This is a genomic window from Vallicoccus soli, assembly GCF_003594885.1.
GTDB classification, from domain to species: Bacteria; Actinomycetota; Actinomycetes; order Motilibacterales; family Motilibacteraceae; genus Vallicoccus; species Vallicoccus soli.
The window spans coordinates 1-228,526 of sequence record NZ_QZEZ01000003.1 but is presented as its reverse complement, the minus strand read 5'-3'; the positions used below and the strand labels follow the sequence as shown (position 1 = coordinate 228,526).

Sequence of the window (228,526 nt, the reverse complement as noted above, 5' to 3'; positions counted from 1 at the left end):
GACCACCTGCCGGAGCTCCTCGCAGACCGCGGGGTTGCGCCGCAGCCGGTCGAGGCCCTCCTCGTAGTGGGCGAACCCCCCGGTGTTCGGCCAGAGGGTGAAGAAGAGCATGCGCGCCAGGCGCTGCTCCCGCTCGGTGAGGTCGTGGTACGCCGGCCCGTCCGGCGCGGCGAGGCGGGCGTACGCCGCCGCCCGCTCCGGGTCGTCGACGTGCAGCAGCGACGACACGCGGCGCAGGAGGGAAGCCTCGTCGGGGCCGGGGTTGAGCGTCGGGAGCCCTGCCTCGCGCCGCAGCGAGGTCCACGACCCCTTGGCCTTGTAGACGTCGCTGAGGTCGCGCCCGGACTCGCGCAGGTACGCGGCGAGGTCGAGGTCGCCGTGCGTCCGCACGTCGGCGACGAGCTGCTTGCGGGTGAGGGCGATCTGCCGCTTGACGTTGTCGAGCACGATGCCCTGCGCGACCCGGTCGAGGACGATCTGGCTCCCCGCCGGCAGGAACGGGAAGCCGTGCTCGATCTGACGTACGAGGCCCGTGCGGCTCGCGCCGGTCAGCGCGCGGTAACGCACGTCGAAGCGGAACTCCCGCCGGTGCTGCCCGATGAAGTCGAGCACCGTGAGGACCGCTTTCCCGGGGGCCCGGCGCAGGCCGCGTCCCAGCTGCTGCAGGAAGGTCGTGGAGCTCTGGGTCGGACGCAGGAACAGGACCGTGTCCACCTGCGGCAGGTCGAGGCCCTCGTTGAAGAGGTCGGCGGCGAAGAGGCAGCCGACCTCCTGGCGCCGCAGCTGCTCCAGCGCCTGCGCGCGCTCCTCGGGACCCGTGCCACCGTGCACGGCGAGCGAGGGGATGCCGGCCTCGCTGAACACGCGGGCCATGTACTCCGCATGGGCGACGGAGACGCAGAACCCGAGCGCCCGCATCCGCCGGACGTCGGTCACCTTGTCGGTCAGCTCGCGCAGGACCTTGGCCGCGCGGGCGTCGTTGCCGGTGTAGAGCTTGTCGAGGCCCTCCACGTCGTACGCGCCGCGCTTCCACGCGACGCCGCTCAGGTCGACGTCGTCGGACACACCGAAGTAGTGGAAGGGGCAGAGCAGGTCGGCCGCGAGGGCGTCCCACAACCGCAGCTCGGCCGCCGTACGCCCGTCGAAGAAGCGGCGCACGTCGGTCCCGTCGCTGCGCTCGGGCGTGGCGGTGAGGCCGAGCAGCTCCCGCGGCTGGAGGTGGTCGAGCAGCCGGCGGTACGTCGCCGCCTCGGCGTGGTGGAACTCGTCGATGACGACGACGTCGAAGTGCTCGGCAGGTAGCCGATCGATGCCGTACGCCGACAGCGACTGCACGCTGGCGAACACGTGCCGCCACTTCTCCGGTCGCGCGCCGCCGACGTACAGCTCGCCGAACGCGCCGTCGGCGAGCACCTCGCGGTACGTCCGCAGCGACTGCTCGAGGATCTCCTTGCGGTGGGCGACGAAGAGCAGCGTCGGGTCGCCGCCGAGCTGATCGCGCAGGCGCCGGTAGTCCAGCGCCGCGACCACGGTCTTGCCGGTGCCCGTCGCCGCGACGACGAGGTTGCGGTGCCGGTCGTGGACCTGCCGCTCCGCGTCGAGAGCCTCGAGGATCTCCTCCTGGTGGGGGAGCGGGCGCACCTCGAGCCCCGCCAGGGTGCTCGTTGTCGCCGTGCCGCTGCGACCTCCGCCCCGTGCCAGCGCCTCGTCGAGGAGGTCGGCGTCCCGGTCCGGGTCGTACGCCGTGAACGCCGGGTCGGCCCAGTAGCTGTCGAAGGTCGCGGCGAACTTGCGCAGCAGCTGCGGGGTGGTGACGGCGGCGAGGCGCACGTTCCACTCGAGCCCGTCGACGAGGGCGGAGCGGGAGAGGTTGGAGCTGCCGACGTACGCGGTGTCGTAGCCCGTGCCGCGCCGGAACAGCCACGCCTTGGCGTGCAGCCGCGTCGACTGCGTCTCGTAGTTGATGCGCACCTCGGCGCCGAAGCGCCGTACGAGCTCGTCGACCGCCCGCCGCTCCGTGGCGCCGACGTACGTCGTGGTGATGACCCGCAGCGGCACGCCGCGCTCGCGCAGCTCGCTCAGCTGCTGCTCGAGCAGGCGCAGGCCGTGCCACTTGACGAACGCGCACAGCAGGTCCACCCGGTCGGCGCTGGCGAGCTCCGCGCGCAGCTCGGTCCCGAGCTGCGGCTCCCCCGTGGCGTTCGTCAGCAGCGCGGCGTCGGACAGCGGGGTCGTGGGACGGGGGAGGATCCGGTGGACGCCGGGGGCCTCCTCGTAGGTGAGCGCGATGAGCTGCTGCACGGGACCGTCGGGCAGGAGCGCGTCGGAGACCTGCAGGGCGCCGAGGACGTCGTTGACGAGCGCTCGGCGGCGGCCCTCGTCGCGCTCGTCCTCGAGCTTGCGCAGCACAGCGGCTGCGATGTGTCTACTTAATAGCGTTGGCAGATCCTCGCTGGAAGTGGCCGCGTAGCGGGCAGTCAACGAGGTTCCAGCGACAGCCGTATCGAGGTCGACCGTTCGCAGTGTCTCGTACAGTCCCCTCCTGAGTTCTCCATACACGTCTCCATCATGTCACTCGCAGCACTGGCCCCGCGGTGCGGGAAGCGACGGCACTCGACGTGCTGTACCTTGCTAGGCGTGACGGGGGACGAGCGGCCGAATAGCAGCAAGGAGGAACCCAAGCACGAGTTCGAGGGTCTCGGGCTCGCTTTCGGCTTAATCGCGGCTGGATCCATTCTCTGGGCGTTGCCAGGGCTGATGGATGCGCGTGGAGGGTGGTCGACAGCCGGTTCTGTCTCTGCTTGGCTGCTATTCACCTGCGGTGCGACGGCAGTCATGTTCGAGCTTGAGAGTACAAGTGGTCGAGCAGGTCTTTCAGACCTTGGTGTAGCAATCCTCTTGATTGGTGCTGCCGCAGGGCTGCTGGTGCTGGTACGTCAAGGGCTCGACGGCCCGCTGGCTGGCTTTGTTGCAGTGATTGCTGTATGCGTCCTAGTAGTAGGCCTCGTCGGGGGTGGCATGGGTTTGGGGAAGGTAGCTAGTCCGGCGCGCCCCCTGGCGGGTGAGACACGCTCGGTATTCAAGGGCGGGAGCACGGGTGCCAGTCGTAGTCGTACTGGGGAGCGCTTCACCCGGGCGGAGAGGTGGGCGCTGCTGCTGGCAGTAGCACAGGTACTCCTAGGTGCGTTGGCGCTCTTTGGCTGAGGCGCCGCGCGCCGGAACGTTGTCTGGCGACGAACTGCCTGTCTCCTGCGACGAGAAGTTTCAGCAGCAGAGAACTAGTTGCCGGATCGCTGGAGTACAAGATGGTGCCCATCATTCCCCGGGTTAGCAGCACCTTGTAGACGTTGCGAACCAGGCGGTCGAAGTCCTCGTCGCTCACCTTTGCGCGGTTGCGGAAGTCCGGGTCTTTGTTCGCCGCGCGGTCGCTCACGAAACGGCCGTCGCGCCAGATGAGGTCCGGACCGAGGGTGACGCCCGACCAGTCGTACTCGAAGCCCTGGGCCGTGTAGACGCACCCGACCTGGTCGAAGCCTGCGGGGTCGGTGGCCCACAGCGGTGCCGGCGGTGCCCCGCCCACGGAGCGGTCGCCCTTGAGGTTCCAGGGTCGTGCCCAACCGCCGAGCCGGACGTCCGGCACGAGGGACCCGTCGGGTCGCGGGTCACTCCAGGGCCAGCAGTAGCCGGCGGCCATGCGCGCGCCGTACCCCTTCTGCATGCGCTCCCTGAGGAACGCCTTCATCTCCTCGGGTGTCTCGGCGACCCGGACCTCGAACGACGCATCACCCTGCCACGGCACAGGGCCGCCGTCCGCGAGGCCGAGGAGCCGCAGCACCCACTGCACGTACTCCTCGCTCCCGCCGCAGCGGAACTGCGCATCCAGGTTCACGGGATGCACTGTCAGCCCGAGAGCAGCCGCGTAGCGCTCGATGTCCTCGGCCGTACCGAGCTCGCCAGGCCGTACCACCTGATGCTCGTCGAGGAGGAACACCGGGACGCGTGCCGCCGCCATCAGCTCGTCGACCTGCGGCCGGCCGGTCCTGAGCGCCGCGCGCGTGTAGCGGTCCACCGACGTCTCCCGGATGCGGTGGGCCTCGTCGAGGATGAGGACGTCGAGGCCGTTGCGCTCGGCCTCCATGAACGAGTTGAAGTACTTGAACATCCGCTGCACCCGCGGTGCACGCTGGCCCGCGACCTTGCGCAGGGTCTGGGTGAAGGACCGCGAGCCCGTGGCGTGCAGCACGGTGCGGCCGCGGCGCGCGAGCTCGCCGAGCAGCGAGAGGGCGATCACGCTCTTGCCGCTCCCTGGCCCGCCCGTCACGAGGACGACAGCCTTGCGGTCCCCGGAGCGGGCCCGCTCGACCTCGTGCAGGACCAGCGAGTACGCCAGCTTCTGCTCCGCGAGCAGGACGAACTGCTCACGGCGCTGCACCTCGTCCGCCGCGACCGCCAGGAGCTGGCGGCTGGGCGCCACGGCGCTCGAGAGCAGCAGGTCCGCGAACGGCGCCCCCGCGACGCCGGGTCCAGCCGCTCCAGCAGGAAGTCGACGAGTTCGCCCTGCCGTGCCGCGGTGAAGAGGCGCCCGTACCGGTCCTGCGGGTACGCCCACAGCCCGGAGACGGCCTGCTCGTCCGTGGCGTTGTGGAGGTACGCCAGACCTGCGACCGCGTCGGGGACGTCCTGCAGCGCGGACGTGAAGTCCACGAGGTAGTCGCAGTAGCCGCGCACCTGGGCGACGGGGTGCAGGTGCGGTCGCGCGGTCCCGGGCACGAGCACGAGCTCCGGGTCGTCCTCCCACGGCGTCGCGGCACTCCACTGCTTGAGCTCGACCACGACGTACGAAGGCTCTCCCGTCCGCGGATGCGCGCCCGCCAGCACGACGTCGGCCCGCTTCGACGTCAGGGGCAGGTGGTGCTCGACGAGCACCTCGACCCGGTCGAGGCCGGCGCGCAAGAGGTCCTGCGCCAGCACCGGCAGGCTGCGGTCCCACGAGGTGATCTCGGCGGGGGAGGGGCTGCGGCCGGTCCGGTGACGCATCTGCTCGGCGATGCGCAGTCCCAGGCTCCCCTCGAGCGCCAGGGCGGCAAGCCCCGCCGCGGAGTGACGGAGCAGCGTCACGGACAGTCCCCCAGGCAGCACGAGTCGTCTCGCGCGGGTGGGGGCGTGTCCGGAGCTGCGAGCAGCGTGTGGAAGCCCGTCGGGCCGCAGTGGGCAGCACCATAACCGCCGGTACGTCCGCTGGGGGCGTGACATCCTCGGCGGCGTGTCCGAGCCCGAGACCGACCTGATGGACCTCCGCGACCGCATGCGCAGGTTCACCGACGAGCGCGACTGGACGCGGTTCCACGACCCGAAGTCCCTCCTCCTCGCGCTCGTAGGGGAGGTGGGCGAGGTGGCAGAGCTGTTCCAGTGGCTCGACGCCGACGCAGCGGCCGAGGTGGCACGTCGGGACCCGCTGGCGACCCGCGTCGCCGAGGAGCTCGCCGACGTCCTGCTCTACCTCGTACGGCTCGCCGACGTCTGCGGGGTCGACCTCGCGGCTGCCGCCCGGAACAAGCTCACAGCGGCCGGAGACCGGTACGTCGCCGGTGACGTCCGGGGTGTGGCGCCCCGACGGGACCGCGCCTCGGCCACGACGAGCGAGCGGGGATCTGCGGCGGCCCTGGACGCTCACCGCCTGTCTGGGGACGTCAAGGACCGGCGCGAGGTCGACCAAGCACGGACCAACCTCCAGGAGTAGCCGTCCTCAGGAGCACCTCCTGCCGGTCGATGGGGAGCCGGCGGGAGGGGGACCCATGACGGCAGGGCAGGGGGCCGAGCAGCAGGCCCAGCGGGCAGCGGCACGGGCGGAGCGGCTGGAGCGCGAGCTCGAGCGCGCCCGCAGGAGCCAGGTGACCTGGGGGGCCGGCGCAGACGGGGAGCGCCTCGTCGGCGAGCGCCTCGACCGGCTCCGCGGGCACGGCTGGCTGGCGCTGCACGACGTCCGGTGGCCCGGCCGGCCGAAGGCCAACCTGGACCACGTCGTCGTGGGCCCGGGCGGGGTGGTCGTGGTGGACGCGAAGAACTGGACCGGCACGGCCGACGTGCGCGACGGCGTCCTGCGGCACAACGGCCGCAAGCGGCTGAAGCACACCGAGTCCGTGCTCACGCAGTCCGCCGCGGTCGCGGCTGTCCTGCCGCCCGGAGTCCGCCGGCACGTCAAGGGCTGCCTGTGCCTGGTCGGGCACGGCGACCTGCAGGAGCGGACCGCCGACGGGGCCGTCGTCCTCGGCCTCGAGCGGCTCGAGCGTGCCCTGCTGGCGCTCCCGCAGGTCCTGGCCCCCGACGCCGTCGAGCGGCTGGGCCGCGACCTGCCGGGCCTCCTCGAGCAGGGGGTACCCGCTGGCGCCCTGACCGAGCCGACGCCGCCGCCCGCGCTCGTCACCCCCGAGGCACCGGGGCGTCCGCGGCTCGGGCTGCGCCTGCTGGTCGCCTCGGGCCTCGGCTTCGGTGCGGTCCTGGCGCTGAACGAGGTGCTCCGGCTCGCGTGAGGCGTGGCGCGCCCCTGGACGCAGCTGCCGACGCCCGCCTCGCCATAGCGCCGGGCCTGCGCTACCGCGTCAAGGTGCTGGCGTGATCGCACCCCGACCCAGTTGACCCCGTGACGCGGCCCGCGACATCTGCTCCACTGGGCGGGTGCCGCCGCGCGAGGCCCACCTGGTGGGCAGCCTGCCCGGCCCGACGCCCGCCGCCGCGACGACGACGGCGCTGGACGTGCTCGGGCCGTACCTGCGCACGCTCCCCGACGGCGAGACGGGGGAGCGGCGCAACTGGATCATCTCGATCATCGAGGGCCTGCGCGAGCACCCCGACCTCGAGCTGGCGCAGCAGGGCGACTGGTCGGACTACGACCGCACGCCGCGGCTGCGGGTGCGCCGGGGCCGCCGGCTGTACGGCGCCGCCCTCGACCTCGGCCACGTCGCCGCGGTGCGCGAGAGCCACCCGCAGTTCCTCGAGGTCCGGGGGAGCAGGACGGACCTGCGGTTCCAGCAGGGCGTGCCGGGCGACCTCGACGTGGCGGCGTTCGCCCTGGGCCGCACGGGCGCGGTGAGGAGCCGGCGCGCCTTCACCGAGGCCACGCTCGCCGAGGTGCGCGACGTCGCCGCCCTCACCGGCCCGGGAACGCTCTTCCAGGTCGAGGTCCCCCTCGAGCTCGTCATGCTCGCGAAGGCGCCGCCCCCGGTGCGCCCGGCCCTCGCGCGGCTCCTGGCCCGCGGCGTCACGAGGCTCGCGGCCGCCACCGCAGAGGGGACGCGGTTCGCCGTCCACCTCTGCCTCGGCGACATGAACCACCGCGCCTACGCGACCATGACCGACGTCGGCCCGCTCGTCCTGCTCGCTGGCGCGATCATCGGCGGCTGGCCCGAGGGGCGCCCGCTCGAGCTCGTCCACGCGCCGTTCGCCGCGGCCGAGCGCCCGCCGACCACGGACCCCGCGTTCTACGCGCCGCTCGCCGGGTTGCGGCTCCCGCTGGACGTGCGCTTCGCGGCCGGCGTCGCGCACGAGGAGCAGGCGCCGGGCGACCAGCGCGCGGTGCGCGACCTCGTCGAGGAGCACCTGCAGCGCCGTGTCGTCGTCGCGTCGGCGTGCGGCCTCGGGCGGCGCACGCAGGACGCGGGCCGCGCCGTCCTCGAGCGCACCGCCGAGCTCTGCGAGGCCTGACGGCGACGGCCCCGCGCGGCGGCGGGGCGCGGCAGAGTGGGCCCATGGCGACCTCGTACTTCACCGCCTCCAGCGTCGACGGCTTCATCGCCGACCCCGAGGCGACCCTGTCCTGGCTGCTGTCCCGCGACATCGACCCGGACGGGCCGATGGCGTACCAGCGCTTCATGGACCGCGTCGGGGCGGTGGTCATGGGAGCGACGACGTACCGCTGGGTCCTGGACCACGAGCCGGGGGCGTGGCCGTACGGGGTCCCGACCTGGGTCTTCGCGCACGGCGACGTCCCGCGCGTCGACGGCGCCGACCTGCGCGTCGTGCAGGGCGACGTCTCCGCCCACCACGCCGCCATGGCCGAGGCGGCCGGCGACCGCGACGTGTGGGTCGTCGGCGGGGGCGACCTCGCCGGGCAGTTCGCTGACGCCGGCCTGCTCGACGAGCTGTGGGTCCAGTACGCCCCCGTCGCGCTCGGCGCGGGGGCCCCGCTCCTGCCGCGCCGCGTCGAGCTGCGCCTCGAGGAGGTCGCCCGCAACCGCGACTTCGCCTGCGCCCGCTACACCGTGGTCCGCCCGACCGGGGCCCCGGCGTGAGCCTCACCCTCGGCACCGGCCCGCTGGCCCCGACCCGCGCCGGCGTCTTCGACCGCGGCACCGTCCTGTCCGGCCACCCGCTCTACCTCGAGGACGTGCCGCAGCGCGTCCGCGGCTACCTCGACGGCGAGTGCGTCGTCGACAGCCGCCGGGTCCGCATGCTCCACGAGGTCGCTGCGCTGCCGGTCTGGTGGTTCCCCGCCGAGGACGTGCGCGCCGGCGTCCTCGCCCCCAGCGGCCGCACCCGCGACGACGACCCCAAGGGCGCGCTGCGCCTGCTCGACGCCCGGCGGGGCGGGCGCGTCGTCGAGGACGCGGCGTACGACGTCCCGGAGCCGGCCGCGCTGCCCGCGCTCGCCGGGCTGGTCCAGGTCCGCTTCGGCGCCCTCGACCGCTGGCTCGAGGAGGACGACGAGGTCGTCGGGCACCCGCGCGACCCGTACCACCGGGTGGACACCCGCCGCAGCGGCGAGCACGTCGTCGTGCGCGTCGGCGGCGAGGTCGTCGCGGACTCGACGCGGCCGGTGAAGCTGTTCGAGACCGGACTGCCGCCGCGGTGGTACCTGCCCCGCGAGGACGTGCGCGCCGAGCACCTGCGCCTGTCGCCGACCACGACGGTCTGCCCCTACAAGGGCGTCGCGACCTACGCGACGCTCACCGCCGGCGGCACGGTCGTCGAGGACGGCGCGTGGTCGTACGAGGAGCCGTTCGCCGAGTCCGAGCAGGTGCGGGGGCTGCTCTCGTTCCTCGGCGGGGGCGTCGAGGTGAGCGTCGACGGGGAGCCCGCGCCCGGCACGTCCTGATCCGCCGGGAGCGTCCTGGCAGAGCCCCACCAGCGCGGTGAGGATCTTCCGTGGCCAGCGCCGGAGACGGTGTATCAGTCACGGGCGCACGCTCTCAGGGTGAGCGTGACGACGACCCGCCGGACGATCCCGGCCCTGACGGCCAGCCTGCTGGCCCTCCTGCTGGCAGCGGTCCTGCTGCCCCTCTCGGCCGCCGCCCCCGCCGGCGCGGCCGCCTGCAACACCGCGACCGGGCCGTACCAGCGCCAGGTCGAGGCCCACCTCAAGCTCCCGGTGGACGGGCGCAGCAGCCTGTCCGACTGCCGCGCGATCCAGCGCTGGCAGGGGGTGTTCGGGATCAGCCCGACGGGCTACGCCGGCCCGCAGACCTACGCGGCGGTCAAGCGCCTGCAGCTCTGGGCCACCCGCACCGCGCAGTGCGGCGGGCACGCCGCGCAGGGCAGGGCCGTGTGCGTCGACCTCACCTCGCAGGCCATGTGGCTCGTCGAGGGCGGCAAGCGCACCTGGGGGCCCTACCTCATCCGCTCGGGCCGCGACGGCTACGAGACCCGTACGACCGCCGGGCGCGGCCCCGAGTGCCGTACCGCGTCGAGCCGTGGGCCGCGCAACTACTGCCGCGTCTACTGGAAGGACATCGACCACGTGTCCGGCCAGTACGGCTCGCCCATGCCGTACTCCATGTTCTGGGACCAGGGCCAGGCGTTCCACATCTCGGACCGCTACCTGTTCGAGGAGCCCGGCTCGCACGGCTGCGTCCACGTCCCGGCCCGGGCGATCAAGGTCCTGTGGGAGAAGGTGCCCGTGGGGACCATGGTGTTCGTGTACGGCCGCAAGCCGGGCACCTGACACCAGAAGGTTGCGAACTGGCCACGAGGCCCCGTGATCACGGGCTGTGCCCCTTCCCTCTCGGGGCGGAGTGGGGCAGGGTGCGCTCGACGCCGACCGCTCGGTCGGCGGAGTGCATCGAGGGGGCCCAGGAGTGCCAGGACAAGCAGGACGTGTGATCACCGCGGTGCTCGCGGTGGGAGCGACGGTGGTCGCGGGCGCGGCGGGGGCCGTGCCCGCGACCGCCGCCCCGGCCGCCGCGCCGGAGTCGCTGACCCGCGCGGTGGACCTCCCGCCGGCGGCGGGCAGCACCGCGGCCAAGGAGGGGGCTCAGGCCGAGGGCGCGCTCGGCGCGCAGGACCGCGAGCTCCTCGCGGCCGCGCAGCGCAAGGGCGACGCCACGGTCCGCGTGATGCTCGTGACCGACCCGGAGCGCACCGGCGAGGTCGTCGAGGGCCTCGAGGCCCTCGGCGCCACCGTCGGCTCGCGCTACGACGAGGTCGGGTACGTCCGCGCGACGGTCCCGACCGGCGCGGTGGAGCGCGCGGCGCAGCTGCGCGACGTCGTCGCCGTCGACCTCGACCAGCTGCTGCGCGTGCCGCAGCCGGCGGTCGAGCGCGCGGGCGCGGCGGCCGCGGCGGCGGTCGCGGGCCCCGGCCCGCAGACGCCGGACGCGAACCCGTACATGCCGACCCGCGAGACCAAGGCCGTCACGTTCAAGCAGCAGCACCCCGGGTGGGACGGCCGCGGCGTGACCATCGGCATCCTCGACTCCGGTGTCGACCTCGACCACCCGTCGCTGCAGACGACGTCGACCGGCGAGCGCAAGATCACCGACTGGGTCACCGCGACCGACCCGCTGGTCGAGGGCGACGCCTCCTGGCGCCCGATGCTCACGCAGGTCAGCGGCCCGACGTTCACCTACCAGAGCGCCACGTGGACCGCGCCCGCGGGCACGTACCTCGTCAACCGGTTCGCGGAGGGCGCGACCGCCGGCAGCGAGCTCGGCGGCGACGTCAACCGCGACGGCGACACGAACGACTTCTTCGGCGTCCTCTACCGCCCGAGCGACCACGCCATCTGGGTCGACGTGGACCAGGACAACGACTTCACCGACGAGACGCTCATGCGCCCGTACGGGGAGCAGTACCAGGTCGGGCACTTCGGCACGGACCAGCCGGAGACCGGCGTCCGCGAGCAGGTCCCCTTCGTCGTGGAGTACCGCGAGGACGTCGACCTGGGCCCGGCCGGCCTCACCGGGCAGAGCGCCGACTTCGTCAACATCGGCATCGTGTCGAGCAACCACGGCTCGCACGTCGCCGGCATCACCGCGGCCAACGCCATGTTCGGCGGCGCGATGGACGGCGCTGCCCCCGGCGCGAAGCTCGTCTCCTCGCGCGCCTGCCTCCTCAGCGGCGGCTGCACCGCGGTCGCGCTGACGGAGGGCATGCTCGACCTCGCGGCCAACCGCGGCGTCGACGTCATCAACATGTCGATCGGCGGCCTGCCGGCGCTCAACGACGGCGACAACGCCCGCGCCGAGCTCTACGACCGCATCATCGACCAGTACGGCGTGCAGATCGTCCTGTCCGGCGGCAACTCCGGCCCCGGCCTGAACACCGTCGGCGACCCGGCCGTCTCCTCCGACGCCCTCGCCGTGGCCGCGTCGATCTCCCGCCAGACGTGGAAGGCGAACTACGGCTCCGAGGTCCGCGCGGAGCAGGCGCTGTTCAACTTCTCCTCCCGCGGCCCGAGCGAGGCCGGCGACGTCAAGCCCGACGTCGCGGCGCCCGGCTCGGCCATCTCCACCGTCCCGCTGTGGCAGGCCGGCGGCCCGGTCGCCGAGGCCGGCTACCCGCTGCCGGCGGGCTACGCGATGCTCAACGGCACCTCGATGGCGGCCCCGCAGACCGCCGGCGCCGTCGCGCTGCTGCTCTCCGGGTCGTACGCCAAGGGCCTGCCCGTCACCCCCGCCCAGCTGCGCCAGGCGCTCACCAGCACCGCCCGGCTCATCCCCGGCGTCGGCGTGGACGCGCAGGGCAGCGGCCTCATCGACACGAACGCCGCCTGGCGGATGCTCACCCAGACCGTCGAGGTCCAGGGGTACGAGGTCTCGGCGCCGGTCTGCACCGCGCTGTCCGAGAACCTGCGCGAGCCCGGCGTCGGCGTGGGCGTCTACGACCGCTGCTCCTCCGGGGACGGTGGCGCCGCCCCCGGCGCGACGAAGACGTACACCGTCGAGGTCACCCGCACCTCCGGCCCCGCCGGCAAGCGCGTGCACGACGTCAGCCTCGTCGGGTCGAACGGCGACTTCTCCACCTCGGTGAAGAAGGTGCGCGTGGCCCGCGGCGAGACCGTCGCCGTCGACGTCACCGTACGGGCCCGTGAGGGCGCGCAGAGCGCCCTGCTCCAGCTCGACGACCCGGCCACCACGGGCGCCGACGCGCGGATCATGGTCAGCGTCATCGCGACGGCGCCGCTCACCGGCCCCGGCTACAGCGCCTCGGCGTCCGGCGCGGTCGACCGCAACGGCACCCGCAGCATCTTCGTCGACGTCCCCGAGGGCGCCGACGTGCTCCAGGTCGACCTCGGCGGGGTCGCGACCGGCAGCCAGACCCGCTTCATCGCCTTCAGCCCGTACGGCGTCCCGGTCGAGTCCACCTCGAGCCTGGCCTGCTACACGCGCTTCAGCGACCCGGCGGCCTGCAACCCGGTGACCCGCGCCTACCAGGACCCGATCCCCGGCATCTGGGAGATCGAGGTCGAGTCGCGGCGCACGAGCCCGTTCCTCGAGAACCCCTACCGGGTCACCGCGACGGTCGAGGCCGTCACGGTCGAGCCGGAGGAGCAGACCGTCGAGGCCGGAGCGGTCGGCACGCCCGTCCCGCTCGCGTGGACCGTGACGAACGACCTCGGCCCGGTCACGGTGACCGGCCAGGGCGGCCCGCTCGGCAGCACCCGCGAGGAGCGCCCGAGCATCGCCGACGGCGCCTCGCAGGCGTACGAGGTGGTGGTCCCCGCCGGTGCCACGCAGATGCGGGCGGTCATCGGCAACCCCTCGGACCTCGGCGCGGACCTGGACCTCACGGTCTTCCGCGACGGCGTGCAGGTCGCCCAGCAGGCCGACGGCGACTCCGAGGAGGCCGTGACGGTGAACAACCCGCCGGCCGGCACCTACCGGGTCGTCGTGGACGGCTACTCGGTCCCGGCGGGCACCACCGAGTACGACTACCTCGACGTCTTCACCTCGCCGGCCCTCGGCACCCTCGCGGTGTCCGGCGGCGCGGTCGAGCTGGCGTCGGGCGAGAGCGCCGAGTTCACCGGCACCCTCACCCCGCAGGCCGAGCCGACCGAGGGCCGCGTGCTCTCGGGCGAGGCCCGGTTCCGGAACGAGTCCGGCGCCGTCCTCGGCACCGGCCGCGTGGTGGTCGGCGGCTGAGCGAGCCACCGGGGCTGCACCCGCAGCACCAGCGAGGGCCCCGCGGCGCGCGCCGCGGGGCCCTCGTGCGTCCGCCGCCGGGGCGGGTGGTCAGGGGAGCAGCTCGAGCTCGGTGACCTGGAACGGCGTGCCCTGCTGGCAGGTCGAGAGCAGGTCGGTCTCGACGGTGCCGACGGCCCGGACCCGGGCGCCGGGGGAGACGTCGCGGGCGGGCCCGCCGAGCAGCAGGTACGCCTCGCCGCCGCCCTCCGGCGCCAGGAGCAGGCAGCCCGGCTCGACGCCGGCCTCGACGGTGCCGGTGACCGTCGTGCCCCTCCCCGCCGCCGGCGGGACCGTGAGGTCCTCCGTCTCCGACCCGCCGGGCGTGGCGGTCGGGCCGGGGGTGGCCGGCGGCGTGCCGGGGGCCGGGGTCGCGGCGGCCGTGCCCTCCGGGGCCGCCGGGGCCCCGGAGCCGCCCGACCCGCCGTCGTCGCCGCCGCAGGCGGTGAGGAGCAGCAGCAGCGCCGCTGCCGCGGCCAGGGTGCGTCCGTGGTGGCTCATGGGGAGTGGGACGCGCGCCCGGTGCGGGTGGTTCCGCCCGGCTCGTACGCACGAGGGGCGGCCCGGTCGTCGACCGGACCGCCCCCGGGGCGTGCTGCGCTGCTACTGCGCCTGGCGCGCCGCCTCCAGCGCGTCGAGGCGCAGGGTGCCGGCCGAGCGCTCCGCCGGGGCCCGGCGCGCCTCGGCGCGCCCGGTCGGCGGCAGCGGGGCGCGGCGGGTGTGCCAGTCGGTCACGGCCTGGTAGGCCGCCACGACCTCCAGCAGGCGGTCCTCGGCGTACGGCTGGCCGCCGAGGATCGTCCCGACCGGCAGCGCCGGCGTGCTGCCCGCCGCGGCGGTGAAGCCGATGGGGAAGGCGATCTCGGGCAGCCCGAGGATGTCGAAGGGCACGGGCCCGGTCTGCACGACCACGTCGCAGGCCTCGAAGACCTGGTCCATGGTGCGCTCGAAGAGCACCGTCTTCGCGCGCTGGCCCTTGAGGTACTCGTCGCCGGAGAGCACGAGCCCGCCGAGCCACGCCAGCACCGAGACGCCGAAGAGGCGCAGGTCCTCCTTGAGCCACGGCAGGAACGGCTCCGCGCGCTCCGGCAGGCGCACGTTGTTGAACGCCGAGCCGGTGAGCAGCTCCCACTCGTCCGGGAACGGCACCTCGACGACGGTCGCCCCGGGGATCGAGGCCAGCTGCGCGAGGTACGCCTGCCGGGCCGCGAGGACCTCGCCCTCGACGGCGAGGAAGTCCGGCTGGACGCCGATGCGGGTCCGCCGGCGCAGCGCCGTCGTCCCGCCGCGGCGCACGGGGGTCGCCGCGCGCACCAGGTCCGGCAGCGCGGGCAGTCCCAGCGTGCGGAAGTCCGACGGGTCGGGGCCGGCCATCGCCGTCAGCATGATCGCCGCGTCCATGGCGTCGCGGGCGATCGGGCCCGGGTGGTCGCGGGTGTAGGTGAGCGGGATGATCCCGTGCAGCGACACCCGGCCCATGGTCGGCTTGAGCCCGGTGAGGCCCTGCGCCTCGGCCGGGCCGGTGATCGACCCGCCCGTCTGGGTGCCGATGCTGGACAGCGCCATCCCGACCGCCGTCGCCGTGGCCGAGCCGCTCGACGAGCCCGCCGGGCTGATGTCCGGGTTCGCGGGGGCCCAGGCGTTGAGCGTGGTCACCACGCCGGCCGGGGTCGTCGCGCGCGAGGTGGCCAGCGGGCCCATCTGGGTCTTGCCGACCACGACGCCGCCGGCGCCCTCGAGCCGGGCGACGGCCGTGGCGTCGTACGGGGGCACGAAGTCGGCGAAGATGAACGAGTTCGCCGTGGTGAGGACGCCCTCGGTGAAGTAGTTGTCCTTGATCGCCAGCGGGATGCCGTGCAGCGGGCTCTTCGGCCGGCGGCGGTCGAGCTGCTTCGCCCGCGCCAGCGCCTCGTCGGCGAGCACCGTGTTGAAGGCGCGGTAGGTGCCGTCGTGGGCGGCGATGCGCTCGATGCACGCGCGCACCAGGGCCTGCGACGTCAGCCGTCCCCCGCGGATCGCCGTCGCGGCCTGGCCGACGGTGAGCGAGGCCGGGTCGGCGAGCTCCGCCGCGGACGCCGCCACGTCGGGGGCGCTGCTCGCCGGCGCGGGCGCCGCCTGCGCCACCCCCGGCAGGACGGTGGCTCCGGTGGCGCCGGCCGCGGACAGCGCCGCGAGGCGGGCGAGGAACAGGCGGCGGCTGCTGCCGGCGTCGAGCCCCTCGGGCGTGCGGTCGTCGGTCGCGGTCACGCGAGCCCACCCTTCGTCCAGGCCTGGTAGATCGACGGGTAGAGCGCCGGCGGCGCCACCTGCTGGTCGAGCGCGGGGCTCGCGGCCGGCAGGTCCCAGTCGCTGATCACGGTCGACGTGCCGCGGAGCACGGACCGGAGGTAGGCCAGCGCCGACTCGCGCGAGGGCGACCCGGTGACGGGGTCGCCCGCGCCCGCGGGCAGCTGGTCCAGGTCGACGCCGACGAGCGCCAGGCGCGCGCGGATGAGGGTGTCGAGCTCGGCGTCGGTGGGCGGGGTCGGGTCTGCCACGGCGTCCTCTCGCGGGGCGCGGCGCGGCGCACCCGGCGGGTGCTGTCGGGCCGGCGCGCGCCCCGGGGAGATGCTGGCCGAGGGGTGTGACAGTCCTGTTGCGCCCGGATGTCCGGACCGGCCCGGTTCAGCCCCCGACCGCGGCGCGCAGGGCCCGCCCGTACGCGCCCATCGCGGCGAGCACCGCGTCGCGCGCGGGGACGCCGGGCGACCACCGCGCCGCGACGGCGTACGCGAGCCCGCCGGCCGGCCCGGCGAGGTGACCCGCGTCGACCCGTACGCCCTCGTCGGTGCCGGTCTTGTGCCGCAGCAGCAGGCCGCGGTCCGCCCCCGCGTGCGCGAGCGGGTCGAGCCCCAGCGCCGACGCGACCATGGAGAGGTCGCTGCCGGTGCCCAGCCACCGCAGGACCGCCGCCGACGCGGCAGGGGACACCACCGTGCCGCGGGCGAGGCCGTGCAGCAGCAGGCAGAGCTCGCGCGCGGTGCCGAGCGCGAGCACGGGCGGGTCGCCGGGCCCGCGCGCGTCGCGGACCCGGTCGAGCAGCCGGGTGTCGCGCAGGCCCAGCCGCGCGGCCAGCGCGTCGAGGGCGGGCAGGCCCACGGCGCGCAGCAGCACGTTCGTCGCGAGGTTGTCGCTCACCGCCCCGACGAGGACCGCGAGGTCCTCGACCGGCAGCGCCGCGACGCGCAGGTGCTGCCAGAGCCCGGAGTCCGCCACCGCGTCCGCGGCGGACCGCTCGAGGAGCGCGGTGGGGGGGAGGTCCCCCGCGTCGAGGCGCCGCGCCACCTCGACGAGCAGGAGCAGCTTCGCCGCGCTGGCCACGGGCCCGACGGCGTCGGCCCCGCGGGTCGCGAGCACCGCACCGTCGTCGGCGAGCACGTGGACGGACCACGCGACGCCCGGCACCGGGGCGGGCTGCGGGGGCAGCGGGGGCGGCGGGGGCGGCGGGGGCGGCACGGCCGCACCCTAGGCCCGCCGGGACGCCGGCGGCCGCCGCGCCGGCCGTGCCGGGAGCGCCCCGCGGCGGCCCGACCCCCGTCCGGGCCGCCGCGGGCCGCCGTCAGCGGGACACGACCCGCAGGGTCTGCCCGGCGCGCAGGACCACCTCGTCGTCGAGCGTGACGAGCAGCCGCCGCCCGGTGAGGACCGCGCTGCGCGGGCGCAGCCGCCTCGCCCGGCCGTCCTGGTCGACGAGGTCGACGTCGACGACGAGCCTGCCGCGACCCGGCCGGTCCTCCAGCTCGGTCGCGAGGGTCCGCAGCCGCAGCCGGCCGTGGCGCAGCTCGACCTCGCTGACCTGCCGGGCGCCCGTGCGGCGCTGCGCGTAGCGGCCCCAGCCCTCCGCCGTCGTGAACGCCGCCGCGGCGTCGTGCGGGCGGAGCCGGGGCGCGAAGCCCAGGTGGCCGCGCGGCCCGTGGTGCTCGTAGCCCAGCGCCGACAGGTGCACGGCGTGGCTCATCATCGCCCGCGCGTAGTGGTCGGAGCACTCGACCTCGTTGTAGGGGTTGCGCTCCTGCGCCGAGTGCCGGTCGTGCACCGCCCGCTCCACCGCCAGCGCCTCGTCGACCATGCCCTCGGCCATGAGGTGCGCGGCGAACTGGTGCTCCAGCCCCGTCCACACCTCGTTGAAGTAGCCGACGGCGAAGGGCTCGCCACCGCCCGGGGCGAGCTCCGCGCCCCCGTACGGCCACGTGCACAGCAGCGTCCCCGCCTCGCCCTGCTCGCTGAAGACCCGCCCGCCGGGGATCCCCGACACCTCCGCGTAGCCCGAGGCGTCGGGGAGGAAGTTGTAGCGGTACAAGCTGGCAAGCGCTGTCCGCGTCTTGGCCGCGTCGAAGACCCGTGGCAGCCCGAGCTGCCAGGCGTAGCTCTGGCCGAAGAGCTGGTCCAGGTGGCAGCCGCGGTTCGCGTTGATCGCGTCGGCGTGCTCGGGGTCGAGGTGCTGCTCGTAGTAGCCGTAGCGCGCGTTCCACAGCGCCGCGTCGAGGTGGCGGGAGCCGCGGTCGGCGAGGTCGCGGCACCGGGTCGCGAAGGCCCGGTCCCCGACGTCGTCGGCCATCTCCGCCGCCGCCCGCAGCGCGGCGACGTAGAGGCCGCTGATCCAGGGGATCTCGCCGTACCAGGTGGCGTCGAGGGTGTTGTACTGCTCGCGCTCCAGGATCCCGTCCGGCTCGCCGTCGTGCGCGACGAGGTGCTCGGTGGCCTTGCGCACCCGGGGCCAGACCCGCCGCAGGAACGCGTCGTCGGGCGCCATCTGGTGCTCGCGGTAGGTCCTCAGCACGTTGCCGCACTGGCCGTCGTGGGCGACGTGCCGGGCGAACTCGCCGCGGTAGTCGATCGCGCCCGTGTCCTCGTGGAACGCGATGCCGAGGTCGACGCGCTCACGGGTGTCGCGCTCCAGCCCGGGGAAGAGCCGCGCCACGGACTGCGCGTAGTTCCACACGTGGGTGCACGTGCCCTCGCAGCAGTAGATGCCCTCCCAGGCGTAGAAGCGCCCGTCCTGGAACCGGTAGCAGGTACCCGTCGCGAGGGTGGAGGCGTTGATGAGCGTGCGCTCGAGGAACCAGTGCGGGAACGTGGAGTCGTCGTACCAGGTCCGCGAGAAGAGGTGCGTCGCGGCCGACAGCCGCCCGCCCTCGGTCGCGAGGTGCCGGGCCACCGCCGCCGCGTCCTCGTACGCCTCGCCGTAGTGCCTGCGCAGCCCTGCCGCACCCTCCAGCGCGGAGAACATCGAGCGGGCCACGACCGGGAAGTGCCACGCCAGCGCGAAGCGCACCGTCGCCGACGCGCCGGGTGCCAGGTCCAGCGGTACGACGACCGCCCCGGCCGGTCGCGCCCGCGCACCCCGCGCCTCGGTCGGTCCGGCCGCCCCGTCGAACCAGCCGGCGGGGTCGTCCCACTCGGCCAGCGAGGCGGTGCAGCGGGCGGCCGGGTGCAGCGCCGCGAGGGCGAACGACCCGACGTCCGGCAGCTCCTCCAACGGGCGCGGGTCGACCGGCTCGTCGGTGAACCAGATGCGGTCCACGTTGACGTGCCCCCAGCCCCCCGTCGCCTCGTCGACGACCTCGAGGCGGGCCGTCGCACCCTCGTGCGCACCGACGTCCAGCCCGGTGGCGAGCAGGGTCTCGGCGTCGCGGCCCCGAGCCGTCGCCACCACCGCGCCGTCGACCACGACGTCCACCCGGGTGCCCGCGCCGGCCCCGCCACCGATGCGCACGGCCACGTAGCGCCGCTCCACGACGAAGTCGGGGCTGGTGAGCCGGCCGGTCTCGGCGTCGGCGGCGGCCGCGTCACCGCCGGCCCGCCAGTGGTGCGAGGTCACGAACCGGCCGCTGACCCCGAGCGGGCCGCTGCGCCGGAAGTAGTCCGGGGTCTCCGCCTCGGTGACCGGCCCGGCGCCGAACGCGGTGCCGCTCACGGTCCAGGCGCCGAAGCCGGCGCCGTCCCACTCCTCGAAGACGACGTCCGGCCGGGCCGGCGGTCGGTCGGTCAGGACGATCCGGTCGACGTTGACGTGCGCCCAGTCGCCCTCGGCGTCGTCGACGACCCGGACGACGGCGGTGCGGCCCTCGTACGCCGACAGGTCGAGCCGCTGCAGGCGCATGACCTCGCTCGCCGCGCCGGTGGCGCTCGCGACGACCTCGCCGTCCACGAGCACCTCGACGCAGGTGCGCCCCGGGTGGGGGCCGCCGCCGACCCGGACGAGGAGCGCGCTGCGCTCGACGGCGAAGGGCGGGCTGGTGAGGCGCCCCCGGTGCGCGTCGGCCTCCGGGATGCCGCCTCCCGCGCGGAAGTGGTGCGAGGTGACGAAGCGGCTGCCGGTGACGCCCAGCGAGCCCTCGCGGGTCATGTAGCCCGGGACCTGGTCGAGGCGCACCGGCCCGTCCCCGAACGCGGTGCCCTCGACCGTCCAGCCGCCCCAGCCCTCGCGCTCCCAGTCCTCCACGACGATGTCCGGTCGACCCGACGGCGTGTCCTCGGCGGCCCGGTGGACGACGGCCCGGCCGACCGGCAGGTCCTGCGGCTCCGAGCGCAGCAGCAGGGGCTGGCGGGTCCTGCTCTGCAGCCCGACCGGGTTCTCGGCCAGGCCCGCCAGCTCCACCCGCAGGCGCCGGCCCGAGGTGTTGCGCACGGTGTACTCGAGGACGGTCGCCGGCAGCGACGAGTCCTCGACCTCGGTCGGGACGAACGGCGAGAACGCGTCGAGCCGCACCTCCAGCGGCGCGTCGGCGTCGCGGAAGGTCGTCGTGCCGACCGGGTAGCGGGCCCGGAAGCGGACGTCGCGGAAGCCCTCGTCGTCGAGCGTGCGGGTGGTGGTGCCCGCGCCGTGCCCCCACCGGACGGCGAACCCGGTGCGGAAGGGCGAGGACACGGTGAGCGGCTGCGCGTAGTGGACGCCCTGCCAGTCCGCGCCGCCGTACGGGGAGCCGGCGGGGTTGAAGACGTCCCACAGCCAGAGCCGCCCGTCGCCGGAGAGGTAGACCTGCCCCGCGCAGGCGCCGCCCACCGGCATCCCGATCCGGCGCAGCGCCGCGCCGGCGTACTCGGTGGGGCGCCCCCGCTCCGCGAGGCCGTCGAGCGCCGCGCGGTCGAGCCCCTTGTCCGGCGGCACCGCGACGGCCCCGTCGGGGGGGAGGCCGAGGGCGGCGACCGCCCCCGCGGCGACCCCGAGGAAGCCGCGCCGGCTGAGCCCGACGACCTCGGGCCCGGGCGCGCAGGCCCCGCCGCCGCAGCACCCCGTACCGGCGGGGCTCGTCGTCCCCGCCACGGTCCCGGTGTCCACCGTCAGCCCCGCGTGAACTCGTCGAGCTCCACGTCGAGCATGCGCGCGACGGCGCGCAGCTCGGCGGTGACGTCCCCGGGCACCGCGTGGATGTGGTTGGCGCCGAAGCGCGACAGGAAGTCACCGCCCTCGGCGTCGAGCCGGGCGAAGGCGTGCGGCCACTCGTAGGTGGACATCCGCATGAGGCGCTCGTTGGTCTCGTCGTCGTACGTCTCGAACGCGCCCTTCATGAGGTGCAGCCGGTAGCGCCCCTCCTTGCGCGTGAACCGGGCGAGGGTCATCTCGCCGGGGGCGGCGAGGTGGTGCACCGACGCGCCACCGGCCGGGAAGAAGAAGACCTCCGGGTAGAGGTGCACCTTCGACAGGTTCTCCGTCGGGTCGTCGCTGCGCGCCGCGTACCAGGTGGCGTGCTGGCCGGAGTTGCACAGGTCCCAGACGTCGAGGTCGGTGTGGTAGTGCCGCACGTCGGCGAACAGCACGGGCAGCCCGCCGGTCACGTGCTTCATCACCTGCATCGTCAGCGCGGCGTCCATGTCGGACTCGGTGGCGCAGACGTGGGTCTCCTTCGGCCCGTTCCAGTCGTACGGGTCGTTGAGCAGCGCCTCGGCGACGTCCATCGTCGCGAAGTGCCCGGTGAGCTCGGGCTGGCCCTTGATGCCGGAGAAGTCCAGGTTCCACTCGCGGACGAGGTCCTGCACCGCGAGGTACGACCGCAGCTGCCGCTCGAGGAGCTCGGGGGTGAGCCGGTCGCCGTCGTAGTGCACGCCGGCCGCGTTCTTCTCCAGCCACTCGCGCCCGGCCGCGGCCTCGGCCGCGTCGACGAGCTCGCTGCGGCGCACGACCTCCCACTGGTCGATCTCCTCGACGTCGATGCCGAAGAGCTTCTGCCACTGGTCCGTCGCGGACACCGCGGTGTTCATGCCCATGGGCCGCCCGCCGATCCGCCCGAAGGTGGAGCCGCGCAGGCGCGACACCGCGGACGCCGCCCGGGCGCGGCTCGCGATCTGCGCCACGAGGGCCTCGTCGGGCTCGCCCCAGAGCCGGTCGTGGACCCGCCCGACCTGGTCGAGCGCCCCGCCGCCGGCGAGCATGCCGACCATGCCCGGCTGCACGGGGTCGATGTTGGAGAGCAGGAGCAGGGGCGAGCGGGTCTCGCCGGCCGCCAGCATGGTGAAGTGGGGGAACGCCCAGACGCAGTAGTGGAAGACCGTGAGGTCCACGCCCTGGGCCGCCACCTCGCGGGCCATGCGGACCGCCCCGGTGTTCGAGTCGAGCGGCCCCTCGGCGCGCACGACGTCGTGACCGGCCGCCTGCAGCGCGGCGGCCAGGCGGTCCTCGTTGGTCCGGATGAAGTCCGCGATGTCCCGCTGAACGTAGTCCCGTCCGTCGGACATGCTGAGGATGCCGATGCGCGCCATCGCGCCTCCCGGTCTGTCGTGCCGCACTCGGTGGAGCGGCGCCAGAAATCGATTGCTGCAGGCTAGGATCACCCGCCAGGGGCGTCAAGGGTGCGCCCGTGCGGAGGTGCGGGGTGGCGACGATCCAGGACGTGGCCCGGCGGGCGGGCGTCAGTGCCGCCACGGTCTCGCGGGCGCTCAACAGCGTCGGCCGGGTGGACCCCGAGCTCGTGCGGCGCGCGCGGCAGGCGGCCGAGGAGCTCGGCTACCGCCCGAACGCCGTGGCGCGGAACCTCCGCCGGCAGCGGACGGCGATCTGGGTCCTCGTCATCAGCGACGTCGAGAACCCGTTCTTCACCCGGATGGCGCGCGGCGTCGAGGACGTCGCCGCCGCTGCGGGCTACTCGCTCGTGCTCTGCAACACCGACGAGGACCTGGTCAAGGAGCAGCGCTACATCGGCGTGGCGGACCAGGAGCAGGCCGCGGGCGTCATCATCTCGCCCACGAGCCACGCGACCGACGTGAGCCGGATCCGCGACCGGGGCATCCCCGTCGTGGCGGTCGACCGGACGATGGACGGCCAGCTGGACAGCGTGGTGGTCGACTCGCGCTCCTCCGCCCGCGAGGCCACCGAGCACCTGCTGGCGCAGGGCTGGCGCCGGGTCGCCTGCATCACCGGGCCCAAGGGCGCCGCGACGGCGGACGAGCGCCTGCGCGGCTACTGCGACGCGCTGCCCCCGACCCGCGGAGGGGGGAGGCCGCGCGGCGTCGTGCGCCACAGCACGTTCAAGGCCGAGGGCGGACGGGCCGCTGCGGCGTCGCTGCTCGACGCCGCAGCGCCGCCCGACGCGATCTTCGTCGCCAACAACCAGATGGCCGTGGGTGTCCTCGCCGAGCTGCGGGCGCGGGGGGTGCGGCCCGGGCGCGACCTGGGGGTCGTGGCCTTCGACGACCCGCCGTGGGCCGAGCTCGTCGACCCGCCGCTCACGGGCATCGCGCAGCCGTCGTACGAGATCGGCGCGGCGGCGGCGCGGGTCCTGCGCGACCGGCTCGCCGGCACGCTCGGCGGCCCCGCGCGCGAGGAGGTCCTGCCCGCCCGCCTGGTGGTGCGCGAGAGCAGCCTGCGCCGCCCTGCCTGAGGCCGGCCCGGACCGCTCGCCCGAACCCCTTGACGCCCGCGCGGCGCCGACCTAAGTTCCCGAGCAATCGATTTCTCAAGGACGAGGAGGCGGGTGTGAGCATCGACGCGGCGGCCGCCGGGGCCCGGCACGAGGAGTCCGCCGGCGACGTCGGCGCCCTGCTGCGGATGCACGGCGTCTCGAAGTCGTTCGGCGGGGTGCACGCGCTGCGCGACGCCCACCTGGAGGTCCGCCGCGGCGAGGTCCACGCCCTGCTCGGCCAGAACGGCGCCGGCAAGTCCACCCTGGTGAACATCCTGTCGGGGGTGTACGTCGACTACGGCGGCGAGGTGAGCATCGACGGGCGCCCGGTGTCCTTCCGCAGCCCCGCCGAGGCGCAGGCGGCGGGCGTGGCGACGATCCACCAGGAGCTCGACCTGGTGCCCGAGATGACCGTGGCCGAGAACCTCTTCCTGGGGCGCGAGCCGCGCACCCGGTGGGGCACCTGCGACCGGCGGCGCATGGCGCGGGACGCGCGGGGGCTCCTCGCGGCGGCGGGCGTGGACCTGCAGCCGGGCCGGCGCATCTCCTCGCTGCGGGTGGGGGAGCAGCAGCTCGTCGAGATCGCCAAGGCGCTCTCGCTCGACGCCCGCATCCTCATCATGGACGAGCCCACCTCGGCACTGGCCGACGCCGAGGTGCGTCGCCTCTTCGACGTGGTGCGCGACCTGAAGCGGCGCGGCGTCAGCGTCATCTACATCTCCCACCGGCTCGAGGAGCTCGCGGAGATCGCCGACCGCGCGACGGTCATGCGCGACGGCACCGTGGTCGGCACCGTCGACGTGCCGACGACGCCCGCCGGCACGCTGATCCAGCTCATGGTCGGGCAGCGGATGGAGCAGCTCTTCCCCTCGACCGGGACCGAGCCGGGGGAGCCGCTGCTCGTCGTGGACCGCCTGACGGTCACCCCTCGCCGCCCCGAGCAGGGCCGCCGCGAGCCGCAGGACGTCTCCCTCGTCGTGCGCGCCGGTGAGGTCGTCGGGCTGGCGGGGCTCATGGGGTCCGGGCGCACGGAGCTGCTCGAGACGCTCTTCGGCACGGGGCCCGCGGGCACCCGCACGGGCACCGTGACCCTCGACGGGCAGCCGCTCGAGCCGGCCGGGCCGCGCGACGCGATCGCCCGCGGCGTGGCCCTCGTGACCGAGGACCGCAAGGTCTCGGGCCTCGCGCTGGGGCAGTCGGTCCGCTCGAACATGACCATCGCCGCGCTCGGGCGGGTCAGCCGCGGCGGCGTCGTCCGGGCCGGCGAGGAGCGGCGCCGCGTCGCGCGCATGGCCGAGCACCTGCGGCTCAAGGCCGCCTCGCAGTCCGTCGCGGTCGGCACCCTGTCCGGGGGCAACCAGCAGAAGGTCATCTTCGGGCGCCAGCTCATGACGGAGCCGCGGCTCCTGCTGCTCGACGAGCCCACGCGCGGCGTCGACGTCGGGGCGAAGGCCGAGATCTACCGCCTCCTCGCCGAGCTCGCCGAGCGCGGCATCGGCGTCCTCATGGCCTCCTCGGAGCTGCCCGAGCTCCTCGGGACCTGCCACCGCATCGTCGTGCTGCACGAGGGCCGCGTCGTCGCGGACCTCGACAGCCGCACGACGACGCAGGAGGAGGTCCTCGCGGCGGCCACCACCTCGAACGACACGACCCGGGAGCAGGCATGAGCACGACGAGCGTCGAGCCCCAGCGGGACCTCGGACCCGACGACGAGCAGCCGCGCGGCAGCGCCCGCGCGGCACTGGCCGCCGGGGTGCCGCGGGACCGGCGCGGCTGGGTGGACCTGGTGTTCCGGCTGCAGAGCCTCTTCGGGCTGCTGCTGGTGTTCGCCGCGGCGGTGGTCTTCTCGCCGCGGCGCAACGGCGAGGTGCTCTTCCTCGACCCGACGAACATCGCCAACGTCGTCCGCGCCACCTCGGTGATCGGGATCATCGCGGTGGGCATGACCTTCGTGATCCTCGTCGGGGGGATCGACCTCTCGGTCGGCGCGGTCCTCGGCCTCGCGGCGACCGGCACCGCCGCACTGCTCGTGAACTCCGACCAGGGCGTGCTCGTCACGTGCCTCGTCGTGCTCGCGATCGGGCTCGTCGTCGGCGTCGCCCAGGGCCTCATCTCCACCAAGCTCGGCATCCAGTCGTTCATCGTCACGCTCGCCGGCCTGCAGATCGCCCGCGGCCTGGCCCGCATGTGGTCCGGCGGCCAGGGCATCCCGCTCGCGTACGGCGACGGACCGGACCTGGCGCCGGACTCCTTCTCGGTCCTCAACTCGCGCGTCCTCGGCGGCACGGTGCCCGTGCCCGCGCTGATCTTCGTCGTGGTGGCCGCCGTCGCCATCTGGGTGCTGCGCCGCACGACGTTCGCCCGCCACGTGTACGCCATCGGCGGCAACGAGCGCGCGGCCCGCCTGTCCGGCGTCCCGGTCGTCCGGGTCAAGGTGGCCGTCTTCGCCATCTCCGGCGTCCTGGCCGCCCTCGCCGGCATCGTCCACGCCGGGCAGCTCAACCAGGGGAGCCCCAACGCCGGGATCGGCTACGAGCTCAACGCCATCGCCGCCGTCGTCATCGGCGGCACCAGCCTCATGGGCGGCAGCGGCACCGTCGTCGGGACCGTCGCCGGCGCCCTCCTGCTCGGCATCCTCAACAACGTCCTGGCCCTCAACAACATCGACGCCAACATCCAGCTGCTGACGACCGGCGTCGTGATCATCATCGCCGTCGCCCTGCAGTCGGTCCGCCGCCGCGTCTGAGCCGCCGACGCAGCGGCCCGCGCCGCGGCCTCGTGCCGCAGCGCCGGCGCCGCACGCCCCCACCACCGCACCACCGCCCGTCCCGGGCACGACGAAGGAGTCGCACCATGCACCGACCGAACCGCATCGCCGCCGCTTGCGTCGGCAGCCTCGTGCTCCTGACCGCCTGCGGCGGCGGGGGTGGCAGCACCGACGCCTCCGGCGGGGGTGGCGGCGACTGCGCCGGCCCGGACGGCGAGTACCTCATCGGGATGTCGCAGGCGAACGTCGCCGAGCCGTACCGCGAGGTGATGGACCGGGACATCGAGACGGCCGCCGCGGAGGTGCCGCAGTTCGAGGTGGTCTTCGCCGACGCGGCGCAGGACAACGCCAAGCAGGTCTCCGACGTGGAGAACTTCATCACCCAGCAGGTCGACCTGCTCATCATCTCGCCGAACGAGGCCGCGCCCCTCACGGCCGTGGTGAGCCGCGCGTACCAGGAGGGCATCCCCGTGGTCGTCCTCGACCGCAAGGTCGAGGGCGAGGACTACACGACCTTCATCGGCGGCGACAACCTCGCCATCGGCAGGGCCGCGGGCGAGTACGTCGCCGAGACCCTGCTGCCCGACGGCGGCACGGTGGCCGAGCTCAAGGGCCTGCCGGGGTCGACGCCGGCGCAGGAGCGGGCCGACGGCTTCCGGGAGGGCATCGCGAGCAACCCGGGCGTCCAGATCGTCGCGGAGGGCGTGGGCAACTGGCTGCGCGACGAGGGCCTGTCCCAGGCGGAGGCCATCCTGCAGGCCAACGACGACGTCGACGTCGTCTACGCGCACAACGACCCGATGGCCGAGGGGGCGTACCTCGCGGCGGAGGCCGCCGGGCGCCAGGACCAGATCGACTTCATCGGCATCGACGCGCTGCCGATCCCGAGCGGCGGCATCAAGGCCGTGGAGCAGGGGCGCCTGTCCGCCACGTTCGTGTACCCGACCGGCGGCAAGGAGGCGGTCGAGGCGGCGACGTCGATCCTCCTCGACTGCGAGGAGGTGCCGCGCGAGCAGATCCTCGAGACCCAGCTCATCACCCAGGAGAACGCCCGCGAGGCGTACACCGCGGCGGGTGGGCAGTGAGCGCCCCCGCGGCCGGGCGCGCCTGGCGGCGCCTGGCGCTCGGCGTCCCGCTCGTCCTCGCCCTGGCGGCACCGGTCGCGCCCGTCGCGTCCGCCGCGCCCCCCGCGAGCGGCGGGGCCGCGACCTGGGCTGCCGGCAAGGGGCCGGTGGGCTGGGACACGTACCGCCAGCTCGACCGGCTGCCCCAGCTGACCCGCGGCGTGGAGACGCGCCAGTTCTCCGGCTTCGACCGCCGCGGCGGCAACGACGACGGGTTCGAGGGGACGTACTCCTGCCTGCGCCAGGACGCCGGGCGCTGCGTCATCGCCGAGGCCGAGGGGCCGGGCGAGGTGCAGTCCGTCTGGTTCACCCGCGACGGCGGGAACGTCACGGCGACCGGGACGATCCGCATCGAGCTGGACGGGCGCACGGTCCTCGACGCGCCGCTGCAGGACGTCGTCGACGGCGAGCTGGGTGCGCCCTTCGTCTTCCCGCTGGTGGCGAACGCGCTGGAGAGCTCGGGCGGCGTCTACCTCAAGGTGCCGATGCCGTACCGGGAGCGCATGAAGATCACGACGGAGCGGAACCCGCTCTTCCACCACGTGAGCTACCGGGCCTTCGCCGACGCGGAGGGCGTGCGCACCTTCGACCCCTCCGACGAGGCGCTGGACGTCGTCGAGCTGCTGCGCCGGCACGGCACGGCCGACCCCAAGCCGGCCCTGCCGGGGGCCCGCACGGACTCCCGGGCGCTGGACGTCGCGCCGGGGCAGCGGGCCGTGCTGGCCGACCTGCGCGGCCCGGGCACCGTCTCGGCCCTGCGGCTGCGGATGCCGCAGCTCGAGGGCCCGGAGGCCAGCGAGCCGATCACCGACGACGGGCGCGCCTTCGTCGGGTCGAGCGAGTTCACGGTGGCGGTCGACCCGGGCAACGAGGGGGTGCGGCTGACCCGCCGCCTCGACACCCTCATCGGCTACCAGCGGGCCCGGATCCTCGTCGACGGCGAGGAGGTCGGCGAGTGGTCGGGCCTGCCGGCCGCCGGGGGCCAGTGGGCGGACCAGGTGGTGACGCTGCCCGCGTCCGTGACCGCGGGCAAGTCCGAGATCAGGGTCCGGAACGAGTTCATCTCGTCGGACAACGACTTCAACGAGTTCTCGTACTTCGTCGACAGCATCGTCGACGGGGAGCCGGTGCGCACCGACACCCTGTCGGTCGGCCCGGACTCCCTCGAGGACGAGGCGGCGCACGGGTACGCGATCGAGGGTGCGCGCTGGGAGGGCGTGCGGACCTACCGGTACGGCACCCGGGTCGAGGACCCCGAGGCCGTCGCCCGCGCCGAGGAGGTGCTGGCCGACGCCCGCCTGCGCATGACCTTCGACGGCGAGCGCACCGTGGACGCGCCGCTCGGCGAGTTCTTCGGCACGGGCCTGGGCTACTACCCGGTGCGCGCGCTGTTCCTCGGCGTCGACACCGAGCAGGACACCCTCACGTCGTGGTGGCCGATGCCGTACCGCCAGCGGGCCGTCATCGAGCTGGTCAACGCCTCGGGCGAGCCGGTCGAGGGCGCCGGGGTGGACGTCACCTGGGCGCGCACCCCGGCGAGCGCCGCGGGCCTCGGCCCGAACGGCGCGACGGGCCACTTCCGGGCGGAGTCCCGCGCGGGCGAGACGGTCGACGGGCAGGACTGGACGTTCCTCGACGCCGACGGCTGGGGCAAGTTCGTGGGGGTCAGCCACACCCTGCGCGGCCTGCGCACCGAGCCGGGCGGCGGGCCCTTCAACGGCACCCGCGGCTACCTCGAGGGCGACGAGCGGGTGCACACCGACGGGTCGCGCTCGCCGGACATGCACGGCACGGGGAGCGAGGACTTCTACGAGGCCGGCTGGTACTTCAACAACGGGCCCTTCAGCAACCCCTTCAACGGCGCGACAGCGTTCGAGGCCGGCGAGCTCGGCTGCCAGAACCTCTGCGACAGCCTCTACCGGCTCATGGTCGGCGACCAGGTGCCGTTCGGGAACTCGCTGCGCTTCACCATCGAGCACGGGCCGGGCAACGACGAGCCGGGCCTCTACGGCTCGACCGCCTTCTGGTACGGCCGCGCGGAGAACGCCCTGCGCAGCACCGACGTCCTCGACGTCGGGTCCGCCGCGAGCGAGGCCGCGCACGGCTGGACGGCGCCGCAGGCCGGGCCCGTCGAGAGCCTCACGTCGGTGTTCGAGGGCGACCTCGACCAGGTGCGGGTGACGGACGAGGGCCGGTCCTCCACCGGGCCCGTCGCGTTCTCCCTGGCGCTGGACCGGCAGAACGCGGGCGCCGTGCTGCGCCGCACGTCCGACCAGCGGCAGGCGTACCAGGCCGCGGAGGTCCGGGTCGACGGGGTGCGGGTCGGCGTCTGGAGCCAGCCGCTGGGCAACGCCGTGCAGCGCTGGCTCGACGACGACTTCCTGCTGCCGGCGGGCGCGACGGCGGGCAAGCGGTCGGTGCGGGTGGAGCTGGTGCCGCTGGCGGGGGCCCCGGCCTGGCACGCGGCGCGCTACGAGCTCCTGGCGCACGTCCGGCCGTTCGACGACCGGGACGCGCCCGTGGTCACCGAGGTGACCGCGCAGGGCGGGCGCACGAACGAGGTGCTCCTCTCCTGGGACGCGCGGGACGACGTGGGCGTGGAGAGCTACCGGGTCTACGCGTCGCAGGACCCGCGGGTGCCCGTGGGCGACGCGACCCTCATCGGCACCACGGCCACCACCGGCCTGACGCACGGCGGCCTCGGGCTCGGCGAGACGTGGTGGTACCGGGTGGTCGCGGTCGACGCGGCCGGGAACGAGAGCGCCCCGTCGCGGCCGGTCCAGGGCGTGTCCGGACGCGTCCTCGCGCTCGAGGCCGAGGCCCTGCCGGTCGTGGGCAGCACCGCCCCGGTGGAGAGCCAGCCGAACTGCTGCGGCCTGTCCTGGTCGGGCGGGCGGCAGCTCTGGCTGCGGGCCGGCGAGCCCGGGCAGTCCGTGACCGTGCGCTTCTCGGTCCCGGTCGCCGGGACGTACGACCTCTCGGCCGTGCACACGGTGGCCGCGGACTACGGCACCGTCCAGGTCTCCGTCGACGGCGAGCCCGTCGGGGAGCCGTTCGACGGCTACCAGGCGGCCATCGGGGTCCGCGCGGTCGAGCACGGCGCGGTCGACCTCGCGGCGGGGGAGCACGAGCTCACGCTCACCGTGACGGGCAAGGCCGCGGCGTCCCTGGGGCACCTGGTCGGCGTCGACACCGTCGAGCTCGCGCTGCAGGAGGGGGCGACGCGGCGGTGAGCGACCTCGTCCTCGGCATCGACCTCGGCACCGGGAGCAGCAAGGCCGTCCTCGCCGAGCCCGACGGCACCGTGGTCGCGACGGCCACCCGGGCGCACGCGGTGTCGCTGCCGCGCCCGGGCCGGGCCGAGGTCGACGCCGAGGGCGTCTGGTGGGCCGAGGTGGCCGGCCTCGCCCGCGAGCTCGTCGGCCGCTCCGGCGGCCGGCGGGTCGCGGGGGTCTGCGTCAGCGGGGCCGGCCCCAGCCTCGTCCTGTGCGACGAGCGGGGGCGCGCCCTGCGACCGGCGATCCTCTACGGGATCGACACCCGCGCCACCGCCGAGATCGACGAGCTCACGCGGCGGCTCGGCGCCGGGCGGGTGCTCGAGCGGTGCGGCAAGGAGCTGTCCACGCAGGCGGTCGGGCCGAAGCTGCTGTGGGTCCGGCGGCACGAGCCGGAGGTCTGGGGGCGCACCGCGCGCTGGTACGGCAGCAGCTCGTACGCGGTCGCCCGCCTCACCGGCGAGCACGTGCTGGACCACCACACGGCGAGCCAGTGCGACCCGCTCTACGACCTCCGTGCGGGGGACTGGGCGCACGACTGGGTCGACGAGGTGGCGCCGGGCGTCCTGCTGCCCCGGCTGGCCTGGCCCGGCGAGGTCGTCGGCGCCGTGCACGCGGAGGCGTCGGCGGCCACCGGCCTGCCGGTCGGCACCCCGGTCCTCGCCGGGACCGTCGACGCCTGGGCGGAAGCGCACAGCGTCGGGGTGCGCCGCCCCGGCGACCTCATGCTCATGTACGGCTCGACGATGTTCCTCGTGCAGGTGCTCGCCGGGCTGCGGGTGCACCCCGGGCTCTGGACGACGGCCGGCGTGGAGCCGGGGTCGCGGACCCTGGCGGCCGGCATGGCGACGTCCGGCAGCCTCACCGGGTGGCTCCAGGAGGTCGGCGGGGGAGCGGACTTCGGCGTCCTCGTCGAGGAGGCCGGCCGCACCCCGCCGGGTGCGGACGGGCTGGTGCTGCTCCCGTACTTCGCGGGGGAGCGCACCCCGGTGTTCGACCCGCACGCGCGGGGCGTCGTCGCCGGGCTGACCCTCCGGCACACCCGCGGGCACCTGTTCCGCGCGGCGTACGAGGGGACGGCGTACGGGGTGCGGCAGATCCTCGCGCTGCTGGCCCGCTCCGGCGCACCGGTCGAGCGCGTCGTGGCGGTGGGCGGGGGGACGCAGGGCGGCCTGTGGACGCAGGTGGTCTCCGACGTGACCGGCGTCCCGCAGGTCCTCCCGGCGGTGACCATCGGCGCGAGCTACGGCGACGCGCTGCTCGCGGCGGTGGCCACGGGGCTGGTCCCGCCCGGCACGGACTGGACGCGGGAGGCGGGGGTCGTCGAGCCGGACCCGGGGACCAAGGACGTGTACGACGAGCTCTTCGCCGTCTACGAGGAGCTGTACCCGGCCACCCGGGGCCTGGTGCACCGGCTGGCGGCGGTGCAGGAGAGCGGCGCCTGACGCCGGTCCTCCCCTGCCGGCTCAGGCCGGCGCGAGCACCGCGTCGATGCGCGCCCAGGTGCGCGGGCCCACGACCCCGTCGGCCTCGAGGCCCCGGTCCCGCTGGTAGCGCAGCACCGCGGCCCGGGTCCGCTCGCCGAAGACCCCGTCGTCGCGGACGCCGAGGAAGCGCTGCACGAGGGCGACCTCGGCCCCGCGGCTGCCCAGCCGCAGCCGCGGGCGTTGCGTCCCGGAGCCGGTCCGGGGGGTCGGCACCAGCGGGGCCGCCGTGCCGGACAACGCTTGCCGCACCGTGCTCCTCGTGAGGTCGCGGCCGCCCGCGCGGGTGAGCTCCGCGTGGACGTGGTCGACGTGGGGGGAGACCCCGGTGTACGGCCGCCCGCCCGGGCTGCGGGCCGACCAGATGGTCCGGTCCCAGATGAGGGCCTGCAGCCCGAGCCGCCCGGCGAAGGGCAGCAGGGCGCGGACGAGGTCGTGCCCGGCGGGGTGGGCCCGCCCGCCCTCGACGGGGAAGCCCACGTCGCAGGCGCGACCCTCGCCGTGGCAGCTCGTCGTCGACGAGCCGGCGACCGAGCGGCAGTTGTAGATGCCGAGGTTCGTCGCGCCGCGCGGGCCGTACGCCTCGAGCACGCCCGCCATGAGCGCCTTCGCGCCGGGGGTCGGGCCCCCGGTGCACGTGGTCGCCTGCTCCCAGGCCGCGAACGTCATCGGGCCACCTCCTCCGGGTCGAGCTGCGCGTCGCCCTCCGGGTCGACCCAGGCCGGGTCGCCGTCGGGCACGTCGGACACGTCCTCCGGGCCGTCCGGGCCCAGGCCGTTCTCCAGGGGGTCGTCCACCTCGCGCCGCAGCTCCGGCGGCACGTGCGCGACGTCCCCGGTGTCGCGCAGCGCGTTCCCCGTCCTCGTCGTCATCGTCACCGCTCCTCCTGCTCGTCGGGCAGTCCCCGCCGGCGCCCCGGCGGCCCCGGTACCTCTCACAGGGAGAGGGACGGGCCCCGCGCGGGATACCGGCCGGGACAGCGCTCGCCCGTCACGCGGCGGCGGCCGCGGCGAGCGACGGGTCGAGCAGGAGCCGCAGCCGGCGCAGCGCGCGCTGGCGCGTCGGTCCCACGCTGCCCACGGGGACGCCCAGCAGCGCCGCGAGCTCCACGTACGACGCGTCGGGGTGGGCGAGCAGCGCGCGCACGACGCGGCGCTGGTGCGCCGGGAGCAGGCGGACGGCGGCGTGCAGGGCGCCGGCCCGACGCTCCCGCTCGAGGCGGTCGAGGGCGTCCTCGGCGTCGTCGCGGGCCGCGACCTCGGGCACGTCGGCGACCGGCTGCTGGCGCCACCGCTCGTGCCGCAGGGCCAGCCCCTCGCGGCGCGCGGTGGTGCTCACCCAGCCGGGCAGGCGCAGCGGGTCGCGGACCTCGGCGGCGTGCTCCAGCAGGCGCAGCCAGGTGCGCTGCGCCACCTCGTCGACGTCGCTCGGGCAGAGCCCCTGCCGGCGGGCGACGCCGCGCACGAGCCGGTCGTAGCGGCGGTGCAGCTCGGTCCAGGCCCCGGCGTCGCCGCGCGCGGCGCGCAGCAGCGGGTGCTCGGTGGTCGGCGGCGGGCAGGTGGTGGTGGTCACGGGTCCCCCTCGGGTCGTCGCTGGAGCCGGTCCCCGCGCCCCCCGCGGTCCCGGCGACCTCGAACGTAGGGACGGCGCCGGGGGCGGGCATCGGGGTCGCACCCTCGTCCTGCCGGCGCCGTCGGCCCTGCCGACGGGCCCGTACGGGGGTCGCCCCGGGTCGCCCGTACGGGTGCCGCACGCGGCCCGGGGCGTCTAGCCTCGGCGGTGTCCGGCGGACCTGGTCCTGCGCTGGGGGTGCGGTGGAGCTCCTCGACCGGGAGGGCGAGTGCGCGGCCGTCGACGCGCTCCTGACCCAGGCGCGCGCCGGCCGCTCGGGCGCGCTCGTGCTCCGGGGCGACCCGGGGATCGGCAAGAGCAGCCTGCTGCGCTGGGCGGTGGAGCGCGCCGGCGACGTGCTCGTGCTGCAGGCGCGGGGCTTCGAGTCGGAGTCCGAGATCGCCTTCGCCGGGCTGGCGGACCTGCTGCGCCCGGTGCTCGGGCACCTCGGCGCCCTCCCGGCGCCGCAGTCCGCGGCCCTGGCCGGCGCGCTCGCCGTGGGGCCGCCGGTCCGCGCGGACCGCTTCACGGTCTGCGCCGCCACGCTCAGCCTGCTCGCGGCCGCCGCGGAGGCGCAGCCGCTGCTGGTGCTCGTCGACGACGCGCACTGGCTGGACAGCTCCTCGCTGGAGGCCGTGCTGTTCGCCGCGCGGCGCCTGGGCGCGGAGGGGGTCGTCGTGCTGCTCGCCACCCGCGACCCCGCACCCCCCGGGCTCGCCGCGTCCGGCCTGCCGGAGGTCGTCCTGCGCGGGCTCGCGCGCGCCGCCGCGCGCGAGCTCGGCCGCCGCTCCGGGACGACGCTCGCCCCCGACGTGTTCGACCGGCTCTACGACGCCACCGCCGGCAACCCGCTCGGCCTGCTCGAGATCCCCGCGCTCCTGGGCGAGGAGCCGGACGCCGTCGTGCCGGCCGTGCCGCTGCCCCCGGGGGCCCACCTGGAGCGGGCGCTGCGCCGGCAGGTGGACCGGCTGCCCGGGGAGACCCGGGCGGCGCTGCTCGTGGCCGCCGCCGGGGACGACGCCGACCTCGGCCTCGTGGCGGCGGCGCTGGCGCGGCGGGGCCTCGACCTCGGCGCGCTGTCGCCGGCGGAGGAGCGCCGGGTGGTGCGGGTCCACGGCGACCGGGTGCTCTTCCGCCACCCGCTGCTGCGCGGGGTCGTCTACCACGACGCGCCGGTCGGCGAGCGGGCCGCGGCGCACCGCGCGCTCGCCGCGGCGCTCGCCGAGCGCGGCGACGGGGCGCAGGCCGCGGACCTGCGGGCCTGGCACCTGGCGACCGCGGCCGTCGGCTACGACGAGGAGGCCGCGGCGGCGCTCGAGCAGGCCGGCACCCGGGCCTACCGCCGCGGTGGGTACGCCACCGCGGCCCACGCCAGCGAGCGCGCCGCGGGCCTGTCCCCGCCGGGCCCGGACCGCGGCCGGCGCCTGCTCAAGGCCGCGAAGTGGTGGCAGCTCGCGGGGCGGGTCCGGCGCGCCGGGCGGCTGCTCGCGGCGGCGCTGCCGGACGTGGCGGACGACCCGGTGCGCCGGGCGGAGGTGCAGCACCTGCGGGGCTTCGTGCAGATGTGGCGCCAGGCCCCGCCGCCGGCGCAGGTGCTGCTGCAGGCCGAGGCCGAGCGCGTGGTGCACCTCGACCCGGGGCGGGCCGCGCTCATGCACGCCGACGCGGCCGTGCCCTGCTTCATGACCGGCGACGTCGTGCAGGCGACGGCCGCGGCCCGGCGCGCGCACGACCTCGCGGTCGGGGTGGGCGGGACGCCGCTGCTCGTCGCGACGGTCGTGCTGGCGGTGGCGGAGGCGACGAGCGGGCACCGGCACCGGGCGCGCGCGCTGCTGCTCGAGGCCGACGAGGCCCTGCGGGCCGCCCGCCCGCTCGTCCGGGCCCAGGAGGTCGTCCTGGCCGCGATGGCGTGGGGGTGGCTGGAGGAGCCCGAGCGGGCCCGCGCCCTCGTCGACCGCCTGCTGCGCGAGGCCCGGGCCGCGGGCGCGCTGGGCGTGCTGCCGTACGCGCTCGCCCTCGTCGGGGACCTCGACTTCCGGACCGGGCGGTGGGACAGCGCCTACGCCTGCGCCGAGGAGTCGGTGCGCCTGGCGGACGAGACCCGCCAGGCCAACAGCTACGGCCTGTTCTTCCTGGCCCGCATGGAGGCGGTGCTCGGCCTGGAGCGGGCCTGCACCGAGCACGTCGAGCGCGCGCTCGACGTCGCCGACCGCTACGGCATCGGCTGCATGCCGACCTACACCGGCAGCGCGCTCGGGCTGCTCCACCTCGGAGCGGGCCGGACGGCGCAGGCGGTCGAGGAGCTCCGCCGGGTGCGGGCGCTCGCCGACGCCCAGGGGCTCGCGGAGGCCGCCGTGGTCCCGTACGTCCCCGACCTCGTCGAGGCGCTCGCGCGGGCCGGCGACCGGGACGGCGCCCGTGCCGAGCTCGGGGCCGCGGAGCGGGTGGCAGGCGGCGACGGGGAGCGCGGCGCGTGGCTGGCCGGGGCGCTGGCGCGCTGCCGGGGGCTGCTCGACGCCGGTGCCGGAGCGGAGGCGCACTTCGCGGAGGCGCTGGCGCACCACGAGCGCGCGGGCTCGCCCTTCGACCGCGCGCGCAGCCTGCTGTGCCAGGGCGAGCGCCGGCGGCGCGCGCGCCAGCGCGCCGAGGCGCGGGCCGTGCTGGGCGAGGCCCTCGGCCTGTTCGAGGCGCTGGGCGCGCGGCCCTGGGCCGAGCGCGCCCGCACCGAACTGGCGGCCACCGGCCTCGTCCCGGCCGCGCCGGGCACCGGTGCCCTCGGGCTCCTCACGCCCCAGGAGCTGCAGATCGCCCTCGCGGTCTCCGCGGGCGCGTCGAACCAGGAGGCGGCCGCGGCGCTCTTCCTGAGCCGCAAGACCGTGGAGCACCACCTCAGCGCGGTCTACCGCAAGACGGGCGTCGCGTCGCGCCGGGGGCTCGGCGCCTGGCTCGCCCGCCAGCAGGGCTGAGCCCCCGCCCCGGGGCACCGGAGCGGGGGCCGGCCCCGGTGCTCAGCCGACCGGCTGGGCCGCGGCCCCGGTGCTCTGCCCGGGGAGCTGCACGGTGGCCGGCGACGGCGCGGGCAGCGCCGCGGACACCGGGGACTGCACGAGGCCGAGGCCGCGGTCGGCCGGGTCGGCGCCCGGCGCGAGTCCCTGCGTGGTCGCCAGGGCGAGCAGCTTCGCGGTCACGGCGGCGACCGTGGGGGGCACCGGCGAGGCCAGCACCTCCTCCCACCACAGGGCGGCCACCCCGGCGACGTGCGGCGTCGCCATGCTCGTGCCGCTGAGCGAGCGCAGCCCGCCGCCGGTGCGCGCGGACAGCACCCCGACCCCGGGGGCGCTGACGAGCGGGAACGTGTTGGAGAAGGGTGCGACGCCCAGCCCGTCGGCGCCCTGGCCCAGGGCGCCCACCGAGACGACGCCCTCCGCGGCCGCCGGCAGCGACGCGCCGACCTCGTGGTCGGGGTCCTCGTCGCGGCGGCTCTCGTTGCCCGCCGCGGCCACCACGAGCGTGCCGGTGCCGAAGGCCTCGCGCCGCGCCACGAGCTGCATGATCGCGTCGAACATCCGCAGGTTCGCCCGGTACGCCTCGAGCGCGGCCGACGTCGCGACGTCCAGCGGCCACCCGCGGTCGACGAGGAACTGGACCAGGCCCGGGAAGTCGAACCCCAGGGACATGGACACCACGTGCGCCCCGTTCTGCGAGGCCCACTGCATGCCCCGGAACAGCATGTCCGAGTCACCGCTGCCGTCGTCGCCGAGGACCTTGCCGATGAGCGCCTGGCCGACGCCGCGGGCGACCCCGATGCGGGTCCCGTCGACGTCGCGGCCGAAGACCGTGCCGGCGCAGTGCGTGCCGTGCCCCTGCCGGTCCCCGTCGCCGGAGCCGGTGAAGTCCTGCTGCACGAGCGTCACGCCGGAGAAGGCCGCGTGTCCCGCGTCGATGCCGGTGTCGAGGACGCAGGGGACGACCCCGGCGCCCGTGCGCGAGGACCGGTCCGCGCCCACCGCGGTGATCCCCCACGCGGTCTGCGCCTGCGCGCCGGCGGGCGCCTCGTCCTCGGCGGCGACGGGCTCGACGAGCCTGGTCGGCATGACACGCGCGATCGCGAGGACCCGCGGGTCGCGCGCCAGCAGGGCGACGTCGCGCGGCGCCAGGTCCTCGCGGTCGACCCGCGGCTCGGCGGGGACGTCGGCCGCGGCGGCCACCGCGGCGGCCAGGCCGGCGCGCAGGCCGCCGGCGCCGGTGGACTCGAAGGGCCCTGCGGTCGGCGCGTCGCTGAGGTCGCGCAGGACGGTGTACTCGGGCATGGTCGGACCTCCCGGAGTGGCGGGGGCACGGCCGCTCGTCGACCGTGCGTCGCTGAGAGCAACGTACTGCGGAGCGGTTCACCCGTCAGGGTGATGCATGCACCGATCGGAAACCGCTCTCTGTGCTCCGCCGGGACGACGGTCCACGCGTTCGGGGACGTGTCGGACCCGTCCGTTGACGGGCCCGCCGCGGAGGCGTACCACGGGGGCAGGGCCCGCGCGACGGGGCCTGCGGCGCGACCCGCCGCCAGGTGCCCGCCTCCACGCGCCGTGGCCGTCCCGCGCGCAGCGCGCGCGCCTCGGCACCGGCAGCCGACCACCCGCCCGCTCGGAGGGAGCGACACCATGCCGGACCCCGACGAAGCCGCCCGACCGCTCGACCTCGACGCGCTGCAGAGCGCGCTGCAGGACCAGGGCGCGCCCTGGTCCATGTCCTACACCTCGATGACGGCGCTGGCCGAGGCCGAGCGCAGGGTGCGCCTCGGCGTCCCGCCGCGCCCGGAGCTCGAGGCGACCGCCGAGGCCGACACCGCCGCGGCCCTGGCCGCGACCGCCGACAGCGTCGGTGCGCCCGCCGCCTTCGACGTGCGCTCGGTGGGCGGCACCAGCTACGACACCGCCGTCAAGGACCAGGGCGGCTGCGGCTCCTGCGTCGCCTTCGGCAGCGCGGCGGCGATGGAGGTGGTCTTCCGGTTCACCCGCCGCACGACGATGCCGCTCGACCTCAGCGAGGCCCACCTGTTCTACGTGCACGGGCGGGCGGAGGGGCGCACCTGCGCCAACGGGTGGTGGCCCGACCGCGCCCTGCTGGCGGCGCGGGACAAGGGCGTGACCTTCGAGGACTACTTCCCCTACACCGCGGGCGACCAGGACGGGTCGCGGCTCAACGCCGACTGGCCGAACCGCCTCGCACGGGCGACCCAGTACGAGGTCGTCAGCGGCGACGCGGCGAGGATGAAGGAGATGATCTCCACCCGCGGGGCCGTCACGGCCTGCTTCAACGTCTACCAGGACTTCTTCAGCTACCGCTCGGGGATCTACCGGCACGTCACGGGCAGCCTGGCCGGCGGGCACTGCGTCGTGCTCATCGGCTACGACGACGCGGCGGGCTGCTGGATCGCCCGGAACAGCTGGGGGACCGGGTGGGGCGACGGCGGCTACTTCCGCATCGCGTACGGCCAGTGCGGCATCGAGTCGTACCAGACGGTCGCCGTGCACGGGGTGGCTCTGCGGGCCTGGCTGCCGGACCAGCAGGTCATCGGGCTCTGGTCGAACGACGCCGACGCCAACACCTGGGCGTACGGGGGCCAGCGCGGCTGGCTGAAGCTCGACGGGGCCTCGCCGGTGACCTCGCACGCGATGCTCGGCGAGCTCGCCGCGGCCAAGGCGCTGGGCCGACCGGTGGGGATGTACGAGGTCGACGGCGCCGTCAAGCAGCTCTACGCCTGGTAGGAGGAGAGGACCGATGACCACGACGGACACGGTGGGCGTGCCGACCGGCATCCCGCCCCAGGCCTCCGGGCTGCTGCACGGCGCCGGGACCAGCGCGCCGACCGCGGTGCCGGACGAGGAGGTCGAGGCGCGCGTCGCGGCCGCGACCCCGCTCGCCGGCCCGACCGCGCTGCCGCCGCAGGTGGCGGCGGTCGAGGACCAGGCGGTGACCGCGACGTGGCGCAACGGCGTCACGATCGACGCGCTCTGGTCCATCGACGAGACGCGCAACGCCTGGGCGCGCATCCCGGGCGTCGGCTGGCGCAAGGTCTACAACGGGCGGGACGGCGCTTTCCTCGCGCTCTGCACCCTGGCCGCGCAGGCGCGCCAGACCGGGCGGACGGTCAACCTCCGGGAGGACGCCGACGGGATGATCCACGAGATCTACCTCTGGTAGGCCTCTCGCCGGGAGACGCGCCCGGAGACGCGCACGGTGAGGCCGCGCCGCTGCAGCGGCGCGGCCTCCCACGCGCGCTGCAGGCGCAGGCCCACCTCGTAGCTGCCGGGCCGGTCCGCCCGCAGGCGCAGGAGCCGCGCGCCGGCGGCCCCCGGCGCCGGCCCGCCCGGCACCGCCGCGTCGGTCACGAGCGCGAGCCCGTCCGGGACGTCGGCCTGCCAGGCGTAGCCCGTCGTCGCCTGCTCGGCGAGCCGCACCACCAGGACGTCGCCCACCGCGACGTCGACGGGTGCGTCGCCGTGGACCTCCGGCTCCACCTCGCGCTCCACGGGGGCCTCCACTCCTCGGGTCCTCCGACGCTCGCCCGGCCGGCGCAGGCCGTCAAGGCTCAGCCGAGGGCTCCCGCCTCGAGCACCAGGACCGGGTCCTGCCAGAAGTCGTGCTCGTGCGGCACGTCGCGGGTGCCCGCCGCGGTGCGGACCCGCAGGACCAGGTGGGCGCCGAGCCCCTGCACCACCGACCCGACCGGCACGAGCACCTGCACGCTGTCGGCGCGCCGGGCCGGCGTCAGGACGAGGGGCGGCACGGCCAGGCGGGGGTGGTCCGCGAGGGTGACCTCCACCCGGAGCTCCTCGACCCCCAGCGCGGCGAGGTCGAGCCCGGTGGCGTTGACGCCGAGGACGTACCGCACCTGCTGCACGGTCTCCACCTGGAAGGACACGTAGCGGCCGAGCTCGGTCTTGGGCACGACCGGGGGCAGCGCGAGCTCGCGGGAGACCAGCACCGGCGCGCCCGGTGGCGCCGCGAGCGCGAGGGACGCGCCGGGGGCCAGCCGCTGCCCGACGGGGGCGACGTCGAGGCCCGCGTCGGTGACGGCGGCGCTGCGGACGACGTCGAGGTCGTACGGGGTCCGGTTCACGAGCACCACCCCCGTGCCCGCCCCGTCGGCCGGCTGCACCGTGACGTCGTCGCTCCCGCTCGTCGCGTGCAGGTCGAGGGTCACCGCCGTGCGCACCGGGACCTCGAGGACGTCGTCGACCCGGACCGCGAGCTCGCCGGTGAGCGCGTTCCGCACGGACCCGGCGAGGGCGCCGAGCAGCAGGTTGACCTTGTTGACGGCGGGTGTCGCGTCGTCGCGGACGTCGAGGGTCAGGACCACGGTCCCGGGGTCCGCCCCCTCGGTGAACGTGGCACCGCTGGCGAACGGCGTGGCGAGCGTCGCCGGGTGCCGCGGGTCGAGCCCCCGGGGGAGCGTGAGGCGCGGGACCAGCCCGGCCAGCTCCGGTGCCGTGGCGACCTCCCGGGCCAGGCCGGCCAGGTCCACCGGGTCCACGCGCGGGGCCAGGCCCAGCACCAGGGCGAAGCGCGAGCCCTGCCCGCCGCCCGCCTGCGGGTCGACGAGCGCCTGGCACAGGGCCGCGCAGCCCGCGGCCGAGCGCACGAGGGCGTACTCCGCCGGGACGACCACGACGGTGCCGGTGACCCGACCCGCGTACACCCGCCGGACCGACGGGAAGCGGGCGCTGACGTCGCCCAGGGAGGCCAGCTCGACGTACTCCGAGCGCGCCGTGCGGAACTCCGCGAGGTCGGCCTCGTCGACGATGGTCCGCGTGGTGCCGCCGACCTGGAGCGTGTACCGCTGGGGGTGGTCACCGCGGGCGAGGGCGTCGGCGAGGCGGACGACCTGCTGCTCGTGCTCCTCGACGACCACGGCCCGCTCCACCGGCTCGGGCGGCTCGACGGGCTCGACGGGCTCGGGCGGCTCGAGGGGCTCGCGCCGCGGCCGCCGGTCGAGCACGTCCTCGAGGGGCCGCCGGAGGGCGCCGGCGACCAGCGGCTCGCGGACGGGTCGCCCCGGTGGCACCGCCCGTACCGGGCGCAGGGGACGTGGCGGGCGGAGCTCGTCGAGCACCGGCAGCCGCCGGGGCCACCACGGCCGGCGGCTGCGCGTGCGGACGGCCCGGTACCGCAGGGCCAGGTGGAGCTCGGCGGCGTGGAGCAGGCGCAGCTGGGTGTAGCAGAGGACGACGTCGGGACCGAGGAGGCCGTCGACGACGATGCGGTGCGTGCCGTCAGGGGCCGGGTCCACGGCGGCCGGGACCCGTACGGCCTGCGGCTGCCCGGCGGCGTCGGTCCAGGGCAGGTGCAGCTCGGCGTCGAGGTCCAGCAGGGGCACGGCCCGGTACGTCGTCCCCGGCCGCTCGGCCCGGGCCCGCGCCACCTCCGGGGGCTCGTCGAGCCGCACCCCCAGCTCCAGGCGGGCCGCGTGGAACGGGTCGCCGTCGCGGTCGGCGCCGACCCGGCGGGCGGCGAAGGAGAACGACGGGTCGGGCACCACGAGGGCGGCCGAGGGGACGTACCAGGTGAGGGTCGGGTCGGAGCGGTCCGGCAGCAGCGGGCCCTCGCGGCGGTCGGCCGCGGGCAGGTGCTCCTCCACGCCGCTCGCCCCCGGCGGGACGAGGGGGACGACCAGCTGGGCGAGCACGACGGGGCTCAGGCGCAGGACGGGCGCGACGGCGACCGCCGCGGGGGTGGCGGTCCGGTCGGGGGCGGGGGGCCGCAGCCCGCGGGCGAGGGCCCGCGAGGCTGCGGCCGCCGTGGTGGGGGCGGGCATCTCAGGTGGTGGGGTAGCCGGCGATGTAGGCGTTGATCCGCGCGACCTCCTCGGCCGGCGCCGGGGGCAGCGACAGCTTGAAGGGGTTGAGGTACTTCAGCCGGCCCACGGGCACCGGGAAGGTCTCCGGCTCGCCGGTCCACACGACGGGGTCGTCCGTGAAGCTCGGGCCGGCGACGGTGACCTCGACCGTGCAGGTCATCTCGTCGGCATCGAAGTACTTGTCGGAGAACAGCTCCCACACCACGTTCTTCTGCCGCGCCCGGTCGACCTCGATGACGTCCGTGCGGTCGCCGATGGACACCGTGAGCGTCACCGTCACGTTGTCCTTGGGCAGCTGCCGGTCGAGGACGAAGTGGACGAAGACGTAGCCCACCTCGGCGGGGTCGAGGATCGGCGCGTGGTCGGTGCCGGTCCGCTCCACGACGACCTGCGAGCGGCCCCCGTCGAGGTCGACGCGCGGGTCGGCGGCGTCGTACACGAGCGTCTTGCGGACCCGCACCTGGTCGGCCGGCCACTCCGGGACCTCGCGGTCGAGGCGCAGGAAGGCGACGTTGACGATGTCGTCCGGGTTGACCTCGGACCACAGCGCGAGCGCTGCCGGCGCGGCGCGGTCCTGCTGCCCCGCCGTGTAGTGGAAGCCCTCGGCGCGGGTGACGAGGTTGACCGAGCCGTCGGCGCGGACCGGGTCGCTGTAGTCGGGGTAGCTGACCTGCATCTGCACCGAGCGGATCGGGTCGCGCAGGTCGGTGCCGTCGGGCAGCTTCTCGCCGAAGTTCACCGCGCAGGTGCCGGCGACCTGGAGCTTGCTGAACCACTGGCCGATGTCGATGACGGACAGGTACTTGTCGAGGTCGGCGCGCACGGCGGGCTCGAGGTCGTTGAGCGTGCCGCTCACCCGGTGCGTCACGGTGATCGTCCGGTTGAGCTTGAGCTCCTGCGTGAGCTTCACCTCGCGCCGGGCCTGCTTCCCCTTGAGCGAGACCGCGCTGCCGCCGAAGAGGCTGCCGAACCAGCCGCGGTCCGCCGTCGCGGGCGCGTCCGGTGTCGGCTGCCAGTCGAAGATCTCCGTCTTGACCAGCTCCATGGCGGTCTTGCGCATCTCGTCGACGTTCTGGGTCACCCACGCCTCCAGCTCGGGAGTCAGCGCCGCGCTGTTCTGCGTGATCTCGGTCGTGATGCCCCCGGTGGTGCGGCACCGCTCGTACGCGTAGCTGGCCGCGAGGCTGCTGATGCCGAGGAAGCCGCCGGTGCTGAGGGCCGCCGAGAAGGAGTCGTACATCTTGGCCACGTCGACCGTGACCTTGATGGTCACCGCGTTGACGTAGAACGACTCCTTGAGCTCGTCGTAGACGGTGAAGGGGGACTTGCCCTCCTGCAACGCCCCGGCGATCGCGCCGGCGGCGAACTGGTTGCAGGTGACGAGGAAGCTGTTGTAGCCGTGCGCCTCGATGCTCCCCTTGCCGGTCCCGGCCGCGGTGATCATCATCGGGACCTTCTCGGTGCCGGCCTGCACGAGGTCGGGCACCGCGATGGACACATCGCTGTGGGTGATGGGCACGATGCCGAGCAGCGGCTCGGGCCCGCCGGCGCGCCGGCCGAACAGCTGCGCGAGGCGCCCGGGCGGCGGCGTGTGCTGCTGGTCGCGGATCTTGCGGCGGGCGTCCTCGATGACGCTGTCCGGGATCGCGAAGGTGGTGCTGAAGGCGCAGAAGCCGCCGCCGACCTCGGCCGACCCGCCGTCCGTCTGCCCGGGGTCGATGCCGAGCGTCGACTCGTCGGTCATGAGGCCCTTGAAGATCGTCATGCCGAAGTCGAAGTCGTCGGGGGAGGTCTCCTTGCGGGCGAGGTACACCCGCGACGGCTGGAAGTAGTAGTGCTGCGGGAGCCCCGCCTCCCGCAGCTCGTGGTTCATCGCGTCGGGGTAGACGTGCAGGCTGTACTCGCGCCCGGTCTCGTCGTTCGCGGTGACGACGACGAAGTCGGGGCCGAAGAGCGGCCCGACCGGGGTGATGATGCTGGTGGCCACGGTTCCTCCTGGTCCGGTGGTGGTGCTCGGGTCCCGGTCCTCAGCCGAGGGCCGAGGTGACCGAGTCGTGCAGGGTGGTGCCGGCCGGCGCCTCGGTGAGCGCGCCGCCGGCGACGCGCAGCCAGCCGCGTCGGCGCCCGACGCGCTGGGCGACGTCGGCGAGGACCCGGGCGGTGCCGGTGGGCTCGCCGGCGGTGCCGGTGAGGTCGACGACGAGGCGGTAAGCGCTTGCGGCGATGAGTCGCACGAGGTCGGTGTGCAGCGCCGCGAGGGAGGCCGGGTCGAGGTCACCGGTCACGGTGACGACGACGGCCGGCCCCCGCTGCGCGGCGGTCACCGTGGCCACGGCCCGTCCCGGCGGCGGCCGGGCGGCAGGACGGTCACGAGAACGTCGCCTGCCAGGTGAGCGGCCCCACGACCCCGTCGGCCCAGAGGCCGTGCTCCTCCTGCAGCAGCCGGCAGGCGTCGCGGGAGGCGGGGCCGTACTGGCCGTCGGCGTCGAGGTCGTGGCCCCGCTCGAGCATGCGCTCCTGCCACTGGCGCACGTCGTCGCCGACGGTCAGGGGCGGGTAGCGCAGGTAGCGCCCGGGCCACTCGGGCGGCTCGGTCGGCTCCGGCGCGGGTCCCGAGAGGACGACGTCGGTGACGGCGGCGGACTCGTACCCCTCGATGAGGCACTCGCCGTAGGCGATGCGGAAGTAGCCGCCCTCGCCCCAGCCGGTGCCCCAGGAGTTGCGGCCGAGCCAGCAGCCCTCGTCGTCGTCGTAGCCGACGAGCAGGACGCAGTGCCCGCCGGCGTGCTCGCCGGTGACGTGCGTGTAGACGCCGCCGCCGTAGCTGAAGAAGTCCTGGTAGACGTGCAGGCAGGCGACGACGGCGCCCCGCTCGACGATCGCGCGCTTCATCGCCAGCGGGTCGCCAGTGACCATCTCGAAGTCCGTGACGGTGGCGAGGCTGTCCTGCCAGTCCGGGGCGAGGCCCGACCCGTCCTGGTCGCCGGCGACGTAGGGGTACTTGTCCTCCGTCGTCACGCCCTTGGACCGGGCGGCGACGAGCGCCCGCTCCGGGTACCAGCCGGTGCCGCAGGTGCGGCCCTCGTCGCGGGCGTGGCAGTAGAACAGGTGCGCCTCGGACAGGTCGAGCGGCTCGGTGGTGAGGCCCGTCCTCCGGTACGTCACCTCCATCGCGGCCGCCGTGCCGAAGGCGACGCACGAGCCGCAGGCGCCCTGGTCCTTGACCGGGGTGTCGTAGTCGACGCCGTCGACGTCGCGGACGTCGAAGCGCGCGGGGAGCTCGTCGCTCGTGGCAGCGGCGACGCTCGCGGCGGGCAGCGGCCGCGCCGAGGCGGGGGGCGGCGGCACGCCCAGGCGCCACTCCCGCTCGTCCTCGACGAGCTCCGTCATGGGGGTGGACGCCATGCGCCAGGGCGCCCGGACCTCGTCCAGGGTGGCGCGCAGCAGGTCGAGGTCGAGCGAGGGGTTCCGGGCCACGGTGTCCTCCAGGTGCCGGAGCGGGACGGTCTCGCCCCTGACGACGGTCGGGGCCCTGGGCGAGATACCGCCGAGCAAGCGGTATCCAGCAGGGCGGTCCGTCCCTCGGAGGGCTGGACGTGCCGCGCCGCCGGGACGACCGTGGAGCCAGGAGCGACCAGGAGCGACCAGGGGAGGGGCTGTGCAGCGACTCGTGGTCCTCGCCGACGGGACGTGGAAGTCGGACGAGGACGCCTCGGACCGGACCAACGTGGAGAAGCTGCGCGACCTCGTCGTGCAGGACGACGGGGGCGTGCTGCAGGACTGCCGCTACCTCGAGGGCGTCGGCACCCGCGGCGGGCTCGACCGGTGGCTCGGCGGCGCGGTCGGGGCGGGCCTGTCGGGGAAGGTGCTCGAGGGGTACCGCTGGCTGGTCGAGCGGTACCGGCCGGACGACCAGGTCTTCCTCCTCGGGTTCAGCCGGGGGGCGTACACGGTGCGCAGCCTCGCCGGGCTCGTCCGGAACCTGGGGATCCTGCGCCCGGAGCACGCCGGGCGCGTCGACGAGGCGTACGCGCACTACCGGGACCGCGACGAGCGCTGGGCCCCCGAGGGCGACCTCGCCCGGCGGTTCCGGCAGGCGTACGCGCACCCGCTGCCGCGCATCGCCTTCCTCGGGGTCTGGGACACCGTGGGCGCCCTGGGCGTGCCCGGTGGCGGGCCGCTCGCGTGGTGGACCCGGCGCCGGTACGGCTTCCACGACGTGCAGCTCAGCGGCATCGTCGACCGGGCGTACCAGGCCCTGGCCATCGACGAGCGGCGCGGCACCTTCGCCCCGACGCTCTGGACGGTCGACCCGGCGCACGCGGGGCACCAGGTGGTGCGCCAGACCTGGTTCACCGGCTCGCACAGCGACGTCGGCGGCGGCTGCCCGGACAGCGGCCTCTCGGACATCACGCTGCGGTGGATGGCGCAGGGCGCGGCCGAGGCCGGGCTCGGGCTGGACACCGGGCGCCTGCCGCGCGACGACCGGTACGACGCCCCGCTGCACGACTCCGCCCGCGCCCTCTTCCGCGTCCTGTCCCTCCGTGACCGGGCCATCGGTCCCGCCGGCTCCGCGGACGTGCACCGGGCGGCCCGGGACCGGCACGAGCGGGGGGTGCGCCCGCCGTACGCCCCGCGCAACCTCCTCGCGTGGCTGCAGGCGCAGCGGGGCGCCGGGAGCAGGGTCCCCACGGCGTGACACCTCGGCGTGCAACGCGCCCCGGACCGGCGCACCATGGCGGCATGAGCACCACTGGCAGCAGCGAGGGACGCCGCCGCGGGCTGCGCGGACTCTTCGACCGGGTCGCGCTGGGGCTCTGGGGCCCGCCGGACCTCGACCCCGACAAGCCCCCGCCGCCCAACCCGTTCACGGGCACCAAGTACGACCCCGAGGTGAAGCGCGCGGCCAAGGAGGCGCGCAGGCGCGAGCGGGGCCGCTGACGGGCGTTGTGCCCGTTCGGTCACGGGTCGTACGGCTTCGTCCGCCCGGGTGGTTCCTGTGGAAGGCGCCCGACGGTGGTGCGCGCGCCGACCTAGCCTCGTCGTCGGTCGGGGGCCGGTGGGCCTGCCCGGCGTGACGGTGCTGGGCGGGTGAGCGGGGGCGGGGCGTGGGCGCGGTCGCGGTGGTCGAGGACGAGGTGCGCGAGCTGGTGCGCCGGCGCGGCCTGGACCCGGTGGCGGACCCGCAGGCGGTGCGCCGCCTGGTGGACGAGGTGGTGGCGGACTACGACGAGCGGTCGCTGTCCGGGAGCCTGCCGCCGCTGGCGGACCTGGCGGGCGCGGCGCGGCACGTGTACGACGCGGTGGCCGGGTTCGGGCCGCTGCAGAAGTTCCTCGACGACCCGACGGTCGAGGAGGTGTGGGTCAACGAGCCGACGCGGGTGTTCGTCGCGCGGCGCGGGGTGCCGGAGCTGACCACGACGATCCTCACCGCGGAGCAGGTGCGGGACCTGGTCGAGAAGATGCTCAAGTTCTCGGGGCGGCGGGTGGACCTGTCCACGCCGTTCGTGGACGCGATGCTGCCGGACGGCAGCCGGCTGCACGTGGCGATCCCGGACATCACCCGGGAGCACTGGTCGGTGAACATCCGCAAGTTCGTGGTGCGCGCGACGCACCTGGAGGACCTGGTGCAGCTCGGCACGCTGAGCGCGCAGGCCGCGGAGTTCCTCGACGCGGCGGTGGCCAGCGGGCTGAACGTCCTGGTCGCGGGCGGGACGCAGGCAGGCAAGACGACCCTCCTGAACTGCCTCTCCGCGGCGATCCCGAGCCGCGAGCGGGTCATCACCTGCGAGGAGGTCTTCGAGCTCAAGCCGCCGGTGCCCGACGTGGTGGCGATGCAGTGCCGCCAGCCGAACCTCGAGGGCGGCGGCGAGATCAAGCTGCGCCGCCTGGTCAAGGAGGCGCTGCGCATGCGGCCCTCGCGGATCATCGTCGGCGAGGTGCGCCAGGAGGAGAGCCTGGACCTGCTCATCGCGCTGAACTCCGGGCTGCCCGGCATGTGCACCATCCACGCGAACTCCGCCCGCGAGGCCGTCACGAAGATGTGCACCCTGCCGCTGCTCGCCGGCGAGAACGTCGGGCACGGCTTCGTGGTGCCCACGGTGGCCTCCTGCATCGACGTCGTGGTGCACGTGGCGACCGACCGGGAGGGCCGGCGGCGCGTGCGCGAGGTCGTCGCCGTCCCGGGGCGGGTCGAGGGCGACGTCGTCGAGGTGGCGGACCTGTTCGTCGAGCGCGGTGAGCGGCTGGTGCGCGCCGACGGCTGGCCGCCGCACACCGAGCGCTTCGAGCGCGCCGGGTACGACCTGCAGCGCATCCTCGGCGCGCGGGCGGCGGCCTGATGGGCGCCGCGCTGGGCCTGCTGCTGGGCATCGGGCTGCTCCTGGTCTGGCAGTCCACCGCGCCCCCGGCGCCGCCGCGGCCCCGCACGCGGCTGACGGTGCGGGAGCGGACGCGCGAGATGCTCGCCCAGGCCGGCATCGAGGCGGTGACGCCGGCAGCGCTGCTGCTCTCCTGCCTCGGTACGGCCCTCGTCGTCGGGCTGGCGCTGCTGGTCGTCTCGCGCTCGTTCCCCATCGCCGGCGCCTTCGCGCTCATCGCCGGCTGGGCGCCGGCGGCCCTGGTGCGCATGCGCCAGCGCAAGCGGCGCACGGAGTTGCGCGACCTGTGGCCCGAGGTCACGGACAACCTCGCCTCGGCCGTACGGGCGGGGCTGTCCCTGCCCGAGGCGCTGGCGCAGGTCGGGGTGCGGGGCCCGGAGCCGTTGCGCGCACCGTTCCGGCGCTTCGGCGAGGACTACCGCGCCACCGGGCGCTTCGCCGAGTGCCTCGACCGGCTCAAGGACGCGCTCGCGGACCCCGTGGCCGACCGGATCGTCGAGTCGCTGCGGATGGCGCGCGAGGTCGGCGGTTCCGACCTCGGCACGCTACTGCGCACGCTGTCCGGCTTCCTGCGCGAGGACGCCCGTACCCGCGCGGAGCTGGAGACCCGCCAGGGCTGGACGGTCAACGCGGCGCGCCTGGCGGTGGCGGCGCCGTGGCTCGTGCTGCTCATGCTCTCGACGAGCCCCGACGCGGTGGACGAGTACAACAGCGGCGCCGGTCTCGTCGTCCTCGCCGGCGGCGGCGCGGTGTGCGTCGTCGCGTACCGGCTCATGGTGCGCCTCGGGCGGCTGCCCGAGGAGGAGCGGGTGCTGCGGTGACCGCCCTGCCCCCGCACCTGTCCGGTGCGCTCGTCGGCCTGCTCGCCTCCGTCGGGCTCCTGCTCGCCGTGACCCGCGTGCCGGCCCTGCGCCGGCCGACGCTCGACGACCGGCTGGCGCCGTACCTGCGCGACCCCGGGCGGACCTCCCGCCTGCTGGCCTCCCAGCGGGCCCTCACCCCGTTCCCCACCCTCGAGCGGATCGTCGGGCCGCTGCTGCGCGACGCGACCCGCGGGCTGGAGCGGGTGCTCGGTGGCGGGCACGCCGTGCGGGTCCGGCTCGAGCAAGCCGGCCGGGGGACGACGCTGGAGGAGTTCCGCGTCGAGCAGGTGCTCTGGGGCGCGGGCGCGCTGCTGGCGGCCCTCGCCGCCAGCCTGCTGCTCATCGCCCGCGGCTCCGTGGACCAGCCCGTCGTGCTCCTCGTGGGCTGCCTGCTCGCCGGCGCCGGCGGTGTCGTCGCCCGCGACCGGGCGCTCGGCGCGCAGGTCGCCCGCCGCGAGCAGCGCATGCTCCAGGAGTTCCCCACCGTCGCCGAGCTGCTCGCCCTCGCCGTCGCGGCGGGGGAGGGGCCGATCGGCGCTCTCGAGCGCACCACCCGTACCAGCCGCGGCGAGCTGTCCGGCGAGCTCGCCCGCGCCCTGGCCGACGCCCGCGCGGGAGCCTCGCTCGTCCAGGCCCTGCAGGGCATCGCCTCGCGCACCAGCCTGCCCGCGCTCGCCCGCTTCGTCGACGGCATCTCCGTCGCGGTGGAGCGCGGCACCCCGCTCGCCGACGTCCTGCGCGCCCAGGCCGTCGACGTCCGCGAGGCGGGTAAGCGCCATCTGCTCGAGGCGGGCGGCCGCAAGGAGATCGCCATGATGGTGCCGGTCGTCTTCCTGGTCCTGCCCGTCACCGTCGTCTTCGCCCTGTTCCCGGGCATCGTCGGGCTCAGCTTCACCGCCTGACGGCCCCACCACCACCGTACGAGGAGCACACCCATGCCCGTCCGACCCCTGACCCTCGCGCTCGTCACGCTGGCGCTGGCCGTGCGCGACCGCCTGCACGAGGGCGGCCGCGACCGCGGCGACGTCCCCGGCTGGGTGCTCGTCACGCTCATGACCGCGGGGCTGGTCACCGTCCTGTGGGCGCTGGCCGGCGAGCAGCTGCAGACCCTCTTCACCGATGCGCTCAGCGGCGTCACCGGCCCCGGCGCCTGAGCGGCGCGGCGACGAGGGCTCGGCGGTCGTCGAGACCGCGCTCGTCACCGTCGTCCTGCTCGGGCTCTTCCTCGCGATCCTGCAGCTCGGGCTCGCCCTGCACGTGCGGAACACCCTCGTCGCGTCCGCGGCCGAGGGCGCGCGCCACGGGGCGAACGCCGACCGCACCCCCGCGGACGGCGCGGAGCGGGCGCGCGAGCTCATCACCGACGCGCTCGACCCGCGGTACGCCCGCGCGGTCAGCGCCGGCTACGAGACGGTCGACGGGGTCCCGACCGTCGTCGTGCGGGTCGAGGCCGTCCTGCCGGTCGTCGGGCTGCTCGGCCCGGACCGCGGGCTCGTCGTCACCGGCCACGCACTCCGGGAGGGCGCGTGAGGCGCGACGACACCGGCAGCGCGATCGTCGAGTTCTGCTTCCTCGGGGTGCTGCTCATGGTCCCCCTGGCGTACGTCGTCCTGGCCGTCTTCCACGTGCAGGCCGCGGCCTACGGCGCGGCGGCGGCGACCCGCGAGTCGGGGCGGGCGTACACGACCACGCCCGCCGGCGGCGACGCGGAGGGCCGCGCGTGGGCGGCGGCCGGCGTGGCCCTGGCCGACCACGGCGTCGACCTCGCCGACCAGGACTACGCGCTGACCTGCTCGGCCGACCCGTGCTCGAGCCCGGGCGGCACCGTCCGGACGACGATCGCGGTCGACGTCCCGCTGCCGCTGCTGCCCCGGTTCCTCGGGGACGCCGCGACGTTCCGGGTCGAGGCGACGCACGTGCAGCCCGTCGACCGGTTCCGGGGCGCACCGTGAGGCGGGACGAGGGCTCGGTGAGCGTGCTCGTGCTCGGACTGGTGCTCGTGCTCGTCGCCCTCGTGACCGTCGTCGTCGACGTGTCGGCGGTGTTCATCGCGCAGCGATCGCTGTCCGGCGCGGCCGACGCCGCGGCGGTGGCGGCCGCGGGGGCGGTCGACGAGGACGCCGTCTACCGCGGTACGGCCGGCGGCGCGACGCTGCCGCTCGGCGACGTGCGCTCGGCCGTCGTGGAGCAGGTCACCGCGGCAGGCGTCGGACAACGCTTCCCCGGTTTGGCGGTCGACGCCGCGTCGGACGGCACCACCGCGACGGTGGTGCTCGCCGCCGACGTGCCGCTGCCGTTCGTGGGCGTGGTGGCCCCCGACGCGTCGTGGCGGGTCGAGGTGACGGCGAGCGCGCGGAGCCCGTACGGGCCCTGAGGTATCCCTGCCGCCTCCGCCGCCCTCTCCCGGGCGGAGCCGCCGGGCCACGGCGGCGGAGCGGAGGTGCGGGCGATGGCGGTGCTGAGCGCGACGGACCCGGTGGTCGTGGACCGGGATGCCGGTGAGACCGACGCGACGACGGTGGTGACGTACCAGAAGCAGGAGCACGAGGTGCTGTGGCTGCGGCCCCCCGGCGGCGGCTGGGACCGCCCGAACCTCTTCCTCCTCGTCGGCGAGGCGGACGCGGAGGAGCGCGGCAGCTTCGCGTTCGTGCTGCGGCCGGGGGAGGTCCTGCAGGTCGTCGTCTACCGCGACGGGCTCATGCCGTCCGAGGAGGTCGAGGAGCAGCTCCGCGCGGAGGCGTACGTGCGGGTCCACTGCCTGCTGGGGCGGCGCGACCTGATCAGCGACCGGGGCCAGCAGACCGGTGGCACGTGGCACCGCCAGTCGGTGGCGACGCACGTGCCGACCCGGGTCGTGCTCGCCGCCGTGACGCCCGTACCGCCGGTCCTCGGGCCCGCCGGCTTCCCCGTGCTCACGGCCGTGGCGGAGGCCCGGGCGACCCGCGACGGCACGGGCACCCTGCACGAGCTCGTCCTGCTGCCGCTGCTGCCCGGGCAGCACCGCTTCTGCACCGTCGTCGTCGCCGACGACGCCGGTGACTGGGACGTCCTCGTCACCGAGCTGGACACCCTGCGACGGCAGCTGACGGTCGAGTTCCCCACGCTGCACGTGTACGACGACGGCGACCCGGGCGGCTACGGCGAGGCGTCGTTCACGTTCCAGGTGCTGCACCGGAGGGCGCCGGACCCGGTCCTCCTGCAGGAGTTCCACCGCCCCACGGCCGACATCGACGACTGGGGCGAGACCGCCCGCCCGTACGCCCTCGGGTTCGCCCACGTCGGTCAGCCCCAGCGGGTGCGGGACGGGGAGCAGCACGTGTGGGTCGCGTCGCGCGGCCTGGAGGAGGACGGCTTCCTCGAGCCGGACGAGGCAGCGGGCTCGTGGGGCGTGCGCCTGCCGCTGCCGTCCGGGCCGTGGGAGGAGGTCACGGGCGCCCAGATGCGCCTCGACTGCCCGCCCAGCAGCGACGGCTCCAGCTTCCACTACGGGGTCGACGTGCGGTGGAGCGTGGCGTACGTGCCCTGAGTCCCGGGGGGTCGCCCTCCGGTGCGCGGCGTGCTCAGCAGCGCCGGACCGCCGCCGGTCCCACGTCGGCGAGGGTCCGGCAGCCGGCCAGCCCGAGGGTGAGGTCGAGCTCGGCGACGAGGTGCTCGACCACCTGCACGACGCCCTCCTCGCCGGCGAGGGCGAGGCCGTAGACGTACGGGCGACCGAGCAGGACGGCCCGGGCGCCCAGGGCGAGCGCCTTGAAGGCGTCGGCGCCGCCGCGGATGCCGCTGTCGAAGAGGACCGGCACGTCGACCGAGCCCGCGACGTCCGCGAGGGCGTCGAGCGAGCCGAGCGCGCCGTCGACCTGCCGGCCGCCGTGGTTCGACACGACGACGCCGTCGGCGCCGTGCTCCTCGGCCAGCCGGGCGTCCTCGCGGGTCTGGACGCCCTTGACCAGCACCGGGAGGCTCGTGAGGCCGCGCAGCCGGCCGAGGTCGTCCCACGTGAGCGCGGGGTTGCTGAAGACGTCGAGGAACGTCTCGACGGCGGCGCGGGGCGCGGGGGAGCGCAGGTTCGCCCACGTGCCCCCCGGGTGGTGCCGGGCCATGGACAGCAGCGCGCCGACCGCCGCGGGGGTGGGCCGCGCGGACGTGCGGCTGCGCGGGCGCTCGGCGACGAGGCGGGCGAAGACGGGGTCGCTGGTGTACTGCGCGATGCCGAGGCCGCGGGCGAACGGCAGGTGGCCGAGGTCGAGGTCCTGCGGGCGCCAGCCGAGCAGGTGGGTGTCGACGGTGACGACGAGCGCGCGGCACCCGGAGGCCTCGGCACGGCGGACCATGCTCGCGACGAGGTCCGGCTCGCGGCTCCAGTAGAGCTGGAACCAGGGCGCGGTCGCGCCGGCCGCCGCTGCCGTCGCCTCCACCGGCGCCGACCCCTGCGTCGAGACGAGCATCGGCAGGCCCAGCCGCGCCGACGCGCGCGCGACGGCCAGGTCCGCCTCGGGGTGCGCCATCTCCAGGACCCCGATGGGCGCGAGCAGCACCGGTGCGGGGTAGCGCTGCCCGAACAGCTCGACCGACAGGTCGCGCTCCTCCACGGCGCGGAGCATCCGCGGCACGATGCGCCACGCGTCGAGCGCCGCCCGGTTCGCCCGCTCCGTCGCCTGCTGCCCCGCGGAGCCGGCGACGTACGCCCACGCGCGCCGCGGCATGCGGCGGCGGGCCGCGGCGGCGAGGCGTACGGGGTCGACGGGGACCGCCGGGCGCCGGCCGAGCACCCCCTCGCGGTAGATCCGCGACTGCACCCGACGCCCGTACGACTCCGCCACCCGCGCATGGTCGCGGCCGCAGGTGGCGCCGGACAAGGCGTACGGGTGCCTCACGAGGCCAGGACGCCTCGCGAGGCACCCGTACGGGTGCTCCGCGTGGTCAACGCGGGGAGGGCAGGTCGTCGACGGACGCGACCACCCGCCGCACCCCGCGGTGGGTCACGACGAGGCCGTCGGCGGCGGGGGTGACGGCGAGCTCGGCGTCGCCGTCGGGGACGACGCGCCAGCCGCGGCGGGCGAGGGCGCGGGCGGCGACGGGGTCGGCGCAGCGGGCGACGGGGGCGTCGGGGCCGGGGTCGAGGACGAAGGCGCCGCGCTGCGGGTCGAGGTGCAGGCCGTCGCGGTCGAAGGCGGCGCCGAGGGTGCCGTCGAGGGCGAGCGCCTCGGGGGACCCCTCACGCAGGGCGCCGTCCGCCCCCACCAGCCACACCCGGTCCGCGAGGCGCAGCGCGAGCTCCAGGTCGTGCGTCGACAGCACGACGACGAGGTCCCGCTCGGCGGCGAGGCGGCGCAGCAGGGCGAGCAGCGACACCCGCGCCGGCACGTCGAGGAACGCGGTCGGCTCGTCGAGCAGCAGCAGCCCCGGCTCCTGGGCGAGCGCCCGCGCGGTGAGCACCCGCTGGCGCTCGCCGTCGGACAGCTCGGCGAAGCGCCGGCCCGCCAGGCCCGCCGCGCCCACGGCGTCCAGCGCCCAGCCGACGGCCTCGTCGTCCTGCGGGCGCAGCCGCGCGCCCCAGGGCAGGTGCGGCGTGCGCCCCAGCGCCGCGACGTCCCGCGCCGTGAGCAGGCCGGGCTCGACGCGCTCGGTCAGCACCACGCCGACCCGCCGCGCGCGCTCCGGGCCGGGCAGCGCGAGCAGGTCCTCGCCGTCGAGCAGCGCCCGCCCGCCGAGCGCGGGCTGCAGGCCGGCGAGGGTGCGCAGCAGGGTCGACTTGCCGGAGCCGTTGGGCCCGAGCACCGCTGTGAGGGTGCCCCTCAGGGCCGCCGCGGACAGGGCGGTGGACACCGGGCGGCCGCGGCGGCCGCCGTACCCGGTGGTGAGCCCGTCGAGCACCAGCCCGCTCACAGCGCCACCCGGCTGCGCAGCAGGACGGCCACGACGACCGGCGCCCCGACGAACGACGTCACCGCGTTGAGCGGCAGCACCGTCCCGGACCCCGGGGCCTGCGACACGACGGCGCACACCAGCGCCAGCACCGCGCCGAGCACCGCGCACCCCGGCAGCAGCACCCGGTGCCCCGACGTCCCGAACGCCCGCCGGGCCAGGTGGGGCACCGCCAGCCCGAGGAACGCGACCGGCCCGCAGAACGCCGTCGTCGCGCCGGCCAGCAGGGACGCCGAGAGCAGCGTGAGGAGGCGGGTGCGGCGCACGTCGACGCCCATGGTCCGGGCGTACGCCTCGCCGAGCAGCAGCGCGTCGAGGGCGCGGGCGGACGCGGCGGCGGCCGCGAGCCCCGCGACGACGCACGGCGCGAGCACGCGCAGGTCCGACCAGGTCGTCGCGGAGAACGACCCGAGCCCCCACAGCAGGAACTGCTGCGCCCGCTCCGGCTCGGTCCACACCAGCAGCACCGACAGCGCCGCGGTGCTCGCCGAGCCCACCATGACCCCGACGAGCAGCAGCGTCACCGCCGAGCGGGCCCACCGGGCCAGCAGGAGCACCAGCGCGAGCACGAGCGCCGAGCCCAGCGCCGCAGCCACGACCACGCCGACGCGCCCCGCGCCCGCCAGCCCCGCCGCGAAGCCCGCCCCGGAGCCGCCCGCGCCCACGACGACGAGGCCCACGCCCAGGGAGGCGCCGGAGGAGACGCCCAGGACGTACGGCTCGGCGAGCGGGTTGCGGAACAGCGTCTGCAGCTGCAGGCCCGCCACCCCGAGCGCCGAGCCCGCGAGCACCGCCGTCAGAGCCCGCGGCACCCGCAGCGTGCCGACCACCGTCGACCACCGCGGGTCCTCGGGCGCGGCGCCCACCAGCACCCGCGCGGTCTCGCCGAGCGGCACCCGTACGGGCCCCAGCGCGACCGCCGCCACCAGGGCGGCGGCCAGCGCCACCAGCAGGCCCGCCCCGACCAGGACCGGGCGGCGGTTCACCCCTGCGGCACCGGGCGGTAGAACGTCGTCCCGTGCTCGGGCAGCAGCTCGGGGTGCAGCACGTGCACGAGGTCGGCGAGCACGAGGTCCGGCCGGGCCACGCCGCGCTCGTAGAAGTCGCTGCCGCCGCCGGGGCCCACGACCTTCGCCGACGTCCACAGCCCGCCGTCGCGCAGCGCGGCCAGCTCGGCGTAGCGCGGGTCGGCCGCCAGGGCGTCCGCCGTGGTCGCCCAGTCGTCGGTGACGAGCCACACGGGCGCGTCGCCCGCCTCGGCCACGACCTCCTCCAGGGGCACGGGCAGGCTGCCGGTGCTCGGGTCGTCCGCCCAGGCGGTCGTCCCGCCGGCGTCGGCGAGCAGCCGCGAGAGGTACGAGCCGCCTCCGGGGACGTACCAGGTGCCCTCGTAGGTGCTGCCCGGCAGCACCTCGACCGGCTCGGCGCCCTCGGCGAGCGCGCGGGTCCCCTCGTACGCGTCCTTGACCCGCTCGTACGCCTGGGCGGCCTCCTCCTGGCGGCCGGTCAGCGCGCCGAACACCTTGACCCACTCGGCGCGCCCCAGCGGCGTGGGCTCGAGCCACTCGCTGTCGGCGAGCACGGGGACGCCCGCCTCGCGAAGGACCGGGTACGCCGCGTCGTCGTAGCCGCCGGTGACGAGCACGTCCGGGTCGGCCGCGACGACGGACTCGGTGTCGACGGTGCCGCCCGCGGCGTACGCGGTGGTGGTGCCGGCCTCGAGGCGCTCGTTGACCGCGGGGCTCGTGACCAGCCCGCCGTCCGCGACGCCGGTGAGGACGCCGAGCGCTCCGACCTCCTCGAGCATCGGCAGGTGGGTCGTCGAGGCGGAGTAGAGGCTGCGCACCGGCACCTCGATGCGCGGGGCGTCGGCGAGGTCGCCCGTGAGCTCGGGGTCCGGGGCCCCGCAGCGCACGAGGACGTACGACTCGGGGGAGCCGCCCGGGTACGGCTGCTCCACGGTGAGGACCTGGTAGCTGCGCTCGTCCGAGAGCGTGAAGCCCTCGGCGTCCTGCACCCCGCCGGTGTCGGGGACGTAGTCCGCCGCGGGGTCGAAGTCGCCGATGCAGCGCTCGGCCGGCGGCGCGGCCGCGGTCGAGGGGGGCCCGTCCCCGCCGCAGCCGGCGAGGAGGAGGGCGCCCGCGGCGAGGGCCGCGGGCAGGGCACGACGGGTGGTGCGCACGGTGGCTCGGCCACCTCTCTGGGGGAGATCCGCCCCGCTGGGAGGTCGCGATGACGTGAGTCTCCTGGCTCCCGGATCGCCGCTCGCCCCGGCCTTCCCGCCCTGGTGGGCCGTGGCCGTCGCGGGGCTCGCTCCCCGGTCACAGTGGCGGGACCGCGCCGGGATCGCACCGGCTTCCTCTGTCCGCCATCGCCTGACGCACCAGTGCACCACGGACCGGTGGCCCGCCGCCGACCGGGGTCCCCGGCGGGGCGTGCGGCGCGGCGCCGCGGGGTAGCGCAGGACCCAGGACGGGGCCGGGAGAGGCCCCGCAGGAGCACCGGGAGACCGGGGACACGGAGGTCGGCATGGGACTGCTCGGCAAGCTGCTCACGGGTGCGGCCGTCGCGCGCGGCGCGCAGGGCGCGCGGAGGCGGTCGGCGGGCGGCCGCGCCGCGGGTCGCTCGGGCGGCGGGCTGCTCGGCAGCCTGCTGGGCGGCGCCGCCGCCCAGGGGCGCCGCCCGGCGCGCCGGCGCCGGCTGGGCTGAGCGCCGGGCCGCCCGGCGCCGAGCCGGAGCGGCCGGGCGCCCGACGGACGAGGCACGACGCACGACGCACGACGAGGCCCGGACCCCCGACGGGGTCCGGGCCTCGTGGCGCGCGGCCTACGGCCGGACGGCGCCCAGCTGCCGCAGCGCCGCGCCCGCCAGCGCCGCGCGGGCCTCGTCGCTCGCCAGCTGCTCCAGCCCGAAGCCGAGCAGGACCGTGTCCTCCGTGGCGATCGCCGCGGTGATGCCGCCGAGGCCGAGCGAGAGCTCGAAGTCGCGGGTGTTCGCCGGGCTGCCCTCGGGCTCCCCGGGGACGGTCCAGGGGGCGAGCCCGTCCTCGAAGCCCGCCTCCTGCTGCTCGCCGCCCGCCGTGACGAGCCGCGTGTCGTCGACGATCACCCCGGCGCCGCCGGTGAAGGGGTCGGTGACGTAGGAGACCGTCACCTCCACCGCGCCGCCCGCGTACGCCGACAGGTCGAACCGCAGGTCCTGCCAGCCGTCGGAGGACCCGGTGAGCGAGTTCCACGCACCGCTCGTCCCCGTGGCGGTGCAGGGGTCGCCCGGGGTGAGGTAGCGCAGCAGCGCCGGGTGCTCCTCGAGGAGGAAGCCGGCCTCGCACTCGGTCGGCACCGCGCTCGAGGTGGCCCCGCCCGCCTCGGGCAGGGTCGTCCAGTCCTCCCCGCCGGGCGTGCGCGCCTCGACGACCACGTGGTCGTAGCCCTCCTCGGTGTCCCACGACAGCTGCGCGGCGAAGGCCGGTGCGTCGGCCGCGGTGAGCCCGGTGAGGTCGTACGTGCGGGTCAGGCGCATCCAGCTGTCGTCCGCGTGCTCCGCCGCCGCGCCCTGGCGCCCCTCGACGGGCAGGAACGGGCCGGACGCGCCGACGTACTCCGCCGCCGGGGTGCTCGGGCCGAACCACGGGTGCGTCGCCGGGTCGAGGACCTCGCTGAGCGGGGTGAAGGCGCCGACCTCGTCGACCGGGTTGGCCACGGTCGCCGGGCCGCCGAAGTCCGCGGCCAGCCCGGCGAGCGCACCGGCGGTGCCGGCGACGCCGTCCGCCTCCGCGATCGCGGTCCTCGCGTACGCCCCGAGGTAGTACTGGGAGAAGTCGTCGGCGAGCAGCAGGCAGTCCGCGGTCGGGTCGACGGTCACGGCGCACGGCTCCTCGGGCCGCCCGTCGAGGCCGTAGTAGATGCCGCCGAGCGAGCTGCCGAGGATGCCGTAGTACGCCGCCGTCTCGCCGGCGTGCACGAGCTTGCCGCCCTCGTTGAGGAAGTCGCGGACGGCGATCGTGAGGTACTGCTGGCGCTCGGCGACGGACGCGTCGGGCAGCTGCGCCGAGCCGTACTCGGTGAGCTCGTCCTCCGGGTCCTGGGTCAGGCGGTTGTCGCCCAGGTACCAGAGCACCGTCCCGTAGTGGCCGAGCACGCCCAGGTGGTGCGGGACGCCCTGCGCGTCGACGTCCCACGTGTCGGCCCCGACCCCGTTGGCGGCCAGCGCGTCGAGGTGCGCCTGGAGGTGCTTGGGGGCGGTGACCTCGTCGGGGTACGTGGGGTTGACGCCGGTGTAGTCCTCGTTGGCCACGACGAGCACGTCGTTGCGGGAAGCGTTCTCCACGGTGTACGTGAACCGCTCGCTGCGGGACAGCCCGCGCTCGCGGCCCTCGAACCACACGGTCACCCGGTCGCCCTCGCGGGCGCCGCGCACCACCCCGCGCAGCTCCGCGTAGTAGTCGTCGTTCTCGTCGCCGTAGCGCTCGCCGCCGCGCCACTCGCGCACCGGCACCCGGTAGACGGGGCCGCGCCCGTTGACCCGGTAGCGCATCACGACGTCGCGCAGCGCGCGCTTCGCGGTCACCGCGACCGGCTGCCGCGTGCCGTACGAGACCTCGAAGGCGTCCACGACGAAGTCCGGCGTGTCGATCCCGGTCACCGACACCGGGTCGTCGGGGTCCGCGGCGCTGCGCGCCACGGCCAGCGCGAACGGGACGTTCTTCTCGTACTCGGCCTGGATCAGGGCCTCGTCGTCCGGGAAGTTGAACACGCTCTGGCAGTCGTCCGGGTCCCACGCGTCGTCCGGGTCCACCGCCGACGCGCTCTGGCAGGTGGCCATCTCCGGGGTGAAGCCGAGCGTGCCGTACGCCTCCTGCACGTGCGTGTCGGTGTCGCCGTTGGTCGTGTAGAGCTCGGCGGAGATGTCGGGGTCGTAGCCCGGCACGGCCGGGTCGTCGTCGTCGCCGACCATCGCCTGGTAGAGCACGTCGTCCGGGGTCGGCGTCGCGACCTGCCAGCCCACGCCGTGCAGGAGCAGCTCCGCCGCGGAGTGGTAGTTGACGAGGAACTCGGGGGTGATGCGGGCGAAGAGCCGGTTGAGCGACTGGGTCTCCGGCTCCGAGCCCGGGGACGGCCCCCGGTACGTGTCGCTGGCCGGGTTCGGCGACGAGCCCTCGTCGTCGTACCCCCACTTGGTCTCGAAGTTGCGGTTGAGGTCGACGCCGTCCCCGACGGTCGTCACGCCGTTCTCGTCGTTGTCGCGCAGGTTCTTGCGCCACAGGCGGTTGCCCTCGGTGAAGGTGAAGTCGTAGCCGTCGGGGTTGCCCACCGGGATGAACCAGAGCTCGTTGGTGTCGACGAGCCGGCGCAGCGAGCGGTCGGTGGCGTAGCCGTCGAGCACGTCGTCGAGCAGCCGGCGGACCATCTCCGGGGTGATCCACTCCCGGGCGTGCTGGGCCCCGAGGTAGACCGTCGCCGGCCGGGAGCCGTCGCGGACCGCGCGGGCCCCCTTGGTCACCTTGACCGCGAGGATCGGCTTGCCCTGCACCGTGCGCCCGATGGTCACGAGCTCCGCGATGCCGGGGTGCGCCCGGGCCTGCGCCCGCAGCTCCTCGGCGAGCCCGCCCGGCCCGGAGTAGGGCCGGAACACCCCGTCGCCCGCGGCGGCGAGGGTGCGCGCCGCCCCGCGGTCGGCCGCCGTCGCGTCGAGGTCCACGCCCGCGCGCTCGAGGCCGCGGGCCTGGGCGCCGGTGAGCACGACCTCGACCCGCGCGCGGCCGCCCTCCAGCGGCGCGACGGAGAGGTCGTGCGGGTCCACCCCCAGGGCGCGGATGCGCGCCAGGCCCGCGAGGTCGGTCTCGCCCCGGTAGGCCTGCAGGCGGTCGCCCGCGTCCGCCGCGCTGGCCGCGGCGGGGGAGCGGGTCGGCGGCGCGGCGCCGGCGGACGGGGCGACGCCGAGCAGGGCGGCGAGGACGGCGGCTGCGGTGGCGAGGGCTGGGACGCGCACGGGGTCTCCGGTTGCTGGTGCGGACCGAGAGCCGCAGCGTCCTCGCGCCCGCGGGGGCCGTCAAGGGACCGGTGAGCGTTTTCAGCGGGTTCGGCAGGGAAGGTCCGTGCGACGGGGTACGACGCAGCGTGATCGGCGGGAGGCGGCATGGCGGGCGGGGACGGCGGCGGGGACAGCGTCGACGCGCAGGAGCGGGACGAGGCCTGGGACGCTTTCCGCGAGGCCGTGACCATGACGCCGAAGCAGCTCGAGGACTGGCTCGCGACGGAGGAGTCGCAGTCGGTCGGCGTGACCTCCGGCGGCGACAAGAAGACCGGCAGCGGCGGGGGCGAGTCCAAGGGCCACGAGTCCGGCCGGCTCATCGTCGAGATCCTGCGCAAGGGCAAGGGGTCCCTGGACGGTGACGACGTGGCGCAGATGAAGCGCGTGACGGCGTACGTCCACCGGCACCTGGCGCAGGGCCCGCCCAAGGGCGACGTCGAGCACTCTCGGTGGCGCTACAGCCTCATGAACTGGGGCCACGACCCCCTGCGCGACTGACGCAGGGGGCCGCGGCCCCGGGGACGTGGCGGTGCGGCTAGTGGCGCTCGAACTCCGAGGCCATCCGCGCCTGCTCCTCCAGCACGTCGGAGATCCGGGCCTGCACCGCGTCGAGCTGGCCGATGATCTCGCTCGTGCGGCCGATGCCGGTCGACACCGAGCCGCTGCTCGACTGGATGCCGGCGATCTGGTCCGCCACGCGGCCGGTCGCCTCGGCCGTCTCGCGGGCGAGGTCCTTGACCTCGCCGGCGACGACCGCGAACCCGCGGCCCACCTCACCGGCCCGCGCGGCCTCGATGGTGGCGTTGAGGGCGAGCAGGTTCGTCTGGTCCGCGATGCCGGAGATGATCTTGATGACGTCGCCGATCGCCTCGGACGCCTGCACGAGCGCGTCGACCGCACCGGTCATCGTGCGCGCCTGGTCGACGGCCTCGTCGGCCACCCGGCCGGCGTCCGTCGTCGCGGCCCGCAGCCGGTCGACGGTGTCGAGCAGCGCGCGCGCCGTGCGGGTGTCCGCCTCGGACCGGCGCATGATGTCGAGCCGCTGCGACACCAGCTGCTGCACCATGCGCAGCGCGTTGGCCCGCGAGTCGGAGAGCTCGATGAACTCCGTGGTGAAGAAGTCCATCGTGCCGAGCACCCGGTCGCCGCTCATGATCGGCAGGCAGACGCCGGAGCGGACGCCCGCGCGGCGCGCCGCGGGGGCGCGCACGCAGTCGGTGACCTCGGCCAGGTCGCGGACGAACACCAGGTCGCGGCGCGCCCAGGCGCGCCCCGACAGGCCCACGCCCTCGGCGAAGCTGGCGGAGAGGGTGACCCGGCGGAACTCCTCGCCGGCCGAGCCCGACTCGACCTGGAACCGCAGGACGTCCTGCTCCTCGTCGTGCGCCCAGAAGGAGCCGTAGGCCCAGCCGAAGGCCGAGCGGACCGTGTCGAGCGCGACGCGCAGCGCGGCGTCGGGGTCGGCGGCCGCGCTGACGGCGGTGATGACCTTCGTCACGGCGAGCCGGTCCTCGGCGACCTGGCGCACCTCGGCGGCGTTGAGCGCGGACAGGCGCGCGTGCGCGGTGATGCGCCCGATGGCCTCCCACTTCTCCGCGCGCACGCCGAAGAACGGCAGGTCGCCCTTGGCGTAGAACTCCTGGACCGCGACGACCCGCCCGTCCTGCAGGACGGGGATGCAGCAGCCGCCGCTCATGCCCTCGGTCAGCGCGGCCTCCCAGCGCTGGCACGAGACGCCCGGGCCGCGCTCGCCGTCGACGACCACCACGGGGCGCCGGGCGCGGACCGCGGCGCCGAGCAGGCCGTCGCCCTCGCCGATGACGCGCGCGCCGCCGGCCGCCCGGCCCATGACGCCCACGAGGGGACCGGCCTCGCTGGCCAGCTCGAACTGCCCGCGCCCGGCCGGGAGCCAGACCGCGCCGTAGTCCACCGACAGCGAGGAGACGAGCGACTCGACGATGCGCCGGTGCGCGTCGCGCTCACCGGTGACGCCCTGGTCGAGCGCGACGAGGACGGCCTCGAGCGCCTCGACGTCCCGGGGCTGGGGCGCGCTGGGCTGCGGGGCGGTACGACGTCCGAACGGCATGGTCGGGCTCCTGGTGCGGCGGCGGCGGCCTGTCCTCCCTCCATCGGCGCCCGGCGCCACGGCTTGAGCGTCGTGCACGACCGGTTCGGCGGGACGGTCAGGGGCCGGGCCGTCAGGCCGTGCGCGCCTCGGTCTGCGTGACCTTGCGCAGCCCGCGGGGGGCGTCCGGGTCGAGGCCGAGCTCGGCGGCGAGCCGCTCCGCGACGAGCTGGCCGAGCACCGCGGTCGTCACCGCCGAGAGCGCCTCGCCGAGCACGGGGCCGCGCACCCAGGGGTCGCAGTGCGCCCCGAGGGCCTCGTCGCCCCCGAGGCCGACGACCGCGGCCCCCGTGGCCGGGAGCGAGGCCGTGAAGGCCGTGAGGTCGGGCAGCACCGGCCCCTCGGTCGGGGCCACGACGACGACCGCGGTCGTCCCGTCCAGCACCGCGCGCGGGCCGTGCTGCAGGTCCGCGTACGAGAGCCCGCGCACCGGTCGCAGGCACGTCTCCTCGAGCTTGAGGCCGGTCTCCAGCGCGACGGGGAAGGTGAGGCCCCGGCCGGTGACCACCGTCCCGCCGCGGCGGGCGGCGAGGACCGACGCGGCGCGCTCGGCGGCCCCGCCCCGGCCGACCGCCTCCGCGACGGCGTCGGGCAGCGCCCGCAGCCCCTCCGGCTCGCGGCCGGTGAGCGCGGGCAGCAGCAGGCCGACGGCGACGAGGGCGGTGGTGAACGTCTTCGTCGCCGGCACCGCGCGCTCCGGACCGGCCTCGGTGACGAAGGCCAGGTCGGCCTCCTCGGTGAGCGGGCTGCCGGCGGTGTTGGTGACCGCGAGCGTCGCGGCGCCGCAGTCGCGCGCCCACCGCTGCGTCTCGACGATCTCGCCGGTGCTGCCCGACTGCGAGAGCGACACGACGAGCGTGTCGGAGAGGTCGAGCCGCGCGCCGTAGTGCGTGGCGACGCTGGGGGCGGCGAGCGCCGCCGGGACGCCGGCCAGGGCCTCGCAGACGTAGCGGCCGTAGACCGCCGCGTTGTCCGAGGTGCCCCGGCCCGCGAGCAGGACGCGCCGGCGGGGCCGGGCGAGGGCCGCGAGCTCGGGCACGAGGGGCAGGAGGGCGTCGAGCGTACGGGCGACCGCCTCCGGCTGCTCGGCGATCTCGCGCGCCATCTGGGTCGTCGTCATCGGTCGTCGCTCCCGCTGGGGTCGGTGCCGGTCGGTCCGGTGGTCGTGGCGGCGAGGAGCCCGCCCGGGTCGTGCACGGGGTGCCCGCCGACGAGGGTGAGGCGCACCTCGAGGGCGTCGTCGAGGACGACGAGGTCCGCGGGCGCGCCCGGTGCGACGCGGCCCGCGTGCGGCAGGCCGAGCAGCCGGGCGGGCGTCGCCGACGCGGCCGCGAGCGCGTCGGCGACCGGGACCCCCGCCCCGACCGCGCAGGCGACCGCGTCGCGCATGGTGAGGACGCTGCCGGCGATGGCGCCCGGCGCGCCGTCCTCGCCGACGAGCACCACCCGCCGGCCCTCCCGGCGGACCCGGAGCCCGCCGAGCGCGTAGTCGCCGTCGGGCAGGCCCGCGGCCGCCATCGCGTCGGTGACGAGGGCGACCCGGCCCGGCGCCGCGGCGAAGGCCAGCCGCAGCACCGACGGGTGCACGTGCACCCCGTCGGCGACGAGCTCCACGGTGACGTCCGGGCGCTCCAGCGCCGCCGCGACGGGGCCGGGGCGGCGGTGGTGCAGCCCCGGCATGGCGTTGAAGAGGTGGGTGACCGAGGCCATGCCCCAGCCGAACGCCTCGCCCGCCGTCGCGTGGTCCGCGTCGGTGTGCCCGAGGCTGGCGACGACCCCGGCCTCGACGAGGCGGCGCACGGCCTTCTCGGCCCCCGGCAGCTCCGGCGCCAGCGTCACCAGCCGGACCGCGCCGGGCTCGAGGAGCTCCTCGAGCTCGGCGGGGTCGGCGGGGCGCAGCACGGCCGGGTCCTGGGCGCCGCACCGGGCGGGGGAGAGGTACGGCCCCTCCAGGTGCGCGCCCAGGACGCGGGCGCCCGAGGGGCGCCCGCCGTCCTCCCGGGCCGCCGAGATGCCGCGGACGAGCGCGGTGAGCCGCTCGTGGGTGTCGGACACGGTGGTCGCCAGCAGCCCGGTCGTCCCGTGCCGCGCGTGGAACGCGGTGATGCGCGCCAGGGCGGCGGGCAGGTCGGCCGGGTCGGCCACGTTCACCTCGGCGCCGTCGCCCCCGTGCACGTGCTGGTCGACGAAGCCCGGGGCCAGGCGGTGGCCGGCGAGCGGGACCCGCCGGGTCGACGGGTGCGGGTCCCGGCCGGTGCCGACCTCCTCGACGAGGCCGCCGCGCAGCCGTACCCACCCGGGGGACGTCCGCTCGCCGACCGCGTCGACGAGCGTGACGTCCTCCAGCGTGAGCGCGGGGCCCTCCGTCACGGGGCAGCAGCCCCGGCCGTCTCGGCCCGGGTGGCCTCCTCGTCCCGGCCCGGGGTGCGCAGGTTCCAGCGCCGGATGACGGCGCGGAAGAGCACGTAGTAGATCGCCGCGTAGGCCAGGCCGATCGGGATGATGAGCAGCGGCCGGGTGGCGATGCCGAAGTTCAGCGCGTAGTCGATGAAGCCCGCGGAGAACGTGAAGCCGTCGTGGATGCCCAGCGCGTTGGTCAGCGCCAGCGAGGTGCCGGTGAGGACCGCGTGGATGACGTAGAGCGGCCACGCCACGAACATGAACGAGAACTCGAGCGGCTCGGTGATGCCGGTGAGGAACGCCGTCAGGGCGGTCGAGAGCATGACGCCGCCGACGACCTTCTTCTGCTCCGGGCGGGCCTCGTGCCAGATCGCGATCGCGGCCGCGGGCAGGGCGAACATCATGATCGGGAAGAAGCCGGTCATGAAGATGCCCGCGTCGGGGTCACCGGCGAAGAAGCGGTTGAGGTCGCCGACGGCGCCGTCGTACTCGCCGAGGGTGAACCAGACGAAGGTGTTGACGATGTGGTGCAGGCCCAGCGGGATGAGCAGGCGGTTCACGGTGCCGTAGACGCCGCCGCCGACGACGCTGTTCTCGCTGACGGCCTCGCCGAGGTTGGTCAGCCCGCGGTCGAACAGCGGGTAGACGAACGCCATGACGACGCCGAGCGCGAGCGCGGCGAACGCGGTGAGGATGGGCACGAGGCGCCGGCCGCCGAAGAAGCCCAGGTAGTCCGGCAGCTTGGTCCGGTAGAACCGCTGCCAGAGCAGCGCGGCGATGATGCCGATGAGGATGCCGGCGAGGACGCCGAAGTTGATGAGCTCCTGCTCCTCGCCCTCCGCGGCGGCCCCGAGGACGATGGGGGACATGGCGTCGAGGACGCCGTCGAGGACGAGGTAGCCGACGACCGCGGCGAGCGCGGTCGAGCCGTCCGCCTTCTTGGCGAAGCCGATGGCGATGCCGACGGCGAAGATGAGCGGCAGGTTCGAGAACAGGGCGTTGCCCGCTGCGCCGATGACGGCGGCGACGTCGTCGAGGAACGCGTTCTCCGTACGGCCGAGCAGGTCGTCCTGCCCCAGCCGCAGCAGCAGGCCCGCGGCCGGCAGCGCGGCGATGGGCAGCATGAGGCTGCGGCCGATCTTCTGGAGCACGGCGAGGCTCGCGCCGCGCCGGCCCCCTGACGTGCCGGTGTCGGTGGTGGCGCTGGCTGAGCTCATGGCTGTCCTTCCGTGGGGCGTTCGGGGGACGTGCGGTCCAGGGACATGGAGACGGAGTAGCGGTCGGCGCGGTACCACGAGGAGGTCACCTCGACGGGCCGCCCGGCCGCGCAGGAGACGCGGTCGAAGAGCAGGAGGGGGGCGCCGAGCGGCACCCCGAGGAGCGGCGCGTCGTCGGGCCCGGCGGTGACGGCGGTGACCGTCTGCTCGGCGCTGTCGATGACGAGCCCGTACCGGTCGGCGAAGAGGGCGTAGAGCGAGCCCTCGGCGTCCTCGCGCGTGAGGCCGGGGACGAGCGCGGGGACGTACCAGCTGTCCTCGAGGGCCATCGGCTCGCCGTCGGCCGTGCGGAGCCGACGCACCCAGACAGCGCTGTCCTGGCGGCGCAGGCGCAGCGCCGCCCGGACGTGCCCGGGCGGTGCGACCTCGGAGAGGCCGAGGACGGCCGTGCGCGGCTCGTGCCCGCGCCGGCGCATGTCCTGGGTGAACGAGGCGAGGTGCAGGCGGCTCTGGACCCGGCGCTCGGCGACGAAGGTGCCCTTGCCGCGCACGCGGACGAGGACCCCCTCGGCGACGAGCTGGCCCACCGCCTCGCGCACGGTGATGCGGCTGACGCCGTGCTCCTCGCACAGCTGGCGCTCCGAGGGCAGGGCGTCGCCGGGGCGCAGCCGCTCGGTGCACTCGCGCAGCAGGAGGAGGCGCAGCTGCTCGTGCTTCGGGACCGGGCCCTGGCTGATCAACGGCGCACCTCCCTCGGTGCCTCGGGGGCGTCGGCGGGGTCTTGTCGGTGGTCCTGGCCGCCGGTACTGTCCGGTCATGACCAGCGGCGCCACTGTGGCGCCCGACACCCTGCGTGTCAACCACCCGGGCCGGCGCCGGTCGGCCCGAGCACCGAGGAGGACGTCGATGGGCAAGGCGGAGCAGATCGTCGCGGGGCTCGGCGGGGCCGACAACATCGCCGAGGTCGAGGGCTGCATCACCCGGCTGCGCACCGAGGTCAACGACCCGTCCAAGGTCGACCAGGCGGCCCTCAAGGCCGCCGGCGCCCACGGCGTCATGGCCCAGGGGACGATGGTGCAGGTCGTCGTCGGCCCCGAGGCCGACTCGCTCGCCGAGGACATCCAGGACCTCCTGTGAGCCTCGAGGTCCTCGCGCCCGTCGCCGGGAGGGTCCTCGCCCTCGCCGACGTCGCGGACCCCGTGTTCGCCGGCGAGATGGTCGGCGCCGGGCTCGCGGTCGAGCCCGCGCCGGTCGACGGCGTCGTGGAGGCGGTGGCCCCCGTGGCGGGCCGGGTCGTCAAGCTGCACCCGCACGCGTACGTCGTCATGGCCCCGTCGGGCACCGGCGTGCTCGTGCACCTCGGGCTGGACACCGTGCGGCTCAAGGGCGAGGGCTTCGACCTGCTCGTCGCCGAGGGCGACGACGTGGTGGCCGGGCAGCCGGTGGTGCGCCAGCGCGCCCAGGTGGCCCGGGAGGCCGGGTACGCCCTCACGTGCCCGGTCGTCGTCCTCGACACCCCGCCGGGCGCGGTGCCCGCGGACGGCGCGGGCCGCGAGGTCGCCGCGGGGGACGTGCTCTTCTCCTGGGGCGGCTGAGGGACGCGGGCGCGCCGCCGCCGGATGGCGGGGCGCGCGCGTGCCAGGATCGCGGCGTGCGCCCGCTGGCCGTCGACGACCCCGAGGACCTCGACCGCGAGGCGCTGCTCTCGGTCGCGCTGGACGGGCGGGTGCCGGTGCTCGGCGAGCGCTTGCTCGACGGGCTCGCGCAGCGGCGCGCCGAGGTCCTCGCGATCCTCGCGCGGGGGCGCCCCGTCTACGGGGTCAGCACGGGGATGGGCGCGCAGAGCGGCGTGCGGCTCAGCGCCGAGGAGGAGGCCGAGCACCAGGGCCGGCTGCTCGTGGGGCGCGCGGCCGGTGGGCCGCCGTGGCTCGACCGCGCCGAGGTGCGCGCGCTGGTCGCCGTGCGCCTGCGCACCTTCCTCTCCGGCGACGCCGCCGTGTCGCCCGGGCTCTGCGCGCGCCTCGCGGGGCTGCTCGAGCACGACGTCGCGCCCGCCGTGCCGCGCCACGGCTCCGGCTCCGCCGGCGAGATCGTCCCGCTGGCCCACGCCTTCCAGGTCCTCGTGGGGCTCGGCGCGGTCCTCGACCGCGGGACGGGGGACCGCACCGTGCGCCTCGCCGCGCCGGTGCTCGGCGCCCTCGGCCTCGGCCGCGCGGGAGTGGGGCCCAAGGAGGGCATCGCCCTGCTCGCCGGGGTGCCCGGCGCGACGGCGCTCGCGCTCCTGCGCGCCCACGAGGCGCGCACGCTCCTGCAGCACGCCCTCGCGGTCGCCGCCGCCGGTATCGCCGTCGTCCGGGCGCCGCGCGACCCGTACCACCCGCTCGCCGCGCGCGGCGACGACCTGCTGGCGGACGTGCTGGAGCACCTGCGGGACCTCGCCGGCCCCGAGCCCGCGCCCCGCTCGGTGCAGGCGCCGGTCTCCTTCCGCGTCGCCGGTGCGGTGGCGGCGCACGCCCTGCGCGCGGCCGGGGCGCTGGAGGGCGCCGTCGACCGGGCGCTCGACGGGGTCACGGACAGCCCCGCCCACCTCGACGGGGGCCTCGTCGGCACGGCCGGCTTCCACGGCGTCGACCTCGCCGGGCACCTCGACGCGCTCGTGGCGGCCCTCGTGCACGCCGCCGAGGTGTCGGTGGCGCGGCTGCACCGCCTGCTCGACGAGGAGGTGACCGGCCTGCCGCGCCAGCTCACCGAGCGCCCGGGCCCGGAGTGCGGCCTCGTCGCGGTGCACAAGCGGGCGGTCGCGGCCGCCCACGCCGCCCGGCGCCTCGCCCTGCCCGCGGCGCTCGGCCCCGTGGAGACCTCGGGCGGGCAGGAGGACGTCCAGTCGTTCGCCTGGGAGGCCGCCGAGCAGGCGCGGCTGGCGCTCGAGGCGCTGCGCGAGGTGCTGGCCTGCGAGCTGCTCGCCGTGCACCGGGCCTGGCTGCTCGCGCGCCGCCCGCCGCCGGCCGGGGTGGCGCCGCTGCTGCGGGCGGTGGACCTGCGGGTCCCCGCGGGCCTCGGCGACCGGCCCTTCGGCGCCGACGTCGAGGAGCTGCGCGCCGCCCTGCGGGAGGGGCTGCCGACGGGTCCCGCCGGCGCCGGGGCCGCCCGCCGCTGAGGCGCTCGTCACCGCGCGCCGCCGCGCACCCTGTCAGGACCGCTGCGTAGGGTTGCGCGACACGTCCCGGCTCCAGAAGGAGGGCCCGCCGATGAGGCTGCCCGCGTGCTTCCTGTCCTCGCCGCGCGGAGGGACGGGAGGGTGATCCGCTTCGAGTCCGCCACCAAGCGCTACCCCGACGGCACCACCGCCGTCGACGCGCTCGACCTCGAGGTCCCCGCCGGCCGCGTCACCGTCCTCGTCGGGCCGTCCGGCTGCGGCAAGACGACCTCGCTGCGCATGGTCAACCGCATGGTCGAGCCGACCGCCGGGCGCGTGCTCGTCGACGGGCGCGACGTCATGGCCCAGGACCCCGCGAGGCTGCGCCTCGGCATCGGCTACGTCATCCAGCAGGCCGGTCTCTTCCCGCACCGCACCGTCGTGGACAACGTCGCCACCGTGCCGCGCCTGCTCGGCCGCAGCCGCCGCGACGCGCGCCGGCGCGCCCTCGAGGTGCTCGAGCGGGTCGGGCTGCCGGGCGCCTACGCCGACCGCTACCCCGTGCAGCTCTCCGGGGGCCAGCAGCAGCGGGTGGGCGTGGCCCGCGCGCTGGCCGCCGACCCGCCGGTGCTGCTCATGGACGAGCCGTTCAGCGCCGTCGACCCCGTCGTGCGGGGCCAGCTGCAGCAGGAGCTGCTGCGGCTGCAGGGCGAGCTCGGCAAGACCATCGTCTTCGTCACCCACGACATCGACGAGGCCGTCGTGCTCGGCGACCTCGTCGCGGTGTTCCGCGAGGGCGGGCACCTGGCGCAGGTCGACACGCCGCAGCGGCTGCTGGAGAGCCCCGCCGACGCCTTCGTGGCCGACTTCGTCGGGCGCGACCGCGGGTTCCGCGGGCTGTCGTTCGTCGACGCCGGCGACCTGCCCGTGGAGCCGTACGACGGCCCGGTCCCGCCCGAGGGCGGCTTCCGCCGCGGCGACCCGCTGCGCCAGGTGCTCGACCTGGCGATCAGCGCGCGCGACGGCTGCGCCGTGCGGCTCGGCCCCGACGGGCGCCCGGACGGCTGCGTCAGCCACGAGGCCATCGCGCGGCACCTGCGCGAGCGGCACGCGGCGGCCCGCGCGTGAGCGGGCTCGCGGACTACCTCCGGCAGAACGAGGACGCCGTGCTCGCGGCGCTGCGCGAGCACCTCGAGCTCGCGCTGCTCCCGGTCGTCGTCGGGCTGCTGCTCGCCGTGCCCGTGGGGGCGCTGGCGCACCGCTACCGCCTGCTCCGCCCGCCGCTGCTCGGCGTGACGAGCGTGCTCTACGCCGTGCCCTCGCTGGCGCTCTTCGTCGTGCTGCCGGGCATCCTCGGCACCCGGATCCTCGACCCGGTCAACATCGTCGTCGCGCTCAGCGTCTACACGTTCGCGCTGCTCGTGCGCACCGTCGTGGACGGGCTGGGCAGCGTGCCCCCCGCGGTCACCGCCGCGGCCACCGCGGTCGGCTACCGGCGGGGCAGGCGGCTGCTGCAGGTGGAGCTGCCGGTCGCGCTGCCCGTCGTGCTGGCCGGGCTGCGCGTGGCGACGGTGTCCAACGTGTCGCTCGTCAGCGTCGGCGCGCTGCTCGGGGTCGGCGGCCTCGGCGAGCTCTTCACCTCGGGCTTCCAGCTCGACTACACCCCGCCGATCGTCGTGGGCATCGTGCTCTCGGTGGCGCTGGCCCTCCTGCTCGACACCGCGATCGTCCTCGCGCAGCGCGCGCTCACCCCGTGGGTGCGCGCGGGGGAGGCGCGGTGAGCCTCGCCGGCGACGTCGTCGCCTTCCTCGCCGACGGGGCCAACTGGAGCCTCGACGACCCGTACGACGTGCCGAACCGGCTGGTCGAGCACCTGCAGTACACCGGCATCGCGCTCGGGCTCGGCGCGCTCGTCGCCGTCCCGCTGGGCCTGTGGATCGGGCACACCGGCCGGTTCGCGTTCCTGGCGATCAACGCCGGCAACGCGGGCCGCTCGCTGCCGACGCTGGGCCTGCTGACGCTCGTCGTCACCCTCGTCGGGCTGGGGCTCACCCCGGTCGTCGTCGCGCTCGTCGTGCTGGCCGTGCCCCCGCTGCTCACCGGCACCTACGCCGGGGTGCGCGCCGTCGACCGCGCGGCGGTGGACGCCGCGCGCGGGCAGGGCATGACCGAGCGCCAGGTGCTGCTGGGCGTCGAGGTGCCCATGGCGCTGCCCCTCATCATGGGCGGTCTGCGCGCCGCCACCCTCCAGGTGGTGTCCACCGCCACCGTCGCGGCGTACGTCGCCCTCGGCGGCTTCGGCCGCTTCCTCGTCGACGGCCTCGCCGTGCAGGACTACCCGCAGATGGTCGCGGGCGCGGTCCTCGTCGCGGCCCTCGCGATCCTGCTCGACCTCCTCCTCGCCGGCGTCCAGCGCGCCGTCGTGTCCCCCGGCGTGAGCGGCCGAGCGGCCGCCGCGCGACCCCGTCCACGGAAGGCGACCGCATGAACCTCACCCGCCGGGGCGTCCTCGCCGCCCTCGCCGCCTCCGCCCTCGCGCTCAGCGCGTGCGGCGACTCCGACGACGCCCTGCAGGGCGGCAGCGGCACCACCGACGGCGGGACGTCCGCCGCCGGCACCATCACCGTCGGCTCGGCGAACTTCCCCGAGAACGTCCTCCTCGCCGAGATGTACGCCGGCGTGCTCGAGGCCGCCGGCGTCACCGTCGAGAAGGAGCTCAACATCGGCGCGCGGGAGGTCTACATCCCCGCGCTGCAGGACGGGTCCATCGACCTCATCCCCGAGTACAACGGCGCGCTGCTCACCTACTTCGCCGAGGGCGACGTCGAGGCGACGGACTCCGAGAGCGTCTACCGGGAGCTGCAGGAGGCGCTGCCGGAGGGGCTGACGCTCCTCGAGCAGTCCGAGGCCGAGGACAAGGACACCCTCTCGGTGACCGCGGAGACCGCGGAGCGGTACGGCCTGGAGACCATCGCCGACCTCGCGCCGGTCGCCGGGGACCTCGTCGTCGGCGCGGGGCCCGAGTTCCGCACCCGCCGCCAGGGCCTCGTCGGCCTGGAGGAGGTGTACGGCGTGACCTTCGGCCAGTTCCGCCCGCTCGACGTCGGCGGCCCGCTGACCGTCGGCGCGCTCAAGGACGGCGAGGTGGACGTGGCCAACATCTTCTCGACCGACTCGTCGATCGAGACCAACGGCTTCGTCACCCTCGAGGACCCGGAGAACCTGTTCCTCGCCGAGAACGTCGTCCCCGTCATCAGCTCGGACAAGGTGACCCCCGAGGTCGAGGAGGCGCTCAACGGGCTGTCCGCGGCGCTGACCACGGAGAAGCTCACCACCGAGCTGGCCAAGGTCCAGGTCGACAAGCAGCCGGCCGAGCAGGTGGCGCAGGAGTTCCTCGAGGCCGAGGGCCTGCTCTGAGCCCGGGGCCGCTGGTGCCCGGGGTGCCCCGGGTGTCCCCGCGGGGCGGCGCGGGAAGGCCAGCGGCATGAGCCTCGACCGTCCTCGTGCGGAGGACCCGTACGCCAAGCTGCCCGCGGTCCCGTCGTTCCAGGTCGTCAGCGACGACCTGGTCGACGGGGCCCCGATGCCCCTCGACCACGTCGACGACGCCGCCGGCGGCGGGGGCGTCTCTCCGCACCTGCGCTGGAGCGGGGCGCCCGAGGGCACGCGCAGCTACGCCGTCACGTGCTTCGACCCCGACGCGCCGACGCCGTCGGGCTACTGGCACTGGTGCGTCGTCGACCTGCCGGCCACCACGACCGAGCTGGCGCGCGGCGCCGACGCCGACCTGCCCGCGCCGGCGTACGGGGTCCGCAACGACGGCGGGGACGTGACCTACCAGGGCGCGGCCCCGCCGCCGGGGGACGTGCCGCACCGCTACTACTACGTCGTGCACGCCGTCGACGTCGCCGAGCTCGGCCCCGGCCGCGACCCGAGCCCGGCCGTCGTGTCGTTCAACCTGGCGTTCCACACGCTCGCCCGGGCCGTGCTCGTCGCGACGCACCAGCAGCCCGCGCAGGGCTGAGCGGGCGCAGGACCGGCGCGCGCGGGCCGCTGCGGGTCAGCCGACCCGCAGCAGCCCGCGCAGGCGCTGGAGCGTGACCTCGCCGAGCTCGCGGCGCACCACCTGCCGCTCGAAGGCCGGGGCGTTCGTCGTGCGCAGCTTCGCGACGCCGACCAGCTCGGCCGCCCCGCGCCCCGTGGCGTGCACGAGGAACCGGTGGCCGAAGCGCTGCTCGTAGCGCTCCACGGCCCGCGCCAGCAGCGCGCGCGCCTGCGGGTCGGACCCCGCCACGCCGGCCTGCTCGGCGCGGGCCAGCGCCCCGGCCGACCCGGGGGGCACCTCGCCGAGGCGCGGGTGCGCGGCGAGGGCACGGTCCACCTCGTCCTCGGGCAGGGCTTCCAGCTCCGCGCGCGCGGTGGAGAGCAGGTGCTCCGCGGAGGCGTACGGGCGCCGGTCCGCCACCGCCGCCGCCCAGGCCGGGGCGGCGCAGCAGGTGAGGAGCAGGTCCACCACCCGGGCGCGGTCCTCGGCGTTGAGCGCGCGGACCGCGGGCTCGGGCAGGGCGTCGACGTCCACGGGCGGCCTCTCCGTACGGGTGCGGGGCGGGGGTGCGGGGTCCAGGGGCGCGGGTCCGGGGTGCGGGGTGCGCGGCCGCCCATGGTGCCCCCCCGGGCGGGGCCCGGCCGGTACCGGGTGGTGCCCGGCCCGGGCGCGGTGCCAGGGTGGGTCACCGCCAGCGACAGGGAGCACCGCATGAGCACCGAGCCGACCGCCCCCGCCGAGCAGGTCCCCGACCCGGCGCCGGCCGCCCAGGGCGCGAGCGAGCCCGGCGGCGCCCCCACGCCGCCCGCGCAGGGCGCGTCGGGCGGGGACGACGTGCGCCGGCGCTTCGAGGAGGCCCTCGAGCGCAAGCGCCACCGCCACGGCGGGGGCGCCGGCGAGGAGGGTGCCCGCCGCGGCGGCGCGCCGCACGCCTCGACCGGCCCGGCGCGCCAGCAGCGCCAGTTCCGGCGCAAGAGCGGCTGAGGCCCGCGGCTCGCAGCCGCGACCCAGGCCGCTCACAGCCCCCTGACAGGCCGGCCGCCGAACCTCGTGCGCAGGGCCGGCGGGACCGCCGCCGGCCCCCGACGGAGGGGAGCGGACCGTGCGCAGGACGACGGGCAGGGTAGTGGCGGGGATGGGCTTGGTGGCGCTCGCGGCGGTGGGGCTGGGCGGCACGGCCGTGGCGGCGACGGACGGCGCGAGCGCGCTCGCGGACCGGGTGGGCGCGGTGCGCGAGGCCCTGCAGGGCCTCGTCGACGACGGCACGCTCAGCGACGCGCAGGCCGACGAGGTCGCCGACGCGCTCGCCGACGCGCCGCTCGGGCGCGGGCCGGGCGGGCACCGCGGCGGTCCGGGCGGGCTCGGCGGCCCGCCGGCGCTGGACGCGGCCGCCGAGGCGCTCGGGGTCACCGAGGACGAGCTGCTCACGGCCCTGCGCGAGGGCTCCAGCCTCGCGGACGTCGCGCAGGAGCGGGGCGTCGAGGTGTCGGCGGTCGTCGACGCCCTCGTCGCCGCGGCGCAGGAGCACCTCGCCGAGGAGGTGCAGGAGGGCGATCTCACCCAGGAGGAGGCGGACGAGCGCGCCGACGGCCTGCGCGAGCGGGTCGAGGCGCTGGTCGAGCGCTCCGGTCCCGTCGGCGGCCCGGGTCGCGGCCCGCACGGGCCGGGCGGCTGGGGCGGCGGCAGCGACGGCGGCAGCGACGACGGCAGCGACGGCGGCAGCGACGACGGCAGCGACGACGGCAGCGACGACGGCACCGGGGGGAGCAGCGTGGACGGCACCCGGCCGTCGGCGGCCCGGCCCGGGCAGTGGGGCGTCGCCTGAGCGCCGCGCCGGCGGGGGCCGCGGACCCGGGACCGGGTGCCCTCGGGAGGGTGTGACCCACCCGACGCCGAGCGGGGGCTCCAGCCCGGGGCGGGGCCGGACGAGGGACAGGGGACCGCGTCACCGGGCGAACCCGGGGACGGACCCCGTGCCCGGAAGGACCCCCCGTGCTGCCCCCGCTCGACCTGCCCGTCGCCCTGCCCGCCCTCCCGCCGCTCGTCCCGGTCCTGGGCACCCTCGCGTCGGCGCTGAGCATGACGTGCGGGCTGCCGCAGCTGTGGCGCACGTGCGGGCGCGGCGAGGTCGCGGGGCTGCCGCCGGCGCGGTTCTGGCTGGGCGTCGCGATGAGCGCGTGCTGGCTGGTCTACGGGGTGGTGACCCTCGACCCGGCGCAGCTCGTCACCAACGCCGTCGTCGGCGCGATGGGCGTCGCGCAGCTCGTCGCGCTGCTCCGGCTCTCGGCCGAGGCGCGCGAGACCGCGTCGTCGTACGCGTCCGGCCTGGCCGCCTGGCTGGGGCTCGTCGGCGCGGCCGCGGTGTCGGGCGGGGCGGGTGCCGTCGGCCTGCTCGGCGCCGTCGTCGGCGTGGGCAGCACCCTGCCGCAGCTGCTCCACCTGCTGCGCGAGCGCGGGGCGGACGTCAGCGGCATCTCCCTGCCGGGCCTCGTGGCCACGGTGGCGTGCGCGGCGACCTGGGCGGCGTACGGCGCCCTGCGCGGGGAGGCCGCGGTCTGCGTGCCGGCCGCGCTGCAGACGGGCGTGCACCTGTGGACGCTGTCGCTGGTGGCGGCCGCCCGCCGGGCGGCTCAGTGCCGCCCGGAGACGACGTCGGCGACCCTCGCCACGGTCGACGTGGAGCCGCCCCTGGCCTCCTCGAGCCGGTCGGCCGAGCGGTACGCCGCGTACAGCGCCTGAACCCCGAGCCACCGCAGCGGCTCCGGCTCCCAGCCGCGGACCCGCCGGCCCACCCAGGGCAGGCGGGTCAGCGCGGTGCCCGCCGGGCCGCCGCCGAGGTGCGCGAGCGCGAGGTCGCGCAGGGTGCGCCCGGCGAGGTTGGCGGTGGCGACGCCGTGCCCGACGTAGCCGCCGGCCCAGCCGAGGCCGGTGCGCGGGTCGAGGCCGGCCGTAGAGCACCAGTCGCGGGGCACGGCGAGCACCCCGGACCAGGCGTGCTCGAGCGGCACGTCCGCGGCGGCGGGGAACATCCGCGCGAGCACCCCCTGCAGCTGGCGCACGGTCGTGGCGGGCGTCGCCCCGTCGGCGTCCGTCCGGCTGGCGTACCGGTACGGCACCCCGCGCCCGCCGAGCGCGATCCGCCCGTCGGCCGTGCGCTGGGCGTAGACGTACGCGTGGGCGGCGTCGCCGAGGGTCTCGCAGCCGTCCCACCCGATCGCGGCCCACCGGGCGTCGCCCAGCGGCGCGGTGACCACCATCGAGGAGTTCATGGGCAGCCAGGTGCGGCGCAGCCCGGGCAGCCGCGCGGTGAAGCCCTCGGTGGCGCGCAGGACGACGGGGGCGACGACGTCGCCGTACGGGGTCACGGCCCGCCCCGGCTCGACCCGCGTCACGGGCGTCGACTCGTGCACCGCCGCGCCGAGGCCCTCGACGACCGCGGCGAGGCCGCGCACGAGCTTCGCCGGCTGCACCCGCGCGCAGTGCGGCGTCCACGAGCCGCCGAGCGCGCCCTCGACGCGCACGCGGCGGGCGGTCTCGTCGGCGTCGAGCAGGACGTGGTCGGTGGCGCCCCAGGCGTGGTCCTCGGCCACCGCCGCCCGCAGCCGCGCGAGCTGCGCGGGGGTCCGCGCCACCGTGAGCTCCCCGCCCTTGACCGCGTCGCAGTCGACGCCCTCCTCGCGCGCGACCCGCAGCACCTCGTCGACCGTGGCCTCCATGGCCCGCTGCAGGGCGACCACTCCCTCGCGCCCGTGCGTCGCCGCGAAGCGGGTGCGGGTGCCGGCCAGCGCCGCGGTGACCCAGCCGCCGTTGCGGCCCGAGGCGCCGTACCCGCAGAACTCGCGCTCGAGGACCACGACGCGCAGCGCAGGGTCCGCGCGCAGCAGGTAGTACGCCGTCCACAGCCCGGTGTAGCCCCCGCCGACGATGCACACGTCGGCCTCGCGCGGGCCCGGCAGCGGCGCCCGGCGTGGCGGGAGGCCGGTCGCGGCGTACCAGAAGGAGACGGCGCCGTTGCGCGGCGCGGCGCTCGGCGGCAGGGCGGTCGACGGCACGGGGGACACCCTGCCACCCGGGACGGCGCGGCGCCGGGGGACCGAGTCAGTCCGGGAGCTGGGTGCGCCGGCCCGGCAGGCGCCTCTCGGCACGTGGCCGCTCGCAGCGGCGAAGGTTGGGCCCGGGGCCATGACCGGACCGGCGCCCCACCACCATAACCACCCGCGGGCCGGCTACTCCTCGCCCGCGCGACGGCGGCGCAGGTCCTTCGTGCGCGAGCGCGCGCGCTTGTCCTGCAGGCGCCGCTCCACCGCGCCGCGGCCCGGCCGGGTGGGGCGCCGCGCCCGCGGCGGCGGCGCCAAGGCCTCGCGCAGCAGCGCCGCGAGCCGCTCGCGCGCGGCCTCGCGGTTGCGCAGCTGCGACCGGTGCTCGGAGGCGGCGACGGTGAGGACGCCGCCGGCCAGCCGGCCCGCGAGCGCCCGCAGGGCCCGCTCGCGCAGGACCGGCGGCAGCGCGGGGGAGCGGGCGAGGTCGTACGAGAGCTCGACCCGCGAGTCCGAGGTGTTGACCGACTGCCCGCCGGGGCCGGACGCGCGGGAGAACCGCCAGCGCAGCTCGCGGGCGGGCACGACGAGCCCGCCCCGCACGCGTACGTCGTCCTGGTCCACCGGGCCAGCATGCCCGCGCAGGCTTGTGGTGCGCGTCTCGGGGGGAGGGGTAGCGGGTTGCGGGGAGCGTGACCTACGGTTGCGTAACCTACGCGGACGTAAGAAGGAGGTCGACCGCATGGCCGGTTGGACGCAGACCCAGCTCCTGCACGAGCTCGAGCCCGTCGTGGAGGTCGAGCTCGAGCGCCACCTCAAGGTGGCCAAGGAGTGGATGCCCCACGAGTACATCCCGTGGACGGAGGGCCGGAACTTCGACGGGGTGCTCGACGGGATGCCGTGGGACGTCACGCAGTCGAAGCTGTCCGAGACCGCCCGCACGGCGCTCGTGGTCAACCTCCTCACCGAGGACAACCTCCCGAGCTACCACCGCGAGATCTACGAGTCCTTCGGCGCCGACGGCGCGTGGGGCACCTGGGTCGGCCGCTGGACGGCGGAGGAGGGCCGGCACGGCATGGCCATCCGCGACTACCTGCTCACCACGCGGGCCGTCGACCCGGTGGCGCTCGAGCGCGAGCGCATGGTGCACATGACGCAGGGCTTCGAGAGCTCCTTCGACGTCGACATGCTGCACACGGTCGCCTACGTCTCCTTCCAGGAGCTCGCGACCCGCATCTCGCACCGCAACACCGGCAAGTTCAGCGCCGACCCGTTCTGCGACCAGCTCCTCGCGCGCATCGCGGTCGACGAGAACCTGCACATGGTCTTCTACCGGAACCTCATGGAGAAGGCGCTCGAGCTGGCGCCCGACGAGACCATGAAGGCCATCTGGGACGTCGTCTCGGACTTCCAGATGCCCGGCAGCACGATCGAGGGCTTCACCCGCCGCTCGGTGCAGATCGCCATGGCGGGCATCTACGACCTGCGCATCCACCACGACGAGGTGCTGATGCCGGTCCTGCGCAAGTGGAAGGTCTTCGAGCGCGAGGGCCTGTCCGGCGAGGGCGAGAAGGCGCGCCAGCAGCTCGCCGAGTTCATGCAGGGCCTCGACCGCAACGCGCAGCGCTTCGAGGACAAGCGCGCGGCGTACCGCGCCCGGCAGGCGGCCCGCGGGCAGGGCTGAGCCGCGCCCGGCCGGGGTAGGACGGGGTGCAGCGGACACCCCGTCCCCCCCGAGCCGATGGAGGCCCAGCATGCGCAAGATGATCACCCGCGCCGTCGTCGCCTGGGCGGCCCCCCGCGTCTACCGCGCGGTGCGCCGCCAGATCGACAGCCGCCGCACCGCCCGCACGGGGGCGCGGCCCTCGGGCGGGCGCTACTGAGCCGCCCTCAGCCGACGGCCAGCGCGGCGGCGAGGAACCGCAGCGCGTCGGGCGTGACCCGGTCCCAGTAGCGGCGCCGGTGCGCGCCCGGCGCCCAGGCGGCGACGGCCGGTCCGCCCCCGCCGACGCGCTCCGCGAGCTCCTGCACCGCCGGCAGCAGCGGGTCGGCGGTGCCGCACCACAGCCCGACCCGCCGGCCGTCGAGCGTCGCGGCCTCCTCGAGCAGGGCGTCGTCCCGCGCGACGGCCGGGCTCAGGGCCGCGACGGCGCGCAGCCCGCCCGGGCGCAGGGCGAGGGCGCGCAGCGCGCCGTACCCGCCCATCGACCAGCCGTAGGCCGCGGCCCGCCCCGCGTCGAAGCCGCGCTCCGCGCACCACCCGGGGAGCTCCTCGGCGAGCATGCGCTGCGGGTCGTCCGCGGCGCCGTCGCCCTCCCACCGGGTGCGCCCGCCGTCGGCGCCGGCGAGGACGAACGGCGGCGCCCCGTCGCGGACGGCCGCGGTGAGGAACCGGGCGAAGCCGAAGCGCTCGAGGTCGGCGGTCGTGGCGCTCGCGCCGTGCAGCACGAGGACGACCGGCAGCCCCGCGCCGTCGCCGTGCCCGTGGGGCGCCGCGGTCCAGAGGCCGACCTCGCGCCCGCGGGCGCGCGAGCGCACCCGCTCGAGGCGCACCCGGCCCTGCGGCACGTCCGGCACGACGCCCGCCGGGCCCTCGTCGGCCAGCTCGCGGGCGACCCGCCCGCGCAGCCGCCCGCCCGTCGCGGCGTCCGCGCCCACCACCGCGGCGCCCCCGACGAGCAGCCCCGCGCCCCCGGTGAGCAGCGCGCGCCGCGTCACCCCCCTCGACCCCGCCACGGATCCTCCTCAGCCGGTGGCGGCCCGGCCCCCGTCGGGCCGGCGCGACCACTCCTCGTACGCGGCATCCTCCAGCTCCTCGCGCCGCGTGCGCAGGGCGCTGCGCACGAAGGCGAGCCAGAAGCCGACCGCCGCGAGCCCGAAGACCCACCACTGGCCGACGTACGACAGGTTCTGCCAGCGCCCGGCCCCGCCCGAGGCGAACTGCGGCTCGCTCGTCACCAGCGCGAGCCGCGGCGGCGGGTCCTGCGTCGTCAGCTCGAGGAAGCCGTCGTAGAGCTCGCGCGGCGCGTACGGCAGCGCGACGTGCAGCTCGGTCGTCGTGAGCACCGGCACCTCGCCCGGTCCCGGGCGCGCGCCGCGGGTGGCGTCGAGCGCGCGGTCCTCGCTGGGGTGCAGCACCCCGGTGAGGCGGACCTCGCCGCGCGGCACCGCGGCCGCGGGGTCCTGCGCCGACGGGGCCCAGCCGCGGCGGACCACGACGACGCCGTCCGCGGTCCGCAGGGGGGTCACGACGTGCACGCCGACGCGGCCGTCGAGCTCCCGGCCGGGGACCACCAGCTGCTCCGCGGGGTCGTACGTCCCCTCGACGGCGACCCGCTGCCCGGCCGTCGTGCCGTCGAGCGGCGTCGCCGGGCCGAGCACCTCGGCGATCGGTCGGGCCGCCGCGGGGGCCACCGGCTGCGCGACGGACTCGGCGCGGAACGCCCGCCACTGCCACCAGCCAAGGACCGCGCAGGTGGTGACCGCCACGACGAGCAGGGCGTGCAGCGCCAGCCACCGGGGGGCGAGCAGCACGCGGAGCACCCTCCGAACCTAACCCGTCGCCCCACCGGGGGCCGCCCGCGCAGCGGGTGAGCAGCCGCACACGCGCGCGCGGGGCGCACCCGGGCGCGGCGGGCTAGCCTCGGTGCCGTGACCCCCGGCGCTCCCACGACCCCGTCCCGCACGGACCGCGCCGACCGCGGCGCGGGCGTCACGCCCGGCGACCTGCTGCGCTACCGCGCCATGGCCTACGTCACCGGCGTCCTGCTCCTCGTGCTCGTCCTCGTCGCGATGCCGATGAAGTACCTCGGCGACGACGGCACCCTGGTGAGCGTCGTGGGCATCGCCCACGGCTGGATCTACATCCTCTACGTCCTCGCCGCCGGCGTGCTCTGCTACAAGGCGCGCTGGGGGCTCGGGCGCTCGCTGCTCGTCGTGCTCGCGGGCACCGTGCCCTTCGCCTCGTTCGTCGCCGAGCGCAAGGTCGTCCACGCGCTGACCCCCGCCGGGCCCGCCCGGACCGGGGCGCCCGCCGCCTGACGCCCCGGCCGCGGAGGCCGCTCAGCGGCGCACGACGCCGCAGGCGATGCGGTCGCCCGCGTTGCCGGTGCTGCGCGTGACGGCGAGCGCGTCCGGGCCCGGCCGGTACTCGTCCGCGCCGCTGCCCACCGGGACGTTGCCGAAGTTGTCCTCGTCGTCGTGCAGGATGACCGCCCGGCCCTCGAGCTGCTCGGGGGAGAAGCGCGCGGTCGTGAAGGTCATGCTCACGGTGCCGTCGCGGTTGACGAGCAGGCTGGGCATGTCGCCCGCGTGGTACGCGTGGGGCTGGCCGGGGCGCGCGTAGTGCCCGCCGACGGCGGTGAACCAGGTGCTGCTCGGCGCCGACGGGTCCGCGACGCAGCCCGCGCCGTCGCCGTTGGCGTGGACGTGGAAGCCGTGGAAGGCGTTGAGCGGCGTCACCCCGCGCGGCAGGTCCAGCGACACCCGGACCTGGGTGCGCTGCAGGCGCGGGTCGTCGTAGAAGGCGACCGTGCCGACGGCGCGCCCGTCGGCCAGGCGCAGGGTGGTCCGGGCGTCGGGCCGCTCCGCCTGCGCGGAGCCGCCCGTCACGACGGCGGTGGCCGTGGCGGCGGCCGCCGCCGCGAGCCCGACCGCCATCCAGCGCGTGGGCAGGCCCCGGCGGGGGGTGCCCTGCTCGTGCGGGCCGTGCCGCGTCCCGCGGTCCTCGTGCGCGTGCTCCATGCCGGTGCCTCCTGGCCGAGGTGGGACGAGGGCCCGGGCGCGCCCCCGCCGCGGGCCGGTCAGCCCCGGCCCGGGGCCCCAGCCTGCTCCGCAGCGTCCTCCTCCGCCACCCCTCCGTCACGCACGACGAGCCGGCGGGTGGTGCGGACGGCGCCGAGCATCCGCCGGTCGTGCGTGACCAGCAGGAGGGTGCCCTCGTACGAGCCCAGCGCCTGCTCGAGCTGCTCGATGGCCGGCAGGTCGAGGTGGTTGGTGGGCTCGTCGAGGACGAGGAGGTTCACCCCGCGCGCCTGCAGCAGCGCGAGCGCCGCGCGGGTGCGCTCGCCGGGGGACAGGGTGCCCGCGGGGCGCAGCACGTGGTCGGCGCCGAGCCCGAACTTCGCCAGCAGCGTGCGCACCTCGGCGGTCGGCCAGTCCGGGACCTGCGCGGCGAAGGCGTCGGCGAGCGGCGCCGCGCCGACGAACGCGCCGCGCGCCTGGTCGACCTCGCCCACGACGACGGCCGGTCCCAGCGCGGCCGAGCCCTCGTCCGGCGGGAGCCGGCCGAGCAGGGTCGCGAGCAGCGTGGACTTGCCCGCGCCGTTGGGGCCGGTGATCGCGATGCGGTCGGCCCAGTCCACCTGCAGGTCGACGGGTCCCAGCACGAAGCCGCCGCGGCGCACCACCGCCCCGCGCAGCGTGGCCACGACGGCCCCCGCGCGCGGCGCCGCGGCGATGCTCATCTGCAGCTGCCACTCCTTGCGCGGCTCCTCGACCTCGTCGAGCCGCTCGATCCGGCGCTCCGTCTGGCGCGCCTTCGCCGCCTGCTTCTCCGTCGCCTCGCTGCGGAACTTGCGACCGATCTTGTCGTTGTCGCTCGCCTTGCGGCGGGCGTTCTTCACGCCCTTCTCCATCCAGGACCGCTGCGTGCGGGCCCGCGCCTCGAGCCCGGCGCGCGTGCCGGCGTACTCCTCGTACGCCTCGCGCGCGTGCCGTCGGGCGACCTCGCGCTCCTCGAGGTACGCCTCGTACCCGCCGCCGTAGACGTTGACCTGCTGCTGGGCGAGGTCGAGCTCGACGACGTCGGTGACGGTGCGGGCGAGGAACTCGCGGTCGTGGCTCACGAGGACGACCGGCGAGCGCAGCCCCGCGACGAAGCGCTCGAGGAGCTCCAGCCCGTCGAGGTCGAGGTCGTTCGTGGGCTCGTCGAGCAGGAGGACGTCGTAGCGGCTGAGCAGCAGCGCCGCGAGCCCGGCGCGCGCCGCCTGCCCGCCGGACAGGCTCGTCATGGGCGCGTCGAGCCCGACGGCGAGGCCGAGGTCGGCGGCGACCTGCTCGGCGCGCTCCTCGAGGTCGGCCCCGCCGAGGGCCAGCCAGCGCTCCAGGGCCACGGCGTACGCGTCGTCGGCGCCCGCGTCGCCGCGGGCCAGCGCCTCCGTGGTCGCGTCGAGCTCCTGCTGGGCGGCGGTGACGCCGGTGCGGCGGGCGAGCAGGGCGGCGACCGTCTCGCCGGGGCGCCGCTCGGGCTCCTGGGGCAGGTGCCCGACGGTGGCCGTCGGCGGGTCGAGGCGCACCGCGCCGTGCTCCGGTCGCTCGAGCCCGGCGAGCAGGCGCAGCAGCGTGGACTTGCCGGCCCCGTTGGCCCCCACGAGGCCCACGACGTCGCCGGGGGCCACGACGAGGTCCAGCCCGCTGAAGAGGCTGCGGTCCCCGTGCCCGGCGGCGAGGTCCTTGGCGACGAGGGTGGCGCTCACGAGCAGGCGACCCTACCCGCGCGGGGGCGCCCCGCTCGACCGGTGCGCCGGCCGGCGCGGCGGCGACGGCGGCGACGGCGGCGCGGCGGCCGGCGGCGGGCAGGATGGCGCGGGTGCAGGTGCGCCCCGTGACCCCCGAGCGGCTCGTCGAGGAGCTCGCCGGGCGGGTGCTCGCGGCGGCCGCGGAGCTCGAGCGCGCGCACGGCCCGCGGGCCTGGCTGCGCGTCGCCGTCGACGGCGCGCCGGCGGCGCGCCCCGCGGACCTGGCCGACGCGCTCGTCGACCCGGTGCGCGTCGGCGGGCGGGCGGCGCTGCGGGTGTCGGCGGAGGACTTCCTGCGGCCCGCGTCGCTGCGGCTCGAGCGCGGGCGGGAGGACCCGGACGCGTACCTCGAGGACCGGCTCGACGACCGGGCGCTCGCCCGCGAGGTGCTGGACCCCCTGGACCCGGGTGGGACGGGGCGCTGGCTGCCCAGCCTCTGGGACGCGCAGCGGGACCGGGCGACGCGGGCGGCGTACGCGCAGGCGCCCCCCGGCGCCGTCCTGCTCCTCGACGGGACGGCGCTGCTCGGGCGCTGGCTCGCGCTCGACCTCGTCGTGCACCTCGCGCTCGGCCCCGGGGCCCTGGCCCGCCGCACGCCGCCGCAGCTGCGCTGGACGCTGCCGGCCCTCGAGCGGTACGGCGCCGAGGTGCTGCCCGAGGAGGTCGCGGACGTCGTCGTGCGGGTGGACGACCCGCGACGGCCTGCGCTGGTCGAGTGAATGCTGTGTGACGTTCTCGTTCCGGTCAGTCCTAGCGCACCTGTAGGGATAAGGTCCCCCGCATGGAACGGCTCCTCGTCTTCGTCCTCGTCGGCCTCGGCGCGCAGCTCGTCGACGGCGCCCTCGGGATGGCGTACGGGGTGACCTCGACGAGCCTGCTGCTCATCAGCGGGCTCAACCCGGCCGCGGCCTCGGCGTCCGTGCACCTGGCCGAGCTCGGCACCACGCTCGCCTCGGGCATCTCGCACTGGCGGTTCAAGAACGTCGACTGGCGGCTCGTGCTCAGCCTCGGCGTCCCCGGCGCGCTCGGCGCGTTCGCCGGCGCCACCCTGCTCTCGCGCATCAGCACCGAGCTCGCGGCGCCGTGGATGGCGCTCGTCCTCGCGGTGCTCGGCGGCTACGTGCTCGTGAAGTTCGCGCTGCGGAGCGTCCGCGCCGTCCACGAGCCCAAGCCGCCGCACTCGCGCCGCTTCCTCGCCCCGCTGGGGCTCACCGCCGGCTTCGTCGACGCCACCGGCGGCGGCGGGTGGGGCCCGGTCGCGACCTCGACCCTGCTCTCGGCGGGGCGGGTGCAGCCGCGCACCGTCATCGGCTCGGTCAGCACCAGCGAGTTCCTCGTGACGCTCGCCGCGAGCGTCGGCTTCCTCATCGGGCTCGGGGGCGAGGGCGTCAACCTCGTCAGCGTCGCCGGGCTGCTCATCGGCGGCGTCGTCGCCGCCCCCTTCGCGGCGTACCTCGTGCGCGCCCTGCCCGTGAACGTGCTCGGCGCCGGCGTCGGCGGCCTGCTCATGATCACGAACGCCCGCACGCTCATGGCGGCGCTCGAGGTCACCGGCGCCCTGCGGGTGCTCGTCTACCTCGCCGTCGTCGCGGTGTGGGCGCTGTTCCTGCAGCTCGCGGTGCGCAAGCACCTCGCGAGCCGCGAGGAGCGGGCGCAGGAGCTCGTCGCGGCCTGACCGGCGGGCCGGCGCCCCTCGGTCCCGCGGCACGGCAGGATCGGGGCGTGCGCGCACCCGTCGACCCCACCGAGCTCTCCGCCGCCGACCTGGCGCGGCGGACCAGCCTGCGCCGGCACAAGGCCTTCGCGACCGGGCTGCTGCTCGTGGCGGCGGTGCTCTGGCTGGTGCTGCGGGCGCAGGAGGAGGGCGGGCCCGCCTGGGTCGGCTACGCCCGGGCGGCCGCCGAGGCCGGGATGGTCGGCGGGCTCGCCGACTGGTTCGCGGTCACGGCGCTGTTCCGGCACCCGCTGGGGGTGCCCGTCCCGCACACCGCGATCATCCCGCGCCGCAAGGACGCGCTCGGCACGAGCCTCGGGGAGTTCGTCGGCGCCAACTTCCTCGCCGAGGACGTGGTCCGCGGCAAGCTGCGCCGGGCCGAGGTCACGCGCCGGCTCGGCCGCTGGCTGCGGCGCCCCGAGGGCGCGGCGCGCGTCACCGAGGAGCTGGCCCGGGTCGTGCGGGCCGGGGCCGGGCTGCTGCGCGACGAGCAGGTCGTCGGCGTGCTCGAGCGCGCCGCCCTGCGCCGGCTGGGCACCACGTCGGTCGCGCCGGCCCTCGGCCGGCTGCTCGACCGCGTCGTGGACGACGGCGCCCACCACGGGCTCGTCGACCTCGCCGCCGAGCGCACCCACGACTGGCTCGTCGCCAACCGGGAGAGCCTGCTCGACCTCATGACCGCCCAGGCGCCGGCGTGGTCGCCGCGCTGGCTCGACGAGCGCGTGTCCGAGCGGCTGTACGCCGAGCTGGTCCGCATCGCGGCGGGCGTCCGCGACGACCCCGCCCACGACGCGCGCGGCGCCATCGACCGCTTCCTCGCCCAGCTCGCCCGCGACCTGCAGCAGGACGCGGCCACCGTCGCCCGCGTGGACGGCCAGGTCCGCGCCCTCGCCGAGCACCCCGCCGTGCACCGCTCGTTCGCGCAGGTCGTCGAGTCCGGGCGCACCACCCTGCTCGAGCTCGTGGACGACCCGGACAGCGAGCTGCGCCGGCGCATCACCGACGAGCTCGCCGCGCTCGGCGCCCGGCTCGAGGACGACGCGCCGCTGCGCGCCAAGGTCGACGCCCGGGTGGAGGACCTCGTCGGGTACGTCGTCTCGACCTACCGCGACGAGATCCTCACGCTGATCACCGACACCGTCGCCGCCTGGGACGCGCGCAGCACCGCGCGCAAGGTGGAGCTGCAGGTCGGGCGGGACCTGCAGTACATCCGGGTCAACGGCACCGTCGTCGGCGCCCTCGCCGGGCTCGTGATCCACGGCGTCGCCGACCTGCTGGGGTAGCGCCCGCCCCGTCACCGGCGCACCCCGCCGTGATCGTGCGCGGATGGCGCAGCTGGTCCTCCGTACCCCCGTGATCTCGCGCGCTCGGCGTGGCAGGTCGCGGGGGCGTCGCCCACGCCCTCCGGGCCTGCCGGCCTCCGCCATCCGCGCATGATCGCGGCGGGTGGGGGTGGAGCGGCGACGTCCGCGCAGGGTCGCGGCCGGCGGGTGGCGGCCCTCCGTGCAGGGTCGCGGCCGACGGGTGGCGGTCCTGCGCGCATGACCGCGGCGGGAGGGGTGGCCGCCGTCCCCCTCGCGGGGAGGGTGGGCGCCGTCCGCGGAGGGGTCGCGGGGGTCAGGCGACGGGGGCGGGCGCGGGCAGGCGCCCGGTGACCTCGGCGACCGTGCGCAGGCTGCGCAGCCGGTCGGCGGGGCGCCCGGACAGGGTGGTCACCATGAGCTCGTCGGGCGCGGTGCGCTGCACCAGCTCGTCGAGCCCGGCGCGGACGGCGGCGGGGTCGCCGACGACGTGCCCGAGCGAGGCCTGCTCGGCGATCGCGAGGTCGAGCTCGGTCCAACCGTGCGCCGCGGCCTCCTCGGGCGTCGGCATGCGGCTCGGGCGACCGGTGCGCAGGCGCAGAATCGCGAGCTGCCCGGTGCGCGCCACGTGCCGCGCCTCCTCGTCGGTGGGCGCGGAGACGACCGTGGCGGTGACCATGGCGTACGGGGCGTCGAGGTGCCGCGACGGCCGGAACGTGCCGCGGTAGAGCGCGAGCGCCTCCTCCGTGCCCTGGCCGGCGAAGTGGTGCGCGAAGGCGAAGCGCAGCCCGAGCAGCCCGGCCACCTGGGCGCTGTAGCCGCTGGAGCCGAGGAGCCAGACCTGCGGGGCGTCCTCGACCGACGCGAGCTCGGGGACGAGGACGAGGCGGGCGTACGGGTGGTCCTCGGGGAACGTGCCGTGCAGGAACCCGAGCAGCTCGCCGAGCTGCTCGGGGAAGTCCTCGGCGCCCAGCGACGCGGTGCGCCGCAGGGCGCGGGCCGTCGCGCCGTCGGTGCCGGGAGCGCGGCCGATGCCGAGGTCGACCCGGCCGGGGTGCAGCGACGCGAGGGTCGCGAACTGCTCGGCGACGACGAGCGGCGCGTGGTTGGGCAGCATGACCCCGCCCGAGCCGACCCGCAGGGTCGACGTGCGCGCCGCGACGTGCGCGAGGAGCACGGCCGGGGACGAGCTGGCGATGCCCGGCATCCCGTGGTGCTCGGCGAGCCAGAACCGCGTGGCGCCCAGGTCCTCGGCGAGCCGGGCCACGTCGACGGTGGCCTCGAGGGCCTCGTGGGGCGTCTGATCCGACAGGACCGGGGACAGCTCGAGGACGGACAGCGGCACGGTGGCGAGGTCGGGCACGTCCCTGCCCAACCCGCCCGTCCTCGGGCGTGTTCCGTGACGGGCGCCTCAGGCCGGGTCGGCGGCCTGGGCGACCTCGAAGCCCCAGACGGTCGCGCCGCTCGCGGCCGGCCCGCCGCCTCCGCCGCCGCCGGCGCGGGCGTGCCCCTGGCCGAAGGCCTGCGAGGCCGTCCAGGCGCGGAAGTCCTCCTCGCTGCGCCAGCGGGTGTAGACGAGGTACTGGTCGGTGCCCTCCACCGGGCGCAGCAGCTCGAAGCGCTCGAAGCCGGGGGAGGCCTCGACGGCGCCGGCGCGGCCGGCGAAGCGCTGCTCGAGCACCTCCCCGCGGCCGCCGGGGACGGTCAGGACGTTGATGGCGACGTACGGCACGCTCCCCATCCTGCCCGTCCTGCCGTCCCGCCGCTCGGACCGCGCGGGCCGCCCGGTAGCGTCCCGTCACCGTGGAGGACCACCGGCAGGACCAGACGCCCCGGCCCGAGCGCGCCTCGCGGGTCCTCGACGACGGCACCCGGCTGCTCTTCGCCGACCTGCACAACCACACGATGCTCAGCGACGGCGCCGGCGACCCCGAGCGGGCCTTCGCCCTCATGCGCGGCGCGGGCCTCGACGTGGCGGCGCTCACCGACCACGCCTCGATCCCGCACCACCAGCTGGACTACCTCGACCCGGCGGACTACCCCGACGAGGAGGCGCTGGCGCTGGCGCGGATGGCGCCGCACAGCATCACCGACGAGGGCTGGGCGCGGGTCGAGGAGCTGGCCGAGGCGGCCGACGTCCCGGGGGAGTTCACGGCCGTCCGCGGGTTCGAGTGGACCGAGCCGTGGCTCGGGCACGCGAACGTCTGGTTCAGCAGCGGCTACCTGGGCGTGACGACGCCGGGGCGGGTCGGCGGGCTGCACGCCTTCCTCGAGGACGAGGAGCCGCAGGCGCTCTTCGGCTACAACCACCCCGGGCGCGAGCCCGGCCGCTTCGGCGACTTCCAGCTCGAGCCGTCGCTCGTGCGGCGGATGGTCACCCTCGAGATGTTCAACCGGTACGACGACTACCTCTTCGAGGGCGTCGACCGCGGCCGGCCGTCGCCGCTGGTCGCCTGCACGGCGGCCGGGTGGCGCCCGGGGCTCATCGGGGTCAGCGACGAGCACAGCCGCTCGTACGGCCTGCGGGGCAAGGGCCGCACCGGCGTCTGGGCGCGCGAGCACTCGCGCGCCGGGGTGCGCGAGGCGCTGCTCGCGCGGCGGACGTACGGCACCCGCGAGGTCGGCCTGCGCCTGGACGCGACCCTGGACGGGGAGCGCTTCGGCGCCACGCTCGCGCCCGGCGGCGGCGCGCGCGAGCTGCGGGTGGACGTCGGCGGGGGGGAGCACGACGGGCGGCCGGTGCAGCTGCAGGTGCTCGCGCCGGGCGACGACGGCCTGCCGCGGGTCGTGGCGCTGCACGACGCGGTGGGCGGGGAGACCGCGGCGCTGGACCTGCCCGCGCCCGCGGGGCGCGAGCCGTGGCTCGTGCTGCGGGTCGCCGACCCGTCGCGCCGCGGCGCGGGGCCGTCCGGGCACCCGGGCACCGCGTGGGGGCTGGCCTGCGCCAGCCCGTGGTACCAGGAGGACGCGCCCGCCTGAGCGGGCTCAGGCCCGGCGGGCCGGCCGGGTCAGCACGTGCAGCAGGGCCAGGCCGTACGCCTCCGCGGCGCCCTCGGCGTCGACGGCGGTCCCGTCCGCCAAGCGCACCCGGTGCCGCCCGCCCTCGCGCTCGAGCGCGGCGAACTCCGCGCCGAGCATCGAGCGGAGCTGGTCCTCGGCCGGCAGCCACAGCGCGCGCGAGGTGTCGACGGAGTCCAGCGCCCACTCGGTCGTGCCGTTGAAGCCGAGCACGGGCCCGGTGGGGAACTCGTGCACCTCGACGACCATGTCGCTGAGCACGAACACCTCCTCCTCGAGCTCGGGCGCGAGGACCACGAACCGGTCGCCGCGCGCCGGGAGCCACTGCAGGCCGGCGCCGCGCAGGCGCATCGCGAGCGTCACGGGCAGCACCGGGGCAGCATGCCCGCCACGGAACCCGGTGACTCCCCGCGCTGCCGCGCTCACCCGTCTAGGCTGGGCGGGTGGCAGCGCGCCCGGTGGACGTGTCCCCCTCCTGCGCGCCCGCCGCGCGGCGGACCCCCGAGGACCACCTGCGCACGCTCCAGGAGGTCACGGCCGCGCTGTCCGGGGCGGTCCGCGAGGCGGACGTGCTGCGGGTCATCCTCGAGCAGGGCCGGGCCGGCTCCGGCGCGAGCGGCAGCGGCGTGGCGGTGCGCGACGGCGAGCAGGTGCGCTACGCCCACCTCGACGGCTACAGCAGCGACGTCCGCGCCACCTGGAGCGCCTTCGGGATGGACAGCGGGTCGCCGGTCACGCACGTCCTGCGCACCGGCGAGGCGCTGTTCCTCGGCAGCCCGCAGGAGGTGCTCGCGCGCTTCGACGTGCCCGTCATCCGCGCGTTCCTCGAGGCCTCGGGGGAGCAGGCGATGGTGCGCCTGCCGCTCGTCGGCACCACGGGCGTGATGGGGGTGCTGAGCTTCGGCTTCACCGCGCCGCAGGCGTTCTCCGAGGACGAGCGCGCCTTCCTCCTCGCGCTGGCCGGGCAGTGCGCGCAGGCGCTGGAGCGGGCGCGGCTCTACGAGCGCGAGCTCGCGACCGCCCGCACCCTGCAGCGCAGCCTGCTCCCGGGGACGCTGCCGGAGGTCGGCGGCGCGCGGGTCGCGGCGCGCTGCATCCCCGCGACGGCCGGCACCGACGTCGGCGGGGACTGGTACGACGCCGTGCGCCTGCCCGACGGCCGGCTCGGGGTCGTCGTCGGCGACGTCATGGGCAAGGGCGTGCGCGCCGCCTCGGTCATGGGGCAGGTGCGCAACGCCCTGCGGGGGCTGCTGCACGCCGACCCGGCACCCGCGGTGGTGCTCGAGCGGCTGGACCGGCTCGTCGCGGCCATGGAGGACGACGAGGAGCTCGTGACGCTCGCGTACGGCGTCCTCGACGCGGGCACCGGCCGCTTCACCTGGTCCGGGGCCGGGCACCCGCCGCCGCTGCTGCTGGGGGCGGACGGCGAGGCCCTCTACCTCGAGCCGGGGGAGGGGCTCCCGCTCGGGCTCGGCGGGGCGCGGGAGGAGACCGTCGTGGCCCTGGGGCCCGGCGAGGTGGTCCTGCTCTACAGCGACGGGCTCGTGGAGACCCGCCGGCGGCCCCTGCTCGACGGGCTGCCGCTGCTGCAGGAGCACGCGGCCTTCCTCGTCGCCGAGGGCGGGCAGGCCGACGGGTCCGGGCCGTGGACGGTCGGGCCCTGGCAGGGCCGCTCCTCCCTCGACGCCCTCGCGGACGCCCTCGTCGAGCGGATGGGCGGGGGCGGGGCGGCCGACGACGACGTCACCCTCCTGGCGCTCGGGCGCGAGCCGGCCACCGAGCTCACCGCCGAGCTGCTGCTGCCCGCGCGGGCGTCGAGCGCCTCGGCGGCGCGGGCCTGCGTGCGCGAGCGGCTCGCGGCCTGGTCCGGCGCCGCGGCGCCGGGCGCCCCGGGCGGCGGGGCGGGGGACCTCGCGGAGGTGGCGCAGCTGTGCGTCAGCGAGGTGGTCACCAACGCCGTCCTGCACGCCGCGTCCCCGGCCCGCCTGCGCCTCGCCTGGGACGGCGCCGTGCTGCGGGTCGAGGTCCGCGACGAGGGGGCGCCCTTCCGCACCGCGCTGCGCGTGCCCGGCGAGGAGGACACCCACGGGCGCGGCCTCGTGCTCCTCGACGCCCTGAGCCGGCGCTGGGGCCTGCACGAGGTCGAGGGCGGCAAGGCGGTCTGGTTCGAGCTCGCGGCGGGCCCGGCCGGCTGAGCCCGGGCAGCGCCGGGTCGTCGGCGCGCAGGGGTGGCGACCGGCGGCTGCGGGGCCGGTCGACGGGGCATGATCACGGGGTGACGAGCAGGTGAGCAGCGGCCGGCGGCCGCGTCCCGGGCGGTGCTCGGGATGCGCGCGGGCGCAGGGTGCGATTGCCTGAGCACACGGGGCGCAGGTGCCCCGGACGGAGCCCCGACACGGAGGTAGCACGTGACCGCCAGCACGACCCCTGGAACAGCACCCGGCCGCACCGTGGGCGTGGCCGTCGTCGGCCTGGGCGGGGCGGTCGCCTCGACCGCCGTCGCGGGCGTGGAGCTGCTCCGGCTGGGCTCCGGCACGACCGACGGGCTGCCCTTCGCCGGGCTCGAGGGCGTGGCCGGGCTGGCCCGCTACGAGGACCTCGTCTTCGGCGGCTGGGACCTCTGCGGCGACAACCTCGCCAAGGCGGCCGAGGTGCACGGCGTCCTGGACTACCGGCAGATGCAGGCCGTCTCCTCGGCCCTCGAGGGCGTGGTCCCGTGGCCGGCCGCCGGTGACGAGGAGTTCTGCCGCCGGGTCGGCGGCGACAACGTCGTGGCCGTGGCGCCCTCGGGGGGCAGCACGGGCCTGCGCCCGGTCGTGGACCACCTCGTGGCCGACCTCGAGCGCTTCCGGTCCTCCGGCGGGCGCGACGGCGGCCCGCTCGACGCCGTGGTCGTGGTGAACCTGGCCAGCACCGAGCGCTACCCCGACCTCGCCGACCCGGCCTTCGCGACCGCCGCGGCGTTCGAGGCCGCGGTCGACGCCGGGCACGACGGGATCCCGCCGGCCATGGTCTACGCGTACGCGGCGGTCCTCACCGGCTGCCCCTTCGTCAACTTCACCCCGAGCGTCGGCGCCGACGTGCCCGCCCTCGAGGAGCTCGCCCGGCGGCACGGCGTTCCCGTGGCCGGCAAGGACGGCAAGACCGGCCAGACGATGATGAAGACGGTGCTCGCCCCGGCCTTCCGCTCCCGGGCCCTGCGCGTGGAGGGCTGGTACTCCACGAACATCCTCGGCAACCGCGACGGGCAGGCGCTCGACGACCCGGCCAGCCTGGCCAGCAAGCTCGGCACCAAGGGCGGCGTGCTCGACGGCATCCTCGGCTACCCGGTCGAGGACCACGTGGTGCGCATCGACTACTACCGGCCCCGCGGCGACGCCAAGGAGGCCTGGGACAACATCGACCTCGTCGGCTTCCTCGGCCAGCGCATGCAGGTCAAGGTCGACTTCCTCTGCCGCGACAGCGTGCTGGCCGCGCCCCTCGTGCTGGAGCTCGCCCGCTTCGCGGACCTGGCGCAGCAGCGCGGGGAGAGCGGCCCGCTGGAGCAGCTCGGCTACTTCTTCAAGTCCCCGCACGTGCCCGCCGGCGCGCGGGTCGAGCACGCGCTGCACGAGCAGGAGCGGGCGCTCCTGGAGTGGGTGCGCACCGGCTCGGCGAGCGTCGCGGGCGCTGAGTGACGGCCGCCCTCCCCGCGGCCGACCCGCTCCCCGCCGAGGTCCTCGCGGTCGTCGGACGGGCCGCGCCGGCGCTGCGCGAGCTCAACGACCTCAAGCGCGTCCGCACCGCCGGCAACCCGCGCTCCCTCGCCGAGCGGGCCTTCCTGCGCTCCTGGGCGCGGCTCGCGGGGGGCGAGGACGTGCGTGCCGTCGCGCTCGAGGAGACCGCGGCGCTCGTCGCGGCCGGGCGTCTCGGCGGCGTCGACGCGGCCGTCCTGCAGCGCGCCGGGCTGCCGGTCAGCGGTGCGTTGGGCGTGCTGCGCCGCTCGTTCGACGAGCTGGCGGGCGACCTGCCCGCGCGGGACGAGCTGCGGGCGGCGCTGCACGGCGACGTGCGGCGCGCGCCCGCCGCACCGCCCCCCGGCTGGGCGCTCGCCCTGGCCGAGCAGCCGCGCGCCGGCGCGACGCGCCCCGGGCACGCCCGCGTCGTCGTGGAGCCGCCGGAGAGCCACGGGGACCACTGCCTCGTCACGGCCGCGTACGGCTGCCTGCTCGCTCCGGCGGTGGGCGCGGACCGGGCGGACGCGTTCCTGCTGGGCCTGGCGCACCACCTGCACAACGCCGTCCTGCCGGACAGCGGCTTCACGGGGGAGGTGCTGCTCGGCGACGCCCTCGAGGGCGTCATGGCGCGCCTCGAGCAGGAGGCGCTCGCCGAGCTCGCCGCGGGCCTGGCCGACCGGGTGCGCCGCGTCCTCGCCGCGCGCGCGGACGCGGCCACGCCGCTGGGGCGGGCGTTCCACGCCGCCGACGTGCTCGACCGCGTCCTGCAGGTGCACCACCACGCGCGGGCCGCGGCCTTCACCGCGGACCAGGCGCTCGTCGACCTCGACCTTGTGCACCCGGGGCCCGTGCAGGGCTACCAGCTCGACGTGCTCGCCGCGGCGGGGCTGGGACCGGGTGGCGGGGAGGGCGCCGCGTGAGCGGCGCCCTCGCCACCGAGGTCGACGGCCGCCTGGAGGTGGGCGGGGTGCCGTACCTGCGCCCGGGGCGCGACGCGCTCGTGGGCGCGGCCCGCGCCGCGCTCGGTGCCGGCGACCCGGCCGGTGCGGCGGCCGTGCTGCTGCGCGACGCGGACGACTGGTGGGACGGGCCGCTGCCGGACGAGGAGGAGGCCCGGGCCGCGGGCGCGGCGGGGACGCTGCGCGAGGCGGTGCGGCTGCTCCGGCTCGGGCGGGTCGGCGACTACCTGGTGCACCGGTGGTCCGACCCCGTGCTGCTCGCGGGGCTGGGCCTTCTCTCGCTCGGCTGGCCGGCGCCCGGCACCCCCGTGCTGGACCTCGCCTGCGGCACCGGGCCCCTGCTGCGCGAGCTCGCCCTGCGCGGGCAGGCCCCGCTGGCCGGTGCCGACGTGGTGCTCGCCAAGCTCTGGCTGGCCCGCCGCCACGTCCTCGACGACCCGGGCGTGGCCGTGGCGCCGCGGCTGGTGTGCCTCGACGCGGCGCAGCCCTGGCCCGGGGCGCTGGCCGGCCCGGTCCCGGCGCGCACCGTCGTGTGCCTCGACGCGCTCTACTTCCTGCCCGACCCGGCCGGCACGGCGGCGCGCATGCGCGCCGCGGCCGGGCAGGCGGGCAGCGTCCTCGTGGGCGGCGTGCCCAACGGCCTGCTGCCGGCGCGGGGCGGCGGTGCGCGGCTCACGCCGCACGACCTGGCCGCGATGCTGCCCGGGGCCGAGCTCTACGACGACGCCGACCTCGTGCGGTGGACCGTCGAGCGCGAGGCGCCGCGCGTCCGCACGCCCGACGAGCTCGGCGCGGCGGTCACCGTGAGCGCGCTGTGGCGGGCGCCCGGGGCCGAGCCGGTGGCCGCCCCCGACCTCGGCGCACCCCTGCCGGGGCGCCGCCTGCGGCTGAACCCGCTCTACGGCCCGGACGGCGCGCTGCGCTGGCCCAGCGAGCGCTACGAGCGCGACTACGCGGACCGCTCGCCGTACCTGCCGCCGCGCCTGCCCGACGAGGCCGACCTCGCGGCGCGGCCCGAGCACTGGGCGCGCCGGCGCGTGCTGCTCGACCTGCCGGAGCGCTGGTGACGCGCCCCGTGGGGTGGGCCGTCGTCGGCGGCGGGTGGGTGGCGCGCGACCACTTCGCCCCGGCCCTGGCGGCGTCGGCGGGGGACCGAGCCGTCGTGGTGTGCGACGTCGACCCGGCGGCCGCCCGGCGCACGGCAGCGGCGCTGCCGGGCGCCCGGTGGACCACCGACGTCGACGACGCGGTGACCGACGCGGCGGTGCAGGCCGTGTACGTCGCGACCCCCAACCACGCGCACCGCGCGCCGGTCGTGGCCGCGGCACGGGCCGGGCGCGCGGTGCTCTGCGAGAAACCGCTTGCCGCGACGCTCGGCGACGCGGCCGCGATCGTCGCCGCCTGCGACGGCGTCCTCGCCGGCAGCGCGTTCGACCAGCGGTGGCACCCCGCGCACACCGCGCTCGCCGCGCTCGTGCGCGCCGGGGCGCTCGGCCCGGTCACCGCGGTGCGCATCGCCTACGGCTGCTGGCTCCCGCCGTCGTGGACGCCGCCGGGCGCGACCGTGCCCGACAACTGGCGGGCCGACCCGCTGCGGGCGGGCGGCGGGGCGTACGTCGACCTGGCCCCCCACGGGCTCGACCTCGTCGGGGCGCTGCTCGGCGAGGACGTCGAGCGCGCCACGGCGGTGCTGCAGCGGCGGGTCCACGACTACGCCGTCGACGACGGCGCCGTCCTCGTCGGCACCACCGGCGGGGGAGCCCTCGTGAGCCTGCACGTCTCGTACAACACGCGGGACGCGCTGCCGCGGCGCCGCCTGGAGGTCGTGGGGACGCGCGCGCAGGCCGTCGCCGTGGACACCATGGGCCAGACGGCGGGGGGCGCGCTGACCCTGCTCGACGGCGCCACCGGCGCGGCGCAGCCGGTCGCGTTCGACACCGCCCGCTCGCCGTTCGCCGCCCAGCTCGCCGCGTTCTCCGCCGCCGTCGCCGGGGAGCGCGCGTGGCCGTACCCGCTGGAGCGCGACCTGGCCCTGCTCACCCTGCTCCACGACGCCGCCGGGCTCGTCCCGCCCGGCGAGCACCCGCTCGAGGCCCTGGAGGAGCCCGCATGACCCCCCTCCCCACCCGCGCGAGCCGCGCCCACCGGGCGTACTCCTGCACGAACTGCGGGCACTGGCAGCGCTGGTTCGCCGACGCGCCGCCCCCGACGTGCCCGGTCTGCGCCGACGTGCGCAACGCGCTGCCCGACGACGGGTTCGCGTTCCTCACCGCCGAGGAGGCGGACGCGGCGGTGACCTGCTCCTGGCGCGAGGTGCTGCCCGGCGTCACCGAGTTCTCGTGCGCCCCCGACCTCGGGCTCGGCTCGAAGGGCTGGGTGCTGGAGACCGCGGCCGGGCTGCTCGGCTTCGAGTGCGCGCCCTGGTACTCCGACGCCGCCGTGGAGGAGCTGCGGCGCCGCGGGGGCCTCGCGGTGCTGGCGTCCAGCCACGTCCACGGCTACGGCGCGCTGTGGCGCCTGCAGGACGAGCTCGACCCGCCCGTGGTGAGCACCGGGGTGGCGGACCTGGTGTGGACGAAGGCGTTCCGCGTCACCTGGCCCGCCGACGAGGTGCTCGACCTCGCCCCCGGGGTGACCCTGCACCGGACCGGCGGGCACTTCGACGGGCACAGCGTCCTGCACGACGCGACGCGCGGGCTGCTCTTCTGCGGCGACTCCCTCAAGGTGGACCTCGCGCCCGACGGCAGCGCGGCGGCGCTCAGCGCCCACAAGGCCTTCCACGCGCAGATCCCGCTGAGCCACGGCGAGCTGCGGCACTACCGCGAGGTCATCGGGTCGCTCGACTTCTCCACCGTGCTCACGCCGTTCGAGCACGCCGAGGGCGTGACGACCGCGCACGTGCTCGCGCTCGTCGACCACCTGCTCTCGGCCCCGCCGTCGAGCTCGCCGGTGCCGATGGAGCAGCTCGACGCGATGGCGGGTGTCCGCGCGTGAGCCTGCGCTACGCGTACAACACCAACGGCATGGCGCACCACCGCCTCGACGACGCGCTCGACCTCCTCGGCGAGCACGGGTACGACGGCGTCGCCCTGACCCTCGACCACCACCACCTCGACCCGCTCGCGCCGGGGGCCCCGGCCGAGGCCCAGCGGGTGCGCGCACGGCTCGACGACCTGGGGCTCGCGGCCGTCGTCGAGACCGGGGCCCGCTACCTGCTCGACCCGCGGGCCAAGCACGAGCCCACGTTCGTGACCCCGGACGCGCCCGGGCGGGCGCGGCGGCTGGACTTCCTGCGCCGCACGGTCGACGTGGCCGGCGTGCTCGGCGCGGAGACGGTGTCCTTCTGGGCGGGCGTGCCGCGGGCCGGCGTGGACCGGGGGGCCGCGTGGGAGTGGCTCGTCGAGGGCGTGGCCCGGCTCGCCGAGCACGCCGCCGGCCCCGGTGTCGCGCTGAGCTTCGAGCCGGAGCCGGGGATGCTCGTGGAGACGCCGCGGGAGTGGGAGCGCCTGCGCGACGCGGTGGCGCAGGCGGCGCCGGGCACCCCGCCGCTGCTGCTCGCCCTGGACTCCGGCCACTGCATCGTCACGGGCGACCTCGCGCCCGACGAGGCCGTGCGGGCGTACGCCGACCGGCTGGGCACCGTCGCCGTCGAGGACATGCGCCGCGGGGTCCACGAGCACCTCGCCTGGGGCGAGGGCGACATGGACGTGCCCGCCGTGCTCGCCGCGCTCGACGAGGTCGGGTACCGCCGGCTCGTCACGGTCGAGCTCTCGCGCGACAGCCACCGGGCGCACGAGCTCGTGCCCCGCACCATCGCCTACCTGCGCGCGGCCGAGGCCCGCGCAGCCGACGGGAGGACCGAGCCGTGAGCGCCGGGACCACCAGCAGCGCGGCCGACGCCGCCGAGCGCTACCGCGCGGCGATGCCCGCGGGCGACCTCGTCGCCTTCGCCACGTCCCCGCTGGACCGCGTGGGCGTGCCCGCCTGGGCCGCGGTCTGCTTCGGCGCCGACGGGTCGGTGCCCGCCGGGCACGGCTACGGCGCGACGGACGACGAGGCGCTGCGCTCGACGTGGGGCGAGGCGGCCGAGGCGGCGCTGCTGCGCCGCCGGCTGCGCCGCACCCCGCCGCGGCGGGCGTCGTACGCGGAGCTGCTCGCCGAGGTCGGCCCGCGCGGCGTCGCCGACCCGCTGACCCTGTGCCTGCCCGCCGGCTGCGGCTACGCGCCGGAGCGCCCTCTGGACTGGGTGCCCTTCACCCGCTGGGGGAGCGGGGAGGAGGTGCTCGTCCCGGTCGAGCTCGCCGCCGAGGAGGAGGCGGACCTGCCACCGGGCAGCGCGCCGCCGCCCGGCGGGCGGCTCATGACCCTCATCACGAACGGGCTCGGGGCCGGCGACACGCTCGAGCGCGCCGTGGCCCACGGCCTCGGCGAGCTGCTCCAGCGCGACGGCAACGGGCTGCGCTTCCGGGCGCTCGACCAGGGCGTCGTGCTCGACCTCGGCCCCGGCGACTGCGACGTGCACGACCCCGTTACCCGCGAGGTGCTCGCGGACCTGCGGGCGGCCGGGGTGGAGCCGCTGGTCAAGCTGGCCACCACGGCCCTCGGGGTCGTGGACCTCTACGTCGTCGGCGACGACCGCGAGCCCGACCTCGCGCTGAAGGTGACGGCCGCCGGCGAGGCGGCGCACCCGGACCGCGAGGTGGCGCTGCGCAAGGCGGTGCTCGAGTTCTCCGCGGCCAGGGCCCGCAAGGCCTTCATGCATGGCCCGCTCGACGCGGTGGCGGCCGTCGCGCCGGGCGCGTACCTCGACCGGTGGCTCGCCACGGGGGCGAGCGACCCGGCGCACCAGGAGCGCCGCACGCTCGAGGAGATGGTGCGCTGGCTGTCCTTCGACGCCGACGAGTTGCGGGAAGCGCTCTCCGGCAGCGTGCTGTCCCGTCGGACGAGCGTCCCCTTCGCCGACCTGCCGACCACCCCGCTCGACGGGCCGGGGGCCACCTGCGCCCACCTCGTCGACGTCCTGGGGCGTGCCGGGCACGACGTCCTCGTGCTGGACTGCTCGGCCGACGGCGCCGCGGCCGCCCGCGTGGTGGTGCCCGGCCTCGAGGTCGAGACCATGAGCTACGGGCGCATCGGCGAGCGCGGCGTCGCCGAGCTGCTGCGCCGGGGCGACGGCACCACCGGCGAGCACGGCCTCGTGGGGCTGGGGCCAGCGCCGGAGGGCGCGGCGCCGGTCCTGCTCACCGCGGAGGCGCACGACCGCCTCGGCGGCCGGCCGTGGTTCGACCGGGCCGCCGCCGAGCGCGTCGTCGGCCCGCTCTACCCGCTCTACCGCGAGCCCGCGCGGCACGCCGCGCAGCTCGCCCTCGGCGCCCGGAGCCGCTGATGCGCGTCTGCTTCGTCAGCCGGCGCTACTGGCCGGCGGTGAGCGGGATGAGCGTCTACGCCGAGCAGCTGCTCGCGCAGCTCGCGGCGCGCGGGCACGAGGTCGTCCTCGTCAGCCAGTTCCGGGGCGACCCGGACGGCGTGGCCGTCTACGGCGGCGGGCCCCCGCCGGCCGAGCGGGTCCCCGCCGGCGTGCGGGCCGTCCCGGTCGAGGCCGTCGGCGAGCAGCGGGTGGCCGACGGGCACGACGCGGACTTCGACGCCGACATCACCGCCGTCGCGGACGTCGTCGAGCGCCTGCACGCGGAGCGGCCCTTCGACGTGCTGCACGCGCAGTACGGCTGGCCGACCGGCATGGCCGTGCTCGAGGCGTCGGCGCGGACCGGCGTGCCGTCGGTCGTGAGCATCCAGGGCGGCGACGGGCACTGGGTGGGGCTCTGCTGCGACCGGCACGGGCACGGCATCCGGACCGTCCTCGCCCACGCGGGGCGGCTCCTCATCGGCTCGGCGTCCTTCGCCGAGGAGGTCGCGGCCAACCACGGCACGCCGCTGGAGCGCTTCGACGTGCTCGGCGGCGCGACCGACACGACGGCGTTCGCCCCGGCGCCCGGGCGGGCGCCCGGGGACCTGCAGGACCCGCCGGTCCTGCTCTTCCACGGCCGCGTGGACCGGCGCAAGGGCGTGCTCGACGCCGTGCGGGCCGTCGCCGCGCTGCGCGACGCGGGGCGCCCGGTGCGCCTCGTCGTCTCGGGCATCGGGCCGGACGTGCGCGCGGTGGACGACCTCGTCGCCGAGCTGGGGCTGCAGGACCTGGTCGACCAGCTCGGCTACGTGGCGCACGACAAGGCGCCGGAGGTGTACGCCGCCGCCGACGCCTTCCTCAGCCCCACCGAGTCCGAGGGCTTCTCCAACACCATCCTCGAGGCGATGGCCACGGGCCTGCCCGTCGTGAGCACCCGCTCGGTCGGGGTCGTGGACTGCGTGCGCGACGGCGAGAACGGCCTGCTCGTCCCGGTGCACGACGTCCCGGCCCTGACGGCCGCGGTCGAGCGCCTGCTCGCCGACGGCCCGCTGCGGCGCCGGCTCGCCGCCTGCGCGCTGCAGGAGGTCCGCACCCGCTGGGCCTGGCCGGTGCTCGCCGGCCGGGTCGAGGCGGCGTACGGGGAGCTGGCCGGCACGGTCCCCGACCTGTCCTGGCGGGACGTGGCGGCGCCGGACGCCGACGCGGCCTGCCGGTTCCTGCGCGCCCCGCACCTGCTGTGAGCGGCGCCGCCGACCTCGCCGGGGCGCGCGAGGTCGTCGCCGTCTCGCCCCACCTCGACGACGCGGCCTTCTCCGCCGGCGCCGCGCTGGCCGGGCTCGCGGCGGCCGGAGCGCGCGTGCGGGTGCTCACGGTGTTCACGGCGACCGTGCCGGACCCGCAGGGCTTCGCGCTGGCCTGCCAGCTCGACAAGGGCCTGGCCGCGGACGTGGACTACATGGCGCTGCGGCGCGCCGAGGACGACGCCGCCATGGCCGCGCTCGGCGCGCGCGGCGAGCACCTCGGGCTGCCCGAGGCCCCGCACCGGGGCTACGGCGACGCGCCGGCGCTCTTCGGCCCGGTGCTCCCCGGCGACGTCGCGCAGCCCGCCGCGGTGCTCGCCGCGCTCGAGCGCGCCCTCGACGCCGGGCCCGCGCCGGACCTGCTGCTCGGCCCGCTGGCGCTCGGCGACCACGTCGACCACCGCCACGTGCGCGACGCCGTCCTCGCCCTGGCCGCCCGCCGCGGGCTGCGGCTCCTGCTGTGGCGCGACACCCCGTACGTCCTGCGCCCCGGCGCCCCCGCGCCGTCGCCGGGCGACCTCGCCGTGCCGGTCGGCCCCGCCGCGCTCGACGCGAAGGCGGCGGCGTGCCGGGCGTACGCGACCCAGCTCGGCTTCCAGTTCGGCGGCGCGGACGGCGCCGAGCGCGCCGTGCGCGCCCTGGCCGCCGCCGAGGGCGCGCGCCTGCTCGGCGGCGGCGCCGCCGAGGCGCTGGCCGTGCCGCCGGGGCACCCGGGGGACCCCGGGGGCGGCGGCCCCGGCCGCACGGGGTAGACCAGCACCGTGCACGTCGGAGCCCTGGTCGAGGACGCGGTCCGCGGCGTGCTCGCGGGCTGGCTGCGGCGGCGGGGCTGGCGGCCCCGGGTGCTGCCCTACACCGGGTACGGCGCCGGCGGGCGGGTGCGCGTGCTCGCCCGCGTGCTGCTCACCGCGCCGTCGGTGCGCGCCGACGACGCCGGCGAGCTGCACCGGGGCTGGCGCGCGTTCCTGTCGATGCCCGTACCGGGCGTGCGGGTGGAGGCGGAGGTCGGCGGCGCGGTGCACCCGCTCGTGAGCGACCGCGGCGGGTACGTCGACGCCGAGGTGCCGTCGGACCTGGGTCCGGGGTGGCACCGGGTCGTGCTCGCCGTCCCCGGCGGGCGGGCGGCCGCGGGCGACGTGCGGGTCGTCGACCCCGGCGCCGAGGTGGCCGTCGTGAGCGACATCGACGACACGGCGATGGTGACGTTCCTGCCGCGCCCGCTCATCGCCGCCTGGAACACGTTCGTGCTCCGCGAGCACGCCCGCCGGCCGGTGCCCGGCATGGCGGCGCTGCTGCGCGAGGCGGCGGCCGCGCACGGCGACGCGCCGGTGCTCTACCTGTCCACCGGCGCCTGGAACGTCGCGCCGACGCTGCGCCGCTTCCTCGCGCTGCACGGCTTCCCGCCCGGCCCGCTGCTGCTCACCGACTGGGGTCCGACGGCGACCGGGTGGTTCCGGGACGGGGCGGCGCACAAGCGCCAGGCGCTGGCCCGCCTCGCCCGCGAGCTGCCCGGCGTGCGCTTCCTGCTCGTCGGCGACGACGGGCAGCGCGACCCGGTGATCTACGGCGAGGTAGCGGCGGAGCGGCCGGGGACGGTCCTGGCCGTCGCGATCCGCGAGCTGACCGCCACCGAGCACGCGCTCTCCCACGGGCTCGTGCCGGCGGTGCCCGGCGGTCCGCACGGCGAGCCGGTCACCTGGGTCAGCGCCCCGGACGGGTACGGCCTCGCCGCGGCGCTGCGCCGCGAGGGCGTCCTGCCGGCGGGGGGCGCGCTCAGCGCGGGACCGGCGCCCCGGCGACCCTGAGGCGCTCGAGCGCGGCGTCGTAGCGCGCCGCGAAGCGGTCGCGGTCGGCGCCCTGCAGCGCCTGCTCCCAGCGGCCCAGGTTCGCCGCGCGCGGCGCCATGTGCTCGGCGTGGAAGCGCAGCACGCCCGGTGCCGGGTCGAGCCCGAGGAAGTCCAGCACGCGGTGCAGGGTGGCCTCGCGGTCGCGCAGGACGAGGTCCTCCAGCTGCACCGTCAGGACGTTCGCGGCGGGCACCCGCGCCAGCGCGCGCCCGGCGCGGAGCATCCGGGCCTCCCACCAGTCCAGGGCCGAGTCCATGTCGTCCGGGCCCCAGTAGCGCGGGGCGACCGAGGCGCACACGTCGCGCCCGTCGCGGACCATGTGGACCAGGCGCAGGTCCGGGAGGAACCGCACGAGCGAGTCCACGCGCGCGGCGTTGAGCGGCGTCGTCTCGATCCAGCGCTCGCGGCCCAGCGCGCGGGCGGGCGGGTCGAGCAGGTCGTGGACGAGGCGGCGCGCCGCGGCCGGGGCGTCCTCGCGCAGCCGGTCGCGGAAGCCGTCCAGCGCCCGCTCCAGCACCTCCGGCTCCAGGCCCTGGTGCAGCCCGACGACCTTGCCGTTGCCCGCAGTGCGGCGCCACCAGGGCCCGCGCAGCCGCTCCTCGAAGGCGCTCGGCCCGCCCACCGGGCGCAGCGGCCGCGGGGGTGCGGCGGTGGCCAGGGCGGCCCGGGCGAGGCGCCGCAGCGGGCCGCCCTCCCGCTCCTCGACGAGGTCGCAGAGGCCGAAGCGGTCGGTCAGGAAGCGGACCTCCCACGGCCGGGTGCGGGCGATGCGCGGGTGCCGGTCGAGCATGCGGGCGACGACGGTCGTGCCGCTGCGGCCGGTGCCGCCGGTGAAGGCCGGCGGGGAGAGCACGGGGAGGGGGGCGGTGTCCGGCACGGCGGCCATGCTGCCAGCGCCCCCGGCGGGGAGCGGGCGTACCCCGCAGCGGCGCCGCGCACACGCCCTGCACCGCCTGCGCAACGGTTGCGCGGGGGTGGGAAGCCTCACAGGCCGCAGCGGGTGCGCCCTGCAGGTGCCCCTCACTAGCATCGCGGCACGGGTCCCGCGGGGGCGGGTGCCCGTCCGACGCGACAGGGGGATGCCGTGGACCGCTGGGACAGCTCGCCGGAGCAGCCGCAGGCCACCGCGGGGGACCGCATCGACCTCGACGCCCGCACCACCACCCGCGCCGGCGCCCCGGCGCGGCGGGCGGGGGGGATGCTGGCCAACCCCCGCCGCTTCCGGTACGCCGCGCAGGCCGGCGCCGGGCGCGAGGCCGCGGGCGCCACGAGCGCAGGCGCCTGACGCCGCGTCCCCCGGTCGGGGGACGAGTCGATCACGCGGCGGGTACTCTCCGTGCATGACGACTCCTGCCGAGGCCGTTCCGCGCACGGCTGACGACGCTGCGCTGTCGCTGGAGGCGCAGCTCTGCTTCGCGCTCTACAGCGCGTCACGCGCCATGACGGGCACGTACCGCCCGCTCCTGGAGCCGCTGGGCCTGACCTACCCCCAGTACCTCGTCATGCTGGTCCTGTGGCAGGACGGCCCGACGACGGTGGGCCGGCTCGGGCGCAAGCTCCAGCTCGACTCCGGCACCCTGAGCCCGCTGCTGACCCGCCTGGAGACGGCCGGGCTCATCGAGCGGCGCCGGCACGTGGGCGACGACCGCGTCGTCGACGTGCACCCGACGGAGCAGGGGCGGGCGCTGCGCGAGCGGGCCCTCGCGGTCCGCGAGGGTGCCTGCGAGGCCGTGGGCATGTCCGACCGCGAGCGCGACGCGCTCATCGTCGAGCTGCGCACGCTCGCGGCCCGGCTCGGGCAGCGCTAGCCGCCCGCCAGCGGTCGGTGGTGCACCACCGGTCGGGCGCACGGGTCCGGCCGGTGCGGGGTAGCGTGCTCGCCGAGCCGCGCGCACGAGCCGCGCGCGGTCCCCGTGAGAGCGAGGAGCACGCATGCCCACCCGCACCGCCCGCACCGCCTGGAACGGCACCCTGCAGGACGGCTCCGGCCAGGTCGAGCTGTCGAGCTCGAAGGTCGGCACGTACGACGTCTCGTTCCCCAAGCGCGCGGCCGACGACGCCGGCGGCACGACGAGCCCCGAGGAGCTCATCGCGGCCGCGCACTCGTCCTGCTACGCCATGCAGCTCTCGGCGCTCATCGCCCAGGCTGGCGGCACGCCCCAGAGCCTGGACGTGCGGGCCGACGTCACCCTCTCGCCGGACCCCGCCGGAGGCTTCCGCATCAGCGGGATCGCGCTGACGGTGCGCGGCGAGGTCGAGGGGCTCGACGCGGACGGGTTCGCGAAGGCCGCCGAGGGCGCCAAGGCCGGCTGCCCGGTCAGCAAGGCCCTCACCGGCACGGAGATCACGCTCGACGCGGCCCTGGAGTCCTGAGCGGGCACCCGCAGCACCCACGACGGCCCCCGGCGCACCGCCGGGGGCCGTCGTGCGTACGGGGGCGGGGCGGGGGAAGGGGCGCGGGGCGCGCACGCAGCGCACGGACGAGACGCACCACGAGACGCACCACGAGACGACGAGGAGGCGGACGGCGTGACCGACGCACCCGTGCCCGAGGACGCCCTGCGCACCGGCGAGGACGAGGGCGAGCCGGGCGAGCGGGGCCCCGTGGCCCCCGACGACCTGCTCGGTGCGGCCGCCGAGGACGACGCGCCGCTGCCGCCGTCCTCCGGTGCCGTGCCGCCGCCGCCCGGCGGGCCCGGGGCGCAGGACGACGGGATGACCCCGGCGTTCCTCGAGCCCGGCCAGGAAGGCTGAGCGGGGTGTGACGCTCGCCGCGCCGCCGCGGCGGAAGCGCCCCGCGCCGGTGGTGGTTGCCCCGGGCATGAGCCACCTCTTCACGCCGCTGACGCTGCGCGGGACGACGTTCCGCAACCGGGCCTGGGTCGCGCCGATGTGCCAGTACACCTCGGTCGACGGCCTGCCCGAGGACTGGCACCTGGTGCACCTGGGCGCGCTCGCGCGCGGCGGGGCCGGTCTCGTGCTGTCCGAGGCGACCGCGGTCGTGCCCGAGGGCCGCATCACCCCCGCCGACACCGGCATCTGGTCCGACGAGCAGGTGGGCGCGTGGGAGCGCATCACCCGCTTCGTGCGCGCCCAGGGGGCCGTCCCCGGCATCCAGCTCGCGCACGCCGGCCGCAAGGCGTCCACGCAGCGCCCGTGGGACGGCGACGGCTACGTCGAGCCGGCCGACGGCGGCTGGCAGACCGTGGCGCCCTCGCCGCTGGCCTTCGGGGAGTGGCCGGTGCCCAAGGAGCTCAGCGTCGCCGAGATCCGCGGGCTGGTGCGATCGTTCGCCGACGCCGCGGTCCGCGCGGACCGGGCCGGGTTCGAGGTCGCCGAGGTCCACGCCGCGCACGGCTACCTGCTCCACGAGTTCCTCTCGCCGCTGTCCAACCACCGGGCCGACGAGTACGGCGGCGACCTCGAGGGCCGCAGCCGCGTCCTCGTCGAGGTCGTCGACGCGGTGCGGGCCGTCTGGCCGGAGCGCAAGCCGCTCTTCGTCCGCTTCAGCGCGAGCGACTGGGTCGAGGGGGGCTCCACGCCCGAGGAGACCGCCGAGGTGGCCCGCCGGCTCGCCCCGCGCGGCGTCGACCTCGTCGACGTGTCCTCCGGCGGCGTCGTGCCGGACGCCCGGATCACGGCGGGTCCCGGCTACCAGGTGCCCTTCGCCCGCACCGTCCGCGAGGTGAGCGGCCTGCCGGTGGCCGCCGTCGGCCTGCTGACCGACCCGGAGCAGGCCGAGGCCGTGCTCGCCGACGGCTCCGCCGACGCGGTGCTCCTCGGCCGCGAGCTGCTGCGCGACCCGCACTGGCCGCTGCGCGCCGCCCACGTGCTCGGCGACGACGTCGCCTGGCCGCAGCAGTACGCCCGCGCCGCCTGGCGCTGAGCAGCACCATCGCCGCATGATCGCGGCGGGGTCCTCCCGCCGCGGTCATGCAGCCCCCCGCCGGTGGTCGTGCGCCTGCCGAGGGGGGCCCTAGACGTGGTCGCGCCAGGAGTGCCGGGGCTCGTACCCGAGGACGCGGCGGGCCTTGGCGATGCTGAGCAGGGTCTCGTGCTCGCCGAGGTCGCCGCGCACCTCGACGCCGGGGAACACCTCCGCGACGAGCGAGGCGCTGCTGCGCGACATCACCGTGTCGGCGTTCGCGACGACGAAGACGTCGGCGCCGCGCGCGGGGTGCTCCAGCGCGAGGCGCACCGCCTGCGCGCCGTCGCGGGCGTCGACGTAGCCCCAGAGGTTCCACTTGCGCAGCAGCGGGTCCGCGTCGAACGCCGGGAACTGCGCGTAGTCCTCGACGTGCATGACGTTGGAGAAGCGCAGCCCGACCATCTTCAGCCCCGGGTCCCACCGGCACAGCTGGCGGGCCATCTCCTCCTCGAGCACCTTGACGAGCGAGTACGTCGACTCCGGGCGCGGGGCGTACTCCTCGTCGACCGGGACGTACGGCGGCGGGGTGTCGAAGGGCAGCCCGAGCACGGTCTCGCTCGAGGCCCAGACGATGTCGCGGATGCCGACCGCGCGGGCCGCGGCGTAGACGTCGTAGCTGCTGCGCGCGTTGTTCGCGAAGGTCACGGCGTTCGTGCGCAGCCCGGGGGCCGGGATCGCCGCGAGGTGCACGACGGCGTCGGCGGGGCGGTGCTCGTCGACGCCGGCGAGGGCCTCCACGACCTCGCCGTAGCTCGTGAGGTCCACCTCGAGGAACTGGCCCACGACCTCGGCCGGGCGGACCCGGTCGAGGGAGAGGACGTCGTACCCGTGGGCGGCGAGGTCGGCGGTGACGGCGCGGCCGAGGCGGCCGGCGGCCCCGGTGACGGCGACGCGGCGGGGCTGGTCGGGCACGGGGCCTCCCGGGACGACAGGTGAGCGGTACGGCGGTGAGCGGTACGGCGGCCCACCCTAGGCACCCGGCGGGTGTCCGGCGCGCCCTGGCGGGGCAGGGTGGCGCCATGGCTGAGTTCGAGGCGTCCCGCACCGTCCCCGTGCCCCCCGAGCGGCTCTTCGAGGTCGCCGCCGACGTCGAGCGGATGGCGGCGTGGGTGCCGATGGCCGACGAGGTGCACGGCGCCGGGGCGGACCGGGTCCACCTCGACGGCCGCGACGGCGAGCAGGACGCGCTCTTCCGCGCCCGCCCCGAGCAGCGCCGCCTCGAGTGGGGCACCGAGGCCGACGGCAGCTACGCCGGCTGGCTCCAGGTCTACGCCTCCGGGACCGACGACCGGGCCAGCGAGGTCAACCTCCACCTGTCGTTCCTCGGCGACCAGCCGCAGGCGCACGGCGGGGCCGCGGCCCGCGACGTGCAGGCCGAGCTGGAGCGCGCGCTGGAGGCGCTGGCCGGGCTCGCGACGTCGGGCTGACGCCGCGGGCCCGGCCGGGCCTCAGGCCAGCGGCATCTCGTCGAAGAGCACGACGTCGGACCCCGGCTCCCGGGTGTCGAAGCGCCACGAGCGCACCACGCCGTCCGCGGAGTCGAGCACCGAGAAGCACGTGACGTCGTTGCTCGCGACGTACGGCAGCGGGCTGCCGTCCGCCGCCGTGAGCGGCGCGACCGTGGGCACCACCGGCTCCAGGCCGCCGGGGTCGCCCTGCAGGACGTGGTCCGGCGACGGCGGCAGGGCGCGGCTGGCGCCGGACGTCCCGTCGTACGCCCCGTAGCTGTTGCCGACGTTCGAGGTCTCCAGCCAGTTGGTGCCGGCGGCGCTGCGGAACCGGTTCCACAGGTGCGAGTGGCCGTTGTGCACCAGGTGCACGCGGGCGTCGTCGAAGAGCGGCTCGAGGTCGCGCAGGATGTGGTCCTGCTCCTTCGGGTACGCGTAGCGCACCGCGGTCACCGCGCCCGTCAGCGGGTCGCGCTCGACGGTCTGCACCGGGTCGGTGAACGGCGGCGCGGAGTTGTCGCCGAGCCCGTGCGCCGGGTGGTGGTACATGACGATCCGGTAGCGCGCCCGACGGGCCGCGGGGCTGCGCAGCTCGCGCTGGAGCCACCGGTACTGGGCGGACCCCTCCTGCACCGGCTCGAAGACGTGCTGGCCGTACCCCCAGCGGGTCGGGTCGTCGAGGGCCGCCGCGTCCTCCTGGAAGGCGCCGCGCCCGGTCGCGCCCTTGCCGCGCCAGATCTGCGTGACGAAGAGCGCGACGACGTGGACGTCGCCGATGGTGCGGGACCACCAGCGCGGGCCGCCCTGCGGGCTGCGCGGGTACGGGAACACCTCCTCGTACGTCGTGGTGTCCCAGGAGTTGTCGCGCACCCAGTCGGCGCGGGCGTAGCCCTCGGGCGCCTCGCCGCGCGCCCAGCGGCGCTCGGCGACGCGGCGCGGCTGCGGGTCGTTGAACTGGTCGCCCAGGGAAGCGCTCTCCGACCAGCGCCCCATGACCTCGTGGTTGCCGATGCACGGGTAGATCGGCGTGGAGGGCGCGATGGGCGCGCCGCGGTACGTGCGACCGGCGATCTCGACGCCCGCACGGCCCGACAGGCCCGCGAAGAACGCGAGGCCGGTGGTGCTGTCGAACCACTCGCTGGCGCGGTCGGGCACGTTGACCAGGTCGCCGGCGACGAGGACGCCGTCGAGCTCGGTGCCGACGGTGGCGGCGACCTTCTCCAGGTTCGCCGGCGTCATGGTCTTGAGCTGGTGGTCGCTGGTGAGCAGCAGCCGCACCGGCCGGCGGGTGCGCCCGCGCGGGGCGAGGGAGTACGTCGCCGTGACCGTCACCCGGCCCCGCTGGTCGACCGACACGACGCGGTACGGCGTCCGCCCCGCCAGCCCGCGCACGTGGGCCATGCTGCGGTGCACCGGCCGGTCCACCACGGCGGTGTAGGCGCGCCCCGGCACCTGGGACTGGGCGTCCTCGCGGGTGCGGCTCAGCTGCACGGTCTCGGCGGCGACCCGGCGCCAGCCGGGCCCGCGCGGGCGCGGGCCGAGGGCGGCGACGACGGCCTGCGTCGCGTCGAGGTCGGCGACGCCGCCGCCCACGAGCACGACCTGCGCCATGCCGGCGGACTCGGTGTGCCAGACGACGCGGACGGCGTCCGCCGAGGGGTCCAGCAGGTACGGCTCGCACAGCAGCGGCGGGCCGCTGGGCAGCAGGGGCGGGCGCCCGGCGCCGGCCGTGCCCGTGCCGGCGGCGCCGGTCGTCCCGGCCGCGGCGGGGCCGGCGAGGGCGGGGGCGGCCGCGGCGGCGGCGGCCGCGGCGAGGGCGCCGCGCAGCACGCTGCGCCGGTCGGGACCGGGGAGGGCGGGGGCCTGGGTGTCGTCCACGGGCGCAGCCAAGCGGCGACGGCGTACGGGAGCGTGCACGCCGGTCGACGCGCGGGTGACCCGGTGGCGACGCTCCGTGCGGCTGCGTCGGCGCGGACGGGCCTACGGTGGGCCCGTGCAGCTGGAGAACCTCGTCGTGGACGCCGCCGACCCGCAGCGGCTGGGCCGCTTCTGGGAGGCGGCGGTCGGTGCCGAGCGGCTGAGCGACGGTCCCGACGGGTTCGAGACGCGGCTCGCCCTGGAGCACGGGCCGGTGCTCGACCTGTGCTTCCAGCCCGTGCCCGAGCCGCCGACGGCCCCGCCGCGGCTCCACGTCGACCTCGCCGGCGGGGCCCGCCAGGGCGAGGTGGTCGACCGGCTGCTCGCGCTCGGCGCGCGCCGGCTCGACGTCGGCCAGGGCGACGCGCCCTGGGTGGTGCTCGCCGACCCCGAGGGCGGCCCCTTCTGCGTCGTGGAGGAGCGCGCGGCCTCCGCGGGCACCGGGCCGGTCGCGGCGCTGCCGCTGGACTCGGCGGACCCGGTGCGCGACGCGGCCTTCTGGTCCTGGCTCACCGGCTGGGTCGAGGTGCCCGGGGCGGCGCCCCGGTCGCTGCGGCACCCCTCGCTGCGCGGCCCCCTCCTCGAGCTGTGCCACGAGGGCGGGCCCAAGGGGGCGGTGAAGAACCGGCTGCACCTCGACGTCCGCCTCGAGGCGGGCGAGGACCCCGACGAGGTCGCCGCCGCCGTCGCGCAGCGGGGCGGCCGCGAGGTCCACCCGGGCTGGGGCGACCTGCCGTGGCGCACGTACGCCGACCCCTCGGGCAACGAGCTCTGCGTGCTCCCCGCGCGGTCCTGAGCGGGGCGCCGGCCCGTCGGCCCGCGTCAGCGCCGGGCGGGGAGCGGGCGGGAGTGGCGCATCGTCACCGACAGCCGGGTGCCTGCGCGCGCGTCCTTCGGCACGGTGTGCTGCCACTCGTGCTGGCACCGCCCGCCCATGACCACGAGGTCGCCGCCGCCGCTGTCCAGGCGCACCGCCGGCGGCCCGGCCGCGCCGGGGCGCAGCAGGAACCGGCGCCGCTCCCCGAGGCCGATCGTCACGACCACGGTCTCGGGCAACCGCTTGCGCACGGTGTCCCCGTGCCAGGCCACGCCGTCGCGCCCGTCGCGGTAGAGGTTGGCCAGCGCGGAGTCGAACTCCACGCCGTACCGCTCGCCGAGCAGCTCGCGCGCCCCGCGCAGGATGGGCGGCAGGCGGTCGAGCTCGTCGGCGCCCCACACCGCGACGAGCCGCGGCTCGAGGACGTCGGCGTCCCACACGCGCCGCTCGCGCTGGCGCCAGGGAGCGGTGCGGACGAGCTCGTCCAGCAGGTCGGCGTGGTCCGGCACCCAGCCGCGGGCCACGTCGAGCCACGACCGCTCGTCGAGGGGCCGGCGCTGCAGGGCGTGCAGGTCGAGCGCGCCGGCGCCCTCGGCGGGGTCCTCGCCGAACAGCGAGTCCTGCCACGCCAGCGCCACCCGTCGAGCGTACGTCCGCCGTGCGGTAGGAGCCGTGCGGTAGGAACGGGGCGCAGACGCCGACGACCGAGGGAGCTCGACGTGCAGATCACGGACCGCACCGCCGCGCTGGTGACGGGCGGGGCCTCCGGCCTGGGCCTGGCCACCGCCCGCGCCCTGCGCGCGGCGGGCGCGCAGGTGGTGGTGCTCGACCTGCCCGGGGCGCCGGGGCGCGAGGCGGCCGAGGCCGAGGGCCTGGTGTTCGCCGGGGCGGACGTGACCGACGAGGAGGGCGTGGCCGCGGCCGTACGGACCGCCGAGGCCCTGGGGGACCTGCGGGTCGCCGTGAACTGCGCAGGGGTCGCCACGCCCGGCAAGCTGCTCGGCCGGCACGGCGTGCTGGCGCTGGAGGAGTTCCGGCGGGTCGTCGAGGTCAACCTCGTCGGGACGCTCAACGTCACCCGCCTCGCCGCCGAGGCGATGGCCCGCGCCGAGCCGGTCGACGGCGAGCGGGGCGTCGTCGTCATGACCGCCTCCGTGGCAGCCTTCGACGGGCAGGTCGGGCAGGTCGCGTACAGCGCCAGCAAGGGCGGCGTCGCCGCCATGACGCTGCCGCTGGCCCGCGAGCTCGCCCGCTCGCTGGTGCGGGTGGTCACGGTGGCGCCGGGCGTCTTCCGCACGCCGATGGTCGCGGGGCTCCCGCAGCCCGCGCAGGACTCGCTCGGGCAGCAGGTGCCGCACCCGGCCCGGCTCGGCGAGCCGCCGGAGTACGCCGCCCTCGTCGAGCACCTCGTGCGCAACGCCTACCTCAACGGAGAGGTCGTGCGGCTCGACGGCGCGATCCGCATGGCCCCCCGGTAGGCGGGCGTGCTCGTCGCCCGCTCCGCGCTGCTCTTCGCGCTCGCCGCCCTCGCCGAGATCGGCGGGGCCTGGCTCGTCTGGCAGGGCCTGCGCGAGCAGCGCGGCCTGCTGTGGGTCGGGGCGGGGGTGCTGGCGCTCGGCGCGTACGGGGTCGTGGCCACCCTGCAGCCGAGCGCGGAGTTCGGGCGGGTGCTCGCCGCCTACGGCGGCGTGTTCGTCGCCGGCTCGCTGCTGTGGGGCGTGCTCGTCGACGGCTACCGGCCGGACCGCTGGGACGTCACCGGCGTCGCGGTCTGCCTCCTCGGGGTCGGCCTGCTCATGTACGCCCCGCGGGGCTGAGCGTGGACGGCGTGGAGGTGCTCGGGCGCGCGTACGGCGACGTCACGGCCGTCCTCGAGGGGCTCGACGACCGGGCCTGGCTGGCGCGCACCCGGTGCCACGGCTGAGTGGTCGCCGACCTCGTGGCGCACCTGCTGCTCGACGCCCAGCGGGCGCTGCGGGCGGCCGCCACCCCGGCCGACGGGCCACCGGACACCGACGCGGTGACGTACTGGCGCGCCGAGGGCGCGCCCGACGACCCTGCGGGTGCGCTCGCGCACGCCTGGCACGTGCGGCGCGCGGCCTCGGCGTACGCCCGCCCGGACGGGCTGCTGGCGGTCTGGCGGGACACGGCGGCCGCGGCGGTGCGGGCCGTGGCCGCCGCGCCGCCGGTCGTCGCCACCCAGGGGCACCGGCTCCGGCGCGACGACCTCGTGGCCACCCTCTGCGCCGAGGCCGCCGCGCACCACCTCGACCTCGTCGTCGACCTGCCCGGCGCGCCGGGGCCGTCGCCGGACGTCCTCGCCGCGCTCGTCCGGGCGCTCGACGGGCTCGCGGCCCTCGCCGGCGGCGCCCCGCCGGCGTGGGCGCCGGAGCGCTGGGCGCTGGTCGGCACCGGGCGGGAGCGGCCCACCGCGGCCGAGGCCGCCGGGCTGGGGCCGCTCGCCGGGCGCCTGCCGCTGCTCGGCTGACCCGGCCAGGGGCGGCTCCAGCCCGCTCCAAGCGCTCCGCAAGCCGCCTCCCAGGGGGGCGCCCCAGGCTGTCGGGCATGGTGGACGACCCCGCGACGACGTCGCTGCTCCTGCGCCGGCGCCCCCCGGGGGCGGTACCGGCCGGGCAGCCCGTCGTCTTCACGCTCGAGGAGGTCGCGCTGCAGGCGGGGGCGCCGGCCCTCGCCTCGGCCGTCGTCGTGCACGAGGGCCCCCTCGCGCTCGTGCTGGGCCTCACCCTCGCCCCCGACCAGGGCTGCGAGCGGGCGGAGCGGCTGCTGCGCGACGTCCTCGACGCCCTGCGCGCCGAGGGCTGCACGACCGTCGGCGTCGTGGACCCGCCCGACGCCTGGCTGCCGGCCCTGCGCGCGGGCGGGCTGGAGGAGCAGGCGGTGCCCGCGGCCCGCGGCACGGCGGGCCGGCGGACCTTCCGGATCACCCTGTGAGGACCGCCCGGGGCGTCTAGCCTGCCGCGGGTGCGCTTCCGCGTGCTCGGCCCCCTGGAGGTCGAGGCCGAGGACGGGCGCCCGGTCGACCTGGGCAGCCCGCGCCTGCGCGCGCTCCTCACGCTCCTGCTCGTCGACGCCGACCGGGTGGTGCCGCTCGACCGCATCACCGGCCGGCTCTGGGGCGAGGAGCCCCCGGCGAGCTCGACCGGCACGCTGCAGTCGTACGTGTCGCACCTGCGCCGCCTGCTCGAGCCCGACCGGCCGCCGCGCGCCCCCGCGCGGGTGCTGCTGACCTGCCCGCCGGGCTACCGGCTGGCGGCCGGTCCGGAGGACGTCGACGCGCTCGCCCTGCCGCGGCGGGCCGAGGAGGGCGAGCGGCTGCTCGCCGCCGGCGACGCCGCGGGCGCCGAGGCCGCGCTCGACACGGCGCTCGCGCTGTGGCGCGGCGAGCCGTACCCGGACCTCGGCGACGACGACCCCGCGGTCGCGGCGGAGCGCACCCGCCTGGGGCAGCTGCGCCTGGCCGCGCAGGAGCACCGCCTCGACGCCGTGCTCGCGCTCGGGCGCCCCGGGGCGGCCGCCGCCGAGCTGGAGCTGCTCGTCGGCGCGCACCCGCTGCGCGAGCGGCTGTGGGGCCGGCTCATGCTCGCGCTCTACCGCAGCGGGCGGCAGGCGGACGCCCTCGCGGCGTACCACCGCTGCCGGCGGCACCTCGGCGACGAGCTCGGCCTGGACCCCGGCCCGGAGCTCGAGGCCCTGCACCGGGCCGTGCTCGCGCAGGACCCGTCGCTCGACGGACCCGCCCCGCCCGGCCCGCTCGCCGCGGCGGCCGGCCCCGCGGCGCCCGCCGGGCCGCCGGGCACGACCCTCGTCCGGGTGCGCGCGGCCGTGCCCCAGCCGCGGGCCGTGCCCCCGCCGCCCGCGCCGCCCGCTGCCGCGGCCGTCCCGGACGACCTCGTGGGCCGGGCCGGCGACCTCGCGGCGGTGCGGGCCGCGCTCGCCGCCGCGGGCGCCGGCCCGGCCGTCGTCGTGCTCCTCGAGGGCGAGCCCGGCATCGGCAAGACCCGGCTGGCCGAGGCCGTCGCGGGGCTCGCCGCCGCCGACGGGGCGCGCGTGGTGTGGAGCCGCTGCGCCGAGGACCTGCCGGTGCCCGCCCTGTGGCCGTGGAGCCAGGTCGTGCGCGAGCTGGACCCGGGTGCCGTGCCGCCGGACCTGCAGCCGGACGGCGCGGACCTCGACGCGGCCCGGATGGCCGGCTTCGAGGCTCTCGCGGGGATGCTGCGCGACCGGGCCGCCCAGGCGCCGCTGCTGCTCGTGCTGGAGGACCTGCACGCGGCCGACCCGACCTCGCTGCAGCTGCTGACCTACCTCGTGCGGCGGGTCAGCCACGTGCCCCTGGCCGTCGTCGCGACGCTGCGCAGCAGCGGGGCGCCGCGCCGCCCCGAGCTCGTCGAGGCCCTCTCGGCGCTGGCCCGCGAGCGCAGCGCGACCCGCCTCGTCCTGCACGGGCTCGCCGCGGGCGACGTGGAGCAGCTGCTGGCCCGCCGCGGCGCGGGCGGCGACCTGCCGGCGCTCGCCGCGGAGCTGCACCGGCGCACCGAGGGCAACCCGTTCTTCCTCGTGGAGCTGCTGCGGCTGCTCGCCAGCGAGCAGGGCGGCACCGCGCGCTCCGCGGTGCCCGCCTCGGTGCGCGACGTCCTGGAGCGGCGCCTCGCCCGGCTGCCCGAGGACACCGTGAGCCTGCTGCGCCTCGCCGCCGTCGCCGGGCGCGAGGTCGGGCTCGACCTGCTGGAGCAGGCCGCCGACCTCGGCCCGGAGCGGGTGATGGACGTCCTGGAGCCGGCCGTCGTCACCGGGCTGCTCGTCGAGGACGCCGACCGCTGGACCTGGCGCTTCAGCCACGCGCTGGTGCAGGACGCCATCGCCGCCACCGTGCCCCGGCTGCAGCGCGCGCGCCTGCACCGCCAGGTCGGCGAGGCCCTCGAGCGGCTCAGCGACCCCGCGGCGCCCCACCGCCCGGTCGAGGCGATGGCGCACCACTTCCACCGCGCCGGGCCGTTCGCCCGGCCCGGCGCGGCGCTCGAGCACAGCCTCGCCGCGGCCGACGAGGCGCGGCGCTTCTGCGCGTACGAGCGCGCGGCGGGCTGGCTCGAGCGGGCCCTCGACGTGCTCGACCGCTCCGAGCCCGGAGCGCTGCGGCGGCGGCACGCCGTCCTCGTGCAGCTGGGGCGCGACCGCCGGCTGGCCGGCGACGTCGTCGGCTCGCTCGCCGCGCTGGGCGAGGCGGCCGCGCTGGCCCGGGGGCTCGGCGACCTGGCGCTGGCCGAGGAGGCCATGACGGTCGCCGGCGACGTGACGCTGTGGAACCTGCGGCCGTACCGCCACGTCGACGAGGACGCGGTCGCCGCCCTGGAGGGGCTCGTGGCCTCGGCGCCGGCCGACCCGGCCCGCCGCGCCCGGCTGCTCGGCACGCTGGCCGTGGAGCTCTACTACGGCGACCGCCAGCGCGAGGGCGAGGAGCGGGCCCGCGAGGCGGTGGCGCTCGCGCGGGCCACGGGCGACCCGGCGCTGCGCGGGCGCACCCTCAACAACCTCTGCCTGGCCGCGTGGCGCCCGGGCCGCGACGGCGAGCGCGAGGCCGCCACCGACGAGGCGCTCGCGCTCGTCGGCGCGGGCCTGCCCCGGCGCACCGAGCTCGTGGCCCGGCTGCACCGCGCGCCGCTGCTCCTGCGCCGCGGGCGGCTCGACGCCTTCGACGCCGAGGTGGCCGCCGCCCGCCGGCTCACCGGCGAGCTCGCCCTGCCCGAGCTGCAGGCGCAGGTGGCCCTGCAGGAGTGCGGGCGGGCCACGCTGGTCGGGGACTGGGAGCGGGTGCGCGAGCGCAGCGCCCGGGCCCGCGAGCTCATGGCCTCCGGGGGCGCGCTGTGGGGGCTCGCGTGGTGCGAGCTGGTGCAGCGCGCGACGCTGGCGCGCGCCGTCGACGGCTGGGACGACGACCTGCTCGAGGAGCTGCTCGGCGCGGACGTGCACCGGCCGCTGGCGCTGCTGGGCCTCGTCGAGGCGGGCGAGGTGGCCGAGGCGCGCCGGCTCGTCGCGCGCCGGCCGCCCGACGTGGGCGACGACTGGTCGAGCGACTTCGCGCTCGCCTGCTGGGGCGAGGTGTCCGCGGCCCTGGGTGCCCCCGACCCGGCGGTGGTCGCCCGCGCGCTCGAGCCGATGTCGGGCCTGCTCGTCGTCGCCGGCACGGCGAACGCCTCGTGGGGCACGGTGCGGGCGACGCTCGGGCGCCTCGCGGCGCGCACGGGGGACCTGCCCGCCGCCCGGGCGCACCTGCGGGCCGCGCTCGCCGCGGAGCGGGCCCTCGGGGCCGCCCCGTGGGCCGCGCGCACCGCCGCGGACCTCGCCGCGCTGGGCTGAGCCCGCCCGGCGCCGGGCGGCCCCCGGGCGACGGGGGCGGCGCCCCCCGCGCCCGGTGCCCGCCGTATCAGGGGCGGGCTGCGGTGCTCTGCAAGCGGGGCGCACGTCAGCCGCAAGCCGCCGGGCGGACGCTGCAGCCCGGCCGGCGGGGTGACGAGGCCCCGCGCCGCAGACCTGGAGGACACCCCTGTGAGCACCACCCCCGCCACCCCCGCCGCGACCGCGGGCGCCCGCCCGGGCGCCGCGCTGCCGCGCCCGCGCGGCGCCGCCGCCCTGCCCGCCGAGGAGCTCGCCGAGCTCGCCCGGCAGGTCGCCGGCCCGGTGCACGGCCCGGGGCCCGAGGCCGACGCCGAGGTCGCGCCGTTCAACGTCGCGCACCGCCAGCGGGTCGCCGCGGTGGTGGGCGCGACCTGCGCCGGCGACGTCGCGGCCGCCGTGCGGGTCGCGGCCCGCCACAGCCTCCCGGTCGCCGTGCAGGCCACCGGGCACGGCATCGTCGCCCCGCGCGAGGACGCCGTCGTCGTCAGCACGGCGCGGATGCAGGCGGTGCGGGTCGACCCGGCGACGCGCTCCGCGCGCGTCGAGGCCGGCGTCCGCTGGCGCGCGGTGCTCGAGGCCGCGGCCCCGTACGGGCTGCTCCCGGTCTGCGGCTCGTCGTCCTCGGTCGGCGTCGTCGGGATGGCGCTCGGCGGCGGCGTGGGCCCGCTCGTGCGCACCTACGGCAGCGCGGCGGACCGGGTGACCGCCGCCGAGGTCGTCCTCGCCGACGGGCGGCAGGTGCGGGTCGACGACCGGCACGAGTCCGACCTGTTCTGGGCGCTGCGCGGCGGCAAGGGGGCCTTCGGGATCGTCACCGCGCTCGAGCTGGAGCTCGTCGAGCAGCCGCGGGTGCACGGCGGCCCGCTGTTCTTCGACGGCGCGGCGACCCGCGAGGTGCTCCACGCGTACCGCCAGTGGGCCGCCGGCCTGCCGACGACGTCCAGCACGTCGGTCGCGGTGCTGCAGCTGCCGCCGCTGCCCGCGGTGCCCGAGCCGCTGCGGGGGCGTCACGTGGTCATGGTGCGCTTCGCGCACTGCGGGCCCGCCGAGGAGGCGCAGGCGCTCCTCGCGCCGCTGCGCGCGGCCGGCCCGGTGCTCGCCGACGCGGTCCGCGAGCTCACCGGGCCCGAGCTCGACGCGGTGCACATGGACCCGAGCGACCCGATGCCGGTGTGGGAGCGCGGCGGCCTGCTCACCGACCTGCCCGCCGAGGCCGTCGAGGTGCTCGCCGACGTGGCGGGGCCCGGCGCCGGGCTGCCCGGCACGATCGTGGAGCTGCGCCAGCTCGGCGGGGCCCTGAGCGCGCCGCAGGGCAGCCCGAACGCGGTCGCCGGCCGGCACGGGGCGTGGTCCGTCCTCGCCCTGGCCCCGCTGCTGCCGGGCCTCGAGGAGGCCGGTCCGGCGGCCGCGCAGCGGGTGCTCGGCGCGCTGGCCCCGTGGCGGGCGCCGGGCTCGCTGCTGAACTTCCTCGGCGCGGTGGGGGACCGCGCCGAGGTCGCCTCCGCCTGGTCGCCGGAGGCGGCCGAGCGGCTGCGGGCGGTCAAGCGGGCGTACGACCCGCAGGACCTCTTCCGCACCGGGCACGCGCTCGCGCCGTAGCGGCGCGCGCGGGTCCGGCGGGCCCGGGGCCGTCGCCGGTGCGGCGCAGGGGAGCGCACCGGGGGCACGCTCCGAGGGGGGACCACGGGGGAGCGGGGGGAGCACGGGGGACGGGGGAGCGGCGGGGCGGGCGCGGGGGGCGCCCGCCCCGCCGTCGTGCCGGGGGGACCCGCGGCTCAGCGCAGGTCGGCGTACGGGACCCGGCGCAGGTCGTACACCTCGCCCAGCGCGCCCCACTCGTGGCGCCCGAGCCGGCTCGCCGGGTCGAGGCGGCGCGGGTCCGGCAGGCCGTCGGCGGCGAGGACCCCCGGGGCGACCGCGACGTGCACGACCTCGGCGAAGACCACCGTGCTGCGGCCGAAGGACCGCTCGCCCGCGGACCGGCACTCCAGGGCGAGCGGGGACCCGGCGACGCGCGGCGGCCGCACCCGCGCCGAGGGCTCGCGGGCGAGCCCCACGGCGTCGAACTCGCTGGTGCCCGGCGGGTAGTCGGTGGCCGTCGCGTTGACCGCGTCGCTGAGCCCGCGCGGCGCGAGGCAGACGACGAGCTCCCCGGTCGCGCGGACGTTGCGCAGCGTGTCCTTGGTGCCCACCGAGGTGAAGCACACGACGGGCGGGTCGGCCGACGCGACGGTGAAGAACGAGTGCGGCGCGAGGTTGTCGACGCCGTCGGCCGACGTCGTCGACACCCAGGCGACGGGCCGCGGGACGACGGACGCGGTCAGCCAGCGGTAGGCCGCGCCCGGCGGCAGCCCCGCCACGTCGACCTCGTGCCGCGGGCCGCCCTGCGCCGCGCTCACCGCGCCCCACCCGCCCGCCGCGGGACCGGACCGCTCCGGCGCCGCGCGGGCGCGCCCCGGCACCCGCGAGCGGGGCCGGGGCGCGCCGGGCGCGGGCTCACGCCGCGTCGAGCCGCGCGACCTCGTCCGGGGAGAGCTGCAGCTCCGCCGCGGCGGCCGAGTCGCGGATGGTCTCCGGGCGGCTCGAGCCGGGGATCGGCAGGACGACCGGGCTCTTGGCCAGCTCCCAGGCGAGGCACACCTGCTGCGGGCTCACGCCGCGGTCCTGGGCGACCTCCTGGAACGCGGCGTGCTTGGCGCCGAGCTCGCCGGCGTTCGTGATGCCGCCGAGCGGGCTCCACGGCAGGAAGGCGATGCCGAGCTCGTCGCAGAGCCGCAGCTCCGGCTCGCTGGAGCGGAAGGCCGGCGAGAACTGGTTCTGCACCGAGACGAGTCGCCCGCCGAGCACCTCCTGCGCGAGGCGGATCTGCTCGGGGTCGGCGTTGGAGACGCCGGCCATGCGGATCTTGCCCTCGTCGAGGAGGTCGCGGACGGCACCGACCGACTCCTCGTACGGGACCTGCGGGTCGGGGCGGTGGAACTGGTAGAGCCCGATGGCCTCGACGCCGAGCCGCTGCAAGCTCGCCTCGCAGGCCTCGCGCAGGTGCTGCGGGCTGCCGTCGAGCGTCCAGGAGCCGTCACCGGGGCGCAGGTGCCCGCCCTTGGTGGCCACGAGCACGTCGGAGGCGTCGCCGCCGTACGACGCCAGGGCGCGCGCGATGAGCGCCTCGTTGTGGCCGACCTCGTCGGCGTGCAGGTGGTACGCGTCGGCGGTGTCGATGAGCGTGATGCCCGCGTCGAGCGCGGCGTGGATCGTCGCGACCGAGCGCTGCTCGTCGGGGCGGCCCTCGATGGACATCGGCATGGCGCCGAGCCCGATGGCCGAGACCTGGACGTCGCCGAGGGTGCGGGTGCGCACGGAGGGGTCCTCCTGTCGTGGGGGCGTGGACCCCACGTGCCTGCCCGGTCGGGGCGGGCGTCACGCCCGTCGCGCACCACCGGACCGCCGCCGCGGGCCGGCCTTGCCGCGCCAGGCGAGGCTCTGCGCGTCGAGCGCGCGCAGCACCGGGTCGCCGCCCTCCGCGATGCGCTCGGCGACGCCCACCGCCCGCGCCAGCGCGGCGTCGTCGAGCTGGCGGAAGGCGGGGGAGCGGCGGCGGTCGAGCACGTCGTACCAGCAGCCGCCGACGGCGTGGTCGAGCACGACCCGCCCGAAGCAGTGGTCGTGCCGCAGCGACCAGCCCTCGGCGGCGGCGCGGCGGGGGAGCTCGTCGAGGACGAGCCGGCGGTAGCGCTCCTCGAGCGCGGCCCGCGGGCTCACCCCTCGGGCTGCTCGCCCTGCTCGGCGAGGAACGCCTCGAGCTCGGCGCCCAGCTCGTCGGCCGAGGGCAGCTGGGCCCGCTCGGCGGCGAGCAGGCCGCCGCGGCTGCGCGAGCCGACGTACGCGTCGTACTGCGTCTCGAGGGCGCGCACGACCTCGCGGACGTCCTCCGACCCCGCGACCTGCTCGTCGATGCCGGCCCGCAGCTCCTCGGCCGCCTCGTGCAGCGAGGCGGTCGGCAGGACGAGCCCGGTGGCGCGCGAGACGTGCTGGACCAGGGTCTCCGCGGCCAGCGGGTAGTCGGTCTGGGCGAGGTAGTGCGGCACGTGCGCGGCGACGCCCATGGCGTCGTGCCCGGAGTGGCCGAGCCGCAGCTCCAGCAGGTTGCCGATGCTCGCCGGCACCTGGACGCTCTGCAGCCACGGCTCGTGGTCGCCGAGCAGCTCGGGACGGGTGCCGTGCAGGGTGACGCCCAGCGGGCGGGTGTGCGGCACCGCCATGGGGATGGCGTTGAGGCCGATGCTCAGCCGCACGCCGAGGCGCTGCACGAGCTGGCCGACCGCGGCGGCGAAGCGCTCCCACTGCACGTCCGGCTCCGGGCCGGTCAGCAGCAGGAACGGGGTGCCGGTCGCGTCGAGGACGCGGCGCAGGACCAGCTGCGGCCGGTCGTACGAGGAGAAGTGGTCGCGGTCGAAGGTCATCATCGGCCGGCGCGCCCGGTAGTCGTGCAGCTGGTCGACGTCGAAGGTCGCGACGACGCGGTGCTCGAACGAGGTCTCCAGGTGCTCGCGCGCCAGGCGGACCGCGGAGCCCGCGTCGACGAAGCCGGTGAGCGCGTGCACGAGCACGGGCTCCGCCATGCCCTCGACGATCTCGTCGAGCTGCGGGTCGAGCGCGTAGAGGCCCTGGGGGTCGAGCACGGCGTCCTCCTCCGTCGGTCGCGCGGTCGCGCGGGTGGTGCGGGTCCTGCGAGGGCGACAACGCCCCGGGGCGGAGGATCCATCCCGGGGCGCCGCCGCGCCCCCACGCGCCCGGACCGCGCGCCCGGACCGCGCGCCCGGACCGCGCGCCCGGGCCGCGCTGCCGGACCTTGCGCTCGGGCCGTGCTGCGCCGGAGGGCGTCAGACGTGGACCGAGGACATGTCCGGGTAGCGCTGCCCGGCCGCGGCGCCCACCGGGGCCGCCTCGTCGATGCGCCGCAGGTCCTCGTCGGTGAGCCGCACGTCGAGCGCGGCGACGTTCTCCTCGAGCCAGCGGACCCGCTTGGTGCCGGGGATCGGCACGACGTCCCCGCCCTGCGCGAGGACCCAGGCGAGGGCGAGCTGCGAGGCCGCCACGCCCTTCTCCTGCGCGACCTCGCGCACGCGGTCGACGAGGACCAGGTTCTGCGCGAACGCCTCGCCCTGGAAGCGCGGGTGGTTCCGCCGGAAGTCGTCGGGGTCGAGGTCCTCGACCGTGCGGATCTGCCCGGACAGGAAGCCGCGCCCCAGCGGGGAGTAGGCGACGAAGCCGATGCCCAGCTCGCGCACCGTCGCGAGGACGTCGTTCTCCTCGGGGTCGCGGGTCCAGAGGCTGTACTCGGTCTGCAGCGCGGTCACCGGGTGCACGGCGTGCGCGCGGCGGATCGTCGCCGGCGCGGCCTCGCTGATCCCGAGCCGGCGCACCTTGCCGGCCTCGACGAGCTCGTGCAGCGCGCCCCAGGTCTCCTCCACGGGCACGGTGCGGTCGACCCGGTGCTGGTAGTAGAGGTCGACGTGGTCGACGCCGAGGCGCTGCAGCGAGGCGTCGCAGGCCCGGCGGACGTACTCGGGCCGCCCGTTGACCCCGAGCCGCGTGCCGTCCTCGGCGCGCTCGTTGCCGAACTTCGTCGCCAGCTGCACCTCGTCGCGCCGCCCCGCGACCGCGCGGCCGACGAGCCGCTCGTTGGTGAAGGGGCCGTACATGTCCGCGGTGTCGAGGAACGTGACCCCGAGGTCGAGGGCCCGGTGGATCGTCGCCACCGCCTCGGACTCGTCGGCCGTGCCGTAGAACTCGCTCATCCCCATGCACCCGAGGCCCTCGGCGGAGACCTCGAGGGCGTGGTCACCGCGGCCCAGCGTGCGTCGCTCCATCTGCTCTCCCTGGTGTCGTCGGGCCCCTGCCGCGGGGCCGCGCGCCACCACCCCTACCCCCGGGCGCTCACACCGGCACCGCCCAGACCACGAGGCTGCTGTCGTAGCCGCTGCGCGGGTCCCAGGACCCGGCGCACGTGAGCAGGGCCAGGCGCGGGCTGCCCCGGCTCGTGAAGAGGTCGGGCGGGAGCTCCCCCTCGTCGTACGTCCGCAGCGCCTGCACGGAGTAGCGGTGGCGCTCGCCGGCCCCGTCGCGGACCACGACCTCCTGCCCCACGCGGAGCCCCGCGAGCGCGGCGAAGGCGCCCAGCCCCTCGTCGAGGGTGTCGACGTGCCCGGCGACCACGGCGGTGCCCCGGGCGTCGCCCGGGGCCGCCCCGCCGGCCCACCAGACGGCGCGGCGCCCGGTCTCCGGCAGGCGCAGGTCGCCGTCGGGCCCCGCCCACGTCGGGTCGACCGGCACGTCGCCGCCGGGCAGGCGCAGCAGCTCGGGCGGTGCCGCGTACGCGCCGCGGGGTGCGGCGGACGGGGCCGGCGCCGCGGTGCGGGGCCGGGCGCGGACCGGCGCGTCGGCGGTGGGCCCGGCGGTGGGCCCGGCGGTGGGCCCGGCGGTGGGCCCGGTCGCGGTCCCGCCCGGTCCGGCGGGGGCCGGGGGTGCGGCTGCCGGGACGGTGCCCGCCGGCGCGCCGGCCCCCGGCGCCCCCGCTGCGAGCAGGGCGCCGCCGCCGCCCGCGAGCGCGAGCCCGAGGGCGACGGCGGTCCCGGCCAGGGCGCGGGGGCGCCCGGTCCGGCCGGGTCGGCGGGGTGCCACGGGTCGCGTCAGCGCTCCGCGGCCCGCTGGCGGCGCAGCGCGACGCCGCCCGCGACGGCCACGACGACGCCGACGGCGACCAGGCCGGTGGCGAGCGCCGGGGTGGCGCCGTCGGTGGCCACGAGGCCGGCGCCGCCGGCGTCCGCGCCGCCGGGGACGCCGAGCTCCTCGGCGGCGTGCTGGAGCATCTCCAGGTGCGAGGTGATGACCGGTGCCGCGGCCCCGGCCAGGGCGACGACCCGCTCGTCGCTGCCCTCGGCCAGCTCCTCCTCGCCGTTCGCCAGGCTCTGGCGGTGCGAGGTGAGCTGCTGCGCGACCCACGCCTCGTCGAAGGCGCTGCCGGACTCCTCGGTGACGTCGGCCAGCGACGCCTGCTGCGCCTCGCTCGGCGCGTCGGGCAGCTCGACCCCGAGCTCCTCGGCGAGCGCGGTGACGTCCTGGTCCAGGCGCGTGTGGTCGCGGATGAAGAGCGCGCCGTGCTCGCGCACGACGTCCGTCGTGGCCTGCGCCTGCGCGGCCTCGCCGGCGGCGATCTCGGCCAGGTTGCTCTGGTGCGCGGCCACGAGGAACTCCTCGTCCTGCGCGCTGACCTGCTGCGCGGCGGCGGCGAGGACGACGTCGGCGGACGCGGGGGCCGCGGCGCCCACGAGCGCGGCGGGAGCGAGCAGCGCTGCCGGTGCGAGGACCGCGGCGAGGGTGCGGCGGGTGCTGGTGCGGGTCACGCGTACCTCCAGGGTCGGCCGCCCCCCGTCGGGCCGGCTGCGCCGACCGGGTGCCCGGTCGCGCGGTCGCGAACCGCGCACCGCGCCACGGGTTGTCCGACTTCGTCCCCTCCCGCGCCGGCGCGCCGGCACGACGACGCCCCCGTGCCGGGGCGGCACGGGGGCGTCGGGGGGTGCGGGCCGTACGGGTCAGCTGGCCCAGTCGAGCAGCTGGCGGGTCGCGCTCGGGTGGCGCAGCTTGGCCAGCGCGAGCTTCTCGAGCTGGCGGATGCGCTCGCGGGTGAGCCCGAGCTGCGCGCCGATCTCGTCGAGCGTGCGCGGGCGGCCGTCGGCCAGGCCGTAGCGCATGCGCACGATGAGCGCCTCGCGCGCCGGCAGCTGGTCGATGATCTTGCCCAGCTCGCCGATCATCGCCTGGTGCTCGACGGTGTCGAGCGCGGAGACGCCGCCGTCGTCGACCACCAGGTCGCCGAACGAGGTGTCGCCCTCGTCGCCCACCGGGCTGTCGAGCGAGATCGGGTCCCGGCTGACGCGCAGCAGCTCGGCGACGCGCTCGGGCGCGTGCCCGGTCTGCTCCGCGACCTCCTCGTCCGTCGCGGGCCGCCCCAGCTCCTGGGACAGGTCGCGGCGCACGCGGTTGACCTTGGACAGCTCCTCCTGCACGTGGACCGGCAGGCGGATGGTGCGGGCCTGCTCGGCGAGGCCGCGGCCGATCGCCTGGCGGACCCACCACATGGCGTACGTGGAGAACTTGTAGCCCTTGCGGTAGTCGAACTTCTCGACCGCGCGGATGAGCCCGAGGTTGCCCTCCTGCACCACGTCGAGGAAGGGCACGCCGCGGTGGCTGTACTTCTTCGCCACGCTGACGACGAGGCGCAGGTTCGCGCGGACCATGTGCAGCTTGGCGTCGCGGCCGTCGTGGGCCAGGGCCCGCAGGTCGCGCAGGCGCAGCGGGTCGAGCTCGACGCCCTGCTCCTCGGCCTCGCGCAGCAGGTGGTCGGCGTAGAGGCCGGCCTCGATGCGCTCGGACAGGTCGACCTCCTGCTCGGCGGTGAGCAGCGGCGTGCGGCCCACCTCGGTGAGGTAGACGCGCACGAGGTCGGCGGTCGGCGCGACCTCGTCGAGGTCGCGGGTCGCCTCGAGCTCCGGGGACTCCGCGAGCGTGCTCACCTCGACGGCGTCGGCCGGTGCGGGGGCCGCGGCCGCCGGGCGCGGGACGCGCGCGGTGCCACGGGGGGCGGCGGAGCGGGCGCTGGCGGGGCGGGCGCTGGTCGCCGTGGTCGGGGACACGGTGGGACCCCCCTCTCGGGGTAAGTGCGTGAGGTGGACAGTGTCGACAACGGTCGATGACCGGTTATCCTTCCCGACCCCTGCCGTTCCCCCAGGGTGACGCGGCACACCCCGCGAGCGGGCCGGTGCGGGCTGCGAGCGCGGCGCTGCGAGCATGGCGGGCGTGCGCGAGCTCGTCGTGCTGGGCACCGCCTCGCAGGCGCCGACCCGGACCCGCAACCACAACGGCTACGTGCTGCGCTGGGACGACGCGTCCCTGCTGCTCGACCCCGGGGAGGGGACGCAGCGCCAGATGCTCCTCGCCGGCGTCGCGAGCCCGTCGCTGCACCGGGTCTGCATCACGCACGCGCACGGGGACCACTGCCTGGGCCTGGCCGGGGTGGTGCAGCGCCTCAGCCTCGACCGGGCGCCGGGGCCGGTCGACCTGCACTTCCCGGCCGCCGCGCAGCCGTACGTCACCCGGCTGCGCACCGCCACCGCCTTCCACGAGACGTGCGAGGTCGTCGAGCACCCGGTCGACCCGGCGCCGGGCGCGCTCGTGGAGGTGGGGCGCGGCCGGACGTACGCCCTGTCGGCCGCGTCCCTGGACCACCGCGTCCCGACGGTCGGCTGGCGCGTGGACGAGCCCGACGGGCGCACGTTCCTGCCCGAGCGGCTGGCCGCGGCCGGCGTGGGCGGCCCCGCCGTGGGCGAGCTCGCCCGCGCCGGGTCGCTGCGGGTGGGCGGGCGGACGGTACGGGTCGAGGACGTCTCGGTGCCGCGCGCCGGGCAGTCCTTCGGCTTCGTCATGGACACCCGCCCCTGCGACGGCGCGGCCCTGCTGGCCCGCGGGGTCGACCTGCTGGTCTGCGAGTCCACGTTCCTGCACCGCGACGCCGCCCTGGCGGACGAGCACGCCCACCTCACCGCCCGCCAGGCCGGCGAGCTCGCCGCCGCCGCAGGCGCGCGGCGCCTCGTCCTCACGCACTTCTCCCAGCGGTACGGCCACGGCGACGCCGTCGACGCCGAGTTCGCCGCCGAGGCGTCCGCCGCGCACCCCGACGTCGTCGTCGCCCGGGACCTGTCCCGCGTCCCCGTGCCGCGCCGCCGGCTGCAGGGTCACCGCCGGGGAGGCGCATGATCGCCGCCGGGGAGGCGCATGATCGCCGCCGGGGAGGCGCAGGGTCGCCGCCGGCGCCGGCCCGGCCGCGATCATGCAGCCCGCCGTGGCGGGCAGGGCGCTCGCCCGGGCCTGCGCTCGCGGCGCGGGCGCCGTACCGTCGGAGGGGTGAGCCGCACCCCCTCCCGCCGCTGGGCCGTCCCCGCCGTCGTGGCCGCCGCCGTCGCCGGCGCGGCCGGCGCGGGCGCGCTGCCCGCGGGCGCCGTGGACCTGCCCGACCTGTCGCCGGCCGACGTGCTCGTCCTCGCGCAGGGCGCCGACGTCGAGGCGCTCTCCGGCGAGGTGTTCGTCGAGGCCGACCTCGGCCTGCCCGAGCTCCCGGGTGGCGGCGGGGGCGCCGCCGACCCCACCGCGCTGCTGACCGGTGACACCCGCCTGCGGCTGTGGGTCGACGGCCCGGAGCGGCAGCGGCTGCAGGTGCTGCGCGGCTTCTCCCAGCTCGACGTGGCGCACGACGGCGCGACGGTGTGGACCTACGACAGCGACGAGGACGCGTACCGCGCCGCGGAGCTGCCCGACCGCGGCGGGGACGGGCCGCGCGCGGGGGAGCGGGCGTACGAGCCCCCGGCGCAGGCGCTGACCCCGCAGGAGCTGGCCGACCGCGCGCTCGCCGCGGTCGAGCCGTCGACGCGGGTCACCGTCGGCGAGGACCTCGAGGTCGCGGGGCGCGAGGCGTACGAGCTGCGGCTCGCCCCCCGCACCGACGGCACCCTCGTCGGCCAGGTGGCGGTCGCCGTCGACGCCGAGACCGGGCTCGCGCTGCGCGTCTCGGTCACGGCGCGGGGGGCGTCCGAGCCGGCGCTGCGCGTCGGGTTCACGAGCCTGGACCTCGACCGGCCCGCCGCCGAGCGGTTCCGCCTCGACCCGCCGGACGGCGTGCGGGTGGGCGAGCTCGCCCCGGCCCCGCGGACGGCGGACCCCGCCCCCGCCCCGCGCGGCGTCCCGGGGGCCGGCGCGCCCCGGGTCGACGTCACCGGCGAGGGCTGGGCCGCGGTGCTCGAGGTCGACGCCCGCGGTGCCCTCGACGCGCTCGACCCGCGCCAGGTCGACGCGCTGACCCGGCGGGTCGAGGGCGGGCGGGTGCTCGAGAGCGACCTGCTCGGCGTGCTGCTGACCGACGACGGCCGGGTGCTGGCCGGCGCGGTGCCCACCGCGGCGCTCGTCGAGGCGGCGGCCCGCTGAGCGCGGACCTCGCGCTCGCGACGCACGGCCTCGTCAAGCGCTTCGGCGGGCGCGCGGCCGTCGACGGCATCGACCTGGCGGTGCCGCGGGGCGCGGTGTACGGCTTCCTCGGCCCGAACGGGAGCGGCAAGACCACGACCATCCGCATCGTCCTGGGCCTGGCGTCCGCGACGAGCGGTGACGTGGAGCTGCTCGGGCGGGCCATGCCGGCCCACGCGCGCGAGGTGCTGCCGCGGGTCGGGGCGCTCGTCGAGGGGCCGGCGGCGTACCCGTGGCTGTCCGGCGCCGCGGTCCTGCGGCGGTTCGACGCCGCCGACCGCGACGCGGACCCGCGCACCCGGGACGCCCGGGTGGGCGGGGCGCTGGAGCGGGTCGGCCTGACGGCGGCGGCGGGCAAGCGGGTGCGCGCCTACTCGCTCGGCATGCGCCAGCGGCTCGGCATCGCCGCGGCGCTGCTCGTGCGCCGCGACCTGCTCGTCCTCGACGAGCCGACCAACGGGCTGGACCCGCAGGGCACGCGCGAGGTGCGGCACCTCGTGCGCGACCTCGCCGCGGACGGCACGACCGTCTTCGTGTCGTCGCACCTGCTCGCGGAGGTCGAGCAGGTCTCGACGCACGTCGGGGTGATGAGCGCCGGGCGCCTCGTCGCGCAGGGGCCGATCGACGAGCTGCGCGGCGCCGCGCGCCCGCGGGTCCGCGTCGAGACGCCCGACGTCGGCGCGGCGCACGGGGTGCTGCGCCGGCTGGGGCTCGAGCCGTCCGTGGACGGCGTGGTGCTGACGGCGGAGGCGCCCGCGGTGCCGGTCGAGGACGTGGTCGCGGCGCTGGTCGCCGAGCGCGTACGGGTCCGCGGGGTCGCCCTCGAGCGGCCCTCGCTGGAGGAGCGCTTCGTCGCGCTGACGGGGGAGGGCTTCGATGTCGCGGGCTGACCTGCGCCTGCTCGCCGCCGAGGTGCGCCTGCTGCTGGGCCGGCGCCGCACGTGGGCGCTGCTCGGCGTGCTCGTCGCCGTCACCGTGCTGCTCGGCGTGGCCGTCGAGCTCTCGGGCGACGACGGCGGCGGCGACGGCGGCGGCCCGCCGCTGCTCGGGCGGATCACCGACAACGGGCTCTTCCTGGCCGTCACGGCGCTCGGGGCGACCGTCCCGTTCTTCCTGCCGCTCGCGGTGGGGGTGGTCGCCGGCGACGCGGTCGCGGGGGAGGCGCAGCTCGGGACGCTGCGCTACCTGCTGGCCGTGCCGGTGGGGCGCACCCGCCTGCTGCTCGTCAAGTACGCCACCGCCGTCGTCTTCTGCCTCTGCGCCACCGGCACCGTCGCGCTGACCGGCGTCGTGACCGGCCTCGCGCTGTTCCCCGTGGGCGAGGTCGCCCTGCTGTCCGGCGACGTGGTGAGCGCCAGCGGGGCGGCGTGGCGCGTCGTCCTCGTGGCGGCGTACGCGACCCTGTCGCTGCTCGGGCTCTGCGCCGTCGGCCTCTTCGTCTCCACCCTCACCGAGGTGCCGGTCGGGGCCATGGCGGCGACCGTCGTCGTGGCGATCGCCTCGCAGCTGCTCGACAGCGTGCCGCAGCTGGCCTGGCTGCACCCGTGGCTGCTGACCCACCACTGGCTCGGCTTCGCGGACCTGCTGCGCGACCCCGTCTCCTGGGGGACGACCCTGGACAACGCGCTGCTGCAGGCGGGCTGGGTGGCCGTGGTCGGGTCGCTCGCCTGGGCGCGCTTCACCACCCGGGACGTCACCTCCTGACCCGCCGCGCCGTGCGGTAGGACTGCCGCATGGACGAGGGCGTGCAGGGCGTGCAGGTGCGCGCGGCGGACGGTCGGCGCTCGAGCACGCGGGCGGCGCGGGCCGTGCTCGCGGCCGCGGCCCGCCCGGTCGACCCGGCCCTGGCCGAGCGGGTCCTGGCCGAGCCGCGCTGGCGCCAGGCGTACGCCCGCCACGTGCGCGACCTCGTCGTCGCCGGCCGCGCCGACCCGGTCGCCGTGGCGCGCGCCGGGCTGGCGGCCGCGCAGGACGAGCACGAGCTCGACGGCCGGCCGGTGCGGGAGGCGGTCCGCTCGGCGCCCGCCGCGCCGCTCGGGACCGTCGTCGTGCGGGGCGAGGGGGAGCGCGAGCGGGAGCTGGCGCTGCCGCACGCCGGCGGTGTCGTGCGCGGTGACGCGCTGCTGCGCCTCGCCGACGCCTGGGTCGCCCGCGACGTCGTCGAGCCGTCGGTCGCCGCGGCGCTGCGCGACCTCGTGGCCGAGCCGGAGCGGCTGGACCTCGCCGGGCGGACCGTGGCGCTGCTCGGCGCCGGCGCCGAGATGAGCCCGTACGCGGCCCTCACCCGCTGGGGCGCCTCGGTGGTGGCCGTCGACCTGCCCCGGCCGGACGTGCAGCGCCGCCTCCTGGCGACGGCGCGGGCCGGCGCGGGGCGGGTCGTCCTGCCGGTGCGCGGCGAGCTCGCGGACGAGTGGACCGGGCCGGACGCGCTCGCCGACGGCGCCGGCGCGGACCTGCTCACCGAGGCCGCGGCCGTACGCGACCTGCTCGCCCGCCAGGAGGGCGACCTCGTCGTCGGCAACCACGCCTACGCCCCCGGCGCGGCCTTCGTGCGCCTCGCCGTCGCCGCCGACGCGGTCGTCGCCGCGCTGCTCGAGGAGCGCGCCGGCACGGGCGTCGCCTCGCTCGCGACCCCCACCGACGCGTACGCCGTGCCGCCCGAGGTCGTCGCCGCCGCCCGCGCCCGGTGGCGGCGGCGCGGGCCGCTCGGCGCGCTGCAGGCGCCGGTCCGGGTGCTCTCGCGGGGGCGCGCGTTCCGGCCGGCGTACGCCGACGGGGACGCCGTCGCGGACGTGCTCGTCGTGCAGCAGGGACCGAACTACGCGCTGGCCAAGGCGCTGCAGCGCTGGCGCGGCGTCGTCGCGCAGGCCGACGGGGTCCCGGTGTCCGTCGGCGTCGCCCCTCCCACCGCGACCCGCTCGGTGCTGCAGAACCGGGTGCTCGCGGCGGCGTACTCCGGCGCGCGCCGCTTCGGCGTCGAGACCTTCGCGCCGGCGACCGCCGCCACGCTCATGGCCGCGCTGCTCGTGCACGACCTCACGTCGCCGCCGCCGGCGGGCGACCTGCTCGCCGCCGGCGCGGCGCACGGCGGGCTCTGGCGGCTGCCGTACGAGCCCCGCTCGGTCCTGCCCGCCGCCGTCGCGCTCGGGGCGCGGCACCTGCTGGGCGGCCGGGCGGGCTCCTAGCCGCTCGCCGCGCGCCCGGCCCCGGCGAGGACGCGCTCGAGCCGGTCCAGGGACGTCTCGATGTTGGCGTGCAGGTCGGCGCGCAGGTCGCGGACGCCGAGCAGCACCCGCAGGGCGACGTGCAGGCCGAGGGGCACGGGCCGCTCGACGTCGTACGACAGCGTCACGCGCGTGCCGCCCGGCACCGGGACGAGGTCGTAGCGCCACACCATGGTCCCGCCGCCGCGCTCGGTGCGGCTCACCGCGAACGTGCGGCCCGGATCGGCCTCCACCACGACGGGGCGGTTGGACCAGCGGGCCCACCCCTTGCGCAGCCGGGCGGTGAAGCGGTCGCCGGGGCGCGGCCCGCCGGGCCCGGGCGGGGCGTCCCAGGTGCTGGAGACGACCTCCGGGCTCCACTCGGGGGTCCGCGTGACGTCGGAGACGAGGGCGTAGACCTCGTCGGGCAGGGCCGGCACCAGCCGGCTCGCGCTGTCGTGGCTGAGGCGCTGCACGGCGGTCTCCTCGGGGCCGGGCCGGTGGTCCTGCCACTATGCTCGATGACGCATCGATCCATCAATGGACTATCGAGGAAGGCGCGCGATGAGCGGGACGCCGACCCCGCGGCAGCAGCAGCGGGAGCGGACGCGGGAGCGGGTGCTCGAGGCCTCGCTCGAGGTCATGGCCGAGCGCGGCGTGGCCGGCCTCGTCCTGAGCGAGGTGGCCTCCCGCGTCGGGCTGCGCCAGCCGTCGCTGTACGCCTACGTCGCCTCGCGCGAGGCGCTGTACGACGAGCTGTTCCGGCGGGGCATGGAGCAGCACGCGGGCACCGTGCGCGCCGCGCTGGGGGACGGGGCCCCGGGCCTGGCGGCGGTGCGCCGCGCCATGGTCGCGACCGTGCGGTTCGCCGTCGAGCAACCGGTGCTGGCGCAGCTGCTCTTCCAGCGCGTCGTGCCCGGCTTCACGCCCTCCGCGGAGGCGTACGCCCCCAGCCTCGAGGTGGCCGCCCTCGTCGGCGGCGCCGTGCAGGAGGCGGTCCGCCGGGGAGAGCTGCACCGGGACGCGGCGAGCCGGCGCGGCGTCGACCTGCTCGTCGCCCTCACGGCGGGCGTGGCCACCCTGCAGGTCACCAACGACCCGGGCAGCGGGTTCGACGAGGGGCGGTTCGCCCCGCTCGTCCACGACGCCCTCGACCTGTGGCAGCAGCGGTACGGCCCGCGCGGGGGCTCGACAGCACCGCGCTGAGGGCGCAGGGTGGCGGCATGGCGCGGTGGCAGGTGCAGGCGACGTACGAGGTGCCCGAGGGTGCCCGGGTGGGCCGCGTGCCCGGGTTGCTCGCGGGCGGGACGCGCCGGGGGCGGGCCGTGGTCGTCGTGCGGGTCGGCGCCCGCTCGGTGGACGAGGCGCTGGTGCGGGTCGACGCCCGCCTGGGCCTGGCGAGCGGCGCGCCGGTGCGGCGGGTCGGGACCCACGTGCGGCGGGTCCGGCGGCTGGCGCTGCGCCGCGCCCGCCCGCTGGTCCTCTCCTGGGGCGACGGGGACGACGGGAGCGCCGGGGTCCGCGAGCCGCGCCGGCCCCCGGGCGGCCCGCCGTCCCTGCGCGCCTCCGCCTGACCGCCGCGCCGGGCGCGGCCTCGCGGGAGGCGGCCGCGAGCGCGCGCCCTCGGCCGCGATCATGCGCGCGTGGCACCATGCGCGCACGATCGCCGCGGCGGGTCAGCCGAGGGCGGCGCTGACGACCTCGCGCGCCTCCTGCTGGATCCGGGCGAGGTGCTCGGGCCCCTGGAAGCTCTCGGCGTAGACCTTGTAGACGTCCTCGGTGCCGGACGGGCGCGCGGCGAACCAGCCGGACGCCGTCGTCACCTTGAGCCCGCCGATCGCGGCGCCGTTGCCCGGCGCGCTCGTGAGCTTGTCGACGATCGGCTCCCCGGCGAGCTCGGTCGCCGTGACCTGCTCGGGGGAGAGGCCGGCGAGCACCGCCTTCTGCTCGCGGGAGGCGGGGGCGTCGACGCGGGCGTACGCGGGGTCGCCGTGCTCGCGGGTGAGCTCCCGGTAGCGCTCGCTGGGGGTCTGCCCGGTCACCGCGGTCATCTCGCTGGCCAGCAGGCACAGGATGATGCCGTCCTTGTCGGTGCTCCACGGCCGCCCGTCCCGGCGCAGGAACGACGCGCCCGCGGACTCCTCGCCGCCGAAGGCCACGGACCCGTCGAGCAGGCCCGGCACGAACCACTTGAAGCCGACCGGGACCTCGAGCAAGCGCTTGCCCAGCTTCTCGGCGACCCGGTCGATCATCGACGAGCTCACCAGGGTCTTGCCGATGGCGGCCCCCTGCGGCCAGTCCGGGCGGTGGGCGAAGAGGTACTCGATCGCGACGGCGAGGTAGTGGTTCGGGTTCATGAGCCCCGCGTCCGGCGTCACGATGCCGTGCCGGTCGGCGTCGGCGTCGTTGCCCGTGGCGATGCCGTAGTCCGCGCGCTGGCCGATGAGCGAGGCCATCGCGTCCGGCGACGAGCAGTCCATGCGGATCTTGCCGTCCCAGTCCAGCGTCATGAAGCGCCAGGTCGGGTCGACGAGCGGGTTGACGACGGTGAGGTCGAGCCGGTGCCGCTCGGCGATCGCGCCCCAGTAGTCGACGCTCGCCCCGCCGAGCGGGTCCGCGCCGATCCGGACGCCGGCGTCGCGGACCGCGTCGAGGTCGACGACCGACGGGAGGTCCTCGACGTACGTGCCGAGGAAGTCGTACGTCCGGGTGGTGTCCGCCGCCATGGCCCGCGCGAAGGGGATGCGCTCCACGCCCGACAGCCCGTCGGCGAGGATGGTGTTGGCCCGGTCCTGGATCCGCCGGGTGATGTCGCTGCCGGCGGGGCCGCCGTCCGGCGGGTTGTACTTGAAGCCGCCGTCGCTCGGGGGGTTGTGCGACGGGGTGACGACGATGCCGTCGGCCTGGATGCCGCCCTCGGCGTTGTGGCGCAGGATCGCGTGCGACACCGCGGGGGTCGGCGTGTAGCGCATGTCGCGGTCGAGGAGGACCGTGACGCCGTTGGCGGCCAGGACCTCGATCGCCGTCGTCCACGCCGGCTCCGACAGCGCGTGGGTGTCCCGGCCGAGGAAGAGCGGACCGGTCGTGCCCTGCTCGCGGCGGTACTCGCAGATCGCCTGCGTGGTCGCCGCGATGTGGTCGTCCTGGAACGCGCCGGCCAGGCTCGACCCGCGGTGCCCGCTCGTGCCGAAGGACACCCGCTGCGCCGGGTCCTGCACGTCCGGGTGCAGGGCGTAGTACTTCGTCACGAGGGACGCGACGTCGACCAGGTCCTCGGGGCGGGCGGGCTGACCGGCTCTCTCGTGGGCCATCGGGGCCTCCTCGTCGCGTACGGGCGTTGCTCGACGGGGGCATCGTGCCCGGTGCCGCGCGGTCCATGACCCCCGGGTCACGGGGCGGCCCCGCGGCCGGTGAGTTCACCGGCCGGCCCGCGCCGCGCCACCCGTACGGCTCAAGGGCGCGACCTGGGCTGCCGACGCTGTGGGGGACGACACAGCGAGGCCCGCCGGACGGCGGGCGGGGCACCGCGGAGCGCGGGGCCCGCGAGGAGGACCCCATGACCACCGCACTGCTCCAGGTGCCGACCGCGCACTGGCAGCCCGCCGACCCGTGGGTCGCGGCGGGCGTCTGCCGGCTCGGCGAGCTGCTCGTCGCGCACGGCCTCGTCGAGGCCAACCCGGCGAGCAACACCGGGGCGGCGTACGACGGCGGCACCTTCCTGCTCGCGCCCGGGCTCTTCGCCTGCGACGAGGTGCAGGTGCGCTGGGGCCGGCACGCCGGGTCGGCCGCCGTGCAGGACCGCGAGGTCGGCCGCGAGGCATGGGCCGAGCTGCTGCGCCGCTGCCGGGCGAGCGTGACGGCCGCCCGCGCCGCCTGAGGGCGGCGCCACGAGCGGGGCCGGCCGGCCGGGTGAGGACGCACCCCGGCCGGCCGGCCCGGTAGCCCTACCAGCTGCGGTGCAGCGGGCGCCCCTCGGCGTACCCGGCCGCGCTCTGCACGCCGACGAGCGCGCGCTCGTGCAGCTGCTCGAGGTCCGCGGCGCCCGCGTAGGTGCAGGCGCTGCGCAGCCCGGCGACGATTTGGTCCACGAGGTCCTCGACGCCCGGGCGCTGCGGGTCGAGGTACATGCGCGACGTGGAGATGCCCTCCTCGAACAGCGCCTTGCGGGCGCGCTCGTACGGCGACTCCTCCGCGGTGCGCAGCGCGACGGCGCGCGCCGAGGCCATGCCGAACGACTCCTTGTAGAGCCGCCCGTCGGCGTCGCGCAGCGCGTCGCCGGGGGACTCGTGGGTGCCGGCGAACCACGACCCGACCATGACGTTGGACGCGCCGGCGGCGAGGGCGAGCGCCACGTCGCGCGGGTGGCGCACCCCGCCGTCGGCCCACACGTGCCGGCCGAGCTCGCGGGCGGCCGCCGCGCACTCGAGGACCGCGCTGAACTGCGGGCGCCCGACGCCGGTCATCATCCGCGTCGTGCACATGGCGCCGGGCCCGACGCCGACCTTGACGATGTCGGCGCCCGCGGCGACGAGGTCGCGCACGCCCTCGGCCGAGACGACGTTGCCCGCGCAGACGGGGACGCCCGGGTCGAGCGCGCGCACGGCCCGCAGCGCGTCGAGCATCTTCTCCTGGTGCCCGTGCGCGGTGTCCACGACGAGCAGGTCGACGCCGGCGGCGAGCAGCGCCTTCGCCTTGCCGGCCACGTCGCCGTTGACCCCGACCGCGGCCGCGACGCGCAGCCGGCCCTCGGCGTCGACCGCCGGCTGGTAGAGGGTCGCGCGCAGGGCGGCCGTGCGGGTCAGGAGGCCGACGAGCACCCCGTCGCCGTCGACGACCGGCGCGAGCCGGTGCCGCCCGGCGTGCAGGCGGTCGAACGCCTGCTGCGGGTCCACGTCCGCCGGCAGCGTGAGCGGCTGCGGGGACATCACGTCGCGCAGCTGGCTGAACCGGTCCACCCCGCCGCAGTCCGCCTCGGTGACGACGCCGACCGGTCGGCGCTCGTCGTCCACGACGACGACCGCGCCGTGCGCGCGCTTGGGCAGCAGGGCGAGCGCCTCGCCCACCGTGTCGGTGGGGGACAGGGTGAGCGCCGTGTCGTGCACGAGGTGCCGGCGCTTGACCCAGTCCACGACGTCGGCGACGACCTCGACGGGGATGTCCTGCGGCAGGACCGCGAGCCCGCCGCGCCGGGCGATCGTCTCCGCCATGCGCCGGCCGGCGACCGCGGTCATGTTGGCGACGACGAGCGGGACGGTGGTGCCGCTGCCGTCGCGCGAGGAGAGGTCCACCTGCAGCCGCGACGCCACGGGGCTGCGGCGCGGGACCATGAAGACGTCGTCGTACGTCAGGTCGTGGGCGGGGGCCGCGGCGTCGCCCGTGGCGGGGCTCGTGAGGAAGCGCACGGTGACAGGATGGTACGCGACGAGAGGGGGCGCGGTGGCCGACGACCGGAGGCCGGCGGCGCTGCTGGCGGCCGGCCTGCTGCTGTGCGCCGCGGCCGCCTGGGGCGCCGCCACCCACGAGGAGCCCGCCCCGGTGTCCGGCCTGCTGACCCGCACCGGCCCGGCCGCGGCCGCGACCGACCCGCCGCAGCCGCCGCTCGCCCTGCGCCTCCTGCAGTACCGCCGCGACGAGGCCGCCTCGCGCGTGGAGGTGTCGGCCACCGCGCGCGCCGACGTCGACCTGCTCTCCGTGCGCCTCGACGCGGCGGGCTTCGACGGCGAGGGGGCCCGCGAGGGGCAGGCGCTGGCAGCCGGCACGACCGTGGACCTCCCCGTGGCGCACGGGGACCCCGTGTGCGGGGCGCCCGACCCGGCCCTGGCGGCCGTGGAGGTGCGCTGGCGCGACGCCGCGGGGGAGCACCGGGCCGTGGTCGAGCCCGCCGACCCGGACGGGGTCCTGCAGCGGGTGCACGACCGGCTCTGCGGCCAGCAGCGGGTCGGGCGGGCCGTCGCGGTGTCGCTCGCCGCGGACCGCGCCGGCGAGGGTGTCCTGCGCCTCGAGCGCCGCGCCGGCGACGGGCCGGTGTCGCTGGTGTCCGTCGCCGGCAGCGTGCTCTACTCGCTGGCGCCCGGCGGGCCGCTGCCCGCGCTGGACCCGGGGGAGGCCGCGGCCGAGGTGCCCGTACGGGTCGTCGTCGGCCGCTGCGACCCCCACGCGGTCGCCGAGAGCAAGCGCTCGTCGGTCTTCAGCGCGTGGGTCGCGGTGCCCGGCTCGCCCGAGGGCGTCTACACGACGTTCTCACCGGACGCGGCGTCCCGCGTCGCCCTCGACGGGCTGCGCGCGCGGACCTGCGGGCACGGGTAGCGCTACTCCTGCTTCAGCGCCGAGGGCTTGTGGACCGCCTCCCCGCCGCTCTTCTCGCTCTTCACGAGGAACTGGGGGTCGTCCTCGGACGCGCGGACCTGGCGGCCCCCGGCCTCCGTGTCCTCGGTGATCTTCTCCTCGACGACGCCCTCGGCGGTGCCGCCGTGGCTCTTCCAGGAGACGTGGTCGCCCTTCTTCGGCTCGCTCATGCCCCTCCCGTGCCCGGCGGGGACCGAGATCACCCCCCGAGCTCGGCGAGGACCCGCGGCACCTCGGGCGGCAGCTCCCGGGCGAGGAAGCCGAGGTGCCCGACCGCGGCGGCGAGCCGGTCGCCGCAGCGCCCGTGCACGTGCTGCGCCCACACCGCGGCCTGCGCGGGGTCCGCGCCGCGGGCCGCCAGCCCGGTGACGATCCCGGCCATGACGTCGCCGGAGCCGGAGACGCCGAGCCCGCCGCCGCCGGTGTCGTCCTGCCAGCAGGCGCCGTCGGGGCGCGCCGTGTACGACGTCCCGCCGCCGGTCGCCACCACCGCGCCGGAGCGCCGCGCCAGCTCCAGCGCCGCGCCCAGCGGGTCCTCGCCGACCTCGTCCTCCCCGCGCTGCAGGGTCAGGGCGAGCTCGCGCACGTTGGGCGTCAGCACCACCCGCCCGGACAGCTCGGCGAGGCAGTCCGGGTCGGCCGTCACGGCGACGAGCCCGAGCGCGTCCAGGACGAGGGCGCCGCGCACCCGCGGCAGCAGCGCGACCACGAGCTCGCGGGTGGCGTCCGGGCCGGTCGCCCCCGGCCCGACGAGCACGGCCGAGGCCTGCTCGACGAGCTCGCCCACCCGGTCCGCGCCGGCCGGGTCCAGACCGCCGTCGCCCGCCTCGGGCAGGCCCAGGACCATCGCCTCGGGCAGGGCGACGCCGAGCGCGACGGCGGTGGACGCCGTGGTCGCGACCTGGAGCTTGCCCGCGCCGGCGCGCAGCGCCGCCTCGGCGGCCAGCAGCACGGCCCCCGGCGTGGAGGTGCTGCCGCCGATGACGAGGGTGCGCCCGCGGGACTCCTTGTCCGAGCCGGGCTCGGGCAGGGGCCACCGCTCGCGCAGCAGGCCGGGGGTGACGACGACGGGGGAGGGCGACGGCTCAGGCACCGGCGTGCGCCCTCGCCTCGGTGCCCGGCTCCGCCGTGACGTCCTCGCCGACGTCGCCGAGGTGGTCGGCGTCGTTGAAGGCGAGCAGCCGCACCCGGTCGCCGTCCCCCTCGTACGCCGTCACGGCCGTGTTGGCCACCTGCACCCGCCGGTCGACGGCGAGGACCTCGTCCTCGGTGAGCCCCTCGAGGACGTACCGGAACACCATGACGACCGCCTGGTGCGTCGTGACGAGGAGGCGGCGGTCGGCGTGCTCGCGCCGCAGGTCGGTGAGGACGGCGCGCACCCGCAGCGCGACGTCCACCCAGCTCTCCCCGCCGGGCGGGCGGTAGTAGAGCTTGCCCAGGCGCGCGCGGCGCTCGGCCTCGTCGGGGAGCCGCTCGCGGATGCCTCGGCCCGTCAGGCCGTCGAGCACGCCCAGGTCGCGCTCGCGCAGCCGCTCGTCGAGCAGCACCGGCACGTCGAGCCCGGCGGCCGCGACGGCGAGCTCGGCGGTGCGCCGGGCGCGCACGTACGGCGAGCTGACCACCACCTGCGGGCCGTCGCCGCCGAGGGCGGCCAGGCGCTCGCCGAGCGCGCGGGCCTGCCGCTCGCCCAGCGCGGTGAGCGCCACGTCCGGGTCGCGGTCGGCCACGTCGACCGTCCCGAGCCCCTCCTCGTGCGCGCGCCGGTCCGCGAGGTTGCCCTCGCTCTCGCCGTGGCGCACCAGCCAGAGGCGCGCGGGCCAGCCCAACCGGGGCGCGGGGGAGGGGGTCACCCCGCGGGCGTACCCCGGGCTCGTCACGCCCACGCCTGCCCGTGCAAGACTCGGGCCAGCGCGGCGGGGACCCCGCCGCGCCCGCACGTCCACGCACCGCACGCACACCCGAGCACACCCAGGGAGAGGCCGGATGCCCGACTTCGAGCTCAAGCACCCCGGCGGGGTGCTGCCGATGCCGGAGGTCCCGGCGACCGAGGGGCCCTCGGGCCTCGAGGCCGGGAAGCTGCTGAAGGAGACCGGGCACGTCACGCTCGACGTCGGCTTCGTCAACACCGCGGCCTGCTCCTCGGCGATCACGTACATCGACGGCGACGCGGGCGTCCTGCGCTACCGCGGCTACCCGATCGACGAGCTCGCCGAGCACGCCTCGTTCCTCGAGACCAGCTACCTGCTCATCTACGGCGAGCTGCCGACGCAGGACGAGCTCGCCGCGTTCGACGAGCGGATCCGCCGGCACACGCTGCTGCACGAGGACCTCACCGGCTTCTTCAGCGGCTTCCCCCGCGACGCGCACCCCATGGCGGTGCTCTCCTCGGCGGTCAGCGCGCTGTCGACCTTCTACCAGGACTCGCTCGACCCGTTCGACCCCGAGCAGGTCGAGATCTCCACGGTCCGGCTCCTGGCCAAGGTGCCGACCATCGCGGCGTACGCGTACAAGAAGTCCATCGGTCAGCCGTTCCTCTACCCGGACAACCGGCTCGACCTCACCGAGAACTTCCTGCGGCTCACCTTCGGCGTGCCGCCGGAGCCGTACGAGCCCGACCCCGCCATGGTGCGCGCGCTCGACATGCTCTTCGTCCTGCACGCGGACCACGAGCAGAACTGCTCCACCTCCACCGTGCGCCTCGTCGGCTCGTCGAACGCGAACATGTTCGCGTCGGTCTCCGCCGGCATCAACGCGCTCTTCGGCCCGCTGCACGGCGGCGCCAACGAGGCCGTGCTGCAGATGCTCGGGCGCATCCAGGCCGAGGGCGGCGACGTCGACGCGTTCGTGCGCCGGGTCAAGGACAAGGAGCCCGGCGTCAAGCTCATGGGCTTCGGGCACCGCGTCTACAAGAACTACGACCCGCGCGCGGCCATCGTGAAGCGCACGGCGGACGAGGTCCTCGGCAAGCTCGGCGCGCAGGACCAGCTGCTCGACATCGCGATGCGCCTCGAGGAGGTCGCCCTCGCGGACGACTACTTCGTCTCGCGCAAGCTCTACCCGAACGTCGACTTCTACACGGGCCTCATCTACAAGGCGATGGGCTTCCCGCCGAAGATGTTCACCGTGCTCTTCGCCCTCGGCCGGCTCCCCGGCTGGATCGCCCAGTGGCGAGAGATGATCAACGACCCGGCGACGAAGATCGGCCGCCCGCGCCAGGTGTACGTCGGCGAGACCGAGCGGCACGTGACGGCGATCGGCGAGCGCTGAGGCGCTGAGGCGCTGAGCGTCCAGCGGTCCCGCCGGGACCGCAGAAGGCGCCCTCCTGGCGACTAGATCGCCAGATGGGCGCCTTCTGCGGTTCCCGGGGAACCGTCGGCCGGTGCCGTCAGCGGCGGCGTACGAGCGCCGCGCCGGCCCCCGCGGCCCCGGCGGCCCCGGCAGCGGCGACGGCGCGCAGCCAGTGCCGGCCCCAGAGCCCGTGCGTGGCGTCGCCCTCGGGGCGCGGGGCGAAGACGGTGCCGTCGTGCGGGGCGACCCGCTCGCGGGCGAGCGCGCCGACCGCGACGAGCGGGCCGACGAGGGCGTCGTACACCCCGGGCAGCAGGGTGAAGCCCGCGACGATGAACGGGCTCGTCGGGCCGAGCAGGCGTGAGTGCCGGCGGGGGTGCCGCGCGGCGCGCAGCACCGAGCGGGCGACGCGCTCGGGGGAGTCGACCGGCACCGGGGGGCGGCCGTACCGGCCGGTGTAGTTGGCGGCCTGCCGGTAGATCGGGGTGTCGGTGCCCGCGGGCTCGACGATGCACACGTGCACGTCGCCGAGGTCGCGCACCTCCTGGGACAGGATGCGCGCGAGCCCGCGCACGCCCCACTTGCTCGTGACGTACGCCCCCATGCGCGGCGTGGTGACCCGGCCCAGCAGCGAGCCGACGACGACGAGGGTGCCGCTGCGCTGGCGGCGGAACTGGGCGAGGCAGGCCCGCGCGACGTTCGCGGTGCCGAGCAGGTTGGTCGTCACGACCCGGTCGAAGACCTCCGGCGGCACCTCGTCGACGCGCCCGTACGCCATGACGGCGGCGGCGTGCACGCACACGTCGACGCGGCCCCAGCGCCGCCGCGCGCCGTCGACGAGCCCGTCGACGGCGTCGCGGTCGGACACGTCGGTGACGACCGGCTCGACGTGCCGGGCCCCGGCGGCGCGGCACTCCGCGGCCGCCGCGCGCAGCGCCGAGCCGCCGCGGGCGGCGAGCACGAGGGTGGCGCCCTGCGCGGCGAAGGCGAGCGCGCTGGCCCGCCCGATGCCGCTCGAGGCGCCGGTGACGACGACGACCGGGTGCTCCGGCAGCGCGCTCACGGCTGCAGGACGACCTTGAAGCAGTCGTCCCGCTTCTCCTGGAAGATCTCGTAGCCGTGCGGCGCCTCGGCCAGCGGCATGAGGTGCGTGGCGAAGTCCTCGGTGCCCAGCGGATCGGTGTCGTCGAGCAGCAGCGGCAGGATGGCGTCGGTCCAGCGGTGCACGTGCGCCTGGCCCATGCGCAGCTGCAGGCCCCGGTCGAACATCTCCATCATCGGCATCGGGTCCATCTCGCCGCCGTACACACCGCTCACCGACACCGTGCCGCCGCGCCGGCAGGCCTTGATGGCGGTGTGCAGGGCGTCGAGCCGGTCGATGGCGAACCGGTCCGTCAGCGGGTCGGCGATCCTGTCCGGCAGCAGGCCGACGGCCGCCTGCGCGAGCTTGCCGCGGGGCGACCCGTGGGCCTCCATGCCCACCGCCTCGACGACCGCGTCGGGGCCGCGCCCGCCGGTCATCTCGATGAGGGCGGCCGCGGTGTCGTCGACGTCGGCCGGGTCGAGCACCTCGATGCCGTGCCGCTGCGCGAGGGCCCGGCGGTACGCCTCGGGCTCCACGCCGATGACCCGCTCCACGCCGAGGTGGCGGGCGATGCGCCCGGCCATCTGCCCGACCGGGCCCAGGCCCATGATCGCCAGGGTGCCGTCGAGGTCGACGTGGGCGTACTGCACCGCCTGCCAAGCCGTCGGCAGCACGTCGGAGAGGTAGAGCCAGCGCTGGTCGCTGTGCGCGTCCGGCACCTTGATCGGGCCGAAGTGCGCCTGCGGCACCCGCAGGTACTCCGCCTGCCCGCCGGGGACCGCGCCGTAGAGCGAGGTGTAGCCCAGCAGCGAGGCGCCCTTGCCGGTCGCGCGGTTCTGCGTCGTCTCGCACTGCGCGAAGAGCTGGCGGTCGCACATCCAGCAGCGCCCGCAGGAGATGTTGAACGGCACGACGACCCGGTCGCCCGGCTCGATGTGCGTGACCTCGGACCCCACCTCCTCCACGACGCCCATCGGCTCGTGGCCGAGGACGTCCCCGGGCGTGAGGTACGGCGCGAGGACCTCGTACAGGTGCAGGTCGGAGCCGCAGATCGCCGTGCTCGTGACCCGGATGACCGCGTCGGTCGGCTCCTGGATGCGGGGGTCGGGCACCTCCTCGACCCGCACGTCCCGCTTGCCCTGCCAGGTGAGCGCCTTCATGCCGCCTCCGTCGCTGTGCCGTCGTGCGTGGTGTCCGTCCGTCCCGGCGTACCCGCGGCGCGGCGGCGGAACCGGCCGCGCCCCGCCGGTCCGCCGCGGCGCAGCGGCGGACCACCCCCTGCCGTGCGAGGATGGACGCCACGTGACGACCCCCGCCGACAGGAGCCCCGTGCCCCCAGCGCCGAGCCCGTCCGTCGTGCGCGACCTGCGCCCGGCGGACCTGCCCTGGACCGCGGCCACGCACGTGCGGCTCCTGCCGCACGGGCTGTTCCCGCGCCTCGGCGGCGCCTTCGTGCGCCGCTGGCACCTGGGCCACCGCACGAGCCCGTACGGCGTCGCCCTCGTCGCCGAGCGCGACGGGCGGCCCGTCGGGTTCCTCGTCGGCGCGGTCGACCAGCGCCGGCACGTGGCCTGGACGCTCGAGCACGAGCGGCTCGCGCTCGCCCTGCGCGGCGTCCTGGGCCTCGCCCTGCACCCGGCCGTCCTCGCCGTCTTCGTCCGCACGCGCCTCGTCCGGTACGCCCGCCGCCTGCTCCCGCTGCCCGCGGCCCCGGCGTCGGGCGGGGGCGCGTCCCGCCCCGCCACCCCGGCGAGCGCGCCGGCGGGGCCGGCGGGCGAGCCCGCGCCGGTGGCGGTCGTCGCGGCTGTCGTCGTCGACCCCACGGCCCGCGGGACGGGTGCCGGGCGGCTCCTCGTCGAGGAGTTCCTGGCCCGCTCCGCCGCGGCGGGGACCGCGCGCGCCGAGCTCGTGACGCTGGCCGGTGCCGGGGGCGCGTCGGACTTCTACGCGGCCCTGGGCTGGCAGGCGCTGGAGGAGCACCCGAACCGCGACGGCGAGCTGGTCCGCCGCTTCGTCGCGAGCACCCGCGGCGGTGCGCCGGGGACGGGGACGCACCTCGACCTGGACCGGCCCGCCGGCGAGCGCGCCGGGGACCGGTCCGCGGCCGGTCGGCAGGGGGCGGAGGGGGGCGGCACGTGGCTCGAGCCGACGGCCTGAGCCGGCGGGCGGTGCTCGCCGCCGGCCTCGGGCTGGCGGTCGCGGGCTGCTCGTCGGACGGCGCGGGCGGCGGCAGCGCGGCGCCGAGCGCGCCCGCGCCGGGCACCCCCTCGGCCCGCCCCACGGCCACGCCCCCGAGCCCCTCGCCGAGCGCCCCGGCGCCCTCGCCGACCGTCGCCCTGCCGTCCGTGGAGCCGTGGCGGCCGGTCGGCGACGAGCAGCGGCCCGAGGTCAAGCTCGCCGCGACCGCCGCGGTGCAGGCCCTGCTCGCGGTGCCCGCCGGCGGCGGCGGCGCCGCGGCGGCGCGGGCGCGGCTCGACGCGGCGGGCGTCGACCCGGGGCTGCTCGACGGCGCGGGGTCGCTGCTCCCGCCCTCCGGGCCGTCGGTCGCGCAGGTGGTCTACCCCTCGTACGGCGGCCTCCTCGACGACGACGCGTCGGTCATCACGGTGGTGCGCCAGTGGTGGGTGCAGGACGGCGAGGTCGCCGAGCGCGAGGTGATCGCCGACGTGCGGCTCCGGCGGCGCTCGGGCGGGTGGCGGGTCCGCGAGGTCCGGCCGGCGGTCGCCGGGGCCGTCGACCTGGCCCGCGTCGAGCCGGCGGCCCGGGCGGTGCTCGAGGCGCCCTCCCTGCAGCTGCCGGACCCGGCGCGCCAGGACGTGGCGCGCCTGGCCGTGCCCGAGCTGCTCGCGCTCCTCACCGCCCTGGGTGAGCGGCACGAGCTGCAGGTGGTGTGCCTGCGCTCCGGTCACCCGCGCGAGGTCTACGGCACGACGCGCGACAGCAACCACTGGCGCGGGCGCGCCGTGGACATCTGGGCCGTCGACGGCGTGCCCGTCGTGACGATGGAGCCCGACGACCGGCGGCTGCTCGCGTTCCTCGCCGAGGGCCGCGACCTCGGGGCGACGGAGATCGGCTCGCCCGCGGACCCGGACGGCCCGCAGGAGGGCTGCCGGGGCCGGGTGTTCTTCGCCAACGAGCTGCACCGCGACCACGTGCACTTCGGCTTCGACCGGGTGCCCAAGCCGACCTGCGGCTGAGCCGCACCCGTAGGGCGGCTCGAGCCGGGCGGCCCGGCCGCCGAGGGGGGAGCGGGGGGACCGCGCCCCCGGTCCCAGCGGCTGCGCCTCGCCGACGAGCGCGGGCGGGCGAGGGTGGGGCGAGCGGGCGGGTGTGCAGCGCACCGTCGGGTGGGAGACTGGCGGGGATGACGACGCGACCCACCGCCGGCGGCCCCCGCGCCCGCGGCGAGCGCCGCCCCGGGGCCCCGCGCTCCGGCACCCCCTCCCGCGGTCGCACCCCCGCCCGGCCCCAGCAGCGGGCCGCGGCGCGTCCGGCGCAGGCTGCCCGTGCCGGGTCGTCCCGGCCGCCGGCGGGCCGGCGCCCCTCCGGCGGCGGCGCGCGGCGGGGACCGTCGGGACCGGGGCGCCGCGGGGCCCGGCTGCTCGGCCGGGTCGCGCTGCGCGTGGGCCTGCTCCTCGCCGCGGTGACCGTCGTGCTGCACCTCACCGGTGCGCTGGACGGGCTCGAGCAGCGCTACCGCCCGTCCTCGCCGCGCACGACGCCGTACGCCGACCTCTTCCGCGCCGCCGCCGAGCGCTACCCCGCGGTCAGCGCGGCGCAGCTGGCCGCCCACGCCCGCGCGGAGTCCGGCTTCGACCCCGACGCGGTGAGCCCGGCCGGCGCGCAGGGCCTCATGCAGATCGTCCCGGGGACGTTCGGCGACTTCGGGCGCGACGCCGACGGCGACGGCGAGGCCGACCCGTTCGACCCGGCCGACTCGGTGGAGACGGCGGCGGCGTACCTCACCTGGATCGGCGAGCAGCTCGACCTGCCGGTCAGCGACGAGCGGGTCATCGCGGCGTACAACGCCGGGCCCGGCGCGGTGCAGGAGGCCGGCGGGGTGCCCGACTTCGAGGAGACCCGCACGTACGTCGAGCGCGTCACCGGCTGGGTGCCCGGCTACGGCTGGCTCGACCGGCCGGCCTGACCCTCCCGCCGCACGTCACCCCGCGGCCGGCCCCGGCGCGCACGCCGGGGCCGGGCGGGAGCGGGGGCGGGGGCGGGGCTCACTCCAGCTGCGGCACCGGCTGGTTCTCCGGCGGCACCGACGGGCCGAGGTCGTCGCGCGGCACGGTCTGCACCAGCCGGCGCGGCGGCCACTCGACCCCCTCCGCGGTGGGCGGCCAGGCCTGACCGGTGCGCTCGAGGAACCACGCGGGCGGCTGGTACAGCGGGATCCGGTAGTCCGAGGGCAGCAGGCTGCGCCACTCGACCTGGGACCGGCGCTGCTCGAACTCCTCGCGCATCTCGCGCACGACCGCGGGCTGCGTGAGCAGGTCGACGACGGTGCCGGCGAGGTAGCGCGCGGCCGCCATGGTGGCCACGTGCCCGGGGCTGGCGGCGCCGCAGGCGGTGCGGTGCCACGAGTGGTTGAAGGTCCCCGGCGGCTCGTGCGCCGTGCCCATCTGGATCGTGGGCACCTGCCAGCTGATGTCCGCGACGTCGGTCGAGCCGCCGCCGGTGAACACCGGGGACGGCGGGCGCAGGTCGGCGATCTCCTCGGGGAAGCCGTCCTCCGGTGCCCCGTTCGCCCGCTGCAGCGCCCGGCCGAAGCGCTGGTCGGCGGCGGAGAACGAGGGCGCGCCGATCTGCACCATGTTCGCGTGCATCAGCTCGGTGCCGCGCTTGTTGCCGAGCTTGTTCCACACCGCGCCCTGGAGCTTGGTCTCCATGCGGGTGCCGGTCGCCAGCGCGGCCGCCTCCGCGCAGCGGGTGATCTTGTCCATGAGGACCTTGGCGCGCTCGGGGCTGGCCTCGCGGGCGTAGAACCAGATGCTCGACAGGGTCGGGTAGACGTTCGGCTGCACGCCGGTCGCCCGCACCGCGTGGTGCATGCGCGCGGACGGCGCCATCGAGCTCTCCCGCAGGTACTCGGTGAGCATCGCCATCGCCTCGACCGCGTCCTGGGTGGAGCGCGCGCCGAGGGGCGACCCGCCGTGCCCGTCGGTGCCGTGGAAGTGGAACGTCGTGCTGTACATCGCGTTGCTCGAGCCCCAGCTCGTGCTGTTGCTGCTGCCCGGGTGCCAGTCGACGAACGCGTCCAGGCCGTCGTACGCCCCCGCCCGGACCGCCACCGACTTGCCGACGAGCTGCTCCTCGCCGGCCGAGCCGAAGAACTTCAGGGTGCCGTCGAGGCGCTGGCGGCGCATCGCGGCCGCCACCGCGGCGGCGGCACCGGCCGCCGCCGCGCCGAGCGAGTTGTGCCCGCAGCCGTGGCCGTAGCCGTACGTGGGGGCGTACGGGTCGTCGTCGTAGACCAGCGGGTTGTGCTCGGGGTTGCCCTTCTCCTGCGAGACCCCCGGCAGGGCGTCGTACTCGCCGCTGAACCCGATGACGGGGGAGCCGGTGCCCTGGCTGAAGGTCGCCACGAAGGCGGTAGGCATCCCGGCCGTGCCCCACGTGATCTTGAAGCCCTGCGACTCCAGGTACGTCGCCTCGGCGAGCGCGGAGTTCCACTCCTTCATCGACGGCTCGGCGTACTCCCAGATGCGGTCGTTGAGCCCCAGGATGCGCCCGCTCTGCCGGTCGAGGAACGACAGCGCCGCGTCCTTGGCCTTGGAGTCCAGGGCCAGGCCCGCCGGCGCCTCGTAGTCCCCGCTGGACGACGGCGCGCTGCGCGGGTCCAGCGCCAGGTCGCTCGCCGCGGCCGCGGCCGGGTCGGCGAGCAGCGCGGGCCCGGCGGCCAGCGCCGCCCCCGCCCCGCCCAGGAGGCCGAGCAGGTCGCGCCGGCTCAGGCCCCTCGCCTCGATGTGGTCGGTCTCGCACACGTGGCACCTCCGGTGGAGGGGTGGCAGGGGTCGCGGCGCGGGCGCGCGGTGGTGCCTGCCGAGGGCGCGTCGGGCGCCCGCCGTCCCCGCTCTGTCCTGGCACCTGAGGCCTTCGCCGGCGCGGGCCGGCTTCGCCCTTCGGTGAGCGGCCCGTGCCGCTCTCTCCAGAGTCGCCTCGGCGACGCAGTCCTGGGTGCCTGAGAGTTTCCCGGGGAGGTTGCTCCTTCGGCGCCCGGTCCTCCGGCGGTGGCCACCGCCGGACGGGCCGGGTCTCTCCTGCGTCTCCTCGATCGGCTGGGACGAACCCACCACCGCGCGTCACACCGCGTCAAGGGTCCACCACGGACGAAACAGGGACCTTGCGCGACGGACATACGGGGCACGACCGGTCGCGTCCGGCGCGCCGGGTCAGAGCAGGGCGTCCTGCGCGTACGCCGGCGGGGCGGCCGCAGCGGGCGCCGGGGGCCTCCCGGCGTCCGCGCCGGTGCGACCGGCAGCGTCGTCCGGCAGCGCCGCCACGCCGTAGCCGAGGCGCCGGGAGCGCCGGGGCCCTGCCCCACCCAGCCCGCACCGCTCGGCCGCGGCGAGCACGCGGGCGCGGACCTCGTCCTGGTACGCCCGGGGCGCGTACGCCCCGCGGCCGTAGAGCCGGTCGTAGAGGGGGCGCAGCCGGGGGTGGTGCGCGTCGAGCCAGGCGAGGAACCACTCGCGGGCACCGGGGCGCAGGTGCAGCAGCAGCGGCGTCACGTGGGTCGCGCCGGCGTCGGCGATCGCGCGCACCGTGCGCTCGACCTCGGCGGGGGAGTCGCTCAGTCCCGGCACGACGGGGGCCATGAGCACGCCGCAGGGGACGCCGGCGTCGTTGAGGCGGGCGCACACCTCGAGGCGGCGGCGCGGGCTGGGCGTCCCCGGCTCGAGCAGGCGCCAGAGGTCCTCGTCGAGGAAGCCCACCGAGACGTTCGTGGCGACCGGCACGACCTGCGCCGCCTCCTGCAGCAGCGGCAGGTCGCGCAGCACCAGCGTGCCCTTGGTCAGCACCGAGAACGGGGTGCGGGCGTCGGTGAGCGCGCGCAGGATCCCCGGCATGAGCCGGTAGCGGCCCTCCGCGCGCTGGTAGCAGTCCACGTTGGTGCCCATGGCGACGTGCTCGCGGGCCCACCGCGGGCGGGCCAGCTCGCGCCGCAGGACCTCCGCGGCGTTGGTCTTCACCACGACCTTGCGGTCGAAGTCGAGGCCGGTGCCGAGCTCGAGGTACGCGTGCGTGCCGCGCGCGAAGCAGTAGACGCAGGCGTGCGAGCAGCCCCGGTAGGGGTTGACGGTCCAGCGGAACGGCACCGCGGAGGCCTCGGGCACCCGGTTGAGGACCGAGCGCGCCTGCACCTCGTAGAACGTCATGCCGCGGAACTGCGGGGTGTCGAAGGTCCGCGCGACGGCCCCGCGGGGGAGCAGCGGCAGCGGCTCCGGCGCGGCGGGGCCGGGCGCGCCGGAGCCCGCTCCGCCGTCGGCGGCACCGGCCTCGGCGGGGTCGTGGAGCTGCAGGGCGTCCCAGCGCATGGCACCGATGCTAGAACACCCGTTCGAACGAGGTCCAGCCGCAGCGTCAGGCCGCGGCGCGCACCTGCCGCTTGATGCGGGCCAGCATCGCCGCCATCCCGCGCAGCCGCAGCGGGCTCACCGCCTCGGCGAGCCCCAGGCCGACGTAGAAGTCGTCGGGGACGGCCAGCACCTCCTCGGGGGTGCTGCCGTCGAGGCCCTCGCGCAGGATGCCCGCGAAGCCGCGGGTCGTCGGCGCCTCCGCGGGGGCGTCGAAGTAGAGGTGCACGGCGCGCGCGCCGCCCTCGCCGTCGACCTCGACGGCGAGGAACAGCGGCGACTGGCACTCGTCGACCCGCTCCATGCGCTCGGGAGCCCCGGCGTAGCGCTCGGGCAGCGGGGGCAGCTCGCGGGAGAGCTCGAGCAGCAGCTGCAGCCGGTCCTGCGGGCCGACGGCCCGGAAGTCCTCGACCACGCCCTCGAGGGCCGGGGTCAGCGTGCTCACGCGCCGCTCCCGCGCTCGATCGGGGTGCGCACGGAGTTGCCCCACTCGGTCCACGAGCCGTCGTAGTTGCGCACGCGGTCCCAGCCCAGCAGGTGGGTCAGCACGAACCAGGTGTGCGACGAGCGCTCGCCGATGCGGCAGTAGACGACCACGTCGTCCTCGGGGGACAGGCCGGCCTCGCCCGCGTAGAGCGCCTCGAGCTCCTCGCGGCTGCGGAACCGCCCGTCCTCGCGGGCCGCCCGGGCCCACGGCACGTTGCGCGCGCCGGGGACGTGCCCGCCGCGGACCGCGCCCTCCTGGGGGTAGTCCGGCATGTGCAGCAGCTCGCCGCTGAACTCGCCGGAGGAGCGCACGTCGACGAGGGGGCGCCCCAGGTGCGCGAGCACGTCCTCCTTGAAGGCGCGCACCCGCGCGTCGTCGCGCTCGACCACCGGGTAGTCGGTGCGGGGGCGGTCCGGGACCTCGGTGACCAGGGGCCGGCCCTCGGCGACCCAGGCCGCCCGGCCGCCGTCGAGCAGGCGCACGTCGGGGTGCCCGAAGAGCTCGAACACCCACAGCGCGTAGGCCGCCCACCAGTTGCTGCGGTCGCCGTAGAGGACCACGGTCGTGCCCCGGTCGATGCCCTTGGCCGCCATGAGCCGGGCGAAGCCCTCGCCGTCGACGTAGTCGCGCGTCGTGGGGTCGTTGAGCTCGGTGTGCCAGTCGACCTTCACCGCCCCGGGGACGTGCCCGGTGTCGTAGAGCAGCACGTCCTCGTCGGACTCGACGACGACCACGCGCGGGTCGCCGAGGTGCTCGGCCAGCCAGTCCGTCGTCACGAGCCGCTCGGGGTGCGCGTAGCCCTGCAGCCCCGCTGCCGGGTCGGGCGCCACCGGCCCCTGCTCACCCTGCTCGTGCGGCACGGCACCGTCCCTCAGGCTCACGCTGCTCCCTCTCCTCGACGTCGGCGGGCCACACGCTAGGCCCCGCCACCGACAACCCCTCCGGCGGCGTCAGCCTTCCCCGGGGCGGGCGTGGATCGCGCGGACGGCGGCGATCCCGTCGGCGTCCTCGGCCCGCTTGTCCGGGCGGTGCCGCAGCACCCGGGCGAAGCGCAGCGCGACCCCGCCCGGGTAGCGCGGGCTCGTCTGGACCCCGTCGAAGGCCACCTCGACGACGAGCTCGGGCCGCACGCGCACCACGTGGCCCTCGCGGCCGGCCTCCAGCGCGAGGAGGCGCTCGGTCTGCCAGGAGAGCATCGCGTCGGTCAGGCCCTTGAACGTCTTGCCGAGCATCGTGAAGCCGGTCGGCGCGTGGTCGTCGCGGGCGCCCAGGTGCAGGTTCGACAGCGTCCCGCGCCGCCGGCCGTGGCCCCACTCCGCGGCGAGGACGACGAGGTCGAGGGTGTGGCGCGGCTTCACCTTGACCCAGGCGGCGCCGCGCCGCCCGGCCTCGTACGGCGCCCCGAGCGCCTTGACGACGACGCCCTCGTGCCCCCGCGCCAGCGCCGCGTCGAGGAACGCCTGCGCCTCCTCGACCCCGTCGACCCCGTCGACCTCCCGCGCGCGCACCCGCAGGGCCGCGGGGACCGCCCGCTCGAGCGCCGCCTGGCGCTCCCGGGCGGGCTCGGCGACCAGGTCGTCGCCGTCGAGGTGGAGCACGTCGAAGAAGCGCACCGACAGCGGCACCGCGGCGTCGCCGTCGTGCCGCCCGACCCGTGACGCGGTGAGCTGGAACGGCAGGGGCCGCCCGTCGGGGCCGAGGGCGAGCACCTCCCCGTCGAGGACGGCCGAGCCCACGTCGAGGCCGCGCACGGCCGCCACGACCTCCGGCAGGCGGGCGGTGACGTCGTCCAGCGACCGGGTCACGACGAGCACGGCGCCACCGTCGCGGTGCACCTGCACCCGCACCCCGTCGAGCTTCTCCTCGACCCGCGCCGGCCCGGTGCGCGCCAGCGCCCCGCCCACGTCGTCCGCCGCCTGGGCCAGCATCGGCTGCAGGGGGCGGCCGACCCGGAGCCGGAACCGGGCGAGCCCGGCCGCGCCGTCGGCGAGCGCCGCCTGCGCGACCGGGCCCAGGGCCCCGCCGAGCATCGCGGCCCGCCGCACGTCCGCGCCGGGCAGGCCGGCCGCCCGCGCGACGGCGTCGAGCGCGACCCCGCCCAGCGCCCCGTGGCGGACCTCGCCGACGACCAGCCCGGCGAGCAGGCGCTGCTCGCGGGCCGTCGCCCGGGCGACCAGCGCGCGGAACCCCTCGAGGCGGCGGGCGCCCGAGCCGGGCCCCGCCTCCCGGGCGGCGCGCTCGAACGCCGCGTCCACCTCGGGCAGGCGCAGGGACGGCGCGTCCGCCGGGGGCGGCAGGTCGCGCAGCGCCGCCGGCCCGAGCCCGGTGCGGCGCTGGCGCAGCGACCCGGAGAGCCACGCGACGGCGAGGCCGACCTCGTCCGGCTCGTCGAGGGCCGCGCGGCGCAGCACGTCGGCGAGCACCTCGACCTTGCGCAGGCGCGACGTCGTCGCGGCGAGGGCGTCCGACGCGGCGGCGAGGTCGTCGAGCAGCACGCCGCCATCCTGCTGCACCGGCGCACCCGCCCGTCGTGCCCCGCGCACTCCTGCCTCCGGGCGCGCGCCGGACCTTGACCGTCCGGCTCGCCGCGCTGTAGTCATGCGCCACCGCTGCTCGGGTGCGTGCCGTCGCGCGCCCGTGCACCCGCTGCAACGACAGGCCCAGGAGCCGCCGTGCGTCGCCGTCCACTGTCCCTCGCCGCCCTCGCGCTGGGCGCCGTCCTCGTCGCGCCGGCGCCCGTCGCCGCCGCTCCCGGCGCCGACGCCGGCCTCGCCGCCGACGCGCTCGCCGAGCGCCGGTACGACCCGCGCGCCGAGCGCGCCGCCGCCCCCGCCCGCGACGCCGTGCGGGCCCTCACCGCCGAGGTCGCCGGCCCGCGCACGGGGGGCTTCCCGCGCCAGACCGTGCTGCGGACGTTCCCGGTCGACGAGGCCGACCGCTCGATCAAGCTGGGCCTCGTCCCGTACCACGAGATCGCCCGCCGGCTCAACGCGCTGCAGCGCACCAGCGACCGGGTCAGCGTCGAGGTCACCGGGCGCAGCGCCCTCGGGCGCGACCTCTACCTCGTCACGGTGACCGCCCCCGAGACGCCCGCGCAGGCGCGCCGGCAGGAGGCGATGAAGCAGCGGATCCTCGCCGACCCCGAGCGGGCGGCGCAGGACCGGGCCATCGCGCGCGACTACAAGGTGCCGGTGTTCGTCAACGCGAACATCCACGGCAACGAGTGGGAGGGCACCGACGCGTCGCTGCGCGTCATCGAGGAGCTCGCCACGAGCAGCGACCGCGAGGTGGCCGCGCTGCTGCGCACCACGCGCGTCTACTTCACCGTCTCGGCCAACCCCGACGGGCGCAACGCCGGCACCCGGCGCAACGCGCGCGACTTCGACCTCAACCGCGACTTCATCACGGCCTCGCAGCCGGAGACGCGGGTGATGCGCGACGCGATCATCCGCACCCAGCCCGTCGTCCTCGTCGACGAGCACGGCTACACCGGCACGACGCTCATCGAGCCGGGCACGCCGCCGCACGGGCAGAACTACGAGTACGACCTCTACATCAAGCACGCGCTGCCCAACGCGCTCGGCATGGAGGCGGCGATCCAGGCGCTCGGCTACCCCGAGTCCGCCCGCGCCGACATCCCCTTCCGGGACTTCCCGCCCGGCGAGTGGGACGACTGGCCGCCGATCTTCACGCCGATGTACTCGATCTACCACGGGGCCGTCGGGCACACCGTCGAGTTCCCGCTGCGGGTCAACAACCGCGAGTACGACGCGCTGCCCGTCGAGGAGCTCCGGCGCCGCTCGAGCATCAACACCGACATCGCGGCGGCGACCATCCGCGCCTCCATCGCGTACGCCGACGAGCACCGCAGCGAGCTCGTCGCCGACCAGATCGAGGTGTTCCGCCGCGGCGAGGCCGGCGAGGCCCAGCGCGAGGTCCCGGACGGCTACGTCGACGGCTTCGGGCCGGAGGACCGCTACTCCACCGAGTTCCCGCGGGCGTACGTGATCCCCGCCGGGCGCGACCAGCGCTCCACGCCCGCCGCGGCGCGGCTCGTGCAGCACCTGCTCGACAACGACGTCGAGGTGCACCGCGCGTCGCGGGCGTCCAGCCTCGGCGGCACCCGCTACGCGGCGGGCTCCTGGGTCGTCGACATGCACCAGGCCAAGCGGGGCCTGGCCAACGTCATGCTCGAGTCCGGGCGCGACATCAGCGACGACGTCCCCGTGATGTACGACATCTCGGGCTGGAGCCACGGCCTGCTCTGGGGCGCGACCGTGACCCCGGTGGAGCAGGGCGGCGACTCCCTGCCCGGCGGCCTGCGCGAGGTCGCGGGCGCCCGCTCCTGGGGCGTCGTGCCGGCCGCGCCCGGCCGCGACCTCCTCATCGGCCTGGACGACGCCGCCGACGTGGCCGCCGTCAACGCGCTGCTCGCCCGCGGGCACGTGCTGCAGCTCGCCTCCGGGGGGCGCGTCGTCGTGCCGGCGGCCGCCCGCGCCGACGCCGTGCGCGTGGCCCGCGAGCAGGGCGTCCGGCTCTCCCTCGCCCCCGCGGGGCTCACCGGCACGCCGATGGACCCGGTCACCGTCGCGGCCGCGGCCGAGGGCGACGAGCTCTACGCCATGCGGGAGATGGGCTTCGAGGTGCGCCCGGTCAGCAACGCGGTGCTCGACGCCGGGTTCGACTGGACCGGGGTCGACGTCCTCGTCGTGGGGGCGGGCCTGGACGGCGCCACCCTCGGCGCCCCCGCACGGGCGGCGCTCGACGCGTTCCTCGCCGACGGCGGCGTCGTCGCCCGCGGCACGACGGGCGCGGCGTTCAACGCGGCCCTCGACCTGCTCGAGGTGGAGGCCGGCGGCGGCCCCGGCACGGCCAACGGCGTCGTCGACGTCGACGGGTCCGGCGAGCTCACCGCCCGCGCGCCCGGGCACTCCTTCGTCTACTCCCCGGTGTGGTTCACCGGGATGGGCGAGGGCGTCGTGACCGAGCAGTCGTACGCCGCCGACCCGCTCGTCGCCGGGCACTGGCGCCCGCTCGAGGACGGGGGCGGCGCCCCCGAGGACGCGGCCGGCGCGGCCAGCGTCGTGCGCGGGCTCGACGAGACGGGCGCCTCGGTCGTCCTCTTCGGCACCCGGCCGCTGTTCCGCGACCACCCGAAGGGCCTCTACGCCCAGTGGGCGAACGCCCTCTACTGGACGGACGCCACCGCCGGCTGACGCCGGCGGACCGGGCCCTGCCCGGTCGGCCCCGCTGCGCGGAAACCGTGCGGCCCCTCCGCCCGTTGGGTCGGGCAGAGGGGCCGCGCGGTGGCCGCGCCGGCCGGCTGAGGGAAGGGCTCTGCCTGGCGACCACGAGGCTTGCACCGGCGACGCACATCCCCCGCTACGGGTGGCAGGACAGCGCCGCCTGCCAGGGCGCCGACCTCGACCTCTTCTTCGGGCACGAGGGGGAGTCCCGGCGCGAGCGCGCCGAGCGCGAGCAGCGCGCCGCCGCGCTCTGCGGCGGGTGCCCCGTGCGCGACGCCTGCCTGCGCCACGCCCTCGTCGTCCCCGAGCGCTACGGCGTCTGGGGCGGCACCACCGAGGAGGAGCGCCGCGAGCTGCCCACCGGCGCCGCCCTCGCCACCGGCGCCCTCCCGCGCGTACGTCGCCCCCACCCCCACGAGGCCGCCTGAGCGCGCGCCCCGCGCCGGGCGGGCACCCTGCGCCGACGACCCGGCCGTGATCATGCAGCTCTCCGGCGGTGATCATGCAGCCGCCCGGCGGCGATCATGCGGTTCTCCGGAGCGCGGCGCCCCCGAGGGGTGCCCGGCGGTACCAGGGGTCCCGTGCCCCGAGGCCCTGTGCGAGGCTGCGCGACGTGCAGGGCGACGGCGACGGCTGGGTGCAGTGCGCCCAGGGGCACCGGCACTGGGGGCGCAACGGGGCGGCCGGACTGCTGCTCCGGGCCCCCGGTACCGAGGGTGACGTCCGCGTCCTGCTGCAGCACCGCGCCGAGTGGACCCACGAGGGCGGCACCTGGGGCATCCCCGGCGGTGCGCGCGACAGCCACGAGACGATGGCGGACGCCGCGCTGCGCGAGGCCGCCGAGGAGGCCTCCCTGCCGCTGGAGCGGGTGCGCACCGGCGAGGAGCACGTCGTCGACCACGGCGGCTGGACCTACACGACGGTGCTGGCCGACGCCGACGCCCTCCTGCCCACCGTGCTGCAGCGGGAGAGCGTGGAGCTGCGCTGGGTCGCGGAGGCCGACGTGGACGCCCTGCCCCTGCACCCGGGCTTCGCGGCCTCCTGGCCCGTGCTGCGGGCCCCGGCCGTACGGCTCGTCGTCGACGCGGCCAACGTCGTCGGCAGCCGCCCGGACGGCTGGTGGAGGGACCGTGCGGGCGCGACGACCCGCCTGCTCGAGCGGCTCCGCGCGCTGTCGCCCGCGGTGCGGCCCGGTCGCGTCGTGCGCCTGCCGGCGGGCGCGCTGGTACGGGTCGGGGAGGTCGTCGTCGTCGTGGAGGGCCGGGCCGCAGCGGTGGAGGACGTGGCCGGCGTCGAGGTGCTCCGGGCGCCGGGCAGCGGCGACGACACCGTCGCCGGGGCCGTGGTCGCCGGGAGTGCGGGCGGGCTCGTCGTGGTGACCGCTGACCGGGGCCTGCGCGACCGGCTGCCCGACGGGGCGGTGGCCGCCGGACCCCGGTGGCTGCTGGACCTCGTCGACGCGGCCTGACTTCGCGGACCCCCGCTCGCGAGGCAGGAGCGGCGTCGGGTGGCTGCATGATCGGCGCCGGAGGAGTGCATGATCGGCGCCGGAGGAGTGCATGATCGCCGCCGGCGAGGTGCATGATCGCGGCGGGGTGAGGCGTGCGGTGCCGCCCGAGCCCCCGGACCCCCGAGCCGTCGAACCCCCCGAGCCCTCGAACCCCCCGAGCCCTCGAACCCCCCGAGCCCTCGAACCCCCCGAGCCGCCGGACCCTCGGAGCCCCCGAACGCCCGTGAGCCGCCGGCCCCGCGCCTCAGGCGTCGAGGGCCAGGGCCAGCGGCAGGACGGCGGGGGCGCCGGCGCGGCGCAGCTCGCGGGCGGCGACGGCCATGGTCCAGCCGGTGCCGACGACGTCGTCGACGAGGAGCAGGGGGCCGCGCAGCCCGGGCAGGGCGGCGGCGAGGTCGGGGTCGGGGCGCAGGGCGCCGTGCAGGGCGCGGACCCGCTGGGCGGAGTTCACCCGGGCGACCTGCTCGGGGACGTCGGGCCCGCCGGAGCGCCGGACGGAGCCGAGCAGGGCGAGCCGGCCGACCGCGGCGAGGCGCTCGGCGGTGGCGCGCACCAGCCCGGGGCGCCGCGCGGACCCGACCCAGGCGACCGCCTGCGGGCGCTCGTCCCAGCCCCAGTGCCGCAGCACCTGCACCAGGCCGTCGAAGAGGTCGTCGGGGAGCGGGCCGTCGCCGGCCGCCGGGCCCACGACCTCGCGCAGCCGCGGTCCCCAGCCGATGTCGCTGAGCCGGCCCAGCGCGCGCCCGGGGGCGGCCTGCTCGGCCGCCGGGATGCGCCCGGAGAGGTCGACGCCGAGCGAGGCCATGGCCGTCGGCCACATCGCGCGCGGCGCCACCTCGACGCCGGGGCGGCGCGTGCCCTCGACCGCGGCGCCGACCGCGGCGTCGTCGACGCTGGTGGGCCAGGAGGGGGCCGTGCACCGGTCGCAGCGGCCGCAGGGCTGCACGCCCTCGTCGTCGAGCTGGTCGCGCAGGAAGGCCATGCGGCAGCCGGGCGCGACGAGGTAGTCGAGCATCGCCCGCTGCTCCCGGGAGCGGGCCTCGGCGACCCGGGCGTACCGCTCGGCGTCGTAGGCCCAGGGCCGGCCCGTCGCGACCCAGCCGCCGCGGACCCGCTGCACGGCGCCCTCGACGTCGAGCACCTTGAGCATCTGCTCCAGGCGCGTGCGCCCGAGCTCGACGCGGGTCTCCAGCGCCGCCGTCGACACCGGCCGGCCGGCCTCGGCGAGCGCGTCGAGCGCGTGCTGCACGACCGGCTCCGGCGGGAAGGCGAGGGAGGCGAAGTAGCGCCAGATGTCCTGGTCCTCGTGCCCCGGCAGGAGCAGGGCCACCGCCCGGTCGACGCCGCGGCCGGCGCGGCCGACCTGCTGGTAGTAGGCGATGGGCGACTGCGGCGCGCCGAGGTGCACGACGAAGCCGAGGTCGGGCTTGTCGAACCCCATCCCGAGCGCGGACGTGGCCACGAGCGCCTTGACCCGGTTGGCGACGAGGTCCTGCTCGGCCTGGGCGCGCTCGGCGGCCTCGGTGCGTCCCGTGTACGACGCGACGACGTGCCCGCGCTCGCGCAGGTGGGCCGCGGCGTCCTCGGCCTGGGCGACCGTGAGCGCGTAGACGATCCCGGAGCCCGGCAGGGCGTCGAGGTGCTCGGACAGCCAGGCCAGCCGGTGGGCCGCCGTCGGCAGGGCCAGGACCCCGAGGTGCAGGCTGGGCCGGTCGAGCGTGCCGCGCAGCACGAGCGGCGCCGAGCCGTCGCCGCCGGCCTCGAGCTGCTCGGCGACGTCGGCGGTCACGCGGGCGTTGGCGGTGGCCGTCGTCGCGAGCACCGGGACCCCCGGGCGCAGGTCGGTGAGCAGGTCGCGCAGCCGCCGGTAGTCGGGGCGGAAGTCGTGGCCCCAGTCGCTGATGCAGTGCGCCTCGTCGACGACGACGAGGCCGGTCTCGGCGGCGAGGCGCGGCAGCACGTCGTCGCGGAAGCCGGGGGAGTTGAGGCGCTCGGGGCTGACGAGCAGCACGTCGACCTCGCCCGCGCGCACCTCCGCGGACACCGCGTCCCACTCCTCGACGTTGGCCGAGTTGATGGTGCGGGCCCGGATGCCGGCGCGCGAGGCCGCCTCGACCTGGTTGCGCATGAGCGCGAGCAGCGGCGACACGATGACCGTGGGGCCCGCGCCCTGCTCGCGCAGCAGGGCCGTGGCGAGGAAGTAGACCGCGGACTTGCCCCAGCCGGTGCGCTGCACGACGAGCGCGCGGCGGCGGTGCACCGCCAGCGCCTCGATCGCCGTCCACTGGTCCTCGCGCAGGCGCGCCGCCGGCCCGGCGAGGGCGCGGAGCAGCTCGTCGGCCCGCGCGCGCAGGGCGACGGGGTCGGCGGTCGGGGCGGGCGGGGCGGGGTCGGCAGGCACGTCGAGCACAGTAGGCGCCGGGTCCGACGGCTCCGTCCCCTCCTCAGCCCTCCTCGAGCGGGACGAGGCCCGCGTCCCGGGCGAGGGCCCCCAGGCCGTCGAGCCCCAGCGCGTCGACCGGCCCGAGCGCCCCCGCGCCCCGCAGCCGTCCCTGCGCGGCGGCGAGCGCGCCGCGCGCGAGCAGGGCGCCGGTGAGCCCGTACGGGTCGGGCCCCTGCAGCACGACCCGCGCGAGGAGCCGGTCGTCGACGGTGAACGCCTCGGCGACGGCGACCGAGCGGGTGCGGGCGCGGGCCTGCGGGGAGGGCCCCTGGCCCGTGCCGCCGGGCAGGGCCCCGGCGAGGCGCCCGGCGAGGGCGCCGGCGCCGGCGCGGACCCCGGGGACGCGCCCGGCCAGGCCCGCGAGCGCCGACGCGCCCTGCAGGGGGCGGGCGAGGTCGCCGGCCCAGCCGAGGAGCACGTCGACCTCGAGCAGCTGGGGGAACGACCGGGGGAGCACGAGGTGCTCCGAGCCGGCGACCGAGACCGCGGCCCGCTCGCGGCCGCCGAGGTGGAAGGAGCGCACCCGCGCGGCCGGGCGCTCGTGGCGCAGCGCGCCCGTGCGCCAGGCCAGGCCGGGCTGCAGCGCCGCGCCGGCCGCCGAGGCCAGCGTCCCGGTGGACAGCCCGCCGCGCCCGCGCAGGAAGTAGCCGACGTCGACCCGCCGGGCCTCCCCGCCCGCCTCGCGCAGCGCGAGCGCGGCGGCGAGGTTGCCGGGGACGTAGTCGTAGCCGAACGCCGGCAGCAGCCGGGCGCCCGTGGCGGCGGCGCGGGGGCCGTGCCGGCGGAAGACCTCCTCGAGGAAGGCCGGCTCGCCGGTCGAGTCGAGGTACGCCGCCCCGGCGCCGGTGGCGGCGGCGACCGCCGGGCGCCCCAGCCGCGCGAACGGCCCGACGGTGCTGACGAGCACGTCGTCGCGGCCCACCAGCCCCGCCACCTGCGCCTCGTCGGTCGCGTCGGCGACGGCGACCTCGACGGCGGACCCGCCCAGGCGGGACGCGAGCGCCTCGAGGCGGGCCCGGTCGCGGCCGGCGAGGACCAGGGGTGCGTCCCCGCGCAGCGGCGCGAGGGCGGCGGCGACCAGGCCGCCGGTGAAGCCGGTGGCGCCGAAGAGCACGATGCGTCCCGTCACGGCGCGCGACCCTACGCGCCCGCGGCGGCCAGCGGCGCCCGGACGGCGGTCGCCGCGACCTCCGCCGCGGGCAGCGGGTGCAGCGCGGGGTCGTCCGCACGCAGGGTGCGCACCGGCCCGGGCGCCGTGCCGCGGTGCTCGAAGCGCACCGTCACCCGCCCGAGGCCCCCGCCCCAGACCCACCCGCGCCCGTGCTCGTCGTGGACGACGTCGAGCCCCGGCGACCAGTCCGGCCGCTCGGGCCCGGTGGCGACCGGCGCGGCGGGCGCGGGGTCCGCGCCCGCCGCGGCCGGCTCCTCCGCGGCGGCGTCGAACAGGTCGGCCTGCGCCCAGTCCGCGAGCCCCGACACGCCGACCCCGAGCAGCCGCACCCCGCCGGAGACGTCGGTGCCGGCGAGCAGGTCGCGGGCCACCCGCCCGACCGTGCGCCGGTCGTCGGTGGGGCCCGGGAGCGTCACCGACCGGGTCAGCGTCGAGAAGTCGTGCCGGCGGACCTTGAGCGTGACCGTCCGCCCGGTCTGCCCGTCGCGGCGCAGCCGGTCCACCACCCGTACGACGAGCCGCTCGAGCTCGTGGGCGAGCAGCGCCGGCTCGACGAGGTCGCGCGGGAACGTGTCCTCGGCGCTCACCGACTTCGCCTCGCGCTCGGGCTCCACCGACCGCTCGTCGAGGCCCCGCGCGTGCCGGGACAGCGCGGTGCCGTGCGCCTGCCCGAGCAGGCCCACGAGCTCGGCCTCGGGCACCTGGGCGAGCTCGCCGACCGTGTGCACCCCGGCGCGGCGCAGCCGCTCGGCCGTCGCGGGGCCGACCCCCCACAGGCGGGTCACGGGCAGCGGGGCGAGCAGCGCGGCCTCCGTGCCGAGCGGCACGACGACGAGGCCGTCGGGCTTGTCCAGGTCGCTCGCCACCTTGGCGAGCAGCTTGGTGCCCGCCGCGCCGACCGAGGCCCGCACCCCGGTGAGCGCGTGCACCCGCTCCTTGACCGCGTGCGCGGCCGCGCGGACCCCGTCCTCGTCGAGGTCGCCGAGCGGGCCCGCGGCCAGGTCGACGAAGGCCTCGTCCAGGCTCAGCGGCTCGACGAGCGGCGACAGCTCGCGCAGGACCCGCATGACGACGCCGCTGACCGCCGCGTAGGCCGCGAACCGGGGTGCGAGGAAGGCGGCGTGCGGCGCGCGCGCCCGGGCCTCGGCGCCGGACATGGCCGAGCGCACGCCGTGCCGGCGCGCCTCGTAGCTCGCCGTCGCCACGACGCCCCGGGGCCCGGTGCCGCCCACGACGACCGCCCGCCCCGCGAGGGACGGCTTGTCGAGCTGCTCGACGCTGGCGTAGAACGCGTCGAGGTCGACGTGCAGCACGCTCGGTCCGCTGCGCACGCCGACCATGCTGCCAGCGGGGGCTGACAGCACCCGGCCGGCCCGGTGCTCAGCGGTAGAGCGCCTTCGCCTTCCCCCCGCGCAGGCGGGCCGCCACGCCGACGACCGCCGCCTCGGCCGCGGCCGCCCGCGCCGCCTCGCGCGCCCACAGCAGGCCGTACGTGAACCCGTCCTCGCCCGCCCGGTGGGCGGTCCCGGCGAGCCGGCGCAGCTCGTCGCGGGCCACCACGGAGTCCTGGTGCTCGCCGAGCACCTCCTGCACCTGCTCGGCGCGCCCGGCGAGCTCGCGGGCGTCGGCCCCGAAGGCCGGGGTGAGCGCCTCGGCGGCGTAGCGCAGGCGCTTGGCCGTCTTGCGGGCCTCGTGGTACGCCTCGTCGGTCGTCCCGGCGCGCGCGGCCTCCACCTCCGCGAGCAGCCGGCGGTGGACCTTGCGCACGAGCGGGGGCAGCACCCGGTCGGCCCGCTCGCCGGCGGCCGGGGTGAGCGGCGGGGCCGCGGCGAGCTCGACGAGGGCGCCGACGAGCTCGCGGTAGCGGGGGCCGTCCAGCTCGACGAGCGCCGCGCGCCGCGCCGCCGCGAAGTCCGAGGTGAGGCTCGACTCGACGCGGGCGGCGACCGGGCCGAGGACCTGCTCGGCCGGCAGCTCGGCGACGTCGCCGAGGAGGCGGGCCAGCAGCACCTCGCGGTCGCGCATCCCGCCGAGCTCGCCGGCGAGCCAGCGCAGCTCGTCGCCCAGCGGCCGGGTGCGCTCCTCGTCCAGGAGCGGGCGGAAGGTGCGCAGCGCCGAGCGCAGGCGGCGGGTGGCCACCCGCATCTTGTGCACGGCGTCGGGCTGGTCGCGCCGGACCCGCACGTCCTGCGCCAGCAGGGCGTCGACCTGCTCGCGCAGGTGCGCGGTCAGCACGTCCCCGGCCGCGGCCTTGGGCCGCGGGCGGGGCGCCCGGCCGGGCCACGGGGACGCGCCGGTGGTCCCCAGGACGCGCCCGACCTTGGACGGGTGCTCCGCCGCCTCCGCGCCCGCGGCGAGCAGCCGCTCCTGCACGGCGTCGAGCACGGCGGTGCCGCGCCCGTCCGCGTCGGGGGCGAGCTCGACCTCGACCTCCCGCCAGTGCTCGAGGACCGCAGCGCTGCCGGCGCCGTCCCCGCCGTCGTCCCCCCGGGGGTACGCCTCGCCCTGCACGTCGTCGTCCGCCACGAGGGCGAGCACCGTCCCCCCGGCGTCCACCAGCGCGTGCTCGGTGCGCCGCGTGCGCAGCCGCGCCACGGGCACGAGCTCGGCGTCGCGGACCAGGGCCGCCACGAGGGAGGCCAGCGGCCGGGGGACCGACCCCGACCGGCCCGGCGGGAGATGCACCTCCGTGGTGCCGCTGCCGTCGGGCAGCTTCACGTGCCAGCCGGCGTCCGTGCCGCCCGTGCGCCGGCGCAGGCGCACCCCGCGGGCGGCGAGGCGCAGGTCGGCGGTGTCCCAGTACGTCGCGTCGAGCCGGTGGGTGCTCACCGCACCGACCGCGGCCACCTCGCCGGCGCCGGCCAGGTCGGGCAGCGGGGCGTCGGGGGCGAGGGCGTACGTGCGCTCCACCTCGTAGGAGCTGGTGGGCACGGCGGCGGTGCGACCGGTCGGGGAGCCCGCGGGGCCCGTCCCGGTGCTGCTGGGGCTGGTGGTGCGGCGCGGCATGGGCCCATGGTGCCCCACCGGAGCCGTCCGACGCCACGCGCCCGTACCCGGGCGTTCACCTGCTGTTCACCTCGGGTCGGCTGCACGCGCGGGAGCGGCGGGCACGCCGGGGGTGCAGTAGCGTCCGTGCCGCCCCCGCCGCCCGCGGGGGCCCGACGCAGCGAGGCGGAGGAGGAGCCGGGGATGACGATCGTGGTGGGCTACGTGCCCAAGGCCGAGGGGCGCGCCGCCCTGCGCCGCGCGGCCGAGGAGGCGCGGCTGCGCCGGACGAAGCTCGTCGTCCTCAACTCGCACCGCGGCGGGCGCGACCTCGACGCGGAGGAGAACGCGCGCTCGGAGGCGGAGCTGGCCCGCGTCGGCGAGGAGCTCGCCGCCGCCGGCGTCGAGCACGAGGTGCGCCAGCTCGTCCGCGGCCTCGAGCCGGCCGAGGACCTCATCGCCGTGGCCGAGGAGGAGTCGGCGGACTTCATCGTCATCGGCCTGCGCCGGCGCAGCCCGGTCGGCAAGCTCATCCTCGGCAGCAACGCCCAGCGCATCCTGCTCGACGCCCCGTGCCCCGTCCTGGCGGTGAAGGCCGAGGAGGACTAGCGGGCGGCGCGCCCGGCCCGCGAGCGCGCCGGGGCCGGCGGCGCGGGCCGAGGACCGGTACCGCGGGCAAAGGACCGGTACAGGGACGGTCGGGGGCCGGTCGAGACCCCGCCCCGCGCCCCCGTCCGGGTGCCGCCACGCGCTCGGCGGGCGCCCACCGCCGCTGCGGCGTGTCAGAATCGGATGTTGCCTGCGCTCGCCCCTGCCCCGGTCCCCGGGGCATGCTGGCTGCAGGGGACCGCTGCCAGCCGGGCCGTGCGCCCCGGACGTCCCCGCGGGTCATCCCCGCGGGCCGCCGGAGCCCTCGCCCCGTCGCCCGTTCGTCGAGAGGTTGTTCGTGTCGTCGGTGAGTCGTCCGCTGCCGCCCGAGTTCTCCATCCCGCAGGTCCAGGACCTGTTCCAGCGGGGCAAGGGCCAGGGCTTCGTCACGCCCGACGACCTGCGCCAGGTCCTCGAGCAGGCGGCGATCCCCATGTCCCGCATGAAGGCCGTCCTGCGCAGCCTCAGCGAGGAGGGCGTCACCGTGAAGGTCGACGAGGGGCTCGCCGCCCCCGCGCCGCGCACCCGCAAGGTCGTCGCGGCCGCCGCCGCGAAGCGCGCCACGGCCGCCGTGACGCGCCCGGCCCCCGAGGAGGGCGACGCGCCGGTCGAGGCCCCGGTGCTCGCCGCGGCCCCCGCCCCGCGGGCGGCCAAGGCCGCCAAGCCGGCGCGCAAGAGCGCCGCCAAGGCGGTCGCCGCCGCGCCGGCCGCCGCGCCGGGCGCTCCGGCGACCGGGCCCGAGGGCGACGCCGAGCCGGCCGGGCCCGCGGAGGGCGAGGTCGCGGCCGAGGGCGAGGTCGAGGCGTTCACGCTGTCCGACGACGACGACGACGCGCCGGTGCAGCAGGTCGCCACCGCCGGTGCGACCGCCGACCCGGTGAAGGACTACCTCAAGCAGATCGGCAAGGTCGCCCTGCTCAACGCCGAGCAGGAGGTCGAGCTCGCCAAGCGCATCGAGGCCGGGCTCTTCGCCGAGGAGAAGCTGGCCGGCGGGGAGAAGCTCGCACCGCGCCTCAAGCGCGAGCTCGAGTGGATCGCCGAGGACGGCCGCCGGGCGAAGAACCACCTGCTCGAGGCCAACCTGCGCCTCGTCGTCTCGCTGGCCAAGCGCTACACCGGGCGCGGCATGCTCTTCTTGGACCTCATCCAGGAGGGCAACCTGGGCCTGATCCGCGCGGTCGAGAAGTTCGACTACACCAAGGGCTACAAGTTCTCGACGTACGCCACGTGGTGGATCCGCCAGGCCATCACCCGCGCGATGGCCGACCAGGCCCGCACCATCCGCATCCCGGTGCACATGGTCGAGGTCATCAACAAGCTCGCCCGCGTGCAGCGCCAGATGCTCCAGGACCTCGGGCGCGAGCCCACCCCGGAGGAGCTCGCCAAGGAGCTCGACATGACCCCCGAGAAGGTCGTCGAGGTCCAGAAGTACGGCCGCGAGCCCATCTCCCTGCACACCCCCCTCGGCGAGGACGGCGACAGCGAGTTCGGCGACCTCATCGAGGACTCCGAGGCCGTCGTGCCGGCCGACGCGGTCAGCTTCACGCTCCTGCAGGAGCAGCTGCACTCGGTGCTCGACACGCTCTCCGAGCGCGAGGCGGGCGTGGTCTCGATGCGCTTCGGCCTCACCGACGGCCAGCCGAAGACGCTCGACGAGATCGGCAAGGTGTACGGCGTCACGCGCGAGCGCATCCGCCAGATCGAGTCCAAGACGATGTCCAAGCTGCGCCACCCGTCGCGCTCGCAGGTGCTGCGCGACTACCTGGACTGACCTCCCGCACCACCCGCCCGAGGGCCCGTCGGCACTGCGCCGGCGGGCCCTCGCGCGCGGGGCGCCCGCCGGTCCGCCTACCCTGGGCGGGGATGCCACCTCGACGACGTCCCCCGCGCCCGCCCGCCCCCGCCGCGCCCGGGAGGGCCGGCGGGTGACCGAGTGGCTGCTGCTGCTCGCCGCGGTGGGCCTCATCGGCGCCAACGCGCTCTTCGTGGCCGCCGAGTTCTCCTTCGTGACCGTCGACCGCGCCGCGGTCGAGCGGCGGGCCGCCGAGGGCGACCGCCGCGCCGACGGGCTCCTGTCCGCGCTGCGCACCCTGTCCACGCAGCTCTCCGGGGCGCAGCTCGGCATCACCGTCACCAGCCTCGTCGTCGGGTTCATCGCCGAGCCGTCGCTGGCCACGCTGCTGCGCGGGCCGCTCGGCCTGGCCGGGCTCGGCGAGGGCGCCACCAGCGCCGTGGCGCTGGCCGTCGCCTTCGCCGTGGCGACGGCGGTGCAGATGGTGCTCGGCGAGCTCGTGCCCAAGAACTGGGCGATCGCGCAGCCGCTGCGGGTCGGGCGCGCCGTGGCCGGGGCCCAGCGCGGCGCCACGGCGGTGGCCGGCCCCCTCATCCGCCTGCTGAACGGCCTGGCGAACGCGGTCGTGCGCGCGCTCGGGGTCGAGCCGCGCGAGGAGCTCGCGAGCGCCCGCTCGGCGCAGGAGCTCGCCTCGCTGGCGGCCCGCTCCGGGCAGGAGGGGACGCTCGACCGGTCGCAGGCCGAGCTGCTCGCGCGCTCGGTCGAGTTCGGCGAGCGCCGCGCGGCGGACGCGATGACGCCGCGCCCGAGGGTCACGTTCGTCCGCGCCGACGACCCCGTCGACGCGGTCCTGGCGCTCGCCGCGCGCACCGGGCACGCCCGCTTCCCGGTGACGGGGGAGGGCGTCGACGACGTCGTCGGCGCGGTGCACTTCAAGCACGCCCTGGCCGTGCCCCGTGCCGAGCGGGCGGCGACGCCGGTGTCGCGGGTCGTGCGGGACGTGCCCGCCGTGCCCAGCACGATGGAGCTCGACCCGCTGCTGGCGGTGCTGCGCGGGGCGGGCCTGCAGCTGGCGGTGGTGGTCGACGAGTACGGCGGCACCGACGGCATCGTCACGCTGGAGGACCTCGTCGAGGAGATCGTCGGCGAGATCGAGGACGAGCAGGACGAGGTCGACGAGCGGGTGCGCGCCGCCGGCGCCGGGGCCTGGTCGCTGTCCGGGCTGCTGCGCCCCGACGAGGTCGAGGGCACCACCGGCCTCGCGCTGCCCGAGGCGCAGGAGAGCGACACGCTCGGCGGGCTGCTCACCGAGCGGCTCGGGCGCCTGCCCGCGGTCGGCGACGAGGTGGGCCTCGTGGCGCGCGACGTGGCCCACCCGGGCGAGGAGGGGGTCGTACCGCGCGTCGAGGTGCGCCTGCGGGTCCTGCGCCTCGACGGGCACCGCGTCGACCGGGTGCGCCTGCACCGCGCCCCCGGCGCCACCGCCGTCCGGCCCGGTGGGGGTGCGCGGTGAGCGACCTGACCGCGGTGCTGCTCGCGGTGCTGCTGCTGGCCGGCAACGCCTTCTTCGTCGGCGCCGAGTTCGCCCTCATCTCCGCGCGGCGCACCCAGGTCGAGCCCCGCGCGCAGGCCGGGTCGCGGGCCGCCCGCACCACGCTCAGGGCCATGGAGCACGTCTCGCTCATGATGGCCGGCGCCCAGCTCGGCATCACCATGTGCTCGCTCGGCCTCGGCGCCCTCGGCGAGCCGGCGGTGGCGCACCTCGTCGAGCCGGTGTTCGAGCGGCTGGGCCTGCCGGAGGGCCTCGTGCACCCCCTGGCGTTCGTCGTGGCGCTGTCCGTCGTGGTGACCCTGCACATGGTGCTCGGCGAGATGGTGCCGAAGAACCTCGCCATCGCCGGCCCGGAGCGCGCCGCCCTGCTGCTCGGCCCCCCGCTCTGGTACGTCGTGGCCGTGCTGCGCCCCGTCATCGTGGCGCTGAACCTCGTGGCGAACGCGGTGCTGCGGCTGGTGCGCGTCGAGCCCCAGGACGAGGTCGCCTCGACCTTCACCGCCGACCAGGTGGCCGCCTTCGTCGAGGAGTCGCGGCGCGAGGGCCTGCTCGACCCCGACGAGCACCAGCTCCTCACCGGGGTCCTGGGCTTCGGCGGCGAGACGGTGCGCACCGCCGCCATCGGGCTCGGGGAGGTCGTCGCGGTCGACGAGGGGGAGTCCGTGGCGGCGCTGGAGGCCCTGTGCGCCCGCAGCGGCTTCTCCCGGTTCCCGGTGCGCGGGCCCGGGGGCGCGCTCGTCGGCTACGTGCACCTGAAGGACCTGCTGGGCACCCCCGAGGACCGGCTCGACGCGCCGCTGGACCCGGGGCTGGTCCGGGCGCTGGTGACCGTCGGCCTCGACGCGCCGCTGCGCGAGGCGCTCGTCGCGATGCAGGCCGCGGGGGCGCACATGGCGCGCGCCACCGAGCCGGGCAGCGGCCGCGTCGGCGGCGTGGTCATGCTCGAGGACGTCCTCGAGCGCCTCGTCGGCGAGGTGGTCGACGCGGGGCAGCGCACCGGCGCCGCGTCGTGACGCGCCCGCCGGCCCCGCGCCGGCGCCGCGTCCCGACGCGCCGGGCGGCCCCGCACTAGGCTGCCCCGCGCGGGCGGCCGACGGCGGCCGCCCGGGAGGGAGGCCCCCGTGCCCGTGCTGCCCGGCCTGCGCCCCTGGCGCCGCCGCTCCGACGACCCGGCCCTCGCCGCGGACCGGGTCCTCGCCGGCGAGCTCGACGAGCGGCGGGCCTCGGCCCGCGAGGCCGAGGGCGCCCTGCGCGAGCGGGAGGCCGCCGGCGCCCCCGCGGCCGAGCTCGCCGACGCCCGGCGCCTGCTCGACACGCGGCTCACCGCGGCGCTCGAGGCGGCCGAGGCGGCGTACCGGGTCGCCGTGGGGCCGCTGCAGGGGGTGCGCCGGACCGCGTACCTCGCCCGGCTGGTGCGCCCGGAGGTGCGCGCCGCCGACCACGAGCGGCGCCAGCTCGCGCTGGCGCGCACCCACCTGCGGGTGGAGGCGCGCGACGACCTCGACCTGCGGCGGATCGCCGCGGTCCCGCCGAGCGTGGGGACCGACGCCCTGGACCTCGGCACCCGCGCGCCGCACTAGCGTCCCCTCGCGCCCCGGGAGCACGACGAGGCCCCGGCCCCCCGTGAGGGGGACCGGGGCCTCGTGCGGTTGGTGGCCCCGCACACCCGGGGCCGAGGTCTCGGGACCGGGTCAGCGCTCCTCGGGAGCAGCCGTCCCCGGCGTGGTGTCGAGGCGGTCGGACTCGTCCTGGATGTCCACCGCCACCTTGCGCAGGCCCTCGTCGTACTTGCGCCCGTGGTGCGCGCAGAAGAGCAGCTCGCCGCCGGAGGCCAGCACTACGCGGACGTAGGCCTGCGCCCCGCAGCGGTCGCAGCGGTCCTGGGCGGTCAGCGCACCGGAGGGTGCGAGCGTCGTCGTCACGTCGCCTCTCTTCGGATCATCGGTCCTGCTCCTTGAGTCGTGCGTCTCGTGCAACATCCAACCAGCCGGTCTTCGTTCCCGCCCGGCGCGCCGGACGGGTTCGCTGAGCGCGTAGGCGGTGAGCGTCACACCCCCAGGTCACGAGCCAGTGTCGCCGCGGTCCCGGCCGCGTTGCGGACCGGTGCCCGGCGTGTCGCCGACGACACCCGCGCGCCCCACCCGTCCGGCCCAGCGCCGGGGCCGGCCGGCGGGCCCGCCGAAGGCCGCCGAGCCTCCCGGCGCGGGTCCGGGGGGAGCGGGCCGGGCGAGGGTACGTTGGAGCGGGCCCGCAGCCGCCGGGCCGGACGACGACAGGAGCCCACCCAGCGTGACCGCCCAGCCCGTGACCCGCGCGGCCGCCGCGACCAGCGCGCGCAGCGACGGCGAGTTCGAGCCCGACGCGTACACCGCCCGCAACCTGCTCGTCCTCGAGGGCCTCGAGGCGGTGCGCAAGCGCCCGGGGATGTACATCGGCTCGACCGACTCCCGCGGCCTCATGCACTGCCTCTGGGAGATCATCGACAACGCGGTCGACGAGGCGCTGGCCGGGCACTGCAGCCGCATCGACGTCCACCTGCACGCCGACGGCTCGATCGAGGTGCGCGACGACGGGCGCGGCATCCCCGTCGACGTCGAGCCGCGCACCGGGCTGTCCGGCGTCGAGGTCGTCATGACCAAGCTGCACGCGGGCGGCAAGTTCGGCGGGGGGTCGTACGCGGCCTCCGGCGGCCTGCACGGCGTCGGCGCCTCGGTCGTCAACGCGCTCTCGGCCCGGCTCGACGTCGAGGTCGACCGGGCCTCGAAGGTGCACGCGCTGAGCTTCCGCCGCGGGCAGCCGGGCACGTTCGACGGCGACGGGCCGGCCGCGGCCTTCACCCCGGGCTCCGGGCTGCAGGTCGTGCGCAGGGCCAAGCGCGGGGTCACCGGCACCCGGGTGCGGTTCTGGCCCGACCGGCAGATCTTCCTGCGCGAGGCCGCCCTCGACGTCGACGGGCTGTACGACCGCGCCCGCCAGACCGCCTTCCTCGTCCCCGGCCTCGCCATCCACGTCGCCGACGAGCGCGGCGCCGAGCGGCGCGACGAGGTGTTCCGGTTCGACGGGGGCATCGGCGAGTTCTGCGACTTCCTCGCCGCGGACGCGCCGGTCAGCGACACCCTGCGCCTGCAGGGCCGGGGGCACTTCCGCGAGACGGTGCCGATGCTCGACGAGCAGGGCCACATGACGCCCACCGAGGTCGAGCGCGACCTCGGCGTGGACGTCGCGCTGCGCTGGGGGACCGGCTACGACACGACGGTCCGCTCCTTCGTGAACATCATCGCCACCCCCAAGGGCGGCACGCACATGTCGGGCTTCGAGCGGGGGCTGACGCGCACGCTCAACGACGCCCTCAAGGCCGCGAAGGTGCTGCGCGCCGCGGAGCCCGACGTGCTCAAGGAGGACGTCCTCGAGGGCCTCACCGCCGTGGTGACGGTGCGCCTGTCCGAGCCGCAGTTCGAGGGCCAGACCAAGGAGGTCCTCGGCACCTCGGCCGCCTCGCGCATCGTGGCCCGCGTCGTCGAGCAGGAGCTCGGCGCGCTGCTCAAGAGCCCGAGGCGCGGCGACAAGCAGGCCGCCCGCATGATCCTGGACAAGGTGGCGTCGGCGGCCCGCACCCGGATCGCCGCCCGGGCGCACAAGGAGCTCCAGCGGCGCAAGAACGCCCTGGAGACCTCCTCGCTGCCGGCGAAGCTCGCCGACTGCCGCAGCGACGACGTCGACCGCACCGAGCTGTTCATCGTCGAGGGCGACTCCGCCCTGGGCACCGCCAAGCCCGCGCGCGACTCGGAGTTCCAGGCGCTGCTGCCGATCCGCGGCAAGATCCTCAACGTCCAGAAGGCGTCGGCCTCGGACATGCTGAAGAACGCCGAGTGCGCCTCGATCATCCAGGTCGTGGGCGCCGGGTCGGGGCGCACGTTCGACCTCGACAGCGCGCGCTACGGCCGGGTGATCCTCATGTCCGACGCCGACGTGGACGGCGCGCACATCCGGTGCCTGCTGCTCACGCTCTTCTACCGGACCATGCGCCCCCTCGTGGAGGCCGGGCGCGTCTTCGCCGCCGTCCCGCCGCTGCACCGCATCGAGGTCGCCGGCGCCGGCAAGCGCCCCGCCGAGTACGTCTACACGTACAGCGACGAGGAGATGCGCCGCACCATGGCCGACCTGCAGAAGCGCGGCCGCAAGACCAAGCCCCCGCAGCGCTACAAGGGCCTCGGCGAGATGGACGCGAGCCAGCTCGCCGAGACGACGATGGACCCCCGCACGCGTACGCTCCGCCGGGTCACCCTGCGCGACGCCGAGGCGGCCGAGCGGGTGTTCGAGCTGCTCATGGGCAACGAGGTGGCCCCGCGCCGCGAGTTCATCGTGGACGGCGCGGCGAAGGTGGACCGGGAGCGCGTGGACGTCTGAGGCCGGGTGCCGCGCCAGCGGCACGTCCGGCCTCCGGCACCTCCGGAACCGCAGAAGGTGCCCTTCTGGCGATCTAGCCGCCAGAAGGGCACCTTCTGCGGTCCCCGGGGACCGCGGGCGGGCCGGCCTCAGAGCGCCGCGACGACCTCCGGCGCGGCGGCGGCCCGTACGGCCTCCTTCGCCCCGGCCGCGTCGTCGGCGGCGCGGGCGAGGCGGGCGAGCTCGCGGCACTGCTCGCGGGTGTGCGCGCCGAGCGCGTGGCGCACCGCGGGCAGCGCGCCCGGGGCCATGGACAGGCTCGACACGCCGAGCCCGACGAGCACGAGCGCGAGCAGCGGGTCCGAGGCGGCCTCGCCGCAGACGCCGACCGGCTTGCCGAGCTCCTCGCCAGCCGCGCCGGTGGACGCGACGAGGTCGAGCAGCGCGGGCTGCCACGGGTCGAGCAGCTCGGCGAGGTCGCCGGCCTCGCGGTCCGCGGCCATCGCGTACTGCGTGAGGTCGTTGGTCCCGAGGCTCACGAAGTCCACGCCGGCGAGCACCGCGCGGGCCCGCAGCGCCGCGGCGGGCACCTCGACCATGACCCCGACGGTGCCGATGCCGTGCTCGCGGGCGAGCGCGGCGAAGCCGACGGCCTCGGCGGGCGTGGCGACCATCGGCGCCATGACCCGCACGTCGGCCCCGGTCTGCTCCGCCGCCCGCGCGACGGCGGTGAGCTGGTCGGCGAGCACCTCGGGGGAGCGCTGCGCGGTGCGCAGCCCCCGCACGCCCAGCGCCGGGTTCGGCTCCTCCGAGAGCGTCACGAACGGCATCGGCTTGTCCGCGCCCGCGTCGAGCGTGCGCAGGACGACGCGCCGCCCGGCGAACGCCTCGAAGACCGCGGTGTACGACGCGACCTGCTCCTCGACCGTCGGCGCGGTGCGCCGGTCGAGGAAGAGGAACTCGGTGCGGAAGAGCCCCACGCCCTCGCTCTCCACGGCGCCGGCGGCGCGCGCCTGCTCGACGGTGCCGACGTTGACGAGCAGCGCGACCGGGTGCCCGTCGGCGGTGCGGCCGGGACCGGTGCTCGCCGCCGCCACGGCCGCGCGGGCCTCGCGGCGCCGGACGACGTCGTCCAGCTCGTCCGCCGTCGGGTCGAGCAGGACCTCGCCGCGCGAGCCGTCGACGACGACGGTGGCGCCCTCAGCGAGCGTGCGGGCGTCGCCGCAGCGCACCACGGCCGGGATGCCGAGGCTCTTGGCGAGGATCGCCGTGTGGCTCGTCGGGCCGCCGCCCGCGGTGACGATGCCGAGCACCTCGCCCGGGTCGAGCGTCGCTGTGTCGGCCGGTGCGAGGTCGTCGGCGACGAGGACGTACGGCTGCCCCGGGTGCGGCACGCCGGGCATGGGCCGCTCGAGCAGCACGGCGAGCGTGCGGTCGCGCACGTCGCGCAGGTCCGCGACGCGCTCGCCCATGTAGCCGCCGACCTGCTCGAGCATGGTGCAGAAGCCCTCGACGCCCTGGTCGACGGCGTGGGCGGTGGGCGTGCCGGAGGTGATGAGCCCCTTGACCGAGGCCCACAGGCCGGGGTCGCGGGCGAGCATCGCGGTGGCGGTGAGGATCTGCGCGCTCTCGCCGCCGACGCTCGCCGCGCGCGCCTCGAGGTCCTCCGCGACCGCGGTGAACGCCTTCTCCGCCCGGACGACCTCGGTCGCGGGGTCGGGGCCGTTGACCTCGTCGGCCGGCGGCCGGGGGGCCTCGCCGAGGCGGGCGACGGGCCCCGCGGCGGTGCCGGCGCTGACCCCCAGCCCCGTGAGGCGGGCCCGGCCGCCGGCCACCTCAGGCCCCCTCGGGCGCGTCGAGGTCGCGGGCGAGGAGCTCGGCCAGCTCCTCCAGGGCCGCCTCGGCGCCGTCGCCCTCGGCCCGCAGGATTACCTCGTCGCCGTGCTGCGCGTTGAGCGTCATGACGAGGAGCATGCTGCGCGCGTCGACGGACTCGGTGTCGGCCTTGCCGATGGTCACGGGGACCGGCTGGCGCGCGGCGGCCTGGGTGAAGAGGGCCGCCGGCCGGGCGTGCAGGCCGACGCTCGAGCCGATGGTCACGCGGCGTTCTGCCATGGGTGCTGCTCCTGGAGGTGGGGGACGGCGCCGGCGCCGTCGTCGTACGGGGCTCCGGCAGGGTATTGGAGCGCGCTCAGGCGCGGGCGGTGGCGACGCCGCTGGCCGCGGCGTCCTCCTCGGCGACGATCTCGGCGTTGCCGCGGCGGGCGCTCTTGAGGGCGATGACGAGCACCGCGCTCACGAGGGTCCCGGCGGCGATGGCGACGAGGTAGAGCAGCGGGCCGCCGATGAGCGGGGTGACCCAGATGCCGCCGTGGGGGGCGCGCAGCGTCGAGCCGAAGACCATGACGAGCCCGCCGGTGAGCGAGGCGCCCACGATCGAGGACGCGATGACCCGCAGCGGGTCCACCGCGGCGAAGGGGATCGCGCCCTCGCTGATGAACGAGGCGCCGAGCACCCAGGCCGTCTTGCCGTTCTCGCGCTCGGGGTGGCTGAACAGCGCCGGGCGCAGGACGGTCGAGGCGAGCGCCATGGCCAGCGGCGGCACCATGCCGGCCGCCATGACCGCGGCCATGACCTTGAGGTTGGTGTCCGAGCCGCCCGCGGCGGCCGCGCCGAGCTGGGTGGTCGCGAAGGTGTACGCCACCTTGTTGATCGGCCCGCCGAGGTCGAAGGCCATCATCGCGCCGAGCAGGGCGCCGAGCAGGAAGAGGTTGGCGCCGGAGAGGCCGTTGAGCCAGTCGCCGAGGCCCTCGACGACCGCGCTGAGCGGCGGGCCGAGCACGACGACGATGAGCAGGCCGGTGACGAGCGTGGCGACGAGCGGGATGACGACGACGGGCATGATGCCGCGCAGGGCCTTGGGCACCTTCCAGCGCGAGACCCAGCGGGCGGTGAAGCCGCCGATGAAGCCCGCGGCGAGCGCGCCGAGGAAGCCGGCGCCGACGGTGCCGGCGAGCGCCCCGCCGACGAAGCCGGGGACGATGCCGGGCCGGTCGGCGATGGCGAAGGCGATGAAGCCGCCGAGGGCGGGCAGCAGGAACGCGAAGGCCGCGACGCCGAGCTGGAAGAGCAGCGCGCCGATCTGGAAGCGCGAGGTCCAGTCGATGCCGTCGACGACGTCCGGGAGCGGGAAGGACGTCACCTCGCGGGCGTTGCCCGAGACCATGAAGCCGATGGCGATGAGCAGGCCGCCCGCGGCCACGAACGGGATCATGTAGCTGACGCCGGTCATGACCCACTGGCGCACGCGGGTCAGCGTGCCGCCCTCGGCGGTCACCTTCGTGGCCATGCTGGGCCCGGGGGCGCCGGCGGGCGCGCCCGCCGGCACGGGCGCGGGGGCCTCGGCGGCGCGCGCCACGGCCTCCTCGATGACCTGCGGGCCGTGGGAGATGGCGCGCTTGACCGGGATCTCGAGGGTGGGCTTGCCGGCGAAGCGCTGGCGCTCGCGCACCTCGACGTCGGCGGCGAAGACGACGACGTCGGCGGCGTCGATGGTCTCCTGCGGCAGCGGGTCGGCCCCGGCCGAGCCCTGGGTCTCGACGTGGATCTCGTGCCCGGCGGCGGCCGCGGACTGCTCCAGCGACTCCGCGGCCATGTACGTGTGGGCGATGCCCGTCGGGCAGGACGTGACGGCGACGATCTTCATCGGCCGACCCCCTCGGAGACGATGGCGACGACGCTCTCGGCGTCGGGAGCGGTGAGCAGGGACTCGCGGAACGAGGCGTTGACGAGCTTGCGGGCGAGCTTGGCGAGGATCGTCATGTGCTCGGAGCCGCCGCCCTCGGGCGCGGCGATGAGGAAGATGAGCCGGGCCGGGCCGTCCTCGGCGCCGTAGTCGACGCCGGGGGTCCGCCCGAAGCCGAGCGTGGCCCGGGTGACGTGCGCGGAGCGGCAGTGCGGGATCCCGATGCCGTTCGGCAGGCCGGTCGGCATCTGGGCCTCCCGGGCGCGGACGTCCGCGAGGAAGCCCTCGAGGTCGGTGACGCGCCCGGCGGCGACGAGCCGCTCGCCGAGCTGGCGCGCCACCCCGTCGCGGTCGGTGGCCGTGAGGTCGAGGTCGACCAGGTCGGCGGTGATCAGGTCGGTCTGCGCGGTCGGGTCGCTCATCGGGGCTGCTCCTCCAGGGGGCGGGCGGGGTCGATGCGCTCGTGCAGCCGTACGGCGTCCGGGCGCAGGTCGTGGGGTGCGGGCATGCGGCTGCCGGGCAGGCAGGTCGCGGCGGCGCCCCAGGCGAGGGCGCTGGCCAGGGCCGTCGCGGCGGGTGCGCCCGCCTCGGCGGCGAGGAAGCCGGCGAGCATCGCGTCGCCGGCGCCGACGGTGCTGACCGGGCGGTCGACGCGGGACTCCCCGTACGTCGCGCCGTCCGGCCCGACCAGCACGGCCCCGTCGGCGCCGAGGCTCGCCAGGACCGCGCCGGCGCCGCGGGCCACGAGCTCCGCGGCGGCCTCGACGACGTCGCCGAGCGTGCCGAGCGGGCGGCCCACCGCCTCGGCGAGCTCCTCGCGGTTGGGCTTGACGAGGTCGGGCCCGGCCTCGAGCGCGGCCAGCAGCGCGGGGCCGCTGCTGTCGACGACGAGCCGCGTGGCGGCCGAGTGCGCCGCCTCGGCGAGGCGGGCGTAGAGGTCGACGGGGGCCCCGGGCGGGAGGCTGCCGCAGGCGGCGAGCCAGGACGCGCCGTCGGCGGAGGCGACGGCGGCCGCGAGCAGCGCCTCGACCTCGTCCCCGGACAGGCACGGCCCCAGCTCGTTGAGCTTGGTCGTCGTGCCGTCGGGCTCGACGACCGCGACGTTGGCCCGGACCGCACCGGTGACGGGCACCGCGTGGACCTCGATGCCCAGCGGCGCGAGCAGGGCGGCGAGCTGGGCGCCCTCGGCCCCGCCCACGGGGACGACGGCCCGGGTGGCCCGCCCGTGCGCGGCGAGCGCCCGGCTGACGTTGACGCCCTTGCCGCCCGGGTCGACCCGCCCGCCGCGGGCGCGCAGCACGGCGCCGCGCACGAGGGCGGGCACCTCGACCGTGCGGTCCAGGCTGGGGTTGGGGGTCAGGGTGACGATCACGCGAGCACCACCTCCGGGCCGGCGGCGGCGAGCTCGTCGGCGAGGTCGGGGTCGAGGCCGGTGTCGCTGACGACGAGGTCGACCTGGTCCAGGCGGGCGAAGGACGCGAAGTGGTCGGTGCCGGCCTTGGTGTGGTCGGCGAGGACGACGCAGCGGCGGGCGGCGGCCATCATGGCCCGCTTCGTGCCGGCCTCCTGCCGGTCCGCCGTCGTCAGCCCGCGCTGCGGCGACATGCCGTTGGTCCCCATGAACGCGACGTCGACGCAGACGTCGGCGAGGGCCGACGCGGCCCAGTCGCCGACGAGGGCCTGGGTCTGCGAGCGGGCCTGCCCGCCGACGACGTGCAGGGCGATGCCGGGTCGCGCCGCGAGGAGCGCCGCGATGGGCAGCGAGTTGGTGACGACGGTGAGGCGGCGCTCGGCGGGCAGGGCCTCGGCGAGCCGTACGGTCGTGCTGCCCGCGTCGAGCACGACGCTGCCCTCCTCGGGCACCTCCTCCAGGGCCCGCTTGGCGATGCGCTCCTTCTCGGTCACGAGGCGGGCCTCGCGGGTCGCGAGGGCCGCCTCCGCGCCGAGGCGCTCGACCGGGATGGCGCCGCCGTGCACCCGGCGCAGCAGCCCCTGGCGCTCGAGGGCGGTGAGGTCGCGCCGGATGGTCTCGGGGGTCACGGCCAGGTCGGCCGCGAGCTGGGCCACCTCCGCGCGCCCGTGCTCGCGGGCGCGGGCCAGGATCGCCTGCTGGCGCTCCGTCGCGTACAACCGTGCCTCCCGCCGTCGGGTCCGGTTCTGCTTGCTTCTCTTTGTTTACCCCCGCTTCCCCTGTCGTGTCCAGGGTTTCGGGCAAGGAACAACAGGAACACAGGCGATCGGGCACCCGGACGACGCCCAGGTGTGCCGTGATCACAGCGCGGGAAGGGACGCGGCCAGCACGGGGAGCCCGTGCGCGGCGCGGACCGGGAGGTCGCCATGGCGGGCACGACGGCGGGGGTGGACGAGCGCGAGGGCTCGCAGCCGGGGCTCCGGCGGGTCATCGGGCCGAAGCTGCTGCTCTTCTTCGTGATCGGCGACATCCTCGGCACCGGCATCTACGCCCTCACCGGCGAGGTCGCCGCCGAGGTCGGGGGAGCGGCCTGGACCGCGTTCGGCCTGGCGTTCCTCGTCGCGCTGCTCACCGCGACCTCGTACGTCGAGCTCGTCAGCAAGTACCCCCGCGCCGCCGGCGCCGCGCTCTACGCGAACAGGGCGTTCGGCCTGCCGCTGCTCACCTTCCTCGTGGCCTTCGCCGTCATGTGCTCCGGCCTGACGTCCGCCGGCGCGGCCGCGCGCGCGTTCGGCGGCGACTACCTGGCGGAGTTCGTCGAGCTGCCCACGTGGGCGGTGGCGGTGGGCTTCCTGGTGCTGCTGGCGCTGGTCAACCTGCGCGGGGTCAGCGAGTCGGTGAAGTGCAACGTCGTCCTGACGACCGTCGAGCTCGGCGGGCTGCTGCTCGTGCTCGGGCTCGGCGCGTGGGCGCTGGCGCAGGGGACGGGCGACCCCGGCCGCGCCCTGGAGTTCGAGGAGGGCGGCGCCTTCGGGCTCGTGGTGAGCGGCGCGGCGCTGGCCTTCTTCGCCCTCGTCGGCTTCGAGGACAGCGTCAACATGGCCGAGGAGGTCGAGGAGCCGCGGCGCACCTTCCCGCGGGCGCTGTTCCTCGGGATCGCGGTCACCGGCGTGATCTACATGCTCATCGCGTTCGTGGCGACGGCGGTGGTCGACCTCGAGACCCTCGGCGGCTCGACCGGCCCGCTGCTCGAGGTGGTGCGGGCCGCGGCGCCGGCGTTCCCGCTCGCGGTGTTCTCGGCGATCGCGCTCTTCGCCGTCACGAACTCCGCCCTCATCAACATGCTCATGGCGAGCCGCCTGGTGTACGGCATGGCCCGCGAGCGGATCGTCCCGGCCGCGCTGGGGCGGGTGCACCGCACCCGGCGCACGCCCGTCACCGCCATCGCCTTCACCACCGTGCTCGCGGTGGCGCTGGTGCTCACCGGCGACCTCGAGGGCCTCGGCGGCACGACGGCCCTGCTGCTGCTCTGCGTCTTCGCCGTGGTCAACGCCAGCGTCCTCGTCCTGCGGCACGACCGGGCGGACCACGACCACTACCGGGCCCCCACGGCGCTGCCCGTGCTCGGCGTGCTCGCCTGCCTCTACCTCGCGAGCCCGCTGTCGGGCCGCGAGGCCTCCCAGTACGCCACCGCCGGCGTCCTGCTCCTCGTCGGCCTGGCGCTGTGGGTCGTGAACACGCTCGTGCACGGCGGTGGGCGTGAGGGGGCGGACCGCCGGGCCGCGGGCGCCTGAGCGCCGGCCCGCCGGGTCCCCGCGCCGATCAGCCCTGCCCGTCGGCGGCGGGCCCGGCACCCCCCTCGTCGGGGGCGTCGGCGTCGGGCGCCGCGGTCGGGCCGACGAGCGCGCCGGCCGGCCCGGAGACCGCGACCACCGCGCGCGCCAGCGGGACCCCGGAGCCGTCGCGCCGCCCCTGCGCGGGCGGCAGCTCGACCGGCGCGCCGCCGGTCCCCGCGGCCCGCGCCGGACCGGTGCCCGCCCACGCCAGGACGAGCTGGTCCTCGCCGCGCAGGAAGCGGTGGCAGCGCACCCCGCCGGTGCCGCGGCCCTTGGGCGGGTACTCCGTGAACGGCGCCACCTTGACGGTGCCCGCGTCGGTGCCGGGCAGCGCCCCGGAGCCCCCGGCGACGGTGACGACGACGGCGTCCTCCCCCGGCGCCACGGCCACGAACGCCACGACGGACTGCTTCGCGGCGACGCGCACGCCGGCCACACCGCCCGCGCCCCGGCCCTGCGGCCGCACGCCCGCGGCCGGGAAGCGCAGCAGCTGGGCGTCGGACGTCACGAAGACGAGGTCCTCGTCGCCGGTGCGCAGCTCCACCGCGCCCACGACCCGGTCCTTGGGCTTGAGCGCGAGGACCTCCCACTCGTCCTTGCCCGCCGGGTGCTCGGGCAGGACGCGCTTGACGACGCCCTGCGCAGTGCCCAGCGCGAGGCCGGGCGAGGCCGGGTCGAGCGAGGTGAGCGCGAGCACCCGCTCCCCCTTGCCGAGCGCGACGAACTCGGTCACCGGCGCCCCGCCCGCCAGCGACGGCGGCGCCGCGGTCGGCGGCAGGGCCGGCAGGTCGAGCACCGGCAGGCGCACGACCCGCCCGAGGTCGGTCACCGCCCCGACGTGCCCGCGGGCCGTCGCCGGGACGGCGGACACGACGAGGTCGTGCTTGCTGCGCCCGCCCTCGACCGGCAGCGGCCCGGCCCCGGTGGTCCGCGCGAGCAGGCCGCTCGAGGAGAGCAGCACGTGGCAGGGGTCGTCGGCCACCTCGAGCGGGACCGCGCCGGTCACCGGCTGGCCCGCGGACTCCAGCAGCACGGTGCGCCGCGGGGTGCCGTGGTCCCTGGCCACCTGGGCGAGCTCGTCGCTGACCAGCCGCCGCAGCCTGCGCTCGTCCTCGAGGACCGCGGTGAGCTCGGCGATGCGGGCCCGCAGCTCGTCGCGCTCCTGCTCCAGCTCGATGCGGGAGTACTTCGTCAGCCGGCGCAGCGGCATCTCGAGGATGTAGTCGGTCTGCACCTGGGTCAGGTCGAAGACCTGCATGAGGCGCTCGCGCGCTGCGGCCGTGTCGTCGCTGGAGCGGATGACCGCGATGACCTCGTCGATGTCGAGGATGGCCACGAGCAGGCCCTCGACGAGGTGCAGCCGGTCCTGCGCCTTGCCCCGCCGGTGCTCCGAGCGCCGGCGCACCACCGACAGCCGGTGGTCGACGTACACCCGCAGCAGGTCGACGAGCCCCAGCGTCCGCGGCTGGCCGTCGACCAGCGCCACGTTGTTGATGCCGAAGGTCTCCTCCATCGGCGTCAGCCGGTAGAGCTGCTCGAGGACCGCGTCGGGGTTGAAGCCGTTCTTGACCCCGATGACGAGCCGGAGCCCGTTCTTCATGTCGGTGTGGTCCTCGAGGTCCGCGATGCCCTGCAGCTTCTTGGCCCGGACCAGGTCGGCGACCTTCTCCTTGACCCGCTCGGGGCCGACCCCGTACGGCAGCTCGCTGACGACGATCGCCTTCTTGCGGGCCGTCACGTTCTCCACGCGGACCGTCGCCCGGGTGCGGAAGGTGCCGCGCCCGGTCTCGTACGCGTCGCGCACCCCCTCCAGGCCCACGATGCGCCCGCCGGTGGGCAGGTCGGGGCCGGGGACGAAGCGCATGAGGTCGTCGAGCGTGGCCCGCGGGTGCGCGATGAGGTGGCGGGTGGCCTGCACGACCTCCACGAGGTTGTGCGGCGGCATGTTCGTCGCCATGCCGACCGCGATGCCGGCGGCGCCGTTGACGAGCAGGTTGGGGAACGCCGCGGGCAGGACCTCGGGCTCCTCCTCCTTCTCGTCGTAGTTGGGGCGCATGTCGACGACGTCCTCGTCGAGGCCGCCGATCATGAGCATCGCGGGCTCGGCCAGGCGGCACTCGGTGTAGCGGTAGGCCGCCGCCGGGTCCTCGCCGCCGAGGGAGCCGAAGTTGCCGTGCGGGTCGACGAGCGGCAGGCGCATCGACCAGGGCTGGGCCATCCGCACGAGGGCGTCGTAGATCGCCGTGTCGCCGTGGGGGTGCAGCTTGCCCATGACGTCGCCGACGACGCGGGCGCACTTGACGTGGTCGCGGTCGGGGCGCAGCCCCATCTCGCCCATCTGGTAGAGGATCCGCCGGTGCACCGGCTTGAGCCCGTCGCGCGCGTCGGGCAGCGCCCGCGAGTAGATGACGGAGTACGCGTACTCCAGGAACGAGCCCTGCATCTCCTCCGAGACGTCGATGTCGACGATCCGCTCGGTGAAGCCCTGCCCGTCACCGCCGCCGCGCGCCGTCGTCGTCCGTGCCACCTGGGGAGCCCTCCTCGTCCGCTGCCGCCCCATCATGCAGCCCGGCCCCGACAGGTCCCGGCTAGCCTCGCCCGTGTGACAGGGGAGGGACCGACGGCGACGGCGCCGTACCCCGCGCACTGGGAGGCCGACGTCGTCCTGCGCGACGGCGGCACGGCGCACGTGCGGCCCATCACGCCCCAGGACGCGGACCGGCTGCGCGCGTTCCACCGCCGCCAGTCGGCCGAGTCGATCTACCTGCGGTTCTTCGCGCCCTACCCCGAGCTCAGCGACCGCGACGTCGAGCGGTTCACCCACGTGGACCACCACGACCGCGTCGGGCTCGTCGCGACCATCGGCGACGACATCGTCGCGGTCGTGCGCTACGACCGCACCGGGCCCGACGAGGCCGAGGTCGCCTTCAACATCTCCGACGCGCACCAGGGCCGCGGGCTCGGCTCGGTCATGCTCGAGCACATCGCCGCCGCCGCCCGCGAGCGCGGCGTGCGCCGGTTCGTCGCCGAGGTCCTGCCGACGAACCGCCGGATGATCCGGGTCTTCCAGGACGCCGGGTACGAGGTCCGCTCCGCGTTCGACGACGGGATCGTCCACCTGTCGTTCGAGCCGGCGCTGACCGGCACCGCGCTGGAGGTCCTGCAGGACCGCGAGCAGCGCGCGGAGGCGCGCTCCATCGAGCGCCTGCTCACCCCGCGCTCGGTGGCCGTCGTCGGCGCCAGCCGCGAGTACGACTCCGTGGGTCAGACCGTGCTGCGCAACCTGCGCGCCGCCGGGCCGCCCGAGGTGTGGGCCGTGAACCCCGGGGCCCGCGAGGTCGCCGGCGTGCCGGCGTACCCCTCGATCCTCGACGTGCCGGGCGAGGTCGACCTCGCCGTCCTCGCGGTGCCCGCCGCGGCGGCGCAGGAGGTCGTCGCGCAGTGCGCCGCCAAGGGCGTGCGCTCGCTCGTGGTGCTCTCCGCCGGGTACGCCGAGACCGGTCCCGTCGGCCGCGAGCGCCAGCGCGCCCTGGTGGCCGCCGCGCGGGCCAGCGGCATGCGCGTCGTCGGCCCGAACTCCTTCGGCGTCGTGAGCACCGACCCCGAGCACCCCCTCAACGCCTCGCTCGCGACCACCGTCCCGCCCGTCGGGCGGATCGGCTTCTTCAGCCAGTCCGGCGCCCTCGGCCTGGCGATCCTCGACGCCGTCGCCGCCCGCGGGCTCGGCCTGTCCTCCTTCGTCTCGGCGGGCAACCGGGCCGACGTCTCGGGCAACGACCTGCTGCAGTTCTGGGACCAGGACCAGCGCACCGACGTCGTGCTGCTCTACCTCGAGTCGATCGGCAACCCGCGCAAGTTCTCCCGCCTCGCCCGCCGCCTCGCGGCGCGCAAGCCGGTGGCGACCATCAAGGCCGGGCGCACCACGCAGGGCGTGCCGCTGGGCCACGCCGTGCGCCGCAGCACGGTCCCCGCGGCGGCCGTCGACGCGATGTTCGCCCAGGCCGGGGTGATCCGGGTCGACACGATGGCGCAGCTGCTCGACGTCGGGCAGCTGCTCGTCACCCAGCCGCTGCCGGCCGGGGACCGCGTCGTGATCCTCGGCAACTCGGACGCCCTCGGGCTCCTCGCCGCGGACGCCTGCGCGGAGGCCGGGCTGCACGTCATCGGCCAGCCGATCGCCCTGCCGCCGGCCGCGACGGCCGAGGACTTCCGCGTGTCGCTCGACGCGGTCTTCGCCGACCCGGGCGTCGACTCGGTCGTCACGGTCTTCATCCCGCCGCTCGTGACGAGCCACGAGGAGGTGGCCGCGGTCCTCGCCGGCGCGGCCGCCGCCTCCGACAAGACCGTCGTGGCGACCTTCCTCGGCGTACGGGGCGTTCCCGAGCAGCTGCGCGCCCCGGGCGCCGGCGGCCCGGAGCCGGCGCCGCCGGGCTCCGTGCCGTCCTACCCGACCCCCGAGGACGCCGTACGGGCGCTCGCGGCCGCGACCTCGTACGCGGACTGGCGCCGCCGCCCCCGCGGCAGCGTCCCCGAGCTCGACGTCGACCGGCGGGCCGCCCGCGCCATCGCGCGCAGCGTGCTCGTCGAGGCGCCGGGCGGGCTGGAGCTGGGCGCCGACGACGCCGCGGCGCTGCTGGCCTGCTACGGCATCGAGGTGCTGGCGCAGGAGCTCGCCGAGGACGCCGACGGGGCCGTCGCGGCCGCGGCGCGCATCGGGTACCCGGTCGTGCTCAAGGCCGCCGCCACCCACCTGCGCGCGCGCCCGGACCTGCAGGACGTCCGGCTCGACCTCGTCGACGAGGCCGCCGTGCGGCGCGCGCACGCCGCCATCGTCGCGGGCCTGGGCCCGGGGGCCGGGCGCGTCCTCGTCCAGCCCATGGCGCGCCCCGGCATCGCCTGCGTCGTCACGTCCACCGAGGACCCGCTCTTCGGCCCGGTCGTCTCCTTCGGGCTCGCGGGCCTGGCGACCGAGCTGCTCGGCGACCGCGCGTACCGGATCCCGCCGCTCACCGACACCGACGTGAGCCAGCTCGTGCGCTCGGTGCGCGCCGCGCCGCTGCTCTTCGGGCACCGCGGCGCCGAGCCCGTCGACACCGACGCGCTGGAGGACCTGCTGCTGCGGGTCGCCCGCCTGGCCGACGAGGTGCCGCAGGTGGCCGAGCTCGAGCTGCCGGTGCTCGTGGCCGAGCGGGGCCTGGCCGTGCTCCACGCGCGGGTGCGCCTCGCCGAGCCGGCCGCGCGGCCGGACACGGGGCCGCGGCGCCTGCCGTCCTGACGCCGGCCCGCGCAGCCGGGCCCCGCGCGGGTGCGAGGATGGCGCCATGGTCGAGCAGACGACGGCGCGCGGCCTGCCCGCGCGGCTGCGGGCGGACATCGAGCGCGCCGGCTACTACCCCGCGCTGGTCGTGGACGCGACCGCCGACGCGATCGCCGGCGAGGAGGTCCTCGCGCACCTGGTCCACCAGGAGACGACGTTCGACGGCGACGAGGTGCGCCGGCACGTCACGGTGCTCGCGCTGACGCCGAGCCGCCTCGTCATCGGCCACACCGACGACCACGCCGAGCAGGGCGCGCCGGGGCAGGGCGCCGCGCCGGTGGCGATGACCTCCGCCGAGAGCGTCGACGTGGGGCGGATCCGCTCGCTCGTGGTGACCCGCGTCGTGCCCGACCCGGAGCGGTACGTCCCCGGCACCCCCCCGCAGGAGGTCACCCTCACCGTGGCGTGGGGCGCGGTGAGCCGGGTCGACCTCGAGCCGGCGGGCTGCAGCGACCCGGAGTGCGACGCCGACCACGGCTACACCGGGTCCGCCACCGCCGACGACCTGTCGCTGCGCATCAGCGCCGCGGCGGAGGGGCCCGAGGCCGTCACCGCCGCGCTCGCCTTCGCCGCCGACCTCTCCGCCGCCACCACCCGCTCCCGCGGGCGGTGAGGGCCCCGGGGCTCGACGCCGGCCTGGTCGACCCCGCGGCCGCGCCGGCGACCCTCGCCGACGTCGTCCCCGCCCTCGTCGGCGCCGTGCTCGGCCGGGAGCCGGGAGGGGCGCTGCCCACGGCCCCCGCGCCCCGCGCCTGCCTCGTCCTCGTCGACGGGCTCGGCGAGCGGCTGCTGCGCCGGCACGCCGCCGACGCGCCGTTCCTGGCCGGGCTGCTCGACGCCGCGCCCGTGCTCTGCGCCGGGTTCCCCACGACGACCGCGACGAGCCTCGGCTCGCTCGGCACGGGCGCCCCCGCCGGCCGGCACGGCCTCGTCGGTCTCGCCGTGCGCGTGCCCGGGCAGGACTGGGCGCTCGAGGCGCTGCGCTGGGACGAGCGGGTCGACCCGCGGGCCTGGCAGCCGCTGCCGACCGCGTTCGAGCGCGCCGCCGCCGCGGGCGTGCCCGTCACCCGCGTCGGCCCCCGCGCCTTCGACGGCGCCGGGCTCACCGCCGCCGCCCTGCGCGGGGGCCGGTACGCCGCCGCCGAGACCCCCGGCGAGCGCGTCGCCGCCGCCCTGGAGGCGCTCGTCGCGGACCCGCGCTCGCTCGTGTACTGCTACCTCGGCGACCTCGACGCGGCGGGGCACCGGCGCGGCTGCGGCTCCCTGGCGTGGCGGCTCGAGCTGCGCCTCGTCGACCGGCTCCTCGCCGACCTCGCCGAGCGGCTGCCCCCGGGCTGCCTGCTGCAGGTCACCGGCGACCACGGGATGGTCGACCCTCCGCGCGCGGAGCGCCTCGACCTGGCCGCCCTCCCGGCGCTGCGCGAGGGCGTCGAGGTCGTCGCCGGCGAGCCGCGCGCCCGCTACGCCCACGCCCGGCCCGGCGCGCGGGCCGACGTCCTCGCCGCCTGGCGCGAGGTGCTCGCCGGGCGGTTCCTCGTGCTGTCCCGCGACGAGGCGGTCGCGGCCGGCTGGTACGGCCCGCAGGTCGCCCCGCACGTCCTGCCCCGCATCGGGGACGTCGTCGCGACCGCGCTCGGCGGCGCGAGCCTCGTCGACTCGGCCACCACGCCCGCCTGGCTCCTCGACCTCGTCGGGCTGCACGGCTCGCTCACGCCGGAGGAGGCCCTCGTGCCGCTGCTGTCCCTGCGCACCTGAGCCCGGCCCAGCACCCGCCCGCCCTGCACGCCCTGCACGCCCTGCACCTGGAGGTCCCCGCCGCCGTGGCCGAGCTCGTCTTCTTCTCCGGCACGATGGACTGCGGCAAGTCCACGCTCGCCCTGCAGCTCGACCACAACCGCCGGGCGCGCGGGCTGCGCGGCATCGTGCTGACGGCGCACGACCGCGCGGGGGAGAGCAGGGTGTCCAGCCGGCTCGGGCTCGTCGTCCCGGCGGTGGAGGTGACGCCCGGGCTCGACCTGGGCGCGCTGGTGCGCGGGCGCATGACGGCCGGGGAGCGCGTCGACTACCTCGTGTGCGACGAGGCGATGTTCTACACGCCGGAGCAGGTCGAGCAGCTCGCGGCGCTCGTGGACGACCTGGGTGTGGACGTCATGGCGTTCGGCCTCACCACGGACTTCCGCGGCCGGCTCTTCCCCGGCTCCGCGCGGCTCATCGAGCTCGCCGACCGGTTCGAGCTGCTGCAGGTCGAGGCCCTGTGCTGGTGCGGTGCGCGCGCGACGCACAACGCGCGCACCGTCGACGGGGCCATGGTGACCGAGGGCGCCACGGTCGTCGTCGGCGACGTCCGCGACAGCGGCCCGTCGGGCGAGCCGGCGGCGCCGCAGGCCGGGGGCGAGGTCGCGTACGAGGTCCTCTGCCGCCGCCACCACGTCCGGCGGACGACCTCCGCCGTCGCGGGCACGGAGGGGCCGGCCGAGGTGCTGCCGTTCGAGGCGCGCTAGACGCTCGTCCAGGGCGTGACGAGCGCGCCCCGGCCCTCCTCCAGCCGGCAGGCGAGGCTCAGCGGGCCGGCCTCCACGTCGTCGAGGGCGAAGCGGCCGAGCTCGTCGGCCCGCACGGTGCTCGACCCGCTCGTGCGGCGGACCTCGACGTCGACCGGTCGCCCCGGCACGAGCTGGCCGGTGAGCCGGCGGCGGTCGCCCGGGCGCTCCTCCACCTCCACCAGCACGACGTCGCCCTGGCCCCCCTCGAAGGTGAGCAGCCGCGGGCCGCCACCGCTGCGGACGCCGACCGCGCCGGTGAGCGCGGAGTCCTCGACGAGCCGGGCGAGCTCGGCGTCGACGTCGAGCCAGGTCAGGCTGGCGCGCGCGGCGGCGAGCACGCCCTCGGGGACCGGGTCGACGGCGTCGGCGGCCGCCCGGACGAGGGCGAGCAGGTCGGCGTCCGTCGGCCCTTGTCGCGGTGCGGGGCTCACGGTGCACCTCCTTCCGGGTCTGCGGGGTGCGCTGCGGGTCGGGCTGGGACGGGTCGGGCCGGGACGGTCCGGGCTGGGACGGTCGGGGCCGCGGGGTGCGCTGCGGGTCGGGCTGCCGCGCGAGCGGCGCGGCCGGCGCCCGGCCCGGGCCTAGTCCGGGCCGGTGACCCCGACGCCGGCGAGCGCCTTGCGCAGGTGGGCGAGGCAGCGCGAGCGGGTCGGGCCGATGCTGCCGATGGGCATCTCCAGGGCGGCCGACACCTCGGCGTAGCTCGCCTCGGGGCTGCACGCCAGCGTCCGCAGGAGCAGGTGGCAGCGGTCGGACAGGGTCTGCAGCGCCTGCCACACGAGCACGTCGCGCTCGCCCCGCACGGCCAGGGCCTCGGGCCCGGGCTCCCCGCTCGGGCGCTCCGCGACACCGCCCGCCGGGTCGTCGTCGGGCACCTCGCGCCCGGCGCGGCGCAGCACGCGCAGGCACTCGTGGCGTGTGGTCGTGGCCAGCCAGCCGGGCAGCGCCTGGGGCTCGCGCAGGTCGCGCAGGTGCTCCACCAGGCGCAGCCACACGGTCTGGCTGACGTCCGACGCGTCGGCCTGCCCCAGCCGGTAGCCCCGCGCGACGCTCCACACCAGCGGCGCGAACCGCTCGACGAGCGCGTCCCAGGACTCCTGCTCGCCGCGGGCCGCGCGCTCGACGAGGCCCCGCAGGTCGCCGCGCAGGTCGCCGCGCACGTCCGTGCCGGCGCGGGGCGCGGCGCCGGGTGCCGCGGGCAGGTCAGGCACCGTACGCGCTCCGTCCTCCGGTCCTGCAGGGCGTCGCGGAGCCTAGCGCCTCGGCGCTCCCGGGCGGCAGGGTCCGCGGGGCGCCGGCGGCGCCCCGTCCCCGCGGGCGGCCCGGCGGCGGCGCGGCCCCCCCGAGCCGCGCCGCCGCCGGGCCCGCGACCGGCCCCCCGACCGGTCGCCGTGCCCTGCGCGGTGCCGCCCCCCGCGGCACCGCACCGCCGGTCGCCGTACGGGCCCCCCGCCCGCCGGCGCCGGCCGCGCGGGCGGCCGACCCCCCGGCCGTCCCCGCGCGCTCGGTCGGCGGCGCCGGCGGGGTGCCCCCGCCGGCGGCCGCGCGACCGGGTCGGGTCCCCGCTGCCCGCGGCGCGGGTGCCGCTGCGCGCGCCCACGCCCCCGTGCACGGCGCAGCCACCCCCCGCGCCCGGCAGCGGGGCCGTCACAGGACCGCGAGCACGCGGCGCGCGGTGCGCCGGTGCGTGCGCCGTCGGGCGGCGACGAGGAGCTCCTCACGCCGCAGGTGGCGGGCGTCGCGCGGGTCGAGGCCGGCGCGGCGAGCGCCGCCCTGCCCGTCCCCGCGGACCTCCCGTGCCGTGCGCGCCATCGCCTGGCCCCCGCTCGTCGCCGCCGGCGCCCCGTGCGCCGGTCGAGGGGAGGAGCACGGCACCCCCGGCGGTGATACGCGGTCCTCGCCCCGTCCTGGAGCGACGCTCGTCAGGGGGTGCGGGGGTGCGGGGGTGCGGGGGTGCGGGGGTGCGGGGCCGGGCGGCGACGGCACGGCGGGGGCACCGGGCCCGGTGCCCCCGGGCGGGGGCAGCGGGCGCGGCGTCCTCTCGGGCGGCGTCAGTCCTTGCGGCGGGTGCCGAAGACGATGTCGTCCCACGCGGGGACGGCGGCGCGGCGGCCCTTGGCGCCGTGGCGCGCGGGAGCGCGCCGCGCCGCGGGCCCCTGCGGGGCCTCCTCGGCGGCGTCGTCCGCGGCGGCCGGCGCCGGGGGCTCCGGGTCCTCGTCGGGCGCGGCGCCCGCCGCCGGTGCGGGCGGTGCCGGTGCGGGCGCCGGGGGCGCGGCAGGGACCGCTGCAGGGACCGCGGAACCGGCGGGCGCGTCGGCGCGGCCGCCTGCGGCAGAGCCCGCCGACCGCTCGTCCCCGCCCGACAGGGGGCTCGCCAGGCGGTCCGGCCCGGGGGCGGAGGCGGCGCCGGCTTGCGCTCCGTCGGCGGCCGGCGTGCGCGGTCCGCGCCGGTCCTCGTCCTGCGGGGCCTGCCCGGCCACCGGGAGCGGGTCGGCGGGCGCGGCGGCCGTGCCCGCGGGGCCGGCGGCGTGGCGGGCAGGCCCGGGAGCGGGTCGTCCGCGTCCCCGCTGCCGGCGCCGCGACCGCCCGCCGCGGCCGTCGTCCGCGTCGTCGCCGCGCTCCGCCCGCTCGCGGGGCAGGGGCGCGCCGACCGCGCCGAGGGGGACGTCCTCGACGTCCTCGCCCGGCGTGCCGGCCGGAGCGGCGTCCTGAGCCGCGTCGCGTGCGGCAGGGGCGGGTCGGGCCGGGGGTCCCGGGGGCGTGGCCCGGTGCAGCTCGAGGTCCGCCTCGAGGCCGTCGTCCGCGTCGTCGGGGGCGCCGGCAGCGTCGGCAGCGTCGGGGGAGCCGGGGGCGACGGTCGGCGGTGCGTCGGGCGCCGGTGGGACGGCACCGGCGGGGTCGTCGTCCGTACGCCCCTCGAACGGCATCGGCAGGGCGTCGGCCGCCTCGCGGGAGCGGCGCGGGACGCTCGACAGGCGCCGTACGGTCGCCGACCGCGGCTCCGGGGCCGGCCGCGGCGGGGCCTCCTCGCCCGAGAGGGCCGCCGCCTCGTCGTCGAGCGGGCTGAGCAGGCCGCGACGGGGGTCGAAGACCCAGGAGGCGCGCACGGGCGCGGCGCCGGCGGGCAGGACGACCGAGACGGTCCACGTACGGTCCTCGCGCTGCGCCGCGTCCCAGCGCAGCGCGTCGGCGGGCACCCCGCGGGCCGCGGCCCGCTCCTCGACGAGCGCGCCGAGGGCCGGGACGAAGCCGTCGCCGCGCCGTCGTGCCGGCGCGCGGCGCGCGAGCCCCGCGACGTGCTCGCGCTCGGCGAGGACCGGGCCCTCGTAGCGCCGCACCTTCGCCACCGGGATGCCGGCCGCCATGGCGACCTCCTCCGCGGAGGCGCCGGCACGGATCCGGGCCTGGATCTCCGCCGGCCGCAGCTGGCTCTCGAGCTCGATCTGCAGCTGGCCGAGGCGCACGAGGTCGCCCCGGATCGCGGCGAGCAGCCGGTCGTCGAGCGGCAGCCGGAACTGCTCGCCGTGGGAGGCGGCCACCACGAGGTGCTCCCCGTCCTCGGTGAGGCCGACGAGCTGCAGGTCGTCCATCGGCGGTGCCCCTCCTGCGCTGCGTGCCACGGCGCCCGCTGGTGGCGGGCGCACAGAGCGCCAACCCTCCCACACCGGGGGGCGCGCCCTCCGCCGGTGGCGCCCCCGCCCCCGGGTGGACCCGCGGCGGTGCCGGCGTGACCAGACCCACGCCGACACCGGGCCCCGGGCGCCGCCGGGTGCCCCGTGGGCCGCCGACAATGGTCCGCATGGGTGACGAGGTGACCGACGAGCGTCCGAAGCTGCAGCTGTCCGGCAAGCAGGTGCTGGCGAGCGCGCTGGCCGCGACGTCCACCTCGGTGGCCAGCTCGACCCTCGGGGTGACGGGCACGGTCATCGGGGCGGGCATCGTCAGCGCGCTCTCGGTGACCGCCGGCGCCGTCTACAACTACTCGATCGACCGCACCGGGTACGAGGTGCGCCGCGTCGCCGGCGGGCGCATCGTCCGGCGCACCCTGTCCGACGGGTCGGTCGTCGAGCGGGTCGAGGCCGACGCCGACGGGCACGACGCGCCCACCGCGGTCACGGGCCTGCCGCCGGTGAGCGACGGCGAGGGCTCTCCCGGTCCGGCGGCGGCTGCGGCGCGGGGCGCCGGCGGAGGGCCGTACGCCACCTCGGCCCCGGCCGCGGAGCCCGCGGCCCCGCGGCGGTCGCGCCGACCCGTGGCCGGCGGCCTCGCGCTCGCGGGCGTGGCCGCAGGGATCTTCGCCGGGGTCGTCGGCGTCCTGGGCACCGTGGAGGCCGTGGCCGACCGGCCGATCGACGCGATCGTCACCGGGTCGCAGAGCTCGGGCGAGCGGATCTTCGGCGGCGGTGGCAGCGGCGAGGAGGAGCGGGACGAGCCCGCTCCCGCACCCAGCCCGAGCCCCTCCTCGAGTGGTGACGGGGGCACGGGCACGCAGGGCAGCGAGCCCGACCCGTCGCCGTCCCCGACCGGCAGCGAGGAGCCCGCGGACGAGCCCGCCGACGCGCCGAGCGACGCGCCGACCGACGCGCCGACCGACGCGCCGACGGACGTCCCGAGCCAGGCCCCGAGCGACGCGCCGGGCGGGGCCCCGTCCGACGGCCCGGCCGGCGGGGACAGCGGGACGGGGTCCCAGGGCGGCGACGCCGTGGCGCCCGACGACGGCTCCGCGGACGGCGGCGCCGCGCAGGGCTACGGCGGTCCCGCCCCGCTCACCGGCGGCGGCACCGCGTCGGGCACCGGCTCCGGTGCCGGCGCGGGCGGGGGCGCTGCCGGCGGCTGACGGCGGGCGGGCAGCGCCCGGACGCCGCGGGTGGTCGCGCCCCGGGGGCCGTACGCGCAGCCCCCCTGCCCCGGGCGCGCCACCGGTGCCCGCGTGCCGTCGCCCCGCCAGCGCGGCACGCCGCGGGCGACGACCGGTCGGGTGCGCGGGACGCGCACCTGCTGCCGCACACCGGGCGCCGCGGCGGTGGCGCCGCGCTGCTCGCCGGCGCGCACGGTGCGGCTCCGCTGCGCGCAGCCGGGGTGCAGGGGCCGCGCGTCCCCTCCGCGCAACGGGTGCTGGGCGTGTCGCGGCTCCGCAGGCCCGGCACGCCGTTCCGGGGGACCCGTCGTGGGTGCGGAACGGGCACCCGGGTGGGCGCGCCCGCGGTGCGCGACCCGGCCGGCCGGTGAGCCCCTCCGCCCGGTGCGCCGCTAGGACGCGGCCCCGCGGGCTCCGCGGCCCTGGTCGTGCCCGCCGCGCCCAGCGCGCCCACCGCGCCCGCCGCGCCCGGCCGGTGCCCCGCCGGGGCCGGGGGCCGCGCCGGTGGCGCCGGCCGCGCCGGCGGCCCAGCCGCCCTCGGGGACGGCGGGCGCCGAGGCGTCGCCGAGCGGGGCGGCGCCCCGCTGGGCGTCGGGGAGGGTGACGGTGGCCGCGTCCGGCAGCACGACCGTCGCCGCGGTGGCCGGGGCGGGCCGCTCCACGAGGTAGCGGGCCGCCGCCACCGCGAGCACCGCGGCGAGGACGCCGCTGCCGGACGTGACGAGGAACGCGGCCCGCGCACCGTGCTCGTCGATGACCGGGCCGGCCAGGGCCGAGCCGCCGGCGATGCCGAGGCCGATGCCGGTCGAGAGCCAGGTGAGCCCCTCGGTCAGGCGCTGCGGCGCCACGAGCGACTGCACGAGCGCGTTGCCCGCGATGATCGTCGGCGAGATCGTCACGCCGGCGACGGCCAGCACGAGCGCGAGCGCGAGCACCCCGTCGACGAGGGGCAGGGCCAGCACGCCGACCGCCAGGGCCACGACCGCGAGGCGGAAGCGGACGCCGCTGCCGGAGCGCCAGTGCACGGCGCCGTACAGCAGCCCCGCGACCATGCTCCCGCCGGCGAAGGCCGCCAGGACGGGGCCCGCCGCTCCGGGGCTGCCCCGCTCCTCGGTGAACGCGACGGTGACGATCTCCGCGGAGCCGAAGAGCCCGCCGACGAAGACGAAGACGGCCGCGAGCGCGAGCATCCCGGGCGACCCCGCCACCGACGTCCCGGCGCCGGCCGGGCGGCCGGTCGTCGGCGGCTCCGTCCGCCGCTGGGCCGCCAGGGCGAGCCCGCCGACGAGCGCGGCCACCGCGGCCGCCAGCAGGCCGGCGGCGGGCGCGACCGCGGTCGCCAGGGTCGTGACGAGCAGCGGCCCGACGACGAAGACGACCTCGTCGAGGACGGACTCCAGGCTGAAGGCCGCGTGCAGGCGGGGGCTGGAGCCGAGCAGCGCGTTCCACCGCGCGCGGACCAGCGCGCCCACCGAGCCCTGCACCGAGCCGGCGACGACGGCGGCGGCGAAGAGCGTCCAGGCGGGCAGGTCGGTGAGCGCGCACGCGACGAGCGCGAGCACGCCGCCGGTGTGCACGAGGACGGCGGGGACGAGGACCCGCGCCTGCCCGGAGCGGTCCACGAGCCGCGCGACCTGCGGGGCCATGACCGCCGCGACGACGACGAGCACCGCGGAGACCGCGCCGGCGAGCGCGTACGACCCCCGCGCGCCCTCGACGAGCAGCACGGTGCCGATGCCGAGCATGGAGATCGGCAGGCGCGCCAGGACGCCCGCGGCGGAGAACGCCAGGGCGCCCGGGAGCGCCAGCACCTCCCGGTACGGCCGGAACATCGCCCTCCCCGTCGTCGCGCCGCGGGCTGCGCGCGCCGCGGCGGTGCTGCCGCCCGGCAGCCCCTCCACCAGCCTCGCGCACGCCGGGCCCCGCCGCCGACAGGTTTGCGAGCGGCGGCGGCGTGAGGACCGCCACCCCGGTCCCGCCCTGCGCGCGCCCGGGGGCGCTGCGAGGATCGTGCCGTGAAGACGTACGACGCGGTGCTCCTGGTGTCGTTCGGCGGGCCCGAGGGCCCCGACGACGTGATCCCCTTCCTCGAGAACGTCACCCGCGGCCGCGGCATCCCGCGCGAGCGCCTGGCGGCCGTGGGGGAGCACTACATGCTCTTCGGCGGCGTGAGCCCGATCAACGGCCAGAACCGCGACCTGCTCGAGGCCCTGCGCCGCGACTTCGGCGAGCACGGGGTCGACGTGCCGGTCTACTGGGGCAACCGCAACTGGGACCCCTACCTGCGCGACGCGCTCGCGCAGATGCGCGACGACGGCGTGCGCCGCGCCCTGTGCGTCGTGACGTCCGCCTACGCCTCGTACTCGGGCTGCCGGCAGTACCGCGAGGACCTCGCGGCGGCCACCGCCGAGGTCCCCGGCGCGCCCGCCCTGGACAAGGTGCGCCACTACTTCAACCACCCCGGCTTCGTCGCGCCGACCGTGGACGCCGTGGTGGACTCCCTCGCCGCGCTGCCCGAGGGGGCGCGCGAGGGCGCCGCGATCGCCTTCACCACGCACTCGATCCCCACCGGGATGGCCGCGGCCGCCGGGCCGGAGGGCGGGGCGTACGAGCGCCAGCACCGCGCCGTCGCCGAGGTCGTCGCCGCGGAGGTGGCGCGGCGCACCGGGCGCGCGCACCGCTGGGACCTCGTCTACTGCAGCCGCTCCGGGCCGCCCACCCAGCCGTGGCTCGAGCCGGACGTCAACGACCACCTCGAGGCCCTGCACGGCGAGGGCGTGCCCGGCGTCGTCGTGGCCCCCATCGGCTTCGTCAGCGACCACATGGAGGTCGTCTACGACCTCGACACCGAGGCCCGGGAGACCGCGGAGCGGCTCGGGCTGCCGTACCAGCGCGCGGCGACGGTGGGCACCGACCCCCGGTTCGTCGCGGCGCTGCGCGAGCTCGTGGTCGAGCGGGACGAGGCCGAGGCCGGCGCGCGCCCCGCGCGCCCCGCGGTGGGGGCCCTGCCGCCGAGCCACGACGTGTGCCCGGTCGGCTGCTGCCGCAACCTGCGCGGACCCCGCCCCGCCCTGTGCGGTCGCGACTGACGAGGATGGGCGGGTGAGCACCGCGCCCGCGCCCGCCGACCTGCTCGACCTCGCCCTGCGCGCCGCCCGCGCCGCCGGGCGCTTCCTGGTGCAGGAGCGCCCGGCCGACCTCGACGTGGCCGCCACGAAGACGAGCCCCACCGACGTCGTCACGGCGATGGACCGGGGGTCGGAGGAGCTCGTCGTCCGCACGCTGCGGGCCGAGCGCCCGGACGACGGCGTGCTGGGGGAGGAGGGCGCCGCGGCCACCGGCAGCACCGGGGTGCGCTGGGTGGTCGACCCGATCGACGGGACCGTCAACTACCTGTACGGCCTGCCGGAGTGGGCCGTGAGCATCGCCGCGGAGGTCGACGGCGAGGTGGTGGCCAGCGTCGTGGCCGCCCCGGCGCTCGGCGAGACCTGGACCGCGACCCGCGGGGGCGGGGCCCACCTCGACGGCCGGCCCCTGCGGCGCGGGCGCGGCGCGGACCTCGGGCAGGCGCTCGTCGCCACCGGCTTCAGCTACGAGGCGCGCCACCGCGCGCTGCAGGCGCAGGTGGCCGCGCAGGTGCTGCCGCGGGTGCGCGACCTGCGCCGCGCGGGGTCGGCGGCGCTCGACCTGTGCGGCGTGGCCGGGGGACGGCACGACGCGTACTTCGAGCGCGGCACCCACCACTGGGACGTCGCGGCGGCGGCCCTCGTGGCGCGCGAGGCGGGCGTGCGGGTCGGCGGGCTGCGCGGCGCCCCCGAGTCCGAGGAGCTCGTGCTCGCGGCGGCGGACCCGCTCTTCGACGACCTGCACGCCCTGCTCGACGCGGCCTGGCCGGCCTCCTGGCCCGCCTGAGCGGCGGGGCGGGGGGCCGGCCGGGCGCCTAGCCCGCGACCGGCTCGCGCTCGGGCAGCGCGACGGGTGCCGGCGGCGCCTGCTCGGGCAGGGTGCGCGCGAGCGCCACCCCGTGGGCGGCCGCGAGCCGCCGCAGCGACTCCAGCTCGCCCGTGTGCACGGCCTGCAGGTAGTCGTCGCCGTCGGACCGGGCGGCCAGCAGGGCCTGCTCGGCCACCAGCACCCGCCGGCGCAGCTCCGTCGCGAACTCACCCATGGCGCCTCCTCGCGCGTCGCGGGCGCCCCCGCAGGGCGTCCCGCCGGTCCCGTCCTCGCCTGTACGACGTCCGGGCGCCGCGTTTGGTTGCGACCGCGGCCGGTGGTGACTGCTCGTCCTCGCCCTGCCACGACGCGTGAGGGGCGCGGTGGTACGGGACCGGCCCGCGGGTCGGTACCATCTGCGGCCCGACGGCGGGCATGAACCGGGCCCCGCCCGCGTTAGCCGCGCGACGGACACGACAGCAGCACCCGAGGGGGAGCCCCGAGCATGGCCACCGACTACGACACCCCGCGCAAGACCGACGACGACATCAACGAGGACAGCATCGAGGAGCTGAAGGCCCGGCGGGTCGACAAGGGCGCCAGCACCGTCGACGTCGACGAGGCCGAGCTCGCGGAGAACCTCGAGCTGCCGGGCGCCGACCTGTCCAACGAGGAGCTCTCGGTGCGGGTGCTCCCGCGCCAGGCGGACGAGTTCACCTGCTCGGTGTGCTTCCTCGTGCACCACCGCAGCCAGCTCGCCAGCGAGGACGGCGGGCAGCTCGTCTGCACCGAGTGCGCCTGACGCGCACGACCGCCGGCCGGACCCCGCAGCGGGGTGCCCGGCCGCGCACGACCCCCGCCCGGTGAGCCGCCGGGGCGGGGGAGCTCAGCCCGGGCCCGCTCCGTCCCCGGGCGCGCCCCGCGAGGGAGCGCCCGCGGCGCCGGGGCGGGCCTCCTCGAGCGCCCGCGCCAGGCGCTCGGGGCGGCGGGTCGAGACGTACCAGTAGGGCGTCGGGTCCCTCGGGTCGCGGACCTCGACGAGGACGGCGGTGGGGACCCAGCCGCGCAGCAGGTGGTAGGCGCGCGCGTCGATCCCCGGACCGCGTGCGTGCGCGGCGCGCTCGGCGTCGAGCGGCACCACGGCGCCCGCGACCGACAGCGGGAGCCGCGCGCGGCCCGCGCGCAGCTCCCCGTCGCCCCCCAGGCGCACCTCGACGACGGCGGCGGAGCGCACCAGCCCCGTGCCGCCGAGCAGCAGCACCGCGAGCGCCGTCCAGAGCGCGCCGAGCGGGCCCAGGACCACGAGCATGACGAGCCAGGCGCTCAGCGCCAGGGCCACGAGGGTCGCCCACATCCACCAGGGGGCGCCGATGCGCTCGCGGTAGCGCACCGGCCCCTGCGCCGCCGCCGGCCGGTCCGTCCCGCGCGTGCTCGCCACCCGCCCAGCCTGCCACGCGCCGCCCGCGGGGGAGCGGCCCGGCGGCGCCGCGGGGCCGTCCCGCCGGTCCCGTCGGAGCGCTCGCCTAGGGTCGCCCCATGCCGCTGCCGCCCCCCGCGCGCCCGTTCGACGCCCTGGCCCTCGAGCTCGCCGCCGACCAGCTCGAGGCCAGCCCGACGCTGGGCAGCGCGCTGGGCCTCACCGAGCACGACGAGCGCCTCCCCGACCTGTCGGCCGCGGCGGTCGCGGCGCGCGAGGCGCGCGAGGACGCCTGGCTCGAGCGCTTCGGCGCGCTGGCGGACGGCGACCTCGACGACGACGAGCGCATCGACCGCGACCTGGTCCTCATGGTGCTGCGGGGGCGGCGGGCGCTGCGCGACTGGGCGCCCTGGCGGCGCAGCGCCGACACCTACGCCGGGACCGCGCTGTCCGGCGTGCACGGCCTGCTGCTGCACCGCCTGCGCGAGCCGGGCCCGCTCGCCCGGGCCGTCGCCGCGCGCCTCGACGCGACCCCCGCGCTGCTGGCGCAGGGCGAGGCCAACCTCGACCCCGACCTCGCCGACCCCGTCCTGCTGCGCCGGTCGCTGGGCCAGGTCGCCGCGGGCGCGGCGTACGCGCGCTCGGTCGCGGGCCAGCTCGACCCCGACGAGGCGCGCCGCGCGGGGGTCGAGGAGGCCGGTGAGCGGGCCGCGGCGGCGTACGAGCGCTTCGGGGCGCACCTGGAGGAGCTGGCCGGGCGGGCGCGCGGGAGCTGGGCCCTCGGGGAGGAGCGCTACGACGCCCTGCTGCGCGACGCGGAGGGCCTGCCCTACGGCGCCCGCGCGATGCGCGAGCGGGGCCGGGAGGCGTACGACGCCCTGCTCGACGACCTGCGCTCGCGCACCGCGGCGCTGCGCGGCGGCGGGGACGGCGCGGACTGGCGCGCCCTGCTCGAGGAGCTCAACGCGGACCACGCCGCGTCGCCGGAGGAGCTGCTGGCCGAGTACCGCGAGGCGACGGCGCGCGCCCGCGCCTTCTGCGCCGAGCGCGACCTCGTGACGCTGCCGGACGGCGAGGAGTGCCGCGTCGTCCCCTCCGCGCCCTTCACCCGCGGCATGCTCGCCGTCGCGCACTACATCCAGCCGCCGCCCTTCGCCGGGCGCGGCACCGGGCACTTCTTCGTGCCCTACCCGCCGGAGGGCGCGACGCCGGAGCAGGTGCAGCAGCGGCTGGCGACGAACAGCCGCTCGACCCTGTGGTCCATCACGGTGCACGAGGCCTACCCCGGGCACCACTGGCACTTCGCCTGGATCGCCTCCGGCCGGGCGCCGGGCGGCGCCCGGGTCCTGCGCACGCTCTTCGGCTCGACCTACGTGGTGGAGGGGTGGGGCCTCTACTCCGAGGACCTCATGCGCGAGCAGGGCTTCTTCACCACCCCGCAGCAGGAGCTCGCCCAGCGCGACATGCGCCTGTTCCGCGCCGCGCGCATCGTCGTCGACACCTCCCTGCACCTGGGGGAGATGTCGGTCGAGGAGGCGGTCGAGCACATGGCCACCCGCACCTCGCTCTCGCGCGAGACCGCCCGCGCCGAGGTCCTGCGCTACTGCGCCTGGCCGACGCAGGCGGCGTCGTACCTCACCGGGGCCCTGGAGATCGCGCGGCTGCGCGAGCGCTGGCTCGCCGAGGGCCGGGGCACGCTGCGCGCGTTCCACGACCGCGCCGCGGGCTCGGGCCGCCTGCCGGTCTCGCTCATGGAGCGCAGCCTCTTCGGGCGCGCGGAGCCCGCCGGGACCGGCGGGTAGGGTCGGGCGCGATGACCAGCCACCGCGACGGCGCGCCCGGCCCGGCCCCGACGGGCGTGCGGGTGCTGCTGCAGCGCCTCGACCCCGGCCTGCCGGTGCCGGCGTACGCGCACCCGGGCGACGCGGGCGCCGACCTGTGCACCCGCGAGGACGTCGAGCTGGCGCCGGGCGAGCGGCGCCTCGTCGGCACCGGGGTCGCGCTCGCGCTGCCGGAGGGCTACGCGGGCTTCGTGCACCCCCGCTCGGGCCTCGCGGCCCGGCACGGGGTGAGCATCGTCAACGCGCCGGGCACCGTGGACGCGGGCTACCGCGGCGAGGTGAAGGTCTGCCTCGTCAACCTCGACCCGGCCGAGCCGGTGCGCCTGCGCCGCGGCGACCGGGTCGCGCAGCTCGTCGTCCAGCGCGTCGAGCGGGCCGCGTTCGAGCTCGTCGACGCCCTGCCGGGGTCCGCCCGCGGCGAGGGCGGGCACGGCTCCACCGGGTACGGCGCGCCGGTGCCGGCGCCCGCCGGGGAGCACCACCGCACGTCGGCGCCGGTCACGGCGCCAGGAGGGGGATGACCGTGTTCGGACGCCGCCGCAAGAAGGGCGAGGACGCCGCGCCGGGGACCGACGAGGTCGTGGCGAGCGCCGCCGACGGGGCCGAGGACGGGCCCGGGGACGGGGATGGGGGTTCTGCGGGCCCCGGGGCCCCCGGGGCCCCCGGGGGCGCTGGTGCGCCCCCGCGCGCCGCGGGCGCCGTGGACCGCAGCGGCGGTCCGTTCGACGTGACCGAGGTGGACGACCCCGCCGAGGGCGGGCGCGTGGACCTCGGTGGCATCTGGCTGCCGGGCGTGCAGGGCATGGAGCTGCGCGTCGAGATGGACCAGTCCTCCCAGCAGGTCGTGAGCGTCGCGGCGGTGCTCGGCCAGGGCGCCGTGCAGGTGCAGGCCTTCGCGGCCCCCCGCACCGAGGGCGTCTGGTCGGACGTCCGCCGCGAGATCGCGCAGGGGATCCTCGGCCAGGGCGGCCGGGCGGGGGAGCGCCAGAGCGCCCTCGGCACGGAGCTGCTCGCCGAGGTGCCGGTGCGCCTGCCCGACGGGCAGGTCGGGCGCCAGGCGGTGCGCTTCGTCGGCGTCGACGGTCCGCGCTGGTTCCTGCGCGGCGTCTTCTCCGGCGTCGCGGCCGTCGACCCGGCCGCGGCCGAGCCGCTCGAGGCGCTCTTCCGCGGGATCGTCGTCGTCCGCGGCGGCACGGCCATGGCGCCGCGCGAGCCGATCCCGCTGCGCCTCCCGCCCCAGGCGCAGGTCGACGAGGACCAGCAGGAGCAGGCCCCGGCCGAGGAGGGCGGCGCCGACGACGCCGGCGCCCCCGCGCGCGACGACCTCAAGCCCTTCGAGCGCGGCCCGGAGATCACCGAGGTCCGCTGACCCGCCGGCTCAGCGGATGACGAGGCGGGACCCGTCCCGCGCGACCTTGCCGAGGCGCAGCCGCAGCTTGCGGCCGTAGGCGAGGACGAGCTGGGTGTAGCCCGGCGTCGGCCCGTGCCACCCGAGGAACCCCTTCGGCCCGGAGACCATCGCGCCGGTCCGCACGTCGTACCGGCTCTGGTGCCACGGGCACACGAGGCACCCGTCGGCGTCGACGGTGCCCTCGCTGAGGTCCGCGAGCTGGTGCCGGCAGCGCCGCGAGGTCGCGAACGGCTCGCCCTGCGAGAGCCCCACCGCCCACGGCCCGACCCGCCGCACCCGGCCCGGCTCCAGCGCCGACGCCTCGACCGCCTGCTCCTGCATGCCCCTGCCCCTCGTCGTCGCCCGATGTGACCCGAGCCTTCCCCCGGTCCCGGCGACGCACGCCCCGGACGGGGATAGCCTGGGGGCATGAGCGTCGCCGCCCCGAGCCGCCTGCGCCGCGCCCTCGCCCGCTTCGCCTCCTCGCCGCAGGAGCTCGAGGCCGAGGAGCTGCGCACCACCTGCACCGTCGTCGGTGCGACCCCGGTCGCCGAGCTGGCCGCGCGCCAGCGCGTGACCGTCGCCGGCACCCTGCGGACCGTGACCCTGCGGCCCCGTGCCGGCGTCCCGGCGCTCGTGGCCGAGCTCTACGACGGCTCCGGCACCATGGACGTGGTGTGGCTGGGGCGCCGTCAGATCCCCGGCATCGTCCCGGGCCGCCCGGTCGTCGCGCACGGGCTCGTCTCGTGCGAGGAGGGCCGGCCGACCATGTACAACCCGCGCTACGAGCTGCGCTGCACGGGTCCCGCGCAGGACGGATGAGCGCGACCGGCGGCAGCGCCCACGGGTCGGAGCAGGGCTCGCAGCACCAGCAGGGCCCGCAGCACCAGCAGGGCCCGCAGCACCAGCAGGGCCCGCAGCACCAGCAGGGGCAGCAGGGGCGCCGGGCGGGCCTGCGCGCCTTGGCCGAGCAGGACCGCCTCGACGTCGTGGCGGCCGTCGGCGGCCCGGTCGGCATCGTCGAGTCGGTGGTGCCCGGCGTCGTCTTCGTCGTCGCGTACGCCCTGACCTCCGAGCTGCGCCCGTCCGTCTACGCCGCGGTGGGGCTCGCCGCGCTCATCGCCCTCGTGCGCCTCGTGCGCCGGGAGTCCCCCCAGCAGGCGCTCGGCGGCCTGCTCGGCGTCGGCGTCTGCGCCTTCGTCGCCTCGCGCACCGGCCGCGCGGAGGACTTCTACCTGCCCGGGCTCTGGATCAACGTCGCGTACGCCGCGGGCTACGTCGTCTCGATCTTCGTGCGGTGGCCGCTGCTCGGGGTCTTCCTCGGCCCGCTGCTCGGCGAGGGCTTCGCCTGGCGCGACGACCCGCGCCGGCTGCGGGCGTACCAGCGGGCGAGCTGGATCTGGGTCGCCCTCTTCCTGTCGCGGCTCGCCGTGCAGTGGCCGCTGTACGAGGCCGGCGCCGTCGAGGCGCTCGGCATCGCGCGGGTGGCCATGGGCTTCCCGCTCTTCGGCCTCGCCATCGCCCTGTCGTGGCTCGTGCTGCGCCGGGTCCCGCCGGCGGTCAAGCGGCCGTTCGCCGTCCCGGTGCGCATCGTGGACCCGCCGGGCTCCGGTGCCGACGGGGCGCCGCAGCAGGAGCGCTGACCCGCCCCGAACCTCAGCGCAGGTGCGGGGCGAGCAGGTCCTCGAGCTCGCGGCTCATGTCGGGGCTCGCCACGAAGAGCAGCTCGTCGCCGGCCTCGAGCGGGTCGTCCTGGCTCGGCACGACGGGGTGCCCCTCGCGGATGATCGCCACGAGCGCGGTGTCGGCGGGCCAGGCGACGTCGCCGACCCGGGTGCCCGCCATGGGGGAGTCCACCGGCAGCGTGATCTCGAGCATGTCGGTGCCGGACTGCTGGAACGTGAAGATGCGCACGAGGTCGCCGACGCTCACGGCCTCCTCGACGAGGGCGGTCATGATGCGCGGGGTCGAGACCGCGACGTCGACGCCCCAGGCCTCGTCGAACATCCACTCGTTCTTCGGGTTGTTGACCCGGGCGACGGTGCGGGGGACGCCGTACTCGGTCTTGGCCAGCAGCGAGACGACGAGGTTGACCTTGTCGTCGCCGGTGGCGGCGACCACCACCTGGCAGCGCTGGAGCCCGGCCTCCTCGAGCGAGGCGATCTCGCACGCGTCGGCGACGAGCCACTCGGCGTCGGGCACGCTCTGGACCTTGATCGCCGAGGGGCTGCGGTCCACGAGGAGCACCTCGTGGCCGTTCTGCAGCAGCTCGCGGGCGATGGAGCGGCCGACGCTGCCGGCCCCTGCGATGGCGACGCGCACGTCAGGCCTCCGGTCCGCGGGCGAAGAGGTCCTCGATGCGCTCGGCGTCCTCGTCGCGCATCACGAGGTGGACGAGGTCGCCGTCCTGCACGACGGTGCCGGGCTCGGGGAGCACGCCGGCGCCGTACCGCGTGAGGAAGGCGACGCGCGCCCCGGAGTCGCGCTCGAGCCTGGACACCCGCTGGCCGACCCACGAGGGGTCGACGTGCACCTCGGCGAGGCGGACCGTCCCCGTGGGGTCGCGCCACTCGGCCTCCGCCCCGGCGGGGAGCAGGCGCCGGAGCATCTGGTCGGCGGTCCAGCGCACCGTGGCGACGGTGGGGATGCCCAGGCGCTGGTAGACCTCGGCGCGCCCCGGGTCGTAGATGCGCGCGACGACGTTCTCCACGCCGAAGGTCTCGCGGGCCACCCGGGCGGCGAGGATGTTCGAGTTGTCGCCGCTGCTCACCGCGGCGAAGGCGTACGCGTCCTCGATGCCGGCCTCGAGCAGGGTGTCGCGGTCGAAGCCGACCCCGGTCACGGTGCGCCCCTGGAAGTGCGAGCCGAGCCGGCGGAACGCGTCGGCCGCCTGGTCGACGACGGCGACCGTGTGCCCCTTGTCCTCGAGGCTGTGCGCGAGGGTCGAGCCGACCCGCCCGCACCCCATGATCACGAAGTGCACGGAGCGGTCCCACGCCTTCCTGCTCGACACCGCGCGCCCGGACGGGCGGTCGACGGCCGACGCTACACGCAGCGCGCCGGGGCGGGCCTAGCATGGACCGAGTGTCCAAGGTGACCGACCTGCCCAAGCGCATCCTCGTGGGGCGGGCCCTCCCCAGCAACCGCCTCGGCGAGACGCTGCTGCCCAAGCGCCTCGCCCTGCCGGTGTTCGCGTCCGACCCCCTGTCCTCGGTGTCGTACGCGACCCAGGAGATCCTGCTCATGCTCACGCTGGGCGGGCTCGCGTACCTCTACCTCACGCCGTACCTCGCCGCCGCGGTGTTCGTGCTGCTCTGCGTCGTCGTCGCCTCGTACCGCCAGCTGGTGCACGCGTACCCGACGGGCGGCGGCGACTACCAGGTCGCCCGGGAGAACCTCGGCGACAAGGCCGGCCTCACCGTCGCCAGCGCCCTGCTCGTCGACTACGTCCTCACCGTCGCGGTGTCCGTCTCGGCGGGCGTGGACAACATCATCTCGGCGGTCCCGGCGCTCGTGGACCACCGCGTGGCCATCGCCGTCGGCTTCGTCGTCTTCCTCACCGCGATGAACCTGCGCGGCGTGCGCGAGTCCGGCACGGCGTTCGCCGTGCCCACCTACCTCTTCGTGGTCGGCGTCCTCGGCATGGTCGTGTGGGGGCTGCTGCGCACGCTGCTCGGCGACGCGCCGGTGGCCGAGAGCGCCCCGTACGACGTCGAGCCCGAGCAGACGGGGATCGCCGGCCTGGCCCTGGTGTTCTTCGTCCTGCGCGCGTTCTCCAGCGGCTGCACCGCCCTGACCGGCGTGGAGGCCATCGCGAACGGCGTGCCGGCGTTCAAGAAGCCCAAGAGCAGGAACGCGGCGACCACGCTGCTGCTCATGGGCACGCTGGCGATGTCGATGTTCCTCGGCATCACCGCGCTGGCCCTCATCAGCGACGTCCGGTACGTCGAGAACTCCTGCGACCTCATCGGGCTCGAGGACTGCAGCGGGCACGTGCAGCGGACGGTCATCGCGCAGGTCGCGGCGGCCGTGTTCGGCGGCGACACCTCGCCGTTCTTCTTCTTCATCCAGGCCGCGACGGCCGCGATCCTCATCCTCGCGGCCAACACGGCGTACAACGGCTTCCCGCTGCTCGGCTCGATCCTCGCCCAGGACCGCTACCTGCCCCGCCAGCTGCACACCCGCGGCGACCGGCTCGTCTTCAGCAACGGGATCATCGTCCTGGCGAGCGCGGCGGGCGTGCTCATCGTCGCCTTCGAGGCCTCGGTCACCCGGCTCATCCAGCTCTACATCATCGGCGTCTTCACCTCGTTCACCCTCGGGCAGATCGGCATGGTCCGGCACTGGAACCGGCTGCTCGCCGAGGGCCCGGCGCCCGAGGAGCGCGCGCGGATGGTGCGCTCGCGGGCCATCAACGCCACCGGCGCCTCGCTCACCGGCCTCGTCCTCGTCATCGTGACGATCACGAAGTTCACCCACGGGGCCTGGCTCGTCTTCCTCGCGATGCCGGTGCTCTTCCTGCTCATGCGCGGCATCCAGCAGCACTACGACCGGGTCGCCCGCGAGCTCGCGGTCGACGACGACGCCGAGCCGCCGATGCTGCCGAGCCGCAACCACGCCATCGTCCTCGTCAGCAAGATCCACAAGCCGACGCTGCGCGCGCTGGCGTACGCCCGCGCCTCGCGCCCCTCGACGCTCGAGGCGGTCACCGCCTCCGTGGACGAGGACGAGGTGCGCGCGCTGCAGGCCGAGTGGGACCGCCGCGGCATCCCGGTGCCGCTCAAGGTGCTCGACTCGCCGTACCGCGAGATCACCCGCCCCGTCGTGGACTACGTCAAGTCGGTGCGCCGGGCCAGCCCCCGCGACGTCGTGACGGTCTACATCCCGGAGTACGTGGTCGGGCACTGGTGGGAGCAGGTGCTGCACAACCAGAGCGCGCTGCGGCTCAAGGGCCGGCTGCTCTTCACCCCGGGGATCATGGTCACGAGCGTGCCGTGGCAGCTGCGCTCGTCCGCCGACGCAGAGGCGCGCCTCGACGCCTCGGCCCCCGGCGACGTGCGCCGCGGCGCGGCGGCCCCCGCCGACGACCGCGTCCGGGCGGAGCTCTGAGCCGGCGGGCGCGCGAGGGCGCGCAGCGCGGGGCGGACCTCGCCGGCACCGAGGTCGAGGTCGAGGTCGGCCCGGTCGCGCACGGCGGGCACTGCGTCGCGCGGCACGAGGGGCGCGTGCTCTTCGTGCGGCACACGGCGCCGGGGGAGCGGGTGCGGGCCCGCGTCACCGAGGGCCGCGAGGGCGACCGGTTCCTGCGCGCCGACGCCGTCGAGGTCCTGCAGGCCTCGCCGCACCGGGTCGAGCCGCCGTGCCCCCACGCCCGGCCGGGACGCTGCGGCGGCTGCGACTGGCAGCACGTGGACCTCGCCGAGCAGCGGCGCCTGAAGGCCGCGGTCGTCCAGGAGCAGCTGCGCCGGCTCGCCGGGCTCGAGCGCGACGTCGTCGTCGAGGCGGTGCCGGGCGACGACGGCGGGCTCGGCTGGCGCACCCGGGTGACGTACGCGGTCGACGCGTCCGGGCGGGCCGGCCTGCGCCGGCACCGCTCCCACGAGGTCGAGCCGATCAGCTGGTGCCGCATCGCGGCCCCGGCGGTCGTGGCGCTCGGCGTCACCGACCGGCCCTGGCCGGGGACCCGCGCGGTGGAGGCGGTGGCGGCGGCCTCGGGCCCGGCCCTCGTGCCGTCGCCGCCGGGGGCCGGCCCCGACGAGGTGGTGGTGGAGCGGGCCGCCGGGCGTGACTGGCGCGTCGCGGTGGACGGCTTCTGGCAGGTGCACCCCGGCGCCGCGCAGGTCCTCGTCGACGCGGTGCTCGAGGGCCTCGCGCCGCGCGAGGGCGAGCGGGTGCTCGACCTCTTCGCCGGGGTCGGGCTCTTCGCCGGGGCGCTGGGGGAGCGGGTCGGGCTGACCGGGCGGGTCGTCGCGGTGGAGGGCGACCGCGCCGCCGCCGCGCACGCGCGGGAGAACCTCGCGGACCTCGCGCACGCGCGGGTCGAGCGCGGGGACGTCGCCCGGGTGCTGCGCCGCGAGGGGCTGCGCCGGGCGGACCTCGTGGTGCTCGACCCGCCGCGCACCGGCGCGGGGCGCGAGGTCGTGGCCGCCGTGGCCGCGTCGGGCGCGCGGGCGGTCGCGTACGTCGCCTGCGACCCCGCCGCGCTCGCGCGCGACCTGGCCTGGTTCGCCGAGCGGGGCTACGCCCTGGAGGGCCTGCGGGCGTTCGACCTGTTCCCCATGACGCAGCACGTGGAGTGCGTGGCGGTGCTGCGCCCGGCCGGCTGAGGGGCGCCCTCAGGCGCCGCCGGCCACCCGCAGGACGGCGCCGGAGACGTACGACGCCTCCGGGCCGAGCAGCCACGCGACGGCGGGGGCCACCTCGTCCGGCTCCCCGGGCCGCCCCATCGGCACGCCGGCGCCGACCCGCTCGGCGCGACCGGCCTCCCCGGCGTCCTCGTGGATGCGGGTGCGCACGACGCCGGGGGCGACGCAGGCCACCCGCACCCCGTCGCCGGCCAGCTCCCTCGCCAGCCCCACGGTGGCGGCCTCGACGCCGGCCTTGGCGGCGGCGTAGTGGACGTACTCGTGCGGCGAGCCGGTCGAGGCCGCGACCGAGGAGACGGTGACCACCGCCCCGCCCGCGCCGCCGCGGCGCACCGACAGCAGGGGCACGGCCGCGCGGACGCAGAGCAGGGTGCCGAGCAGGTTCACGTCGACGACCCGCCGGACCACCTCGACCGGCGTGTCCGCGAGGTCGCCGAGGTGCGCGGTCAGCCCGGCGCACGTCACCAGCCCGGTCAGGCGGCCGAGCCCCGCGGCCGTGGCCAGCAGGCGGTCGACGTCGGCCGGGTCCGCCACGTCGGCCGCGACGGGGACGGCGCGCACCCCGTGGGCGCGGGCCCGGGCCGCGCTCGCCTCCGCGGCGGCGGCGTCGCGCGCGTACCCGACGACGAGGTCGTGCCCCTCGCGGGCCAGCCGCTGCACCACCGCGGCGCCGATGCCCCGGGCCCCTCCGGTCACGACGGTGAGCGGGCGCCCGCCGCTCACGGCGTCGTCCGGCGCAGCGCGGCCCAGGCGGCGCCGGCCAGCGCGGCGGCCAGCGCCAGCGGCAGGGCGCCCAGCAGGGTGGCCGCCGGCATCGCGGTCAGCGCGTCGCCGAGGTCGCCCCACCAGCCGCGGGCGCTGACGAGGACCGCAGCGCCGCCCAGGACGAGGACGAGCGCGCTCGTGGTGACGAAGAGGCCGTTCGTGCCCCAGCGCTGCAGCACGGCGCCGGTCGCGACACCGGCGACCAGGGCCGCCAGGACGGGTGCGGTCAGCGCCGCCCAGCGCGTCGCGGCGCCGGCGCCCTCGGGCACGAAGGCGCCGAAGAACTCCAGCGAGGCGCCCCAGCCGCCGGTGGCGCGCTCGAGGGCGTCGCCGAGGAGCAGGCCGGTGCCGTGCACGGCCGCGAGCGCCGTGCAGGCCAGCAGGGTGGCCAGGAAGAACGCCCGTCGCGAGGCGCCGAGCGCCATGGCCAGCGGCAGGAGCCGGGTGACCCACTGCGAGGCGGCGACCGCGGCCACGATCGGCAGCGAGACGACGCCGCCCGTGCCCGACCCGGAGCCCGCCTCCTCGACGACGTTCCAGATCGCGAGGTTGACGAGGAAGGAGCTGGCCAGGATGCCCCAGGGCCAGCCGAGGAAGCCGGGCCAGCCGACCACGTGCAGCCGGGCGACGGTCAGGACGCGGTTCACGGCAGGACCTCCTGCGGGGCGGGGCGGGGGGTGAGGGGCGGCGCGGGTGGGGCGCCGCCGGCCGCGGTCGCGCGCACGATCAGCTCCTGCAGCGGGACGGGCTCGAGCGCGACGCCCGCGGCGCGCGCGGCGAGCGCCTCGTCCTCGTCGAGGGCGCCGAGGGCGACGGCCCGCCGGGTGCCCCCGAGGGACTCGTCGGCGAGCAGCGTGCGGCCCGCCGCGGCGCGGCCGACCGCGGCGGCCGGGCCGAGGAGCCGTACGGCGCGCCGGCGCAGGTCCTCGGCGGGCTCGTCGAGCAGCACCCGGCCGCGGTCGAGGAGCACGACGTGCTCGAGCAGGTCGCCGACCTCGTCGATGAGGTGCGTCGACAGGACGACCGTGCGCGGGTGCGTCGCGACGTCCTCGAGGAGGCGGTCGTAGAAGAGGCGGCGGGCGACGGCGTCGAGGCCGAGGTACGGCTCGTCGAAGAGCGTCAGCGGGGCGCGCGCGGCGAGGCCCACGACGACGCCGAGGGCGGAGAGCGTGCCGCGGGAGAGCCTGCCCACCCGCCGGCGCGGTGGGAGGGCGAGCTCCTCGGCGAGGCGGCGGGCGTACGCCCCGTCCCAGCGCGGCTGCAGCAGCGCGGCCGCGGCGAGGACGTGGCGCACCTCGTACCAGTCGGGGTAGCGCTGCGCCTCGCTCACGAGGCACACGCCGGCCAGGACCGCGTCCTGCTCGTACGGGTCGCGCCCCCCGACCCGGACCGTGCCGGCGTCGGGCAGCGCGTGCCCGGCGAGCAGGCGCAGCAGGGTGGACTTGCCGGCGCCGTTGCGCCCGAGCAGGCCGGTGACGGCCCCCTCGGGGAGGGCGACGGTGACGTCGTCGAGCGCGCGCACGCCGCGCCACCCCTTGAAGACGCCCTCGAGGACGGCGGCGGGTGCGGGCCCGGGGCTCACGAGCGAGCCCCCGCGCCGTCGGCGGCGCCCTGCGCCAGTGCGGACTCCAGCATGGAACGGACCTCCTGCGGGTCGAGACCGAGCGCCCGCGCCTCCTCGACGAGGGGGCCGACGTACTGGCGGGCGAAGGAGCGGCGGCGCCGCTCGAGGAGGCGCTCGCGGGCGCCGTCGGAGACGAAGGCCCCGAGGCCGCGGCGCTGGTGGAGCACACCGTCGTCGACGAGCTGCTGCAGGCCCTTCGCGGCGGTGGCCGGGTTGATGCGGTGGAACGCGGCGAGCTCGTTGGTGGACGGGGCCCGGGCGCCCTCGGGCAGCGAGCCGTCGAGCACGGCCGCCTCGACGAGCTCGGCGACCTGCCGGAACAGGGGCGCGCCGTCAGGCCCGCCCGGCACCGGACCTCCTAGGTTCCTTACTCATGTAAGGAACCATGGAGGTGCGGCGCGGTGCTGTCAAGGGGTGCGGCGGGGCCACCCCGTGTTATCTTGACGTCGAGATACTTTCCGGAGCCCCGCCCGCGGGTGGGGCCACCCCCAGCGGTGGCCCGGACCGTCGGGGCGGGCAGGATGGGCGGGACGAGAGGGGACGCGCATGAGCGTGGACAGCTTCGGCAGCAAGGGCCGGCTCGAGGTCGGCGACGAGGCCTACGACATCTACCGGCTCGGTGCGCTGGACGGCCTGCAGGAGCAGGTCGCGCGGCTGCCGTACTCGCTGAAGGTGCTGCTGGAGAACCTCCTGCGCACCGAGGACGGGGCGAACATCACCGCGGAGCACATCCGCGCCCTCGCCGGCTGGGACGCCTCGGCGCACCCGTCGGTCGAGATCCAGTTCACCCCGGCCCGCGTCGTCATGCAGGACTTCACCGGGGTGCCCTGCGTGGTGGACCTGGCCACCATGCGCGAGGCCATGGCCTCGCTCGGCGGCGACGTGTCGAAGATCAACCCGCTGGCGCCCGCCGAGCTCGTCATCGACCACTCGGTCATCGCCGACGTCTTCGGCCGCCCCGACGCGTTCGAGCAGAACGTCGACATCGAGTACCAGCGCAACCTCGAGCGCTACCAGTTCCTGCGCTGGGGCCAGGGCGCCTTCAGCGAGTTCAAGGTCGTCCCGCCGGGCACCGGCATCGTGCACCAGGTCAACATCGAGCACCTGGCGCGCACGGTCATGGTCCGCGACGGCGTGGCCTACCCCGACACCTGCGTCGGCACCGACTCGCACACCACGATGGTCAACGGGCTCGGCGTGCTCGGCTGGGGCGTCGGGGGCATCGAGGCCGAGGCCGCGATGCTCGGCCAGCCGGTCTCGATGCTCATCCCGCGCGTCGTCGGCTTCAGGCTGAGCGGCGAGCTCCCGGAGGGCGCGACCGCCACCGACCTGGTCCTCACCATCACCGAGATGCTGCGCCGCCACGGCGTGGTCGGGAAGTTCGTCGAGTTCTACGGCGAGGGCGTCTCGGCGGTCCCGCTGGCCAACCGGGCCACGATCGGCAACATGAGCCCGGAGTTCGGCTCGACCGCGGCGATGTTCCCCATCGACCAGGAGACCCTGCGCTACCTGCAGCTCACCGGCCGCTCGGCCCAGCAGGTCGCGCTCGTGGAGGCGTACGCCCGCGAGCAGGGCATGTGGCACGACCCGTCCGCGCAGGGCTACGTCGAGCCGGTCTTCAGCGAGTACCTCGAGCTCGACCTCGCCACGGTCGTGCCGTCGATCTCCGGCCCGAAGCGCCCGCAGGACCGGATCGCGCTGTCCGACGCCAAGACCGCGTTCCGCACCTCCCTGCGCGACTACGTGGAGCACGACGTCACCGGCGGCGACGACCGCGAGCCCGGCGTCCCGCAGCAGACGGCGCCGCACGGCGTCGCCTCCGCCGTCGACGAGGCGTCGTCGGAGTCGTTCCCGGCGAGCGACCCGGCCACCCCGGCGCCCGGCGAGGAGGGCGAGGACGTCGACGGCCGCCCCGAGGAGCACCCGGCCGCCGCCCCGGCCGACGGGCGCCCGAGCGCGGCGGTGCCGGTGCGCCTGGCCGACGGCACGGAGTTCGTGCTCGACCACGGCGCGGTCGTCATCGCGGCCATCACCTCGTGCACCAACACCTCGAACCCGTCGGTGATGATCGGCGCGGCGCTCGTGGCCAAGAAGGCCGTCGAGCGGGGCCTGACCGCCAAGCCGTGGGTCAAGACGACGCTCGCCCCCGGGTCGAAGGTCGTCAGCGACTACTACGAGCGGGCCGGCCTCACGCCGTACCTCGACAAGCTCGGCTTCAACCTCGTCGGGTACGGCTGCACCACCTGCATCGGCAACTCGGGGCCCCTCATCGAGGAGGTCAGCGCGGCGGTCAACGAGGCCGACCTCGCCGTCACCGCGGTGCTGTCCGGCAACCGCAACTTCGAGGGGCGCATCAACCCCGACGTGAAGATGAACTACCTCGCCTCGCCGCCGCTCGTGGTGGCGTACGCGATCGCCGGGACGATGGACCTCGACGTCGTCGAGGAGCCGCTGGCCCTCGACCCCGACGGGCAGCCGGTCTACCTGCGCGACCTGTGGCCCTCGAGCCAGGAGGTCCAGGAGGTCATCGACTCGGCGGTGGCCGCGGAGATGTTCAGCCGCGACTACGCCGACGTGTTCGCCGGTGACGAGCGCTGGCGCGGCCTGCCGACCCCGACGGGCGACACCTTCGCCTGGGACCCGGAGTCGACCTACGTGCGGCGCCCGCCGTACTTCGAGGGCATGCAGGCCCAGCCGCAGCCGGTGACCGACATCGAGGGCGCGCGGGTGCTCGCCAAGCTCGGCGACTCGGTGACGACCGACCACATCTCGCCCGCGGGCGCGATCAAGGTCGACAGCCCGGCCGGGAAGTACCTCGGCTCCAAGGGCGTCGAGCGGCGCGACTTCAACTCGTACGGCTCGCGCCGCGGCAACCACGAGGTGATGATCCGCGGCACGTTCGCGAACATCCGCCTGCGCAACCAGATCGCGCCGGGCACCGAGGGCGGGTTCACGCGCGACTTCCTCGCCGGCGGCGAGGTCACGACGATCTACGACGCGTCGCAGGCGTACCAGGCCGCGGGCGTCCCGCTCGTCATCCTCGCCGGCAAGGAGTACGGCTCGGGCTCCTCGCGCGACTGGGCGGCCAAGGGCACGGCGCTGCTCGGCGTGCGGGCCGTCATCGCGGAGTCGTACGAGCGCATCCACCGCTCGAACCTCATCGGGATGGGCGTGCTGCCGCTGCAGTTCCAGCCGGGGGAGAGCGCCGAGAGCCTCGGCCTCACCGGCGAGGAGACCTTCACCATCACCGGCGTGACCGGGCTCAACGACGGCGCGACGCCCGAGACGGTGACGGTCCGCGCGGACGGCACGGAGTTCCGCGCCACCGTGCGCATCGACACCCCGGGCGAGGCGGACTACTACCGCCACGGCGGGATCATGCAGTACGTGCTGCGCAACCTCGCCGGGCTGGCCTGACCCAGGACGGCCGGCGCCGCGCGACCGCGCGGAGGGCGCCCCCCACGTGCACCGTGCGCGTGGGGTGGCGCCCTCCGCGCGTCCGGGCGGGCGCCGGGGCTGTCGGACCCGCGACGCACACTGGTCCGCGTGAGCACCCCCGCCGTCCCGCCCGGCTGGCCGGGCGAGGTCCGCCCGCCCGGCGCCCCCGACTGGGAGGCGACGGCCGTCGCCTGGCTGCTGGACCTCTGCCCGCCGGACCACCGGCGCTACGACGTGCTGCGCAAGCACCCCGTCGTGCTGGCGCGCTTCGCCGCGCACCACGTCGCCGGGGCGGTGCGCGCGACGCGCGAGGGGCTGGCCACCTGCCGGACCGAGCTGCGCGACGCCGTGCCGCCGGAGGCCGTGGCCGCCGCGGTGCAGGCCTGGGAGCGGGAGGGGGCGCGCCTCGTCGGTGTGGAGCGGGCCGTCGGGCTCGTCGAGCAGGCGCTGCGCGGCCGCCGCTTCGTCGCGCGGCTCTGAGCCGGCCCTGAGCCGGCCCTGAGCGGCCCCGAGCCGGCCCTGCCGCGGGCCCGGGCGCGCTCCCAGGCGCGGTGCCCGGTGCGCCCGCTACGCCCCCTTGTCCCGGAAGTCTCCGGTAACAGTTCGGCAAACGCCGTGGTCGATGTCGCGCAACACGGCTCGCGCGGGCCGGCGGGGCCCCACGATGGGCGCGGACCCGGCAGAACCGGACCGGGTCCCCGTCCGCCCCCGCGGACCAGACCTGTGGAGACGACCCATGGTGCATCGACGCATCCTCGCCGCGGCGGCGTCCGCGGCCCTCGCGCTGAGCCTGGCGGCCTGCGGCGACGACGACTCCGGCAGCGGCGGCACGGCGTCCGGCGGCGGCAGCACGGGCAGCAGCACGGGCGGGGCGCAGGCCGAGGGCAAGGTCGGCGTGATCCTCCCCGACACCGAGTCCTCCGCCCGCTGGGAGACCGCGGACCGCCCCCTCCTCGCGCAGGCCTTCGAGGAGGCCGGCATCGAGTACGACATCCAGAACGCCGAGGGCGACGCCCAGCGGATGCAGACCATCGCCGACCAGATGATCACCGGCGGCGTGACCGTGCTCGCGATCGTCAACCTCGACTCGGCCTCGGGCGCGCAGATCCAGAGCACCGCGCAGCAGCAGGGCGTGCTCACCATCGACTACGACCGCCTGACCCTCGGCGGCTCCGCGGAGTACTACGTCTCGTTCGACAACGTCGAGGTCGGCCGGCTCCAGGGCCAGGGGCTCCAGCAGTGCCTCGGCGAGGGGCCGAAGAACATCGCCTACCTCAACGGCTCGCCCGACGACAACAACGCCACGCTCTTCTCCCAGGGCGCCCACGAGGTCCTGGACGCGGTGCAGGACTACACCGTGGTCGCCGAGCAGGCGGTGCCGGGCTGGGACAACCAGCAGGCGGCGACGATCTTCGAGCAGATGTACACCGAGGCGGGCGGCCAGATCGACGGCGTCCTCGCCGCCAACGACGGCCTGGGCAACGCGGCGATCTCGATCCTCGCGCGCAACCAGGCCGCCGGGGAGGTGCCGGTGACCGGCCAGGACGCCACCGTCGAGGGCCTGCAGAACATCCTCGCCGGCAACCAGTGCATGACGGTCTACAAGCCCATCGCGGAGGAGGCCAACGCCCTCGCCGAGCTGGCGATCGGGCTCATCAACGGCGAGGAGGCCAGCGGCACCGAGGAGGTCGAGGACCCCGAGGGCGGGCGCCAGGTGCCGTCGGTGCTCCTCGACCCGGTGGCGGTCTTCCGCGACAACGTCAAGGACGTCGTCGACGACGGCTTCGTCACCGCCGCCGACCTGTGCACCGGCGAGTTCGCCGCCGACTGCACCGAGCTCGGCATCCAGTAGCCCACCCCGGCGCGCGGCGGCGCGGTGCCCTCGACGGCACCGCGCCGCCCGCGCGCCCGGCCGCCCGGCGGGCGGCGGGCCCGCACGACCGACAGACAGGACGAGGCATGGACCACGGGACGACCCCCGCCGCGACGGCGCCGGGGCAGCCGCTGCTCGAGCTGCGCGGGGTGGAGAAGCGGTTCGGCGCGGTGCAGGTGCTGCACGGGGTCGACCTCAAGGTCTACCCGGGCACGGTCACCGCGCTCGTCGGCGACAACGGCGCCGGCAAGAGCACGCTGGTCAAGTGCATCGCGGGGATCCACCCGATCGACGGTGGCGAGTACCTCTTCGAGGGGCGCCCGGTGAGCGTGTCCGGGCCGCGCGACGCCGCCGCCCTGGGCATCGAGGTCGTCTACCAGGACCTCGCGCTGTGCGACAACCTCGACGTCGTGCAGAACATGTTCCTCGGCCGCGAGCGCCGCCACGGCGTGCTGCTCGACGAGCCGTCGATGGAGCAGGCGGCCCGCGACACCCTGGCCAAGCTCTCCGTGCGCACCCTCGCCAGCGTCCGCCAGCTCGTCGCGAGCCTCTCCGGCGGCCAGCGCCAGACGGTGGCCATCGCCAAGGCGGTGCTCTGGGACAGCAAGGTCGTGCTCCTCGACGAGCCGACCGCGGCGCTCGGCGTCGCCCAGACCCGCCAGGTGCTCGACCTCGTGCGCCGCCTCGCCGACACCGGCCACGCGGTCGTGCTCATCTCGCACAACATGAACGACGTCTTCGAGGTGGCCGACCGCGTCGCGCCGCTCTACCTGGGCCGGATGGCCGCCGACGTGGCCACCGCCGACGTGACCCGCGCCCAGGTCGTCGAGCTCATCACGACCGGCCGCTCCGGGGAGCTGGGGCTCGGCCCCGCCGCCGGCAGCGCCGCCTGAGCCCCCACCCCCGTACGAGGAGCACCATGACCCAGCTGCCGGACACGGCACCCGCGCCCGGGCCGGGCCCGGCCGACGACCCCGCGGCGGGCGCCTTCCGCGCCGACCGGCAGGAGACGAGCGTCGGCGGCGCCGTGCGGGCGTACGTCGACCGCATCCGCGGCGGCGACCTCGGCGCGCTCCCGGCGGTGCTCGGCCTGCTCGCCCTCTGCGCGCTGTTCACCGCGCTGCGGCCCGAGACCTTCCCGACGGCCCTGAACGTCAACAACCTGCTCGTGCAGGCCGTCCCGATCACCCTGCTCGCCATGGGTCTCGTCTTCGTGCTCCTGCTCGGCGAGATCGACCTGTCCGCCGGCGTCGTCAGCGGCGTGTGCGCGGCGGTCCTGGCGCAGATGCTGGCGGTGCAGGGCGCGAGCTGGTGGGTCGCGACGCTGGCCGCGCTGGCCGCGGGCGCGCTCATCGGCCTGGTCACCGGCTCCCTCGTGGCGCTGGTGGGCATCCCCAGCTTCGTCGTGACGCTGGCGCTGTTCCTCGGCCTGCAGGGCGCGACCCTGCGCATCATCGGCGAGGGCGGCACGGTCCCCGTGCGCGACGAGGTGGTCCGCGGCATCGCGAACAGCACGATGCCGGTGGCATGGGGCTGGGGCCTCGCGGTCGCGGGCTCGCTGGTCTGGGGCGCGCTGTCGCTGCTCGGCTGGCAGCGCAAGCACGCCCGGGGCCTGGCCCGCCAGCCGCTGCCGGTCGTCGTCGCGAAGGTCGTCGTCGTGTCGGTGCTCGTGCTGGCGACGGTCGCCGTGCTCAGCGCGGACCGCGCGCTCAACCCCGCCGTCGAGCTCGCCGGCGTGCCGTACGCCGTGCCGCTCGTCGTCGTGCTGCTCGTCGCACTGTCGTTCGTGCTGGGCCGCACGGCCTTCGGCCGGCACGTGTACGCCGTGGGCGGCAACGCCGAGGCGGCGCGCCGCGCGGGCATCCCGGTCGCCCGGATCCGGGTGGCGGCCTTCGTCATCTCCTCGACGATGGCGGCGGTCAGCGGCATCGCGGCCGCGTCGCGCCTGAGCTCGGTGACGCCCGGCTCCGGCGCCGGCAACACCCTGCTCTACGCGGTGGGCGCGGCGGTCATCGGCGGCACGAGCCTCTTCGGCGGGCGCGGGCGGGTGCGCGACGCCCTGCTCGGCGGTCTCGTCATCGCGGCCATCGCGAACGGCCTGGGGCTGCTCGGCGTCGAGGCGTACCTCAACTACCTCATCACCGGCGGCGTCCTGCTCCTCGCGGCGAGCGTGGACGCGCTGGCCCGCCGGCGGGCGGCGGCCACCGGGCACTGACGGGGCCGCTCAGGCGAGCGCCGCGGCCGCCCGGGACGGGGCGGCCGCGGCGGGCCCCCGCTCCCCGCTGCCGCGGCGCACGAGGGTCGCGGGCAGCAGCACCTGCTCGGGCAGCCCCGGGCCCGCGGCGAGGCGGGCCAGCGCGAGGCGCCCCGCCCGTCCGCCCATGGCCGCCGGGTCGTTGGCGACCACCGTCGTGCCCAGCGCCTCGGCGAGGTCGAAGTCGTCGAAGCCCACGACGGCCTGCGCGCCGCCCGTGGTCAGCAGGGCGGCCACGACGCCCACGGTGATGCGGTTGTTGAGGCCGAAGAAGGCCGTGGGGGGCTCCGGCGCGGCGAGCAGGCGCAGCGCCGTCGCCCGCGCCGCCGGCACGTCGTGCACGTCGACGACGAGCAGCCGCGGCTCGAGCCCCAGCCCGTGCGCGCGGGCGGCCTCCCGGAAGGCGGCGAGGCGCTCGCGGGCGGTGAAGTTGGCGATCCGGTCGGCGATGACGGCGATGCGCCGGTGCCCGGCCGCGACGAGGGCGTCCACCGCCTGGCGGACCCCCGTGCGGTTGTCCCAGAGCACGACGTCGGCGGCCAGGCCGGTCGGCGGGCGGTCGACGAACACCAGCGGGGTGCCGGCGCTGCGCTCGCCCTCGAGGTAGCGGTGGTCCTCGGCGACGGGCACCACGAGCAGGGCTCGGACGCGCCGCTCGAGCATCGTCTGCACGACCGCGCGCTCGCGCTCGGGGTCGTCGTCGGTCGAGGCGATGACCAGCTCGAGGTCCTCCGCGCGCAGCGCCCGCTCCACGCCCGCGGCGAGGTGGGAGTAGAACGGGTTCTCCAGCCCGCCGATGACCAGGCCCACCGCGCCGGTGCGCGCCCCCTGGCGCAGCTCGCGCGCGAGGCGGTTGGGCCGGAAGCGCAGCGCCGCCGCGGCCCGCGCGACCCGCTCGCGGGTGGCGTCGCGGACGTTGGGCTCGCCGTTGAGCGCCCGGGCGACGGTCTTGGCGCTGACCCCGGCCAGGCGGGCGACGTCCTGCAGCGTCGCCGCGACGGCGGGTGCGGGCGGCGACGGGGGAGCGGGCCCCGGGTGCGGCCCCTCCAGCGCGTCCACGGCGTCCACGGGGCCTCCTGGGGCAGGGCGGCCCGGGGGTGCGGGCCGGACGGCCGCGGGCGGAGGTACGGCCGCGGCGGCCGCTGGTCGGGTGGGTCGGCGCGGTCCTGCGCCGTGCCGGTGCGGCGGGCCCCCGGCCCGCGTCGGCACTCCAGCATGACATCGATGACACGCTCCGCGCACGTCGCCGTGACAGGGCTGTGACCTGCGGCTCCACGGCAACGGAACGGTCACGGACCCGCGCGGCGGCCCGCGTTGACATCGATGACATGCGAACGTAGTGTCCCGGCGCGCGGCACCGCGGCCGAGGGGGCCCGAGCCCTCCCGGACGCCCCTGCCCGCCCTGCACGCGCCCGGGCCCGGCACCACGACGGGGCCGGCCCCCATCGACCGGCACAGGAGCGGCACATGCGCCCAGGTCCCACGATCCTGGAGATGCGCTCGATCACCAAGACCTTCCCGGGCGTGAAGGCGCTGTCCGACGTGTCCCTGCGCGTGCACGCCGAGGAGATCCACGCGGTCTGCGGCGAGAACGGCGCGGGCAAGTCGACGCTCATGAAGGTGCTCTCGGGCGTCTACCCGCACGGCACCTACGAGGGGCAGATCCTCTACCAGGGCGAGGAGGTGCGCTTCCGCGACATCCGCTCCAGCGAGGACGCCGGCATCGTCATCATCCACCAGGAGCTGGCGCTCATCCCCGAGCTCTCCATCACGGAGAACATCTTCCTGGGCAACGAGCCCACGCGCTTCGGGGTCATCGACTGGCAGCGCGCCCGCGAGCAGGCGGTCGAGCTGCTCGCGCGGGTCGGCCTGCGCGAGGACCCCGACACGCTCATCAAGAACATCGGCGTCGGCAAGCAGCAGCTCGTGGAGATCGCGAAGGCGCTCGCCAAGTCCGTGAAGCTGCTCATCCTCGACGAGCCGACCGCCGCCCTCAACGAGGCCGACTCCCAGCACCTGCTCGAGCTCATCGTGGGGCTCAAGCACAAGGGCATCAGCTCGATCATCATCAGCCACAAGCTCAACGAGATCGCGCAGGTGGCCGACGCCATCACGATCATCCGCGACGGCCGGGCCATCGAGACGCTCGACGTCGCCGAGGGCGGCGTCGACGAGGACCGCATCATCCGCGGCATGGTCGGGCGGGAGCTGGAGAGCCGTTTCCCGCCGCGCACCCCCGTCATCGGCGACGTGCTCCTCGAGGTCCGCGACTGGACCGTGCAGCACCCCCTCGACGCGGACCGGCTCGTCTGCAAGGGCGAGAGCTTCGTCGTCCGCCGGGGCGAGATCGTCGGCTTCGCCGGCCTCATGGGCGCCGGGCGCACCGAGCTCGCGATGAGCGTCTTCGGCCGCTCCTACGGCACCTACCTGTCCGGCCAGGTGCTCATCGACGGGCGCGAGGTGCAGCTGCGCAGCGTCTCCGAGGCCATCGAGCACGGGCTGGCGTACGTCAGCGAGGACCGCAAGGTGCTCGGGCTGAACCTCCTCGACGACATCAAGCGCTCGACGGTCTCGGCCAAGCTGCGCAAGATCTCGCGCGGCCCGGTCGTCGACGCGTTCCAGGAGCACGACGTCGCCGAGTCCTACCGCACGAGCCTGCGGATCAAGACGCCGTCGGTGGACATGGGCGTCGCCAAGCTCTCCGGCGGCAACCAGCAGAAGGTCGTGCTGGCCAAGTGGATGTTCACCGACCCCGACGTGCTCATCCTCGACGAGCCGACGCGCGGCATCGACGTCGGCGCCAAGTACGAGATCTACGGCATCGTCCAGCAGCTCGCGGCGCAGGGGAAGGCCGTCATCGTCATCTCGTCGGAGCTCCCTGAGCTGCTCGGGCTGTCCGACCGCATCTACACCATCTTCGAGGGCTCGATCACCAACGAGTTCTCCACGGCAGAGGCAGACCCGGAGACCCTCATGAAGAACATGACCTCGCGCTCGGCGGCGGCGGCCCGATGAAGGCGCTCTCCGACCTCAAGCGGATGTTCGGCGGCGGCCAGTCCGGCGGCCGCCAGTTCGGGATGATCTTCAGCCTGGTGGCGATCGTCCTGCTCTTCCAGTTCCTCACGGACGGGCTGACGCTCTCCAGCGGCAACCTCATCCAGCTGGTGAGCCAGTACTCCTACATCCTCATCCTGGCCATCGGCATGGTCATGGTCATCATCGCCGGGCACATCGACCTGTCCGTGGGCTCGGTGGCGGCCTTCTGCGGCATCGTCGTCGCCACGGCGATGCAGGACTGGGGCCTGGCCTGGCCGCTGGCGATCCTGCTCGGCCTCGCCGTCGGCGCCGTCATCGGCGCGTGGCAGGGTTTCTGGGTGGCGTACGTCGGCGTCCCCGCCTTCATCGTGACCCTGGCGGGCATGCTGCTGTTCCGCGGCGGCAACCAGTACATCGGCAACGCCGACACGATCCCGGTGCCCGAGGGCTTCCGCGAGATCGGCGCGGGCTTCCTGCCCGAGTGGGGGCCGGACACGGGCTACAACAACTCCACGCTCCTGCTGGGGCTGCTGCTCTGCCTGCTCATCGCGGTGCGGGAGTACCGCCTGCGCGCGGTGCAGTCCCGGATGCGCTCGGAGATGGCGCCGGCCTGGGTGAGCCTGGTCAAGGTGGGGCTGCTCGTCGCGGTCGTCGTCTACTTCACGCTGCTCTTCGCGAGCGGGCGGGTCGGCACGAGCTTCCCGGTCTCCGGCGTCATCCTGCTCGTGCTCGTGCTCGTCTACTCGTTCGTCACCCGCTCGACGATCTTCGGCCGGCACATCTACGCGGTCGGCGGCAACGCCCACGCCGCCGAGCTCTCCGGCGTGAAGTCCCGGCGGGTCAACTTCTTCGTCATGATGAACATGTCGGTCCTGGCCTCGCTCGCCGGCATGATCTTCGTGGCCCGCTCCGCGGCCTCCGGCCCGCAGGACGGCCTCAACTGGGAGCTCGACGCCATCGCCGCGGTCTTCATCGGCGGTGCCGCGGTGGCCGGCGGCGTCGGCACCGTCATCGGGTCGATCATCGGCGGCCTCGTCATGGCGGTGCTCAACAACGGCCTGCAGCTGCTCGGCGTCGGCGCCGACCGGGTCCAGATCATCAAGGGCCTGGTCCTGCTCGCCGCGGTGGCGCTCGACGTCTACAACAAGAAGCAGGGCCGGCCGTCGATCACCGGCTACCTCACCCGCAGCTTCCGGCGCCCGGCCACGCCGGAGCCGGAGGGCCTCGCGCCCACCTCGGGCACCCCGGAGTCGGCGCGCCCGACCGTGCCCACCCCCTGACCACCCCTCGCACGCGGCGCGCCGCGCCGCACCGGCAGGACGACCCAGCACGACCAGCACGGAGGCAGCGGTGCCTCCTGTACGGAAGAAGGAACCAGATGCGTCGCATCGCCAAGCCCACCGCCGCGCTCGCGGCCGTGGCCATGATCGCCCTCGCCGGCTGCGGCTCCGGCCGTGACGACAGCTCCGCCAGCGGCACCGGCTCGTCCGGGGACAGCGGCGCCGCGGCCGAGGGCTTCGAGCAGGGCTCGCTCATCGGCGTGGCCCTGCCCGCCAAGACCTCGGAGAACTGGGTGCTCGCGGGCGACCTGTTCAGCCAGGGCCTGCAGGAGGCCGGCTTCGAGGGCGACGTGCAGTACGCCGCCGCCTCCGGCACCGTCGCGGACCAGCAGGGCCAGATCTCCAGCATGGTCACCAAGGGCGCGAAGGTCATCGTCATCGGCGCGGCCGACGGTGGTCAGCTCACCACGCAGGTCGAGCAGGCCAAGGCCGCCGGCGCCACGGTCATCGCGTACGACCGGCTCATCCTCAACACCGAGGGCGTCGACTACTACGTCGCGTACGACAACTTCAACGTCGGGGAGCTGCAGGGCCAGGCGCTGCTCGAGGGCATGAAGGCCCAGAAGCCCGAGGGCCCCTGGACCATCGAGCTGTTCTCCGGCTCGCCCGACGACGCCAACTCGCAGGTGTTCTTCGACGGCGCCATGTCCGTGCTGCAGCCGGCGATCGACGCCGGCGACGTCGTCGTGGGCTCGGGCCAGACCGAGATCGAGCAGACGGCGACGCAGGGCTGGAAGCCGGAGAACGCCCAGAGCCGCATGGACTCGCTCCTCACGAGCACCTACGGCGACAAGGAGCTCGACGGCGTCCTGTCCCCGAACGACACCCTGGCCCGCGCGATCATCACCTCGGTCAAGGGCGCCGGCAAGCCGATCCCGGTCGTCACCGGCCAGGACTCCGAGGTCGAGTCGGTCAAGTCCATCGTGGCCGGCGAGCAGTACTCCACGATCAACAAGGACACCCGCGCCCTCGTCGAGCAGACCGTCAGCATGGTGACCGCGCTGAGCACGGGCGAGGAGCCCGAGGTCAACGACACCGAGTCGTACGACAACGGCGTCAAGACCGTCCCGGCGTACCTCCTCCCGCCGCTCATCGTCACCAAGGACAACGTGGTCGAGGCGTACGCGAACGACCCGAACCTCGCCCCGCTCACCAAGGGCTGAGCACCCGCACGGCGGGCAGGACAGCACGAGCAGCAGGACCAGCAGGACCAGCACGACCAGCACGACCAGCACGACCAGCACGACCAGCAGCACCGTCGCCGGCCGGCGCACCCCGGGTCCGCCCGGGGAGCGCCGGCCGGTGCGCGTCCCGCCACCGCACGACTTGGAGCACCCGATGACCCCCTGGACCCAGCTGCCCCCGCACCTGCGCTGGCTCGACGAGGAGTGCCGCCGCCTGCTGGCGTTCGGCGCCCGCGCCGCGCACCCGCTCGGCGGGGCGGCCTGGCTGGGCCCGACGGGGGAGCCGGCGGTGGACGAGCCGGTGCGCACGTGGATCACCGCGCGCACCGTCCACGTCCAGTCGCTGGGGCACCTGCTGGGGGTCCCGGGCTGCGGGCCGCGCGCCGACGCCGCGCTCGCGGGGCTCACCGGGGTGCTGCGCGACGCCGAGCACGGCGGCTGGCACCCCTCGGTCGCCGCGGACGGCACCCCGGAGGGGGGCAAGGCGGCGTACGACCACGCCTTCGTCGTGCTCGCCGCCTCCAGCGCCGCGGTCGCGGGGCGCCCGGGGGCGCGGGCGCTGCTCGACGAGGCGCTCGCGGTGCTCGACGAGCGCTTCTGGGACGACGCCGCGGGCCTGTGCGCCGACCGCTGGGACACCGCGTGGACGGCGCTGGACGACTACCGCGGCGTGAACGCGAACATGCACGCGGTCGAGGCGCTCATGGCGGCCGCCGACGCGACGGGGGACCCGCGCTGGCGCGGCCGTGCGCTGCGCATCGCGACGTCGGTCGTCGGCTGGGCCCGCGCGACCTCCTGGCGCATCCCCGAGCACTTCGACCCGCAGTGGCGCCCGCTGCCCGAGCACCACGCGGACCAGCCGGACCACCCGTTCCAGCCGTACGGCGCCACGGTCGGGCACGCCCTGGAGTGGGCGCGGCTGCTGCTGCACCTGGAGGCCGGGCTCGCGGCCGCCGGTCCCGCGCCGGCCTCGGGCGACCTGCCCGGGGGCGAGCTGCTGCCGGCGGCGCGGGCGCTCTACGCGCAGGCGGTCGAGGACGGCTGGCACGCCGACGGCGCCAGCGGCTTCGTCTACACGACCGACTGGGACGGCAAGCCGGTGGTGCGCGACCGCATGCACTGGGTGGCCGCGGAGGCGATCGGCGCCGCGGCGGCGCTGCACCGGCGCACCGGCGAGGACCGCTACGCCGAGGACTACCGCCGCTGGTGGGACTGGACGGCCGAGCACCTCCTGGACCTGCGCGACGGCTCGTGGGTGCACCAGCTCGACGCGACGAACACCCCCACGGGGACCGTGTGGCCGGGCAAGCCCGACCTGTACCACGCCGTGCAGGCCACGCTCGTGCCCCGGCTGCCGCTGGCGCCGGGGCTGGCCGCGGGCCTGCGCGCCGGGCTGCTGGCGTAGCGGCGCCCACCTACAGTGGAGGGGCGCCCGCACCGCACGGCGGGCGCGGGCGAGAGGGGACCGGACGTTGGGGCAGCTCGAGCACATCACGGGCCCGCAGGACCTGCGCGGGCTCGGGCCCGCGGAGCTGGAGCAGCTCGCCCGCGAGGTGCGCGCGTTCCTCGTCGAGCACGTGTCGCGCACCGGCGGGCACCTCGGGCCCAACCTCGGCGCGGTCGAGCTGACCATCGCGCTGCACCGGGTCTTCGACTCCCCGCGCGACACCATCGTCTGGGACACCGGGCACCAGGCGTACGTCCACAAGCTCCTCACCGGCCGGGCCGACGGCTTCGCGCGGCTGCGCCAGCGCGGCGGGCTGTCGGGCTACCCGAGCCGGGCCGAGTCCGAGCACGACGTCGTGGAGAACTCCCACGCGTCCACGTCGCTGTCCTGGGCGGACGGCATCGCCAAGGCCGACGAGCTCCTCGGGCACGACGACCGGACCGTCGTGGCGGTCATCGGCGACGGCGGGCTCACCGGCGGCATGGCGTGGGAGGCGCTCAACGGCATCGCCGCGGCCGACCGGCCGGTGGTCGTCGTCGTCAACGACAACGAGCGCTCGTACGCGCCGACGGTCGGCGGCCTGGCCAACCACCTCGCGACGCTGCGCACGACCCGCGGCTACGAGCGCTTCCTCGACTGGGGCAAGCAGGTGCTCGGCCGCACGCCGGTCGTGGGCGCGCCGGTCTACGACGCGCTGCACGGGATGAAGAAGGGCCTCAAGGACGTCGTGGCGCCGCAGGGCCTCTTCGAGGACCTCGGGCTCAAGTACGTCGGCCCGGTGGACGGGCACGACGTCGAGGCGCTCGAGCACGCGCTCGCGCGGGCCAAGGCGTTCCGCGGGCCGGTCATCGTGCACGCGCTGACCCGCAAGGGCCTGGGCTACGAGCCGGCCGAGGCCGACGAGGCCGACCGCTTCCACGGCATCGGCGCCATCGACCCGCTGACCGGGCGCAGCCTCGCGGTGAAGACCACCTCGTGGACCTCGGTGTTCGCCGAGGAGCTGCGCGACGTGGCCGAGGAGCGCCCCGACGTCGTCGGCATCACCGCGGCCATGTGCATCCCGGTGGGCCTGCACCTGCTGCAGGCGGCGCACCCGGAGCGGGTCTTCGACGTCGGCATCGCCGAGCAGCACGCGGTGACCTCGGCGGCGGGGATGGCGTACCGGGGGCTGCACCCCGTGGTCGCGGTCTACGCGACGTTCCTCAACCGGGCCTTCGACCAGCTGCTCATGGACGTGGCGCTGCACCGGGCCGGCGTCACCTTCGTGCTCGACCGCGCCGGGGTCACCGGCGACGACGGCGCGAGCCACAACGGGATGTGGGACCTGTCGCTGCTGTCGGTGGTCCCGGGCGCCCGCGTGGCGGCCCCGCGCGACGCGGTGACCCTGCAGGAGGAGCTGCGCGAGGCGCTCGACGTCGACGACGCGCCCACCGTGCTGCGCTTCCCCAAGGGTCCCGTGCCGGGGGCGCTGCCCGCCCTCGAGCGCCGCGGCGGGGTCGACGTGCTGCGCCGGGACGGCGACGAGGACGTGCTGCTCGTCGCGGTCGGGCCGATGGCGGGGCTGTGCCTCGAGGTGGCGGACCGGCTCGCGGACCAGGGGGTCGGGGCGACCGTCGTGGACCCGCGCTGGGTGCTCCCCGTCGCCGAGGAGGTCGTGGCGCTCGCGGCGCGGCACCGGCTGGTCGTCAGCGTCGAGGACGGCGGGCGCGCCGGTGGCGTGGGCAGCGTCCTCGCGCGCGCGCTGCGCGACGCCGGGGTCGGCACGCCGCTGCGCGACTACGGCATCCCGCAGCGCTTCCTCGAGCACGCCAAGCGCGCGGAGGTCCTCGAGGAGGTCGGCCTCACCGCGCAGGAGGTCAGCCGGCAGGTCGTCGAGGCCGTGGCCGGGCTCGACGCGGAGCCGACGGGCGCCCCGCTGCACGACTGACACCCGTACGGCCCTGCTCCCGCCGGGGCCGCCCGCCGATGGGACGGCGCGGTGGCAGCGGTCCACCGGGGGCAGCGGAGGCGGGTCGTGGAGCACGCGGGCGGGGTCGGTCGGGGTCGTCGGGGCGGGGCGCTGGTGCGGGGCGCCCTCGTCCGGGCGGTGGCGGTGGCGCTGGCGCTCGGCGCGGTCGCGGCGGGGGCCCCGCCCTGGCCCGGCCCGCAGCGGGAGCTGCGCGTGCAGCCGGTCAGCGTGACCGACCCCGCCCCGCCCACCGACGTCGTGGTGACCCCCGCCGACCGGGCGCTGGCCGTCGCGTGGACCGCGCCCAAGGAGAACTTCCTCAGCGGCTACCGGGTCTACGTCGACGGCGTGCTCCGGGCCAGCCCCACCAGCCCCGGGGTCACGCTGACCGGGCTCGTCAACGGCACGCCCTACGTCGTCACCGTCACCTCGGTGACCACCCGCCTGCTCGTCGAGCACGAGGGCACGCAGGCGAGCGCCCCGGTCACGGGCGTCCCGCGGGACGCCGTGCCGCCGGCGGCACCGGCCGTGACGGCCACCCGCGGCGACGGCAGGGTCTCCCTGGTCTGGCCGGCCGCCCCCGAGTACGACGTGGACGCCTACGAGGTGCTGCGCGACGGTGCCGCGGTGAGCGGCCTGCTGGGCCGCGCCACGACGTCCTGGACCGACACCGCGGTGGTCAACGACCGGACGTACCGCTACGCGGTGCGGGCCCGCGACACCTCCGGCAACTGGTCCCCGCTGACCGGTCCCGGGGTCGCGGCGACGCCGACGGACCTGACGGCGCCGTCGGCGCCGGCGGACCTGGTGGCGCAGCGGGGCGA

Annotated in this window: 205 protein-coding genes, 3 pseudogenes and 2 riboswitches (1 of these 210 cut by a window edge); of the genes and pseudogenes, 119 read left to right on the top strand and 89 right to left on the bottom strand. The window is 77.1% G+C overall.

Features of this window, described 5'->3' with window-relative positions; genetic code table 11:
* Positions 1-2,559 carry the 5' portion of a DEAD/DEAH box helicase gene (locus tag D5H78_RS09225; protein ID WP_119950131.1) on the bottom strand. The gene continues 534 nt to the left of window position 1, outside the view, so 2,559 of the gene's 3,093 nt are visible here — the first part of the coding sequence; its start codon is at positions 2,557-2,559; its stop codon lies beyond the left edge, outside the window.
* 697 nt (positions 2,560-3,256) lie between these two features.
* Positions 3,257-5,118, bottom strand: a pseudogene (locus D5H78_RS20450) (DNA/RNA helicase domain-containing protein); the annotation flags it as partial.
* Between the two features lie 145 nt (positions 5,119-5,263).
* On the opposite strand from D5H78_RS20450, the gene D5H78_RS09215 reads away from it, so the two are divergent.
* The 7 genes from D5H78_RS09215 to D5H78_RS09185 all read left to right on the top strand — a co-directional run bounded on the left by D5H78_RS09215 (position 5,264) and on the right by D5H78_RS09185 (position 13,355).
* Positions 5,264-5,740 carry a nucleotide pyrophosphohydrolase gene (locus D5H78_RS09215; protein WP_218566419.1) on the top strand — a complete coding sequence of 159 codons (477 nt, stop codon included), beginning with the start codon at positions 5,264-5,266 and terminating at the stop codon, positions 5,738-5,740.
* A gap of 55 nt (positions 5,741-5,795) precedes the next feature.
* The gene (locus tag D5H78_RS09210) at positions 5,796-6,530 is read left to right on the top strand and encodes an NERD domain-containing protein (RefSeq protein ID WP_119950130.1); all 735 of its coding nucleotides are present in this window, start codon (positions 5,796-5,798) and stop codon (positions 6,528-6,530) included.
* Positions 6,531-6,675: 145 nt separating this feature from the next.
* On the top strand, positions 6,676-7,701 hold the full coding sequence (locus D5H78_RS09205; protein ID WP_119950129.1) for a hypothetical protein: 1,026 nt from the start codon (positions 6,676-6,678) through the stop codon (positions 7,699-7,701).
* 44 nt (positions 7,702-7,745) lie between these two features.
* A complete protein-coding gene (locus D5H78_RS09200; protein WP_119950128.1) occupies positions 7,746-8,288 on the top strand; it encodes a dihydrofolate reductase family protein in 543 nt (180 codons plus the stop codon).
* Positions 8,285-9,091, top strand: coding sequence for a DUF427 domain-containing protein (locus tag D5H78_RS09195; protein WP_119950127.1), 807 nt, complete (start codon positions 8,285-8,287; stop codon positions 9,089-9,091). The genes D5H78_RS09200 and D5H78_RS09195 overlap by 4 nt, the downstream gene beginning before the upstream one ends.
* 99 nt (positions 9,092-9,190) lie before the next feature.
* Positions 9,191-9,937, top strand: a complete 747-nt coding sequence (locus D5H78_RS09190; protein ID WP_119950126.1) for a L,D-transpeptidase family protein — start codon at positions 9,191-9,193, stop codon at positions 9,935-9,937.
* Positions 9,938-10,091: 154 nt separating this feature from the next.
* Positions 10,092-13,355, top strand: coding sequence for a S8 family serine peptidase (locus D5H78_RS09185; RefSeq protein WP_218566418.1), 3,264 nt, complete (start codon positions 10,092-10,094; stop codon positions 13,353-13,355).
* A gap of 90 nt (positions 13,356-13,445) precedes the next feature.
* On the opposite strand, the gene D5H78_RS09180 is transcribed toward D5H78_RS09185, so the two are convergent.
* The 6 genes from D5H78_RS09180 to D5H78_RS09155 all read right to left on the bottom strand — a co-directional run bounded on the left by D5H78_RS09180 (position 13,446) and on the right by D5H78_RS09155 (position 22,133).
* Positions 13,446-13,895: a hypothetical protein gene (locus D5H78_RS09180; protein WP_119950124.1), complete on the bottom strand. Its 450-nt coding sequence runs from the start codon at positions 13,893-13,895 to the stop codon at positions 13,446-13,448.
* Between the two features lie 102 nt (positions 13,896-13,997).
* Positions 13,998-15,641 (bottom strand): amidase, encoded by a 1,644-nt coding sequence (locus D5H78_RS09175; RefSeq protein WP_119950123.1) that lies wholly within the window; start codon positions 15,639-15,641, stop codon positions 13,998-14,000.
* Entirely contained in the window at positions 15,638-15,931 is a 294-nt protein-coding gene (locus D5H78_RS09170) for a hypothetical protein (RefSeq protein WP_119950122.1), read from the bottom strand. Before D5H78_RS09170 ends, D5H78_RS09175 begins: the two co-directional genes overlap by 4 nt.
* Before the next feature lie 127 nt (positions 15,932-16,058).
* Positions 16,059-16,889 (bottom strand): serine hydrolase, encoded by an 831-nt coding sequence (locus D5H78_RS09165; RefSeq protein WP_119950121.1) that lies wholly within the window; start codon positions 16,887-16,889, stop codon positions 16,059-16,061.
* 103 nt (positions 16,890-16,992) lie between these two features.
* Positions 16,993-20,715 carry a GH116 family glycosyl hydrolase gene (locus tag D5H78_RS09160; protein ID WP_218566417.1) on the bottom strand — a complete coding sequence of 1,241 codons (3,723 nt, stop codon included), beginning with the start codon at positions 20,713-20,715 and terminating at the stop codon, positions 16,993-16,995.
* A gap of 2 nt (positions 20,716-20,717) precedes the next feature.
* On the bottom strand, positions 20,718-22,133 hold the full coding sequence (locus D5H78_RS09155) for an L-fucose/L-arabinose isomerase family protein (RefSeq protein ID WP_119950120.1): 1,416 nt from the start codon (positions 22,131-22,133) through the stop codon (positions 20,718-20,720).
* A 113-nt stretch (positions 22,134-22,246) separates the two neighbouring features.
* Here D5H78_RS09155 and D5H78_RS09150 point away from each other — a divergent pair, with 113 nt between their 5' ends.
* The 6 genes from D5H78_RS09150 (at position 22,247) to D5H78_RS09125 (ending at position 31,883) form a co-directional block, all read left to right on the top strand.
* Positions 22,247-23,251 (top strand): LacI family DNA-binding transcriptional regulator, encoded by a 1,005-nt coding sequence (locus D5H78_RS09150; protein ID WP_119950119.1) that lies wholly within the window; start codon positions 22,247-22,249, stop codon positions 23,249-23,251.
* A gap of 95 nt (positions 23,252-23,346) precedes the next feature.
* On the top strand, positions 23,347-24,939 hold the full coding sequence (locus tag D5H78_RS09145; RefSeq protein ID WP_218566416.1) for a sugar ABC transporter ATP-binding protein: 1,593 nt from the start codon (positions 23,347-23,349) through the stop codon (positions 24,937-24,939).
* Positions 24,936-26,018 carry an ABC transporter permease gene (locus D5H78_RS09140; protein WP_119950118.1) on the top strand — a complete coding sequence of 361 codons (1,083 nt, stop codon included), beginning with the start codon at positions 24,936-24,938 and terminating at the stop codon, positions 26,016-26,018. Before D5H78_RS09145 ends, D5H78_RS09140 begins: the two co-directional genes overlap by 4 nt.
* A gap of 107 nt (positions 26,019-26,125) precedes the next feature.
* Positions 26,126-27,124 carry a substrate-binding domain-containing protein gene (locus tag D5H78_RS09135; protein WP_119950117.1) on the top strand — a complete coding sequence of 333 codons (999 nt, stop codon included), beginning with the start codon at positions 26,126-26,128 and terminating at the stop codon, positions 27,122-27,124.
* Complete coding sequence (locus tag D5H78_RS09130) at positions 27,121-30,396, top strand: DUF2961 domain-containing protein (RefSeq protein WP_119950116.1); 3,276 nt, start codon at positions 27,121-27,123, stop codon at positions 30,394-30,396. Before D5H78_RS09135 ends, D5H78_RS09130 begins: the two co-directional genes overlap by 4 nt.
* A complete protein-coding gene (locus tag D5H78_RS09125) occupies positions 30,393-31,883 on the top strand; it encodes an FGGY-family carbohydrate kinase (protein ID WP_119950115.1) in 1,491 nt (496 codons plus the stop codon). Before D5H78_RS09130 ends, D5H78_RS09125 begins: the two co-directional genes overlap by 4 nt.
* Positions 31,884-31,904: 21 nt before the next feature.
* Here D5H78_RS09125 and D5H78_RS09120 read toward each other — a convergent pair whose 3' ends face one another.
* The 3 genes from D5H78_RS09120 to D5H78_RS19300 all read right to left on the bottom strand — a co-directional run bounded on the left by D5H78_RS09120 (position 31,905) and on the right by D5H78_RS19300 (position 33,494).
* Entirely contained in the window at positions 31,905-32,591 is a 687-nt protein-coding gene (locus tag D5H78_RS09120; RefSeq protein ID WP_119950114.1) for a peptidoglycan-binding domain-containing protein, read from the bottom strand.
* Positions 32,588-32,794: a hypothetical protein gene (locus tag D5H78_RS19075; protein ID WP_133412027.1), complete on the bottom strand. Its 207-nt coding sequence runs from the start codon at positions 32,792-32,794 to the stop codon at positions 32,588-32,590. The genes D5H78_RS09120 and D5H78_RS19075 overlap by 4 nt, the downstream gene beginning before the upstream one ends.
* Before the next feature lie 118 nt (positions 32,795-32,912).
* Positions 32,913-33,494 carry an RNA polymerase sigma factor gene (locus tag D5H78_RS19300; protein ID WP_165865678.1) on the bottom strand — a complete coding sequence of 194 codons (582 nt, stop codon included), beginning with the start codon at positions 33,492-33,494 and terminating at the stop codon, positions 32,913-32,915.
* Positions 33,495-33,736: 242 nt separating this feature from the next.
* Between D5H78_RS19300 and D5H78_RS09115 the strand changes: the two genes are divergently transcribed.
* Positions 33,737-36,499 carry an ATP-binding protein gene (locus tag D5H78_RS09115; protein ID WP_165865677.1) on the top strand — a complete coding sequence of 921 codons (2,763 nt, stop codon included), beginning with the start codon at positions 33,737-33,739 and terminating at the stop codon, positions 36,497-36,499.
* A gap of 42 nt (positions 36,500-36,541) precedes the next feature.
* Here the strand turns inward: D5H78_RS09115 and D5H78_RS09110 are convergent, their stop codons facing one another.
* On the bottom strand, positions 36,542-37,843 hold the full coding sequence (locus D5H78_RS09110) for a S8 family peptidase (RefSeq protein WP_119950112.1): 1,302 nt from the start codon (positions 37,841-37,843) through the stop codon (positions 36,542-36,544).
* Between the two features lie 345 nt (positions 37,844-38,188).
* On the opposite strand from D5H78_RS09110, the gene D5H78_RS09105 reads away from it, so the two are divergent.
* Together D5H78_RS09105 and D5H78_RS09100 are read left to right on the top strand one after the other, a co-directional pair.
* The gene (locus D5H78_RS09105; RefSeq protein ID WP_119950111.1) at positions 38,189-39,295 is read left to right on the top strand and encodes a C1 family peptidase; all 1,107 of its coding nucleotides are present in this window, start codon (positions 38,189-38,191) and stop codon (positions 39,293-39,295) included.
* Positions 39,296-39,308: 13 nt separating this feature from the next.
* Positions 39,309-39,731, top strand: coding sequence for a hypothetical protein (locus D5H78_RS09100; RefSeq protein ID WP_119950110.1), 423 nt, complete (start codon positions 39,309-39,311; stop codon positions 39,729-39,731).
* Here D5H78_RS09100 and D5H78_RS09095 read toward each other — a convergent pair.
* Genes D5H78_RS09095 through D5H78_RS09075 form a run of 5 tightly spaced genes read right to left on the bottom strand, consistent with a single transcriptional unit; the run spans position 39,719 to position 45,864 of the window.
* Positions 39,719-40,072 carry a protease inhibitor I42 family protein gene (locus tag D5H78_RS09095; protein ID WP_165865676.1) on the bottom strand — a complete coding sequence of 118 codons (354 nt, stop codon included), beginning with the start codon at positions 40,070-40,072 and terminating at the stop codon, positions 39,719-39,721. The genes D5H78_RS09100 and D5H78_RS09095 overlap by 13 nt on opposite strands.
* A 47-nt stretch (positions 40,073-40,119) precedes the next feature.
* Positions 40,120-42,345 carry a hypothetical protein gene (locus tag D5H78_RS09090; protein WP_165865675.1) on the bottom strand — a complete coding sequence of 742 codons (2,226 nt, stop codon included), beginning with the start codon at positions 42,343-42,345 and terminating at the stop codon, positions 40,120-40,122.
* Between the two features lies 1 nt (position 42,346).
* Entirely contained in the window at positions 42,347-44,374 is a 2,028-nt protein-coding gene (locus D5H78_RS09085; RefSeq protein WP_119950108.1) for a hypothetical protein, read from the bottom strand.
* A 40-nt stretch (positions 44,375-44,414) separates the two neighbouring features.
* A complete protein-coding gene (locus tag D5H78_RS09080) occupies positions 44,415-44,720 on the bottom strand; it encodes an STAS domain-containing protein (protein ID WP_119950107.1) in 306 nt (101 codons plus the stop codon).
* 34 nt (positions 44,721-44,754) lie between these two features.
* On the bottom strand, positions 44,755-45,864 hold the full coding sequence (locus tag D5H78_RS09075) for a C1 family peptidase (protein WP_119950106.1): 1,110 nt from the start codon (positions 45,862-45,864) through the stop codon (positions 44,755-44,757).
* A gap of 181 nt (positions 45,865-46,045) precedes the next feature.
* Between D5H78_RS09075 and D5H78_RS09070 the strand changes: the two genes are divergently transcribed.
* From D5H78_RS09070 to D5H78_RS09025, 10 genes are all read left to right on the top strand, one after another.
* Entirely contained in the window at positions 46,046-47,086 is a 1,041-nt protein-coding gene (locus tag D5H78_RS09070) for a DUF2235 domain-containing protein (RefSeq protein WP_165865674.1), read from the top strand.
* A 44-nt stretch (positions 47,087-47,130) separates the two neighbouring features.
* Positions 47,131-47,328 carry a hypothetical protein gene (locus tag D5H78_RS09065; protein ID WP_119950104.1) on the top strand — a complete coding sequence of 66 codons (198 nt, stop codon included), beginning with the start codon at positions 47,131-47,133 and terminating at the stop codon, positions 47,326-47,328.
* 167 nt (positions 47,329-47,495) lie between these two features.
* A complete protein-coding gene (locus tag D5H78_RS09060) occupies positions 47,496-48,728 on the top strand; it encodes a TadA family conjugal transfer-associated ATPase (RefSeq protein ID WP_119950103.1) in 1,233 nt (410 codons plus the stop codon).
* The gene (locus tag D5H78_RS09055) at positions 48,728-49,588 is read left to right on the top strand and encodes a type II secretion system F family protein (protein ID WP_119950102.1); all 861 of its coding nucleotides are present in this window, start codon (positions 48,728-48,730) and stop codon (positions 49,586-49,588) included. Before D5H78_RS09060 ends, D5H78_RS09055 begins: the two co-directional genes overlap by 1 nt.
* A gap of 5 nt (positions 49,589-49,593) precedes the next feature.
* Positions 49,594-50,532, top strand: a complete 939-nt coding sequence (locus D5H78_RS09050; protein WP_119950300.1) for a type II secretion system F family protein — start codon at positions 49,594-49,596, stop codon at positions 50,530-50,532.
* 33 nt (positions 50,533-50,565) lie between these two features.
* The gene (locus D5H78_RS09045; protein ID WP_218566455.1) at positions 50,566-50,784 is read left to right on the top strand and encodes a hypothetical protein; all 219 of its coding nucleotides are present in this window, start codon (positions 50,566-50,568) and stop codon (positions 50,782-50,784) included.
* Positions 50,750-51,160 carry a TadE family protein gene (locus tag D5H78_RS09040; RefSeq protein ID WP_119950101.1) on the top strand — a complete coding sequence of 137 codons (411 nt, stop codon included), beginning with the start codon at positions 50,750-50,752 and terminating at the stop codon, positions 51,158-51,160. Before D5H78_RS09045 ends, D5H78_RS09040 begins: the two co-directional genes overlap by 35 nt.
* Entirely contained in the window at positions 51,157-51,582 is a 426-nt protein-coding gene (locus tag D5H78_RS09035; protein WP_119950100.1) for a pilus assembly protein, read from the top strand. The genes D5H78_RS09040 and D5H78_RS09035 overlap by 4 nt, the downstream gene beginning before the upstream one ends.
* Before the next feature lie 17 nt (positions 51,583-51,599).
* Positions 51,600-52,004, top strand: a complete 405-nt coding sequence (locus D5H78_RS09030; RefSeq protein WP_218566414.1) for a pilus assembly protein TadG-related protein — start codon at positions 51,600-51,602, stop codon at positions 52,002-52,004.
* A 75-nt stretch (positions 52,005-52,079) separates the two neighbouring features.
* Positions 52,080-53,156 carry a hypothetical protein gene (locus D5H78_RS09025; protein ID WP_119950098.1) on the top strand — a complete coding sequence of 359 codons (1,077 nt, stop codon included), beginning with the start codon at positions 52,080-52,082 and terminating at the stop codon, positions 53,154-53,156.
* A 34-nt stretch (positions 53,157-53,190) separates the two neighbouring features.
* Here D5H78_RS09025 and D5H78_RS09020 read toward each other — a convergent pair whose 3' ends face one another.
* The 4 genes from D5H78_RS09020 to D5H78_RS09005 all read right to left on the bottom strand — a co-directional run bounded on the left by D5H78_RS09020 (position 53,191) and on the right by D5H78_RS09005 (position 57,734).
* A complete protein-coding gene (locus D5H78_RS09020; protein WP_119950097.1) occupies positions 53,191-54,447 on the bottom strand; it encodes an alpha-hydroxy-acid oxidizing protein in 1,257 nt (418 codons plus the stop codon).
* A gap of 100 nt (positions 54,448-54,547) precedes the next feature.
* Entirely contained in the window at positions 54,548-55,513 is a 966-nt protein-coding gene (locus tag D5H78_RS09015) for an ABC transporter ATP-binding protein (RefSeq protein WP_218566413.1), read from the bottom strand.
* Positions 55,510-56,538, bottom strand: coding sequence for a FecCD family ABC transporter permease (locus tag D5H78_RS09010; RefSeq protein WP_218566412.1), 1,029 nt, complete (start codon positions 56,536-56,538; stop codon positions 55,510-55,512). Before D5H78_RS09010 ends, D5H78_RS09015 begins: the two co-directional genes overlap by 4 nt.
* Positions 56,535-57,734: an ABC transporter substrate-binding protein gene (locus D5H78_RS09005; protein WP_119950096.1), complete on the bottom strand. Its 1,200-nt coding sequence runs from the start codon at positions 57,732-57,734 to the stop codon at positions 56,535-56,537. The genes D5H78_RS09010 and D5H78_RS09005 overlap by 4 nt, the downstream gene beginning before the upstream one ends.
* A gap of 37 nt (positions 57,735-57,771) precedes the next feature.
* Positions 57,772-57,953, bottom strand: a riboswitch (cobalamin riboswitch).
* A 128-nt stretch (positions 57,954-58,081) separates the two neighbouring features.
* Between D5H78_RS09005 and D5H78_RS09000 the strand changes: the two genes are divergently transcribed.
* Positions 58,082-58,261 carry a hypothetical protein gene (locus tag D5H78_RS09000; RefSeq protein WP_119950095.1) on the top strand — a complete coding sequence of 60 codons (180 nt, stop codon included), beginning with the start codon at positions 58,082-58,084 and terminating at the stop codon, positions 58,259-58,261.
* 117 nt (positions 58,262-58,378) lie between these two features.
* On the opposite strand, the gene D5H78_RS08995 is transcribed toward D5H78_RS09000, so the two are convergent.
* The gene (locus D5H78_RS08995) at positions 58,379-61,540 is read right to left on the bottom strand and encodes a M14 family metallopeptidase (RefSeq protein WP_177891197.1); all 3,162 of its coding nucleotides are present in this window, start codon (positions 61,538-61,540) and stop codon (positions 58,379-58,381) included.
* 147 nt (positions 61,541-61,687) lie between these two features.
* On the opposite strand from D5H78_RS08995, the gene D5H78_RS08990 reads away from it, so the two are divergent.
* Entirely contained in the window at positions 61,688-62,080 is a 393-nt protein-coding gene (locus D5H78_RS08990) for a DUF3140 domain-containing protein (RefSeq protein WP_119950094.1), read from the top strand.
* 37 nt (positions 62,081-62,117) lie between these two features.
* Here D5H78_RS08990 and D5H78_RS20260 read toward each other — a convergent pair whose 3' ends face one another.
* The 5 genes from D5H78_RS20260 to D5H78_RS08965 form a co-directional block, all read right to left on the bottom strand.
* Positions 62,118-63,668, bottom strand: coding sequence for a methyl-accepting chemotaxis protein (locus D5H78_RS20260; protein ID WP_119950093.1), 1,551 nt, complete (start codon positions 63,666-63,668; stop codon positions 62,118-62,120).
* A 112-nt stretch (positions 63,669-63,780) separates the two neighbouring features.
* The gene (locus tag D5H78_RS08980; protein ID WP_218566411.1) at positions 63,781-64,827 is read right to left on the bottom strand and encodes an SIS domain-containing protein; all 1,047 of its coding nucleotides are present in this window, start codon (positions 64,825-64,827) and stop codon (positions 63,781-63,783) included.
* Positions 64,824-66,077 (bottom strand): N-acetylglucosamine-6-phosphate deacetylase, encoded by a 1,254-nt coding sequence (gene nagA, locus D5H78_RS08975; RefSeq protein WP_218566410.1) that lies wholly within the window; start codon positions 66,075-66,077, stop codon positions 64,824-64,826. Before nagA ends, D5H78_RS08980 begins: the two co-directional genes overlap by 4 nt.
* Positions 66,074-67,324, bottom strand: a complete 1,251-nt coding sequence (locus tag D5H78_RS08970) for a PTS transporter subunit EIIC (RefSeq protein WP_119950091.1) — start codon at positions 67,322-67,324, stop codon at positions 66,074-66,076. The genes nagA and D5H78_RS08970 overlap by 4 nt, the downstream gene beginning before the upstream one ends.
* Positions 67,321-68,064, bottom strand: coding sequence for a GntR family transcriptional regulator (locus tag D5H78_RS08965; RefSeq protein ID WP_218566409.1), 744 nt, complete (start codon positions 68,062-68,064; stop codon positions 67,321-67,323). Before D5H78_RS08965 ends, D5H78_RS08970 begins: the two co-directional genes overlap by 4 nt.
* Before the next feature lie 166 nt (positions 68,065-68,230).
* Between D5H78_RS08965 and D5H78_RS08960 the strand changes: the two genes are divergently transcribed.
* The 8 genes from D5H78_RS08960 (at position 68,231) to D5H78_RS08925 (ending at position 74,484) form a co-directional block, all read left to right on the top strand.
* Positions 68,231-68,461, top strand: a complete 231-nt coding sequence (locus D5H78_RS08960; protein WP_119950090.1) for a PTS sugar transporter subunit IIB — start codon at positions 68,231-68,233, stop codon at positions 68,459-68,461.
* Positions 68,458-68,919: a PTS sugar transporter subunit IIA gene (locus tag D5H78_RS08955; protein ID WP_119950089.1), complete on the top strand. Its 462-nt coding sequence runs from the start codon at positions 68,458-68,460 to the stop codon at positions 68,917-68,919. Before D5H78_RS08960 ends, D5H78_RS08955 begins: the two co-directional genes overlap by 4 nt.
* Before the next feature lie 56 nt (positions 68,920-68,975).
* The gene (locus D5H78_RS08950; protein ID WP_165865673.1) at positions 68,976-70,481 is read left to right on the top strand and encodes an aromatic amino acid lyase; all 1,506 of its coding nucleotides are present in this window, start codon (positions 68,976-68,978) and stop codon (positions 70,479-70,481) included.
* 141 nt (positions 70,482-70,622) lie between these two features.
* Complete coding sequence (locus D5H78_RS08945) at positions 70,623-71,588, top strand: ABC transporter ATP-binding protein (RefSeq protein WP_119950087.1); 966 nt, start codon at positions 70,623-70,625, stop codon at positions 71,586-71,588.
* Complete coding sequence (locus D5H78_RS08940) at positions 71,585-72,241, top strand: ABC transporter permease (RefSeq protein WP_119950086.1); 657 nt, start codon at positions 71,585-71,587, stop codon at positions 72,239-72,241. The genes D5H78_RS08945 and D5H78_RS08940 overlap by 4 nt, the downstream gene beginning before the upstream one ends.
* Entirely contained in the window at positions 72,238-72,948 is a 711-nt protein-coding gene (locus D5H78_RS08935; protein WP_119950085.1) for an ABC transporter permease, read from the top strand. Before D5H78_RS08940 ends, D5H78_RS08935 begins: the two co-directional genes overlap by 4 nt.
* A complete protein-coding gene (locus D5H78_RS08930) occupies positions 72,945-73,877 on the top strand; it encodes an ABC transporter substrate-binding protein (RefSeq protein WP_119950084.1) in 933 nt (310 codons plus the stop codon). Before D5H78_RS08935 ends, D5H78_RS08930 begins: the two co-directional genes overlap by 4 nt.
* A 67-nt stretch (positions 73,878-73,944) precedes the next feature.
* The gene (locus D5H78_RS08925; protein ID WP_119950083.1) at positions 73,945-74,484 is read left to right on the top strand and encodes a YbhB/YbcL family Raf kinase inhibitor-like protein; all 540 of its coding nucleotides are present in this window, start codon (positions 73,945-73,947) and stop codon (positions 74,482-74,484) included.
* Positions 74,485-74,520: 36 nt separating this feature from the next.
* Here the strand turns inward: D5H78_RS08925 and uraD are convergent, their stop codons facing one another.
* A complete protein-coding gene (gene uraD, locus D5H78_RS08920) occupies positions 74,521-75,039 on the bottom strand; it encodes a 2-oxo-4-hydroxy-4-carboxy-5-ureidoimidazoline decarboxylase (RefSeq protein WP_218566408.1) in 519 nt (172 codons plus the stop codon).
* A gap of 177 nt (positions 75,040-75,216) precedes the next feature.
* Here uraD and D5H78_RS08915 point away from each other — a divergent pair, with 177 nt between their 5' ends.
* The 3 genes from D5H78_RS08915 (at position 75,217) to D5H78_RS08905 (ending at position 77,244) form a co-directional block, all read left to right on the top strand.
* Positions 75,217-75,489: a DUF5302 domain-containing protein gene (locus D5H78_RS08915; protein ID WP_133412025.1), complete on the top strand. Its 273-nt coding sequence runs from the start codon at positions 75,217-75,219 to the stop codon at positions 75,487-75,489.
* 160 nt (positions 75,490-75,649) lie between these two features.
* On the top strand, positions 75,650-76,330 hold the full coding sequence (locus D5H78_RS08910; RefSeq protein ID WP_119950081.1) for a hypothetical protein: 681 nt from the start codon (positions 75,650-75,652) through the stop codon (positions 76,328-76,330).
* 167 nt (positions 76,331-76,497) lie between these two features.
* Entirely contained in the window at positions 76,498-77,244 is a 747-nt protein-coding gene (locus D5H78_RS08905; protein ID WP_119950080.1) for a SemiSWEET family transporter, read from the top strand.
* On the opposite strand, the gene D5H78_RS08900 is transcribed toward D5H78_RS08905, so the two are convergent.
* Positions 77,136-78,557, bottom strand: a complete 1,422-nt coding sequence (locus D5H78_RS08900; RefSeq protein ID WP_218566407.1) for an NAD(P)/FAD-dependent oxidoreductase — start codon at positions 78,555-78,557, stop codon at positions 77,136-77,138. The two genes, D5H78_RS08905 and D5H78_RS08900, sit on opposite strands and share 109 nt — an antisense overlap.
* A 174-nt stretch (positions 78,558-78,731) precedes the next feature.
* On the bottom strand, positions 78,732-79,166 hold the full coding sequence (gene arfB, locus D5H78_RS08895; protein WP_218566406.1) for an alternative ribosome rescue aminoacyl-tRNA hydrolase ArfB: 435 nt from the start codon (positions 79,164-79,166) through the stop codon (positions 78,732-78,734).
* A 118-nt stretch (positions 79,167-79,284) separates the two neighbouring features.
* Here arfB and D5H78_RS08890 point away from each other — a divergent pair, with 118 nt between their 5' ends.
* A complete protein-coding gene (locus D5H78_RS08890; RefSeq protein WP_119950077.1) occupies positions 79,285-80,226 on the top strand; it encodes an acyl-ACP desaturase in 942 nt (313 codons plus the stop codon).
* A gap of 70 nt (positions 80,227-80,296) precedes the next feature.
* Complete coding sequence (locus tag D5H78_RS20255; protein WP_281268682.1) at positions 80,297-80,425, top strand: hypothetical protein; 129 nt, start codon at positions 80,297-80,299, stop codon at positions 80,423-80,425.
* A gap of 7 nt (positions 80,426-80,432) precedes the next feature.
* Here D5H78_RS20255 and D5H78_RS08885 read toward each other — a convergent pair whose 3' ends face one another.
* Both D5H78_RS08885 and D5H78_RS08880 read right to left on the bottom strand, forming a co-directional pair.
* On the bottom strand, positions 80,433-81,278 hold the full coding sequence (locus D5H78_RS08885; RefSeq protein ID WP_218566405.1) for an alpha/beta hydrolase: 846 nt from the start codon (positions 81,276-81,278) through the stop codon (positions 80,433-80,435).
* Positions 81,279-81,287: 9 nt separating this feature from the next.
* The gene (locus D5H78_RS08880) at positions 81,288-82,076 is read right to left on the bottom strand and encodes an SURF1 family protein (RefSeq protein WP_165865672.1); all 789 of its coding nucleotides are present in this window, start codon (positions 82,074-82,076) and stop codon (positions 81,288-81,290) included.
* Between the two features lie 117 nt (positions 82,077-82,193).
* Between D5H78_RS08880 and D5H78_RS08875 the strand changes: the two genes are divergently transcribed.
* Positions 82,194-82,583, top strand: coding sequence for a DUF3817 domain-containing protein (locus D5H78_RS08875; RefSeq protein ID WP_218566404.1), 390 nt, complete (start codon positions 82,194-82,196; stop codon positions 82,581-82,583).
* Between the two features lie 21 nt (positions 82,584-82,604).
* Here D5H78_RS08875 and D5H78_RS08870 read toward each other — a convergent pair whose 3' ends face one another.
* Positions 82,605-83,285, bottom strand: a complete 681-nt coding sequence (locus D5H78_RS08870; protein ID WP_119950074.1) for a superoxide dismutase family protein — start codon at positions 83,283-83,285, stop codon at positions 82,605-82,607.
* A gap of 59 nt (positions 83,286-83,344) precedes the next feature.
* Positions 83,345-85,018: an ABC-F family ATP-binding cassette domain-containing protein gene (locus D5H78_RS08865; protein ID WP_119950073.1), complete on the bottom strand. Its 1,674-nt coding sequence runs from the start codon at positions 85,016-85,018 to the stop codon at positions 83,345-83,347.
* Between the two features lie 113 nt (positions 85,019-85,131).
* Between D5H78_RS08865 and D5H78_RS08860 the strand changes: the two genes are divergently transcribed.
* From D5H78_RS08860 to D5H78_RS08850, 3 genes are all read left to right on the top strand, one after another.
* Positions 85,132-85,779, top strand: coding sequence for a nucleoside/nucleotide kinase family protein (locus tag D5H78_RS08860; protein WP_119950072.1), 648 nt, complete (start codon positions 85,132-85,134; stop codon positions 85,777-85,779).
* Between the two features lie 62 nt (positions 85,780-85,841).
* On the top strand, positions 85,842-86,735 hold the full coding sequence (locus D5H78_RS08855) for a sulfite exporter TauE/SafE family protein (protein WP_119950071.1): 894 nt from the start codon (positions 85,842-85,844) through the stop codon (positions 86,733-86,735).
* 47 nt (positions 86,736-86,782) lie between these two features.
* Positions 86,783-88,057 (top strand): DUF445 domain-containing protein, encoded by a 1,275-nt coding sequence (locus tag D5H78_RS08850; RefSeq protein WP_119950070.1) that lies wholly within the window; start codon positions 86,783-86,785, stop codon positions 88,055-88,057.
* Positions 88,058-88,391: 334 nt separating this feature from the next.
* Here D5H78_RS08850 and D5H78_RS08845 read toward each other — a convergent pair whose 3' ends face one another.
* Positions 88,392-89,450 (bottom strand): LLM class flavin-dependent oxidoreductase, encoded by a 1,059-nt coding sequence (locus tag D5H78_RS08845; RefSeq protein WP_119950069.1) that lies wholly within the window; start codon positions 89,448-89,450, stop codon positions 88,392-88,394.
* A 36-nt stretch (positions 89,451-89,486) separates the two neighbouring features.
* Positions 89,487-89,816: an antibiotic biosynthesis monooxygenase family protein gene (locus D5H78_RS08840; RefSeq protein WP_119950068.1), complete on the bottom strand. Its 330-nt coding sequence runs from the start codon at positions 89,814-89,816 to the stop codon at positions 89,487-89,489.
* A gap of 62 nt (positions 89,817-89,878) precedes the next feature.
* Here D5H78_RS08840 and D5H78_RS08835 point away from each other — a divergent pair, with 62 nt between their 5' ends.
* Positions 89,879-91,054 (top strand): CehA/McbA family metallohydrolase domain-containing protein, encoded by a 1,176-nt coding sequence (locus tag D5H78_RS08835; protein WP_119950067.1) that lies wholly within the window; start codon positions 89,879-89,881, stop codon positions 91,052-91,054.
* Positions 91,055-91,060: 6 nt separating this feature from the next.
* On the opposite strand, the gene D5H78_RS08830 is transcribed toward D5H78_RS08835, so the two are convergent.
* On the bottom strand, positions 91,061-91,465 hold the full coding sequence (locus tag D5H78_RS08830; RefSeq protein ID WP_119950066.1) for a pilus assembly protein CpaE: 405 nt from the start codon (positions 91,463-91,465) through the stop codon (positions 91,061-91,063).
* Between the two features lie 71 nt (positions 91,466-91,536).
* On the opposite strand from D5H78_RS08830, the gene D5H78_RS08825 reads away from it, so the two are divergent.
* From D5H78_RS08825 to D5H78_RS08775, 11 genes are all read left to right on the top strand, one after another.
* A complete protein-coding gene (locus D5H78_RS08825; RefSeq protein WP_119950065.1) occupies positions 91,537-93,288 on the top strand; it encodes a SpoIIE family protein phosphatase in 1,752 nt (583 codons plus the stop codon).
* A gap of 213 nt (positions 93,289-93,501) precedes the next feature.
* On the top strand, positions 93,502-94,770 hold the full coding sequence (locus D5H78_RS08820) for an inositol-3-phosphate synthase (protein ID WP_218566402.1): 1,269 nt from the start codon (positions 93,502-93,504) through the stop codon (positions 94,768-94,770).
* Positions 94,767-95,729, top strand: coding sequence for a hypothetical protein (locus D5H78_RS08815; RefSeq protein WP_218566401.1), 963 nt, complete (start codon positions 94,767-94,769; stop codon positions 95,727-95,729). The genes D5H78_RS08820 and D5H78_RS08815 overlap by 4 nt, the downstream gene beginning before the upstream one ends.
* Entirely contained in the window at positions 95,726-96,835 is a 1,110-nt protein-coding gene (locus D5H78_RS08810) for a class I SAM-dependent methyltransferase (protein WP_218566400.1), read from the top strand. The genes D5H78_RS08815 and D5H78_RS08810 overlap by 4 nt, the downstream gene beginning before the upstream one ends.
* Entirely contained in the window at positions 96,832-97,881 is a 1,050-nt protein-coding gene (locus D5H78_RS08805) for a Gfo/Idh/MocA family protein (protein ID WP_119950064.1), read from the top strand. Before D5H78_RS08810 ends, D5H78_RS08805 begins: the two co-directional genes overlap by 4 nt.
* Positions 97,878-98,762 carry an MBL fold metallo-hydrolase gene (locus D5H78_RS08800; protein ID WP_119950063.1) on the top strand — a complete coding sequence of 295 codons (885 nt, stop codon included), beginning with the start codon at positions 97,878-97,880 and terminating at the stop codon, positions 98,760-98,762. The genes D5H78_RS08805 and D5H78_RS08800 overlap by 4 nt, the downstream gene beginning before the upstream one ends.
* Positions 98,759-99,637, top strand: a complete 879-nt coding sequence (locus D5H78_RS08795) for a sugar phosphate isomerase/epimerase family protein (protein ID WP_119950062.1) — start codon at positions 98,759-98,761, stop codon at positions 99,635-99,637. Before D5H78_RS08800 ends, D5H78_RS08795 begins: the two co-directional genes overlap by 4 nt.
* Positions 99,634-101,154 carry a YcaO-like family protein gene (locus D5H78_RS08790; protein ID WP_218566399.1) on the top strand — a complete coding sequence of 507 codons (1,521 nt, stop codon included), beginning with the start codon at positions 99,634-99,636 and terminating at the stop codon, positions 101,152-101,154. The genes D5H78_RS08795 and D5H78_RS08790 overlap by 4 nt, the downstream gene beginning before the upstream one ends.
* The gene (locus tag D5H78_RS08785) at positions 101,154-102,416 is read left to right on the top strand and encodes a glycosyltransferase family 4 protein (RefSeq protein ID WP_119950061.1); all 1,263 of its coding nucleotides are present in this window, start codon (positions 101,154-101,156) and stop codon (positions 102,414-102,416) included. The genes D5H78_RS08790 and D5H78_RS08785 overlap by 1 nt, the downstream gene beginning before the upstream one ends.
* Entirely contained in the window at positions 102,413-103,228 is an 816-nt protein-coding gene (locus D5H78_RS08780; protein ID WP_119950060.1) for a PIG-L family deacetylase, read from the top strand. The genes D5H78_RS08785 and D5H78_RS08780 overlap by 4 nt, the downstream gene beginning before the upstream one ends.
* Before the next feature lie 9 nt (positions 103,229-103,237).
* A complete protein-coding gene (locus D5H78_RS08775; RefSeq protein WP_119950059.1) occupies positions 103,238-104,281 on the top strand; it encodes an App1 family protein phosphatidate phosphatase in 1,044 nt (347 codons plus the stop codon).
* Here D5H78_RS08775 and D5H78_RS08770 read toward each other — a convergent pair.
* Positions 104,250-105,200, bottom strand: a complete 951-nt coding sequence (locus D5H78_RS08770) for a sulfotransferase family protein (RefSeq protein ID WP_165865671.1) — start codon at positions 105,198-105,200, stop codon at positions 104,250-104,252. The genes D5H78_RS08775 and D5H78_RS08770 overlap by 32 nt on opposite strands.
* Positions 105,201-105,407: 207 nt before the next feature.
* On the opposite strand from D5H78_RS08770, the gene D5H78_RS19295 reads away from it, so the two are divergent.
* The 5 genes from D5H78_RS19295 (at position 105,408) to D5H78_RS08750 (ending at position 108,209) form a co-directional block, all read left to right on the top strand.
* Positions 105,408-105,608: a hypothetical protein gene (locus D5H78_RS19295; RefSeq protein ID WP_165865670.1), complete on the top strand. Its 201-nt coding sequence runs from the start codon at positions 105,408-105,410 to the stop codon at positions 105,606-105,608.
* A 55-nt stretch (positions 105,609-105,663) separates the two neighbouring features.
* On the top strand, positions 105,664-106,131 hold the full coding sequence (locus D5H78_RS08765) for a MarR family winged helix-turn-helix transcriptional regulator (protein WP_119950057.1): 468 nt from the start codon (positions 105,664-105,666) through the stop codon (positions 106,129-106,131).
* A 124-nt stretch (positions 106,132-106,255) separates the two neighbouring features.
* Positions 106,256-106,696 carry an OsmC family peroxiredoxin gene (locus D5H78_RS08760; protein WP_119950056.1) on the top strand — a complete coding sequence of 147 codons (441 nt, stop codon included), beginning with the start codon at positions 106,256-106,258 and terminating at the stop codon, positions 106,694-106,696.
* 156 nt (positions 106,697-106,852) lie between these two features.
* Positions 106,853-107,077 (top strand): hypothetical protein, encoded by a 225-nt coding sequence (locus D5H78_RS08755; RefSeq protein WP_119950055.1) that lies wholly within the window; start codon positions 106,853-106,855, stop codon positions 107,075-107,077.
* A 67-nt stretch (positions 107,078-107,144) separates the two neighbouring features.
* The gene (locus tag D5H78_RS08750; RefSeq protein ID WP_119950287.1) at positions 107,145-108,209 is read left to right on the top strand and encodes an NADH:flavin oxidoreductase/NADH oxidase; all 1,065 of its coding nucleotides are present in this window, start codon (positions 107,145-107,147) and stop codon (positions 108,207-108,209) included.
* 90 nt (positions 108,210-108,299) lie between these two features.
* Here the strand turns inward: D5H78_RS08750 and D5H78_RS08745 are convergent, their stop codons facing one another.
* Positions 108,300-109,163, bottom strand: coding sequence for an NAD-dependent epimerase/dehydratase family protein (locus D5H78_RS08745; RefSeq protein ID WP_119950054.1), 864 nt, complete (start codon positions 109,161-109,163; stop codon positions 108,300-108,302).
* A 107-nt stretch (positions 109,164-109,270) separates the two neighbouring features.
* Here D5H78_RS08745 and D5H78_RS08740 point away from each other — a divergent pair, with 107 nt between their 5' ends.
* A complete protein-coding gene (locus D5H78_RS08740; RefSeq protein ID WP_119950053.1) occupies positions 109,271-109,678 on the top strand; it encodes an SRPBCC family protein in 408 nt (135 codons plus the stop codon).
* Between the two features lie 21 nt (positions 109,679-109,699).
* Here the strand turns inward: D5H78_RS08740 and D5H78_RS08735 are convergent, their stop codons facing one another.
* A complete protein-coding gene (locus D5H78_RS08735; protein ID WP_218566398.1) occupies positions 109,700-111,577 on the bottom strand; it encodes a metallophosphoesterase family protein in 1,878 nt (625 codons plus the stop codon).
* Between the two features lie 115 nt (positions 111,578-111,692).
* On the opposite strand from D5H78_RS08735, the gene D5H78_RS08730 reads away from it, so the two are divergent.
* Positions 111,693-112,412 (top strand): VOC family protein, encoded by a 720-nt coding sequence (locus tag D5H78_RS08730; protein WP_119950285.1) that lies wholly within the window; start codon positions 111,693-111,695, stop codon positions 112,410-112,412.
* Positions 112,413-112,438: 26 nt separating this feature from the next.
* Here D5H78_RS08730 and D5H78_RS08725 read toward each other — a convergent pair whose 3' ends face one another.
* Positions 112,439-113,071, bottom strand: a complete 633-nt coding sequence (locus D5H78_RS08725) for an alpha-ketoglutarate-dependent dioxygenase AlkB (protein WP_119950052.1) — start codon at positions 113,069-113,071, stop codon at positions 112,439-112,441.
* Positions 113,072-113,152: 81 nt separating this feature from the next.
* Here D5H78_RS08725 and D5H78_RS08720 point away from each other — a divergent pair, with 81 nt between their 5' ends.
* The 6 genes from D5H78_RS08720 (at position 113,153) to D5H78_RS08695 (ending at position 120,443) form a co-directional block, all read left to right on the top strand.
* Positions 113,153-113,911, top strand: a complete 759-nt coding sequence (locus D5H78_RS08720) for an SDR family NAD(P)-dependent oxidoreductase (protein ID WP_119950051.1) — start codon at positions 113,153-113,155, stop codon at positions 113,909-113,911.
* 6 nt (positions 113,912-113,917) lie between these two features.
* Positions 113,918-114,250, top strand: coding sequence for a YnfA family protein (locus tag D5H78_RS08715; protein WP_119950050.1), 333 nt, complete (start codon positions 113,918-113,920; stop codon positions 114,248-114,250).
* A gap of 107 nt (positions 114,251-114,357) precedes the next feature.
* A complete protein-coding gene (locus D5H78_RS08710) occupies positions 114,358-114,921 on the top strand; it encodes a maleylpyruvate isomerase N-terminal domain-containing protein (RefSeq protein WP_119950049.1) in 564 nt (187 codons plus the stop codon).
* Positions 114,922-114,998: 77 nt separating this feature from the next.
* The gene (locus D5H78_RS08705) at positions 114,999-115,385 is read left to right on the top strand and encodes a hypothetical protein (RefSeq protein WP_119950048.1); all 387 of its coding nucleotides are present in this window, start codon (positions 114,999-115,001) and stop codon (positions 115,383-115,385) included.
* A 30-nt stretch (positions 115,386-115,415) separates the two neighbouring features.
* A complete protein-coding gene (locus D5H78_RS08700; protein WP_119950047.1) occupies positions 115,416-118,805 on the top strand; it encodes an ATP-binding protein in 3,390 nt (1,129 codons plus the stop codon).
* Between the two features lie 189 nt (positions 118,806-118,994).
* Complete coding sequence (locus tag D5H78_RS08695) at positions 118,995-120,443, top strand: FAD-binding oxidoreductase (protein ID WP_218566397.1); 1,449 nt, start codon at positions 118,995-118,997, stop codon at positions 120,441-120,443.
* A gap of 176 nt (positions 120,444-120,619) precedes the next feature.
* Here D5H78_RS08695 and D5H78_RS08690 read toward each other — a convergent pair whose 3' ends face one another.
* From D5H78_RS08690 to D5H78_RS08655, 8 genes and pseudogenes are all read right to left on the bottom strand, one after another.
* Positions 120,620-121,243, bottom strand: coding sequence for a flavin reductase family protein (locus tag D5H78_RS08690; RefSeq protein ID WP_218566396.1), 624 nt, complete (start codon positions 121,241-121,243; stop codon positions 120,620-120,622).
* Positions 121,244-121,340: 97 nt separating this feature from the next.
* Positions 121,341-122,201 carry an aldo/keto reductase gene (locus tag D5H78_RS08685; RefSeq protein WP_119950046.1) on the bottom strand — a complete coding sequence of 287 codons (861 nt, stop codon included), beginning with the start codon at positions 122,199-122,201 and terminating at the stop codon, positions 121,341-121,343.
* Between the two features lie 60 nt (positions 122,202-122,261).
* On the bottom strand, positions 122,262-122,603 hold the full coding sequence (locus D5H78_RS08680) for a hypothetical protein (RefSeq protein WP_119950045.1): 342 nt from the start codon (positions 122,601-122,603) through the stop codon (positions 122,262-122,264).
* Positions 122,600-123,523: a proteasome assembly chaperone family protein gene (locus D5H78_RS08675; protein WP_218566395.1), complete on the bottom strand. Its 924-nt coding sequence runs from the start codon at positions 123,521-123,523 to the stop codon at positions 122,600-122,602. The genes D5H78_RS08680 and D5H78_RS08675 overlap by 4 nt, the downstream gene beginning before the upstream one ends.
* 201 nt (positions 123,524-123,724) lie before the next feature.
* A complete protein-coding gene (locus D5H78_RS08670; RefSeq protein WP_119950044.1) occupies positions 123,725-124,714 on the bottom strand; it encodes an aldo/keto reductase in 990 nt (329 codons plus the stop codon).
* 67 nt (positions 124,715-124,781) lie between these two features.
* Complete coding sequence (locus tag D5H78_RS08665) at positions 124,782-125,525, bottom strand: class F sortase (RefSeq protein ID WP_165865669.1); 744 nt, start codon at positions 125,523-125,525, stop codon at positions 124,782-124,784.
* Positions 125,526-125,533: 8 nt separating this feature from the next.
* Positions 125,534-126,247: a DUF4142 domain-containing protein gene (locus tag D5H78_RS08660; RefSeq protein WP_165865668.1), complete on the bottom strand. Its 714-nt coding sequence runs from the start codon at positions 126,245-126,247 to the stop codon at positions 125,534-125,536.
* Between the two features lie 288 nt (positions 126,248-126,535).
* A pseudogene (locus D5H78_RS08655) lies at positions 126,536-127,693 on the bottom strand (sigma-70 family RNA polymerase sigma factor); the annotation flags it as partial.
* Between the two features lie 7 nt (positions 127,694-127,700).
* On the opposite strand from D5H78_RS08655, the gene D5H78_RS08650 reads away from it, so the two are divergent.
* The 5 genes from D5H78_RS08650 to D5H78_RS08630 all read left to right on the top strand — a co-directional run bounded on the left by D5H78_RS08650 (position 127,701) and on the right by D5H78_RS08630 (position 133,102).
* Complete coding sequence (locus D5H78_RS08650; protein WP_218566394.1) at positions 127,701-128,657, top strand: ribonuclease Z; 957 nt, start codon at positions 127,701-127,703, stop codon at positions 128,655-128,657.
* 147 nt (positions 128,658-128,804) lie between these two features.
* On the top strand, positions 128,805-129,878 hold the full coding sequence (locus tag D5H78_RS08645; RefSeq protein WP_119950040.1) for a LolA family protein: 1,074 nt from the start codon (positions 128,805-128,807) through the stop codon (positions 129,876-129,878).
* The gene (locus D5H78_RS08640; protein ID WP_119950280.1) at positions 129,875-130,807 is read left to right on the top strand and encodes an ABC transporter ATP-binding protein; all 933 of its coding nucleotides are present in this window, start codon (positions 129,875-129,877) and stop codon (positions 130,805-130,807) included. Before D5H78_RS08645 ends, D5H78_RS08640 begins: the two co-directional genes overlap by 4 nt.
* Positions 130,794-131,621 carry an ABC transporter permease gene (locus D5H78_RS08635; RefSeq protein ID WP_119950039.1) on the top strand — a complete coding sequence of 276 codons (828 nt, stop codon included), beginning with the start codon at positions 130,794-130,796 and terminating at the stop codon, positions 131,619-131,621. Before D5H78_RS08640 ends, D5H78_RS08635 begins: the two co-directional genes overlap by 14 nt.
* Before the next feature lie 29 nt (positions 131,622-131,650).
* Positions 131,651-133,102, top strand: coding sequence for a hypothetical protein (locus D5H78_RS08630; protein ID WP_119950038.1), 1,452 nt, complete (start codon positions 131,651-131,653; stop codon positions 133,100-133,102).
* On the opposite strand, the gene D5H78_RS08625 is transcribed toward D5H78_RS08630, so the two are convergent.
* On the bottom strand, positions 133,099-133,596 hold the full coding sequence (locus D5H78_RS08625; RefSeq protein ID WP_119950037.1) for an SRPBCC family protein: 498 nt from the start codon (positions 133,594-133,596) through the stop codon (positions 133,099-133,101). The genes D5H78_RS08630 and D5H78_RS08625 overlap by 4 nt on opposite strands.
* An 88-nt stretch (positions 133,597-133,684) precedes the next feature.
* Between D5H78_RS08625 and D5H78_RS08620 the strand changes: the two genes are divergently transcribed.
* Entirely contained in the window at positions 133,685-134,326 is a 642-nt protein-coding gene (locus tag D5H78_RS08620) for a TetR/AcrR family transcriptional regulator (protein WP_165865667.1), read from the top strand.
* A 17-nt stretch (positions 134,327-134,343) separates the two neighbouring features.
* Positions 134,344-134,694, top strand: coding sequence for a hypothetical protein (locus tag D5H78_RS19290; RefSeq protein ID WP_165865666.1), 351 nt, complete (start codon positions 134,344-134,346; stop codon positions 134,692-134,694).
* 102 nt (positions 134,695-134,796) lie between these two features.
* Here D5H78_RS19290 and pgm read toward each other — a convergent pair whose 3' ends face one another.
* Positions 134,797-136,431, bottom strand: coding sequence for a phosphoglucomutase (alpha-D-glucose-1,6-bisphosphate-dependent) (pgm, locus tag D5H78_RS08615; RefSeq protein ID WP_119950035.1), 1,635 nt, complete (start codon positions 136,429-136,431; stop codon positions 134,797-134,799).
* Positions 136,432-136,676: 245 nt separating this feature from the next.
* Between pgm and D5H78_RS08610 the strand changes: the two genes are divergently transcribed.
* Positions 136,677-136,997 carry a hypothetical protein gene (locus tag D5H78_RS08610; protein WP_119950034.1) on the top strand — a complete coding sequence of 107 codons (321 nt, stop codon included), beginning with the start codon at positions 136,677-136,679 and terminating at the stop codon, positions 136,995-136,997.
* A gap of 67 nt (positions 136,998-137,064) precedes the next feature.
* Here the strand turns inward: D5H78_RS08610 and D5H78_RS08605 are convergent, their stop codons facing one another.
* A complete protein-coding gene (locus D5H78_RS08605; RefSeq protein ID WP_218566392.1) occupies positions 137,065-138,522 on the bottom strand; it encodes a GuaB1 family IMP dehydrogenase-related protein in 1,458 nt (485 codons plus the stop codon).
* Positions 138,523-138,556: 34 nt separating this feature from the next.
* Between D5H78_RS08605 and D5H78_RS08600 the strand changes: the two genes are divergently transcribed.
* Complete coding sequence (locus D5H78_RS08600; protein WP_119950033.1) at positions 138,557-139,426, top strand: hypothetical protein; 870 nt, start codon at positions 138,557-138,559, stop codon at positions 139,424-139,426.
* Between the two features lie 2 nt (positions 139,427-139,428).
* Here D5H78_RS08600 and D5H78_RS08595 read toward each other — a convergent pair whose 3' ends face one another.
* From D5H78_RS08595 to D5H78_RS08585, 3 genes are read right to left on the bottom strand one after another with little or no spacing between them, the layout of a single operon-like run.
* Positions 139,429-139,635: a hypervirulence associated TUDOR domain-containing protein gene (locus tag D5H78_RS08595; protein WP_119950032.1), complete on the bottom strand. Its 207-nt coding sequence runs from the start codon at positions 139,633-139,635 to the stop codon at positions 139,429-139,431.
* 29 nt (positions 139,636-139,664) lie between these two features.
* Entirely contained in the window at positions 139,665-140,558 is an 894-nt protein-coding gene (locus D5H78_RS08590) for an NAD(P)H-hydrate dehydratase (protein WP_119950031.1), read from the bottom strand.
* Complete coding sequence (locus D5H78_RS08585) at positions 140,551-141,342, bottom strand: histidine phosphatase family protein (RefSeq protein ID WP_218566391.1); 792 nt, start codon at positions 141,340-141,342, stop codon at positions 140,551-140,553. Before D5H78_RS08585 ends, D5H78_RS08590 begins: the two co-directional genes overlap by 8 nt.
* A 106-nt stretch (positions 141,343-141,448) precedes the next feature.
* Here D5H78_RS08585 and D5H78_RS08580 point away from each other — a divergent pair, with 106 nt between their 5' ends.
* Positions 141,449-142,732: a citrate synthase gene (locus D5H78_RS08580; RefSeq protein WP_119950030.1), complete on the top strand. Its 1,284-nt coding sequence runs from the start codon at positions 141,449-141,451 to the stop codon at positions 142,730-142,732.
* Between the two features lie 118 nt (positions 142,733-142,850).
* On the opposite strand, the gene D5H78_RS08575 is transcribed toward D5H78_RS08580, so the two are convergent.
* Complete coding sequence (locus D5H78_RS08575; RefSeq protein WP_218566390.1) at positions 142,851-143,816, bottom strand: SDR family NAD(P)-dependent oxidoreductase; 966 nt, start codon at positions 143,814-143,816, stop codon at positions 142,851-142,853.
* Positions 143,813-144,997, bottom strand: coding sequence for a zinc-dependent alcohol dehydrogenase (locus tag D5H78_RS08570; protein ID WP_119950029.1), 1,185 nt, complete (start codon positions 144,995-144,997; stop codon positions 143,813-143,815). The genes D5H78_RS08575 and D5H78_RS08570 overlap by 4 nt, the downstream gene beginning before the upstream one ends.
* Before the next feature lie 169 nt (positions 144,998-145,166).
* Between D5H78_RS08570 and D5H78_RS08565 the strand changes: the two genes are divergently transcribed.
* From D5H78_RS08565 to D5H78_RS08555, 3 genes are all read left to right on the top strand, one after another.
* Positions 145,167-145,994, top strand: a complete 828-nt coding sequence (locus D5H78_RS08565) for a GNAT family N-acetyltransferase (protein WP_218566389.1) — start codon at positions 145,167-145,169, stop codon at positions 145,992-145,994.
* Positions 145,973-147,034: a hypothetical protein gene (locus D5H78_RS08560; RefSeq protein WP_119950028.1), complete on the top strand. Its 1,062-nt coding sequence runs from the start codon at positions 145,973-145,975 to the stop codon at positions 147,032-147,034. Before D5H78_RS08565 ends, D5H78_RS08560 begins: the two co-directional genes overlap by 22 nt.
* 425 nt (positions 147,035-147,459) lie before the next feature.
* Entirely contained in the window at positions 147,460-147,984 is a 525-nt protein-coding gene (locus D5H78_RS08555; RefSeq protein WP_218566388.1) for a lytic transglycosylase domain-containing protein, read from the top strand.
* A 79-nt stretch (positions 147,985-148,063) separates the two neighbouring features.
* On the opposite strand, the gene D5H78_RS08550 is transcribed toward D5H78_RS08555, so the two are convergent.
* The 5 genes from D5H78_RS08550 to D5H78_RS08530 form a co-directional block, all read right to left on the bottom strand.
* The gene (locus D5H78_RS08550) at positions 148,064-149,824 is read right to left on the bottom strand and encodes an amidohydrolase (RefSeq protein WP_218566387.1); all 1,761 of its coding nucleotides are present in this window, start codon (positions 149,822-149,824) and stop codon (positions 148,064-148,066) included.
* A 174-nt stretch (positions 149,825-149,998) separates the two neighbouring features.
* Positions 149,999-150,113, bottom strand: a riboswitch (glycine riboswitch).
* Positions 150,114-150,232: 119 nt separating this feature from the next.
* Positions 150,233-151,378 (bottom strand): Rv2578c family radical SAM protein, encoded by a 1,146-nt coding sequence (locus D5H78_RS08545; RefSeq protein ID WP_119950026.1) that lies wholly within the window; start codon positions 151,376-151,378, stop codon positions 150,233-150,235.
* Between the two features lie 46 nt (positions 151,379-151,424).
* Entirely contained in the window at positions 151,425-151,862 is a 438-nt protein-coding gene (locus D5H78_RS08540) for a SufE family protein (protein WP_119950025.1), read from the bottom strand.
* Positions 151,859-152,734, bottom strand: a complete 876-nt coding sequence (locus tag D5H78_RS08535) for a sulfurtransferase (protein ID WP_119950274.1) — start codon at positions 152,732-152,734, stop codon at positions 151,859-151,861. The genes D5H78_RS08540 and D5H78_RS08535 overlap by 4 nt, the downstream gene beginning before the upstream one ends.
* A 120-nt stretch (positions 152,735-152,854) precedes the next feature.
* Complete coding sequence (locus tag D5H78_RS08530) at positions 152,855-154,399, bottom strand: ATP-dependent DNA ligase (RefSeq protein ID WP_119950024.1); 1,545 nt, start codon at positions 154,397-154,399, stop codon at positions 152,855-152,857.
* Between the two features lie 177 nt (positions 154,400-154,576).
* Here D5H78_RS08530 and D5H78_RS08525 point away from each other — a divergent pair, with 177 nt between their 5' ends.
* The 3 genes from D5H78_RS08525 (at position 154,577) to D5H78_RS08515 (ending at position 158,618) form a co-directional block, all read left to right on the top strand.
* Positions 154,577-157,120: a M14 family zinc carboxypeptidase gene (locus D5H78_RS08525; RefSeq protein ID WP_165865662.1), complete on the top strand. Its 2,544-nt coding sequence runs from the start codon at positions 154,577-154,579 to the stop codon at positions 157,118-157,120.
* A gap of 65 nt (positions 157,121-157,185) precedes the next feature.
* Positions 157,186-157,578, top strand: coding sequence for a WhiB family transcriptional regulator (locus D5H78_RS08520; RefSeq protein WP_245941628.1), 393 nt, complete (start codon positions 157,186-157,188; stop codon positions 157,576-157,578).
* Positions 157,579-157,763: 185 nt separating this feature from the next.
* Positions 157,764-158,618, top strand: coding sequence for an NUDIX hydrolase (locus D5H78_RS08515; protein ID WP_119950023.1), 855 nt, complete (start codon positions 157,764-157,766; stop codon positions 158,616-158,618).
* Between the two features lie 286 nt (positions 158,619-158,904).
* Here D5H78_RS08515 and D5H78_RS08510 read toward each other — a convergent pair whose 3' ends face one another.
* From D5H78_RS08510 to D5H78_RS08495, 4 genes are read right to left on the bottom strand one after another with little or no spacing between them, the layout of a single operon-like run.
* Positions 158,905-161,061, bottom strand: a complete 2,157-nt coding sequence (locus D5H78_RS08510; protein WP_165865661.1) for a RecQ family ATP-dependent DNA helicase — start codon at positions 161,059-161,061, stop codon at positions 158,905-158,907.
* Between the two features lie 43 nt (positions 161,062-161,104).
* Positions 161,105-162,232 (bottom strand): saccharopine dehydrogenase family protein, encoded by a 1,128-nt coding sequence (locus D5H78_RS08505; RefSeq protein WP_119950022.1) that lies wholly within the window; start codon positions 162,230-162,232, stop codon positions 161,105-161,107.
* A gap of 11 nt (positions 162,233-162,243) precedes the next feature.
* Positions 162,244-163,605 (bottom strand): DNA polymerase IV, encoded by a 1,362-nt coding sequence (locus tag D5H78_RS08500; RefSeq protein ID WP_177891191.1) that lies wholly within the window; start codon positions 163,603-163,605, stop codon positions 162,244-162,246.
* Between the two features lie 49 nt (positions 163,606-163,654).
* A complete protein-coding gene (locus tag D5H78_RS08495; RefSeq protein ID WP_119950020.1) occupies positions 163,655-165,280 on the bottom strand; it encodes a CYTH and CHAD domain-containing protein in 1,626 nt (541 codons plus the stop codon).
* Positions 165,281-165,463: 183 nt separating this feature from the next.
* On the opposite strand from D5H78_RS08495, the gene D5H78_RS08490 reads away from it, so the two are divergent.
* From D5H78_RS08490 to D5H78_RS08470, 5 genes are all read left to right on the top strand, one after another.
* On the top strand, positions 165,464-165,868 hold the full coding sequence (locus D5H78_RS08490; protein ID WP_119950019.1) for a universal stress protein: 405 nt from the start codon (positions 165,464-165,466) through the stop codon (positions 165,866-165,868).
* 331 nt (positions 165,869-166,199) lie between these two features.
* Positions 166,200-167,678, top strand: coding sequence for an RNA polymerase sigma factor (locus D5H78_RS08485; RefSeq protein WP_119950018.1), 1,479 nt, complete (start codon positions 166,200-166,202; stop codon positions 167,676-167,678).
* A gap of 154 nt (positions 167,679-167,832) precedes the next feature.
* On the top strand, positions 167,833-169,212 hold the full coding sequence (locus D5H78_RS08480; protein WP_119950017.1) for a hemolysin family protein: 1,380 nt from the start codon (positions 167,833-167,835) through the stop codon (positions 169,210-169,212).
* The gene (locus D5H78_RS08475; protein WP_119950016.1) at positions 169,209-170,264 is read left to right on the top strand and encodes a hemolysin family protein; all 1,056 of its coding nucleotides are present in this window, start codon (positions 169,209-169,211) and stop codon (positions 170,262-170,264) included. Before D5H78_RS08480 ends, D5H78_RS08475 begins: the two co-directional genes overlap by 4 nt.
* Positions 170,265-170,372: 108 nt before the next feature.
* Positions 170,373-170,831, top strand: coding sequence for a hypothetical protein (locus D5H78_RS08470; protein WP_119950015.1), 459 nt, complete (start codon positions 170,373-170,375; stop codon positions 170,829-170,831).
* Positions 170,832-170,942: 111 nt separating this feature from the next.
* On the opposite strand, the gene D5H78_RS08465 is transcribed toward D5H78_RS08470, so the two are convergent.
* On the bottom strand, positions 170,943-171,173 hold the full coding sequence (locus D5H78_RS08465) for a DUF7455 domain-containing protein (protein WP_119950014.1): 231 nt from the start codon (positions 171,171-171,173) through the stop codon (positions 170,943-170,945).
* 367 nt (positions 171,174-171,540) lie between these two features.
* Between D5H78_RS08465 and D5H78_RS08460 the strand changes: the two genes are divergently transcribed.
* Positions 171,541-173,658, top strand: coding sequence for a DNA gyrase/topoisomerase IV subunit B (locus D5H78_RS08460; RefSeq protein ID WP_245941627.1), 2,118 nt, complete (start codon positions 171,541-171,543; stop codon positions 173,656-173,658).
* Between the two features lie 128 nt (positions 173,659-173,786).
* Here D5H78_RS08460 and ptsP read toward each other — a convergent pair whose 3' ends face one another.
* The 6 genes from ptsP to D5H78_RS08430 all read right to left on the bottom strand — a co-directional run bounded on the left by ptsP (position 173,787) and on the right by D5H78_RS08430 (position 179,512).
* Positions 173,787-175,472: a phosphoenolpyruvate--protein phosphotransferase gene (gene ptsP, locus D5H78_RS08455; protein WP_119950013.1), complete on the bottom strand. Its 1,686-nt coding sequence runs from the start codon at positions 175,470-175,472 to the stop codon at positions 173,787-173,789.
* Position 175,473: 1 nt separating this feature from the next.
* The gene (locus D5H78_RS08450) at positions 175,474-175,752 is read right to left on the bottom strand and encodes an HPr family phosphocarrier protein (RefSeq protein ID WP_119950012.1); all 279 of its coding nucleotides are present in this window, start codon (positions 175,750-175,752) and stop codon (positions 175,474-175,476) included.
* Positions 175,753-175,828: 76 nt separating this feature from the next.
* Positions 175,829-177,343 (bottom strand): PTS fructose transporter subunit IIC, encoded by a 1,515-nt coding sequence (locus D5H78_RS08445; protein ID WP_119950011.1) that lies wholly within the window; start codon positions 177,341-177,343, stop codon positions 175,829-175,831.
* Positions 177,340-177,804 (bottom strand): PTS sugar transporter subunit IIA, encoded by a 465-nt coding sequence (locus tag D5H78_RS08440; RefSeq protein WP_119950010.1) that lies wholly within the window; start codon positions 177,802-177,804, stop codon positions 177,340-177,342. The genes D5H78_RS08445 and D5H78_RS08440 overlap by 4 nt, the downstream gene beginning before the upstream one ends.
* A complete protein-coding gene (pfkB, locus tag D5H78_RS08435) occupies positions 177,801-178,754 on the bottom strand; it encodes a 1-phosphofructokinase (RefSeq protein ID WP_119950009.1) in 954 nt (317 codons plus the stop codon). The genes D5H78_RS08440 and pfkB overlap by 4 nt, the downstream gene beginning before the upstream one ends.
* On the bottom strand, positions 178,751-179,512 hold the full coding sequence (locus D5H78_RS08430; protein WP_119950008.1) for a DeoR/GlpR family DNA-binding transcription regulator: 762 nt from the start codon (positions 179,510-179,512) through the stop codon (positions 178,751-178,753). Before D5H78_RS08430 ends, pfkB begins: the two co-directional genes overlap by 4 nt.
* A 207-nt stretch (positions 179,513-179,719) precedes the next feature.
* Between D5H78_RS08430 and D5H78_RS08425 the strand changes: the two genes are divergently transcribed.
* A complete protein-coding gene (locus D5H78_RS08425; protein ID WP_119950269.1) occupies positions 179,720-181,087 on the top strand; it encodes an APC family permease in 1,368 nt (455 codons plus the stop codon).
* A 28-nt stretch (positions 181,088-181,115) separates the two neighbouring features.
* Here the strand turns inward: D5H78_RS08425 and D5H78_RS08420 are convergent, their stop codons facing one another.
* On the bottom strand, positions 181,116-183,656 hold the full coding sequence (locus D5H78_RS08420) for a DNA gyrase/topoisomerase IV subunit A (protein ID WP_245941626.1): 2,541 nt from the start codon (positions 183,654-183,656) through the stop codon (positions 181,116-181,118).
* A gap of 75 nt (positions 183,657-183,731) precedes the next feature.
* Here D5H78_RS08420 and D5H78_RS08415 point away from each other — a divergent pair, with 75 nt between their 5' ends.
* The 4 genes from D5H78_RS08415 (at position 183,732) to D5H78_RS08400 (ending at position 188,947) form a co-directional block, all read left to right on the top strand.
* Positions 183,732-186,404, top strand: a complete 2,673-nt coding sequence (locus D5H78_RS08415) for a bifunctional acetate--CoA ligase family protein/GNAT family N-acetyltransferase (protein ID WP_119950007.1) — start codon at positions 183,732-183,734, stop codon at positions 186,402-186,404.
* Positions 186,405-186,450: 46 nt separating this feature from the next.
* Positions 186,451-187,059: a DUF5998 family protein gene (locus D5H78_RS08410; protein ID WP_119950006.1), complete on the top strand. Its 609-nt coding sequence runs from the start codon at positions 186,451-186,453 to the stop codon at positions 187,057-187,059.
* Positions 187,056-188,201, top strand: a complete 1,146-nt coding sequence (locus D5H78_RS08405; protein WP_119950005.1) for an alkaline phosphatase family protein — start codon at positions 187,056-187,058, stop codon at positions 188,199-188,201. The genes D5H78_RS08410 and D5H78_RS08405 overlap by 4 nt, the downstream gene beginning before the upstream one ends.
* Before the next feature lie 65 nt (positions 188,202-188,266).
* Positions 188,267-188,947, top strand: coding sequence for a thymidine kinase (locus D5H78_RS08400; RefSeq protein ID WP_119950004.1), 681 nt, complete (start codon positions 188,267-188,269; stop codon positions 188,945-188,947).
* On the opposite strand, the gene D5H78_RS08395 is transcribed toward D5H78_RS08400, so the two are convergent.
* The 4 genes from D5H78_RS08395 to sepH form a co-directional block, all read right to left on the bottom strand.
* Positions 188,944-189,420: a hypothetical protein gene (locus D5H78_RS08395; protein WP_119950003.1), complete on the bottom strand. Its 477-nt coding sequence runs from the start codon at positions 189,418-189,420 to the stop codon at positions 188,944-188,946. The two genes, D5H78_RS08400 and D5H78_RS08395, sit on opposite strands and share 4 nt — an antisense overlap.
* Before the next feature lie 150 nt (positions 189,421-189,570).
* Positions 189,571-190,200 carry an RNA polymerase sigma factor gene (locus D5H78_RS08390; RefSeq protein WP_218566386.1) on the bottom strand — a complete coding sequence of 210 codons (630 nt, stop codon included), beginning with the start codon at positions 190,198-190,200 and terminating at the stop codon, positions 189,571-189,573.
* Between the two features lie 436 nt (positions 190,201-190,636).
* The gene (locus D5H78_RS19285; RefSeq protein ID WP_165865660.1) at positions 190,637-190,801 is read right to left on the bottom strand and encodes a hypothetical protein; all 165 of its coding nucleotides are present in this window, start codon (positions 190,799-190,801) and stop codon (positions 190,637-190,639) included.
* Between the two features lie 239 nt (positions 190,802-191,040).
* Positions 191,041-192,579, bottom strand: a complete 1,539-nt coding sequence (gene sepH, locus D5H78_RS08385) for a septation protein SepH (protein ID WP_119950002.1) — start codon at positions 192,577-192,579, stop codon at positions 191,041-191,043.
* A gap of 209 nt (positions 192,580-192,788) precedes the next feature.
* Between sepH and D5H78_RS08380 the strand changes: the two genes are divergently transcribed.
* Positions 192,789-193,826, top strand: a complete 1,038-nt coding sequence (locus D5H78_RS08380; protein WP_119950001.1) for a hypothetical protein — start codon at positions 192,789-192,791, stop codon at positions 193,824-193,826.
* A gap of 413 nt (positions 193,827-194,239) precedes the next feature.
* Here D5H78_RS08380 and D5H78_RS08375 read toward each other — a convergent pair whose 3' ends face one another.
* Positions 194,240-195,679, bottom strand: coding sequence for an MFS transporter (locus D5H78_RS08375; protein ID WP_177891189.1), 1,440 nt, complete (start codon positions 195,677-195,679; stop codon positions 194,240-194,242).
* Between the two features lie 183 nt (positions 195,680-195,862).
* On the opposite strand from D5H78_RS08375, the gene D5H78_RS08370 reads away from it, so the two are divergent.
* Together D5H78_RS08370 and D5H78_RS08365 are read left to right on the top strand one after the other, a co-directional pair.
* On the top strand, positions 195,863-196,936 hold the full coding sequence (locus tag D5H78_RS08370; RefSeq protein ID WP_119950000.1) for a ferrochelatase: 1,074 nt from the start codon (positions 195,863-195,865) through the stop codon (positions 196,934-196,936).
* Positions 196,937-196,949: 13 nt separating this feature from the next.
* Complete coding sequence (locus tag D5H78_RS08365; protein WP_119949999.1) at positions 196,950-197,759, top strand: inositol monophosphatase family protein; 810 nt, start codon at positions 196,950-196,952, stop codon at positions 197,757-197,759.
* Between the two features lie 28 nt (positions 197,760-197,787).
* Here D5H78_RS08365 and D5H78_RS08360 read toward each other — a convergent pair whose 3' ends face one another.
* Complete coding sequence (locus D5H78_RS08360; RefSeq protein ID WP_119949998.1) at positions 197,788-198,015, bottom strand: hypothetical protein; 228 nt, start codon at positions 198,013-198,015, stop codon at positions 197,788-197,790.
* A 270-nt stretch (positions 198,016-198,285) separates the two neighbouring features.
* Between D5H78_RS08360 and D5H78_RS08355 the strand changes: the two genes are divergently transcribed.
* Positions 198,286-198,582 carry a DUF4193 domain-containing protein gene (locus D5H78_RS08355; RefSeq protein WP_119949997.1) on the top strand — a complete coding sequence of 99 codons (297 nt, stop codon included), beginning with the start codon at positions 198,286-198,288 and terminating at the stop codon, positions 198,580-198,582.
* Between the two features lie 84 nt (positions 198,583-198,666).
* Here the strand turns inward: D5H78_RS08355 and D5H78_RS08350 are convergent, their stop codons facing one another.
* The gene (locus D5H78_RS08350) at positions 198,667-199,218 is read right to left on the bottom strand and encodes a DUF3093 domain-containing protein (protein WP_218566385.1); all 552 of its coding nucleotides are present in this window, start codon (positions 199,216-199,218) and stop codon (positions 198,667-198,669) included.
* Between the two features lie 98 nt (positions 199,219-199,316).
* On the opposite strand from D5H78_RS08350, the gene D5H78_RS08345 reads away from it, so the two are divergent.
* From D5H78_RS08345 to D5H78_RS08335, 3 genes are read left to right on the top strand one after another with little or no spacing between them, the layout of a single operon-like run.
* Entirely contained in the window at positions 199,317-200,999 is a 1,683-nt protein-coding gene (locus tag D5H78_RS08345; RefSeq protein ID WP_119949996.1) for a DUF885 domain-containing protein, read from the top strand.
* 11 nt (positions 201,000-201,010) lie between these two features.
* The gene (gene dut, locus D5H78_RS08340; protein WP_119949995.1) at positions 201,011-201,559 is read left to right on the top strand and encodes a dUTP diphosphatase; all 549 of its coding nucleotides are present in this window, start codon (positions 201,011-201,013) and stop codon (positions 201,557-201,559) included.
* Positions 201,556-202,407 (top strand): DUF3710 domain-containing protein, encoded by an 852-nt coding sequence (locus D5H78_RS08335; protein WP_218566384.1) that lies wholly within the window; start codon positions 201,556-201,558, stop codon positions 202,405-202,407. The genes dut and D5H78_RS08335 overlap by 4 nt, the downstream gene beginning before the upstream one ends.
* A gap of 9 nt (positions 202,408-202,416) precedes the next feature.
* Here D5H78_RS08335 and D5H78_RS08330 read toward each other — a convergent pair whose 3' ends face one another.
* Positions 202,417-202,770, bottom strand: a complete 354-nt coding sequence (locus D5H78_RS08330) for a Rieske (2Fe-2S) protein (RefSeq protein ID WP_119949994.1) — start codon at positions 202,768-202,770, stop codon at positions 202,417-202,419.
* 87 nt (positions 202,771-202,857) lie between these two features.
* Between D5H78_RS08330 and D5H78_RS08325 the strand changes: the two genes are divergently transcribed.
* Together D5H78_RS08325 and D5H78_RS08320 are read left to right on the top strand one after the other, a co-directional pair.
* The gene (locus tag D5H78_RS08325; RefSeq protein WP_119949993.1) at positions 202,858-203,250 is read left to right on the top strand and encodes an OB-fold nucleic acid binding domain-containing protein; all 393 of its coding nucleotides are present in this window, start codon (positions 202,858-202,860) and stop codon (positions 203,248-203,250) included.
* Positions 203,247-203,972, top strand: a pseudogene (locus tag D5H78_RS08320) (DUF3159 domain-containing protein); the annotation flags it as partial. The gene D5H78_RS08325 and the pseudogene D5H78_RS08320, both read left to right, overlap by 4 nt.
* 112 nt (positions 203,973-204,084) lie before the next feature.
* Here the strand turns inward: D5H78_RS08320 and D5H78_RS08315 are convergent.
* Together D5H78_RS08315 and D5H78_RS08310 are read right to left on the bottom strand one after the other, a co-directional pair.
* Positions 204,085-204,750 carry a potassium channel family protein gene (locus D5H78_RS08315; RefSeq protein ID WP_119949991.1) on the bottom strand — a complete coding sequence of 222 codons (666 nt, stop codon included), beginning with the start codon at positions 204,748-204,750 and terminating at the stop codon, positions 204,085-204,087.
* A gap of 1 nt (position 204,751) precedes the next feature.
* A complete protein-coding gene (locus D5H78_RS08310) occupies positions 204,752-205,411 on the bottom strand; it encodes a potassium channel family protein (RefSeq protein ID WP_119950264.1) in 660 nt (219 codons plus the stop codon).
* Positions 205,412-205,503: 92 nt separating this feature from the next.
* Here D5H78_RS08310 and D5H78_RS08305 point away from each other — a divergent pair, with 92 nt between their 5' ends.
* Positions 205,504-207,537 carry an APC family permease gene (locus tag D5H78_RS08305; RefSeq protein ID WP_119949990.1) on the top strand — a complete coding sequence of 678 codons (2,034 nt, stop codon included), beginning with the start codon at positions 205,504-205,506 and terminating at the stop codon, positions 207,535-207,537.
* On the top strand, positions 207,534-208,754 hold the full coding sequence (locus D5H78_RS08300) for a class I SAM-dependent RNA methyltransferase (protein ID WP_119950263.1): 1,221 nt from the start codon (positions 207,534-207,536) through the stop codon (positions 208,752-208,754). The genes D5H78_RS08305 and D5H78_RS08300 overlap by 4 nt, the downstream gene beginning before the upstream one ends.
* 9 nt (positions 208,755-208,763) lie before the next feature.
* On the opposite strand, the gene D5H78_RS08295 is transcribed toward D5H78_RS08300, so the two are convergent.
* The 4 genes from D5H78_RS08295 to D5H78_RS08280 are packed head-to-tail and all read right to left on the bottom strand — an operon-like array spanning position 208,764 to position 211,532.
* Positions 208,764-209,516, bottom strand: coding sequence for an SDR family oxidoreductase (locus D5H78_RS08295; protein WP_119949989.1), 753 nt, complete (start codon positions 209,514-209,516; stop codon positions 208,764-208,766).
* The gene (locus D5H78_RS08290; RefSeq protein ID WP_119949988.1) at positions 209,513-210,205 is read right to left on the bottom strand and encodes a hypothetical protein; all 693 of its coding nucleotides are present in this window, start codon (positions 210,203-210,205) and stop codon (positions 209,513-209,515) included. Before D5H78_RS08290 ends, D5H78_RS08295 begins: the two co-directional genes overlap by 4 nt.
* A complete protein-coding gene (locus tag D5H78_RS08285) occupies positions 210,202-211,140 on the bottom strand; it encodes an ATP-binding cassette domain-containing protein (protein ID WP_119949987.1) in 939 nt (312 codons plus the stop codon). Before D5H78_RS08285 ends, D5H78_RS08290 begins: the two co-directional genes overlap by 4 nt.
* A complete protein-coding gene (locus tag D5H78_RS08280; protein ID WP_119949986.1) occupies positions 211,137-211,532 on the bottom strand; it encodes a GntR family transcriptional regulator in 396 nt (131 codons plus the stop codon). The genes D5H78_RS08285 and D5H78_RS08280 overlap by 4 nt, the downstream gene beginning before the upstream one ends.
* 196 nt (positions 211,533-211,728) lie before the next feature.
* Here D5H78_RS08280 and D5H78_RS08275 point away from each other — a divergent pair, with 196 nt between their 5' ends.
* From D5H78_RS08275 to D5H78_RS08255, 5 genes are all read left to right on the top strand, one after another.
* On the top strand, positions 211,729-214,599 hold the full coding sequence (locus D5H78_RS08275; protein ID WP_119949985.1) for an aconitate hydratase: 2,871 nt from the start codon (positions 211,729-211,731) through the stop codon (positions 214,597-214,599).
* A 129-nt stretch (positions 214,600-214,728) separates the two neighbouring features.
* Entirely contained in the window at positions 214,729-215,100 is a 372-nt protein-coding gene (locus D5H78_RS08270) for a hypothetical protein (protein ID WP_119949984.1), read from the top strand.
* Positions 215,101-215,356: 256 nt separating this feature from the next.
* Positions 215,357-216,472, top strand: a complete 1,116-nt coding sequence (locus tag D5H78_RS08265) for a sugar ABC transporter substrate-binding protein (RefSeq protein ID WP_119949983.1) — start codon at positions 215,357-215,359, stop codon at positions 216,470-216,472.
* 107 nt (positions 216,473-216,579) lie between these two features.
* Positions 216,580-217,386 carry an ATP-binding cassette domain-containing protein gene (locus tag D5H78_RS08260; protein ID WP_119949982.1) on the top strand — a complete coding sequence of 269 codons (807 nt, stop codon included), beginning with the start codon at positions 216,580-216,582 and terminating at the stop codon, positions 217,384-217,386.
* 26 nt (positions 217,387-217,412) lie between these two features.
* The gene (locus D5H78_RS08255; RefSeq protein ID WP_119949981.1) at positions 217,413-218,708 is read left to right on the top strand and encodes a sugar ABC transporter permease; all 1,296 of its coding nucleotides are present in this window, start codon (positions 217,413-217,415) and stop codon (positions 218,706-218,708) included.
* A gap of 9 nt (positions 218,709-218,717) precedes the next feature.
* Here D5H78_RS08255 and D5H78_RS08250 read toward each other — a convergent pair whose 3' ends face one another.
* The gene (locus D5H78_RS08250; RefSeq protein ID WP_218566381.1) at positions 218,718-219,815 is read right to left on the bottom strand and encodes a LacI family DNA-binding transcriptional regulator; all 1,098 of its coding nucleotides are present in this window, start codon (positions 219,813-219,815) and stop codon (positions 218,718-218,720) included.
* Positions 219,816-220,214: 399 nt separating this feature from the next.
* Here D5H78_RS08250 and mmsA point away from each other — a divergent pair, with 399 nt between their 5' ends.
* The 6 genes from mmsA to D5H78_RS08220 all read left to right on the top strand — a co-directional run.
* Complete coding sequence (gene mmsA / locus D5H78_RS08245) at positions 220,215-221,762, top strand: multiple monosaccharide ABC transporter ATP-binding protein (RefSeq protein WP_119949980.1); 1,548 nt, start codon at positions 220,215-220,217, stop codon at positions 221,760-221,762.
* Positions 221,759-223,063 (top strand): multiple monosaccharide ABC transporter permease, encoded by a 1,305-nt coding sequence (gene mmsB, locus D5H78_RS08240; protein WP_119949979.1) that lies wholly within the window; start codon positions 221,759-221,761, stop codon positions 223,061-223,063. The genes mmsA and mmsB overlap by 4 nt, the downstream gene beginning before the upstream one ends.
* 98 nt (positions 223,064-223,161) lie before the next feature.
* Complete coding sequence (locus tag D5H78_RS08235; RefSeq protein WP_119949978.1) at positions 223,162-224,286, top strand: substrate-binding domain-containing protein; 1,125 nt, start codon at positions 223,162-223,164, stop codon at positions 224,284-224,286.
* Between the two features lie 175 nt (positions 224,287-224,461).
* Complete coding sequence (locus D5H78_RS08230) at positions 224,462-225,712, top strand: AGE family epimerase/isomerase (protein WP_119949977.1); 1,251 nt, start codon at positions 224,462-224,464, stop codon at positions 225,710-225,712.
* A gap of 67 nt (positions 225,713-225,779) precedes the next feature.
* Positions 225,780-227,681, top strand: a complete 1,902-nt coding sequence (gene dxs / locus D5H78_RS08225) for a 1-deoxy-D-xylulose-5-phosphate synthase (protein ID WP_119949976.1) — start codon at positions 225,780-225,782, stop codon at positions 227,679-227,681.
* Positions 227,682-227,768: 87 nt separating this feature from the next.
* The coding region (locus tag D5H78_RS08220) for a fibronectin type III domain-containing protein (protein ID WP_165865659.1) at positions 227,769-228,526 on the top strand (758 nt) is incomplete at its 3' end.

Excerpts from the sequence above, each read along its gene's own strand:
- D5H78_RS09210 (WP_119950130.1), top strand. The coding sequence starts at position 5,796 with ATGACGGCAGGGCAGGGGGCCGAGCAGCAGGCCCAGCGGGCAGCGGCA.
- D5H78_RS09200 (WP_119950128.1), top strand. The coding sequence starts at position 7,746 with ATGGCGACCTCGTACTTCACCGCCTCCAGCGTCGACGGCTTCATCGCC.
- D5H78_RS09180 (WP_119950124.1), bottom strand. The coding sequence starts at position 13,895 with ATGAGCCACCACGGACGCACCCTGGCCGCGGCAGCGGCGCTGCTGCTG.
- D5H78_RS09155 (WP_119950120.1), bottom strand. The coding sequence starts at position 22,133 with ATGGCGCGCATCGGCATCCTCAGCATGTCCGACGGACGGGACTACGTT.
- D5H78_RS09140 (WP_119950118.1), top strand. The coding sequence starts at position 24,936 with ATGAGCACGACGAGCGTCGAGCCCCAGCGGGACCTCGGACCCGACGAC.
- D5H78_RS09135 (WP_119950117.1), top strand. The coding sequence starts at position 26,126 with ATGCACCGACCGAACCGCATCGCCGCCGCTTGCGTCGGCAGCCTCGTG.
- D5H78_RS09120 (WP_119950114.1), bottom strand. The coding sequence starts at position 32,591 with ATGACGTTCGCGGCCTGGGAGCAGGCGACCACGTGCACCGGGGGCCCG.
- D5H78_RS19075 (WP_133412027.1), bottom strand. The coding sequence starts at position 32,794 with ATGACGACGAGGACGGGGAACGCGCTGCGCGACACCGGGGACGTCGCG.
- D5H78_RS09110 (WP_119950112.1), bottom strand. The coding sequence starts at position 37,843 with ATGCCCGAGTACACCGTCCTGCGCGACCTCAGCGACGCGCCGACCGCA.
- D5H78_RS09105 (WP_119950111.1), top strand. The coding sequence starts at position 38,189 with ATGCCGGACCCCGACGAAGCCGCCCGACCGCTCGACCTCGACGCGCTG.
- D5H78_RS09100 (WP_119950110.1), top strand. The coding sequence starts at position 39,309 with ATGACCACGACGGACACGGTGGGCGTGCCGACCGGCATCCCGCCCCAG.
- D5H78_RS09090 (WP_165865675.1), bottom strand. The coding sequence starts at position 42,345 with ATGCCCGCCCCCACCACGGCGGCCGCAGCCTCGCGGGCCCTCGCCCGC.
- D5H78_RS09065 (WP_119950104.1), top strand. The coding sequence starts at position 47,131 with ATGAGCACCACTGGCAGCAGCGAGGGACGCCGCCGCGGGCTGCGCGGA.
- D5H78_RS09055 (WP_119950102.1), top strand. The coding sequence starts at position 48,728 with ATGGGCGCCGCGCTGGGCCTGCTGCTGGGCATCGGGCTGCTCCTGGTC.
- D5H78_RS09045 (WP_218566455.1), top strand. The coding sequence starts at position 50,566 with ATGCCCGTCCGACCCCTGACCCTCGCGCTCGTCACGCTGGCGCTGGCC.
- D5H78_RS09040 (WP_119950101.1), top strand. The coding sequence starts at position 50,750 with ATGCGCTCAGCGGCGTCACCGGCCCCGGCGCCTGAGCGGCGCGGCGAC.
- D5H78_RS09025 (WP_119950098.1), top strand. The coding sequence starts at position 52,080 with ATGGCGGTGCTGAGCGCGACGGACCCGGTGGTCGTGGACCGGGATGCC.
- D5H78_RS09000 (WP_119950095.1), top strand. The coding sequence starts at position 58,082 with ATGGGACTGCTCGGCAAGCTGCTCACGGGTGCGGCCGTCGCGCGCGGC.
- D5H78_RS08990 (WP_119950094.1), top strand. The coding sequence starts at position 61,688 with ATGGCGGGCGGGGACGGCGGCGGGGACAGCGTCGACGCGCAGGAGCGG.
- D5H78_RS20260 (WP_119950093.1), bottom strand. The coding sequence starts at position 63,668 with ATGCCGTTCGGACGTCGTACCGCCCCGCAGCCCAGCGCGCCCCAGCCC.
- D5H78_RS08980 (WP_218566411.1), bottom strand. The coding sequence starts at position 64,827 with ATGACGACGACCCAGATGGCGCGCGAGATCGCCGAGCAGCCGGAGGCG.
- D5H78_RS08970 (WP_119950091.1), bottom strand. The coding sequence starts at position 67,324 with ATGAGCTCAGCCAGCGCCACCACCGACACCGGCACGTCAGGGGGCCGG.
- D5H78_RS08960 (WP_119950090.1), top strand. The coding sequence starts at position 68,231 with ATGGGCAAGGCGGAGCAGATCGTCGCGGGGCTCGGCGGGGCCGACAAC.
- D5H78_RS08930 (WP_119950084.1), top strand. The coding sequence starts at position 72,945 with ATGAACCTCACCCGCCGGGGCGTCCTCGCCGCCCTCGCCGCCTCCGCC.
- D5H78_RS08925 (WP_119950083.1), top strand. The coding sequence starts at position 73,945 with ATGAGCCTCGACCGTCCTCGTGCGGAGGACCCGTACGCCAAGCTGCCC.
- D5H78_RS08915 (WP_133412025.1), top strand. The coding sequence starts at position 75,217 with ATGAGCACCGAGCCGACCGCCCCCGCCGAGCAGGTCCCCGACCCGGCG.
- D5H78_RS08890 (WP_119950077.1), top strand. The coding sequence starts at position 79,285 with ATGGCCGGTTGGACGCAGACCCAGCTCCTGCACGAGCTCGAGCCCGTC.
- D5H78_RS20255 (WP_281268682.1), top strand. The coding sequence starts at position 80,297 with ATGCGCAAGATGATCACCCGCGCCGTCGTCGCCTGGGCGGCCCCCCGC.
- D5H78_RS08870 (WP_119950074.1), bottom strand. The coding sequence starts at position 83,285 with ATGGAGCACGCGCACGAGGACCGCGGGACGCGGCACGGCCCGCACGAG.
- D5H78_RS08855 (WP_119950071.1), top strand. The coding sequence starts at position 85,842 with ATGGAACGGCTCCTCGTCTTCGTCCTCGTCGGCCTCGGCGCGCAGCTC.
- D5H78_RS08840 (WP_119950068.1), bottom strand. The coding sequence starts at position 89,816 with ATGGGGAGCGTGCCGTACGTCGCCATCAACGTCCTGACCGTCCCCGGC.
- D5H78_RS08800 (WP_119950063.1), top strand. The coding sequence starts at position 97,878 with ATGACCCCCCTCCCCACCCGCGCGAGCCGCGCCCACCGGGCGTACTCC.
- D5H78_RS08785 (WP_119950061.1), top strand. The coding sequence starts at position 101,154 with ATGCGCGTCTGCTTCGTCAGCCGGCGCTACTGGCCGGCGGTGAGCGGG.
- D5H78_RS08765 (WP_119950057.1), top strand. The coding sequence starts at position 105,664 with ATGACGACTCCTGCCGAGGCCGTTCCGCGCACGGCTGACGACGCTGCG.
- D5H78_RS08760 (WP_119950056.1), top strand. The coding sequence starts at position 106,256 with ATGCCCACCCGCACCGCCCGCACCGCCTGGAACGGCACCCTGCAGGAC.
- D5H78_RS08750 (WP_119950287.1), top strand. The coding sequence starts at position 107,145 with ATGAGCCACCTCTTCACGCCGCTGACGCTGCGCGGGACGACGTTCCGC.
- D5H78_RS08740 (WP_119950053.1), top strand. The coding sequence starts at position 109,271 with ATGGCTGAGTTCGAGGCGTCCCGCACCGTCCCCGTGCCCCCCGAGCGG.
- D5H78_RS08705 (WP_119950048.1), top strand. The coding sequence starts at position 114,999 with ATGGTGGACGACCCCGCGACGACGTCGCTGCTCCTGCGCCGGCGCCCC.
- D5H78_RS08670 (WP_119950044.1), bottom strand. The coding sequence starts at position 124,714 with ATGGAGCGACGCACGCTGGGCCGCGGTGACCACGCCCTCGAGGTCTCC.
- D5H78_RS08635 (WP_119950039.1), top strand. The coding sequence starts at position 130,794 with ATGTCGCGGGCTGACCTGCGCCTGCTCGCCGCCGAGGTGCGCCTGCTG.
- D5H78_RS08630 (WP_119950038.1), top strand. The coding sequence starts at position 131,651 with ATGGACGAGGGCGTGCAGGGCGTGCAGGTGCGCGCGGCGGACGGTCGG.
- D5H78_RS08620 (WP_165865667.1), top strand. The coding sequence starts at position 133,685 with ATGAGCGGGACGCCGACCCCGCGGCAGCAGCAGCGGGAGCGGACGCGG.
- D5H78_RS19290 (WP_165865666.1), top strand. The coding sequence starts at position 134,344 with ATGGCGCGGTGGCAGGTGCAGGCGACGTACGAGGTGCCCGAGGGTGCC.
- pgm (WP_119950035.1), bottom strand. The coding sequence starts at position 136,431 with ATGGCCCACGAGAGAGCCGGTCAGCCCGCCCGCCCCGAGGACCTGGTC.
- D5H78_RS08610 (WP_119950034.1), top strand. The coding sequence starts at position 136,677 with ATGACCACCGCACTGCTCCAGGTGCCGACCGCGCACTGGCAGCCCGCC.
- D5H78_RS08595 (WP_119950032.1), bottom strand. The coding sequence starts at position 139,635 with ATGAGCGAGCCGAAGAAGGGCGACCACGTCTCCTGGAAGAGCCACGGC.
- D5H78_RS08580 (WP_119950030.1), top strand. The coding sequence starts at position 141,449 with ATGCCCGACTTCGAGCTCAAGCACCCCGGCGGGGTGCTGCCGATGCCG.
- D5H78_RS08570 (WP_119950029.1), bottom strand. The coding sequence starts at position 144,997 with ATGAAGGCGCTCACCTGGCAGGGCAAGCGGGACGTGCGGGTCGAGGAG.
- D5H78_RS08545 (WP_119950026.1), bottom strand. The coding sequence starts at position 151,378 with ATGCGCTGGGACGCCCTGCAGCTCCACGACCCCGCCGAGGCCGGTGCC.
- D5H78_RS08495 (WP_119950020.1), bottom strand. The coding sequence starts at position 165,280 with ATGCCGCGCCGCACCACCAGCCCCAGCAGCACCGGGACGGGCCCCGCG.
- D5H78_RS08490 (WP_119950019.1), top strand. The coding sequence starts at position 165,464 with ATGACGATCGTGGTGGGCTACGTGCCCAAGGCCGAGGGGCGCGCCGCC.
- D5H78_RS08450 (WP_119950012.1), bottom strand. The coding sequence starts at position 175,752 with ATGGCAGAACGCCGCGTGACCATCGGCTCGAGCGTCGGCCTGCACGCC.
- D5H78_RS08445 (WP_119950011.1), bottom strand. The coding sequence starts at position 177,343 with ATGAAGATCGTCGCCGTCACGTCCTGCCCGACGGGCATCGCCCACACG.
- D5H78_RS08440 (WP_119950010.1), bottom strand. The coding sequence starts at position 177,804 with ATGAGCGACCCGACCGCGCAGACCGACCTGATCACCGCCGACCTGGTC.
- D5H78_RS08425 (WP_119950269.1), top strand. The coding sequence starts at position 179,720 with ATGGCGGGCACGACGGCGGGGGTGGACGAGCGCGAGGGCTCGCAGCCG.
- D5H78_RS08410 (WP_119950006.1), top strand. The coding sequence starts at position 186,451 with ATGGTCGAGCAGACGACGGCGCGCGGCCTGCCCGCGCGGCTGCGGGCG.
- D5H78_RS19285 (WP_165865660.1), bottom strand. The coding sequence starts at position 190,801 with ATGGCGCGCACGGCACGGGAGGTCCGCGGGGACGGGCAGGGCGGCGCT.
- sepH (WP_119950002.1), bottom strand. The coding sequence starts at position 192,579 with ATGGACGACCTGCAGCTCGTCGGCCTCACCGAGGACGGGGAGCACCTC.
- D5H78_RS08380 (WP_119950001.1), top strand. The coding sequence starts at position 192,789 with ATGGGTGACGAGGTGACCGACGAGCGTCCGAAGCTGCAGCTGTCCGGC.
- D5H78_RS08375 (WP_177891189.1), bottom strand. The coding sequence starts at position 195,679 with ATGTTCCGGCCGTACCGGGAGGTGCTGGCGCTCCCGGGCGCCCTGGCG.
- D5H78_RS08360 (WP_119949998.1), bottom strand. The coding sequence starts at position 198,015 with ATGGGTGAGTTCGCGACGGAGCTGCGCCGGCGGGTGCTGGTGGCCGAG.
- D5H78_RS08355 (WP_119949997.1), top strand. The coding sequence starts at position 198,286 with ATGGCCACCGACTACGACACCCCGCGCAAGACCGACGACGACATCAAC.
- D5H78_RS08345 (WP_119949996.1), top strand. The coding sequence starts at position 199,317 with ATGCCGCTGCCGCCCCCCGCGCGCCCGTTCGACGCCCTGGCCCTCGAG.
- dut (WP_119949995.1), top strand. The coding sequence starts at position 201,011 with ATGACCAGCCACCGCGACGGCGCGCCCGGCCCGGCCCCGACGGGCGTG.
- D5H78_RS08335 (WP_218566384.1), top strand. The coding sequence starts at position 201,556 with ATGACCGTGTTCGGACGCCGCCGCAAGAAGGGCGAGGACGCCGCGCCG.
- D5H78_RS08330 (WP_119949994.1), bottom strand. The coding sequence starts at position 202,770 with ATGCAGGAGCAGGCGGTCGAGGCGTCGGCGCTGGAGCCGGGCCGGGTG.
- D5H78_RS08325 (WP_119949993.1), top strand. The coding sequence starts at position 202,858 with ATGAGCGTCGCCGCCCCGAGCCGCCTGCGCCGCGCCCTCGCCCGCTTC.
- D5H78_RS08305 (WP_119949990.1), top strand. The coding sequence starts at position 205,504 with ATGGACCGAGTGTCCAAGGTGACCGACCTGCCCAAGCGCATCCTCGTG.
- D5H78_RS08275 (WP_119949985.1), top strand. The coding sequence starts at position 211,729 with ATGAGCGTGGACAGCTTCGGCAGCAAGGGCCGGCTCGAGGTCGGCGAC.
- D5H78_RS08265 (WP_119949983.1), top strand. The coding sequence starts at position 215,357 with ATGGTGCATCGACGCATCCTCGCCGCGGCGGCGTCCGCGGCCCTCGCG.
- D5H78_RS08260 (WP_119949982.1), top strand. The coding sequence starts at position 216,580 with ATGGACCACGGGACGACCCCCGCCGCGACGGCGCCGGGGCAGCCGCTG.
- D5H78_RS08255 (WP_119949981.1), top strand. The coding sequence starts at position 217,413 with ATGACCCAGCTGCCGGACACGGCACCCGCGCCCGGGCCGGGCCCGGCC.
- mmsA (WP_119949980.1), top strand. The coding sequence starts at position 220,215 with ATGCGCCCAGGTCCCACGATCCTGGAGATGCGCTCGATCACCAAGACC.
- mmsB (WP_119949979.1), top strand. The coding sequence starts at position 221,759 with ATGAAGGCGCTCTCCGACCTCAAGCGGATGTTCGGCGGCGGCCAGTCC.
- D5H78_RS08235 (WP_119949978.1), top strand. The coding sequence starts at position 223,162 with ATGCGTCGCATCGCCAAGCCCACCGCCGCGCTCGCGGCCGTGGCCATG.
- D5H78_RS08230 (WP_119949977.1), top strand. The coding sequence starts at position 224,462 with ATGACCCCCTGGACCCAGCTGCCCCCGCACCTGCGCTGGCTCGACGAG.